This window comes from Vibrio sp. PNB23_22_6 (genome assembly GCF_052877535.1).
Genome location: NZ_JBNFXP010000004.1, coordinates 57,672 through 236,794, shown reverse-complemented (window position 1 = coordinate 236,794; position 179,123 = coordinate 57,672). Strand labels below are relative to the sequence as shown.

At 44.0% G+C, this 179,123-nt stretch carries 164 protein-coding genes, 2 tRNA genes, 7 pseudogenes and 1 riboswitch (1 of these 174 only partly in view); of the genes and pseudogenes, 78 read left to right on the top strand and 95 right to left on the bottom strand.

The window, feature by feature from the left end:
* Positions 1–2,954 (top strand): annotated as a pseudogene (locus ACVA54_RS05615) (hypothetical protein); the annotation flags it as partial.
* 119 nt (positions 2,955–3,073) lie between these two features.
* Here ACVA54_RS05615 and ACVA54_RS05610 read toward each other — a convergent pair.
* Entirely contained in the window at positions 3,074–4,267 is a 1,194-nt protein-coding gene (locus ACVA54_RS05610) for a class I SAM-dependent methyltransferase (RefSeq protein ID WP_099077930.1), read from the bottom strand.
* Between the two features lie 166 nt (positions 4,268–4,433).
* Positions 4,434–5,837 (bottom strand): methyl-accepting chemotaxis protein, encoded by a 1,404-nt coding sequence (locus tag ACVA54_RS05605; protein ID WP_446644304.1) that lies wholly within the window; start codon positions 5,835–5,837, stop codon positions 4,434–4,436.
* Positions 5,838–5,927: 90 nt separating this feature from the next.
* On the opposite strand from ACVA54_RS05605, the gene yccX reads away from it, so the two are divergent.
* Complete coding sequence (yccX, locus tag ACVA54_RS05600) at positions 5,928–6,200, top strand: acylphosphatase (RefSeq protein ID WP_099077932.1); 273 nt, start codon at positions 5,928–5,930, stop codon at positions 6,198–6,200.
* 2 nt (positions 6,201–6,202) lie between these two features.
* Here yccX and ACVA54_RS05595 read toward each other — a convergent pair whose 3' ends face one another.
* From ACVA54_RS05595 to ACVA54_RS05570, 6 genes are all read right to left on the bottom strand, one after another.
* On the bottom strand, positions 6,203–6,532 hold the full coding sequence (locus tag ACVA54_RS05595; protein WP_099077933.1) for a TusE/DsrC/DsvC family sulfur relay protein: 330 nt from the start codon (positions 6,530–6,532) through the stop codon (positions 6,203–6,205).
* 300 nt (positions 6,533–6,832) lie between these two features.
* Positions 6,833–7,495: a Bax inhibitor-1/YccA family protein gene (locus ACVA54_RS05590; protein ID WP_099077934.1), complete on the bottom strand. Its 663-nt coding sequence runs from the start codon at positions 7,493–7,495 to the stop codon at positions 6,833–6,835.
* A 350-nt stretch (positions 7,496–7,845) separates the two neighbouring features.
* Positions 7,846–8,595 carry an amino acid ABC transporter ATP-binding protein gene (locus ACVA54_RS05585; protein WP_099077935.1) on the bottom strand — a complete coding sequence of 250 codons (750 nt, stop codon included), beginning with the start codon at positions 8,593–8,595 and terminating at the stop codon, positions 7,846–7,848.
* A gap of 23 nt (positions 8,596–8,618) precedes the next feature.
* A complete protein-coding gene (locus tag ACVA54_RS05580) occupies positions 8,619–9,716 on the bottom strand; it encodes an amino acid ABC transporter permease (RefSeq protein ID WP_099077936.1) in 1,098 nt (365 codons plus the stop codon).
* Between the two features lies 1 nt (position 9,717).
* Positions 9,718–10,923: an amino acid ABC transporter permease gene (locus tag ACVA54_RS05575; protein ID WP_099077937.1), complete on the bottom strand. Its 1,206-nt coding sequence runs from the start codon at positions 10,921–10,923 to the stop codon at positions 9,718–9,720.
* A 223-nt stretch (positions 10,924–11,146) separates the two neighbouring features.
* Entirely contained in the window at positions 11,147–12,175 is a 1,029-nt protein-coding gene (locus ACVA54_RS05570; protein WP_099077938.1) for an amino acid ABC transporter substrate-binding protein, read from the bottom strand.
* A gap of 459 nt (positions 12,176–12,634) precedes the next feature.
* Between ACVA54_RS05570 and ACVA54_RS05565 the strand changes: the two genes are divergently transcribed.
* Positions 12,635–13,555 (top strand): NAD(P)-dependent oxidoreductase, encoded by a 921-nt coding sequence (locus ACVA54_RS05565; RefSeq protein WP_446579355.1) that lies wholly within the window; start codon positions 12,635–12,637, stop codon positions 13,553–13,555.
* 97 nt (positions 13,556–13,652) lie between these two features.
* Here the strand turns inward: ACVA54_RS05565 and ACVA54_RS05560 are convergent, their stop codons facing one another.
* Both ACVA54_RS05560 and ACVA54_RS05555 read right to left on the bottom strand, forming a co-directional pair.
* The gene (locus ACVA54_RS05560; RefSeq protein ID WP_099077940.1) at positions 13,653–14,135 is read right to left on the bottom strand and encodes a YajQ family cyclic di-GMP-binding protein; all 483 of its coding nucleotides are present in this window, start codon (positions 14,133–14,135) and stop codon (positions 13,653–13,655) included.
* Between the two features lie 32 nt (positions 14,136–14,167).
* Positions 14,168–15,220 (bottom strand): 3-deoxy-7-phosphoheptulonate synthase, encoded by a 1,053-nt coding sequence (locus ACVA54_RS05555; protein ID WP_099077941.1) that lies wholly within the window; start codon positions 15,218–15,220, stop codon positions 14,168–14,170.
* Between the two features lie 384 nt (positions 15,221–15,604).
* Here ACVA54_RS05555 and ACVA54_RS05550 point away from each other — a divergent pair, with 384 nt between their 5' ends.
* Positions 15,605–16,087: a PaaI family thioesterase gene (locus tag ACVA54_RS05550; RefSeq protein WP_446579354.1), complete on the top strand. Its 483-nt coding sequence runs from the start codon at positions 15,605–15,607 to the stop codon at positions 16,085–16,087.
* Between the two features lie 28 nt (positions 16,088–16,115).
* Here ACVA54_RS05550 and ACVA54_RS05545 read toward each other — a convergent pair whose 3' ends face one another.
* On the bottom strand, positions 16,116–17,468 hold the full coding sequence (locus ACVA54_RS05545) for a hypothetical protein (protein ID WP_099077943.1): 1,353 nt from the start codon (positions 17,466–17,468) through the stop codon (positions 16,116–16,118).
* A 182-nt stretch (positions 17,469–17,650) separates the two neighbouring features.
* On the opposite strand from ACVA54_RS05545, the gene ACVA54_RS05540 reads away from it, so the two are divergent.
* Positions 17,651–18,484 carry a CvfB family protein gene (locus ACVA54_RS05540; protein WP_099077944.1) on the top strand — a complete coding sequence of 278 codons (834 nt, stop codon included), beginning with the start codon at positions 17,651–17,653 and terminating at the stop codon, positions 18,482–18,484.
* Positions 18,485–18,765: 281 nt separating this feature from the next.
* On the opposite strand, the gene rsmF is transcribed toward ACVA54_RS05540, so the two are convergent.
* The 4 genes from rsmF to ACVA54_RS05520 all read right to left on the bottom strand — a co-directional run bounded on the left by rsmF (position 18,766) and on the right by ACVA54_RS05520 (position 26,057).
* The gene (gene rsmF / locus ACVA54_RS05535; RefSeq protein ID WP_446644303.1) at positions 18,766–20,202 is read right to left on the bottom strand and encodes a 16S rRNA (cytosine(1407)-C(5))-methyltransferase RsmF; all 1,437 of its coding nucleotides are present in this window, start codon (positions 20,200–20,202) and stop codon (positions 18,766–18,768) included.
* A 139-nt stretch (positions 20,203–20,341) separates the two neighbouring features.
* Entirely contained in the window at positions 20,342–22,996 is a 2,655-nt protein-coding gene (locus ACVA54_RS05530) for an MlaD family protein (RefSeq protein WP_119464264.1), read from the bottom strand.
* Positions 22,989–24,236 (bottom strand): paraquat-inducible protein A, encoded by a 1,248-nt coding sequence (locus tag ACVA54_RS05525; protein ID WP_099077947.1) that lies wholly within the window; start codon positions 24,234–24,236, stop codon positions 22,989–22,991. Before ACVA54_RS05525 ends, ACVA54_RS05530 begins: the two co-directional genes overlap by 8 nt.
* Before the next feature lie 24 nt (positions 24,237–24,260).
* Positions 24,261–26,057, bottom strand: a complete 1,797-nt coding sequence (locus ACVA54_RS05520) for an ABC transporter ATP-binding protein (RefSeq protein WP_446649452.1) — start codon at positions 26,055–26,057, stop codon at positions 24,261–24,263.
* A 90-nt stretch (positions 26,058–26,147) separates the two neighbouring features.
* Here ACVA54_RS05520 and ACVA54_RS05515 point away from each other — a divergent pair, with 90 nt between their 5' ends.
* The 14 genes from ACVA54_RS05515 (at position 26,148) to rmf (ending at position 47,359) form a co-directional block, all read left to right on the top strand.
* Entirely contained in the window at positions 26,148–26,621 is a 474-nt protein-coding gene (locus ACVA54_RS05515) for a GAF domain-containing protein (RefSeq protein WP_099077949.1), read from the top strand.
* Positions 26,622–26,718: 97 nt separating this feature from the next.
* Positions 26,719–27,345: an RNA chaperone ProQ gene (gene proQ / locus ACVA54_RS05510; protein WP_099077950.1), complete on the top strand. Its 627-nt coding sequence runs from the start codon at positions 26,719–26,721 to the stop codon at positions 27,343–27,345.
* Between the two features lie 17 nt (positions 27,346–27,362).
* Positions 27,363–29,357, top strand: a complete 1,995-nt coding sequence (gene prc / locus ACVA54_RS05505) for a carboxy terminal-processing peptidase (protein WP_099077951.1) — start codon at positions 27,363–27,365, stop codon at positions 29,355–29,357.
* Positions 29,358–29,565: 208 nt separating this feature from the next.
* Positions 29,566–30,231: a hypothetical protein gene (locus ACVA54_RS05500; protein ID WP_099077952.1), complete on the top strand. Its 666-nt coding sequence runs from the start codon at positions 29,566–29,568 to the stop codon at positions 30,229–30,231.
* Between the two features lie 232 nt (positions 30,232–30,463).
* A complete protein-coding gene (pepN, locus tag ACVA54_RS05495) occupies positions 30,464–33,070 on the top strand; it encodes an aminopeptidase N (RefSeq protein ID WP_099077953.1) in 2,607 nt (868 codons plus the stop codon).
* Positions 33,071–33,144: 74 nt separating this feature from the next.
* A complete protein-coding gene (locus tag ACVA54_RS05490; protein WP_099077954.1) occupies positions 33,145–33,363 on the top strand; it encodes a DUF2835 domain-containing protein in 219 nt (72 codons plus the stop codon).
* 198 nt (positions 33,364–33,561) lie between these two features.
* Positions 33,562–38,403 (top strand): NAD-glutamate dehydrogenase, encoded by a 4,842-nt coding sequence (locus tag ACVA54_RS05485; protein ID WP_119464260.1) that lies wholly within the window; start codon positions 33,562–33,564, stop codon positions 38,401–38,403.
* Positions 38,404–38,700: 297 nt separating this feature from the next.
* Entirely contained in the window at positions 38,701–39,711 is a 1,011-nt protein-coding gene (gene pyrD / locus ACVA54_RS05480; protein WP_099077956.1) for a quinone-dependent dihydroorotate dehydrogenase, read from the top strand.
* 164 nt (positions 39,712–39,875) lie between these two features.
* Positions 39,876–40,418 carry a cell division protein ZapC gene (locus tag ACVA54_RS05475; RefSeq protein ID WP_446579347.1) on the top strand — a complete coding sequence of 181 codons (543 nt, stop codon included), beginning with the start codon at positions 39,876–39,878 and terminating at the stop codon, positions 40,416–40,418.
* Positions 40,419–40,931: 513 nt separating this feature from the next.
* Positions 40,932–43,055, top strand: coding sequence for a bifunctional 23S rRNA (guanine(2069)-N(7))-methyltransferase RlmK/23S rRNA (guanine(2445)-N(2))-methyltransferase RlmL (rlmKL, locus tag ACVA54_RS05470; RefSeq protein ID WP_119464258.1), 2,124 nt, complete (start codon positions 40,932–40,934; stop codon positions 43,053–43,055).
* A 19-nt stretch (positions 43,056–43,074) separates the two neighbouring features.
* Positions 43,075–43,326 carry a glutaredoxin family protein gene (locus tag ACVA54_RS05465; RefSeq protein ID WP_446649451.1) on the top strand — a complete coding sequence of 84 codons (252 nt, stop codon included), beginning with the start codon at positions 43,075–43,077 and terminating at the stop codon, positions 43,324–43,326.
* Positions 43,304–45,223, top strand: coding sequence for an ABC transporter ATP-binding protein (locus tag ACVA54_RS05460; RefSeq protein ID WP_099077959.1), 1,920 nt, complete (start codon positions 43,304–43,306; stop codon positions 45,221–45,223). The genes ACVA54_RS05465 and ACVA54_RS05460 overlap by 23 nt, the downstream gene beginning before the upstream one ends.
* 7 nt (positions 45,224–45,230) lie before the next feature.
* Positions 45,231–47,015, top strand: a complete 1,785-nt coding sequence (locus tag ACVA54_RS05455) for a DUF3466 family protein (RefSeq protein ID WP_446649450.1) — start codon at positions 45,231–45,233, stop codon at positions 47,013–47,015.
* A 170-nt stretch (positions 47,016–47,185) separates the two neighbouring features.
* Positions 47,186–47,359, top strand: coding sequence for a ribosome modulation factor (gene rmf / locus ACVA54_RS05450; protein ID WP_099077961.1), 174 nt, complete (start codon positions 47,186–47,188; stop codon positions 47,357–47,359).
* Between the two features lie 236 nt (positions 47,360–47,595).
* Here the strand turns inward: rmf and fabA are convergent, their stop codons facing one another.
* Together fabA and ACVA54_RS05440 are read right to left on the bottom strand one after the other, a co-directional pair.
* Positions 47,596–48,114, bottom strand: coding sequence for a bifunctional 3-hydroxydecanoyl-ACP dehydratase/trans-2-decenoyl-ACP isomerase (gene fabA / locus ACVA54_RS05445; RefSeq protein ID WP_010448008.1), 519 nt, complete (start codon positions 48,112–48,114; stop codon positions 47,596–47,598).
* A 70-nt stretch (positions 48,115–48,184) separates the two neighbouring features.
* Complete coding sequence (locus ACVA54_RS05440) at positions 48,185–49,825, bottom strand: S16 family serine protease (protein ID WP_446649449.1); 1,641 nt, start codon at positions 49,823–49,825, stop codon at positions 48,185–48,187.
* 211 nt (positions 49,826–50,036) lie between these two features.
* On the opposite strand from ACVA54_RS05440, the gene matP reads away from it, so the two are divergent.
* From matP to ACVA54_RS05420, 4 genes are all read left to right on the top strand, one after another.
* Positions 50,037–50,486, top strand: coding sequence for a macrodomain Ter protein MatP (matP, locus tag ACVA54_RS05435; RefSeq protein WP_099077963.1), 450 nt, complete (start codon positions 50,037–50,039; stop codon positions 50,484–50,486).
* A gap of 11 nt (positions 50,487–50,497) precedes the next feature.
* Positions 50,498–50,809, top strand: a complete 312-nt coding sequence (locus tag ACVA54_RS05430; RefSeq protein ID WP_099077964.1) for a DUF3634 family protein — start codon at positions 50,498–50,500, stop codon at positions 50,807–50,809.
* A gap of 122 nt (positions 50,810–50,931) precedes the next feature.
* On the top strand, positions 50,932–51,255 hold the full coding sequence (locus ACVA54_RS05425) for a hypothetical protein (RefSeq protein ID WP_119464254.1): 324 nt from the start codon (positions 50,932–50,934) through the stop codon (positions 51,253–51,255).
* 131 nt (positions 51,256–51,386) lie between these two features.
* Complete coding sequence (locus tag ACVA54_RS05420) at positions 51,387–51,602, top strand: hypothetical protein (RefSeq protein WP_446640648.1); 216 nt, start codon at positions 51,387–51,389, stop codon at positions 51,600–51,602.
* Positions 51,603–52,419: 817 nt separating this feature from the next.
* On the opposite strand, the gene ACVA54_RS05415 is transcribed toward ACVA54_RS05420, so the two are convergent.
* The 3 genes from ACVA54_RS05415 to ACVA54_RS05405 all read right to left on the bottom strand — a co-directional run bounded on the left by ACVA54_RS05415 (position 52,420) and on the right by ACVA54_RS05405 (position 55,796).
* Positions 52,420–54,150, bottom strand: coding sequence for a response regulator (locus ACVA54_RS05415; protein ID WP_446608715.1), 1,731 nt, complete (start codon positions 54,148–54,150; stop codon positions 52,420–52,422).
* Positions 54,140–55,327 carry an FIST signal transduction protein gene (locus tag ACVA54_RS05410; RefSeq protein ID WP_446596478.1) on the bottom strand — a complete coding sequence of 396 codons (1,188 nt, stop codon included), beginning with the start codon at positions 55,325–55,327 and terminating at the stop codon, positions 54,140–54,142. The genes ACVA54_RS05415 and ACVA54_RS05410 overlap by 11 nt, the downstream gene beginning before the upstream one ends.
* Before the next feature lie 112 nt (positions 55,328–55,439).
* The gene (locus ACVA54_RS05405; RefSeq protein ID WP_446645656.1) at positions 55,440–55,796 is read right to left on the bottom strand and encodes a hypothetical protein; all 357 of its coding nucleotides are present in this window, start codon (positions 55,794–55,796) and stop codon (positions 55,440–55,442) included.
* 255 nt (positions 55,797–56,051) lie between these two features.
* Between ACVA54_RS05405 and ccoN the strand changes: the two genes are divergently transcribed.
* From ccoN to uspE, 10 genes are all read left to right on the top strand, one after another.
* Entirely contained in the window at positions 56,052–57,479 is a 1,428-nt protein-coding gene (gene ccoN / locus ACVA54_RS05400) for a cytochrome-c oxidase, cbb3-type subunit I (protein ID WP_172438038.1), read from the top strand.
* Between the two features lie 12 nt (positions 57,480–57,491).
* Positions 57,492–58,109 (top strand): cytochrome-c oxidase, cbb3-type subunit II, encoded by a 618-nt coding sequence (ccoO, locus tag ACVA54_RS05395; protein ID WP_446640054.1) that lies wholly within the window; start codon positions 57,492–57,494, stop codon positions 58,107–58,109.
* 12 nt (positions 58,110–58,121) lie between these two features.
* Positions 58,122–58,295: a cbb3-type cytochrome oxidase subunit 3 gene (locus ACVA54_RS05390; RefSeq protein WP_099077973.1), complete on the top strand. Its 174-nt coding sequence runs from the start codon at positions 58,122–58,124 to the stop codon at positions 58,293–58,295.
* Positions 58,295–59,269: a cytochrome-c oxidase, cbb3-type subunit III gene (gene ccoP / locus ACVA54_RS05385; protein WP_099077974.1), complete on the top strand. Its 975-nt coding sequence runs from the start codon at positions 58,295–58,297 to the stop codon at positions 59,267–59,269. The genes ACVA54_RS05390 and ccoP overlap by 1 nt, the downstream gene beginning before the upstream one ends.
* Positions 59,270–59,358: 89 nt before the next feature.
* Positions 59,359–59,835, top strand: coding sequence for a FixH family protein (locus ACVA54_RS05380; protein WP_099077975.1), 477 nt, complete (start codon positions 59,359–59,361; stop codon positions 59,833–59,835).
* Positions 59,836–59,839: 4 nt separating this feature from the next.
* Positions 59,840–62,203: a heavy metal translocating P-type ATPase gene (locus tag ACVA54_RS05375; protein WP_446631632.1), complete on the top strand. Its 2,364-nt coding sequence runs from the start codon at positions 59,840–59,842 to the stop codon at positions 62,201–62,203.
* Positions 62,204–62,213: 10 nt separating this feature from the next.
* On the top strand, positions 62,214–62,378 hold the full coding sequence (gene ccoS / locus ACVA54_RS05370; RefSeq protein WP_446649448.1) for a cbb3-type cytochrome oxidase assembly protein CcoS: 165 nt from the start codon (positions 62,214–62,216) through the stop codon (positions 62,376–62,378).
* Positions 62,379–62,387: 9 nt separating this feature from the next.
* Entirely contained in the window at positions 62,388–63,065 is a 678-nt protein-coding gene (locus ACVA54_RS05365) for a sulfite exporter TauE/SafE family protein (protein WP_446579339.1), read from the top strand.
* A 90-nt stretch (positions 63,066–63,155) separates the two neighbouring features.
* The gene (locus ACVA54_RS05360; RefSeq protein ID WP_099077979.1) at positions 63,156–63,902 is read left to right on the top strand and encodes an FNR family transcription factor; all 747 of its coding nucleotides are present in this window, start codon (positions 63,156–63,158) and stop codon (positions 63,900–63,902) included.
* Between the two features lie 180 nt (positions 63,903–64,082).
* Positions 64,083–65,030, top strand: a complete 948-nt coding sequence (gene uspE, locus ACVA54_RS05355) for a universal stress protein UspE (RefSeq protein ID WP_446649447.1) — start codon at positions 64,083–64,085, stop codon at positions 65,028–65,030.
* 54 nt (positions 65,031–65,084) lie between these two features.
* On the opposite strand, the gene ttcA is transcribed toward uspE, so the two are convergent.
* The 4 genes from ttcA to ACVA54_RS05335 form a co-directional block, all read right to left on the bottom strand.
* The gene (ttcA, locus tag ACVA54_RS05350) at positions 65,085–65,978 is read right to left on the bottom strand and encodes a tRNA 2-thiocytidine(32) synthetase TtcA (RefSeq protein WP_099077981.1); all 894 of its coding nucleotides are present in this window, start codon (positions 65,976–65,978) and stop codon (positions 65,085–65,087) included.
* A 200-nt stretch (positions 65,979–66,178) separates the two neighbouring features.
* Positions 66,179–66,841, bottom strand: coding sequence for a DUF2987 domain-containing protein (locus ACVA54_RS05345; protein WP_099077982.1), 663 nt, complete (start codon positions 66,839–66,841; stop codon positions 66,179–66,181).
* A 19-nt stretch (positions 66,842–66,860) separates the two neighbouring features.
* Positions 66,861–67,694, bottom strand: coding sequence for a glucosaminidase domain-containing protein (locus tag ACVA54_RS05340; RefSeq protein ID WP_099077983.1), 834 nt, complete (start codon positions 67,692–67,694; stop codon positions 66,861–66,863).
* Positions 67,687–68,478, bottom strand: a complete 792-nt coding sequence (locus ACVA54_RS05335; RefSeq protein WP_099077984.1) for a hypothetical protein — start codon at positions 68,476–68,478, stop codon at positions 67,687–67,689. Before ACVA54_RS05335 ends, ACVA54_RS05340 begins: the two co-directional genes overlap by 8 nt.
* 401 nt (positions 68,479–68,879) lie before the next feature.
* Between ACVA54_RS05335 and potA the strand changes: the two genes are divergently transcribed.
* From potA to ACVA54_RS05310, 5 genes are all read left to right on the top strand, one after another.
* Positions 68,880–69,995 carry a spermidine/putrescine ABC transporter ATP-binding protein PotA gene (potA, locus tag ACVA54_RS05330; RefSeq protein ID WP_253252645.1) on the top strand — a complete coding sequence of 372 codons (1,116 nt, stop codon included), beginning with the start codon at positions 68,880–68,882 and terminating at the stop codon, positions 69,993–69,995.
* Positions 69,976–70,836, top strand: coding sequence for a spermidine/putrescine ABC transporter permease PotB (gene potB, locus ACVA54_RS05325; RefSeq protein WP_099077986.1), 861 nt, complete (start codon positions 69,976–69,978; stop codon positions 70,834–70,836). The genes potA and potB overlap by 20 nt, the downstream gene beginning before the upstream one ends.
* On the top strand, positions 70,836–71,606 hold the full coding sequence (gene potC / locus ACVA54_RS05320; RefSeq protein ID WP_099077987.1) for a spermidine/putrescine ABC transporter permease PotC: 771 nt from the start codon (positions 70,836–70,838) through the stop codon (positions 71,604–71,606). Before potB ends, potC begins: the two co-directional genes overlap by 1 nt.
* Before the next feature lie 103 nt (positions 71,607–71,709).
* On the top strand, positions 71,710–72,741 hold the full coding sequence (locus tag ACVA54_RS05315; RefSeq protein ID WP_119464248.1) for an extracellular solute-binding protein: 1,032 nt from the start codon (positions 71,710–71,712) through the stop codon (positions 72,739–72,741).
* Positions 72,742–73,044: 303 nt separating this feature from the next.
* The gene (locus tag ACVA54_RS05310; RefSeq protein ID WP_099077989.1) at positions 73,045–74,082 is read left to right on the top strand and encodes an extracellular solute-binding protein; all 1,038 of its coding nucleotides are present in this window, start codon (positions 73,045–73,047) and stop codon (positions 74,080–74,082) included.
* A 118-nt stretch (positions 74,083–74,200) separates the two neighbouring features.
* Here ACVA54_RS05310 and cobB read toward each other — a convergent pair whose 3' ends face one another.
* A complete protein-coding gene (gene cobB, locus ACVA54_RS05305; RefSeq protein WP_446649446.1) occupies positions 74,201–74,932 on the bottom strand; it encodes a Sir2 family NAD+-dependent deacetylase in 732 nt (243 codons plus the stop codon).
* A gap of 120 nt (positions 74,933–75,052) precedes the next feature.
* Here cobB and ACVA54_RS05300 point away from each other — a divergent pair, with 120 nt between their 5' ends.
* A complete protein-coding gene (locus ACVA54_RS05300; RefSeq protein ID WP_172438039.1) occupies positions 75,053–75,226 on the top strand; it encodes a hypothetical protein in 174 nt (57 codons plus the stop codon).
* Positions 75,227–75,318: 92 nt separating this feature from the next.
* Here ACVA54_RS05300 and ACVA54_RS05295 read toward each other — a convergent pair whose 3' ends face one another.
* The 9 genes and pseudogenes from ACVA54_RS05295 to ACVA54_RS05255 all read right to left on the bottom strand — a co-directional run bounded on the left by ACVA54_RS05295 (position 75,319) and on the right by ACVA54_RS05255 (position 84,220).
* Complete coding sequence (locus ACVA54_RS05295) at positions 75,319–75,735, bottom strand: hypothetical protein (RefSeq protein WP_099077991.1); 417 nt, start codon at positions 75,733–75,735, stop codon at positions 75,319–75,321.
* Entirely contained in the window at positions 75,719–76,774 is a 1,056-nt protein-coding gene (locus tag ACVA54_RS05290) for a formate dehydrogenase subunit gamma (protein WP_099077992.1), read from the bottom strand. Before ACVA54_RS05290 ends, ACVA54_RS05295 begins: the two co-directional genes overlap by 17 nt.
* 14 nt (positions 76,775–76,788) lie before the next feature.
* The gene (fdh3B, locus tag ACVA54_RS05285; protein WP_099077993.1) at positions 76,789–77,397 is read right to left on the bottom strand and encodes a formate dehydrogenase FDH3 subunit beta; all 609 of its coding nucleotides are present in this window, start codon (positions 77,395–77,397) and stop codon (positions 76,789–76,791) included.
* An 11-nt stretch (positions 77,398–77,408) separates the two neighbouring features.
* The gene (locus ACVA54_RS05280) at positions 77,409–80,264 is read right to left on the bottom strand and encodes a formate dehydrogenase subunit alpha (RefSeq protein WP_099077994.1); all 2,856 of its coding nucleotides are present in this window, start codon (positions 80,262–80,264) and stop codon (positions 77,409–77,411) included.
* Between the two features lie 10 nt (positions 80,265–80,274).
* Entirely contained in the window at positions 80,275–80,475 is a 201-nt protein-coding gene (locus ACVA54_RS05275) for a twin-arginine translocation signal domain-containing protein (RefSeq protein WP_446579358.1), read from the bottom strand.
* Between the two features lie 73 nt (positions 80,476–80,548).
* Positions 80,549–81,181 carry a TorD/DmsD family molecular chaperone gene (locus ACVA54_RS05270; RefSeq protein WP_099077996.1) on the bottom strand — a complete coding sequence of 211 codons (633 nt, stop codon included), beginning with the start codon at positions 81,179–81,181 and terminating at the stop codon, positions 80,549–80,551.
* A gap of 9 nt (positions 81,182–81,190) precedes the next feature.
* The gene (locus ACVA54_RS05265; protein ID WP_099077997.1) at positions 81,191–82,852 is read right to left on the bottom strand and encodes a 4Fe-4S dicluster domain-containing protein; all 1,662 of its coding nucleotides are present in this window, start codon (positions 82,850–82,852) and stop codon (positions 81,191–81,193) included.
* Positions 82,853–83,161: 309 nt separating this feature from the next.
* Positions 83,162–83,778: pseudogene (locus tag ACVA54_RS05260) on the bottom strand (DUF3306 domain-containing protein).
* Entirely contained in the window at positions 83,768–84,220 is a 453-nt protein-coding gene (locus ACVA54_RS05255) for a DUF3305 domain-containing protein (protein WP_099077998.1), read from the bottom strand. Before ACVA54_RS05255 ends, ACVA54_RS05260 begins: the two are co-directional and overlap by 11 nt.
* A 327-nt stretch (positions 84,221–84,547) precedes the next feature.
* On the opposite strand from ACVA54_RS05255, the gene ACVA54_RS05250 reads away from it, so the two are divergent.
* Positions 84,548–85,372 (top strand): formate dehydrogenase accessory sulfurtransferase FdhD, encoded by an 825-nt coding sequence (locus tag ACVA54_RS05250; RefSeq protein WP_099078138.1) that lies wholly within the window; start codon positions 84,548–84,550, stop codon positions 85,370–85,372.
* 240 nt (positions 85,373–85,612) lie between these two features.
* Here the strand turns inward: ACVA54_RS05250 and ACVA54_RS05245 are convergent, their stop codons facing one another.
* From ACVA54_RS05245 to ACVA54_RS05225, 5 genes are all read right to left on the bottom strand, one after another.
* Positions 85,613–87,205: an ABC-F family ATPase gene (locus ACVA54_RS05245; RefSeq protein WP_119464245.1), complete on the bottom strand. Its 1,593-nt coding sequence runs from the start codon at positions 87,203–87,205 to the stop codon at positions 85,613–85,615.
* A 204-nt stretch (positions 87,206–87,409) separates the two neighbouring features.
* On the bottom strand, positions 87,410–87,901 hold the full coding sequence (locus ACVA54_RS05240; protein WP_099078000.1) for an FUSC family protein: 492 nt from the start codon (positions 87,899–87,901) through the stop codon (positions 87,410–87,412).
* Between the two features lie 18 nt (positions 87,902–87,919).
* Positions 87,920–91,030 (bottom strand): efflux RND transporter permease subunit, encoded by a 3,111-nt coding sequence (locus ACVA54_RS05235; protein WP_119464244.1) that lies wholly within the window; start codon positions 91,028–91,030, stop codon positions 87,920–87,922.
* Between the two features lie 10 nt (positions 91,031–91,040).
* Complete coding sequence (locus ACVA54_RS05230; RefSeq protein WP_099078002.1) at positions 91,041–92,144, bottom strand: efflux RND transporter periplasmic adaptor subunit; 1,104 nt, start codon at positions 92,142–92,144, stop codon at positions 91,041–91,043.
* Between the two features lie 263 nt (positions 92,145–92,407).
* Positions 92,408–92,668 (bottom strand): amino acid permease, encoded by a 261-nt coding sequence (locus ACVA54_RS05225; protein ID WP_446649445.1) that lies wholly within the window; start codon positions 92,666–92,668, stop codon positions 92,408–92,410.
* A gap of 245 nt (positions 92,669–92,913) precedes the next feature.
* Here ACVA54_RS05225 and ACVA54_RS05220 point away from each other — a divergent pair, with 245 nt between their 5' ends.
* The 3 genes and pseudogenes from ACVA54_RS05220 to ACVA54_RS05210 all read left to right on the top strand — a co-directional run.
* Positions 92,914–93,192, top strand: coding sequence for a hypothetical protein (locus ACVA54_RS05220; RefSeq protein WP_099078003.1), 279 nt, complete (start codon positions 92,914–92,916; stop codon positions 93,190–93,192).
* A gap of 167 nt (positions 93,193–93,359) precedes the next feature.
* The gene (locus ACVA54_RS05215; protein ID WP_446649444.1) at positions 93,360–94,754 is read left to right on the top strand and encodes a glutamate decarboxylase; all 1,395 of its coding nucleotides are present in this window, start codon (positions 93,360–93,362) and stop codon (positions 94,752–94,754) included.
* A gap of 282 nt (positions 94,755–95,036) precedes the next feature.
* Positions 95,037–95,192 (top strand): annotated as a pseudogene (locus tag ACVA54_RS05210) (mechanosensitive ion channel family protein); the annotation flags it as partial.
* A gap of 175 nt (positions 95,193–95,367) precedes the next feature.
* On the opposite strand, the gene ACVA54_RS05205 reads toward ACVA54_RS05210, so the two are convergent.
* Positions 95,368–97,404 (bottom strand): sensor histidine kinase, encoded by a 2,037-nt coding sequence (locus tag ACVA54_RS05205; RefSeq protein WP_446649443.1) that lies wholly within the window; start codon positions 97,402–97,404, stop codon positions 95,368–95,370.
* Positions 97,394–98,845, bottom strand: a complete 1,452-nt coding sequence (locus tag ACVA54_RS05200; RefSeq protein WP_099078006.1) for a sigma-54-dependent transcriptional regulator — start codon at positions 98,843–98,845, stop codon at positions 97,394–97,396. Before ACVA54_RS05200 ends, ACVA54_RS05205 begins: the two co-directional genes overlap by 11 nt.
* Positions 98,846–99,192: 347 nt before the next feature.
* On the opposite strand from ACVA54_RS05200, the gene ACVA54_RS05195 reads away from it, so the two are divergent.
* From ACVA54_RS05195 to ACVA54_RS05170, 6 genes are all read left to right on the top strand, one after another.
* Positions 99,193–100,011: a substrate-binding domain-containing protein gene (locus tag ACVA54_RS05195; RefSeq protein WP_119464240.1), complete on the top strand. Its 819-nt coding sequence runs from the start codon at positions 99,193–99,195 to the stop codon at positions 100,009–100,011.
* A 6-nt stretch (positions 100,012–100,017) separates the two neighbouring features.
* Positions 100,018–100,716, top strand: coding sequence for an ABC transporter permease (locus ACVA54_RS05190; protein WP_099078008.1), 699 nt, complete (start codon positions 100,018–100,020; stop codon positions 100,714–100,716).
* 42 nt (positions 100,717–100,758) lie between these two features.
* Positions 100,759–101,478: an energy-coupling factor ABC transporter ATP-binding protein gene (locus ACVA54_RS05185; protein ID WP_099078009.1), complete on the top strand. Its 720-nt coding sequence runs from the start codon at positions 100,759–100,761 to the stop codon at positions 101,476–101,478.
* A complete protein-coding gene (gene mobA, locus ACVA54_RS05180) occupies positions 101,456–102,043 on the top strand; it encodes a molybdenum cofactor guanylyltransferase MobA (protein ID WP_172438041.1) in 588 nt (195 codons plus the stop codon). Before ACVA54_RS05185 ends, mobA begins: the two co-directional genes overlap by 23 nt.
* Positions 102,040–103,818, top strand: a complete 1,779-nt coding sequence (locus tag ACVA54_RS05175; RefSeq protein WP_099078011.1) for a bifunctional molybdopterin-guanine dinucleotide biosynthesis adaptor protein MobB/molybdopterin molybdotransferase MoeA — start codon at positions 102,040–102,042, stop codon at positions 103,816–103,818. The genes mobA and ACVA54_RS05175 overlap by 4 nt, the downstream gene beginning before the upstream one ends.
* Positions 103,819–103,890: 72 nt before the next feature.
* Positions 103,891–104,157 (top strand): DUF2960 domain-containing protein, encoded by a 267-nt coding sequence (locus ACVA54_RS05170; RefSeq protein ID WP_099078012.1) that lies wholly within the window; start codon positions 103,891–103,893, stop codon positions 104,155–104,157.
* Positions 104,158–104,324: 167 nt separating this feature from the next.
* Here the strand turns inward: ACVA54_RS05170 and nagK are convergent, their stop codons facing one another.
* Both nagK and ACVA54_RS05160 read right to left on the bottom strand, forming a co-directional pair.
* Entirely contained in the window at positions 104,325–105,233 is a 909-nt protein-coding gene (gene nagK / locus ACVA54_RS05165) for an N-acetylglucosamine kinase (RefSeq protein ID WP_099078013.1), read from the bottom strand.
* Positions 105,234–105,395: 162 nt separating this feature from the next.
* Positions 105,396–106,151, bottom strand: a complete 756-nt coding sequence (locus ACVA54_RS05160; protein WP_099078014.1) for a tRNA-uridine aminocarboxypropyltransferase — start codon at positions 106,149–106,151, stop codon at positions 105,396–105,398.
* 112 nt (positions 106,152–106,263) lie between these two features.
* Here ACVA54_RS05160 and ACVA54_RS05155 point away from each other — a divergent pair, with 112 nt between their 5' ends.
* Positions 106,264–107,064 (top strand): sterol desaturase family protein, encoded by an 801-nt coding sequence (locus tag ACVA54_RS05155; RefSeq protein ID WP_119464236.1) that lies wholly within the window; start codon positions 106,264–106,266, stop codon positions 107,062–107,064.
* A gap of 330 nt (positions 107,065–107,394) precedes the next feature.
* Here the strand turns inward: ACVA54_RS05155 and ACVA54_RS05150 are convergent, their stop codons facing one another.
* The 3 genes from ACVA54_RS05150 to ACVA54_RS05140 form a co-directional block, all read right to left on the bottom strand.
* Positions 107,395–107,775 carry a hypothetical protein gene (locus tag ACVA54_RS05150; protein WP_099078017.1) on the bottom strand — a complete coding sequence of 127 codons (381 nt, stop codon included), beginning with the start codon at positions 107,773–107,775 and terminating at the stop codon, positions 107,395–107,397.
* Positions 107,776–108,217: 442 nt separating this feature from the next.
* Positions 108,218–108,487: a hypothetical protein gene (locus ACVA54_RS05145; RefSeq protein WP_119464234.1), complete on the bottom strand. Its 270-nt coding sequence runs from the start codon at positions 108,485–108,487 to the stop codon at positions 108,218–108,220.
* The gene (locus tag ACVA54_RS05140; protein WP_099078019.1) at positions 108,484–108,900 is read right to left on the bottom strand and encodes an NUDIX hydrolase; all 417 of its coding nucleotides are present in this window, start codon (positions 108,898–108,900) and stop codon (positions 108,484–108,486) included. Before ACVA54_RS05140 ends, ACVA54_RS05145 begins: the two co-directional genes overlap by 4 nt.
* 397 nt (positions 108,901–109,297) lie before the next feature.
* On the opposite strand from ACVA54_RS05140, the gene ACVA54_RS05135 reads away from it, so the two are divergent.
* On the top strand, positions 109,298–109,783 hold the full coding sequence (locus ACVA54_RS05135) for a C40 family peptidase (protein WP_099078139.1): 486 nt from the start codon (positions 109,298–109,300) through the stop codon (positions 109,781–109,783).
* Positions 109,784–109,849: 66 nt separating this feature from the next.
* Here the strand turns inward: ACVA54_RS05135 and ACVA54_RS05130 are convergent, their stop codons facing one another.
* Together ACVA54_RS05130 and ACVA54_RS05125 are read right to left on the bottom strand one after the other, a co-directional pair.
* On the bottom strand, positions 109,850–110,194 hold the full coding sequence (locus tag ACVA54_RS05130; protein WP_099078021.1) for a DUF3802 family protein: 345 nt from the start codon (positions 110,192–110,194) through the stop codon (positions 109,850–109,852).
* Positions 110,195–110,334: 140 nt separating this feature from the next.
* Positions 110,335–111,455 (bottom strand): annotated as a pseudogene (locus tag ACVA54_RS05125) (diguanylate cyclase).
* Positions 111,456–111,680: 225 nt separating this feature from the next.
* On the opposite strand from ACVA54_RS05125, the gene ACVA54_RS05120 reads away from it, so the two are divergent.
* Positions 111,681–112,547, top strand: coding sequence for a fructosamine kinase family protein (locus ACVA54_RS05120; RefSeq protein ID WP_099078023.1), 867 nt, complete (start codon positions 111,681–111,683; stop codon positions 112,545–112,547).
* A 248-nt stretch (positions 112,548–112,795) separates the two neighbouring features.
* Positions 112,796–112,990, top strand: coding sequence for a CPXCG motif-containing cysteine-rich protein (locus ACVA54_RS05115; RefSeq protein WP_099078024.1), 195 nt, complete (start codon positions 112,796–112,798; stop codon positions 112,988–112,990).
* A 221-nt stretch (positions 112,991–113,211) separates the two neighbouring features.
* On the opposite strand, the gene ACVA54_RS05110 is transcribed toward ACVA54_RS05115, so the two are convergent.
* Positions 113,212–113,823, bottom strand: coding sequence for a riboflavin synthase subunit alpha (locus tag ACVA54_RS05110; RefSeq protein WP_099078025.1), 612 nt, complete (start codon positions 113,821–113,823; stop codon positions 113,212–113,214).
* A 274-nt stretch (positions 113,824–114,097) separates the two neighbouring features.
* On the opposite strand from ACVA54_RS05110, the gene ACVA54_RS05105 reads away from it, so the two are divergent.
* Together ACVA54_RS05105 and ACVA54_RS05100 are read left to right on the top strand one after the other, a co-directional pair.
* Positions 114,098–115,468 carry an MATE family efflux transporter gene (locus tag ACVA54_RS05105; protein WP_099078026.1) on the top strand — a complete coding sequence of 457 codons (1,371 nt, stop codon included), beginning with the start codon at positions 114,098–114,100 and terminating at the stop codon, positions 115,466–115,468.
* A gap of 100 nt (positions 115,469–115,568) precedes the next feature.
* Positions 115,569–116,570: a DUF3080 domain-containing protein gene (locus tag ACVA54_RS05100; protein ID WP_253252647.1), complete on the top strand. Its 1,002-nt coding sequence runs from the start codon at positions 115,569–115,571 to the stop codon at positions 116,568–116,570.
* Between the two features lie 8 nt (positions 116,571–116,578).
* Here ACVA54_RS05100 and ACVA54_RS05095 read toward each other — a convergent pair whose 3' ends face one another.
* From ACVA54_RS05095 to ACVA54_RS05070, 6 genes are all read right to left on the bottom strand, one after another.
* On the bottom strand, positions 116,579–117,421 hold the full coding sequence (locus tag ACVA54_RS05095) for a DNA ligase (RefSeq protein WP_446649442.1): 843 nt from the start codon (positions 117,419–117,421) through the stop codon (positions 116,579–116,581).
* Between the two features lie 144 nt (positions 117,422–117,565).
* On the bottom strand, positions 117,566–117,955 hold the full coding sequence (locus ACVA54_RS05090; RefSeq protein ID WP_099078027.1) for an ATP-binding protein: 390 nt from the start codon (positions 117,953–117,955) through the stop codon (positions 117,566–117,568).
* A 100-nt stretch (positions 117,956–118,055) separates the two neighbouring features.
* Complete coding sequence (locus ACVA54_RS05085) at positions 118,056–122,432, bottom strand: SslE/AcfD family lipoprotein zinc metalloprotease (RefSeq protein ID WP_446649441.1); 4,377 nt, start codon at positions 122,430–122,432, stop codon at positions 118,056–118,058.
* Positions 122,433–122,674: 242 nt separating this feature from the next.
* Positions 122,675–123,004, bottom strand: coding sequence for a hypothetical protein (locus ACVA54_RS05080; protein WP_099078029.1), 330 nt, complete (start codon positions 123,002–123,004; stop codon positions 122,675–122,677).
* A gap of 139 nt (positions 123,005–123,143) precedes the next feature.
* Positions 123,144–123,578: an Mpo1 family 2-hydroxy fatty acid dioxygenase gene (locus tag ACVA54_RS05075; protein ID WP_099078030.1), complete on the bottom strand. Its 435-nt coding sequence runs from the start codon at positions 123,576–123,578 to the stop codon at positions 123,144–123,146.
* A 192-nt stretch (positions 123,579–123,770) separates the two neighbouring features.
* On the bottom strand, positions 123,771–124,253 hold the full coding sequence (locus tag ACVA54_RS05070; RefSeq protein WP_099078031.1) for a MarR family winged helix-turn-helix transcriptional regulator: 483 nt from the start codon (positions 124,251–124,253) through the stop codon (positions 123,771–123,773).
* A gap of 119 nt (positions 124,254–124,372) precedes the next feature.
* Here ACVA54_RS05070 and ACVA54_RS05065 point away from each other — a divergent pair, with 119 nt between their 5' ends.
* Positions 124,373–125,248: a DMT family transporter gene (locus ACVA54_RS05065; protein WP_446643608.1), complete on the top strand. Its 876-nt coding sequence runs from the start codon at positions 124,373–124,375 to the stop codon at positions 125,246–125,248.
* A gap of 58 nt (positions 125,249–125,306) precedes the next feature.
* On the opposite strand, the gene ACVA54_RS05060 is transcribed toward ACVA54_RS05065, so the two are convergent.
* Positions 125,307–125,867, bottom strand: coding sequence for an HdeD family acid-resistance protein (locus tag ACVA54_RS05060; protein WP_099078033.1), 561 nt, complete (start codon positions 125,865–125,867; stop codon positions 125,307–125,309).
* 264 nt (positions 125,868–126,131) lie between these two features.
* Here ACVA54_RS05060 and ACVA54_RS05055 point away from each other — a divergent pair, with 264 nt between their 5' ends.
* Complete coding sequence (locus tag ACVA54_RS05055) at positions 126,132–127,412, top strand: mechanosensitive ion channel family protein (RefSeq protein ID WP_446649440.1); 1,281 nt, start codon at positions 126,132–126,134, stop codon at positions 127,410–127,412.
* Positions 127,413–127,744: 332 nt separating this feature from the next.
* Positions 127,745–128,674 (top strand): universal stress protein, encoded by a 930-nt coding sequence (locus tag ACVA54_RS05050; RefSeq protein WP_446644280.1) that lies wholly within the window; start codon positions 127,745–127,747, stop codon positions 128,672–128,674.
* 100 nt (positions 128,675–128,774) lie between these two features.
* Here the strand turns inward: ACVA54_RS05050 and ACVA54_RS05045 are convergent.
* From ACVA54_RS05045 to hppD, 8 genes are all read right to left on the bottom strand, one after another.
* Positions 128,775–128,851, bottom strand: a tRNA-Val gene (locus ACVA54_RS05045).
* 29 nt (positions 128,852–128,880) lie between these two features.
* Positions 128,881–128,957 (bottom strand) — tRNA-Val (locus ACVA54_RS05040).
* Positions 128,958–129,137: 180 nt separating this feature from the next.
* A complete protein-coding gene (locus tag ACVA54_RS05035) occupies positions 129,138–129,476 on the bottom strand; it encodes a hypothetical protein (RefSeq protein ID WP_099078036.1) in 339 nt (112 codons plus the stop codon).
* A gap of 135 nt (positions 129,477–129,611) precedes the next feature.
* Entirely contained in the window at positions 129,612–130,271 is a 660-nt protein-coding gene (locus ACVA54_RS05030; RefSeq protein WP_119464227.1) for a DUF2726 domain-containing protein, read from the bottom strand.
* A 254-nt stretch (positions 130,272–130,525) separates the two neighbouring features.
* Positions 130,526–131,194, bottom strand: a complete 669-nt coding sequence (gene maiA, locus ACVA54_RS05025; protein ID WP_099078038.1) for a maleylacetoacetate isomerase — start codon at positions 131,192–131,194, stop codon at positions 130,526–130,528.
* Between the two features lie 19 nt (positions 131,195–131,213).
* On the bottom strand, positions 131,214–132,251 hold the full coding sequence (locus ACVA54_RS05020; RefSeq protein ID WP_119464226.1) for a fumarylacetoacetate hydrolase family protein: 1,038 nt from the start codon (positions 132,249–132,251) through the stop codon (positions 131,214–131,216).
* Positions 132,252–132,260: 9 nt separating this feature from the next.
* Entirely contained in the window at positions 132,261–133,391 is a 1,131-nt protein-coding gene (locus ACVA54_RS05015; protein WP_119464225.1) for a homogentisate 1,2-dioxygenase, read from the bottom strand.
* Positions 133,384–134,457, bottom strand: coding sequence for a 4-hydroxyphenylpyruvate dioxygenase (hppD, locus tag ACVA54_RS05010; protein WP_119464224.1), 1,074 nt, complete (start codon positions 134,455–134,457; stop codon positions 133,384–133,386). Before hppD ends, ACVA54_RS05015 begins: the two co-directional genes overlap by 8 nt.
* 405 nt (positions 134,458–134,862) lie before the next feature.
* On the opposite strand from hppD, the gene ACVA54_RS05005 reads away from it, so the two are divergent.
* The gene (locus tag ACVA54_RS05005) at positions 134,863–135,129 is read left to right on the top strand and encodes a hypothetical protein (protein WP_446631666.1); all 267 of its coding nucleotides are present in this window, start codon (positions 134,863–134,865) and stop codon (positions 135,127–135,129) included.
* A 263-nt stretch (positions 135,130–135,392) separates the two neighbouring features.
* Here ACVA54_RS05005 and ACVA54_RS05000 read toward each other — a convergent pair whose 3' ends face one another.
* Positions 135,393–136,844 (bottom strand): NAD-dependent succinate-semialdehyde dehydrogenase, encoded by a 1,452-nt coding sequence (locus ACVA54_RS05000; RefSeq protein ID WP_119464270.1) that lies wholly within the window; start codon positions 136,842–136,844, stop codon positions 135,393–135,395.
* Positions 136,845–136,997: 153 nt separating this feature from the next.
* Here ACVA54_RS05000 and ACVA54_RS04995 point away from each other — a divergent pair, with 153 nt between their 5' ends.
* The gene (locus ACVA54_RS04995) at positions 136,998–137,930 is read left to right on the top strand and encodes a LysR family transcriptional regulator (RefSeq protein ID WP_446649439.1); all 933 of its coding nucleotides are present in this window, start codon (positions 136,998–137,000) and stop codon (positions 137,928–137,930) included.
* 40 nt (positions 137,931–137,970) lie between these two features.
* Here ACVA54_RS04995 and ACVA54_RS04990 read toward each other — a convergent pair.
* Positions 137,971–138,204: pseudogene (locus ACVA54_RS04990) on the bottom strand (L-2-hydroxyglutarate oxidase); the annotation flags it as partial.
* On the opposite strand from ACVA54_RS04990, the gene ACVA54_RS04985 reads away from it, so the two are divergent.
* Positions 138,102–138,437: a hypothetical protein gene (locus tag ACVA54_RS04985; protein ID WP_446642192.1), complete on the top strand. Its 336-nt coding sequence runs from the start codon at positions 138,102–138,104 to the stop codon at positions 138,435–138,437. The pseudogene ACVA54_RS04990 and the gene ACVA54_RS04985 overlap by 103 nt on opposite strands.
* A gap of 143 nt (positions 138,438–138,580) precedes the next feature.
* Here ACVA54_RS04985 and ACVA54_RS04980 read toward each other — a convergent pair whose 3' ends face one another.
* Positions 138,581–139,399 carry a hypothetical protein gene (locus tag ACVA54_RS04980; RefSeq protein WP_446617222.1) on the bottom strand — a complete coding sequence of 273 codons (819 nt, stop codon included), beginning with the start codon at positions 139,397–139,399 and terminating at the stop codon, positions 138,581–138,583.
* A 399-nt stretch (positions 139,400–139,798) separates the two neighbouring features.
* On the opposite strand from ACVA54_RS04980, the gene ACVA54_RS04975 reads away from it, so the two are divergent.
* The 4 genes from ACVA54_RS04975 to ACVA54_RS04960 all read left to right on the top strand — a co-directional run bounded on the left by ACVA54_RS04975 (position 139,799) and on the right by ACVA54_RS04960 (position 144,470).
* On the top strand, positions 139,799–140,497 hold the full coding sequence (locus ACVA54_RS04975) for a winged helix-turn-helix domain-containing protein (RefSeq protein ID WP_446579286.1): 699 nt from the start codon (positions 139,799–139,801) through the stop codon (positions 140,495–140,497).
* A complete protein-coding gene (locus ACVA54_RS04970) occupies positions 140,476–140,958 on the top strand; it encodes a hypothetical protein (RefSeq protein WP_446608745.1) in 483 nt (160 codons plus the stop codon). Before ACVA54_RS04975 ends, ACVA54_RS04970 begins: the two co-directional genes overlap by 22 nt.
* Before the next feature lie 169 nt (positions 140,959–141,127).
* Complete coding sequence (locus ACVA54_RS04965) at positions 141,128–142,747, top strand: MFS transporter (RefSeq protein WP_119464220.1); 1,620 nt, start codon at positions 141,128–141,130, stop codon at positions 142,745–142,747.
* An 82-nt stretch (positions 142,748–142,829) separates the two neighbouring features.
* The gene (locus tag ACVA54_RS04960) at positions 142,830–144,470 is read left to right on the top strand and encodes an MFS transporter (RefSeq protein WP_446596492.1); all 1,641 of its coding nucleotides are present in this window, start codon (positions 142,830–142,832) and stop codon (positions 144,468–144,470) included.
* A 620-nt stretch (positions 144,471–145,090) separates the two neighbouring features.
* Here the strand turns inward: ACVA54_RS04960 and ACVA54_RS04955 are convergent.
* Both ACVA54_RS04955 and ACVA54_RS04950 read right to left on the bottom strand, forming a co-directional pair.
* Positions 145,091–146,827 (bottom strand): amidohydrolase, encoded by a 1,737-nt coding sequence (locus tag ACVA54_RS04955; protein ID WP_446649438.1) that lies wholly within the window; start codon positions 146,825–146,827, stop codon positions 145,091–145,093.
* Between the two features lie 163 nt (positions 146,828–146,990).
* Positions 146,991–147,161, bottom strand: coding sequence for a hypothetical protein (locus ACVA54_RS04950; protein WP_446649437.1), 171 nt, complete (start codon positions 147,159–147,161; stop codon positions 146,991–146,993).
* A gap of 337 nt (positions 147,162–147,498) precedes the next feature.
* On the opposite strand from ACVA54_RS04950, the gene ACVA54_RS04945 reads away from it, so the two are divergent.
* Complete coding sequence (locus ACVA54_RS04945) at positions 147,499–148,605, top strand: M20/M25/M40 family metallo-hydrolase (protein ID WP_446649436.1); 1,107 nt, start codon at positions 147,499–147,501, stop codon at positions 148,603–148,605.
* A gap of 331 nt (positions 148,606–148,936) precedes the next feature.
* Here ACVA54_RS04945 and ACVA54_RS04940 read toward each other — a convergent pair whose 3' ends face one another.
* The 14 genes from ACVA54_RS04940 to ACVA54_RS04875 are packed head-to-tail and all read right to left on the bottom strand — an operon-like array spanning position 148,937 to position 160,123.
* Positions 148,937–150,268, bottom strand: coding sequence for an ammonium transporter (locus ACVA54_RS04940; protein WP_446649435.1), 1,332 nt, complete (start codon positions 150,266–150,268; stop codon positions 148,937–148,939).
* 53 nt (positions 150,269–150,321) lie between these two features.
* On the bottom strand, positions 150,322–151,095 hold the full coding sequence (locus ACVA54_RS04935; protein ID WP_099078054.1) for an energy-coupling factor ABC transporter ATP-binding protein: 774 nt from the start codon (positions 151,093–151,095) through the stop codon (positions 150,322–150,324).
* A gap of 3 nt (positions 151,096–151,098) precedes the next feature.
* A complete protein-coding gene (locus ACVA54_RS04930; RefSeq protein ID WP_099078055.1) occupies positions 151,099–151,905 on the bottom strand; it encodes an energy-coupling factor transporter transmembrane component T family protein in 807 nt (268 codons plus the stop codon).
* A gap of 10 nt (positions 151,906–151,915) precedes the next feature.
* Positions 151,916–152,893, bottom strand: a complete 978-nt coding sequence (locus ACVA54_RS04925) for an energy-coupling factor ABC transporter permease (protein WP_446596494.1) — start codon at positions 152,891–152,893, stop codon at positions 151,916–151,918.
* A gap of 27 nt (positions 152,894–152,920) precedes the next feature.
* Positions 152,921–153,868 (bottom strand): urea transporter, encoded by a 948-nt coding sequence (gene yut / locus ACVA54_RS04920; protein WP_099078057.1) that lies wholly within the window; start codon positions 153,866–153,868, stop codon positions 152,921–152,923.
* Positions 153,869–153,882: 14 nt separating this feature from the next.
* Positions 153,883–154,806, bottom strand: a complete 924-nt coding sequence (locus ACVA54_RS04915) for an urease accessory protein UreD (protein WP_220473354.1) — start codon at positions 154,804–154,806, stop codon at positions 153,883–153,885.
* A complete protein-coding gene (gene ureG / locus ACVA54_RS04910; RefSeq protein WP_119464215.1) occupies positions 154,799–155,458 on the bottom strand; it encodes an urease accessory protein UreG in 660 nt (219 codons plus the stop codon). The genes ACVA54_RS04915 and ureG overlap by 8 nt, the downstream gene beginning before the upstream one ends.
* Positions 155,459–155,493: 35 nt before the next feature.
* Positions 155,494–156,189 carry an urease accessory protein UreF gene (locus ACVA54_RS04905; RefSeq protein WP_099078060.1) on the bottom strand — a complete coding sequence of 232 codons (696 nt, stop codon included), beginning with the start codon at positions 156,187–156,189 and terminating at the stop codon, positions 155,494–155,496.
* A 36-nt stretch (positions 156,190–156,225) separates the two neighbouring features.
* Entirely contained in the window at positions 156,226–156,789 is a 564-nt protein-coding gene (locus ACVA54_RS04900) for an urease accessory protein UreE (RefSeq protein ID WP_099078061.1), read from the bottom strand.
* Between the two features lie 28 nt (positions 156,790–156,817).
* A complete protein-coding gene (locus ACVA54_RS04895; protein ID WP_099078062.1) occupies positions 156,818–157,198 on the bottom strand; it encodes a CrcB family protein in 381 nt (126 codons plus the stop codon).
* A 3-nt stretch (positions 157,199–157,201) separates the two neighbouring features.
* The gene (gene crcB, locus ACVA54_RS04890; RefSeq protein ID WP_099078063.1) at positions 157,202–157,591 is read right to left on the bottom strand and encodes a fluoride efflux transporter CrcB; all 390 of its coding nucleotides are present in this window, start codon (positions 157,589–157,591) and stop codon (positions 157,202–157,204) included.
* Between the two features lie 21 nt (positions 157,592–157,612).
* Positions 157,613–159,331: an urease subunit alpha gene (locus tag ACVA54_RS04885; protein ID WP_099078064.1), complete on the bottom strand. Its 1,719-nt coding sequence runs from the start codon at positions 159,329–159,331 to the stop codon at positions 157,613–157,615.
* Positions 159,332–159,383: 52 nt separating this feature from the next.
* Positions 159,384–159,806, bottom strand: coding sequence for an urease subunit beta (locus ACVA54_RS04880; protein WP_099078065.1), 423 nt, complete (start codon positions 159,804–159,806; stop codon positions 159,384–159,386).
* A gap of 8 nt (positions 159,807–159,814) precedes the next feature.
* On the bottom strand, positions 159,815–160,123 hold the full coding sequence (locus ACVA54_RS04875; protein ID WP_099078066.1) for an urease subunit gamma: 309 nt from the start codon (positions 160,121–160,123) through the stop codon (positions 159,815–159,817).
* 247 nt (positions 160,124–160,370) lie between these two features.
* Here ACVA54_RS04875 and ACVA54_RS04870 point away from each other — a divergent pair.
* The 3 genes and pseudogenes from ACVA54_RS04870 to ACVA54_RS04860 all read left to right on the top strand — a co-directional run.
* Positions 160,371–160,658 (top strand): annotated as a pseudogene (locus tag ACVA54_RS04870) (IS3 family transposase); the annotation flags it as partial.
* Positions 160,659–160,874: 216 nt separating this feature from the next.
* The gene (locus ACVA54_RS04865) at positions 160,875–161,312 is read left to right on the top strand and encodes a hypothetical protein (protein ID WP_446579282.1); all 438 of its coding nucleotides are present in this window, start codon (positions 160,875–160,877) and stop codon (positions 161,310–161,312) included.
* A complete protein-coding gene (locus tag ACVA54_RS04860; protein WP_119464213.1) occupies positions 161,313–161,987 on the top strand; it encodes a Crp/Fnr family transcriptional regulator in 675 nt (224 codons plus the stop codon).
* A gap of 67 nt (positions 161,988–162,054) precedes the next feature.
* Here the strand turns inward: ACVA54_RS04860 and tsgA are convergent, their stop codons facing one another.
* The 3 genes and pseudogenes from tsgA to ACVA54_RS04845 all read right to left on the bottom strand — a co-directional run.
* Positions 162,055–163,227: an MFS transporter TsgA gene (gene tsgA, locus ACVA54_RS04855; protein ID WP_446649434.1), complete on the bottom strand. Its 1,173-nt coding sequence runs from the start codon at positions 163,225–163,227 to the stop codon at positions 162,055–162,057.
* Positions 163,228–163,317: 90 nt separating this feature from the next.
* Complete coding sequence (deoD, locus tag ACVA54_RS04850; protein WP_409119920.1) at positions 163,318–164,028, bottom strand: purine-nucleoside phosphorylase; 711 nt, start codon at positions 164,026–164,028, stop codon at positions 163,318–163,320.
* A 180-nt stretch (positions 164,029–164,208) separates the two neighbouring features.
* Positions 164,209–164,403: pseudogene (locus ACVA54_RS04845) on the bottom strand (ABC transporter permease); the annotation flags it as partial.
* Here ACVA54_RS04845 and ACVA54_RS04840 point away from each other — a divergent pair.
* Positions 164,395–164,604 (top strand): hypothetical protein, encoded by a 210-nt coding sequence (locus tag ACVA54_RS04840; RefSeq protein ID WP_253252648.1) that lies wholly within the window; start codon positions 164,395–164,397, stop codon positions 164,602–164,604. The pseudogene ACVA54_RS04845 and the gene ACVA54_RS04840 sit on opposite strands and share 9 nt — an antisense overlap.
* Before the next feature lie 223 nt (positions 164,605–164,827).
* Here the strand turns inward: ACVA54_RS04840 and ACVA54_RS04835 are convergent, their stop codons facing one another.
* The 3 genes from ACVA54_RS04835 to ACVA54_RS04825 form a co-directional block, all read right to left on the bottom strand.
* Positions 164,828–165,784, bottom strand: coding sequence for a hypothetical protein (locus tag ACVA54_RS04835; RefSeq protein WP_446649433.1), 957 nt, complete (start codon positions 165,782–165,784; stop codon positions 164,828–164,830).
* A gap of 97 nt (positions 165,785–165,881) precedes the next feature.
* Entirely contained in the window at positions 165,882–166,997 is a 1,116-nt protein-coding gene (gene rlmF / locus ACVA54_RS04830) for a 23S rRNA (adenine(1618)-N(6))-methyltransferase RlmF (protein ID WP_099078072.1), read from the bottom strand.
* Complete coding sequence (locus tag ACVA54_RS04825) at positions 166,987–167,499, bottom strand: M48 metallopeptidase family protein (protein ID WP_099078073.1); 513 nt, start codon at positions 167,497–167,499, stop codon at positions 166,987–166,989. Before ACVA54_RS04825 ends, rlmF begins: the two co-directional genes overlap by 11 nt.
* Positions 167,500–167,637: 138 nt before the next feature.
* Between ACVA54_RS04825 and ACVA54_RS04820 the strand changes: the two genes are divergently transcribed.
* Positions 167,638–167,868 carry a glutaredoxin family protein gene (locus ACVA54_RS04820; RefSeq protein WP_446579279.1) on the top strand — a complete coding sequence of 77 codons (231 nt, stop codon included), beginning with the start codon at positions 167,638–167,640 and terminating at the stop codon, positions 167,866–167,868.
* A gap of 42 nt (positions 167,869–167,910) precedes the next feature.
* On the opposite strand, the gene ACVA54_RS04815 is transcribed toward ACVA54_RS04820, so the two are convergent.
* Positions 167,911–168,780, bottom strand: a complete 870-nt coding sequence (locus ACVA54_RS04815) for a LysR family transcriptional regulator (protein WP_446619193.1) — start codon at positions 168,778–168,780, stop codon at positions 167,911–167,913.
* Positions 168,781–168,892: 112 nt separating this feature from the next.
* Here ACVA54_RS04815 and ACVA54_RS04810 point away from each other — a divergent pair, with 112 nt between their 5' ends.
* From ACVA54_RS04810 to ACVA54_RS04795, 4 genes are all read left to right on the top strand, one after another.
* Entirely contained in the window at positions 168,893–170,116 is a 1,224-nt protein-coding gene (locus tag ACVA54_RS04810) for an MFS transporter (protein WP_446649432.1), read from the top strand.
* Between the two features lie 58 nt (positions 170,117–170,174).
* Positions 170,175–170,756 carry a DUF1415 domain-containing protein gene (locus ACVA54_RS04805; protein ID WP_099078077.1) on the top strand — a complete coding sequence of 194 codons (582 nt, stop codon included), beginning with the start codon at positions 170,175–170,177 and terminating at the stop codon, positions 170,754–170,756.
* Between the two features lie 112 nt (positions 170,757–170,868).
* Complete coding sequence (locus ACVA54_RS04800; protein WP_119464209.1) at positions 170,869–171,444, top strand: nucleoside triphosphate pyrophosphohydrolase family protein; 576 nt, start codon at positions 170,869–170,871, stop codon at positions 171,442–171,444.
* Positions 171,445–171,622: 178 nt separating this feature from the next.
* On the top strand, positions 171,623–172,006 hold the full coding sequence (locus tag ACVA54_RS04795; RefSeq protein ID WP_099078079.1) for a hypothetical protein: 384 nt from the start codon (positions 171,623–171,625) through the stop codon (positions 172,004–172,006).
* 255 nt (positions 172,007–172,261) lie between these two features.
* Here the strand turns inward: ACVA54_RS04795 and ACVA54_RS04790 are convergent, their stop codons facing one another.
* On the bottom strand, positions 172,262–172,996 hold the full coding sequence (locus tag ACVA54_RS04790; protein WP_099078080.1) for a chromosome partitioning protein ParA: 735 nt from the start codon (positions 172,994–172,996) through the stop codon (positions 172,262–172,264).
* 31 nt (positions 172,997–173,027) lie between these two features.
* Positions 173,028–173,186: a hypothetical protein gene (locus ACVA54_RS04785; protein ID WP_099078081.1), complete on the bottom strand. Its 159-nt coding sequence runs from the start codon at positions 173,184–173,186 to the stop codon at positions 173,028–173,030.
* A 529-nt stretch (positions 173,187–173,715) separates the two neighbouring features.
* Positions 173,716–173,817: riboswitch (glycine riboswitch) on the top strand.
* A 116-nt stretch (positions 173,818–173,933) separates the two neighbouring features.
* Here ACVA54_RS04785 and ACVA54_RS04780 point away from each other — a divergent pair.
* Positions 173,934–175,310 carry an alanine/glycine:cation symporter family protein gene (locus ACVA54_RS04780; protein ID WP_446649431.1) on the top strand — a complete coding sequence of 459 codons (1,377 nt, stop codon included), beginning with the start codon at positions 173,934–173,936 and terminating at the stop codon, positions 175,308–175,310.
* A 101-nt stretch (positions 175,311–175,411) separates the two neighbouring features.
* Here ACVA54_RS04780 and ACVA54_RS04775 read toward each other — a convergent pair whose 3' ends face one another.
* The gene (locus tag ACVA54_RS04775; RefSeq protein WP_119464208.1) at positions 175,412–176,047 is read right to left on the bottom strand and encodes a LysE family translocator; all 636 of its coding nucleotides are present in this window, start codon (positions 176,045–176,047) and stop codon (positions 175,412–175,414) included.
* 274 nt (positions 176,048–176,321) lie between these two features.
* Here ACVA54_RS04775 and ACVA54_RS04770 point away from each other — a divergent pair, with 274 nt between their 5' ends.
* Positions 176,322–177,797 (top strand): carboxypeptidase M32, encoded by a 1,476-nt coding sequence (locus ACVA54_RS04770; RefSeq protein WP_446649430.1) that lies wholly within the window; start codon positions 176,322–176,324, stop codon positions 177,795–177,797.
* Positions 177,798–177,858: 61 nt separating this feature from the next.
* Here the strand turns inward: ACVA54_RS04770 and ACVA54_RS04765 are convergent, their stop codons facing one another.
* On the bottom strand, positions 177,859–178,158 hold the full coding sequence (locus tag ACVA54_RS04765; RefSeq protein ID WP_446608754.1) for a DUF3861 domain-containing protein: 300 nt from the start codon (positions 178,156–178,158) through the stop codon (positions 177,859–177,861).
* A gap of 172 nt (positions 178,159–178,330) precedes the next feature.
* Here ACVA54_RS04765 and ACVA54_RS04760 point away from each other — a divergent pair, with 172 nt between their 5' ends.
* On the top strand, positions 178,331–178,768 hold the full coding sequence (locus ACVA54_RS04760) for a MarR family winged helix-turn-helix transcriptional regulator (protein WP_446579273.1): 438 nt from the start codon (positions 178,331–178,333) through the stop codon (positions 178,766–178,768).
* A 57-nt stretch (positions 178,769–178,825) separates the two neighbouring features.
* On the opposite strand, the gene thpR is transcribed toward ACVA54_RS04760, so the two are convergent.
* On the bottom strand, positions 178,826–179,123 hold the 3' portion of the coding sequence (gene thpR, locus ACVA54_RS04755; protein WP_446619196.1) for an RNA 2',3'-cyclic phosphodiesterase. The gene runs 227 nt beyond the window's last position; the window shows 298 of its 525 coding nt (coding positions 228–525); the start codon falls outside the window, past its right edge; the stop codon is at positions 178,826–178,828.

Sequence of the window (179,123 nt, the reverse complement as noted above, 5' to 3'; positions counted from 1 at the left end):
TTACCTTGACGCCAAACGACGGCCAAGTGGATGGGGCGCCTGCGAGTGCCGATCCAAACGTAACCCCAGCGAACGACGCACCAGAAGTGACCATCACCAAGGTGGAAAACTTTGTCGAAGACAGCGGTGCGGCCGATGGCAACCTAGTGGCGACGTTTGAGACGTTTGATGAAGACGGCGACCCAGTGAACGTGACGCTGAGCGACACGGAGAACTACCGTATTGAGGGCGACACGGTTGTGTTGACCGAGGCCGGTGCTGCGCTAGTGAACTCAGGGCAAGAGCTGCCACCGTTTACCTTGACGCCAAACGACGGCCAAGTGGATGGGGCGCCTGCGAGTGCCGATCCAAACGTAACCCCAGCGAACGACCAACCAACGGTCCTCATAACTGATAGCACGACAGAAAACCCTCAGAATGATGACAAAGTAACGGGTGAAGAAACGGCGAACATCACCGTTGATTTTGGGGGAAATGTTACTTCAGGTACCGCGACTGTACGTATAACCGATACAGAAGCGCAGAATGGCGAATTCCCCGCAGGAGATAACGACATTATATTGGAGGTGACGTTATCTGAAGGAAAGGCGACAGTACCTGGTTATACGGTTATCGCTAATGATGATGGCACATACACCATTACAGGCGTGGATGTAAGTGCTTTAAAGGATGGCATTTTAACCGCTGATTCAACGTTCAAATATCTAAATGGTCATGTGGTCAACGTTAATGATATTGTCACTAAAGATAGTGAGTATGGTACCGATGGCAACAAAGATGGAGAGATTGACGGCCCAACGCTAACTATTACAGACAGTACCGTTGATGACGGCGATGACAATATCACCGGCTCGGAGAGAGCAACAATCACTTTCAACCATGGTGAAGGAGTTAATACGGGCTTATCGGGTGTGAGCGATCTAAAAGTTGTGAATGGAAGTTCTATTATTACTTTGACTCTAGCACTTGGCTCTGACGGCACTTGGACCGCATCTGACGGTGAAGGCAACGTTTATTCAGTGACCGGTGACGGCCCATACCAGATTGAAGGGCTGGATGTTAGTTCATTGGATGATGGTCAGCTGACTGCATCGGCTACCTTTACTGATCAAGATAACAATACAGCCAGCGCGAATGATGATGTTCAGAAAGCGTCAAACAATCCGCCAACTGCTGATGACTTCTCTGTGAGTGTTGATTACTTATCTGACGATCCATCCATTGACTTCGCACCTCACGCTAAGGATGTGGAGGACGACCAAGACGACACTAAAGTTACCGATATCGAAATCACATCTTTGCCTGAACATGGTTATCTCTACTACTTAGACGGAGACACAGAAGTCAAACTCTCTGTTGGAGATGTTATTCCGGAAACAACGGACGTGAAATACAGCCTGACGACAGAACGGTTTGGTTTTGATTCATCGGATGTGTCAAGCATCGCAGATGGTACGATTAGCGATTCAATAACGATGAACGGGTTGACTTTTTACGCGGGGACGCTAGATAAATCGGCAAATGAACCAATATATAATCGTTTTATCAAAGTTGATCATGCAAATGACCAAGTCGGTTTGGCTGTTGTAGAGCAAGGTGAATCGGGTAACGGAGATGAGATTAGTACTTCAGAGTTTATCGCGATAAAACTCAATGAAGGGGTTGAAGCCGATCAGGCTGATTTAAGCTTCGCTAGCTTGAACAATAAGTTTAATAGTGGGGAGGCTTGGATTACGGTTGGCTTCTATAAAGACGGTGTCTTGATTTCAACTCAGCAAATCACAATAGATGATATTACCAAGACCGGGAATCATTCTGGTACCGCTACGGTTTCTCTTGATGGCTTCTTTGATGAGCTAAGAGTATTCCCAGAAACCAATAGTAATAGTGATAAAGCAAGTTTTACCATGGTTGGAGCCGATGTCACGAGCTTCAATGATATTGATGACTCATTCACTTATAAAGCGATAGATTCTGATGGAACCTACAGTGAAGAAGCAAAAGTAGACATCAGTATGGAAAATGTGATTGATGCGAAGCAGTTCCTCGGCAGTGGTGGTGTTGACACGTTTACGTTGTCAAGCGGACATGGTCAATTGCAATATGCTGGTGCTGGCTATGATAATAATCCTGCTTCCGTGTGGCAGGAGAACGTTTCGATGTCAGACGACCTTTTCATTTCTTCTGGCCATAGTAATGACCGTATTGAACTCGGCGCTGGAGAGGGGAACTATCGTGTTGATACAGGAACCTCAATTCCAAACCTCAATGGACTAGTTGATAGAGAAACCTTCGAGAGCTTTGAGTTCATGACTGCTTCAGAGGATAATATTCGGGATTCTGATGGCGCGCTTAAAAGCTCTATTGAAAGCCCAGTACAACCTTTAACCGACACAGTGAACTTAGGTTCTGGTCACGATAGGGTTGTTAGTCAAGGAGGAAATTTGGCCGCCTTCGGTGGTGCGGGCAACGATATTCTCCGTGGCTCTGATGATGGCTCTGATGGTCTTCGAGGAGGGGCCGATGACGATGTTCTTTACGGCCGTGGTGGCGATGATTACCTACGAGGCGACTCGGGCAACGACATCTTGATTGGTGGGTTAGGTAATGACTTACTGAGTGGTGATGATGGCGCTGATACCTTTAAGTGGGGCGTTTCTGACCTTGATGGTTCAACAGACACCGTTGCCGATTTTGATAGTTCTGAAGGTGACATTCTCGATTTTTCTGAATTGTTTGAAGATTTAGAAAGTGTTGAACTTGATGCTATTTTGGATTCGCTAAAAGGAAATAGTTCGACAACAGACGAGCGTGGAGGGTTTGATGTTTCGGTATCTGATGATAGCGAGCTGACGATAACAAAAGGTAGTGATAGCTTGACTATCGACTTTTCTGGTGCGTCAGACGTTACGTCAAGTCTAATCGATAGCCTAAACACGTTAAAACACGATTAAAGGTATGTGTTGTGTTGAGGGCTGAGACTGGCCCTCAAATAAAGCCTATCCTGCATAGAAACAAAAACGCCACTAGATTGATGTCTAGTGGCGTTTTAATTTAACGAGTAAAGGGAGACTTATAGTACCTTACAAGCAAAACCTTTCAGGTAGAAGCCCTCTGGATAAGCGCTATCGGTAGGGTGATCCGCAGCTTGCTCAAAGCGCTCGACGAACTTCACTTGACGGCCAGAATCGACCGCTGCGTCGGCAATGATCTTTTGAAATAAATCTGAGCTCATTAGGCCTGAACAAGAGTAGGTCAGTAGAGTGCCACCTGGTTTTAGGATTTGCATTGCCAACATGTTGATGTCTTTATAGCCGTTCGCACCTGAAGTCAGGTTATTCTTACTCGACACAAACTTCGGCGGATCCATAATCACAACATCAAACTGAGTGCCTTGATCACGGTATTCACGTAGTAATTTAAATACGTCCGCATTCAGGAATACAGCGCGCTTTTTCGAAATGTCGAACTCGTTGAGTTCTGCGTTAAATTTAGCCGTGTCAAGTGCAGGTTGAGATACGTCTGCGTTAATAACGCGCTTAGCGCCGCCCTTTAATGCGTAGAGGCCAAATCCACCCGTGTACGAGAAACAGTTTAAGACTTCTTTATCTTTGACGTATTTCATCGCTTGTTGGCGGCTGTCACGTTGGTCGAGGTAGAAACCGGTTTTGTGTCCACCAACGATATCGACGCTGATTTTCACGCCGTTCTCTTCAATCACGACAGATTTTGGTGGCTCTTCACCGTGGAGTACGCCAGTTTTCTCTTGTAAGCCTTCTTTCTTACGTACCGCGACATCAGAACGTTCGTATACATTACAACTAGGGAAACACTCTACTAGTGCATCGACAATCGCTTGCTTGTTGTATTCTGCTCCCGCACTTAAAAGCTGACATACAAAGAAGTCTTGGTAGCGGTCAATGGTGATGCCTGGTAAGCCATCAGACTCGGCGGCGATTAGGCGGTATCCGGTGAGACCATCACGTTCAATCACATCTTCACGAAGAAGCTGAGCATCTTTGAAGCGCTTAACGAAGAATGCCTTGTTGATGTCTTCCTTTTCAAAACTCCAGATACGTGCGCGGATCTGAGATGCTGGAGAATATGCAGCTTTAGCTAGCCACTTTCCATCGTGAGTGAATACATCAACGGTTTCGCCAAGAGAAGGTTCACCCTCAACTTTATTGATGCCTCGAGAGAAAATCCAAGGGTGCTTACGCTTAACCGATTTCTCACGACCTTTTACTAGATAGATAGCAGCTGTCATTTCTTTAGCTCTTATTAAATTTTGAAGGGGCGTATTGTCCGGGATGTTGTCTTCAAAAGCAATATCCGTTGGTAAACCAATCATTTGCTGAAGTGTTAATTATTGCATTGTAAGAGAGATATTAAAAAGAGCCACCGAAGTGACCCTTGCTATTTGTTCAACGTTATTAGGCTTTTAAACCCGTTAACAACGATTCCATCGTATCGCTTTGTGCACGAAGTTTCTCTACATTCTGTGTCGTTGTGCTGATCATGGTGCACACGTTATTTGCTTGTACACGGATTTCTTCAACGCTTGATGCAATGTTATCTGCGACCACTCCTTGCTCTTCAGCTGCCGTTGCAATTTGGATACTGCTGTCGGAGATGTTTTGGTTTTTATCCGCAAGAGAACCAATCTCGAGATCGACTTCCGCCATTAACGTTTGGCCTTTGTTTGCATTTTGAACCGTCACGTCCATCAACTTAGTCAGTGATTGGCTGTTACGCTGTAATGCTTCAATCATGGTTTGGATTTCAACCGTTGCTTGCTGAGTGCGACCCGCAAGAGCGCGAACTTCATCAGCAACCACCGCAAAGCCACGACCTTGCTCACCCGCGCGGGCAGCTTCGATCGCAGCATTGAGCGCAAGTAGGTTGGTTTGCTCTGAGATGCCATTGATCGTCGTGACTACCTCATCAATTTGTGCAGCATTGGCGTCTAGCTCTTCCACTGCCTGAGAAGCGGATTGGATCTCGGTTGAGAGATTAGAGATAGAGTGAAGGGTGTTCTCGACCTTAATTTGACCAGATTGAGCAACACTTCGTGCGTCATCTGTTTGTGCACTCGATTCATGGGCTAACGTCGCGACTTCACGAATCGTAGAAGCCATTTGTTCTGTCGCACTTGCTAGCGAGTTTAAGTGCTCTTGCTGCGTGTTGGATATTTCTGAACTGTTGTGAATGGATTGATTAAGGTCTGAGCTAATTTGTTGCATTAGCGCGACAGATTCTTGAATCGACTGAACCATCTTTTGTTCGCGTTCGGCGACTTTGTCGATAGTAATTGCGATTTCGCTGAACTCATCACGAACAGGGAAAAAATTCATACGAGCGGTTAAATCACCATCAGCAAGTGTGTTTAATGCTTTGTTCATCGTAAACATCGCGCCACCGATGAACGTCATGATGTAATAAACGGTTAACGCAATAAAGAAAAGGGTAACAAGGACGATGCTAACTTGAGTGCTTGTTAGCGCTGTCCATAACGTTTGGTCGTGATTGATCTCGAGACTAAATGCGCCGTTCATTACAGATACGGAGCCAGTGCCTGTACCAAAAGAAATGGTATCAGAATTTGCAATTAGGTTTGCAACTTGTGTTTGCGAAAGGTTGCCGGCTTCAATGAGCCCTTTCATTAACACCAACTCTTCTTGATTCATATCAGAAATGAGAGTGCCTGTGGCACTGTTCATAACGAATGTTAGAATGATTAATGCGAGAACGGGGAGGAAGAAGAGTAAGTAGAACTTCTCTTGTATCTTTAAATGGATGAGATATTTATCAATCCAACGGAAAGCAATTTCTTTCATAATTATTATAACCACATAAAAACCCACTATCCTTAGTGGGAGAAATAGAATGAAATAATATATCACCCAATATAATGGAGCGGTATAAAGATGAACCTAAAGTGTGAGAAGTTTACAGTAAAAGGTCATGTTCAAGGAGTAGGTTTTAGATACCACACTTCACACCAAGGATTGAAGCTTGGTCTAACGGGTTATGCTAAGAACTTGAACAATGGTGATGTAGAAGTGATGGCTTGCGGCACGGAGTCACAAATTGCTGAGTTTTCGATTTGGCTTGAAGAAGGCCCACGGACGGCAAGCGTCGAAAGCGTCACTAAGGAGAACGCCTCCTTTAAACCTTTCCGTGGGTTCAAAATCTTATGACATTACAAGCACTTAGCTGGTTTTGGTAGACCTGCCAGTTTTGTGGCCTGTTTAGCTGGCCCCTTCTTGAACAGCTTGAATAAGTACTTACTGTTGCCTTTTTCTGGGCCGTGTGCTTTTTCCATCGCTTTTACAAGCATTCTTACCGCAGGAGAGGTATTGAACTCTTCATAAAATACACGTACGAAATGAATCACTTCTAAGTGGGCTTCTGTTAGCTCAATTTCTTCTTCTTTTGCCAAAAGCTCAATCATGCCTTCTTCCCACTGTGTGTAGTCGAGTAGATAGCCTTGAGCATCGGTTTCAATTTCTTTACCGTTGTAAACGAACATCGCCTTTGTATCCGCTTATTAATGACTGATAGTTATAGGGTAGCTTAGAGAAAAGGTGATTCTCAACAAAAGAATCTCAATCTCATGCTGAGCGCAGTAAAATCGTACAAGCTAAGTGGAGTGCTTTGATTAGGGATATTCAACAATTTGCCATTTTATTCAGGTTGTTAGAAAAATATCGGGGTGAACACTTTAAATAATGCATAGGTATTCTACATATCGATTAGCGTAGGTTTGGTTAAACGAAAAAGCCCGAAGGAAGTACCTTCGGGCTTTTGTGTTTAAGTTCAATCCAACGAATTAGTCGTCGTTCATGATGCCTAAAATGCTTAGTAGGCTGATGAAGATGTTGTAGATTGATACATATAGCGTGATTGTCGCTGAAATGTAGTTTGATTCACCACCACGGATGATACCTTGAGTTGTCATAAGAATCGCCATGGTCGAGAACACAATAAACAAGCTGCTCAGTGCTAGGTGTAGGATCGTTGATTGGATGAAGAAGCTCGCAACCATACCGACGACTAGAACTACAAACAATGACAGCATTAGGCCACCCATCATTGATAGGTCACGTTTCGTTGTTAGCGCGTATGCGGACGCAGCCATGAATGACAGAGCAGTACCGCCAAGCGCGGTTAGAACGATGTCTCCCATGCCAGCACCGATGTACATGTTTAGGATTGGACCGACGGTGTAGCCAAGGAAACCTGTAAATAGGAACGTAAATACCAGGCCAAGGCTATTATTGCGGTTTTTCTCAGTCAAGAACAGCAAGCCATAGAAACCAACCAGCATTAGGATGATACCTGGATGCGGTAGATTAAACGCCATCGATACGCCAGCCACAACGGCGGACCAAAGTAGAGTCATAGAAAGTAGTGCATATGTGTTACGCAATACTTTATTGGTTTGTAGAGCACTTTCTTGAGTAGTAGTGCGAGTAAACATAGGACTGTTCATAATCTTCCTCTATAAGGGATTTCTGGTCTTTGATATATAGATATATATGGGCATGAAAGTTCAAAAAATCAAGCTTAACTTGCCTATATCTGGTACAAAATGATAATAGAAATAATGTGTTATGTATGTGGCAACTTGTAACACAATATTACTGCGTTGCATAGCGAAGCGTCGCTTGGTACCTAACGCGATGTAAGCCAGTTCACGACGTTCATTGTGAGATGACTCAATTTACAACGTCTTGAACCAACTGCAGATTCGTAACAATAAACTTGAGAGCATGGTTGAATAATGAAAAGCACTGATTTAATGTCAGCGCTTTTCATTTTATCTAAATTCTCAAGCTACTGTTAGTGATGAAGAATCTGAGCCAAAAAGTTTTGAGTTCGGTCTGACTGAGGATTTTCAAAGAAATCAATTGGGTTGTTCTCTTCAATGATTTCTCCGGCATCCATGAAAATAACACGGTCAGCGACTTCTTTAGCAAAGCCCATTTCGTGTGTTACACAAAGCATCGTCATGCCTTCTTCTGCCAATTCTACCATTACGTCTAGCACCTCTCGAACCATTTCTGGATCAAGTGCGGACGTCGGTTCATCAAACAACATCACTTTCGGGTTCATACACAGAGAGCGCGCTATCGCTACACGCTGCTGTTGACCACCAGATAATTGTCCTGGGTACTTGTCAGCTTGATCTGGGATCTTAACGCGCTCAAGGTATTGCATTGCGACCGCTTCCGCTTCTTCTTTGGGCATTTTCTTTACCCAGATAGGCGCAAGCGTGCAGTTCTCTAAGACCGTTAGGTGAGGGAATAGATTGAAGTGTTGGAAACACATACCAACTTCGCGGCGAACCGCTTCGATGTTTTTCAAATCTTCGGTGAGCTCTGTACCTGAGACATAAATGCTGCCCGCTTGATGTTCTTCTAGGCGGTTGATACAGCGAATCATGGTTGATTTTCCTGATCCCGATGGTCCGCAGATGACAATTTTTTCGCCTTGCTTGACTTCAAGGTTGATGTTCTTCAGTACGTGAAACTCACCATACCATTTATTCATGTCCTTTAACTGGATCATGTAATCTTGATGTTGCGTCATAATACGTCCTTGATCTTAATGAGTTATCGTTTGTGACCGGTATGAAGTTTGTTTTCAAGCCATATTGAGTAACGCGACATGCCAAAACAAAATACCCAAAACACTAACGCGACAAATACATAACTTTCCGTTGCGAATCCAAGCCACTCCGGGTCGGTATTCGCAGCTTGTCCAATACCAAGTACGTCGAACATACCAATGATAAGTACAAGACTGGTATCTTTAAACAGACCGATAAAGGTGTTCACAATTGATGGAATGGTGATCTTAAGCGCTTGGGGCAGAATGATCAGTCCCATCTTCTTCCAGTACGTTAAACCGAGTGCATCGGCGGCTTCATATTGGCCTTTAGGAATCGCTTGCAGACCGCCACGAACCACTTCGGCCATGTAAGCGGCACTAAACATCACAACGCCGATCAGAGCGCGAATGAGTTTATCGGTTTCTGAGCCTTCGGCTAAGAACAGCGGCAGCATGACCGATGCCATGAACAATACAGTGATTAGTGGGACGCCACGCCAAACTTCAATGTATACGGTACAAATACTGCGAATAATTGGCATTTCTGAACGTCGGCCCAATGCTAATGCAACGCCGATTGGCAGTGATACAACGATACCCACGAGCGCAATGATCAGAGTAACGAGCAAGCCACCCCATTTGTGTGTATCTACCACCTCAAGCCCAAACACGCCACCATATAACAGTGCCGCAACTAGAAATGGATAGACGTTGACGAAAAATAGCCAGATCCAAACTCGTTTAGGTGTTTTTTCATAGGCCAGCAACGCCGTGAAGATCGCTAACGTAATGTAAAACAGGCGAGGGCGCCATAGCTCCGCTTCTGGATAGAAGCCGTACATAAACTGCTCCCATCGCACACTGATGAACACCCAACATGCGCCATCACGACTACAATCGTCGCGCGTTGAACCAATCCAATCTGCATTGATAAACGCCCAATCAATAATGGACCAAAGTGCAGCAATTACGAAGTACGCAAGAATAAGCGTAATGACAGAATTTAGTGGGCTAGTAAATAAGTTTTTGCGTAGCCAACCAACCACACCGACAGTATTTGAAGGTGGTGGGAGATCAGGCTGAAACTGATGTGTGCTCATATTATCTCTCCACCAATGCTACTTTACGGTTGTACACGTTCATTAACGCAGACGTAATCAAACTTAACGTTAAATATACCCCCATAGTCATGGCGATGATCTCAATCGCTTGGCCCGTTTGGTTAAGTGTTGTTCCTGCAAAAACGGACACGAGATCTGGGTAACCAATTGCCATCGCCAATGAAGAGTTCTTAGTCAAATTTAAGTACTGGCTAGTGAGTGGAGGAATGATAATGCGCATAGCCTGAGGAATGACAACAAGTTTAAGCGTTTTGGCACGAGGTAGACCGAGAGACATCGCCGCTTCGGTTTGACCATGACTTACTGCATTTATCCCTGAACGGACAATCTCTGCGATGAATGAGGCGGTGTAAACGCTCAGAGCCAGAAGCAGTGCTGCTAATTCCGGAATGATGCTAATACCGCCACGAAAGTTGAAGCCTTTTAGTTCAGGGTAATCGAGAGAGATAGGCATGCCAGCTAAGAAATATACCAAAAGTGGAAGACCAACGACTAAGCCTAGCACAATCCGGACCATTGGTGTTTGTTGTCCAGTCAAGCGTTGTTTGTTTTTAGCCCAGCGTCCAATCAGTAGGCTTGCAAGCACGCCCAAAATAAATGCGGCAATAACAAAACCACTGCCATGTCCCATTACAGGAGATGGTAAGAAGAGACCACGAACATTTAAGAATATGACTTCACCTAGGCTGATACTTTGTCTAGGCGAGGGTAGAGCTTGTAGAACTGCGAAATACCAGAAGAAGATTTGCAAAAGAAGAGGGATATTACGAAAGGTCTCGATATAAACCGCTGCAAGTCGACTGATGAGCCAGTTGGAAGAAAGTCGTGCGATACCCATAACAAAACCAATAATGGTTGCGAGGATAATCCCCAAAACAGAGACTAACGCGGTGTTAAGAAGGCCGATGAAAAAAGTTCTCCCGTAAGAGAATGTTTCATCATATTCGATAAGAGTGAGCCCAATCCCAAAGCCCGCCTCTTGGTTTAAAAAATCAAACCCAGTTGCAATACCACGAGCGTTAAGATTGGTAAGTGCGTTATTAATGATGGTGTAAAAGAAAAAAACCAGAGCAGCAATCGCAATGATTTGAAAAAGCGCAGAACGGAAGACTGGATTATAAATCAGGCTTTTCTTTTCGTTTGGCTTGGACATCGTAGTTAGTAATGCATTATTCGTCGGTTTCATACAGCGATAACCTCAAACCTATATCTATAGATATCTATGAAACCAGCAGCCATTCGTAAGTTATTCGCTGAAAACAGGATGACAGTTTTAGTTGCTGAGGTGGCAAACTATAATAATCAGGTGCTGTTTTAAGAGATTGTGCCCTCGTGCTGGCTGATGGCTAACTGATCGAGACGGATATGATCAAGAAAAGGGCGGCACTAACCGCCCTATATCGCTTCTCTTATCGGATAGGTGGTGCGTACATGAAACCGCCCGCATTCCAAAGCGCATTGACGCCACGAGAAATTTGTAGAGGAGAGTTTGTACCCACCGTACGCTCGAAGCTTTCACCATAGTTACCGACTTGCTTAATAACTTGGTAACCCCAATCGTCACGAATGCCAAGACCTTTGCCTTTCGGGCCATCTACACCAAGAATGCGTTTGATGTTTGGATCGGTTGATTTCAACATTTTGTCGGCATTCTTTGAGGTAACGCCGTATTCTTCGGCATTAATCATTGCAAATAGTGTCCATTTTGCAATATTGAACCATTGGTCATCACCTTGACGAACAACCGGACCTAGAGGCTCTTTAGACACGATTTCAGGAAGCACGGTTGCTGAAGATGGGTCTTGTAGGTTTAAACGAAGGGCATAAAGACCAGATTGGTCTGTAGTGAGTACGTCACAGCGACCAGCATCGAAACCTTTGGATGTTTGTGCTGCAGTATCAAATACGACCGGTTTGTAAGACATGCCTTGATTACGGAAGTAGTCTGCTAGGTTAAGCTCTGTCGTTGTTCCCGACTGTACACAGACTGAAGCGCCATCAAGTTCTTTGGCACTTGAAATACCAAGATCCTTTTTAACCATAAAACCTTGGCCATCGTAGTAGTTCACACCAACAAAATTAAGACCAAGAGCAGTATCACGATGAAGTGTCCAAGTGGTATTACGAGGAAGCACATCGATTTCGCCTGATTGTAATGCTGTGAAACGTTCTTTCGCGGTAAGAGGAACATATTTCACTTTGCTTTTATCCCCAAGCACAGCGGCAGCTATTGCTTGGCAATATTCTACGTCGATACCTTCCCACTCACCTTTTGAGTTAGGGTTGGAGAACCCAGGTAGACCAGTACTGACACCACATGTAAGAAAACCTTGCTTTGTGACTTTGTCCAAAGTAGTGCCTGCTGCTTGAGCTGACATTGACATCATGGCAGTGGAAGCCACTACTACGGAAGCAAGAACTGTTAATTTATTTGCCATTTGTATCCTTCCTGTATGATCCATGTTTAATCAGGAGCGACCTGATACAACGTGTCCAATTTATTAGTGTTATCGTCCTAGATGGTTGTTTTACGAATAAACGACAATCGATAAATCAACCAGTTATAAGCGTAGAAAAGGATCTGATAATTCTCAAATATATAATTTAAAAAGGGTTTTGAAGAGAATCACAAAATGCCTACAAATTAGAATGACGAAATGTAAAACAGTTGTAAATAGTGCAACAAGTGGTTAATTCAGTGCGTCAGAACAATCGATAGTCTGGTTGAGTAAACTGTAGAATAATTGTTTGTTCTTAAAAGTGTCAGCAGTTGTGCGAAACTGAGTTAGCATGAAATTCGAACAAAAATTATTTTTGATATCGAAACTTGGTGAAGTGGTTGCCCAGTTTTTGGTAGCATGAGTCTAGACAGTTAATTGAAATCATCATGGATTGAAATGCGATACTTTCCCCTGTTCTTAGATTTAGTATGCAAGCCAGTGCTTATTGTCGGTGGTGGTGAGGTTGCGAGCCGTAAGGTTGAAGCGTTGCTTAAAGCAGGAGCTGACGTCACGATTGTATCTCCAACACTTGTTGACTTCCTCGCCCAATTGGTCGATTCGCATCAAGTGAGTTGGATTCAACGCTTTTATTCTAGTGACATTGTCACAAAAACATTTGTCCAAGTATGGGCGACGACTGATAACCCAGAGATTAATCACCAAGTTTATAAAGATGCAAAGGAACTAGGAATCCTAGTTAATGTTGTAGACGACAAACCATATTGTGACTTTATTACACCTTCGATGATAAATCGCGGGCGCATTCAAATTGCTATCTCAAGTGGTGGCGCATCCCCTGTACTGATTCGTAATATTCGGGAAAAGCTTGAATCAATCCTCCCACAGAATATGGGATTAATTGCAGAATTTGCTAACTCCAAACGAAACTCTATCAAAGAAGCGTTACCGAGTGTCGATCTGCGTCGTAAGTTCTGGGAGAACTATTTTTCTAATCCAGAGGTAGAAAATGCGCGTGATAATCGAGAGTTGGAAGCCATCTATCAGCACACAATGGCAAAACCGTTGGATGAGAAAGGCAGTTGTACTTGGATTCAGGTAGGTGCTGACGTCGAAATGCTGCCGATTAAAGCGGTGCGATATATGCAACAAGCTGAATTTGTTCTGTATTCGACGAAGTGTGCTGCTGATGTGATGGAGCTGGTTAGGCGAGATGCAGAACGAGAAGCGTTCACATGTGCAGCAGAGTTATCCGATAGACTGGCGAAGGCAAAAGAACAAAACTTGCGTATATGTGTATTTATACGTCAGGGCACGAGTGAGTTCTCGTTACTTCAAGGGCAAGACTTAGTTATCTGATTGAACCGCCTACACTGATGCAAACAAAAACGCCAACAAGTTACTTGTCGGCGTTTTCAATTTGACGTCAAACAACTAATGACGTGGAGAATAGTGCTTAATCACGGAAATTGTTGAACTGGAATGGTTGACCCAGTTCCGCTTCACGGATAGCCGCCATCGTTGCTTGTAGATCATCACGCTTCTTACCAGTAACGCGAACTTTATCGCCTTGAATAGAAGCTTGAACTTTTAACTTCGCGTCTTTGATGAGCTTAACCACTTTTTTCGCTGTTGGTGTATCAATACCTTGACGGAAAACGATGTTTTGTTGCCAGTTCTTGCCTGTAATATCAGGCTTTTGTGCGTCCATTGCATTCGCATCAATATTACGTTTTGCTAAATGACCACGCAAGATGTCACGCATTTGCTTTAGTTGGAAGTCACCTTCCGCTAACATTTTTACGTTTTCTTCTACTAGCTCAAAGCTCGCATTCACATTGCGGAAATCAAAACGAGTAGACAGTTCACGGTTAGCGTTATCAACCGCATTACGAAGTTCAACGGTATCGATTTCTGAAACAATATCAAACGATGGCATGGAGATTCCTTGATTATCTTGTTATAGGGAAATTATTTACTGGATTTTACCGCATCTGACAGCATATCCAGTATAGTCACGGTATCATCCCAACCTAAACATGGATCAGTAATCGATTGACCATAAGTTAGGTTGTTAATATCCGTCATTGGCTGGTTGCCTTCAATGATGAAACTCTCTGCCATGATACCAGCTATGCGAGTGCTGCCTGATTTAATCTGATCACAGATATCTGCGGCAACATCGATTTGTTTTCTGTGCTGCTTCTGACAGTTCGCATGGCTGAAGTCTACAATCAAACGCTCTGGCAGACCAAACTCAGCGAGTGCATCACACGCTTGCTTTATCGATGCCTCATCGAAATTAGGGCCTTTCTCACCACCACGTAAAATGATGTGACCATAAGGGTTACCACTGGTGCGGTATACGGTCATACGGCCATTCTTATCTGGAGAATAGAAATAATGTGACGCTTGGGCTGCACGAATCGCATCAATAGCAATTTTCACATTACCGTTCGTTCCGTTCTTGAAACCAACTGGGCAAGATAGCGCTGATGCCATTTCACGGTGGATTTGAGATTCTGTCGTGCGCGCGCCAATCGCGCCCCAAGAGATCAAATCAGCAATGTATTGGCCTGTGACCATATCAAGAAACTCAGTAGCGGTTGCAAGACCAAGCTTGTTGATATCCAGTAGTAGTTTACGAGCTTTGTGCAGACCTGCCTCAAGCGCGTAAGAACCGTCTAGGTTAGGGTCGGTAATGAGACCTTTCCAACCAACTACTGTACGAGGCTTTTCAAAGTAAGTACGCATCACAATAAACAGTTCGTCTTTGTAATTATCTTGAATTTGACTTAGGCGCGTAGCGTAATCTAGCGCTGCATCTGTGTCATGTACTGAGCATGGGCCCACAATAGCAAGAATACGATCATCCTCACCGGATAAAATGCGTTCAATTTGGCGGCGAGATTGAGCTATACGTTCTGCGACATCGTCAGTGATAGGGTGCACGCTTCCAAGTTCAGCGGGGGTAGGCATCGGACCCAAAGGTTGGGTTCTCAATTCATCTGTTTTAATAGGCATGTTATAGCTTTATTCTCTATTGCGAAGCGGTAAAGATAACGGAATTACACTTAGGAATAAACCGTTTAACGGGATTCTTCTCTAGTTAATATCGAATTGTATACAAAGGCGTTGATATTCATTGAATACACTTATATATAAATTGTAAGAATCGCTTACGATATCAATACATGGTTGTTTGGATGTATAACAATTTTTTCGAAATACTAACAGTGTGAATAGGTTGATTGTTCCAAACTAAAGGGAATAGTGCGAGTTAATCATCAGTGACACTGTCGCTAAAGAAGTTTTTTTTTAATCAATGACAACTAATCATCAACATTACTTTGACATTTTTTATCTTCATTGATTAACTGGTCAGACTAGCTTGGTAAGGAGACCAAAATGTTATCAGCAGTCCGCCGTGCGAATCTTTATCTCAATCTTTTCGGTTTTTCTAAAGTCCCACTTATCTGGCTTTGTCGACCAAAGATACTCGCCATTGATGACAAGCATGTAGAAGTGAGGATCCCGCTTAGAAGAAGAACTAAGAACCATCTCAATAGTATGTATTTCGGCGCGTTAGCGGTGGGAGCTGATGTGGCTGGCGGCTTTCTCGCCATGAGTAAAGCGCAAGAGCAGGGAGAAAAAATTTCGCTGGCATTTAAAGGAGTGAATGCCGATTTCTTAAAACGCCCTGAAGGTGATGTGCATTTTGTGTGTCACGATGGTCCAGTAATTGATGAGATGTTGCGTACCGCGCTAGAAACGGGTGAGCGGGTAAATCAGGATGTTAAGATCACCGCGTTATGCCCAAGTATTCATGGTGATGAACCAATGGCTGAATTCTCTCTGACATTATCGATTAAAAAAGCAGCCCAACGTTAGGCTGCTTAATTGATGTTGAATGGGCCAATTAACTCAATTCGATTTTCTCGATAGAGACGATTTTTGAACGATTCAAAACGACTTTCCATCGATAGAATACGGGGGCATCGGTGTGGTTGTCTTCTTTGACAATCACATTGAGCAAATGCCTTTTCTCGACGGATTCTTTACTGACTTGCCCATCATGTAAGCGGTAAACTCGGTTTGTGCTTTTATCCATTAAACGGATGATAGGGCGTAAACTGAAGTTCAATATTTCTCGTGTTTGCTCATAACCACTTAAAAACATCGATGTCGTCATTTCAGTCTTAGCGTGATAATGAAGAATCTGTTCTTCGCGTTGTACAACTCGCTTCTTGCGGATATTTTGAATACGATCTGGCAGGCTCGATAACGAACGATAATCGAGCCATTCTAATTTACGGCCAACGACTTTTTTGGTTGTTGGATCCATGTATTTCTTACGCCATTTGGGCTTGCCTTTACGAATCCAACGCCACATGGCATCGCGCAGATCGTCTTTGAATATTTCACGTAGTGCGTAAATAAACGACATGGCAATAATGAACGACGCGGAAATCTCACCAAGATAATCGCGAGCAAGAATCACGGTTGAAGTCACCACGACCATCACTAAGCCTGTCGCTATTCCTTTGATCGCACGCTTGATGTTATTACCCATTGATGTCGTCTTTTCGCTAAGTACGATTGGGTGTTCAATCAAACGTCGTAACAATCGCATTTTATTAGACAATCGAGTGACGTCTTCAACTACGCTTGCTGAATTGTAGTTATTCAGCTTTCGGTGCGCTTGTTCTTTCTCACAGAGTATGATGAGGCGTTCTTTAATCGTACTATAGTCACCTTCACGAGGGAGGTGTGCGACAAGGGATAAGAACTTTTGTTCGGTATACCATGACAAATAGTTATCGATATTGACATAGTAACGTTTTAGGTTTTCTTCGTAAGGAATTGAACGTCGAAGTCGTTTCAAGATATCGATGGTCAGCTCAATCACGTCATCCACTTCCTCACCTGTTACGCTGTCACTCTCATGTTTGTTCAACGCCGCTACTGCTTTATCTAAAGCGATGACGTATTGATAAGCAAAAAGGCTTAAACTGACTCGGTATTGCTGATTGGATAAGCGGCCTCGTTTTGCTAATCGGCTGTGAACAAGTGGGAGCAGCGCTTCTGTACTGTAGTAAGCACGTTTTTGCGTGATGGAGGTGTAATAGAATTCAGACTCACTGATGATATCGGCATTTAAACCAAGTTCGCCAGGGACAAAAATGTAGATATCTAGGTCGAGAGTTTTACTCTTTGCCAAAGCATGGCTAATTTTTAGGGTGATCGAATCCTGTTTGTCGACGGTGACCAAGGAAAGCTCCTGATTTTGCTAACGCGTTCTATACCGATATGCGTCCTTGGGACGTGGCAACTTAAGGTCAGCTAGGATAAATTGTTGAACCATGACAGCATAACAGAGAGGTGTGTATTTCTCTCTGATTTTCTTGTTAGTTTGGGTATAATTCCAATTAAATTTAAAAAGAGACAAACTCAATGATTAAAATTGGTCAAATTAACAGCTTAGAAGTCACTAAAAAGGCTGATTTTGGTGTATTTCTGGATGGTGATGAGTACGGCTCGGTATTGCTGCCTAATAAGCATGTACCTGAAGGTACCGAAATTGGCGTTCACCTCGACGTTTTTCTTTACTTCGATTCGGAAAGCCAGCTAGCTGCGACCATTGAAAAGCCAATCGCTCAAGTAGGCGAATGGGGCTTAATGACCGTTGAAGGCATCAACCAAACGGGTGCGTTTGTTAACTGGGGAATCAAAGAGAAAGATCTTCTGGTCCCATTTAGTGAGCAACGTGCTCGCTTTGCTCCAGGTCAAAACATCTTAGTTTACGTGTATACGGACAAAGCGTCTGGTCGCATCGTCGGTACAACAAAGTTCAACAAGTTGCTAGATAAAACACCTGCGAATTACGAAATTAACGAGCAAGTTGATTTGATTATCGCAGAGCGTAGCCAGTTAGGTTATAAGGCGATTGTGAACGGTAAACACTGGGGTATGATCTTCCCATCAGATGTATTCGGCAAGTTGTTTATTGGCAAGCAACTAAAAGGCTACATTAAGCAAATTCGTGAAGATGGTAAAATCGACTTAGCGCTACAAAAAGTCGGTGTAGCAAAGATGGATGACCTGTCGAGCAAGATCCTTGAGTTATTAGAGAAGAAGGGGGGATTCCTTCCTTTGAATGATAAATCAGCGCCAGAAGCGATTTTTGACGCCTTCCGTACCAGTAAAGGTACTTTTAAGAAGACTATCGGTGGTTTGTACAAACAGGGCAAGATCGTGATTGAGAAAGACGGAATTCGTCTTGCTTAAGCTCGTTTTATAGAGAGCCTTTCAACCAAAAAAATGGCCCAAATTCGTCCTTATTTTGGGCCTAGGGGAAACGGCTCTTTAGAGCCCGCGCTAAACTCGTTGACCAACGTGGTAAGTTGGTGAACATAGAGAGAAATGCCTATCAAAGCTTACCTTTGATACATTCAGTTTAGTACAGGGCACTCGGATCGCTAGTGAGCCCATTCCTAATCATGCTATAGAGCCCAAAAGCCACCGTAAATACGATGGCTTTTCATTTGCTTATAAAGTCTTAAGCACAATCAAAATAGATTTTTATCTCTAACCAATTCTCTTGGTAAACCATTTTTAATGCGATTGCTGACCCATTTCCCAAGGCCAATGATTGCACCTTCGTATTTTACAAACACTTCGCCTTTGCTTGTTTTTGTATCAACAGACATATTCTGTGGACGAACATCACGGCCCATATACCATTCACGCGCTTCTTCGATGGTCAACTCAATCGCGTTGGGTTCTGACCCCGTCGTTAAAGCAGTGGCTACCTGATGCTGCCAACGGTAACCATTTTTGTGAGCTTCTGCGATTTTAATGCCCATACGAGAGAAGCGCAGTTCCCCGATCATTGGCTCTAGAGCATCTGGGAATAGCCACACATCGTTGTCACGAAGCCAAACGGCGCTGTCTTTAGGTAGTGTGATATCTAGCGCAGTGAGAAGCTGTTTTGAAATCTCTGCAAACTCTTTGTTGGAAGCTTTTGTGAATGGGAATTTACCCATACGCTTTTTCACCTTAGGAGCTTCAGCGCTAGCAAGTTTGCGAATACGAGCGACAAAGAAACCTTCACAGTCATAAACCTGAGGAAAAATGTGTAAAAAGCCTTCTTCGGTCAGGGATGCGCTAGCGTTTTCAAACAAACCTTCAAGGCTTTCGAATTCGACGGCGTCCCCGAACGTCTCTTTGAGGTGATAACAGACTTGTTGGTTTTCTTCGGTACTTAATGTACAAGTTGAATAAACCATCACGCCGCCAGGTTTTAGGGCGTGAAATGCACTTTCAATCAAATCTTTCTGGGTGCCTGCAATGTCAAGCACTGACTCTTGTGTCCAGTTTTTCATGGCATCTTCGTCTTTGCGAACGGTGCCTTCACCTGAGCATGGCGCGTCTAACAATACCGCGTCAAACCTTTCAGGTAACCAACCACCAAATACGCGTCCATCAAAGTTACTTAGAGCGGCATTGCGGACGCCACAACGTTCAATATTGGCGTGCAGCACTTTAACGCGGCTCGCTGCATATTCATTAGCAACTAAGATACCCTGATTGTTCATTAAAGCGGCAATTTGAGTGGTTTTTGAGCCTGGTGCTGCCGCTGTATCTAGCACTGCATCATAAGATTCATCGTTCATGAATAGGGCCGATACGGGCATCATTGAGCTTGCTTCTTGAATGTAAAACAAACCAGACATGTGTTCTGCGGTATTGCCTAACGGTACAACAGACTCATCCGCTTCAATCCAGAAACCTGTCTCACACCAAGGTACGGGTGATAGTTTCCAACCTTTTGCTTCTGCACGTTGCAGGAATGCTTCAACCCCAATTTTCAGTGTATTAACACGAATGCTCTTACGCAGAGGTTTTTGGCATGCAGCGACAAAGTCTTCCATATTGAGGTGGGCTGGAAGGATAGTTTGGATTTTTTCCAGAAACGCGTCTGGGATGTAAACGTTAGAATGCAAAGTAAAATCTCGATTGCAGAATTTGCCGCAAATGATATACGAAAGCGACACAGAAACGAATAGTTCGCATGGTGTGGGAAATAAAAAAAGAGCAACGTTTGTTTGCTGCTCTTTACTCAATCACGTGATGGTAAACCCATTATGGTTTTGGAATGGCAGTCCGCCAGTGGGCCCAATCGTCTTCAGCCTTAGGGTAGAGATAGAAAGAGTGATCTGGTTTAGCTGCAGGTAAAATTTGCGATTGCTCTGGTGTAGAGAAGGCAATCCCGCCTCTCATTAAGCTATCAATCGTGCCTGCTTTAATGTTTGCGCCTGTAATACCGATAGAAACGTCGACACCGGAAACATTCCAGAACACACTGTTTTGACGAACGAGATAAGCATACTTAGGTTGAATTTCAATCTGTGTAATAATCCGGTCTGCGAAGTCACCCAAGCGTACACTCGTTACTTGACCGACTTCCATTTGACGGTAAAGAACAGGAGTGCCGACTTGAATTGAACCTCTTTGTTCACTCTGTAAGGTAAACGAGGTGCCTTGCTCGTGATGGCGCATCGGTTCAAGTTTGAATTTAAATTTCGCAGTACCTTGACCAGGCTCGACACTGATGGATTTAGAGATTATCGCATCAAGATTCTTCACGCCGTCTAGACCAATCTTGGGCTCTGTAAGCCAAAAATGCGTCCCTGATACGGCAATATTTTCTACATATTCAGGTAATATTCGAGCAGTGACCTCTACGATTTTTCGACGGAAATTGGGTACAACAAGCGTCACTTCGCCTACCTTCACACCTTGATATTTAATAGGTGTACCTTTAGTGACTTCTTGGGTGCCGTCCGTTTCTAATGCGATCTCGCGGCCAAATTTTCTCGCATGGCTTTGATCTTGATAGAGCTTCCAACGTGACCCGATTTTATTCTCGATCCCTGGTATAGAGTCAAAAGCAATGCCTCCTTTAATTAAAGACTTTAACGGGTGCGCCTTGACACTTACGCCAGCAAGTGAGGCATCAATCTCTACGCCTGAACGATTCCAAAATACGGTTTGTGTCGTCAATAGGTGAGCGTAACGATTTTCAATGGTGGCTTTCACCATGACGCCACCATCCACCAAGTTAAAATTAGAAATGCTACCAACAGGCAGGTTACGATAGAGTAGAGGGCTGCCTTTTGAAATTGGCGGCAGTTCAGTGGCGAACAAGGTTAAGGTTTTCGAGCCACTTTGGTTGTATTGGGCTAACTCTGCCAGTGATGCGCTCTGGAAGAGCTGATACTCTTTTTGAATACCTTTGTCGCCTTGGCTAACAAAACTGATCGAACCGCTTAAAAGCTGTTTTGCTGGTGGAACGGTAACACTCAAGCCGGATTCGGTTAGCTCAGCAGACGCACTACCAGTGACATAGAAACGGTTGTCTGACTTGATGAGATGCTTGTATTCGTGGTCGATAAGTACATCCATAAAGACCTCATGCTGCGCTTTTTTAGCTTGGACTTTATCAAGCAGGCCAACCTTGATGATAGAGCCAACAACAATGCCTTTGTAAAGTACATTCGCACCACTGCTTAGGCCGAAAGAGTTATCAGAAACCAAGCGAATCGCGACGGTTCTTTCTTGCTGCTGGTTATAAACGTTTTTACGAATGGCGGTGAAACGACGAGAACGGTCTCCCTCACCAGGCACGATAGTTAAGAAGTTACCGCGAACTAAATTGCTAATGTTTTCCACACCGTATAGAGAAACTTTTGCTTCTTCCAAAATGAAACGTGTGCCTGAAGTGAGCATGTCGCTAAACGCTGGTTGAATCGCTGCAGAGGCTAAAATGACTTCACGTCCCTCAGACAAGCCTAAATCCGTGATTTGACCAACTTCAATGCCGCGATACATGATCGGGGCTCCTTCAGCACTGATTTTGTTGTCATCAGGTAAGGTGATTTTGATAGGAATACCACGACCAGCGGTTTTTAGATCTTTGTACAGTCGGAATTGAGTATTTTCATTAACGGGTTCGCCATCATCCGGGGAGTCCACCGCAATAGCGCCACTGAGCAGCGCACTCATACTCTCTAGTCGAACATCAACGCCTTCAAAACCAATGCTTGCGCCCACACCGCTCACATTCCAGAAACGGCTACGGCTGTTTATAAGGTGGCTGTATTGGTCTTGGATATTTGCCTGAATGGTGATCGACTTTGCATCATCATTGAGTTGATAACTGTACACCTCACCAATTGGGATTTTTTTATACACAATCTGTGAACCGATTGAGATTCCGCCTAGGTCAAGACTTTTCAGTTTAATATTTAAACCTTGAGTAACATGCAGATCGGTTGGTGCGGATTCAAGGGCGTGAAACTTAGTTTCAAATTCTTTACTGTCGCCAGGTTGAATCGAAATATAGTTACCAGAAACTAGCGCATCTAACCCAGTTACACCGGTCAAGCTCGCCGTTGGTTTCACTAACCAAAATCGTGTTTTTTCGTTAAGCAGTTTTGTCGCCTCTGGGTAGATATCGGCATCCACATAAATGCTGCCTAGATCTTTCGACAAATTGATGTCTCTTACCATGCCGACTTCTAAACCTTGATAACGGATAGTCGTACGCCCCGCGACTAAGCCCGCGGCATCTGAAAAGTATATTTGTACACGTTGACCGGCATCATGAAGTGATTTGACGACTAACCATCCGGCGAGCACTATGGTTAGAATTGGTAAAAGCCAAAGGGGAGAGATGCCTTTGCTCCTCCTTACATCGGGTACGTAGGACGTTTGAGAATTATTCTGATCACTCATTAATTGACTCTTTTTGTGATTGTTTTGGGACTTGGTCCCAGATAAGCCTAGGGTCAATGCTATCAGCGGCAAGCATTGTGAATACGACAACTAAACCAAAAGCGACGGCGCCATATCCAGGTGTAAAATCGAGAATTTGACCACGATCGACTAAGGTCATCATGATGGAGATAACAAACAAATCCATGACCGACCATTTGCCAATCCACTTGATAGCAAAGTAGACCATCATTCGTTGTCTTTTGAACACGGAACGTTTGAACTTGATGCATAACAATATGTAAGCAAGTCCGAGTATCTTCACGACTGGTACGACAATACTGGCAACAAAGATGATAAACGCGATACCGTACATCCCATTTTTTATGAGTGCTGCAACTCCGGAGAAAATCGTGTCTTCTAAGCGCTGACCATTGGTAATTAAAATGGAAATGGGTATCAAGTTGGCAGGGAAAATAGCGATGCCTGCCGTAATCAAATACGCCCATGTTTTTTGAATAGAATGTGGTTTACGATGGTGCAGCGTATGATGGCAACGTTGGCACTGATCACCTTCGGGTTGTGACAAATGACATTCATGACAGTGGACATCTTTATGTTTAAAAACATAAGAGGTTTCCGCTTTCCATGCTTCCCAGTAGCGCCGAGCACTGAATCGAGAGATGAGTAATACTGTTGATATTTGGAGTAAAACCAACCCGATAAGGCCTGGGCCTACATAAATATCCGAGTAGTCTTGTAATTTAAAGCATGAGATAGCGATGCTGACAAGAAACACGTCAATCATCGCCCAGTGTTTGAAGTGCTGAGTGAGCCAAAGTGAAACCTGTAGTCCTCTGAACCAACGCTGGTATAGAGATAAATGTGCGACAACAACGGAAGTGCAGACGATCAAAGGGGCTAAAGAACTACAAAATAAAATCAGTAAGGAGAGAAGAACAAAGCCCTCTTGCATTAGCGCAATAATACCGGACGGTAATGTTGCAGGGATCATGACACCAAATAGTCGGATGCTGATGAAATCGAAAAAGTGAGAGGGTACGAAAAGAAGAAGGCAAGTAATCGCGATTGCGAGGTTACCAGATAAACTTGGATTGCCGCCACGATATAACTCGTGCCCACAGCGAGGGCAGTGTGCAAGCTTACCATCGGGTAATGGAATTATATCGACAGGCAGCTCGCAACCTTGGCAGAGACGGATTTTTTTTGGTTGCATCGCATGCTTATGCAGAGAGGTCATGCCGACCTCTCAACAAATAGCGCTTTATGCGTGGGACTGAATGCCCCCATATAAGGTTTGATATAAGCCTTCTTGCTCGACGAGCTCACCATGAGTACCTGTTTGTGTCACTCTTCCATCTTCAAGCACATAAATCAAATCTGCTTGCTTAACGGCGGATAAACGGTGCGCGACAATCAGAGTCGTTCTACCGTGTAAGAATTCGGTTAATGCTTTATGGAGTGCCGCTTCAGTAGCGGTGTCCAGCGCTGATGTTGCTTCATCTAAGATAACAAACTGTGGATTACTCAATATCATACGAGCAATCGCGAGTCGTTGACGCTGTCCGCCTGACAAGCGAATACCGTTACGTCCAATTTGTGTATCTAAGCCGTGGTTTAACTGAGCGATCACATCTTGTAACTGAGCAACTTCAAGTGCGTGCCACAACGACAGTTCATCAAAATGACCACCTAGAGTCAGATTATGCCTTAAGGTGTCATTAAATAGTATAGGTTGTTGTAATACCACAGCAATTTTATCTCGAATTACTTCGAAACTAATGTCTTCGGTTAGCTCATCATTATAACGAATCGTTCCCGTATTCTGTCGATAAACGCCAATCAGCAATTGGATTAGCGTTGATTTACCCCCACCACTTGCGCCGACCAGCGCCACTTTATTTCCCGCGGGGATGTGCATTGAAAGAAGGTTTAATACCTTATTCTCATTGTTGTAAGAAAAGCTGACGTTTTCAATTTTCACATCAACTTCTCGATGACCACTGAAAGGATCTACCTTTGAAACGGGTCTATCTTCTTCCTCCAGTTGTAATAAGTCATTAATGCGTGTTAAAGCTGCCTTAGCGCTGTACCAGGAAAATTGAATACCAAGTAACTCTTGAACAGGAGAGAGCATGAACCACAAATAGCCAAATACAGCAAAAATTTGCCCAATGGTGAGATCGCTAAACACAACCATTAACATGGCGACGGCGCGGAATAATTCAAAGCCAATTAGAAACAGCAGGAATGAAACGCGACCAGCTGCTTCGGATTGCCAGGCATATTTATCCGCATCAACTCGTACTTGGTCTGCACTGGTTTTTAACTGTTGGAGAAACTCACGCTCTTTATTGGCCGCACGTAATTGGTAAATCCCATCGAGAGTCTCGACCAATCGGTTTTGAAATAATTCGAACGAGTGGTTTTCTTTACGCTTGAGATGTTTGACCATGCTACCTAATTTTCGAGAAAAATAGATAACGATAGGGTTGACCAACAAAATGAACAGACCTAGGCGCCAATCAAGCCAAAGCAAGACAATCGCAGTCCCAAGCACAGTAAGCAAACCAATAACGAATTTTGCGAGCGTCGAACCGATAAACTGATCAATCGTTTCAATATCCGTAATGAGATGAGCGTTAATACCTCCGCTACCTTTCGTTTCATACTGGCGAATGCTGATGCGACCGAGTTTATCGATCATTTTGCTGCGCATTTCGTAAGTGATCGTTTTGGAAACGAGAGTAAATTGACGGCTCTGAAGGATGTTAAGCGCTTGCCCGCCAGCTCGCATGAGGACAACTAAAAAGAGTGTAAAAAAGATATAGCCCGTAGGCGTGTGCCACGTATCGGGTAATATGGCGTTCATCGCAGCAACACCAGATGCGGGTGTTTCCAATAAGACTTCATCGACCATCAAAGGCATAAGAAGCGGGATTGGAACACTAACCAAGGTCGCAAGAACGGCTATCAAGTTCGCAACAATCAGCTTGGACTTGTGCTTTTTCACTTGTGTTATCAACCAAGAACGGCTAATAGTGTCGTTTCGAGAATTCATTATAATTGAGAATAAGTCCTATTAAAGATGGGCTGCATTTTAGCGCCATACTAAGAGAATGGAAGCTTAAATAAAAAGTAGGAAGTTAATATGAATATAGAACAATACCAAAGACTTACCAAGCAGGCAGTTGCACTGATCGAGTCAGAAACAGACTACATTGCGAATCTCGCAAACTTAAGTGCTCTGCTTTTTATGGAGTTAGAAGACCTCAATTGGGCTGGATTTTACCTCTTGAAAGGAGATGAGTTAGTTCTTGGCCCCTTCCAAGGTAAGCCAGCTTGCGTACGCATCGCAATGGGACGAGGTGTCTGTGGTACTGCTGCACAAGCAAATAGTGTACAAAGAGTGTACGATGTTCATGCGTTTGAGGGGCATATTGCTTGTGATGCGGCGAGTAACTCAGAAATTGTGATTCCGTTTTCGATTAATGGTGAAGTCGCCGGAGTGCTAGATATTGACAGTCCAAGCGTTGGTCGATTCAATGAAATAGACGAAGAAGGTCTCACATATTTCATGGTTGAAGTAGAAAAGCTGCTTAATTCACACGCGAACAACGCATAAATTCGTCCGCGAGTGTGGTTTTTCCTTGGCATCTCACTATAATACGAGAATATTTTTCTTAATGCTTCGCGGAAATCCGCTCAAACCAGGAACCCTCATGACTGAAAAGTTAAAAAACAGCAAAGAAGTTATCGCATATATTGCTGAATGTTTCCCTAAGTGCTTTACTTTAGAAGGTGAAGCAAAGCCTTTGAAAATTGGTATTTTTCAAGATCTAGCGGAACGTCTAAATGACGACGAAAAAGTTAGCAAAACTCAACTTCGTGCAGCGTTAAGACAGTACACTTCATCATGGCGTTACCTGCACGGTGTAAAACCAGGTGCGGTACGTGTTGATTTAGATGGCAACCCATGTGGTGAGCTAGAAGAAGAACACGTAGAACACGCGAAAGCAACGCTTGCAGAGAGCAAAGCGAAGGTTCAAGCTCGTCGTAAAGACCAAGCACAGAAAGCTCGCGAAGAAGGCAAGGCAAAAGCAAAACCTGCGGCTAAAAAGCCACAACAGCCTCGTCGTCCAAGCAAGCCAAAGACACAGAAACAAGAAAAGCCTGTAGAAACACGTGCACTAAACGCTGATGAAGTTACCGTTGGCAATGAAGTTAACGTGAACATGGGCAAAGGAAACATGGCTGCGACCATTGTTGAGATCAATAAGGATGATGTACGTGTTCAACTTGCTAACGGCCTACAAATGGTTGTAAAAGCGGAGCACTTGCGCGCATAAAGGAGATACTCCTACGCATGAATTGCCGTTCAAAAATGACACTGATTGCTGCTAGCTTTTTGCTAGCAGCTTCAGCTCAGGCTCTCGAGGCCAAATTAAACAGAGATGATCTGCCAGTTCTTTCTCCTGAAGTTCAACATGAAACTGCCAGCAAACGTGTGACATCTCGCTTTACTCGCTCTCATTATAAGCATTTCAATCTTAATGATGATTTCTCCAAAGCGATTTTCGAACGCTATGTGGAAATGCTTGATTATAACAAGAATATCTTCACTCAAGATGACATCAACGCTTTTAACGATTGGTCAATCAGCCTTGATGACCAGCTAAAAGCGGGCAACAACAAGATTGCGTTTGATGTGTATAACCTTTCGATGCAGAAGCGTTTTGATCGTTTCGCCTACGCTCTGACTCTATTAGATAACGAGATTAAGTTTAATACCGAAGACTTTATCGAATTGGATCGTTCTGAAGCCGCATGGCCGAAGGATGAAGCAGAGTTAAATGAGTTATGGCGCCAGCGTGTTAAATACGATGCACTCAACCTTAAACTGACTGGCAAAGAGTGGCCAGAAATTAAAGAGGTTTTAGAGAAGCGTTATAACAATGCGATGAAACGTATTACTCAAACCCGAAACGAAGATGCGTTCCAACTATACATGAATGCGTTTGCGCGTGAGGTGGATCCGCATACGAGTTATCTTTCTCCGCGTAATGCTGAGCAATTCCAGTCAGAGATGAACTTGTCCCTTGAAGGTATTGGTGCAGTTTTACAAATGACGGATGATTATACTGTCATTCGCTCTTTGGTTGCTGGTGGACCTGCGTCTAAGAGTAAGCAGCTTGGAGAAGGTGACCGAATTATCGGTGTTGGCCAAGATGGTGAAGACGTCGTCGATGTCATTGGCTGGCGTTTAGATGATGTAGTTCAACTTATAAAAGGTCCGAAAGGAACGAAAGTGAACTTACAGATTCTACCTGAGGGCAAAGAAGCGAAGAGTTACGTTGTCACCATTATGCGTGACAAAGTGCGTTTGGAAGATCGCGCAGTTAAATCTGAAATCATCGAGAAAGATGGGAAAAAAATTGGTGTTCTAGAAGTACCAAGTTTCTATGTTGGATTGTCGAAAGATACTGATAAGCTGATATCAGAGCTCAAAACGAAAAATGTGGACGGTATCATTGTTGATTTACGTAACAACGGTGGTGGTGCGTTAACAGAAGCGACCGCATTGACGGGACTTTTCATCAAAGAAGGTCCAGTAGTGCAAGTTCGTGATAGTTACGGTCGTATCAAAGTGAATGCTGATACTGATGGTAAAGTCAGTTACGATGGCCCTCTAACGGTATTGATTAATCGTTACAGTGCTTCGGCTTCTGAAATCTTTGCCGCAGCAATGCAGGATTACAACCGCGCAGTCATTCTTGGCGAAAATTCTTTCGGTAAGGGTACCGTACAGCAGCACCGTTCATTGAATCATATCTATGATTTGTTTGATAAAGAACTGGGTTATGTTCAATACACGATTCAAAAGTTCTACCGTATTGATGGTGGCAGTACTCAGAACCGTGGTGTCGCGCCAGATATCGCCTATCCAACGGCGATTGAAGCGAGCGAAACCGGAGAAAGTGTTGAAGACAACGCACTCCCTTGGGATAGCATTGATAAAGCTCAATATCAAATGTTCCCTAGCAATGACACATTGATTACTTCTTTAACTGAACGTCACGCTAAGCGTGTGGCTGATGAGATGGAATTTCGCTTCATCAATGAAGACATTGAAAAGTATCGTAAAGAAAAAGACGATAATTATCTGTCGCTCAATGAAAAAGTTCGTGAAGAAGAATCAGATAAAGCAGACACGCTTCGTTTGAATCGTATCAACAAACGTCAGACGGCTCTTGGGAAAGAAACGTTCAAGTCATTGGATGATGTACCCAAAGACTATGAAGCACCGGACGTTTATTTAGATGAATCCATCGCTATTACAGTTGACATGATCAAAAGCTAAAAACAGTCATAACGGCTAATAATAGTGAGATAGAAGAGTGAGTTATCGTGACTCACTCTTTTTTTATGCTTTTTTCTCGATAAGTATCGTGTGTAAAAGAGTGCTTCATACGCTTAATTTGCCCCAATAAATTACGTGATATAGATCAAATTTATCGCATAATTGAGTTCTAAAGCCTAAGCTGAAAGAAAAGCATAAGGGGGCCGATATGAAATGGACCACTATTTTACTTAGCTTTTGTTGCTTCGCTGCCTTTGGAGCCCAAGACACGAAAGAAGACAAATTGAGCCAATTTGATACACCTTTTCTCATTGGAGATTGGTATTTAATGAATCCCAATCCAAAGGATTCCGAAGAGAATTTTCGTGCGATCAAGCTGACTTTGGGGTCGGACTATACCTTCACTATCGATATTCAAAAAACGGATTACTCCATCGATCACTGGGAAGGGCTTTATAATGCCAATGAAGACACCATAATACTTGGCTTAAATACAGACGCACCTCAAATCTATGCTTACCGAAACAATCACAACACGCTCGATCTAAATGGTGTGACCTTTACCAAAGGTTTGCCCAACGCGCTTGCTGGTATTTGGTCGAGTTCGCATTTGGCTGGAGATGTGATGTTAGCAAATAACATCAACCAAATGGATCTGATACTGCAACCAGATTTTGTCTTCATGTTTCGTGTCTCCAACGAAGCGGGTGAAGAGTCAGTGAAGCAGGGGGTCTATTACACTGAAGGTGACCATTTGGTTCTCTTGTATGAAAATGGTGAGCAAGGCACAACCTATAAACTCAAGAAAAATGAGCTGACGATAGAAGATTCTAGCGGTGAGATGTACGCGGTGCTTAACCGAGTAAGCCCCTAAATGATCTAACGTCACTATTTCACGGTAGTTAATTAATAGTGAAATATTCTATTGTTGCTTAAATGTTAAACAGAAAGCGGAGCTAAGCCACTAAAAGCTCCGTTTTTTTATAGAAAGACTTGTATTCTGATACCACAAACTCTACAAATAGCTTATATCGTGATACCAGTAAGAGGTGTTTGATCCTCTGGTCTTGGTATTTTTGTGATTCTATATACAAGGATTTATGGACATGTCTCAAGCCCCTCAAGCGAAATATCGCAAAGATTATACCGCGCCAACTTATACGATTACTGATATCGATTTGACGTTTGATCTCCATGACAACGACACCATCGTATCCGCAGTATCCAAAGTAGTACAAAAAGGTGAGTCAACCACGTTAGTGCTAGACGGCGAAGGGTTAGAGTTACGCTCTGTCCAAGTGAATGGTGAAGACTGGTCACACCATGAAGTAAAAGAAACGTCATTAGTTCTTACCGATCTGCCTGCAGAGTTTGAGTTAGCGATCATCACTAAGATTGACCCAGAAGCTAATACAGCACTTGAAGGTTTGTACAAATCTGGTGGTGCATTCTGCACGCAATGTGAAGCGGAAGGTTTCCGTCGCATTACATATTCCCTAGATCGTCCAGACGTTCTCGCGAAATACACAACAAAAGTGATTGCAGACAAAGGCGTTTACCCATACTTATTAAGTAATGGTAACCGTATTGCAGAAGGTGACGCAGAAAACGGTCGTCATTGGGTGCAGTGGCAAGACCCACATCCAAAACCAGCGTACCTATTTGCTCTAGTTGCCGGTGACTTTGACGTTCTGCGTGATAAATACACTACAACCTCAGGTCGTAAAGTTGATTTAGAAATCTTTGTCGACAAGGGCAACCTTGACCGTGCAGGTCACGCAATGACCTCGCTTATCAACTCAATGAAGTGGGACGAAGACAGATTTGGTTTAGAGTACGATCTGGATATCTACATGATCGTGGCGGTTGATTTCTTCAACATGGGCGCGATGGAAAACAAAGGACTAAACATCTTCAACTCGAAATTCGTTCTTGCTAATGAAAAAACAGCAACAGACCGTGAGTACCTTGGTATTGAAGCGGTGATCGGTCATGAATATTTCCATAACTGGACTGGCAACCGCGTGACTTGTCGCGATTGGTTCCAACTGAGCTTGAAAGAAGGTCTAACGGTATTTCGTGATCAAGAGTTCTCATCGGATCTTGGTTCACGTGCAGTCAATCGTATAGACAACGTTCGTATTATCCGTGGCCCACAATTTGCGGAAGATTCAAGCCCAATGTCACACCCAATTCGTCCAGATAAAGTTATTGAAATGAATAACTTCTACACGCTAACTGTGTACGAAAAGGGCAGCGAAGTGATCCGCATGTACCACACACTTCTTGGTGAAGAAGGTTTCCAAAAAGGCATGAAGCTATACTTCGAACGTCATGATGGTACAGCCGCAACGTGTGAAGACTTCGTTTCAGCAATGGAAGATGCTACGGGCGTTGACCTTAAGCAGTTCCGTTTGTGGTACAGCCAATCTGGTACGCCAACACTCCGTGTAAATAGTGAATACAACGCCGACGCAAAAACTTACACGTTAACGGTTGAGCAGTTTACTGAAGCGACTCACGACCAATCAGAAAAACAAGCGTTACACATTCCGTTTGATATCGAACTCTACGCACAAAACGGCAACGTGATCCCATTGGTGATCAATGGTGACTCGGTTCATAATGTGTTGGATGTGAAGCAAGATAAACAAACCTTCGTATTCGAAAATGTAGCTGAACAACCAGTACCATCGTTACTTCGTGAGTTCTCTGCACCAGTGAAACTGGAGTATGACTACAGCGATGAAGAGCTGTTCTTCTTGATGAAGCATGCAACGAACGATTTTGCTCGTTGGGATGCAAGCCAAATGCTACTCGCTAAGTACATTCGTCAAAACGTAACCAACGTTCAAACGGGTGGTGAGGTGCAACTTTCTGAAGAGCTAATCGACGCGTTTCGTGGTGTGCTTCTGGATGAGAAGCTAGAACCTGCGTTTATCGCACAAGTTCTGTCTCTGCCTTCGATCAACGAAATCACTGGCTGGTACAAGCAGATTGATATTGATGCAGTAGATACCGTACTGAATAGAATTACAGTGTCACTTTCTAACGCGCTAGAAGATGAATTTAGTGCGACATATCACGCATTGAACCAAGCTGATTACAGTATCGAGCATGCAGCAATCGGCAAACGCGCACTGCGTAACCAATGTCTACAATTCTTGGCTCATACTGAAAAAGGTAACGAGCTAGCAAAAGCGCAATACGTGTCAGCAAATAATATGACTGACACAATTGCAGCAATGAACGCAGCAAACAATGCTCAACTGGAATGTCGTGAAGCGTTAATGGCGGACTACAGTGACAAGTGGAAACATGATGGCTTGGTGATGGACAAATGGTTTGCTCTTCAGGGTAGCAACCCGGTAGAAAATGCACTTGAGAAAGTGAAAGAGACCATGAACCACGAAGCGTTTAGCTTAAAGAACCCGAACCGTACACGTAGTTTGATTGGTTCGTTCCTAAATGCAAACCCAGTTCGATTCCATGACAAATCAGGTTCTGGCTATCAGTTTGCAGGTGAGATCCTTCGTCAACTGAACGACACTAACCCACAAGTGGCTTCTCGTTTGATTGATCCACTGCTTAAGTTCCGCAAATACGATGAAGGTCGCCAAGCGCTGATTCGTGCCGAGCTAGAGAAACTGAAAGCGATGGACAATCTAGCCAACGATCTATTCGAGAAAGTGACTAAAGCACTAGACGAATAATCGACAAAAGAATAGGGTGGTCGTTATGATCACCCGCATTCCTTAACTATTTGTTTCGATCAAAATCCGCGTCCATGAACCAGTATTACTTCTCTCTCAACATCTCTTATCAAACATTTCTGTCACACTATTCTGGTGCTGCCAGTTCGGTACAAGTCATTACCGATAATGGCTTAAGGCTGCAACTCGCCACATCAAAATTCCGACCATTTCTTAGTCAATTAGGCATTAAAGGTCGTTTTAGACTAACAACTGACCAAAATAATAAGTTTCTAAAGTTAGAAACTCTGTGATGGCTGATATTACTAGAGAGTTAAATAGGAATCTTAGTCACATAATCGGACATTTCACCTCTTACCACTGTGTTTTTTGTTAACCATTTGTAATTATGCTTTTACAATAACTGCATGCATTACCTATGATTGGTTTCTGGGCAGATGCCAGTTACTGATTCCCCCTACAAAACAACAATTCTAATGTGGAGTGTGAATATGACCGCGCGTGAAAATGTAGTGCCGGTTCTGCTTGAAAAGGTATACCAACTGATTCAAGACAAACTCGAGCTTTCTCACCAACCGCTTGTAACTAAACTTGCTCAACACTTATTTAGTAACATTGCTGATGATGATTTGATTCAGCGAAATGAATCCGACCTTTATGGTGCTGTTGTTAGCCTCTGGCACCATATTAATGAAAAGAAACCTGAAGAGATTTCTGTCAGAGTATTCAATCCAATGGTCAGCCGTCAAGGTTGGCAATCGACTCACACTATCGTTGAAATTGTTGTACCAGATAGTCCATTTCTTGTTGACTCGATTAAGATGGCGTTGACGAGACTTGATCTTGCTTGTCACTTGATGCTGAATAACCCAACTCAGTTAGAGCGTGATAAGAAAGGCCAAGTAATTGAAGTAAACGGCGAGGATGGTGTTCTTCAATCACTATTCCATATCGAAGTGGACCGTTTGACCAGTAAAGACAAGATGCAAGCATTGAAAGCAGAGCTGCTTGCAATCTTGTCTGATACTCGTCTTGTCGTCGATGACTGGAAACAGATGGTTGAAAAACTCAAGATCGTCACTAACGAACTGGATCAAAATAAAGATCGAGTGTCAATGAATACGGATCGTTTAGATGAAACGATCGAGTATCTACGCTGGTTAGGCGATCATAACTTCACCTTCATGGCTTACAAAGAATATGATCTTGTTAGTGTTAACGGGGATAGTGAACTTAAGCCAACACACGAAAGCGGTTTAGGTCTCTTCGCCGATGAAAAACGCGTCCGCAGTATAAAATTGTCGGAGCTCTCTGATTCTGCTCGTCTAGAAGCAAAAAAACCTTACGCACTCATTATTACTAAGGGTAATCAAGCGTCCCGTATCCACCGTCCAGCATATACGGACTACATTGGCGTTAAGAAATTTGATGAAAATGGAAAAGTCATCGGTGAACATCGCTTCACTGGGCTCTATACGTCAGCCGTGTACAACCAAGCAGTACACAGTATTCCATTGATCCGAGAGAAAGTGGGGCGGATCCTTGAAGCAAGTGGCTACCGCCATGGTTCGTATTCTTATAAAGCGCTTCACAATATCCTCGAAAACTACCCACGGGATGAATTGCTTCAAGCTCGTGAAGAAGAGCTATTAGAAGTGGGAATGGGCGTCGTTCAAATGCAAGATCGTGACTTGTTACGTCTTTTTGTGCGCAAAGACCCATTTGGTCGTTTCTTCAGCTGTATGGTTTATGTCACTAAAGATCGTTACAACACAGAACTTCGTCGCCAGACTCAACGCATTCTTAAACAATACTTTACCTGCGAGCAAGAGGTTGAATTTACAACTTTTTTCTCGGAAAGTCCGTTAGCAAGAACCCATTACATTGTTCGTGTAGACAATAATAATATTGATGTAGACGTGAAAAAGATTGAACAGAACTTAATGGAAGTTTCCACTTCTTGGGATGATCGCCTAAAAGAATCCATCATCGCTAACTTCGGTGAAAGTAAAGGCCTACCTCTTTCTAAAGAATACATGAGCGCATTCCCACGTTCTTACAAAGAAGATATGATGCCAGGTTCAGCGGTTGCCGATATTGAACGTCTAGAAGCGCTTAGCGACGATAACAAACTTGGCATGTTATTCTATCGCCCCCAAGAAGAGTCCGTCGATTCCAAAGCGGTTCGCTTGAAACTTTATCATCGCGATGAACCAATTCACCTTTCTGATGTCATGCCGATGTTGGAAAATCTTGGCCTACGCGTGATCGGTGAGTCACCGTACGAAATTGAAAAAACGAATGGACAAACGTGCTGGATTCTTGATTTTTCGATGCTTCATAAGAGTGAAAAAACCGTGGATCTTCGCGAAGCACGTGACCGTTTCCAGCAAGCTTTTGCCGCAATTTGGAATGGTAGCCTAGAAAGTGATGGCTTCAACCGTTTGGTGCTAGGTGCCTCTCTATCTGGCCGTGAAATATCCATTCTTCGTGCTTACGCTCGCTACATGCGCCAAGTCGGCTTCCCATTCAGTCAACAATACATTGAAGACACATTAAGTCATTATCCAGATTTGGCAACTGGCCTTGTAAATCTATTTACTAAACGATTTGACCCGAAGCACAAGGGAAGTGAAAAAGGTCAAAATGATCTGATTAAGAAAATTACGGAACAGTTAGATCGTGTAGAAAGCTTGGATGATGATCGTATTATTCGTCGCTACATGGAAATGATCACGGCAACACTTCGAACCAACTACTATCAGTTAGACGAAGCTAAACAGCCTAAACCTTGGCTATCATTGAAGATGAAGCCGAGTGAGATTCCAGAGATTCCTCAGCCAGTTCCTGCATTTGAGATTTTCGTTTATGCACCGGATATTGAAGGTGTTCACCTACGTGGTGGTAAAGTAGCACGTGGTGGTTTACGTTGGTCAGACCGCCAAGAAGATTTCCGTACCGAGATTCTTGGGCTAGTAAAAGCGCAACAAGTTAAGAACACCGTTATTGTTCCTGTGGGTGCGAAAGGTGGCTTCGTTTGCAAACGTCAACACACGTTAAGCAACCGTGATGAGATCTTTGCTGAAGGCCAACGTTGTTACAAACGCTTCATTCGTGCACTACTGGATGTATCGGACAATATCATCGAAGGTAAAGTGGTTCCCCCTAAGAGCGTTGTGCGTCATGACGAAGACGATCCATACTTAGTTGTCGCAGCAGACAAAGGTACAGCAACGTTCTCAGATTTAGCAAACTCGGTTTCTGACGAGTACAACTTCTGGTTAGGTGATGCGTTTGCATCAGGCGGCTCTAATGGTTACGACCACAAAGCAATGGGGATCACTGCTAAAGGTGGTTGGGAGTCGGTGAAACGCCACTTCCGCGAAATGGGCATCAACTGTCAGACGACTGACTTCACTGCGATTGGTGTTGGTGATATGGCTGGTGACGTATTTGGTAATGGTATGCTGTTATCTAAGCATATCCGGCTACAAGCGGCCTTCAACCACATGCACATCTTCCTTGATCCTAATCCTGATTCAGCCACCAGCTGGGAAGAGCGTAATCGCTTGTTTAATCTGCCTCGATCAAGTTGGGAAGATTACAACTCCGCGTTGATCTCGCAAGGTGGTGGTATTTTTTCTCGTCGCGCGAAGTCGATCTCATTGACACCGGAAGTTCAGAAGATGTTAGGTACAAAGAAAGCGTCTTTGGCACCAAACGATCTGATTAAGATGATTCTGCAAATGGAAGTGGATCTACTTTGGAATGGCGGGATCGGAACCTATGTGAAAGCATCCACAGAAACCCATACGGAAGTTGGTGACCGTGCGAACGATGTGTTACGAATTGACGGCCGTGACCTAAAAGCCAAAGTCGTGGGCGAAGGCGGAAACTTAGGTATGACACAACTTGGTCGTATCGAATATGCGACTAAAGGCGGCCGTGTAAATACCGACTTTGTTGATAATGTTGGTGGGGTTGACTGCTCAGATAACGAAGTAAACATCAAGATCTTCTTGAACAGCCTCGTTTCTAATGGTGACCTGACTATCAAGCAGCGAAACCAGATCTTAGAATCGATGGAAGACGAAGTTGGTGTCATCGTATTGGATGATGCCTATCGCCAAGCGGAGTCAATCTCTGTAACTGAACAGCAAGGCGTGAGTATCGTAAAAGAGCAAATACGTTTCATTCATACCATGGAAAAAGCAGGCTACTTGGATCGAGGGTTAGAGTACATTCCAGACGATGAAACTTTGCTTGAGCGTGAAAAGCAAGGACTTGGTTTGACCAGGCCTGAGCTATCCGTCTTGGTTGCGTACGGTAAGATGGTTCTTAAAGAGCAACTTGCGGTAGCTGAAATTGCTGACGATGAATTCCATGCTAAACAGCTTGTCGAATACTTCCCAAGCGAGTTACGCCGTAACTATAAACAGCAAATGACTAACCATCCACTACGTGCTGAAATCATAGCTACCGCACTTGCGAACCAAATGGTCAATGAGATGGGCTGTAACTTCGTCACTCGTTTGCAAGAAGAAACGGGGGCAAGTGTTGTCGACATTGCAAACGCATACAGTGCAAGCCGTGAAATCTTCGAATTGGCGGATGTACTCCAGCAGACACGTGCATTAGATAATGTTGCGACGGCTGCGGCGCAGTATGAAATCATGTTTTATGTTCGTCGTGCGTTGCGTCGGATCTCCCGTTGGCTATTACGCAATCGTAGTGCGAAGAGTACAGTGACGGAGTTAGTTGCCATGTACAAAGGTGATGTACATGCCATCACTAAAACATTAGACGATATGCTGGTCGCATCAGAAGTTGAGGAGCATAACGAACTTGCACAGAAATGGATGGCGTGTGGAGTAGAAGAGAAGCTTGCAAATCATGTTGCTCGTCTATCTAGCCTTCAGTCTGCACTTGATATATCAGCTGTCGCTAACGAGACTGGCAAAACGGTTGAGCAGGCGTCGAAACTTTACTTTAACTTAGGTGATCGTTTGTCATTACACTGGTTCTTGAAACAAATCAATAGCCAAGCGGTGGATAACAACTGGCAAGCATTAGCAAGAGCCGCATTTAGAGAAGATCTCGATTGGCAGCAACGCCAGTTAACTGCGCAAGTCTTAAATTGTGGATGTTCGACGCCAGATCTTGATGTGATGCAAGCTCTCGATGATTGGATCATGAGTAATGAATCCTCATTACATCGCTGGGAGAGTATTCTTAATGAATTTAAGGTGGGTTCCGTACACGAGTTTGCTAAATTCTCTGTTGCGCTACGTGAGCTTGTTCTCCTTAACTTAAATTGCTCAGCAAGCGAGTAGGAGAGTAAATTAAAATTACAAGAGCCTCGTCAACACGAGGCTTTTTTGTTTTCCAAATAAACAAAATAAGCGACAGTGTCACGTTTGTTGTGTTTAAAATTGGATGAAACCGTTTGCTTTTTTAATATAAGTTGCCAATTTTGATGGGGAGATTGATAGTTAATCTATTGATTTTATGTGAAATTGTTAAAGTAAAGATACTATTTTTCTTAATTCATTCATTTTCATTGAATTACTTGCAAAAAGAGTAAATAATATTGTCCCGTTTACACGGGGCTTTTTTCTTTCGGAGGCACAATGCTTTACCGTCTAGCCAGAACTGGCTTTTTCCAACTTGATGCCGAAAAGGCACATGATCTTGCAATTCAAAATTTCCAGCGTTTTAACGGAACACCTCTCGATCTTTTCTATCGACAACAGCTACCAAACCGTCCAGTAGAATGTATGGGACTGACATTTCGTAACCCAGTCGGTCTAGCTGCTGGTTTAGATAAAAATGGCGAATGCATCGAGGCATTTGATGCGATGGGCTTTGGCTTTGTCGAAGTGGGCACCGTAACGCCTCGCCCACAGCCAGGTAATGATAAGCCTCGCTTGTTCCGTCTAGTTGAAGCGGAAGGTATCATCAACCGAATGGGTTTCAACAATATGGGTGTGGATCATCTTGTTGAGAATGTAAAGAAGGCAAAGTTCAACTGTGTACTTGGTATCAATATCGGCAAGAATAAAGATACACCGATTGAGAAAGGAGCAGAGGACTACCTGATTTGTATGGAGAAAGTGTATGAGTATGCTGGCTACATTGCAGTGAATATCTCATCACCAAATACGCCAGGATTACGCTCTCTTCAATATGGTGAAGCGTTAGACGAATTGCTATCAGAATTAAAAGCAAAACAATCTGAGCTTGCAGAAAAATATGGTAAGTATGTACCGCTAGCACTGAAAATTGCGCCAGATCTGACTGATGACGAAATTAGTCAGATTTGTGAATCTTTGTTGAAGAATGAGATTGATGGTGTCATCGCGACGAACACCACGTTGGATCGTACGATCGTTGAAGGTATGAAGCATGCGAATGAAGCGGGTGGCTTAAGTGGCCGTCCAGTACAATCACGTTCTACCGAAGTGGTTCGCAAACTTCATGAAGAGTTAGGTGATAAACTTCCGATCATCGGCGTAGGTGGCATTGACTCATATGTCGCAGCGAAAGAAAAAATGATGGCAGGTGCTCAACTAGTTCAAGTTTACACCGGCTTTATATATCATGGCCCTGGTCTGGTACGTGATATCGTTAAGAATCTATAAAACTCGCAGTTAACTTGTTGAGAAGTAGATAGTTATAACATAAAAAAGGGGAATGCGTTTCCTCTTTTTTTTTATCCGTTCATTTGTAAAATTTGAAATCATGAGTAGGTAATTAAGCGTCTTACCTCTTACCACTGATTAACGAGTCACGAGAGAACGGAATAATGCTTAAACCTAGCGACAAATGGAATTGGTATTTTGACGAGCAAAAAGCGTGTCTAATGCTGGACTTAGGGGAGGAGATGATTTTCCAAACCAATCTGTGCCGTAAACTGCTGGTCAACTGCGCCTTCTCGAACAATGAGTTTACTGTCGATGACGCAAGCGCGTTTCAAACCTACAGCGAAAAGATTCGTTGTCTCGACATCAGTGAATACCGTCAAGCTGAGCTCACTCTCTACTGCGTTGCAGCAAAGCGTTTTCATAAGCCTGTCCAACCTAAGAGCTGGTTTTTTGATGCACAATCCTGTGGTCATGAGCCGGAAGAAGGGGATATGGTCTTCCTTACTAATCAATATTCTGAAGGTGTGTTCATCGTTCTTGATCCCGGCGAGACATCCAGTCTTTGCATTTATGTTGGGCAAGAAGATTTCCTTCTTAGCAACAATAAGACACTACACTTTGGACAACCAATTAAAGTGATGCATGATCGAATGGCCAGTGCCAACCACCTGTTTGTATTAGCCCCTATGGCGATGGTGGGATAATTTCCCTTTTGATTTACTTCATTTCGTTCCGTTCCTTTGTTTGCATTAATCGACCAGTCCGGTCGATTTTTTTTTACTTTTCCCATGCCGTCCTCTGCTTTTTTGAAGCGTCATCACACAGATTACTGGTTAATTAATGCTCATGTAATCATGAACTAAGTCACTATTACGTAAAATATTTCCTACAAAATCTGTGAACATAACCCAGAGCTGAACTGAATTTTGCGTCATTTATTCCTCTATATCGCAATTATGTAAGTAACTTTCAGCATGAATTCATCATTGGTATAGACCAAAAGCCATGTAAATAAGTATTCACTTCGCATTTGAGTACGATAAATATTAATTGGGGAAAAACGGTAGAACCGGAGGATAAATGATGGTTTGGTGGAAGTTACTGATCAGAGATTTGGTGGTAATTTGTACTAGCAGAGTCAAAATACCTTTAAAAACGAGGCATTGATCGTAAAGTCAGGTATAATTAAAGCTATTTTTTATCAGCGAAAGAACACTATGAATCAATATCTCGCGGTAACTTCAAACGGCATGGAAAACTTGCTTGTTGAAGAACTGACAAATCTAGGCATTGAAAACGCAAAACCAGTACAGGCAGGCGTTAAATTTAAAGCAACGAATGAGCAAATTTATCGCTGCTGTTTGTGGAGCCGCTTGGCGTCTCGATTTGTACGTGTTTTATCGGAATTTACCTGTAATGACGATATGGATCTTTATCTGTCTACGTCTTCAATTAACTGGGTAAACCAATTTCACAGTTCTAAGCGCTTTGTGGTGGACTTTAACGGTACAAACAAAGAAATCCGCAACAGTCAATATGGTGCAATGAAGGTAAAAGATGGCATCGTCGATTGCTTTGAAAAGAAGGGCTTACCTCGTCCGAACATCAGTAAAGAGTCTCCAGATCTCCGTGTTCACGTACGCCTTCACAAAGACAAAGCAATTCTAGGTGTTGATATGGTGGGTAGCGGCCTGCACCAACGTGGCTACCGCCCAGAGTCTGGCCGTGCGCCACTGCGTGAAACTTTAGCGGCAGCTATCATCCTACGCTGTGGTTGGGATGGTCATCAACCTTTACTCGACCCTATGTGTGGTTCAGGTACGCTCCTTATCGAAGCGGCGATGATGGCAGCAAATATGGCGCCTGGCGTTAAGCGTAAGCAATGGGGTTTTGAATCCCTTGAAGATTTTGAACCAGAGACGTGGGCAGAGATTAAGTCTGAAGCAAATGTTCAAGCGCGACGCGGCGTCAAAAAAGTTGACGCTAAGTTTTTTGGCTTCGATAACGACCCTAGAGTTCTGAAAGTGGCGCAAGACAATGCCCGCAGAGCTGGTGTTGAAGAGCTAATCGAATTTGCGCAAGGTGATGCGGCGACAATTACTCGTCCGGCAGGCTTTGAAGCTGGCGTTATCGTATCAAACCCACCTTACGGTGAGCGCCTTGGTACTGAACCTGGTTTGATCGCCTTATACACGGCTTTCGGTGGTCAGTTAAAAGCAGAGTTCGGTGGGTGCAAGGCATCTATTTTCTCTAGCTCAGATGAATTGCTTAGCTGCTTACGTATGCGTGCAGACAAACAGTTTAAACTGAATAACGGTGCGTTACCGTGTCACCAAAAAAACTACAGCATTGCAGAACGTAACGCTGATGAAGTGAAGGGCGTAGATACGAGTACTCAAATTGCACCAGACTTTTCAAACCGTCTTAAGAAAAATATCGGTAAGATTGGTAAATGGGCACGTAAAGAGAAGTTAGACTGCTACCGAATCTATGATGCAGACTTGCCTGAGTACAATGTCGCTATTGACGTATACGCGGATCAAATCGTGATTCAAGAATATGCGGCACCTAAAAATATTCCGGAAGAGAAAGCGAAACGCCGTCTCACCGATATTATCCGCGCCACGATTCAGGTGACGGGCGTAGAAGCGAACAAAGTAGTACTTAAAGTTCGTGAAAAGCAAAAAGGTCGCAGCCAATATCAAAAACTTGGTCAAGTGTCACAAACGCTGGAAGTGAATGAATATGGCGTGAAGTTGATCGTAAACCTTCACGATTATCTTGATACAGGACTTTTCCTTGATCATAAAATCACGCGTCGTCGTCTTGGTGAAATGGCGCAAGGAAAAGATTTCTTGAACTTGTTTGCTTACACTGGCAGTGCGACAGTGCATGCTGCAGTGGGTGGGGCCCGTTCTACGACGACCGTCGATATGTCAAACACCTACCTTAACTGGGCAAAAGACAACATGAAGCTCAATGGCTGCGTTGGTCGCCAGCATCATTATGAACAAGCTGACTGTCTCCAATGGCTAGAGAATGCGGCCGGTGAATACGATCTTATCTTTATCGATCCGCCAACGTTCTCTAACTCAAAACGTATGGATACATCGTTCGACGTTCAACGTGACCATATTAAGTTAATGACGAACTTAAAGCGTCTATTGCGTTCTGGCGGCACGATTGTTTTCTCAAACAACAAACGTCACTTTAAGATGGACGAAGCAGGGTTGGCAGAGCTAGGTTTGAAAGCTCAAAATATCTCGTCTCAAACACTGCCGCTAGACTTCTCACGCAATAAGCACATTCATAACTGTTGGATCGTGACTCACGCTGAATAAAGGATGAACAAGTAAAAGGATGTTAAACGTGCTTACATTATACAGCACTGAAGGATGCCATCTCTGTGAGATGGCGTTTGACCTCGTAGGCCAGGTTGGTCTCGCCGAACAAACACACGTCGTCGACATTGCGTTTGACGACGCACTCTTCTCCCGTTACGGCGTCACAATTCCTGTTTTAAAATATCAAGATTCTGAGTTGAACTGGCCGTTTGACTTGGAACAGCTCACACATTGGTTGGAAAATAATGGCATTACTTACCATTCATAACGCGCAACTGGCATTTGGTGATCATCCACTGCTTGATAAAGCAGAGTTTGCACTACAAGAAAACGAACGAGTTTGTTTAGTAGGGCGAAATGGTGCTGGTAAGTCGACTTTAATGAAAGTGCTCGCCGGCGATATACTGTTGGATGACGGCAAGATTCAAATTACGCAAGACGTCGTTGTTTCTCGTCTGGAGCAAGATCCTCCTCGTAATCAAGAAGGCACGGTTTACGACTACGTTTCTGGTGGTTTAGCCGAAGTCGGAGAACAACTAAAGATCTACCACGATCTTCTCGATCTTGTTGCTCATGACCCAAGTGAGAAGAACATTAATCGTTTAGCGAAGATTCAAGAACAACTTGATCATCTCAATGCGTGGCGCTTTGATGACCGAGTAAAGAACGTACTCGCCGCACTAAAACTCAGTGCTGAGACTAAACTAACGGATTTATCCGGAGGTTGGCAGCGTAAAGCGGCATTAGCGCGTGCGCTGGTATGCGATCCTGACGTACTTCTACTTGACGAGCCTACCAACCACCTAGACGTCACGACTATCGAGTGGCTAGAGAACTTTCTGAAGGATTTCAAAGGTTCTATCATTTTTATTTCCCACGACCGTGCTTTCATTAAGTCAATGGCAACTCGCATTGTTGACCTAGACCGTGGGCAGTTAGCTTCTTTCCCTGGTGATTACGACCAGTACTTGAATGACAAAGAAGAGATGCTTCGTGTTGAAGAGATGCAAAATGCAGAATTCGATAAGAAGCTGGCTCAAGAAGAAGTCTGGATTCGTCAAGGCATCAAAGCTCGTCGTACTCGTAACGAAGGGCGTGTTCGCGCACTTAAAAAGCTCCGTGAAGAGCGTCGTGATCGTCGCGATGTACAAGGCAAGGTTAACTTGAACATAGATGACGCATCACGCTCTGGCAAAATTGTATTTGAAGCAGAAAACGTCTCTTTTGCTTTTGAAGGTAAGAAGATCGTTGATAACTTCAGTTTCAACATCATGCGTGGTGACCGTATTGCGCTTATTGGCCCGAACGGCTGCGGTAAGAGTACCGTACTAAAGCTCCTGCTAGGCCAACTCGAAGCCCAGTCAGGTCGCTTACACTGTGGCACTAAACTCGAAGTGGCGTACTTCGACCAATACCGTGAAATTCTCGATCCAGAAAAAACCGTGATTGATAACCTTGCCGATGGTAAGCAAGAAGTGATGGTCGGCGGTCGTCAGCGTCACGCATTGAGTTATTTACAAGATTTCTTATTCGCACCAAAACGTGCTCGTACTCCAGTCAAAGCGCTGTCCGGCGGTGAAAAAAACCGTTTGTTACTTGCTCGTATCTTATTGAAACCAAATAATTTGCTTATTCTCGATGAACCAACCAACGATTTAGATATCGAAACGTTGGAACTTTTAGAAGAAATGCTTGCCAATTATCAGGGCACGTTGCTTCTTGTGAGTCACGACCGTGAGTTTGTTGATAATACAGTAACCACGAGTTGGATTTTTGAAGGTAACGGCGTAATCGAAGAGTTCGTTGGTGGCTACCACGATGCGAAGCAGCAGCGTGAACAAGTTCTAGCATCACGCTCGGTGATGGAAAAAGCAGCGAAGATAGAGAAAGTGGTTGAGGAAACTCCCAAAACAACGCAGCCTAAGAACAATTCGAAGAAGTTATCGTATAAGCTGCAAAGAGAATTAGAAGCTCTTCCAGCTAAACTAGAACAATTAGAATCGGACATTGAGACTCTACAAGAACAGGTGAATGACCCAGAGTTCTTCACCAAACCTGTAGAACAGACTCAACCGGTATTGGAACAACTTGCTGCCGTAGAGCAGGAGTTGGAAATCGCGTTCGAGAGATGGGAAGAACTCGAAGCAATGCAACAGGATAGTTAAGAATTCCATGAATTGTAGTAACAAATTCAAATTAACCGCTGTCGCTATGATGGTGGGTACATCGATGAACGCTAATGCAGCATTGTATCAAGTTGTTGAGGTTCAGCCTGATGCAATAGATACAACGGATAAAGCCGTGTTTGGCGTTGCCATTCAAGCCGGTAACGTGTTTGAAGATACCGATCAAACAATGCCTTATAAACTAGGCTGTTTCGATAACGGTGCAGGTTGTAACGAAGATACGTTCGCTTTGGCTGGTGAAACGCGCCCAACAAAACTGTCTGATGGACGCACTCTTCCTTCACTATTAGCTGGTAAATCCATTGACGGCGTGAATTTTAGAGAGGAAGCTCCGTTTGCCTCCGATCCACGTTTCCGCTCATTAGAAGATTATGACGAACTTGAATCGTATTGTTTTTTCAATTTGGGTTATGAGACCTGTGAAAGTTGGGCTTCGAGTGTTTGGGCGCCATTAAATCAAGTTCGTTACACGCTCAATACAGATTCCGTCGCGCTGGCATTTGTTGAAGATCAGACATTTGATAACCAGTATAATAATGTCATTAACGCTTTAGACGAGAATGTGGTTCCCATCGGTAATCAGAGCGTACTAAATACTGAGGCGAATACTCTCTCTGAGAAGTTGAAAACCGGTAATCAAGCGATTGCCCCAGGTGAACAGCCTAAGTTTGAAAAGTTAAATCCTGAAGATACCAGAACCGCTTATGCTCAAGTACGGGCTTGGAGCAGTGATAGTAAAACTGGCTTGATCTCAGGCAGCGTTTCTTACGCACAAAGTAACGATTACGGGAATAATTACGCGTCAAAAGCTGCGATTTGGGATCAAAATGGTAACGTATCTCAGATTAATTGGCCTTCAGGTAAAATTATTGAAGATGATCGTCTAGCACAAGGTAGCCTTCGTGATTTTGTCGTTTCAGAGGCGGGGGATTCAATCTATGCGGTCGGTTTCAATACGTGGGATTCGGATCGTAACTACCTTGATGCTACTGTGTATAAAGGCAAGTTTAGCACTCCCGGTGTTATCGAAACTTTAACATGGGAACCGCCTAAACAAGTTTTGGGCGCAAGATCTGACGATGGTTCTGATTACATATTTACCAACACAGTCATTGAAGCGATCAACAAAAACAAACTTGCTGTAGGCGAATCAAAACTGAATACGCCAGAAAATGGTGCTCAAGCGAACCGTTTATTCGTTATTAAAGATATTGAGTCACCATCAGCGACATATCTTTCTGGTGATATTTTCTTCCCTGGAGCAGGTGGTGAAATCGGTGGGCTAAATAACTACAACGAGATCGTGGGTCAAATAGACGCGGAAAATACCCGTGAAGATGGCGGTAAGGCACGACGTAAGCGTGGCTTCATCAACCCATATGATTTCACAGGCACAGATCCAGATCGTCGAGCTATTTTTGATAACCAAGCATGGCTTCTCGACAACCTGACCAACGATGGTGATGCTACTGGCAACAACAACCAGTTCCGAATTGTCGATGCAACGGATATCAATGACGCAGGCGTTATTTCTGCGACTGCAACGATGTGTGAAGGAGGCTATGACACCACGGCTCACAATTCACTTTGCAAAGGCGGAGAGGCGAATGCAGAGAAAGTGGTGGCAGTTAAGCTAATACCATTAGCAAATAAAACAGCAGAAGACATCGTTAAGCGACCTGTTGAACAAACTGCGGCTGAGCGTCAAGGTGCTGGCCTTGGTCTTTGGGCTTTGACACTAATGGGACTGTTTGGGTTCCGTAGAAAATAGTCAGTAATTTTCAAATCAAGCAGAGGTTCACAGAAATGGACCTCTGCTTTTTTTATACCTTGAGAAAAGCAAAAATCTGATCGATCCTTGTAGTTGGAGTCATAAAAACTCCATTAAAGTTTCACAAAACAGATGTACGTTAGTAAATGGACCTGTATGAGGAATTAACTATGAAGAGACAAAAGCGTGATCGCCTAGAACGAGCTCAATCTCAAGGATACAAGGCTGGTTTGAATGGTAGGTCTCAAGAGGCCTGTCCTTATCAGCAAGTTGACGCTCGGTCGTATTGGTTAGGTGGTTGGCGTGATGCCAGAGATGAAATACAGTCTGGTCTCTACAAATAACTCTCCACATACAATAGAAGGATTCGAAAGGGCTCGTTAAGAGCCTTTTCTGCGTTCATACCCAAGCCACTTCAAGACGAAGGTATGCAGTGACTAGATCTAAAATCATAGTCTTCTCTGCAAGTTAAGCATGGTAATTAGACCAAGTATTTACACGTTCATAACGTATATACAAATGCAAAATAGCAAAAAGGCTCCAATGGAGCCTTTTATAAATATTGACCAGCGTAGGGCAATTAGAAGCTAGATGTATCTTGGAACAAACCCACTTTCAGATCTTTCGCGACGTAAATTTCTTTACCGTCAACACATACGCGACCGTCTGCCAAACCCATAACCAACTTACGATTTACGACGCGCTTCATGTGGATCTCATAAGTGACTTTCTTCGCCGTTGGCAGGATTTGACCCGTAAATTTCACTTCACCAACACCTAGAGCACGGCCTTTACCTTTGCCGCCAACCCAACCAAGGAAGAAACCAACAAGTTGCCACATTGCATCCAGGCCAAGGCAACCAGGCATTACAGGGTCACCAGGGAAGTGGCAGTCAAAGAACCAAAGATCCGGAGTAATATCCAATTCCGCAAGGATCAAGCCTTTACCAAAATCACCTTCCGTTTCTGACATTTTGGTAATACGATCCATCATCAGCATATTTGGCGCAGGCAACTGCGGGTAACCCGGACCAAAAAGCTCGCCTTGGCTAGAGGCTAGAAGATCATCACGGTTATAAGAATCACGTTTGTTTTGCATTATCAATTACTCCAATTTTTGATAGATGCATGTTAGTGAACACGTGTACGCTAAACAACTCCGATCAGTACTAGACAAACCAGTTTTTGATGCGCTCCACAATTCCTTCCGGATGTTCATGTCTTTCAAAGTTTTCAATACGTTCCGCAATCTTACTGATGATGCTGTCGTCTTCACCTCGGAATGGTTTGCTCATCAACAATGGGATAGCTTCATCAACCGTGGATACTGACCAAATATGGAACTCACCATTTTTGATGCTATCGATCACTTCTTTGTGCAGTGCAAGGTGCTTTAGGTTTGTTTTTGGCATAATGACGCCTTGCTCACCCGTAAAGCCTTGATGCTTACAAACTTGGTAAAAACCTTCAATCTTCTCATTCAATCCACCAACGGCTTGAACACGGCCAAATTGGTCAACGGCACCGGTTACGGCTATTTGCTGATTAACCGGGGTTTCCGATAATGCACTAACTAAACAACAAAGTTCGGCAAGAGAGGCACTGTCGCCATCGACTTCGCTGTACGACTGCTCAAAAACAATAGAGGCAGCATAGGGTAGCGGCGCATCAAGATCGAGTGCCGAGCTAACAAACGCTTGCATGATCATCATGCCCTTAGCGTGTAGATTGCCACCCAGCTCAGCTTTGCGCTCAACGTCAGACACGTCACCATCACCAAAGTGAATAACACAAGAAATTCGAGCAGGCTCACCATAAGAGACAGGGTGTCCAGCCATATCAATCACAGTTAAGCCATTGATTTGACCAATTTGTTCGCCTGTCGTTTCGATGATCACCTGACCATCACGGATATCATCCACAGCGCGCTGCGGTAGATAAGATTCGCGATAATATTTGTCATCTATCGCTTTATCGATAGCATCAAAATCAATGGCGTCATTTTGTGTATATTGACTTGCCAGCCCAAGAAGTTGGTTATGCCACAACACGCCAAGAGGCAGGTAATGTTGGTCTTCAGTAAAACGCATACCCGCCAACATCAACCTTTTGAACGCAGTATCATCCAACGGTGGTAGTTGATATTGATTACAAATCCAATGAACGAAACCAATATACTGTTCAAGGTTGTTCTCAGACAGGTGGATATCTTCTTCTACCTCGGTATACATGGTTAAACCGGCAGAAAAATCGTCGTCAACATATTCGATTTCCGCTAGTTGATTGCGGTCGCCGGTAATGATGAGTTTAATATCGTACTGTTTTGCTTCAACTTGTGAGCTAGGAAGGCGACTAGGGGTAATATTTAGTGGATGGAATGGCGCCCCCTGAATTGCAGACTTTATACTTGGCCAATGTGCGGCATTTGCTAAAATCAAATTGGCAGGCACAATCAAATAGCCGCCATCCGCTTGTGAAAGTAGACCAGACTCAATCGATACTTGCCCATCTTTGTTCACGCAAAAGCGGTCGAATAGTGCCTTAGCATCTAAAGACTCGGTGATAATAACTGGCCCAACAGATCCACTTTTGACGGTATCTCGAATAAAGCCTCTATACACAGAGTTGTCAGTACAGTTCACTAATAAAATGCGAGTTAAGCCTTTAATGTTGATAAAACGCGTTATCGTCGCAACCAATCGAGGTTGAAGATCACAGAATGTTTTCGTTGCGATTGATGACGTGGAGCTTAAGAGTGCTTCATACTGTTCAAAAGAGGGGGTGACGTCTTGCCAGTTAAGTTGGTTCATTAAAGTTCATCGTAATTCAATATTGACGCCATTATAGCGAAATGACGAATAACTCCCTAGTCCGAATTTACGTAATGAAAATGGGGCGAATATGACATAGGTTGAAATATCGACAAATCAGTGATCCATATCGATACTTTAATGACTTTTAATTGCTGAATCTGACCAGTTGGGTTACGCTGTCACCAGAAGAGATTTAAGGGTCGAAAGGATGAAATATCAGCAACTTGAAAATTTGGAATGTGGTTGGAAATGGAAATATCTGATCAAAAAGTGGAAAGATGGTGAAGCGATCACGCGACATATAGATACCAGTGAAGCAGATGCGGCAGTTAATGAACTACGTAAGTTAGAACATGAACCAACGCTCGTACTTACTTGGATCGACAACCACATGTCAGAAGCACTTGAGAATAAGCTTAAGCAAGCGATTCGTGCAAAACGAAAGCGTCATTTCAATGCTGAACAAGTTCACACTAAAAAGAAATCCATCGACTTAGATTACCGAGTGTGGGAGAAGCTGTCCAACAGAGCGAACGAGCTTGGTTGTACTTTGTCGGATGCTATCGAATATTTGTTATCTGAAGCATCAAGAAGTGAAAAAGCCAGCCAGAAGGTAACATCGATTAAGGAAGATTTGAGTAAGTTATTATCTAGCTAGGGAGTAACAAAATGCTATATGTAATATTGATTGCTGCAGTTGTTATCTTTTGGCTTATCGCGGTTGATAGGCCCGTTCTCAAAGTGTCTTTTGAAAACGGACGCATGTCTAAAGTGAAAGGCCATCTACCTCCATCTTTTAAACACAATTTGCAAGATATCGCCGAACACGATCCATTTAACGGTGAAATGAAGGTCTATAGTCAACGTACAGGAATGCGATTGGCATTTTCAAAGGACGTGCCTAAAAAGGTTCAGCAAAGAATACGCAATGTCTTTCCTCATCAAGGTTTTAAGACAAACAAAGATAAAAAACGCGCTTAGGTTACATATCCATTACGTAGCACTGTTAAACGGGACGCATAATTGCGTCCCGTTTCTATTTTATATCCGTTAAATCGGTAACCTTGAAATCAAGGTTGATAGTAATAGAGAAAACAAAACCAATGCGCTACGTTGTCACAATTTTAGTGTTTATCTTGTTGAGTGCGGTAAGCTACGCCGATGACGCTGAAACCAATCCATTGGCTAGAAAGATCAAAACAAAACTACAAAAGAGCGTCGATAAAAGGTTTGACGAATACCATGGTTATTGTGATGTCATGATTGAAATGGAACACAAAGGCAAGAAAGCCTGTATAACAAAAGTTAGAGGAAGTGGAGACAGCTCTGTGTGCAAATACGTAAAGTCCAAAATAAAAATAGGAAAGTGTTACCGCTATACCATTCCAGAAAAATACATTCGCTTGCACATTTCGTCGAAAGGATAAAGTGAAGCGACCCTAAGTGACTTTACAACTTAGGATTCAGAGAGCTGTCACTGCAAACGCGTGAATCTTGGCATTAACATCACATTTATTTTACTAAACAAGCAATTTCGTCTTACATTAAGACAGCGGTATTGGAGGATCTAGACCAAATACCAGTGGCACAGCGCAGTGACTACGGGGCAGCATTAGCGCAGGCTAGGGCATATGCAATTTATGATGGGCTAGCAAGAAGCGATATCATTTATAAAAGACACAAGCCATTCTGGTTTGCCAACGTGCAGATATCGGCTGAGGCGCTAAAAGCGATTCGAGCCACCACACCAGGAAAAATGACACTGGCATTTTGATTTTATTACAGTGTCACGTTGTTGACGTAAAGCATTCGGTATGGTTCTTGAGGCTTATGCGTATGGAAGCGAAATGAATTACAAGAAAAGAAATAGTGAATAAAAGATTATTAGCTATCTATGTAGCCTCCGCGATGGTGACTGCAACTGTCTTAAGACTTCCATTACAACATGATTCTTGGGTTGCGAATATACTGGTCAGCTTTTTAGTGTTTACTACTGCGATTTTTGCTTGGCTGTATCACAAGGAAAAATGTATAAAAACTGATGTACGAAACCGTGATGACGATGACAACGTTTAAAACCTGCAACAAGGTTTCATGCCCAGATGAATAACGATTTACACAGCGGACAGGGAGTCGATACCTGGGCATATCGATTGACCTCGACGGACTTCAAACATCATTTTTTCTTAGCATCAAATGAAGCCTAAAGAAAAGCCGAACCTTAGCTGTTGCGATCGGGGATTTGGTCATTTTTCATAGATTGCACAAAACAATCGTCAGAGATAGTACAAGTCACTTGGGTTATAGACATTCACAAAATAAAAATTATAGCTTGGATATCGTGCACTTACAAAAGTCACAATCAAAGTGTTAGCCTTTGTTAACAACCAACTCCTCAGTGCGCATTATATGTGTTATGTTAAATATGATGTACACGTATGCGTATTTATTACCTGGTTAGGCTCCTATCCCTCTCAGATTTAAAAATTAAGGGGTTTCTATGTATACCATTAAACATAATCGCTATTTACCATAAAATACTTAATATAGATCTTAATAATCTATCGATTGTTAAGATCTATATTAATGCGCTACGCGGTTTCAAATAATGACTGAATTGCTTTGTAGATATCTTGTCTACGAACTGGTTTAGAAACGAAACCATCCATTCCTGCTTGCAAACATGTGTTCTTGTCGCTTTCTGATGCATGAGCTGTAAGCGCTACAATGGGAATTTCAATTCCTTTATTTCGGATTAATCTTGTTGCTGTTATACCATCCATCACCGGCATCGAAATATCCATTAAAATCATATCGATACTTTGACTGTTCTCATCTAAGAGCTCTATGGCCTTCGCTCCATGATTCGCAATGTAAACATGATGGCCTAGCTTATTAAGTATTAATTTGATGACGAGTTGGTTTGATTCGGTATCTTCAACAATGAGAATATTCTTTGTTTTTGATGGTCTATTTGTTTCGAATTTGACTGGGAACTTTTGGTTATTACGCGTTAATACCGGGATTCGAATTTTAAAATGTGACCCAACATTTTCCGTACTCTCTACACTGATCGTGCCACGCATCATTTCAACCAAATGTTTTGTAATGGCGAGCCCAAGCCCAGAACCACCAAATCGACGTGTGATTGAGTTGTCAGCTTGGTGAAATGCAAAAAAGACATGTTCTAACTTTGACTGTGAAATACCTATCCCTGTATCAGTAACTGAGATCAACAGTTCACCACCGGCTTGCGCTACTGATACACCGACATGTCCACGGTCCGTAAACTTAATTGCATTTCCAATTAAGTTAAATAAAACCTGAGACACTCGTGTTGAATCAATCCAATACTGAGTGTTGTTATCTAGATTACAACTTATCTTAAAATTCAGACCCTTACTTTTAGCCACTTGTTCTTGTTGTGAAATGACGAACGTGACAGTGTCACTAAGATTTGTCCATTGCTCGCTGAGTTGGAAACTGCCCGTTTCGATTTTGGATAAATCAAGAAGGTCACTTATGATTGCTAGTAACAGTTCTGCAGAGCACTCCATCTGATCTAACACTTTGGATTGGTCATTACGTAGCGTTGATTGCTTTAAGACATCTAACATGCCTAATACTGAATTTAGTGGCGTGCGTATTTCATGGCTCATCATGGCTAAGAATTCAGATTTAGAATGGTTAGCTTTCTCAGCTTCTTCTCGTGCTTTCGCTAACTCCGATGTTCTAATATCAACAATACGTTGTAACTTTTCTTTGGTTTCGATGTCGATAACCGCTCTTTCAATCAATGGGCTAAATCGTTGCAGGGTTTCTTTGTGTTCGAGGCTGAAATGCCCTTTTTGTCCCCCAATAAGCAGGATAATATTTTGAGTAACTTCTGAACAAATGCCCGTCAATATCACCGAATTTACATGATTTTGAATAAAGCGATTGAAATGACTCAACTCCATTAATTTCAATGGTTCAAACACCAAAATGCAGTCTCCATTGATCACCCTATTAAACGTGTTACCCTGTAACCAACTTACGTCTTCAAAAACACTATTCGTCGAGATAAGCGTGACAAAATCTTGTCTACTTTCTTCACGCGTTATGACAACAAAATCATCGAAGTTAATATATTTTTTAAGGATCGTAATTAGGCCTGTGAATATCTCGTTTCGGTTTCGAGCTTCACTCATCGCAGAGATGGCTGATAGGATCGCTCGGTTTTCATCTGCGAGCTGTTTTTCTCGTTGCCTTGTGTGCTTGAGTTCGGCTAATGCCTCTTGCAACGCTTCTTGTTGAAATATTTCTGAGTGTTTATTTTTCATAAGGTTTGTGGAAAATAGCTGATGAAATCATCAAGTTTCCATGTCCATGTTCACCACCTATGAATCGCCCCTGCTCACCAAAGGTGAATGGACATATAAATGGTAGATTGTCGAGTTCTTGGTTAATTTGATCACAAACAGCATTTATGTCTTGTTTTAAGTGCAACATAGATCCAGCACAAAAGATATTAATCACGCCTATTTTTTGCGAATCTTCCAACTTTTGATTAAATGCGCTGCTAACCACCCTCGCCGCTCTGGCAATCAGTTGCTCACGGCTTCCTTGCATCAGGGTGAGCGCCTCTCCCTCATTGACAGCGGAAAATAGTTCAATTCCACCATCATCGGTTTCTCTTACTGGATGGGAGAGTTTGTAGTATGGTCGACCATATAAATTCCCCGCGACACGTCCTAATGGATACGCACTGGTGTTAGTAAAGAGGAAGCTATCTCTTGCTAAATGCTGTTCGTGATATTTGGTCCATTTACGATAGACCCCAAGCGCGGGTTGGTGATCAATTTCTAGTATGCAGCGACCTTGTGTTTTAGTCGCGATACCGCCCAACTCTGTCGGTGAATGACCAGCGCTAAAAGCAATCGCAGCCGGTTGAGATGAGTAAAATAACGTTAAGCTGACCCCGCTTTGTTCATAGGTTTGAGTGGTCATAATTGACCAGTTTCCCTCAATATGATTATCGGCAGCAGAGCCCCCTATGATGGGGACTAAAGTGCCAAATCGGTTATCTATGTACTCGATGATCTCTTCTTCTTTGCCAGGAGTCGAGTGCAACAGAATCAGATTAGGGACTTCGCCGGGACATTCCGCATGGTGTAACGCCATGTTCAATGCCTTATTTACACTTGCTTTTATACTCGTGTTATAAGTCGCGATTCCAGTACCGTAGGCGTACTGTCCCGAGTCAAAAATCGCTAAAGCCGCGATCACTGGCCCCTTATGATACCCACTATTGGTCATGATTGCCTGGCACGAACTGGCGCCGTGAAAAGAGATATCGGGAAAGTACTTTAGAATTGCCTCATGAATAGCTGTAAAGTCATACTCCTCAGTATAGTAGCAGATGAGATGACATAAATTGGCCGCATTAAGCTCTGAGTGAATTTTTGCTATCGCTAAATGTTCGTCTGTTATATAGGTAAATGTGGTTTGGCAGTGCATACGCGTTTATTATTTTTTCTACTTTACTGTTATACCACTGTTATAATTTACTGCTACCTAAGAACGTATTAATTGTGCATAAAATCCACAATTAATACGGGGCAGATCTGATTTATAATTGTACTTCGATGATATTTTTGCTTGATTTGAAATGAATCACTCTTTCTTTCGAAATATCACTCCAGGCAACATTGTGATGGTTATCATCAATAACAATAAACTCACCGGATTGATTTAGATCAACTTTCACACTGTCACTTTCTGAGCTTTCGATCGAAAATCCGTCAGTAGCTTTGTTTATTATGATTTTTTCAAGTCCAATTGTTACATCACATCGCTGTTTTTGTGAACAATCCACAATGCTGCTTGCTTCATAAGTAAAGGTGCGCCAGAAAAAGGCACCAACTAAAAGACTGAGCATGATTAAGATTTGTGCAAGTCGCGCCTTTGTTAACTTTTGTGCAGGCATAATTCCTAATATCCTTGTTACAAACTTCAAACTTTTTAAATAAAACTTGAATTCCAGAGGCTTAGTAAGGTTACTACTCTGTCATTGAATTGTTAATTCAAGTATAGTGCCTGGCTGAAAATGCCACTTTTTATTAAAGTCAGCAATAGAAAAAAGTTATCATAACACTTTAATTCTTGAGTTTACTTGGGTGGTGTTACGACGAAAGTCGTGTTGGAAGTGAAGTGTAGTTAATTAGAAATTGGAAGCATGCAAATGAGCCAAGTAAAGCAGCTTGAACAAAACTACAACTATACAGTCGTTCGCCAATTTACCCTCGTGACCATTTTATGGGGCATAGTTGGTATGGCTGTTGGTGTTTTGATTGCCGCTCAATTAGTTTGGCCACAGCTAAACTTTGATACGCCGTGGTTGACGTACAGTCGTTTACGTCCGCTGCATACTAATGCGGTAATTTTTGCGTTTGGTACAAGTGCTCTGTTCGCAACATCTTATTATGTTGTTCAGCGTACCTGTCAAACGCGTCTTTTTGGTGGCCCACTCGTTGCCTTCACCTTTTGGGGTTGGCAAGCAATCATCCTTGCTGCAGCAATCACCTTACCTTTAGGTATTACCTCTGGTAAGGAATATGCTGAGTTGGAATGGCCAATTGATATCGCTATTGCGATTGTATGGGTATCTTACGCGGTGGTGTTCTTTGGAACACTCGTTAAGCGTAATACTTCTCACATTTATGTGGCTAACTGGTTCTTCGGTGCCTTTATCATTACAGTAGCAATACTTCATATCGTGAACAGTATGGCAATTCCTGTCTCTCTCGGTAAATCATACTCGATTTATGCCGGTGCAGTGGATGCTATGGTTCAATGGTGGTATGGGCACAATGCGGTAGGTTTCCTACTGACCGCTGGTTTCCTAGGTATGATGTATTACTTTGTTCCTAAACAAGCTGAACGCCCTGTTTATTCTTACCGTTTATCTATCGTTCACTTCTGGGCACTGGTTTCTCTGTACATTTGGGCTGGTCCTCACCACCTACACTATACCGCGTTACCTGACTGGACTCAGTCTCTAGGCATGGTGATGTCTTTGGTTCTATTCGCTCCGTCCTGGGGTGGTATGATCAACGGTATTATGACGCTGTCTGGCGCATGGCATAAGCTTCGCTACGACCCTATTCTACGTTTCCTAATTGTTTCGTTGTCTTTCTACGGTATGTCTACGTTTGAAGGGCCAATGATGTCAATCAAGACGGTAAATGCCCTTTCTCACTATACGGATTGGACCATTGGTCACGTTCACTCTGGTGCGTTAGGTTGGGTTGCTATGGTTTCTATTGGTTCTGTGTATCACCTAGTTCCTCGTCTATTTGGCCAAGAGCGCATGTACTCTGTTAGTTTGATCAATGTGCATTTCTGGTTAGCAACGATCGGTACGGTTCTCTACATTGTTGCGATGTGGATTTCCGGTGTGATGCAAGGCCTAATGTGGCGAGCTGTGAACTCTGACGGGACATTGACTTACAGCTTTGTCGAGTCAGTAGAAGCGTCTTACCCATTCTATTTCGTACGTTTCCTAGGCGGTTTCATCTTCTTGTTAGGTATGTTCCTGATGGCATACAACACGTACAAGACGGTAACTGCGACTAAAGAAAGCTTAAAAGCTATCCCTCAACCGGCATAAGGAGATTAAAGAATGAGTAATAATTCGAATAATCGCCACGAAATCTTTGAACGCAATGTCGGCTTGCTGGCTATTTTCATCGTTTTTGCCATCAGTTGGGGTGCGCTTGTTGAAATCACACCTCTGATTTTTCAAAAGCAAACGACTGAGCCCGTTGAAAACCTACGTGCTTATACCGCTCTGGAAATGGAAGGTCGTGATGTTTACATCCGTGAAGGGTGTAGCGTTTGTCACAGTCAGATGATCCGTCCATTCCGTTCCGAAACTGAACGTTATGGCCACTATTCTGTCGCTGGTGAAAGCGTATGGGAGCACCCATTCCTATGGGGTTCTAAGCGTACTGGTCCTGATTTGGCTCGCGTTGGTGGACGTTACTCTGACGAGTGGCATCGCGTTCACTTAATTGACCCACGCGAACTCGTGCCAGAGTCAAACATGCCTGGTTTTCCATGGCTAGAAGAGAATGGACTAGACGGTAAGCTGACGCAGAAGAAACTAGAAGTGTTCCGCAACCAGTTCGGTGTTCCATACACAGATGAACAAATTGCGAATGCGGCTAAAGATGTCGAAGGTAAAACAGAGATGGATGCAATCATCGCTTACCTTCAGTCTCTTGGTCATGCAATGTAGTAAGGAGGTCATATGGATTTCGGTACAATTCATAGTATTTATACCGTTGTGCTCTTCGCTAGTTTTATGGGCATCGTATGGTGGGCATTCAGTAAGAAACGCAAAGCGCGCTTCGAAGAAGATGCTAACTTGGTGTTTGCTGACGAAGAACAAACGACCTCAAATAACCAAGGAGTGAAGAAGTAATGACTACATTCTGGAGTCTCTGGATTATCGTGATTACTGTCGGTACGCTAGTAGGCTGTGCGATCCTCTTGACTTGGTGCGCTAAAGATAAAATGGGCGTCGAGGAAGGGGAAGACATGGGCCACGAGTACGATGGTATTCGCGAGCTTAATAATCCACTGCCTAAGTGGTGGACTTACCTATTTGTGAGCACTTTCGTGTTTGCAGCTATCTATCTGACCCTATTCCCAGGACTAGGCAACTTTAAAGGTGTCCTAAACTGGCAAAGTTCAGATCAAACTGTTCGTACGTTGGAAGAGTCAAAAGAAGCCATCGCGCGCGCGCAAGAAAACAAACAACTAAACCAGTATGCGAAAGAGCTGGATGATGCTGATGCATATTTTGGCGAAGCATTCCGCAAACTTGCACATAATACTGACGGTCTGCGCCCTATTCCTGAAATTGCGCAAGATCCAGAAGCAATCAAAGTTGGTCAGCGTTTGTTCTTACAGAACTGTTCTCAGTGTCACGGTTCTGATGCTCGTGGTCAAAAAGGTTTCCCTAATTTAACCGATGATGCATGGCTATATGGTGGTGAACCTGCAGCGATTGTTACTACGGTAATGGAAGGTCGAATCGGTCAAATGCCGGGTTGGAAAGATGCACTTGGCGAACAAGGTGTTCAAGAAGTCGTAAGCTACACGCTTAGTCTTTCTGGCCGTAAAGTTAACGCACGTGAAGCTGCTGCCGGCAAAGCCCGCTTCGTCGTATGTGCGGCGTGTCACGGTACTGACGGTAAGGGTAACCCTGCTGTTGGTGCGCCGGATCTGACTGACCAATATTGGTTATTCGGCGACTCTCGCGCAGACGTTACTGAAACGGTAATGAACGGTCGTTCCGGTGTAATGCCAGCTTGGAAGGACATTCTAGGTGAAGACAAGGTTCAGCTGGTTTCGGCTTACGTCTGGAGCCTAAGCAACTCTGATAATAAGTAACATTTCAATAACGGCCCCTTTTATAGGGGCTGTCTTTCCTTTAAATTTAAAGCCTTACAATTTTTCATTTAGCTGTTGAGAACATTTTTATGGTAAAGCCTTGGTATAAACAATTCTGGCCGTGGTTCCTGATCATCCTTCCTCTTACTGTCATTGTATGGACAATCGTCACCGTTGTCGTTTTCGCTAGCAACTCGGTATCGTTGGTCGCTGAGGATTACTATAAAAAAGGTAAAGGCATCAATATCGACATCAGTAAAATGAACGTTGCTCGTGATCTTGGTCTCAACGCGACGGTTTCTTCTGGTGATGACACCATTGTTATTAGCTTGGTTAAAGGCAAGTTGCCTCACTTCCCCGCATTGATGGCGACATTTACACACCGCACTCTGCCAGATCGTGATTTCACCAAGCTATTGACGGCAGATGCAAAAGGCAATTATCGTCTAGCTGCGGATGAGTCGATCCAAGGCCCTTGGTTCGTCGAGCTTCAACCCCACAACAAGGAATGGATGATTCAAGGTCGAGTCGAGTTCCCAGCATCACCAACGCCATTAATGAAGTAAGTCTATGTGTAAATCCTGTTATCACTGTGGTGACGATGTACCAGCCAACACGGATTTCAAAGTAGAGATATTAGATGAAATTCGCGATATGTGCTGCCCAGGTTGTGAAACTGTGGCACAAACCATTATCGACAGTGGCCTTGTCTCCTACTACCAATACCGAACGGCTCCAGCTGAAAAGGCTGATTTAGTGCCTGAGCAACTTCAAGCTTTGGTTCACTATGACAACGAAGAGGTCCAATCAGAGTTCGTGCGTAACCATGAAAATATCTCTGAGGTCACCCTTTCTTTAGACGGTGTTTCCTGTGCCGCTTGTGCTTGGTTAATTGAGAAACAAGTCTCAAATGCAAAAGGCTTAGTATCTATTCGTGTCAACACGACCACTAACCGTGCACTTCTTGCATGGGACAAAACACAAGTTCGCTTAAGTGAGTTGCTTTCAGTTATTCATAAGTTGGGTTATAAAGCGGCTCCGTTTGAAGCAGATAAACAAGAAGCTTCTTATCATCGCACGATGAAACAATACCTTTATCGCTTGGGTATCGCAGGCCTGGCGACGATGCAGGTAATGATGTTGGCTGTCGCTCTGTATCTCGAGGTCTTTGGTGACCTAGAGCCTGAATTCAAAAACTATTTCCGTTGGGTAAGTTTGATCTTTGCCACTCCTGTGCTCCTTTATTCCGCACTGCCATTCTATCTTAATGCTTGGCGAAGCATTCGAGGTCGAACGTTGGGCATGGACGTACCGGTCTCTATAGCATTGATCTTCGCCTACGTGGCAAGTTTAGTTGCGACCGCAACAGAACAAGGAGAGGTATTCTTTGAGTCCATTTCGATGTTTACCTTCTTTTTGTTGGTTGGCCGCTTTCTGGAGATGCGCGCTCGAAGAAAAGCCGCTGCGGCAAGTGGAAATCTGTTGAAACTCATTCCAGCAATTGCAACCACTCTCGAAGGCGAGCAAATTCCAGTTAAGACTCTAAAGGTCGGCGACCGCATTCGTGTCCTTCCTGGTGAGCATATTCCTGCAGACGGAAAAGTCATTTCTGGGCGGATCCACATTGATGAATCTATGCTTACAGGTGAATCTGTTCATGTCGTAAAAAAAGCTGGCGATGCTGTCTATGCCGGCACACTAAATGGCGAAGAATCTTTTGAGCTTGAAGTCACCAACTCAAAAGCGGATTCGATGATTTCTAATATCGTACGCCTGCAAGACGAAGCACAACACTCCAAGCCTAAGATCGCCGAGATTGCGGATATAGTAGCGCGTTACTTTGTTGGTGTGATTCTGTTTATCTCTGCAGGAACGTGGTTCTACTGGCATCAAACCAAGCCAGATGATGCATTCTGGATCATGCTTTCTGTTTTGGTTGCAACTTGTCCATGTGCGCTATCGTTGGCAACACCAACGGCTCTAACCTGTGCCACTTCTCGCATGGGGAATTTTGGTATCCTACTGCGTAAAGGACATGTATTCGAAACGCTTTGTAAGATCAATCACCTTGTGGTGGATAAAACTGGCACTTTGACCAAAGGGGACATCGAAATCAGCGAGACTAAAACGTTTGGCGTGCTCACCGATAGAGATAGTCTTGCGATTGCAGCAGCGCTTGAAGCCCACGCTAACCACCCTATTGCTCGCGCCTTTTCTAGCTTTGGAAAACAGGATGTGGCTGTAACTGACGTTCAAAATATCATCGGCTCAGGCATTCAAGGCGCTTGGGGAAATAAAACCGTAAAGATTGGTAGTGCCGCATTTGTGCTCGGTGAAGCCAGAGATGAAAGTAATGCCGTTTACTTATCGGTAAATGATAGCCATGTGTCTACATTCTATTATCGTGACCCAATCCGTAAAGAAAGCCGAGCGTTTATCCAACGTTTCGCAGATGCGGGTATTAAAACCACATTGCTGACTGGTGATTCACGGCAAAATGCACAACCGGTTGCGAACGAAGTCGGTATTGATCATGTAATCGCCTCTGCAAAACCGGAAGACAAACTCGCATACCTTAAGAGTCTAGATCAAAACGACATCACGATGATGGTCGGGGACGGTATTAACGATGCGCCTACATTGGCGGGTGCCCACCTTTCAGTTGCAATGGGTAGTGGAACCGATGTAGCGAAAGCTTCTGCTGATATGACGCTTCTTGGCGACAATTTGGAAAAGTTATTGGAAGCCAGATTGCTTGCGATACGTACAAGAAAGATAATTCGAGAAAACTTAGCTTGGTCTTTGGGTTACAACCTGTTAATTTTGCCGCTGGCAGTCGCAGGTCTCGTCGCACCGTATGTTGCTGTAGTTGGCATGTCTGCGAGCTCTATAGTTGTAGTTTCGAACTCTTTGAGACTGCTTAAAGAAAAGTAAGAGAGCTAACATGGAAAGTCTTTACATATTAATCCCTATCGCCATTGTATTGGTTTGTGTAGCTGCCGCCGTATTTCTTTGGGCCGTTCGTAGCGATCAGTTCGAAGACCTTGAGCGGCAAGGTCACAACATCCTATTGGGTGAAGTAGAAAAAACACATAACAAAAAATCCTAGCCTTATTATATGAGTCCAGACTTTATTGGAGCTTTTATGATCGGTCTCGTTGGGGCTGGTCATTGTATCGGGATGTGCGGTGGTATCGCATCGCTTCTCTCCATGAGCACACCAAACCACACGCCATCCTCATTAATTCCGCTCTTTTATAATGTGGGGCGCCTCTTGAGTTATGCCGTTATTGGTACGCTCGTGGGTGGCATGGTTTCCGGTCTTTCTGAGCTTAGTGGGTTGACTCAGCCTTTAGCTTGGCTTCGTTTTATCGCTGCGATGTTTATGATTTTGGTCGCTCTGTATATTGCTAAATGGTGGCAAGGCCTACTGTTAATAGAAAAAGTTGGTCAATATATTTGGAAGTATATCTCTCCCGTAGGTAAGAAATTATTGCCATTAAAGCGCCCTATTCATGCACTATCATTTGGCTTTATTTGGGGTTGGTTACCTTGTGGTTTAGTGTATTCTGCGTTGACTTGGTCAGCGGTGTCCGGTGGCGCAATGAATGGCGGTTTAATTATGTTAGCCTTTGGCCTAGGCACACTCCCATCAATGCTAACCGTTGGTTATGGCGCAACTCAATTCAAAAAGCTTCAAAAGTCTGTAATATTTAGAAATATTTCAGCCTTAATCTTAATCACTTATGGTCTATATACCGCAATCGGTGCGATGGTAATGCTTGGTTTCAGCTAATCTTGAAGTCATTCTCATCAATATTTTTGCTACCCTTTATGCTTAAGCAGTGATAAAATATTGATGTATATCAAATAGTGAAAGGTTGTTATGATTTCTGAAAAGCCTGCAACAAAGCGCATCCAATCAGGCGGTTGCGCGATTCATTGCCAAGATTGTAGCATTAGCCAGTTGTGTATTCCGTTCACACTGAATGAGTCTGAACTTGATCAGTTGGATCAAATCATCGAGCGAAAAAAGCCTATCCAAAAAGGGCAAGAACTTTTCAAAGCGGGTGATGAGCTTAAATCGCTGTACGCGATTCGCTCCGGAACGATTAAGAGCTACACGATTACTGAGCAAGGCGATGAACAGATCACAGCATTTCACTTAGCGGGAGATCTAGTCGGTTTTGATGCAATTACCGGTGATTGTCACCCTAGTTTTGCTCAAGCACTAGAAACTTCTATGGTGTGTGAGATCCCATACGAGATCCTTGATGACTTATCAGGAAAGATGCCTAAGCTTCGTCAACAAATCATGCGTCTGATGAGCAATGAGATTAAAGGAGATCAAGAAATGATTCTGCTCCTTTCCAAAAAGAATGCGGAAGAACGCTTGGCGGCTTTCTTGTACAACCTATCAACGCGTTTCTCGCAACGTGGCTTTAGTCCTAGAGAGTTTCGTTTGACCATGACACGTGGTGACATTGGTAACTATCTTGGTCTAACCGTTGAAACCATTAGCCGACTACTTGGGCGCTTCCAGAAATCTGAAATTCTGAGCGTGAAGGGTAAGTACATCACCATATTAGATCATGATGCATTGATGGAACTTGCTGGTGTAAGTAAAAATTAAATTTTCCTATCAATTGATGTAGCTCGTAAATGAGCTACATCATATTTCTTCCAAAATCCCTTAAAAATTCCTCTATATATCACTTAAACTGAGCTACATTAAAAATGTACCTTGTGTACTCCAATATACTGATTTATCTTATTTTCAGTAATTGGTTCTACAACATAAGTGGGCTTAGTTATGAGTATATACAGTAAGATTCTTGTTGTTGCTGACATCAATCATGATGAGCAGCCAGCTCTTGCAAGAGCAGTTCAATTAGCTCAAAAAAGTGTATCCCGAAGCCGAATCACTTTCTTTCTTTCAATCTACGATTTTTCGTATGATATGACTTCAATGCTATCGGTTGATGAAAGAGATGCTATGCGTCGGGGGGTTATCCATCAACGCGAACTGTGGATGCGTAAGATTGCCCAGCCGTATTTAGAAGATGGATTCGACTTTGATGTTTGTGTTGTTTGGCATAATCGCCCTTATGAAGCAATCATTGCTGAAGTGTTCGCTGGTGATCACGATATAGTGATCAAAGGAACTCGTAAACACGACGTTCTAGAATCTGTCATTTTCACGCCAACAGATTGGCATTTGTTACGTAAGTGCCCTAGCCCGGTACTTCTCATCAAAAATGCGGATTGGCCTGAGCATGCAAGAATTCTTGCTTCTGTTCACGTTGGTTCTGAAAACCCAACTCATATTGACCTGAATGACTCGATGGTAGAGCGTCTTAAAGAAATCAGCAATCGACTCGACGCTGAACCATTCCTCGTTAATGCTTACCCAGTCACTCCAGCTAACATTACCATTGAATTGCCAGAATTCGACCCAACAACTTATACCGATGCCGTTCGTGGGCATCATTTAACGGCAATGAAAGCACTTCGTCAAAAACATGGTTTGAACGAAGAGCAAACCATCGTTGAACAAGGTTTACCAGAAGATATCATTCCAGCAACGGCAGAAAAGCTAAATGCAGCGATGGTGATCCTTGGTACTACAGGGCGTACAGGCTTATCAGCTGTGTTTATCGGTAATACCGCGGAACATGTAATTGATAAAATCAATTGCGATGTATTGGCCTTGAAACCGAACGGTTACATTAGTCCCCTTGATCCTAACACTACCTCGTAATGTTATTTTTTACCGCTAGAAATCAAAATCCCCCAATTATTGGGGGATTTTGATTTAGATGTTAGTGACATCGATAAACATGGACTCATCAATGTTTGTCGAAGATACCACCGCTTCACTAAATTCATATTCTTCGCGATTGCCTTCACGATCCAACGGAAGATTCACAAAATCAAACAATTCGCGGTCCGCCAGTTGACTTGGGCTTACATTCTGAATTGATTTGAAGATCGCTTCGACTCGGCCAGGCGTCTTCTTATCCCATTCAATCAGCATCGCTTTGATTGATTGACGCTGAAGGTTCTCTTGTGAGCCACACAGATTACAAGGAATAATTGGGAATTCTTTGTGTTCTGCGTACTTAATTAAGTCTTTTTCGCGACAGTAAGTCAGAGGGCGAATAACAACGTTACGGCCATCATCAGAGCGTAGCTTTGGTGGCATCGCTTTTAAGCGAGAACCGTGGAACATGTTTAAGAACATCGTCTCAACAATGTCGTCCATATGGTGACCAAGTGCTAGCTTAGTTGCACCAATCTTCTCAGCAAAAGAGTAAAGCGTACCACGACGTAGACGTGAGCATAGGCCACAAGTCGTTTTACCTTCTGGCACCTTCTCTTTCACAACGGAGTATGTATCTTTATCGACGATGTAATAAGGAATGTTCAGTGTTTCAAAGTAGTCCGGCAGAATGTGCTCTGGGAAGCCTGGTTGCTTCTGATCAAGGTTAACCGCAACTACTTCAAATTTAATAGGCGCAGCCTTTTGTAGATTCAGCAGGATATCAAGCATCGCAAATGAATCTTTACCACCGCTTATACATGCCATCACAACATCACCTTCTTCAATCATGTTGTAATCTGCAATGGCATTTCCAACATGTCTTCTTAGACGTTTCTGAAGCTTGTTGAATTCAAGGGTTTCTTTTCTTGTATCTGTTTGGTTCATCACGGGCTCTCACATCGCCGAAAAATCGACTGTAGGACTTCCTAACATGGGTTTCTTTGGGGCGTGGATTATACGGGCTTTTTACGTAGGATTAAATCTTTGTGTGATGGAGTCCATCAATAAATCGCACGAAAAGAGGTCGAAGAGCGTTATAAATAACAAAGAGCTGCTATTGCAGCTCTTTAAAAATCAAATCGCGATTACTTTGTTGCGTTTGGTAGATAAGGTAATACGCGAGTCGTTGGCTGTGGTAAAGTCATATACCCGCCCTCTCCAATTTCGCTCAATGCCACTTGTACTTTGCCATTAACAATCTCCTTTATTGAGCCGTTAGAGAAAGTAATTGTGTCATTGAGTTTGTTTGCGAACTCCATCGTGACACCTTGTACTTCTGGAGTGAACCAATTAGCAAACATACCACCTAGATCTTCTAACAGGGTCTGCATTTGTGGAATAAGTGGCGTAAGTTGTTCGTAAGATACGTTACCCTGTAGTACTTCTTTCGTCATTACTACTAATGAATAATCACAGCGCGTGTCTTTTGATGTGTGCACAAACACCAACGGATTTGCTGATTTAAGGTTTTTGTCGACAGGGAGCGGCAGCTCTTTAGTCGCTGGAATCACGAACTCTTCGTAATGCTCTTCTTTTTCCATCCATGCTTTTTCTATCTCACACAACTGCTTAGTTTTAGAATCCACAAAGAAAATGCCGACTTTTACATCATCATTACCTTCTTTGTTATTGTTCTTTAGTTGCGTGTAGAGCTTAGAGTACGTAAACATGTACTCTTGAGCGTGAGTCGCAGGCGATACTAACACCAACATCGCACTGCCTAGTAAACTTAGGCTTAACTTCTTCATTGAACCGTTATTTCTTTTATTATATCCAGTAAGCGTTATTGTGACGAATCATCGCACGCAAGTCATTAACGTATCCGATACCGCGTTCTGAATATGCGAGCAAACCATGTGTCAGCTCTGATGCTGTCGCCACAGATAACAAATCCTTTTGTTTCCCTGCTAAGTTAGCGCGTATATCACGCAAGTCAGCATAAGCACGGTTACGATTAACATTCATAAAGTAGCCGTGTACAGACTCCTGTACAGTATCAAACATCTTTACTTCATGTGTGTTACCGGCGCCACGTTTTGCAGGAACAATTCCACAGCCCTTCTTATAACACCATTGACCAAACAAGTTGTTCGCTTGAGTAGCAAAACGAGAGGTCCCCCACGCAGATTCATTCGCAGCTTGAGTTAATACTAAAGCTTCTGGCAACACATTTACACGCTTGAACATTTCATCCAACCAAGTTTGCGTGACTGTGTTGTCGTCTAGTGGGAAAGAATAAAGTGCAGCCAAACGCTCTGCATAAGACGTTTGCTCGGAAGTCACATCTCCAACCTGTAATGACGTTAAAAATGCTCGCTCTTTCTCGATACGTTGATTTTCTAACGCAATTTTAGGACGAAGGAAATCAAAGAACGCTGCCTTTTTGTCTTTCGTATCTTTAATCGAATTGAAGTCCGGGATCTCACCTATGTGTGGAAGGTGCGAAAAATCCGGATATGAAACAGGACCTTGCACGACTTGCGGGTCGATTGCATTGCGATATTCGCGGTCGTAGTGCAAATAAGGGCCTACAGAAGCAAAAGTGGCGGCTATTAAGATAGCCGTCACTCGTAAACTCATTGATTTTAAGGATTTAGGCATTAAACACCTGAGAGTTACCATCGTGATCGTTTTGCTGTGTTGCTACGATCTTCAATTTGATACCAAACATTTCGCGGTACAGAATTCCCTTTAAATGGAAGAAGAACGGTAATACGAAAATGAGGCCTATACCATAGAACATTGCCGCAATAATAAACATCAACATGACGCTTAAGTAAAGCCCTGCAACCACAAAAATCTTTTTGTTTATAGCTCGAAGCGACAGTAGCAGCGATTGCATTGGAGGGACTCGCTTTTCACAAATTAGCAAAATCGAATGGCTAAATGCTAAAGATAAATAGAGGGATAGCAATGGAAAAATTGCACCCACCGCACCTTGCAGCACTAAACTAAATAACGTAGCCAAAATGACCGGAATGGTAAACTGAAGCCCCTTTCCTACATGACGAACTTTGGTCTTCAAGCCTGCAACATGGCTCATCGCCATTAGGCTAACACCGGCGTAAATCGGCGCACTGATCACTTCGTAACTAAAGTTTGCGACATAAATGGCGGTAACAATGTCACTAGTAAAAGACTCTGGATTTTGCAACGCATCTAAAATAACGCTTGGGTCACCCAACTGCAGTTGGAGCGCAATATAGAAAATACCCAGTTGGACAAAAAGTAGCAGGATAATTGCAGGCGAAAATGATAAAAATTGCTGAATAGTCGTGCGCCAAGCTTCGCTAAAAACGGCACCCGCTTTTAGTTCGTATTGACCAGAAAGAGCTCGCTCTACACTCCCTCCAAGATTGAAGTCTTTCTCAAAATCGTTGTTCATATATCGTCCAAGGCTAACATGTAAAAATTTTTCTGGAAAACCAGTGTATTAATATTACGCTCATTATAAAGAAATCTGTCGATGTCTAAAATCATAATCCACTTACTAAACTTGCAATATCTGCGATTTGGTCAATAATTAATCACTTGCAAGCTTATGAAATTGAAAACAATTGCTGATTTAAAAATTGGCTTAACAGACTGTAACAATGTCGTTTATATACCTGTAAAAACAGTATGGTAAGGATTGTTTACTTTTGCCTGCAAAATTTTTTCTGTTTCAAGATAAGAAAATGCTTTGATTTCACAATTTTGGTGATTATCATGCGCGCCTCAAAAGTGAATGACTAATGTCACATCAATTGGTCCAAACCCAATTTGAACGTGGGAGAAATACAGACGTTGAACGCTAAACAGCAAGCAGGAAAGCCAGTAGTTCGTCTATCTGGTATTAGCAAAAGTTTCGATGGTAAGGAAATCATCGGTAATTTAAATCTGGATGTTAATCATGGTGAGTTTCTGACGATTCTTGGCCCTTCTGGTTGTGGTAAAACAACAGTTTTACGCATGATCGCGGGTTTTGAAACGGCAGACAACGGTCAAATCGTTTTAGATGATCACGATGTAACCCAGGTTCCTGCAGAGCAAAGGCACGTCAACACAGTATTTCAGAGTTATGCGCTCTTTCCTCATATGACTGTGTTCGAAAACGTTGCATTTGGTCTTCGTATGCAGAAAACACCTGCTGCTGAGATCGAACCACGCGTGATGGAAGCGCTACGAATGGTACGCCTAGAAAAAATGGCGCAGCGTAAGCCTCATCAACTTTCAGGTGGACAACAACAACGCATCGCGATTGCTCGTGCCGTTGTTAACAAACCTAAGGTACTGCTGCTAGATGAATCTCTATCTGCTCTTGATTACAAACTACGTAAACAAATGCAGATCGAGCTAAAACAACTTCAACGTCAGCTAGGAATTACCTTTATCTTTGTAACTCACGATCAGGAAGAAGCCCTATCAATGTCTGACCGCATTATCGTTATGCGTGATGGTGTCATTGAACAAGATGGCTCTCCACGTGAAATATACGAAGAGCCTAAAAACCTCTTTGTGGCTCGCTTTATCGGTGAGATCAACGTATTCAACACGACCATGCTTGAGCGTATCGATGAGAAACGCATTCGAGCAGAAATCGAAGGTGTTGAAGCGGTGGTATACTTCGACGGAGAAGCACAAGCCGGTGACAAACTACAAGTACTACTTCGCCCAGAAGACTTGCGCATCGAAGAGATTAAAGAGTCAGAAGAAAAAGGCATCGTAGGTCACGTGACTGAACGTACCTATAAAGGTATGACATTGGATTCCGTAATTGAGCTGGATTCAGGTATGCGCGTGATGGTAAGCGAATTCTTTAACGAGGATGATCCTGATGTGGACCACTCTCTCGGCCAGAAAGTCGCGATTACTTGGGTTGAGAGCTGGGAGGTAGTACTAAATGATCAGCAAGAAGCTTAATCTTCAGAACGCGATCATTACCCTAATTGTTGGTTGGCTAACACTTTTTGTGTTGATCCCGAATCTAATGATAATCGGTACAAGCTTCCTGACACGTGATGAAGCGAATCTAATTGAATTAACGTTTACCTTCGACAACTACCTTCGTCTACTGGATCCCCTGTATGCGAAAGTGCTAATGCACTCTTTCTACATGGCGATCATTGCGACGTTGTTATGTCTAGTGATTGGTTACCCATTTGCTTATATCGTAGCGAAGATGCCTGAAAGATGGCGTCCGTTCATGTTGTTTTTGGTGATTGTACCGTTTTGGACCAACTCTCTGATCCGTACTTACGGACTTAAGATTGTTCTTGGTACCCAAGGCATTTTGAACAAATCACTGATGGCAATGGAAATCATCGATAAGCCACTGCGCTTAATGTACACCGAAACAGCGGTTATGATCGGTCTCGTTTATATCTTGCTTCCGTTTATGATTCTGCCGCTTTACTCGGCAATCGAAAAGTTAGACAACACGTATATTGAAGCTGCAAAAGATCTTGGTGCGAACAAAATCCAAACGATTACTAAAGTCATTTTACCGTTGACAATGCCTGGTATTATCGGCGGCTGTCTATTGGTACTGCTTCCAGCACTAGGTATGTTCTACATCTCTGACCTTTTAGGCGGTGCGAAGAACCTACTGATCGGTAACGTAATTAAAAGCCAAGTATTGAACGCTCGTGACTGGCCATTTGGTGCAGCAACCAGTATTGCCCTAACCGTCGCAATGGCTATTATGCTGTACGCCTACTATCGCGCAGGTAAACTATTGAATAAGAAGGTGGAGCTAGACTAATGGGACGCACAGTTAGATTTAGCTTTATGACGCTGGTATACGCATTTTTGTATCTGCCAATTATCGTCTTAATTGTTAACTCATTTAATGCCAATAAGTTTGGTATGAAATGGGGTGGTTTCACGACCAAATGGTATGAAACGTTAGTAAATAACGACAGTTTAATGCAAGCTGCATGGCATTCACTAAATGTTGCGGTATTTTCCGCAACGGCTGCTACACTTATTGGTAGTTTGACCGCCGTTGCCCTATTCCGTTACTCATTTAAAGGTAAAGGTGCAGTCAACGGCATGTTGTTTGTTGTAATGATGTCACCTGATATCGTGATGGCCATTTCATTGTTGGCTCTGTTCCTAGTATTAGGCGCACAACTTGGCTTCTTTACTTTATTAATTGCTCACATCACTTTCTGCTTACCATTTGTTGTGGTAACAGTATATAGCCGACTAAACGGATTTGATGTGAAAATGTTAGAAGCGGCAAAAGACCTTGGTGCAAGTGAATGGGTTATCTTAAAACAGATTATCCTTCCTCTTGCTAAACCAGCGGTAGCCGCAGGTTGGTTGCTAAGCTTCACCCTGTCTCTAGACGATGTGATTATCAGCTCGTTTGTAACAGGACCAACCTATGAAATCCTACCATTGAAGATCTATTCAATGGTGAAGGTAGGCATTTCACCTGAGGTGAATGCATTAGCGACGGTTATGTTGATTGTATCTTTGATTTTGGTAGTGATTTCTCAGTTGCTAGCAAGAGAAAAAGTAAAGTAAAATCTACCACCGTCAAATCATCAAACAGAATGCTTACATCCCATTCTGTTTTTCTATCTATCGTCCAGTTAATTGGACAACGTTTGGTTTGGAGCTAACGTCAATGAAAAAATGGGCTACTCTATTAGCTGGTAGTGCATGTGCGCTTTCTCTGTTCTCTGGTTCAGCGGCAGCGGACGACAAAGAATTGGTATTTATGAACTGGGGTCCTTACATTAACAGTAATATCCTAGAGCAATTTACCAAAGAAACTGGCATCAAGGTTATCTACTCGACTTACGAGTCGAATGAAACGTTGTATGCAAAGCTAAAAACTCATAACCAAGGTTATGATCTAGTCGTACCTTCAACTTACTTCGTCGCAAAGATGCGTGATGAAGGTATGCTACAAAAAATCGACAAGTCTAAGCTGAAAAACCTCGGCAACCTAGATACAAATTACCTAGATAAGCCTTTCGATCCAAAGAATGACTACTCTATTCCACACGTTGTTGCGATTACAGGTCTAGCAGTGAATGCTGACATGTACGATCCAAATGACTTCCAAAGCTGGGCTGACTTATGGAAACCTGAGCTTGAAGGTCAAGTAATGCTGATGGACGATACTCGTGAAGTATTCCACATTGCACTGCGCAAACTGGGTTACTCTGGTAACACCACAGATCCAAAACAGATTGACGAAGCATACGCAGAGCTGCAAAAGCTAATGCCAAACGTACTAGTATTTAACTCTGACAACCCAGGCGCACCTTACATGTCTGGTGAAGTTGGTGTTGGTATGCTTTGGAATGGTAGTGCGGCAGCAGCTCAAAACGAAGGCATGAACCTGAAGCTTGTATTCCCTAAAGAAGGTGGTATCGGTTGGGTTGATAACTTTGCTATCTCTTCTGGTGCTAAAAACGTAGATGCTGCTCACAAAATGATCGACTTCTTACTGCGTCCAGAAATTGCTGAGCAAATCTCTCGTGATACTGGTTATCTAACAGCGGTTGCAGAATCTAACGCGAAGTTCAAAGACGTTGCTCCACTGTTCCCTTCTCAAGAAGATCTTGACCGAGTTGAATGGCAAGATTCTGTCGGTGACATGACAGTGAAATACGAAGACTACTTCCTGAAGCTGAAAGCGGGTCAATAATCTGCTTAAAAAGGCATCTACTAAAAAAAATAGGCAGCAATACGCTGCCTATTTTTGTCATTGACTGATATACTTTTATACCCTATTAACTTGAGAGTTCAGAGTGTCATCACTATTTCGAATTCGAGGTTATTTAGGTAAACGTAGCCAGGTTTATTTGACGCGGCTTCAAACATTGTCACCTATTTATCCAATAATGATTGAGGTTGGTGATCCGAATAAACAGGATTGTGCTTATCGCAATGGGTCTATCAATACCATCCGGTGTTGGTATGTGCTATTGCTGAACAAAACGGAAAACAAATGAAAAGTAAATTCTACGCAAGCGCACTGTGTGCAGCGACTCTAATCGCTACCCCTGCAATGGCGGCTGATCAAGAACTTTATTTCTACAACTGGTCGGAATATATTCCAAATGAAGTTCTTGAAGACTTTACAAAAGAAACTGGGATCAAGGTCATCTACTCTACGTACGAGTCAAATGAAAGCATGTACGCAAAGTTGAAAACTCAAGGTTCTGGTTACGACTTGGTAGTACCGTCTACCTATTTCGTATCAAAAATGCGTAAAGAAGGCATGCTGCAACAGATCAACAAAGAGAAATTGTCTCATTTTGCTGATCTAGACACTAACTTCCTGAACAAGCCGTTCGACCCGAATAACAACTACTCTATCCCATACATTTGGGGTGCGACGGGTATTGGTATCAATGCAGACATGCTAGATAAGTCTTCTGTGACTAAATGGGATGATTTCTGGGACAGCAAGTGGGAAGGCCAACTGATGCTGATGGATGATTCTCGCGAAGTATTCCACATTGCATTGAGTAAGCTTGGTTACTCACCTAACACAACGAATCCAGATGAAATAAAAGCCGCTTACGAAGAGCTGAAGAAGCTAATGCCAAACGTATTGGTATTTAACTCAGACTTCCCAGCGAACCCATACCTAGCAGGCGAAGTTTCACTTGGTATGCTTTGGAATGGCTCTGCATACATGGCTCGTCAAGAAGGCGCGAACATCGACATCATCTGGCCAGAAAAAGGCTCTATCTTCTGGATGGACAGCCTAGCAATTCCAGCTGGCGCTAAGAACGTTGATGCTGCGCATAAGATGATTGACTTCCTATTACGTCCAGAAAACGCAGCTAAGATTGCACTAGAGATTGGTTACCCTACTCCAGTGAAAACCGCACACGAGCTACTACCGAAAGAATTTGCTAACGATCCAAGTATCTTCCCACCACAAGAAGTGATGGACAGCGGCACATGGCAAGATGAAGTTGGTGAAGCAAGCGTGCTTTACGATGAGTACTTCCAAAAACTAAAAGTAGACAACTAATCAGTCTGTCGAATTAGTTTAGAAAAGCGGCTTCGGTCGCTTTTCTTGTATCTGGAGTATGGACAAGTACCCGGTCCAAAACACAATGCATAGGAATATTTGTGTCCTACACGTTTGTTTAAGCGCTAGCTTCGTTTTCTAGCGCAAGAATTTCGGCAACCAATTTTGGCACTTCAACGCTTGCTTTGCCGTAACGTTTCTCTTCAAACTCACTCTCGACTGCACTTGGTTCTAAATTGATTTCAATGGTATGCGCACCATTCATCTTCGCGTCATGAACAAAACCTGCAGCAGGATACACAACGCCAGAGGTACCGATAGAAATGAACAAATCTGCCTCTTCTAGGGCGGCATAGATTTCTCCCATTCGCAAAGGCATTTCACCAAACCACACTATGTGTGGACGCATTTGTGAAGGAATTTGGCAACAATGGCACAGCTCACCGGTTTGAATGTCTTTCGAATGTTCAATGACTTGATTTGATTCACTACAACGAGCCTTTAGTAACTCACCATGCATATGAATAATGTTGCTGCTGCCGCCTCTTTCATGAAGGTTGTCGATATTTTGGGTAATGACAGTCACTTTGCCCGAAATTTCTGCTTCAAGGCGTCCTAGCGCGATATGTGCGGCATTAGGTTGTATATCTTCACCCTGCAGTTTTTTTCGGCGTTGATTATAAAAACTTTGGACCAGATCCGGATCACGCGCAAAACCCTCAGGTGTCGCTACATCTTCAATGCGATGATTTTCCCATAGGCCATCTTGAGCGCGAAACGTTTGAATACCGGATTCTGCCGAAATACCAGCCCCAGTTAGTACTACAATATTTCTATAAGGGAAATTCATAACTCATCCTTGTCGTTCTTTTTCACAAGCTTAACACTGGAAGATTAACAACAGTAGTAATATGGATTAGACCATAGTCGTAATGACGTTAACTAATGTTTCGTTTTGAGAGGAAAAACAATGACGCGAGCCGTTTTAGCTCTTTTTTTACTTACCACCCTAGCGGGCTGTCAACTCACACACGTTGAAGGTGAAATTGACGACGTGAAAGTCAAAGTGAGTACGAACGATAGCAAGCACTCTGGTAATGGTAACTTCTGTCCTCCTGGTCAAGCTAAGAAAGGCAACTGTTAATACTTGCTTTGAAAGATAATAAGCATAAAAAACCCTCGATAAATATCGAGGGTTTTACGATTATAGCCTCACGCTTATGAAACCATCATTCTTTACAGATTTGGGCCAGTTGAAGGACGATGAGGCAAATTATTACGTAGCTGTTGCATACCTTGATACATACGTAGGAACCACACGAGAATCGCTAGTGCAGCAAACAGCATGCCTATCCATGGAATAAAGTATGCGATGGTATCCAGTAGTGAACTGTGTACCCAATAGTCGCTCACACCAATTAATACACCATTCGACGTTGCAACCGTTACGATCAAAACCACGAAGAACGTCAGGTAAAGGAAAAAAGTACGAATCAAGCCATAATAATGAGAGTTCACCACATCGCTGTCATCACCTTTATCCAAACGGTAACCTGCATAAATGATTGCGATAACGCCTGAGATCAAAAACGTAAACGGGGTCAAACAGCTCAGGATGTATGCAACCCAAATCCCGTTATGATGTTTGTTCATTCGCTTTCGCTCCTTTTACTTCCGTTTGTGCCACGTTTGAGTCACCAATGGCGCCTTGAGACTTCACATCTTCATACCAAAGATCGTGGTGCTCTTTCGCCCAGGTTTCGTCGACTTCACCAGTGACCATTCCCTCTAGCGCACCTTCCATACCGAACAGACCAATGTAGATGTGGAAGATAAAGCCACAGATCAAGATAAGCGCCGATATTGCGTGAATAAGGTTAGACAGTTCCATATCACGACGAGTCTGGCCAAAAATCGGGAAATCCAAAACTAAGCCACTGACCGCGGCGATGGCACCAAAGAAGATTAGCAACCAGTAGACTGCTTTCTCACCACCGTTAGAGAACCCTGCTGATGGGTGCGTTCCTTTGTGCTTACCAACCATACCACCCATTTTCATAAACCAACGAATGTCAGTCATATTAGGGATGGATTTGCGCCACCATTTCAGCAGTACAAAGATGAGCAAGATAAAGAACAACGGCCCGATGTAGTTGTGGTATTGCTTCGCGAGCATCACTACAAAGCCCCAGAACTCGGTCGATACATATGGTTTTAAGAAGTGTTTACCGTAAACCAACATTAAGCCGCTGAATGCCAATGTTAAAAATGTAAACGCCATACTCCAGTGAAGTGCCCGGTCTAATCGAGACCAGCGTTTTATCTTTTTACCCGTTCTAGGCTTACTTAGCATCAGAGGACCTACGAATAAGTAAGCCATGATCACCATTGCGATACTACCGAAAATAGCCACAGCACCAGCTGGAGACATCCATTTTTCTTTCAGTAAATACCATGCCTCGCCAGGCGTATTGATTAACACTTCATGCTCCGGAGACATGGATCCTGTTGTACCTGCCTCTCCATCTCTGACTTGACGCCAGAAATCAGCACCTGCAAGTTGGATAACTTCTGCCTTCACAATTTGTTGAGCTTGGCTCTCTTCTGCATGAACTGGTAACGTCACAGCCAGCAACAATGCTGTTAACACAAACAGCATTGCCAGAGGCGCACGTTTAATGGAATGTAACATGAGTCTCTCCTAGATCAGCTTTTGGTCGCATCATAAGAAAGGTCGTTTCCGTCAGTCCAACCTGCGTTTTTCGCTCCGCGTTCAACCACTCGTTCACGAAAGATGTCTGAAATTTTTTCAGCGTCTCCGGCCAGCAAAGCCTTTGTTGAACACATTGACGCACATAAAGGTAGTTTGCCTTCTGCGATTCGATTTGAGCCGTAAAGCATTTTTTCTTTCTCAGAGTTAGGCGGTAAATCTGGGCCACCTGCACAGAATGTACATTTGTCCATTTTCCCTCTTTCCCCAAATGCGTTTTGTTTTGGAAACTGTGGTGCGCCGAACGGGCAAGCGAATAAACAATAGCCACAGCCGATACACAAATCTTTGTTATGTAAGACGATACCATCTTTAGTTTGAACAAAACAATCGGCCGGGCAAACGGCCATACAAGGTGCATCGCTGCAGTGCATGCATGCTACCGAGATAGAGTTCTCACCTGGCTCGCCTTCATTTAAGGTAACAACACGACGACGCTGAATACCCCATGGCACAGCTTCAGTATTTGCGTTTTTACATGCCGTCACACAACCATTACAGTCGATACAGCGCTTGGTATCACAAAGGAATTTCATTCTTGCCATTTTAGTGCTCCTTACGCTTTGCGAATGTTACATAGAGTTACTTTCGTTTCCTGCATCAAGGTAACAGGGTCGTAACCGTAAGTGGTTGCCGTATTAGCCGCCTCACCGATAACGTAAGGGGCTGAACCTTCAGGATATTTATCAAGAAGACTCTCACCTTCGAATTTCCCACCAAAATGGAATGGTAAGAATGCTAAACCTGGTTTTACACGCGATGTAACCATTGCTTTCACCTTAATACGCCCGTTTTCTGCACCTTCAACCCAAACGTCGTCTCCATCTTTAAATCCAAGATCGTTTGCGTCTTTCAAGTTCACTTCTACAAACATTTCTTGTTGAAGCTCGGCCAACCAAGGGTTAGAACGCGTTTCTTCACCACCACCTTCGTACTCTACTAAACGGCCAGAGGTTAGAATAATCGGGTATTCTTTCGCTTTATCCTGCTCTTGGATTGATTTATACAATGTAGGTAAACGGAAGATAGAAGCCTTATCGTCCCATGTTGGGTAATCTACAAGTAAATCTCTTCTTGGTGTATAAAGAGGTTCACGATGCAATGGCACACGATCCGGGAATGTCCACACAATTGCGCGAGCCTTAGCGTTACCAAACGGAATACAACCGTGTTTAATCGCCACGCGTTGGATCCCACCAGATAAGTCAGTCTTCCAGTTTTTATCTTCTGCCGCAACTTTCTCTTCTGCCGTTAGGTCATCCCACCATCCAAGCTGTTTGAGCATTTTGTCAGTAAATTCTGGATAGCCGTCTTTAAGTTCACAGCCTTTCGAGTAGCTATCTACCGCCAGTAGGCTTTGACCTTCAAATTCAACACCGAAACGTGCACGGAAGTTACCACCACCTTCAGCAACGGTCTTAGACGTGTCATAAAGTATGTGAGTTCCTGGGTGTTTCATCTCAGGTGTACCCCAGCATGGCCACGGTAACCCGTATGTTTCGCCATTTACTGGACCACCAACCGCTTCAAGTGTATTGAAATTGAATGTATGCCAGTTCTTCTGATGGAGTTTTAAGCGCTCAGGGCTTTGACCTGTATATCCAATCGTCCACATGCCTTTGTTGAATTCGCGAGTAATGTCTTCGATTACAGGCTGGTTGTTCTCAACTCGGATGTTTTTGAACAGAACATCTTCATACCCAAGTTTTTTCGTCAATAGGTACATGATTTCGTGGTCAGGTTTCGAATCAAATAGTGGTTGAATAACCTGATCACGCCATTGAATTGAACGGTTTGACGCTGTCACACTACCGTGTGTTTCAAACTGAGTCGTAGCAGGAAGCAAGTAAACGCCATCAGTACGATCGTTCATTACCGCAGCAACGGTTGGATATGGATCAACAATCACCATCATATCCAGCTTCTGCATTGCTTTTTTCATCTCTGGACCACGGGTCTGAGAGTTTACTGCGTGTCCCCAGTAGAACATGCCACGAATATTGGCACGTTGACGTATTTTATCTGTTTGTTCTAGAACACCGTCAATCCAGCGAGAGACAGGAATACCTGCGCTGTTCATTGGCTTTTGACCAGCGTAAGTATTGTTATCAAAGCGGTTTTTCACCCACTCGTAATCAAGATCCCAGACTTTCGACCAGTGACGCCATGCGCCTTCCGATAAACCATAGTAACCGGGTAACGTGTCAGATAGTACACCCAGATCTGTCGCGCCCTGCACGTTATCATGGCCACGGAAAATGTTCGCACCACCACCCGATTTACCTAAGTTACCTAATGCGAGTTCAAGTATGCAGTATGCACGAGTATTATTGTTACCTGTCGTGTGCTGGGTTCCTCCCATACACCAAACAATAGAGCCAGGGCGATTTTCTGCTAGAATTTTGGCGGTCTTGTAGACTGTCGCTTCATCCGCTCCCGTCACGTTTTCTACAACTTCAGGGCTCCATTTTTCTACTTCAGCACGAATTTCGTCTAAGCCAAACACTCGCTGGTAAATGAACTCTTTATCTTCCCAATTGTTTTTGAATACATGCCACAACACACCCCAGATAAAGGCAACATCAGTGCCAGGACGAATTGAAACATAGTGATCGGACTTGGCAGCTGTTTTTGTGCGACGTGGGTCAACAACAACAATCTTACAACCATTGGTCTCTTTGGCTATAAGAATGTGCTGCATCGCAACAGGGTGCGCTTCCGCTGGGTTCGAACCAATAAACAATATGGACTTGCAGTTGTGCATATCATTGAACGAGTTGGTCATCGCACCGTAACCCCAAGTGTTTGCAACACCGGCAACGGTTGTTGAGTGACAAATTCGCGCTTGGTGGTCAACGTTGTTGGTACCCCATAACGACGCCATTTTACGGAACATGTACGCTTGTTCGTTGTTGTGTTTTGCACTGCCTAACCAGAAAATAGAGTCAGGACCTGATTCTTCACGAATCTTCAGTGTCTGCTGGCTGATTTCTTCTAATGCTTGTTCCCAAGAAAGCTTCTTCCACTTACCGTTTTCAAGTTTCATTGGGTACTTAAGACGACGTTCGCCATGGCCATGCTCACGCAATGCAGCGCCTTTTGCACAGTGGCCACCGGCATTGAACGGATGATCGAATGCGGGCTCTTGGTCAGTCCACACACCATTTTGAACTTCAGCGTAAACACCACAACCCACAGAGCAGTGTGAACATATAGTACGTTTCTGCTCAACCTTTGCTTCTGGATCGACACTTTTTGCTTGTGCTTTTTTCATCATGCCCGGTGCAAATAGGCTTGTACCCACAACAGCGCCACCAGCAGCGAGCGAGGAGTTTTTCATAAACGAACGGCGTGAAATGCCAAGCTGATTCGTTTGCTTGCTCACACTGTCGGAGCGTTTGACTAATTTCATTCGTTATCTCCTAAAGTGTGTTGTAGTAATCACGAATATGTTGCGTTTCGCGATACCCTGTCTTCTTCACGTCTTTTTCAGAGGTCTCAACCGTTTCTGAAGCGCTTGCCACTCTTGTTGTTCCAGCGACAACCGCACTAGCTACGGCTGCAGTTGTTAAGCCTTTCAGGAGATCCCTGCGGCTTGTGTTTATTTCTTTATTATCTTTCATCATTGCTTCCTTACCTTACGGTAGAACTGTGGAGACTTATGCCTCTCTATCGATATGTCCAAGTACTACTCGATTACTCGTAATCAGTGACGTTTTTCACATCAATCTTTAATTTGTGCTTACTGCTTTTGGTATTTACGCTAAAGCGCACTTGCTCTAGGGTTAAGAATGCTTCACACAGTTGGGCAACAGGCTTGTAGAAGTTCGCGCTCTGTGCCTTTTCAAGTTGACGAGTAAATAAGGCAAACCAAGGGGCGATGTGTTTGTTGAACACCGCTTGTTGTAGCGCTTCATCTTCCCCTGTAAGCATCGACATCACTTCGCAAAGTGCAGCAATGTGATCTTCTGGCTCTTTCACCTGCTCATCGCGCTCGATACCAATCAATGCTAAATCCCGACGGATTTCTGCTAATGGTTTTTCCATTAACGATCCAGTTAAATGCCATGAGCTGAAAGGCATCACTTCGCCGCGGCCAATACCAATAAAAAGATTTTGGTATTCGTCTTCTAGATCTTCATGACTTGATTCTTTCGCCGCTTGCTGCAGTGCGACCCACGCTTTTTGCATCGCACTTTCAGATGGTTCAATTTCTAACGCCGTCAAAAATTCAATCATTTCTGGTGTTGGTGCACTGCGACAAAGGGCTGAAAGAACTAAGTAGATCTCTGCTCTCAGTGTTTGTTCTTGTTCTAGTTGCGTATTCACTGCAAGCTCCTAGTATTTCAATTGTTTCATTGGCTCTGCCGCCATCGATTCAAACATATCGATCACACGACAGTCTTCACACATGGCAATACGGTTAATCGCGGCTTCGTCCGAGAAATGAGAGTGACCACGTAACTTATTCTGTAACATATCAATCATAGTCTGTGGTGCGAAAGGTTTATGGCAACGCACACATTCCGCTGCTTTTTCCTCATGAATTACAACTGCTTTCTGGCGTTCTTCTTTCACCCAATTCATGCGAGGTATTAGCGTCAGAACATTTTCAGGACACGCTTTTGCACATAAGCCACATTGAATGCAGTCTTGTTCGACGAATTTAAGCGATGGCGATTGACCGTCGGTATGTAGAGCACGTGTTGGACAAACCGCCACACAACTCATGCACAACGTACAATCTTTGCTCTGGCAAGAAACATTACCGTATGGAGCGTTCGCTGGCAGTTCGACTATGTTCTCTACAGGAATTCGAGAAGAAGACATGGCATCAAGCGCAGTAAATAGGCGTTGACGCTTATTGCCTTGCAGATCGCCTAGAGCAAGATCGAATGAATCTGTGCAAAGTGTCGGCGGACCTTCACGTAGCGATTCCAAGTAAAGGATATCGATGGTCTCTTTGGCGATACCAAGTTGATCCAACAGATGTTGCGCGATCCCCACTTCGTTGTTCAGAATACGAATAATCGTTTGTGGCATAAAGCGAGAAGCCGCGAACAACACTTGTGTCGCGCCATTCACCAACGCAGCGAACCAAGTATCAATACCGATAGAAGGTAGCTCTTCCACCACAATTGGTATCACATTATCTGGCAGCATTTTCAGTGCCATTACATTGTAGCTTTCATGACGAGAACTACAGATAATCACGATAGGATCAAGTCCACCAGCAAGCTCATAATTAGCGAGCATACGCTCGATAAATTTTTGTGTTTCTTCTGGATTTGGCAGCGCATAATGGATTGCTTCGGTCGGACAAGCTGTTGCACACGTACCCACACCCTGACATAGGTATGGGTTAATCTCGATACGGTGACCGGTCTTATCGCTACCTTCACTTGATAGTGCGCCAGCAGGACAAGCATCCACACAGCGCTCACAACCTTTTACGCCACGAGAACTGTGCGCACACAGGTCAGTGTCCAGACGGAAGAATTTTGGCTTATCAAACGTACCCATTAACATTGGGATTTCTTCTAGCGCTTCTGCCAGTTTTGGATAGCCGCGTCCTACTGGGTAATAGCCCGGAACTGGAACCTCTTCTGACATACAGCTGCTTAAACAAAGATCGAGAACAACATCGAAACAATCACTATTAATAGCGACTTTTGCTAGGTTGCTTGTTAGACCGTTTTTTTCGATAAGCACTTCAAACGTACCTAGAAAACCAGAAATCTGAACCGAGTTTGCAAAGTAAAGTTCTGGATTAGAACCTTTCTCTCCATCGGTAGAAAGCAGTGTCAGGCTGTTCATTTGAGATAGCTGTGCGGCGGCACTCTCGATGATGGCTGTCGGTCCAACAATCAGTGTATTACCGCCACTCTCGTAGCTCACCGTTGGTGGAATAAGATTGGTCAACTCTACGGTATTCTCAAACGCATATAGACGCGCTTTACCGTTATTGGAAGTTGCTTGTTCTAATAGTTGTTTCAACATTGCTCAGTTCCATTTATACGTATGGATAGTTTCTTCCATCTTTCATTGTAGTTAGCGCAGGTGATTCTGCTGATTAACTCGGCAGTAACTACCCCTTTAGGTAGCACTTCATGGGTTATCAATGCCTAATAGGCAACTTTTCTAACTTCAAAAAGAATAGTAATGAGCAACAGGATGCAAATGTCGCGCCAATTAAATATCTTTTTATTTTCAAATACTAAGCTATTCACCTTGAACATTGTAGGAATAAAAAAACCGACTGGGACATTTTGTCGCAGCCGGTTCATTGAGCGTTTGGTCAAAATGTACCTATTCTTTATGAGGTATATTTTGTCCCACCTCTTCAGGTTTCATTTTGTCTCTGGTGTATCACTTTCACCAAACACTGTTTTTATATCCAGGTCTTTTTGTTCCTCAGGGATTTCGCCACCTTCGGTTGGTTCTGCATCAGTCGCTTCAATGTCACTTTTTTCATTAAATTCGGATAGTTGTGAATCTTCTTCTGCTGGTTCTTCTTCAGTTTTCTCTTTCACCCAATCACGAAGTGTTTCTGCAACGCCTTCAGAAAGCGACTTTAGGTTACTGTAGTCATCGTCGTAATCATCCAAACCATCACGAACGTTAAACTCTTCTGATAAGAACATCTTACGCAATGCTGCTTTCTTAACACTCTCTGAAGCCTCAGACACCAATAGCTGCGCTACGGACACCTCTTCAGGATCGTTTGATTCGCTTGAGGCCTCTTGAGCTGAAGCACCTAGTGTCTCCGCTGCCACTGCTTTCGTTTCAGTATTTGGTTCTTCTTGTGTTTGTGCTGTTTCTGGTTCAATAAGTTTATTAGACTCCACAACCTCAGCGTCTTTAAGTTCGGTTATGGATTCTTCTAATTTACGTTTCGACCAACGGCTAAAAAAATTAGTTGCCATTTGCTCTGCCCGCTCCTTTTCGTTTCTTACGTCTTACTTCTAACAATTCACCGTGACGACCAATAAAGGCTTCCATCCAAGCTTGAACGGCTAACGGCATATCATTGGATAATACTAAGTTATCGCCATCCATATATTGCGCAGCGACAGTTTGAGACGCTGTAATTAATTGAATGGTTGGTGTATCACTAGAATCAAGATTGTCCATAACCAAGAAAAGCTTCGGCTGCTGTGAGCTCAGGTTAAAGCGATAATCGGTGCGTTCATCTTTATGCAGCTGTAATAAGCACACATGTTGAGTGTCTTCGGTTGGATAAATTTCAAACCTCGTCAATTGCCACTGCGTCGTAACCCAAATACCCGTGCTTATCTCATGCTGTACGAGATCGACACCTATCGACCACAAATCTTCATTTTTTACGAACTGCTTCTTATCCGACATAATTCACCCAATTTGTTCTATGTTGACTTTAAGACAGAAAAGGACATGTTGTACTTTGCTTTCAACCATTTTAGCGGTAAAAAGCAATATACGCGCCAAACTGAGCTCAATCTTCACTAAGCTCATAAATTCAAAACTAGTAGAAATTCAAATATTACCTGTGTCATTGCTGCGATATCGCGGAATTAATTCATAATCGTACCAATGCCTCGCAATTTCCCGCATTACAGCTATTTTGGAATGAGAATTGCTCTGTAAGTAGCGTTAAGACGAATAGACCCATTAATGAGAACGTTCATCGGCTCTCTCATTCATTAGGACATGACTGTGGTAAAACCAAACATTATTAAAACCAGTGAAAATCCCCTACAGACCATCGAAGTAGAAGTGTTTGACGAATACGGCGAGAAGCTGACTAAGCAAATCGCGTGTGAGCGCCCTCTTACCGTGATGTTGAACTGGAAGGAAGTTGTTACGCTAATGACGCTTGGCTCTCGCCCTGAGGCTCTTGTGTTGGGTTATTTAAAGAACCAAAGCTTCTTGTCTGATTCTAAAGCGATTGAATCCGTCATCATTGATTGGGAAACACACTCGGCTGCGGTTATTACTAAAGAAAATACCGAACACCTAGAGGGCGCGCTTAAGAAGAAGACTGTGACCTCTGGTTGTGGTCAAGGCACTATGTACGGCAACGTGATGAAGCAGCTCGAAGATTACCAAGTGCCTCAAGTGCCATTGAAGCAATCTGAAATCTACGCAGCGCTTGAAGCGTTAACGCATTACAACGACACCTACAAAAAAGCTGGTGCAGTGCATGGCTGTGCGGTGTGTAAAGGTAATGAAGTGCTGTCTTTTGTGGAAGATGTTGGTCGTCACAACGCGGTTGATACGTTGGCTGGAGAAATGTGGCTTAACCAAGAGACGGGTGAAGATAAAATTTTCTACACAACTGGCCGCCTTACATCAGAGATGGTGATTAAAGTCGCACAGATGGGCATTCCTGTTCTGTTGTCACGTTCTGGTGTGACACAAATGGGTCTGGATCTGGCGAAGAGATTTGGTATTACCACCATTGCTCGTGCAAAAGGTCTTCGCTTCCAAGTGTTCACTGGCGCAGAGAAGGTTGCTTTTGACGTAAAAGGTGAACAATAACCTTTTTCGTCTTCTAATTAATTTTACCGAGTACATTGAGGCTTATTCAAATGGATGTGAACGATGAACAGCGAGCGACTATTGAATTACCTACTGACTCCCAGTAGCATCATTCTGTCAGTGGTGATTACGCTCGCCCTTGTTGGTATAGGCACTTACCTCAAGGGACAATTCAAAGAATAAACGACATAAAAAAAGACCTCGCTAAGGAGGTCTTTTTCTTTAAGCTAACAAGCAATATTAGTGGTCGATACCACGAGATTTTAGGAACTCAGAGTAAGTGCCTTTAAAGTCTGTGATTTTACCATCGCGGATTTCGATGATACGTGTTGCTAGTGAGTCTACGAATACACGGTCGTGCGATACGAAGAACAATGTACCTTTGTACTGCTCTAGTGCCGTGTTCAATGATTCGATCGATTCCATGTCCATGTGGTTGGTTGGTTCGTCCATTAACAGCATGTTTGGTTTGTGCATCATTAGCTTACCAAGCAGCATACGACCTTGCTCACCACCAGACAGTACTTTTACTGACTTCTTAATGTCATCTTGGCCAAACAACATGCGACCTAGGAAGCCGCGAACAACTTGCTCGTCGTCACCTTCCTGACGCCATTGCCCCATCCAATCGGTTAAGTTCATGTCTTCCGCGAATTCATGAGCGTGGTCTTGTGCGTAGTAACCGATGTTCGCGTTCTCAGACCATTTGAACTCACCAGTACGTGGTTCTAGTACACCAGCAAGTGTGTTCAATAGGGTTGTTTTACCCACGCCGTTCTCACCGATGATAGCAACGCGCTCGCCGACTTCGAAAATTGCATTGAAGTTAGCAAACAGATCGTCTTCAAAACCTTGGCTTAGGTTTTCAACAATCAGAGCGTTACGAAATAGCTCTTTTGATTGTTCAAAACGAATGAATGGGTTTTGACGGCTAGACGCTTTCACTTCATCAAGTTTGATTTTATCGATTTGCTTAGCACGAGATGTCGCTTGTTTTGCTTTTGATGCGTTTGCAGAGAAACGTGCCACGAACGTTTGAAGTTCAGCAATCTGCGCTTTCTTCTTCGCGTTATCAGACAGTAGACGTTCGCGAGCTTGAGAAGCCGCTGTCATGTACTCATCGTAGTTACCTGGGTATACACGTAGCTCACCGTAATCCAAGTCAGCCATGTGGGTACATACTGAGTTTAGGAAGTGACGGTCATGCGAAATGATGATCATAGTGCAGTTACGCGCGTTTAGCGTGTCTTCCAACCAACGGATCGTATCCATATCCAAGTTGTTGGTTGGTTCGTCTAGTAGCATTACGTCTGGGTCAGCAAATAGAACCTGCGCTAGAAGCACACGAAGCTTCCAACCTGGTGCGACTTCGCTCATTAAGCCGAAGTGTTGCTCCATTGGAATGCCCACAGCAAGAAGAAGCTCACCCGCTTTTGCTTCTGCCATGTAGCCATCCATTTCTGCAAACTGAACTTCAAGATCAGCCACTTTCATGCCATCTTCTTCACTCATTTCTGGCAAAGAGTAAATGCGGTCACGTTCTTGCTTCACCTCCCACAGTTCTTTATGGCCCATGATTACTGTATCAATAACCGTGAACTCTTCGTATGCAAACTGATCCTGGTTTAGTTTTGCAACACGCTCGTTTGGATCGTAGCTTACGTTTCCACTGGTTTGCTCAAGCTCACCACTTAAGATCTTCATGAAGGTTGATTTACCACAACCGTTAGCACCGATTAAGCCGTAGCGATTCCCGTCCCCGAACTTAACTGAGATATTTTCAAATAGAGGCTTCGCACCGAATTGCTGCGTAATGTTATTTGTAATTAGCATATGACTACTATGTGGGAAATGTGATTTGGAGCGCATTATATGCGTTATTGAACCGTAAAGACAGTTAAGAAACGACAAAAGACTACTCAGGGTACGATGACCTAAGCGTGCCTATAAGTAACGACCAAGACCCCTTACTCTAATGCTAATAATAACTACACTATACCCAGGCATCTCGAGGTTACTTGGGTATATATACAACCATTATTTAGTAGAAGCGGGAAAGAATGACATAAGTTTACTAACCAATAACGCACTCGCTATACCAATGCCACTTTCCAGAAATCGCATACTCGCATTCTGAAACGGATTTACATCAGACATAGTCGAAACAATAATGATGACGGAGAATGTCACACACGCTAATTTAATATGTTGTGTAACGTGGAATAAGCTGCAGACAAACACGGTAAGTCCAATAAGCAAAGCAAAACTTATGATATGAAATGGGATAAACCCTAGATAAATCGTTGCAATCACGCCGCCAATAAATGAACCAATTAATCGATTCTTCGCTGTGCTTAGATTTTGCTTCCAACTATCCGCCTCTATTACAATCACACCTGAAATGACAGACCACATTCCCCCTAACAAAGCCGTGCTAGGGTAAATCCAGAGATTGATGTAATAGCCTAATGTAAAGGCAATCAACCCCATCAACATATAGCGAATAGAAAGACGTAAATGCACATTCATCGATAGGGTTCCTACTTTCTAGGTGTCTTCCGGTTTTGATATTAGACCGATACTATCAGCATCAATTTGTTCTTCTTTCAAAATATTTTGTTTATGTTCACTTGCGATATAAGTGTACATGACGGGAAGAACGAACAGAGTAAACAATGTACCGACTGCAAGGCCAGCAACGATAACTAACCCAATATTGTAACGTGAGGCTGCCCCTGCTCCTGTGGCAAAAAGAAGTGGTATTAACCCGGCAATCATTGCCGAGGTCGTCATCAAGATAGGACGCAATCGAATCGTGGCAGCCTCCAAGATTGCATCATGTTTTGAGGCCCCCTTGAACATTTGCTCTTCTCTTGCGACCTCACACATGAGAATGCCGTGTTTAGTAATTAAACCCACTAAGGTAATTAAACCAACCTGCGAGTAAATATTGAGAGAGGTCTCTCCTGATATATGTGTCCAACCTAACGCAATTAATGCCCCACTAATGGCGAGTGGTACGGTGATCATTATCACTAGAGGATCACGCACACTTTCAAATTGACTCGCTAATACAAGAAATATGATCGCGAGTGCTAAAGCAAAAGTTAAATAGAGCGAGCTTCCCTCTTCAACAAATTGTCTAGATTCACCCATAAAATTGTAATTGTATCCCGTAGGAAGATCGGTTGTGGCCAACTGTTCAAAAAATGCAATCGCATCTCCCATCGCGACGTTGGGTGCAGGGACGGCTTCAATTGAAATCGAATTCATTTGGTTAAAGTGAGGCAGAGATTTTGCCTGCCCTTCAACGGTATAACTGACTAAACTAGAAAGTGGGACTGCTCTTCCATTTTGTGCAGTTACATAAAACTCCTCGATGAGACTTGGGTTGTCACGAAACGAACGCTCGACCTGAGGGATCACTTCATAAGAACGGCCATCGATATTGACACGATTAATGTAACCGCCTCCCATCATCGTTCCGAGTGTTGCCCCAATTTCTTGCATCGTCACACCATAAGCGCCTGCAGCCTCACGATCGACATTTAAACGAACCAAACCCGAGTCGTACTTAAGGTTCACATCAGTGTAAACAAATAATGGGCTCTTTTTTGCTTTATCTAACAGCTTGTTACCAATAGCATATAACGTCTCAAAACTCGCTGGACTGGTAATAACGAATTGAATCGGTAAGCCTCCGGAAGCACCTGGTAATGAAGGCATTTGGTACGTTGTTGCTTTCATACCTGGTATTTTTTTTATTTCTTTGTTTATGTTGGCTGATATCTCTTTTTGGCTAAGGTTTCTTTCACTCCAAGGAATTAACGGGGCAATCGCCAAACCTTGACTGCTGGTAGGCACGCCGATTAGTGCCAGTGATGCTTCAACTTGAGGTTGTTTTGTTACAGCATCATTCACTAGCTGCATGTTTGCTTGAATATAATCGTTATTCGATGTCGATGGTGTTGAACCGATAATGACGGCAACGCCCTGATCTTCATCTGGCGCTAACTGGGATGGGATGAAACTAAATATGATTGGCAGGGACACAAGCACCAGCAAAGCAAATAAAACCACTGCGGCTTTACGCTCTAATACCGTTAACAGCACTCTTTGGTACGTGACGGTGATTTTTCCAAGCACCCTTTCAACCATGGATTCGAACTTACTTGGCTGTGCGTGGGCTTTGAGCATTTTAGAGCACATCATTGGAGAGAGTGTTAACGCTATAAACCCAGATATAACGACCGCACCAGCCAGCGTAAGCGCGAACTCTTTAAATAATGAGCCGGTTACGCCACCCATTAGTGCAATCGGAGCATAAACCGCCGCCAGCGTGATAGTCATTGAAATAACAGGAACCGCAATTTCTCTTGTCGCTACTAAAGCCGCTTGAAAAGGGTTCGCCCCCATTTTGATGTGCCGTTCGACGTTTTCAACCACCACAATGGCATCGTCAACCACAAGTCCTATCGCCAGTACCATGGCAAGGAGTGTCATCAAGTTCAAGGTAAACCCAAATGCTTGCATGACAGCAATAACACCAATCAGTGATAACGGTATGGTGACAATAGGAATAATCACAGCACGAAAAGAGCCTAGAAACAAAAGAATAACGACGACAACAATCAACGCCGCTTCTACTATGGTCTTTATCACTTCATTGATTGAGTCTGTAATTGCTAAGGTTGAGTCATAAATCAATGTCGACTGAATAGTATTGGGTAAGTTCTTTTCAATGGATTTAAATTGTGTGCGGACACCTTGAGCGACATCTAGTGGGTTTGCTGTTGGCGTTGCGTTGATACCAATGATAACGGCCTCTTTACCGTTCGCCAACGCCCTGGTTCCATCACTGCTTTTACCAAGAGTAACGTCCGCAACGTCTTGCAGTTGAACCACTTGCCCATCACTGCTTTCAATAACGAGGCTCTTCAAACCATCAACGGTATCAACTTGGGTATCGATCGTGCCATTTAAGATGGTCAAATAACTATTGAACTGACCCACCGCTGACTGATAATTATTTTGCTGAAGCACATTAACCAAATCACTGGTGGTAAGGTTAAATTGCCCCAATTTCTCTGGATCGGGCCAAATTCTAAGAGCAAATGGCGTTCCCCCCATCATCTGAATGTTTGACACCCCATTGACAGTCGATATCTGTGGGTTAACCACCCTTTCGAGGTAGTCTACTATTTGGCTCGAATTCAATTCACTACTATAAAACGATATGTACATGATCGACGTTGTTGAGCCGGTTGAAGAGGTTACCGATGGATTATAGGCCTCTCTAGGAAGTTGATTAGAAACAGAATTAATTTGAGATAGTACGCTAGATAATGCTTCTTCCGGGCTTGTGTTCAACATCATGTTCAATGTTATAGTAGAAGAACCAAGTTGACTCGTTGATGTCATAAAATCTAAATTATCAACTTGCGATAACGCCTGCTCTAAAGGTTGTGTTATAAACCCCTCAATAAGCTCAGCGTCTGCACCTGGATACGGAGTTGTCACCGTAATCACTGTGTTTGTCATTTCTGGGTACTGGCGAACTTGTAGATCTTTCAATGCATTGAGCCCTAAAAGAAGCAGTAAGACACTCAGTGAGGCAGCCATCACGGGACGATGAATGAAAATGTCAGTAAAATTCATGATCGCACTCCTAAAGCTTAGGCATTTTATCTGGCGTGTTTATCGGGTTTGCTACAATATTCACTTTTGTGTTGTTGCCCAAATTCAAAATCCCTGTTGTGACCACTTGTTGATCAAATTTTAAATCGCCCTTTATTAGCGCGAAATTTCCATCTCTCTGCAGCACTTCAACCGTGATTTGTTTGACGCGATGGTCACTTCCATCTTTCTCTACAACAAAAACGGAATTGCCGTAAAGCGCAAACACAATGGATGTTTGGGGAACAACAAATTGTTTTTCTAGATCACTTAACGAAATATTCACATCTGCGAACATACCGCCAATTAGGGTTCTGTCGTCGTTCGGTATCTCTGCCTGAATCATAACTAAGCCAGTTTTGTCATTAATTACTGGTTCTATCGCGTTGATTTTTCCCTCATAGGTTTTCCCTGGATAAGACTCAACACTCAGCAAGATTCGCTGCCCTATCTTTAAGTGACCAATTTTCGATTGAGGCACGCTAAACCTGACTCGCATAACAGATAAATCTTCGAGTCTTACAATATCAGTACCAACAGATACGTATTGCCCAAGGTTGATGTTCCGAATACCTAGCTTTCCATCAAAAGGCGCGCGAATTTTACGTAACTCAATGTTAGCTTTTAAACTTTCGATGTTCGCTAATAAGGCTTGATATTTCGCCTCTGCGGCTTGTAGGCTTTGTTCTGAGACAGATTTTTCACGATAGAGCTTTTTGAGCCTTAAATAGTCATTTCTAACAGAGGGCAATTGCACCTGTTGTTCTTTTAACTGTGCTTGTTGTACCTGATCATTTAAGGAAACCAATACTGTCTTTGCACTTACGCGTTCGCCGTTTTCAAAATTAATTTTAGTCACGATTCCAGAGACTTCATTCGAAACATCAACACCTTGATATGGCTCAATAAATCCAATGGCTTTAATATTTTGAGCCCATACCGTAGGTTTTAATTGCTCAACCGTTACGGGAAATATAGGTTCGGGTAAGTTTGCTATCTTCGTTTTAATCTTGTTGTTCACAAACAAATTAAAACCAATCACACTCCCGAAGGCAAGAACAGCGATAATAATGACACCAAAAATCCATTTTTTCACTATAACCTCCTAATGATTAAAGTGATTTTAAAAAAGAATATATGTTAAATTCAAATTTAGAATTTGACATATATTAAAATACAGTTCAGTTTTCACTATTATTAATTCTCTCATTCTTCTATAAACCAACAATGGGATCCACAGGGTTACGGAAAAACTTATAACGAGAATCGGTAAATAAGCGGTAGATGCATTGCCTCCACCTAACTGCGCAGGTGGAATAAACGATATACCAAGTGCTACGCGCGACACATGAAATCATATTAGCCCCCCCATTTCTCTCCGTGTGACTTACCTGCCCAAGTGTAGACGCCGCCTTTACCCCCCTCTAGCCTTGCCATTTCTGCGGCACACAATGCAACAGTAAGAAAGCAAAATAACCCAGCAACAACAAAATAAAAGACTAATGAAACACCTGAAGATGCAAAGGTTGGATATTCATAAATCGTCATCACCATCGTTGCGCTTAAGGCAAAGAACCCAAACAAACTAAGATGCTTGCGACTATTTACCGATTCATTCACTGTCAAATTCCTTATGAAATCTAAACGCTTATTTAACTGGCTAAAGTGTAGTTCATTTTTCTGTATACAAATAATTCTGTCGCATTTTAAATGACCTAGTATCTCTATGTTTATCCAGAACCATCACGAACTTTTGTTATCTTTATTAACTCACCAAGAATCTTCGTCATGAATTTGCAAACCCACATATGCCGACTACAATTTTTCTGAGTTTAAACTCAAAACCATTAATATTGAGGTGAAATATGAAAGTTTTAGCTTCGGCCATTAGTGCATCGTTCATTCTTATGGGTACACCCGTGCTTGCTGACAATCACACCAACGCTGCAGACATGGATTGCAGCGTTTTACTAGTGCAAGACTATTCTGTGATTCCCGTTGCCGTAGGTTACATTGTGTCGGCTCACAGTATCACCGAGATTGATCAACTCGACCCTGTAGAAATCGACGATATTGTTGAAGGTTGTCAAAAGCAGCCTCAAGCGAAGGTCAGTGAAATTGCAAAAAAAGAAGTTAATGATTAATGCCTTAGTGCTATTTCTATTTTAAAAAATTTATGCCATACAAAAAGAAATGAATTTTGGTGCTACTTTTATCGGTACCAACGTTCATTTCTTTCATTTTCTATCTAGCACCTATTTTTTTACTTTTTATCCGCGAACCATTGCTTCGTTCATGAAAAGGAATTCCTATGGCTCTTCATAAAAAATCCACTCTTAAGGGATCACTGAAAGATGATGTTTATTCATCGAAAGACTTGTCGATTTCAGTGCCAAAATATCGAATTCCAGATGATGAGCAATCGGCAACCCATGCTTATCAAATCGTCCATGATGAACTCATGATGGACGGTAATTCACGACAAAACTTGGCCACATTTTGTCAGACCTGGATTGACGAGGAAATCCATAAATTAATGGACGAGTCCATCGACAAAAACATGATTGATAAAGATGAGTACCCGCAGACTGCTGAAATTGAATCCCGTTGCGTACACATGCTCGCAGATTTATGGAACTCGCCAAGCGCCGACAATCCTATGGGATGCTCGACAACGGGATCCAGCGAGGCGGCCATGCTTGGCGGGATGGCATTAAAATGGGCTTGGCGTGAGAAAATGAAAAAACTGGGTAAACCGACTGACAAGCCAAATATGGTTTGTGGCCCTGTTCAGGTTTGCTGGCACAAATTTGCTCGTTATTGGGATATTGAACTCCGTGAAATTCCAATGGAAGGCGAACGACTCATTATGACCCCTGAAGAGGTCATTAAACGCTGTGACGAAAATACGATTGGTGTTGTCCCTACACTTGGCGTCACGTTTACTTGTGAGTATGAGCCAGTAAAGGACGTATGTGACGCTCTCGACAAACTTCAGCATGAAACCGGCCTAGATATTCCAGTCCATGTCGATGGCGCAAGCGGCGCATTTCTGGCTCCATTTTGTGACCCAGACTTGGCTTGGGATTTTCGCTTACCACGCGTGAAATCGATTAATGCTTCTGGGCATAAGTTTGGTTTGTCCCCACTTGGCGTCGGTTGGGTTGTATGGCGAGATGCAGAGTCACTTCATAACGATCTGATTTTTAACGTAAACTACCTCGGCGGCAATATGCCCACTTTTGCGTTAAACTTCTCTCGCCCTGGTGGCCAAATTGTCGATCAATATTACAATTTCCTACGCCTTGGTAGAGAGGGTTACACTAAGATCCATCAAGCCTGTTATGACACTGCACAGTATATTGCAGGAGAAATCAATAAGATGGGTATGTTTGAGATTATATACAATGGTAAGGGGGGAATACCTGCATTGAGTTGGTCGCTCAAAAAAGGGGTCAATCCAGGCTTTAACCTCTATGATCTATCCGATCGAATTCGCTCAAGAGGATGGCAAATTGCGGCATACGCAATGCCTGCTGATAGAGAAGATCTTGTCATCATGCGTATTTTGGTTCGTCATGGCTTCAGCCGAGACCTTGCGAATCTAATGCTAGCTGATTTACAGCATTGTATTGATTTCTTTGAGAAGCACCCAGTGGTCAACGGTAGTGATGCCGATTCTTCGACAAACTTCAATCACGGTTAAATTTTAATTCGTAACGCCAATTCAACAGGGCAGTTTTTTACTTCCCTGCTTCACCTTAATTGAAACATCACGGTAAGTCTCTATTTCCCATATAGCGGCTTTTGAACGCTATTGAAATCGTTTTGGCCTGCATTACAATGCTCAGTCGATGATGAACATTATTTCTTCACTAGTGGGTTGTAGGCGGTTCTATCGCCATTAGCTTTATATTCGAGTTTGCTTATCGTAATAGCCTTAGCACAAGCCAAGAAGTGAGTGCCTTGAGTCTTTCAACGATTCGACGTTATGTATGGAGCGCGATCGTTGCGCATGCTTGCGCTGACCGATGACATCATTAAGATGCCGAACACCATTTTTTTAAGTGAAGTGGTGGTCAGTGGTAACTATGGTGCACTGGATATGCAGGTGGTGATTCCTTTCTACGTTGACATGAATGAGTTCAAGAAACACCGCATCACCCCGCCAAAAATTGCGGTGCATACAGGTTAAGTTAAACAAACCACCATAGTAAGTTGATACACAAAGGGTCAGCGATAACACTGACCCTTTTTCTTTGAGTGACCGACGCGATTTGTTAGGTGACGATTTCTAAACGTCTATTGCCACAGCCATGTTAGGCAATATTCGTTACTTCAAGCAGTAACTCAGCCTTCTTAGGGAGATAAATACTGAATGTACTACCCTTACCCCATTCCGATTCAGCCTTTAGCTCACCACCGGTTTGACTAAGAATACTTTGTGAAACCGAAAGCCCTAATCCTGTTCCATCGCGCTTAGTGGTATAAAACGGCGAGAAGATACGCCTTAGGTTCTCAGGTTTAATGCCACAGCCTTCGTCAGTGATATGAATCGCCGCGCCTTTTATCTCACCATCTTCAATCCAATCTTCGCTGACAACCGTCAGCGTTCCTTTGCCATCCATTGCGTGGATGGCATTCATTTGAAGATTGACCAAAATTTGCAGTAGGTGATGTCGGTTCACTTCAACAGAAGTATGCGCATGTAGATCAGTTACAAACTCAATATCGCGTTTTTTTGTGCCCGTTTTTACAAGAGTGATACTCTCATCAATAATTGGATTGATGTGCTGCCAGGTAATTTCATCTTGCACGCCGCCTTGGCGACTGTATTGCAGTAGACTTCGAGTAATGTTTCGGATACGGTCAATCTGAGTATGTATCGCATCCAGTTCTTCTTGAACCCGTTTAGCCTCGACGCCCAGTTCAAACTGGATCAACTCAACGTTACCCAATATAACGGCACTTGGGTTGTTAATCTCATGAGCGATACCGGCCGTTAACTCCCCTAATGCAGCGAGCTTTTCATGTACGACTAGCTTATTCCTAGTTTGGTTAAGTAACTGAATGTGCAGCTCTAACTCCGCAGTTTTCTCCTCTAAACTCGCGGTACGTTGCTGTACTTTCCTTTCCAACTCATTTGCAGCAAACTGAAGCTCATTTTTCTGTTGCCTTAACAAGTCCAGCATATTATCAAACTGCTTTGCCAATTGAGCCAACTCATGTTCGTCATTAAGGTCTAGTGGACCAATACGCGTTTCTTTTCCAAGTTGAATCATCTTTACTACACGATGAATGTGCTCAATCGGATTAAACAGTTCCCTAGACCCCCGATAAACCATTACCCCAGACACCACCAACAACAACATAGTAATAAAGCTGATCTCAACAATATTAGTCATGTACGCTTTAACGAAAGGCCACATCAGATAGCCGGTATACAACATGCCTATGACATTGTCGTATTGGTCTCTGATCGGCTGGTAAGCCGTGATGTACCAAGCGTCATAGACATACGCTCGATCTACCCACTGCTTTCCTTCACTTAAAACGGTGTTGTAAACCTCCGAACTGACCCGCGTACCGATTGCACGACCCAAACGTTGATCGCTATCCAAAGGGACATTGGTACTGACGCGAAGATCGTCAAGAAAAACCGTCAGCGTGCCGACAGGGCGTAGCCAGTCGTTGTCACTCAGATAGATAAGATCGCGAATTTGATCAACCAAAACGGTGCTGTTATTTAGTAAGATGCCGCCATCTAAAAAGCCGATTAAATCACCCACTTGGTTATATACTGGGATCACCGTACGGCTAACCAAACCCCGAACTTCAACTTCACCGTTTCTTAAAATTGGAACTTCAGCCCACTTCGCTAAATCTGGGTCGAGGCGCTCGAGTTCTGATTTATCGAGTACATCAAAGAACGACTCACGTTTGGTGAGATCCATAAAGCGCATTTTATTCTCAATAGAGTTCACACGCTGGAATGACAAAAAGTCTAAATCATAGCGTTGCTTCTGCTTCGTTACCCAAGTTTGTAATTGCGCCGTTGGCATTCCCTGATTCACCCGTGTTCGAAAACCATATGAATCCGCAAACGAATTTACGTAATTCGCTTGTTTCTGCTGTAAAAGAGTGATGCTGTTGTTAGCAACGCCAAGACGCTCCGACACATCAAGCAACGCATTTTGCCAAGTGTAATGAATAGACCAATAAACGGTAATACCAATCAACGCGATCAAAGTAAGAAAAATCGGCGCTGACGTCAGCATCAACAACCGATAGCGCACCATCGTTTTAAAACGGTGCGACCACTTTGAAAAGCCGGTGTAGTAAGAGTTATTCGGCATAATCCTCATCCTCGCCATCCCACTCTTTGTATTTACGTTCCAGCGTTTTACGTGCTACGCCCAAATCACGAGCCGCCGCCGATTTATTGCCTTCGTGTAAACTCACCAGTTGCTGTATATGGGCTTTTTCTACCTGTTTGAGCGTCCAACTATTTGGATAACCTTCTCCTGTAAACGTTATCTTTTCTTTGAACGTTGGTAACTCCGCACTGTTGGAAACGGTAACCGAAACATTGGGAAGTACGTGACCACCGTTCAGTTCACGCCAATGGTGCGCCGGAGGTTTGCCTAACAAAATGCAGCGTTCGATCAAGTTTTTAAGCTCACGGATATTACCTGGCCATTCATATTCAGTCATAGCCTCCATGTCTTCATGGGCCCATTTAGGCGCTTGCATACCCAGTTCACCAGTCAGCATATTGCTGAAATAAGGGACAAGCTCTAGCAGATCCATTTTACGCTCTCGTAGCGGACTGACTTCTATCTTTAGTACGTTTAAGCGGTAATACAAGTCACTACGGAAGTTACCTTTATTAACCTCTTCTTGAAGATTACGATTGGTAGCCGCAACGATGCGAACATCAATACTGACCTCTCTTTCAGAGCCAACCGGACGGATGCTTCGCTGCTCTAATACGCGCAGCAAAGAAGCTTGCATCGACAGTGGCATTTCTCCAATTTCATCTAAAAATAGCGTGCCTCCGTTAGCAACACGGAAAAGACCTTCCCGAGACTTCTTCGCCCCTGTAAATGCACCAGACGTATGGCCAAACAGTTCACTCTCTAACAACTCTGGAGCGATCGCTCCGCAATTTAGTGGTACAAAAGGTCCTGAGCGTTCACTGGCTTGGTGAATGCCTCTGGCAACCAACTCTTTGCCAGTCCCGGACTCGCCTTCAATAAGTACCGAAGCACGAGAAGGCGCAAACTGTGTGATCAATTGTTTAAGCTGACGAGTCTTTTCTGAGCCACCGATGATTTCGGAAGTATAATGACGTTGATAATCACGCTTCATCGCATATTGCATGCGTTCGTTCAAACGACGATCCATACAGCGAGCAACCGCTTTCAACATTTGTTCAAGATTAAACGGTTTTAGAATAAAATCCGAAGCACCAAGTTGAAGGGCGCGAATGGCGGTTTCCAGATCGGCATAACCTGTCATAAAGATGATGTCTGCACGTTTGTCATCATCTTCAAACGCTTCTTCCCATTCAATTCCTGAACGTCCCGGTAAGTTGATGTCCAATAGAATCAAATCATAGTGACGTGAGTTACGTAATGATTCGGCTTCTTCAATACTGCCAACGGTATCGACATGGGAAAAAAGTTTGCCCAGTGCCTTTTTAAGAATAGCTTGCATGCCCAATTCATCATCAACAACCAGTACTGAAAAAGCATTGTATTGTTGGTTTGTACTAATATGGGAGTGAGTAGACATATTTACCCCAGTTGGAATCTTATGGGACAGAGTGTACCAATTTTAAAACGATACGCTCTATAATGAGTGAGACATTTTGTACCAACATAAGATTTAGTGCAAACAAGTCCATCAATTCGAGCGTAATTCGCACATATTTAGATTATAAAATGTTGGCATTTTGTTTGCTTAGCTTGTTTGCTATAAAGATTTAAAGCCATATGAGAATGCGAATTTCTTTTTTGCCATCGCGGAGTCTCGTCTTCTAACGTGGCTTGTGATTTGAGCGCGCTTTGACACTCTAGCGCTAGCTGAATGTTCCTCATACCCATAGAAAACAGAGAATCATTGGAAAGGAAACAACAAAAATGAATAAAATTGCGCTAACTTTGGCCGCAACGTCAATCACACTTGTAAGCTACTCGGCTATTTCAGCTCAAGAAGGCGAACATATTCGCCTGGCAACGACAACCAGTACTTACCACTCTGGTCTTTTAGATTACTTACTTCCACAATTTGAAAAGGACACAGGTTACAAAGTCGATATCATCGCAGCAGGTACTGGTAAAGCGCTGAAAATGGGTGAAAACGGCGACGTTGACTTAGTAATCACACACGCACCAAAAGCAGAAAGCGTGTTTGTTGAGAACGGCTATGGAGTACTTCCGCGCAAACTCATGTACAACGATTTTGTTATCGTAGGCCCTAAATCGGATCCTGCTCAAGTTAACGACGACAAAACGGTCTTCGAGGTTTTCAAAGAGATTGCTGATAAAGATGCGATCTTCATTTCTCGTGGCGATGATTCAGGTACCCATAAAAAAGAACTGGGTATCTGGGCACAAACGAAAATGGAACCTAGCTTTGGAGGCTACCGCAGCGTAGGTCAAGGTATGGGGCCAACGCTAAACATGGCCGCAGAGATGCAAGGTTACACCATGTCAGACCGTGGTACATGGTTGGCTTATCAAAATAAGTTGGATCTTGTAATCTTATTCCAAGGGGACAAAGCACTGTTCAACCCATACCAAGTTATTTTGGTGAATCCTGAGCGTTACCCAACCATCAATTATCAAGGTGCGAAAGCATTCAGTGATTGGCTGGTTAACCCTCGTGGTCAGGAACTAATTAATAGCTTCCGCCTAAATGGCAAACCGTTATTTGTCGCAAATGCTGAGAGCCAATAACGCAGTATGAATCTTGCTGATACGACGCTAGAAGCCCTGCGCTTATTAGTGAATTTTGATGCAGACCTATGGGAGATCGTTGCGGTCTCCTTTAGTGTTTCTATTACGGCAATATCTTTAGTGGTGTTGCCATCAATCTTGGTGTCTTTCGTTCTCGCCTACACCGACTTTCGTGGTAAATGGTTTTTGCTGTCGCTCGTAAACACCTTGCAAGCCGTACCGACCGTTGTGATTGGTTTATTGCTTTACATGTTGCTATCGCGCGCAGGCCCTTGGGGAGGTTGGCAAATGCTGTTCACCCAGAAGGCCATGATATTGGGTCAAATGATCATCTGTTTCCCCGTGCTAGTGTCGATGATGCACGGTGCGTTGCAATCGAGTGATCGCCGCGTTGTTGAAACCGCCATTACGTTAGGCGTATCTATGCCACGTATCGCTACAACTATGATCTGGGAGACTCGCTTTCCTATTATGGCAGCGGTCATTGCTGGGTTTTCACGCATCGTAACGGAGGTTGGCTGCTCAATGATGATTGGAGGCAACATTATGGGTGTGACACGAAATATACCCACTGCAATTGCATTGGAAAGCAGCAAAGGTGCGTTTGCACAAGGCGTCGCGCTCGGAATTGTATTACTATCGTTAGCGTTAGCGCTGAACTTCCTCTTATCAAGCATGAGAGGTAAAGGCTATCTAAGAACATGAAGCAAGCAATCGACTCGCCTTCAACCCAATATAGGGTGTATTATGACTATTAAAGTAACCGCCGAGCAATTGTCCATGCGATTTAAGGAACGTGTGCTTTTTCACATCCCTGAACTTGCGATTGGACCAAACGATGCGATTTACCTAAAGGGTGATAATGGCGTTGGTAAAACGACTCTACTTAAAATCTTAGCAGGCCTCTTGAAAGCGTCGACGGGTAACGTTGTCGCCCCAAAAGATACTTGGTTAAAAAAATGGACGCGTCGTAGTGGCCGTGTCGATGTTATTTACCTCCATCAGTCTCCTTACCTATTCGATGGCACTGTCTATGACAATGTTGTTTATGGCGTGAAATATCAACAAAACACCGCGAATGATAAACGAGCACAAGTCATCAATGCATTACGCATGGTTGGCTTGGAAACTTTAGCTGATGAACATATTTCTGTTTTATCTGGCGGGGAAAAGCAACGCGTTGCCATGGCGAGAGCTTGGATACTAAAACCATCGATCCTATTAATGGACGAACCGAGTGCTTCTCTCGATCAAGAATCCATTGAACGCCTTGTGGTCATGGCAAAAGATCTGCTTGATCGTGGTTCAAGCCTCGTGATCACAAGTCACCAAGCAAACGCATTGACGGATTTATGTAAAAAACAGTGGTGGATTAAAGAGAAGACTTTGGTAGAGTCTCCACTGTTGTATGTCATACCAAAAGAAAGATCCCAAGAGAACGCATATGCTTCAGCCAACACAAACTAGTTGGGTCATTTTGGCTGGTGGTCAAGCCAGCCGTATGGGTGGAAAAGATAAAGGTCTGATTGAATTGAGTCAGAAGCCACTCATTGAACACGTTATCGAACGTTTATCCCCGCAAACGTCACGCATTCTAATCAATGCAAACCGAAATCACGACGCTTACCGTAAATTTGGCGTCGTATTCAGCGATCAGTTCAAAGACTATCCTGGTCCGATGGGAGGAATCCACGCAGGCCTAGTTCACGCAGAAACCGAATGGGTTGGCTTTGTGCCATGTGATAGCCCATACATAAACGATGATTTGGTTAAGCGTTTCTGCCAAGCGGCGAAGGAAGACAGTGACATTTTGGTTGCACACGATGGCAACTACCAACAGCCCGTTTTTACACTGTATAACAAGCGTGTGCTGCCAAAACTGACTGAGTTTTTAGAACGTGGCGATCGTAAGATCATCCTACTCTACAAAGAGTGCAACACCAGTTACGTTGACTTTAGCGACTCGCCAAACTGTTTCGTCAACCTAAATACTCCTGAAGAACTGGCGCAATTTGGACAACTAGAATCATGAAACACACGCTAAACATCCCTATTCTCGGTTTTGCTGCCTACTCTGGTACAGGCAAAACCACTTTGCTTGAAGCATTACTTCCAAAGTTGACCGATGCAGGTCTTCGCATCGGTATGCTGAAACACGCGCACCACAACTTTGATGTTGACCAACCAGGCAAAGACAGCCACCGCTTACGCAAAGCCGGCGCATCACAAATGCTGATCTCGTCTCGTAACCGTTATGCTTTAATGACAGAAACGCCTGAATCGGAATCAGAATTCGATTACTTACTGACGCGCTTTGATCAAGATAAACTCGATGTGGTTTTAGTTGAGGGCTGCAAAAACATTGCTTTTCCTAAAATCGAATTGCATCGTGAAGAAGTGGGCAAACCTTGGCTTTACCCGCATGATGAAAACATCATCGCGGTTGCATCAGACAGTGCCACGTTAGATTCTGAACTGCCACAAATGAACATCAACGATCTCGATGCCATCGCTCAGTTCGTTCTTCAATATGTTCAAACGGCGAATGCGCCAAAGATCAAAGAGAAAGAAGCCGCTTGTTGCGACACACTCTCACCAGCTTTTCTTTCTGTGGTTCAAGGACAAGAAAAGATCCTGTCTTTGGTTAATACCGTTACAGACACAGAAGCATGCAAGATTGAAGATGCGTACGGTCGTGTGCTAGCAGACCACGTTGTGTCTCCTGTGAACGTTCCGCAATACACCAACTCAGCGATGGACGGTTACGCGATCCGTGGCGATGACGTTGAGCGCGACAACTACCAAGTGGTTGCTGAAGTACTCGCAGGTCACGCTTACGACCAAGCTCTTGAAGTTGGTCAAGCGGTGAAGATAATGACAGGTGCCCCAATGCCTATCAATGGCGACACTGTAATAATGCGTGAACAAGCTTCGCAAGACGGTGATGTGGTCACGTTTAATGGTGCGAGTATTAAGGCGGGCCAAAACGTTCGCCAAGCGGGTGAAGACTTAGAATTTGGTAGCAACGTGTTTACCGCAGGGACTCGACTCGCCTCTCCCGAGATGGGCATGATTGCGTCTCTTGGTTTTGGTAACGCGCATGTATTCCGCAAGTTGAAAGTCGCGGTATTCTCTACCGGTGACGAAGTTCAAGCGCCCGGAACCGAGCAAAAGCCGAACTCTATCTACGATTCAAACCGTTTTACCATTATGGGCATGCTGGAAAAACTAGGCTGTGAAATTTTGGATTTCGGTATTCTAGAAGACAACGAACAGCGAATGATTGACGCGCTAGAAAACGCCTCTTCACAAGCAGACGTGGTAATGACCTCTGGTGGTGTATCGGTTGGCGATGCCGATTACATCAAGCTTGCATTGGACAAGCTTGGTCAGATTGATTTCTGGCGCATCAATATGCGTCCGGGTCGCCCACTGGCGTTTGGCCAGATCAATAACAAGCCTTTCTTTGGTCTTCCAGGTAACCCTGTGGCTGTGATGGTGTCATTCATTAACTTTGTTGAGCCAGCGCTGCGTAAGATGCAAGGCGAACAAGGCTGGAAACCACTTAAAGTCAGCGCCATTGCCACAGAAAATCTACGCTCTCGCCAAGGTCGTACCGAATTTAGCCGCGGTATCTACGAGCTAGATGAAACAGGTCGCCTAACGGTTCGCACAACGGGAAAGCAAGGCTCAGGCATTCTGCGCTCTATGAGTGAAGCAAACTGTCTTATCGAGATCTCCCCTGCTGTCGACACAGTAAAAGCGGGAGAAAGCGTGACAATTATTCCACTTCAAGGCAGAATCTAAGCCAAAATCAGCATTCAAAGGTCAGCGAGTCTGACCTTTGTCTATCACAGAAAACCTTTCAGAGAGACAGCTATGGCTCGCACCATTCTTTATACATACAAAGATCAAGACAAAGAACTGACGTTCTCTTACCAGCAGCACCACAATATTCATGAAGCGGTAGCAGAAGCGGAAGGCATCGATATATCTGAATACCTAAAGATGGAACAGCAAATCGAAGCGATTTCTGACACAAAAGCGGTACGTAACTACCGTGACAACCACTTTAGAAAGCTTGGCTTCACTAAAATTACTCTGGCTCAAAAAGAAAACTTGGGCGTTGGTAAAAAGAACAAATAAGCCAAGCTACACAGACCAAAACAAAAACTCGCTATTCGTCGCGAGTTTTTTTATACATGTTCTTTTTGTTCGTTCTCTATAAATAAAAAGCCCCGTTTCACCTTAACAGGGAATGAGGCTTTCAATGCTGGTCTTATGTGTTTTCGCGTAACGAAAACTCAGACGATCTATTTAATGTTTAGGAACGCAGCGCCACGTACGCCGCCAGAATCACCGTGTTTCGCTTTGATGATCTTCGGACATTTCGCTACAGAAAGCAGGTACTTAGGAATGCGTTTTGGCATCTCTTCATAAATCAGTTCGAAGTTAGATAGGCCCCCACCTAATACCACTACATGGGGGTCATTCGCGGTAAATAGGTTCGCAAAGCAAATCGCAAGAAACTCCATAAAGCGTTCAACATGCTCAACAGCTTTTGCTTCGCCTTCTGCATGAGCTTTGATGATATCGATCGCCTTCTTCTCTTCACCATAGTAATGCGCATAAAGCAGCTCGAAACCACGACCAGATAAGTAGCTGTCTAGACAGCCTTTCTTGCCACAACCACACCCAAGCAAAGGAGCGTTGTCACCAAGATGGAACCAAGCGTCAAGAGGAAGGCGAGTATGGCCCACCTCACCTGCCACGTGGTTACGACCAGAGAACACTTTACCTTCAAAGATAAAGCCGCCACCAAAACCTGTACCGAGTATCAGTCCAAGTACTGATGGTTCGTTTTGAAGATCTTCGTCCCATGCTTCAGACAGTGCGAAACAGTTCGCGTCGTTCTCAATTTTTACTGAGCGACCGATTTTCGCTTCAAGATCGGCGCGAAGTGGTTTGCCTTTCGCTGCAGGTACGTTTACCGTAAGCACCGTTGCATCATCGGCAGCTTCCATACCCGGAAGACCTAGGCCAATTCTACCTTCGCAACTAAACTCAGCATCGTATTTGTTTACTAGGCCAGCAATGGTTTCTACTAACAAATCGTAGTTATCTGTTGGTGTTGGTACGCGCTCGGTTGCGACACGTTCAAGTTTTTCGTTAAACGCACCAAACTCAATTTTAGTGCCACCGACATCAAAGCCGTAATACATGCGATTCTCTCCTAAAATGCTCAACCGACTCCCAAAAAATAGTTAATGGAGTCAAACTTTAAACATTATCCATATCTGTACGCCTGCAAACCGTGACCCAATCCAGATTTATCCTCTCGTTCAAGCCAGTTGCACAACAAGCCACCAACAAAAGTTCATTCCTTAGAGTGAGCTCTCGATTTTCGCCCATTCCTTGAAACGTTTCAGCTGTGGTCTTGTGTGATCGGTTTTAATGCGTGTTTTCGTCAGCATGTAGGTTTCACGGAAGGCTTCAAACCACAATTGCAAACACTCTGAAGCTTGCTCTTCTCCCGCTTGTTTGAATACTAACGTCGCCACTTCTGCCGTAGATAGATGCTGCTCATTGTCTGAGCGACGCATAATGTATTCAGACAGTGATTCCGGCTCAATAGAAAGCACAGGCAAAGATTTAAGAAACTCTGAGCGGCGGAAGATCTTACGCGCTTCTCGCCAACTGCCATCGATGAAGATCAACAACCATTTTTTGTCCGAGCCATCGGATACCTTAAGACGCTCTGGATTCAAACCGTCCAATAAACGCTCGGGTTCATCCACATAGTCTGCTGGGAAAACAACGACAGGTTGATAAGCGTCGTTCTTTAGTAGCGCCAGCATTTCTTGAGAAGGTTCCGTACGATTCCATTGATACACGTAGGTCTCTTGAATCGTATCAGCAATAAGACGGCCCGTATTACTTGGCTTGAACACTTCATTTTCCGATACAATCAGCATACACGCGATATTAGATTCGATGTTCGGTTGAATATCGCACAAACAAAATGACTCAGAAACCTGACAATATGGGCAGCGAACCACTTTACAACCACGAGCGTTGAACGGCTTTGTTGAGATAGATTGACGGTACTGGTATAAACGATGGAAAGCGTGAATTCTCATGAATGAAAAATGCCAGTTAAAAAGTAGAGCGCGATTCTACTTCTATCCCCTAGCAACCTCAAGGCAATGAACTTAGCCAATATCAGTCGGACAATGATACAGGGAGTAACCAATGACAGAACTCGTGATTAATGCCCCATCTTGGTTTAGGCTTAGCATCTTTATTGCGGTGTTACTACTTTGTACGATTTGGGAAAACAAACTGCCTAGAAGAGTGCTCACTGTGCCGCGCTGGTTTCGCTGGATCAACAACCTTTCTTTAGCTGCGTTAAATAGCGCGACCATTATTTTACTCATGCCAATGGTGGCGTTTCAAGCTGCCATTATTGCCAACGATAAACAATGGGGTTTATTACACCAGCTTGCTTTACCCGATTGGCTAGCCACCTTTATTGCAATTATGTTGCTCGATCTGATCATTTACCTTCAACATCTCTCGTTTCATCGCTTCAAGCCATTGTGGAAACTCCATCGCATGCATCACGCAGATTTAGATGTGGATGTTACAACAAGTACGCGCTTCCACCCGATTGAAATTATCCTTTCAATGATCGTAAAAATCGCCGCTGTGTTTGCTATGGGTGTCTCACCCTTTGCCATCGTGGTGTTTGAGATCGTACTTAATGCAAGTGCGATGTTCAATCACAGCAATGCTAAACTGCCTCTTTCTATTGACGCAATACTCCGTAAGTTTGTTGTGACACCAGATATGCATCGCGTACACCACTCCATAATCGTCAAAGAAACTCACTCGAATTTTGGATTTTTCCTGTCCGTTTGGGATCGCTGGTTTAATACTTACCGCGCACAGCCAGAGCTAGGGCATAAAAATATGGTGATAGGCGTGCCTGAAATTCGTGATTATCAAGAACAACGTTTGGATAAGTTAATCACTCAACCGTTTCGTTATTGACTTGAACTCAGATTTACAAGAAAAAGGTCGTCATCAAAGTCATGATCGGCCACTTTTGAATATTTTATCGGGTATGTGATTTTAAACGCTTATTGACTGACGCTTCTTGTTCGACTGTGTTATGCCAACAAATAAACCAACAATACCGAAGATAATCGCCGCTATTGTGGTCATGCGAATGTCTTGTTGATGACTTATTGACTTATACAGAAACGCAATGCAAAAAAAGACAGCGCTAAAGCTGAAACCAGTAAGCGCTGCAAAAAAATTCCGAAACTCATGAGCTCCTTAACGTTGTTCATAACGAATCCTTGTTGAGAAATATCAGTGTTAGCGGAATATATGGCGAGAGTGGCGGGCCTTTTGAGAATTCCACAGCCAAATAGACACACCAATTGAAAATCCAAGCAGTAGTGTTTGCCACTGTAAAAGACGACTGCTTTCTAATACATCAAGGACGTAGTATGCATACGAGTTGAAAGCAACTTTGCTAAGCAGAATAAAGATCATTAATACGATTCCTGAACGGCGATGTGTAATCAACAGGTACACTGCCAGTAAACTAAATAGCCCTAAAGCACTCCAATATGCGTTCAACCAGCCCGGAGCAAAGTTATAAGGTAAAAAACCATCGATAATGTTGTCATAGATGTGGATAACACCACTGAAAGTGAGGTAAAGGCATAGGAGAAACACCACGAACTTATCCATTTCCCTTCCTTATCTTAATGAATGCGCAAAGCATATATAAATGGGCAAAATATTAATAATTTGATGTGTATTTTTGAGAGCAAGAAAGCTTTTATTCGACACGTGAAGTGTTCGAAATTTACGCTTTGATCCGTTTCGCATTATCCTTTTCTATAAGTATAGTGTTTGCTATAGCTATTCGTCTCATTCAAACCGTCTGATTCTTAAATGAATTGGAACGTGGTTACTGAATGGCTCCCATGTTGCCTAACCTCTAGAATTAAGAATTGATAAATACAAAGTTCATTGAAGGAGGAAAAGTAAAATCGACCGAACTTCGGACCCCTCTTAACCATAAACCATCTTCTAGATTTCTGATATAGATACCCCGCGGATAACTTTCATCTTCTGAAATTGGTGAGGAATCGACAGCCAGGTACTCCCCTAGACAGAGCGCAAGATCTTATAATCGCAGATATAGCGTGAATTCAATTGGACATACCGATAATCCACATTGCTTCATTTTTTGGATGAGTTCGTCAAGTATCGCACCAAAATAAAGGCCAAATTCAAACGGTGTTTTGATCGTTACCTTGATGATTTCAGCTTGCCTAGAAACATGAACGGCACCATCTTCCAGTAACTGCTGCGCAAACAGGTTCATTTTGACGTCATTTTTTGACAGACGTTTGAGCGATGATGCAGTTGTGTCTCCGCCAACTTCGAGCCTCATTTTAGATCTCCTTGGCTAATCATTTGTCTCACTTTCACCAATGCCCTTTGAAAGACGGGATGAGCTTTTGATGAAATATCTTTGTTTATATCGTGCCAAAAGAATGCAAAGTCGTGCCCTCCATCATCAAGGGTGTGAAACAGCCATTGTTCAGGTAATTCGCCACAAATACACAATACAAAATGCCAAGTTTGGTTTTGAAAGTCGCTTTGCCACTGACATAAATAACGCGATTCCAGCACTTGTCGGATCCCCGACTCTTCCTCAAGCTCTCTCCTAGCAGCCCTCAGTAAATCCTGATCAAACTTCTCAACCGTTCCTTTTACTAGTTGCACGCCAGCCAGTGGATGTTCAAACAATAGTATTTCGCGATTTTCATTCCGAAAAACAATAGGACAGACTTTATTCATCACCGAACGATTCCTTCCACTGGCGTAATATGAACTTAACTTTTCGAGATTGAATTACAACCATTAAAACATGTGAGCCACTCTTATTTGCATTAAGTTGTTAACAATATATTTACGTATTTGGACGCGAGAAGTCAGAGATCCGATAGCGAAGTGTGATTGAATTCCAAATAACGAAAATTCATACTCGATTTGCATCATTGTTTGGAAATTTAAGACAGGAAAAGCAATAACTATTGCGGCGATAGTTAAAAATCTTAAACTGAGACCCTGAGGCAATGAATACCAGCGGCATAGCCATTTTAACAGTCCAACAAAAGAGACTATCATGAGGTTCGCTGTACACATTTATTGCTCAAATATTTCCGTTAAGAAGCCGAAAGGAAGGCAGGTGAATGTTATGCGTCGCAGTTTTTTTCCTTTAATTATTAGCCTGCTACTGGCCGCTTGCTCTTCCGGACCCGAGACTAATTCAGAAGCGCAACAGACAACATCGATATCTAAACAGCATTTACGATCTGAAACCCCTGATTTATACCAATTCTACAACGAATGGTACGGCACACCTTATCGCTTAGGCGGCACAAAAAAATCGGGCATTGATTGCTCAGCATTCGTACAGAAAGCGTTTATTGAGGCATACCAAATGTCATTGCCAAGAACAACGCAGCAGCAGTCAAAACAAGGCGTCAAGCTGAGTTGGTCTGATGCTAAGCAAGGTGATTTAGTATTTTTTAAGACAAACAGAACGACTTACCATGTAGGCATCTATCTGGGGAACAAGCAATTCATGCACGCTTCTACGTCAAAAGGCGTAATAATTTCGAGAATCGATAGCCCTTACTGGGCCTCGAAATTTTGGCAAGTAAGAAGAGTTACAATGTAACCCTTATCGAAAAGAAATAGGGATAAGATCGGATTACTCTTCCCTTTTATGATCAGAAGTCGCTAATTAGTCGTAAGTCGCAACGGCGGTATCGAATAAGTTCTTCACTAAAGCGATATACTCATCTAAAAAAGCGATTTGTTCGTTAGTCGCTTTTTTGCCCCAAACACCAGCCAACACCTCACCAAGATCTTCAACCACTGCATCCGCTTCTTTTAGCAATTTAAAGCGCACACTTGAGTGTAATTCGGGGTTTTGCTCAAAAATCGCCATGATGTTAGAGGCAACCATGTCTGTCGCAACATCTTCGATGCTTTCTGTACCAGTATCACCAAGCTCTGAAGTAAAAATGTCTAAATTGAGTGAAAGGTGCTCAATAAGAGCAAGATATCCATCAGTCTCTACAACCACTGCTTTTCTCCATTTTTGCAAGCCTTCGAAGATGAAAGCGAAATCGTTTCAATAGTAAAACATGCAGAGAAAATTTCATTAACTTATGTCATTTTAAGAGACGCCGGACATTTAACTGAGTAATTTTTATCCAATAGGTCTTATTCAACCCTATGATGCCAAGTCTCATTACGCCCGTTCTCTTTCGCCCTATATAGCGCAGCGTCAGCACATTTCAACCACTGGGTGTGGTTTTCAAAACGAGATTTACATTCGCAAACACCAATATTTATCGTGCAATTGATCAAAAATTTCTCAACTTTTACTGTTTCTTCTTCAATGGCTTCTCTTAACCGCCTCGGCAAAGCGAAGCGCCTGTTCTTCATTAGTGTTAGGTAGAAGAACGGTAAATTCCTCTCCGCCAAATCGACCACATACATCAGTGCTTCTTGCTTCATCATAGGGTGCCAATGTGTCGATAATATGTGGCTGGCGTAATGAAAATAATTTATCGAGCTGAACACCTAGCGATGTTAAGAATGAAGACACCAATAGGTTAGATACATTATGCAATTTCATTATATGCTGTAAATTCAAGTAATTATGCGAGGCGTTTACCTATTTGGTTGATGTCTTTTCCACGTAAATACACCAAAGCTTCACCGTGTATTCCCCCACCAACAAATCGTTGAGCGACCGCAACAGAACGGTCTCTGCCTATCACATCAGCCAGCGTCATGTGGAGTTCACCGTAAGTTAAGGGGCCAACATGAGGAACAGGTAAATGAATAAACTCGTGTAAATGCTCCGCCATAATTGATGTTCCTTTACCGAGAGTAATATTGGCCACTTCACGAAACTTTGCCAATGATGAAATGCCGTCAGAGGCATTTAGGCTTGGCTGTTCTGGCGCTTCGAGGGCGCAATGTAAGTCTAGGCGCTATTACAATGAAACAATTTGCGCCCTCGTTAGAGGCTTGGCGATAAAATCGAACGCTCCCAATTCAATACTGCGCTGTTTGGCTTCTTGCTGGACATCCCCAGAAACAATCACGACATTGGTTTTATACTGACTGACTGGGAGAGACTTCAATACCTCAAAGCCTCCCATGACTGGCATCGTCAAATCGAGGAACAAAACGTCAATATTTTGCTCTGTTAGAATTTGCAATGCTTCGTTTCCATCTTGCGCTGCCAATAAGTGCAGAGATGCATCTTTCATGAACGAGCGTGATATCAACTTTCTTGCTACCGCAAAGTCATCACAAATCAGTATTTTCATGCCGTTAATGGAACCAAAATCAAAAAAAATAATGATACTCCCTGAATTCCGACAGTTTCATCGGTTGACCCTATAAATCAGTAACTTATAGGAGATGCAATTCACATTTATATACATTTACTGCTATTAAGTCTCTTTTTATTGCTGAAGTTTGCTCAGGTCCGCGTCAATGTGTTGGCATTTATCCTAAACTATTGTTGGTCAAATAGATTAACGAGGTTTTGTATGTGGCAAGCAATATCGCAGCAGCTTTCTGATACTTTATTGTTCGAATATCAAATTAAAGAGAAAGTCCGTCTTTCGGGGGGAGATATTAGTGAGAGCTACATGATCAATGATGGTGCACAACGCTATTTCGTTAAAATCAATGATCGTGACTTTTTAGCCAAGTTTGAGGTTGAGGCTGAAAGCCTTCATCTTCTGCGAAAAACTTCTACCCTATTTGTTCCAGAAGTGGTCTTAGTCGGCAAAACCAAAAGTCACTCTTTTCTGATTCTTAATTACCTCCCAACCAAGCCTCTCGAAGATCCGAAAAACAGCTACAAATTCGGTCAACAACTTGCGCAACTTCATTTATGGGGAGAGCAGAAAGAGTTTGGTTTTGATACCGATAATTATATTGGTTCAACCATTCAACCGAATCAATGGCACAAAAAATGGTGTGTATTTTTTGCAGAGCAACGTATCGGTTGGCAACTTCAACTTCTCAAAGAAAAAGGCATTACCTTAGTTGATATTGATGACTTTATTAACGTTGTAAAACTGCATCTCGCCAATCATGCTCCCGAGCCCTCTTTGTTGCATGGCGATTTGTGGAATGGCAATGTCGCTTTAACGCCTTTTGATCCAATCTGCTTTGACCCTGCTTGCTACTGGGGAGATCGTGAATGCGATATCGCTATGACAGAGTTATTTGGTGGATTTCTTCCTGAATTTTACCAAGGGTATGAATCCGTTACCCCACTCCCTCTCGGCTATGAAGAACGTAAAGACATCTATAATCTTTACCATATACTCAATCACTGCAACCTCTTTGGTGGGCATTACTTGGAACAAGCTCAGTCATCCATTAGTAATATTATGTCTTATTGATTTTTGACGTAAAATTATGACCAAATGTAAATTTTAGACGAACATCATCTCCAACCACACTCCCTAGACTCAACGTGAGTCTAGGGTCAAGTTTTGTACTTATTTCGACTCAATTAGCAACAACTCCACCTAAAATTCTAAATAACTTGGCTTACGTTGTCTCTTCTACTGTGGAGGAAAGCGAGTGATCAAGGGCGACAATATATAACCAACAGAGAATAAAGCCCTGCTATACGAGGAGTTTTTGTATGCAAAATTATACTGAAAGACATGTCAAATGCCCCCATTGTGGGCACTCAATTGGCATCACGTTAGATGCAAGTAACGGGGATCAAGAGTTTTATGATGACTGCCCAGCTTGCTGCCACGCCATTCATCTCAATATGAAGGTCGATGAGCTACATGAAAAGGTGGAGTTGTTCATCGATGATAACTATGAGTAGCAAATGACAAACTTACCATAAATGACAATAGGAGCCGTCGAGGCTCCTTTGTCGATCTCAATTTCCGGTTCGCATGCGTCGTTAACAATTGCCACTAGATCTTCAAATTGTTGCCTCGCCTTCAACGCAAGTCATTATCGCTGAATCAAGCATCTCGAGGGTACCGGGGGTATAGATGTCTAACTACCCAAGAACCCGAATCCCAATGATGTAGATTTGTGCTATAACTGCTTGGCTGCCAAGACACGCTCTACTGTATCAACGATCGCTTGCGTTTGAGGATCGAATTCAATATTTACTTTCTCACCTATTTGACGAGCCCCAAATAGCGTTCTTTGCAACGTTTCTGGTATCAAGTGTACCGAAAAGCGATTCGCTTCTACTTCGCCGATAGTCAGTGAGCAACCGTCAATCCCTATGTAGCCTTTAGCGAGCACGTATTTCATCGATGTTAAAGGTAATTCAAACCAAATAGTACGGTTATTAGGGGTGTCGATAATATCCACCATTTCAGCCATTAAACTTATATGACCAGACATACTATGACCACCGATTTCATCACCAAACTTGGCGGCACGCTCAACGTTTACCCGGCCCCCTTCTTCCAATTCGCCAAGGTTAGTGAGAGATAAGGTCGCTTGCATCAAGTCAAAACTAACTTGCGAGCCTTCAATTTTGGTCACGGTTAAGCAGCAACCGTTGTGGGCTACGGACGCACCTATCTCTAGTCCCTCTGCTAATGCGCCCTGCAATTCTATAATATGAGTTTGAAAACGTTCTTTTTTATCGATTTTAACGACTTTCGCTGTACCTTGAACTATTCCTGTAAACATTGCTCTTACCTATTCATCTGATGTGACTGATAACCTAAATATATCCCCCCTAACTTAAGTGATTAATGACGACAAATTAATCATTAATCCTTGTACTGAAGGTATGGTATCTAAGCATACAATTGTTTATCATCGCCGCGGAGTTTCTCCGGGGCATTTTTTCACCTTATCGTGGCTAAAATCAACCATCCGATTTAATCATTACTTCTTTTGCCCCCGAACGCTCCACTATAACCATTCCCTATCCATTTTTTGTTCCACTCCGGAGTATTTCGTGCATCGCTACAAAGAAGAGGCGTCAAGCCTAATTAAGCTAGCAACCCCTGTGTTGATCGCTTCTGTCGCACAAACAGGCATGGGTTTTGTTGATACCGTCATGGCTGGCGGTGTGAGCGCAACTGATATGGCTGCCGTTTCTGTTGCGTCCAGCATTTGGTTACCATCCATTTTATTTGGTATTGGACTACTAATGGCGCTCGTACCGATTGTTGCCCAATTGAACGGCTCCGGTCGCCGAGATCAAATCCCATTTGAAATTCAGCAAGGTGTGGTACTTGCGCTTTTGATCTGCGTGCCTATTTTGGGTGTGTTATTTCAGACTCAATTTATTCTGCAGATCATGGACGTTGAAGCGGTGATGGCAGAGAAAACTATCGGTTATATCCATGCTGTTATGTTTGCTGTTCCAGCGTTCTTACTCTTCCAGACGTTGCGAAGCCTCACGGATGGCATGTCTTTAACCAAACCGGCCATGGTGATTGGCTTCATTGGTCTACTGCTTAACATCCCGCTAAACTGGATTTTCGTGTACGGTAAGTTTGGCGCACCAGCTCTCGGCGGCGTCGGTTGTGGTATCGCGACCGCTATCGTCTACTGGGTGATGTTGGGTTTATTGCTGCTATATGTGTGCACATCTACACGTCTAAAAAGCATTAACCTTTTCGGTGAGTTCCATAAACCACAGCTAAAAGCTCAAATTCGTCTCTTTAAACTTGGCTTTCCGGTTGCGGCTGCACTCTTCTTTGAGGTAACACTGTTCGCCGTGGTTGCACTATTGGTTTCACCGCTCGGTTCAATTGTTGTGGCTGCACACCAAGTTGCCATTAACTTCTCATCACTTGTGTTCATGCTACCGATGAGTATTGGTGCGGCAGTCAGTATTCGTGTTGGTCACCGCCTAGGTGAAAATAATGTGGACGGGGCTCGTGTTGCCTCTCGCGTTGGTATTATGGTCGGCATCTGCTTGTCGTTTATGACAGCATTTATCACGGTCGCTTTCAGTGAGTCAATTGCGAAGCTATACACGAACAATGCAGAAGTAATTACCCTTGCAATGCAGTTGTTTATCCTAGCTGCTATTTATCAATGTACAGATGCTGTACAAGTCGTTGCAGCAGGCGCACTTCGCGGTTACAAAGACATGCGGGCGATTTTCAATCGTACGTTTATTGCGTATTGGATCCTTGGTTTACCTATGGGTTATATCCTCGGTCGTACTAATTGGATTGTTGAGCCGATGGGTGCACAGGGTTTTTGGCTAGGATTTATTATTGGCCTAACTTCTGCCGCAATCTTGCTTGGTGTCCGTTTACGTTGGATGCATCATCAAGAACCACAAGTACAACTGAACTTCTCGCAGCAATAGAGACAAGACAATATTTATCCAAAGCCAGCATCTGCTGGCTTTTTTGATCGCAAGACGAGGTTGTTGGGTATACTTATAAAGTGATTTAAAAGGAAATGCTGTGAGAATATTACCTCTATTTTCGATCATCTTGCTTAGTGGCTGCAGTGAATGGTTAACCCCAGAAAAGGCCGTATTTCAAAAATATCACCAACGCTTGGCTACTGTTTTAGAGGTTTCAGCTTCTACGATTGAAGAATCCGCTGCTGTGACGATTCCCGATAAACGAGTGTTATTTCATGATCTACCACGAGTTTCTCTCGGTCTGCTTGAAAGCTATCAGCTGCGCCAGTGTGGCCTGTTCAACCTAATCGCTCAGAAAAACTCTCCGCTCGGAAAAGTACAAGATAGTTTTTACGACTTTGATTATCAAACCTCGCTGCTACGTACCCTTCATGGTTGTTTAACCCATCACGCATTAAGCAAAGAAGATCAATCTAAGCTCAATGATGTTTACACTCAAAAATGGGAGCACTTTCCAACCCACCTCGACAATCTTTTACTAACGAGTGATGCTATGCGCAAACAGTTAACCGCTTCACAATGGCTTTCTATCAATGCAAAAGCTCAAGTAGTATCTGTACGCAGCGCCTTTCTAACGCTCGAGGAAATGTACCTAACCCCCCCCATGGTTGTATCACGCTTGCCGGACGTGGCTTTGGTTAATTATCAAGAAGAGATAGAAAAGACTCGTTTGATAGGGCGACTCTACTATACCTTGACCAATGTATCCCTTTGGCTAAAGCAAACCACCGAGATGCTCAAAACAAATCAAGACAAGATCGTTTGTGGTAAGAATCGTGACACCACAACACTTCGCTATTTAAGGAACGTATTTCAAAGCGTTTACGTGAAGCAAGTTCAACCTTACATGGCTTATCTGGACAGTACCTACCAACAACTCGATAGTGGTATTCGATTAGTCGAAGTAAGGATGAAAGCGCACGGCCATGACTATGGGATGACTTCGATGCATCAAGAATTTCGTAACCAGACGCTTGAGCATGTGCAGTTTTGGCAGCAATTGTTCAAACGCTGCGGAGTCAGGATTGGAGACCGGTAGTATTGAGTCTATTGGTTAATTCGACCTCGCAAAAAACGAGCAAACTTCGGTTTTCCTGTATGGGTAAAACCGTTGTGCCGGAACGTTATCGTTGAACCAATTTCAGGGGGTTGTTTACGCACTTCATCAGAAAAGCCGCTGCCAATGTAGAACTCTGTTCCATCGGAAAGCTTGACTAACATTGCGCCCATCATGCCTAGTAGTCGCCCCGTTCCTGGCTTATACCCAATAACTTGAGCTTCTGCGTCCTGATAACGCTTAAGCTTAAGTAGGTCACTGCCCCTTCCCGCCTGATAACGGCTCGAGACCTTGCGTAACATCACGCCTTCACCGTCTGACTGAGATATCCGATCTAGTTGATAGTACAGCTGCTGCTCATCACGAATGGCTCTGTGTTCAATGTACTTTATATGTGAAGCCCCAATAGTAAAAACAAGATCCTGAATATTGTAGTAACGCTTTCGATAGTCCCCTGCAGAATAAGGCATGTCGAATAGCATAAAGTCAATTTCCCGCCATGCCGCGTCTATTGGCTTTTTATCGAGAACCGTTTGCTGTACTACATGAAAGTTGCCGCGCCCTGCCCACAACTCGCCATCAAGCGGGTAATCTGGTAGCACTTCAGTGAACCAATCTGGCGTATAGATACGATTACCATTACGAGTGACCAATTGCTTCCCCGTCCAATAGGCCCTTATACCATCAAGCTTTTCACTATACCAATACTGAGAAACATCGATTCCTTCATGATAACTCTCAGCTAAAGATACGGGAGGAAGTAGCTGTGACTCAGCCTGAGGTTGGACAGAAGTCAGTACTGCTAACGCTATGAATGTCATTCTTATTGGCATAATATTGCTCTGTTCAAAAAAACAACACCATTGAAACGCAATTTCCCCCTCATAACTACCGTTCATTGCAACGATACGACCTATCGCAACCATAGAGCGCAATTATTAGAAATCATTATCATATTTATTCGATAGATGTAGCATTTATGCCTGCCACCGACGGCGCATATTTTCAATAGTCTCTTCTGGTACATTATGAACGCTAGCAAACTCACCACGACAGACTCTTATTTCAACTACGACGCCTTTCTGCTCGCAAAACTCAATATATGGCCTCATTTCCCAGTGCCGGACAAACGTGTTGCTTACAATCACAGTCTTGTGTTTGTTTAGCCACTTCTTCGTTTGTTGAAAACACCATTCATGCGCCTCTCTAAGCTTAGTCCCATCAAAAAGGTACTCTCCTTGCTCATTTTCAAAGTACATGTCCGCCTCAAAATGTTTCGCATTAAGACGCAGTGACAACTGTCTGGCTAATGTGGTTTTTCCGGACCCCGGAAGGCCCCTTATCAGAATGAGTTGTGCGTGAGTCATGATTGGACCATGGAATTGTGATTGCTGAACCTTAACGTAATTTTGCGGTTAAAGCTGCCAGAAAAAGAAAAATCCCTCAACCGAGGTTAAGGGATTTAGGTTAATTGATCGAGCCGTAGTTTAATGAATCAACCTTTAAGGGGCTATTCTCTGGCTTGCTCAACTTAAGACTATCCAATACGCCTATTGCCTTATCGCTGATGCCACCGCTGTAGACCTTCGTTCCATCTGGCGTAGTGGCAGAAGTTTCGCCTACGTTCCAAGTCGTAAAGAAATCTCGTAGATCGTAGTCAGATACATAAGAACTACACACCATCATCAGATCACCATTAGATAAGCCCGTTTCCTGTGAGCTACAGTAGTTGATACCATCATTGTCACCTTGAGCGTCACCACGAGCTTTACGATGCATCAGCTTGAACATATTCCAGCCTTCATCAGTGCCGTAAATGCTTGGTTTCACTTTTGCGTTTGTGTACCAATCATCAATCTTAAAGTGCGCTTTCGCCCAAAGTTTAAGCTGACCGAACATCACCAAACGCATGCCAGCATCACCGTTAGCCCATGCGTGCTCTGGATTACTTGCTAGCCATAATGGCGCTTTCTGAATATCAAAAATAATACGGTCCATACGTGGGTTTTCGTTACGGCCTTCAAGCTCCTGCATATACAACGCCAACAGGTTGTTTGTTACTTCGGTACTGCCCGGGGCACTAAATGGTGCAGAAGCAAGGTTATGACCCACTTCGTGCCATAACAGCCAATCATGTTTCGCCTGAGTTGGAATCGTTGTTGATTGAGCATTAAATAAACTACTCATTACTGGGTAGCCCGAGTGCGCGGCACCAATTGAGATCTGAACATCATTCACAAAACGGTGACGGAAGCCTTTCAACGCATCGTAGGTGAAACGACGATGTGCCCCTCCCTCAACCACTTCATCAAGGCCATAGAAGTCACTTGCTGCATCTGCAAAGCGGTTCATCTCTTCAGAGAACGCCACTAAGTCCGCATCTTGGACGTTGTTGACATGAGTCGTGTAAATAAATGAACCTGTATCGATTTCAGCGATTTTCACGCTTGATTGAGATGGCTCAGTAACCCATAGACCCTCTTTGTATAATGGCGCTTTGATAACACCGTTTAAGCGGTATTGCACAACCCCATTTGATTCGAGCGGCTGAATGTAAACTAACCCGCCATATGGCGTGTCGATAGGCGTTGTTCCCCCGGTATGATTAAAGGTTTTAGTCATACGAGGTGGGCGATTTAGGTTAGTTTCATGCTGCGCACGACCCGTAAGATCATCGGCAAACATGACAGTGATCATAGCTGGCGTGTCACCCGATACTGAACCAATCTCATGTTGTGGTAACCACATACCAGTAGACTGATTATTACCCGCAGAGAATGAAACACCGACGCCATCTGTATCAATGCTTACTGTTTCACTCGTTGTCACGTTGCTATTAGGGCGAGTTGGGTAGCTTGTTGTATCGACTTTAACGCGATAATCCCAGAACGAACGACCAAGCATGATGCGTGTTAGCGGTTTCTCTTGGTAGTTAAGTGGATAGCTTGGATTAACAAATCCTTCTAATTCACCCTCTCCAATAATCATGTTGTTAGCAACTAATGTCGTTCTAAGATCAGCGGGGCACTCTGCATTACCACCGAAAGTATTATTGGTGTAGCAATTCATGAACTGAACAAGACGTTTAAATCCTAGTTCATCTTGTGGAGCATCTGGTTCAAATCGGTAATTGTTGTTGTTCCATAACCAAGTTGATAAGTTATCGTAAGTTTGATTTAACTCGGTAATTGGCAAACGTATACCTTGCTTACCACCCGTTCGGTAGTAAAGCTCATGATCTGCCAGCGCTTGCACGTTTGTGCCTAGGTTCGCCGCTTTTACCATACTGCTTACTTCAAACTGTACACGCTCAAAATCAGGTCGGCCGTATGCGCGCTCAACGATACCTGTGCCAGACCGTACTTCAATACAGTTAAATTCGTACTCGTATTCATTCGAACAGACAGGCGTTCCTACGAAGGCTTCTTGAAGCTCGCGAATTGCGGCTTCACGCTCTTCAATGTTGTTTACACGAATGAGTGCGTATTGATTTGATACCTTACCATCGCTATCGATGACTTCATATTGCGGAACATGGAACGGCGTAGAAGCCATATCCGTATCCGATGCCCATGTTACCGAACCATCATCATTGACAGTGAAAGGCGGATTACCTCCAGGCAAATTATCGTATCGTTGTAAAACGACGATCTCTTTTTCTTGTTTTTGGTTTAATCTTGGCGATTTGTTACACCATTTAATGCCAGGGTCACAATTACTCTGAGAAAGGTTGGCCACATTTGGACCACCGATGGAAACACCTGCCGCATCTGCCAGTCTTGCGATTGGCTCAGGGTTATTTACATCAATACCATCCATAAACAGGACATTACCGCCTTTATTAATATAATTAATTAGGTCCGTAATATCTTCTTGGGTTAGGTTCGGATCACTTAAATCAGCAGCATTATTGGTACGTTGTACACCATAAGCTTGCAGAATCAGAATTGGCGTCGTTGATGGTTCAAGAGATGAGTAATCACCAGTGCCAACTTTAATCTCACTACCTAAACCATAAGACTTATTGATAAAAAACTCATAACGCATGCCCGGAGCGTTATTTGCCATCGCAAATACACCTTGTTCGATGTTCGTTGCGACGTTGTGACCACCACCCGGACTAAACCAATTGAATAGGTTAGTAAAGTAGCGTTGCATGTCCCCCTTATCAGAACGAGCATCTTGTTCAGTGACAACTGAGGTACATTCTTGACTTACGTTATTGATTCGCACTTCATTCCATCCGTTTGCCCAGTAATTACTCGGGCATGACAGAATCGATGGGTACATTGAGTTACCCATAAAGACGACTTTACCTAAGCCAATCTCACCGGCAGCGACAAAAGGAAGTCCGTATGTAGCAGTGTCAGAGTTAACCGTTGGGATGGCTTGCATGACATTGTCTTCATACGCAGCGATGTAAGGCTTACCTTCGCGAGTCCATACTTGGCGCTTACCAAAAGGGATGAGTTTATTTACATCATTACGATCCATCATGACAGGGAATGCGCGGTTAGAAATGTTCAACGTGCGATTGCCGCGAACCCAACCTGTCGCACCATAACCACCTTGGTTGTCATGGAAAACATGGAATGTTTTTACGTTATTGAAGATCGCTTTCAGAGAGTCAGTCACGTATGTGCCACTGTCCATTGAGTAGACTGCGCGAGACTTTCGAGAATATGTGCCTACACCAAGATTAAGTTTTGCATCAATGATGGCTGTCAGACCAGATTCAAACTGACTTTCAAACTCATCTGGCACCGTCATACCGCCAGAACCGTCAATAATGCCACCATTAGGCAAACGTAGATTAATCAGTTCATTAATAACGTTGGGGTACTCAGCAAAAACGGTGGTTACGTTGTCGCTAATAACCAAAGCATCATCATCAGTTTGACCATAGCGCTCAAGTAACGACTGGATATTATTTTTTTCAACTGCATTTTCAGTAACATCAGTGATCTTGTAGCTCACTTTGTTACCTTTCACTGAGCCAAACTCAAATGTATCGATACCAAATGTTAGGTCATCACCCCATAGGTATTCAAATGAGCCGTCTGAAGCGGTAACGCCCCTTGAATTGGCCGAGAAGAAACTAACACCAGCTAACGACTTGCCATTCGCATCTGTCAATCGACTTTCTGTTAATACTTGGTTTTCCACACTTGGTTTATACGCATACGTTTCTTCCGCGCTCGCAGAGACAAAACTTGCATCTAGATCAGGGCTTACCCCCTCAGTCTCTGAGGGTTTAATCTCTGGATCGACGTGTGAGCTAGGTGCTTTATCTACTTGGTCCGTCGCTTCGCTTTCTTTCTGCTCATTCCTAAGTTCAATAAAGTCGTTTACGGCTTGTTCGTTATCTAGTGTTAAATAGATATCTTGAATATCCAGAGAGTCAAACTCTGTCACACAGATCGTATTTGACTCATTACATGAGTTAATAGCTTGCAAAACTCTGGTAACGTTGCCACCATGTTGTTCTACCAAGTTGAATGATTTCTCAACCAAATCTGATGAGCTTGCAGTACGTGTCGAACTCGGGAATGGCGCAGTAAAGTCACCAAGCAGCACCGAACCAAGTGTGCAGCTAAAGTTTTGGCCTTGCCCAATTTCAAAAGTGCCATCGACCAATTGTTGACCATCACAAACCGCTTCACCTTTAATAATCTGCCCATCCACAGTCAATTTTCCAAGGTAAGTGACTGGGGGAATAATATCCGTTGGTGGTACAGTTTCTGTAGGAGGGATAATATCCGGTAGCGAATTTATTGGGTCATCATTATTACAACCCGCCAAAGTGGAAGAGACAATAGCAAGAGCGATTATATTTTTTTTCATTAAAGGCGATTATTTGTTGTTTTTATTAGCCTCTATTCTAAAAACAAACGCGACATCGATTGATAAAAAATTTCTATTATTACCATCACTGCATATATGTTACAGGTAAGGACAGAAAAGCTTTATACACTTTCACTGATACCGATAAATTAACAAGCTTGTATTCATAACGTCATGCTAAACATTAACCTTGTACTGGTGAGCACTCATCAATGAAACTTCGCCTTTAGGCTAGATCCCCTCTACAAAGAATGGCTATTGCTCTTTCGACTGTCTAACTTAGCTCTCAGCCTTTTATCGCGACGTCTCAATGCTCGGAAGAACTTCGACTCCTCGTGATACCATCCAATCACACTAATAGGAAACCCCACTAGCATCATAATCAAAAGATCTGCAGGTAGCTGCTCAATAATATCTTTTACTGTATGTAATTCTCCAAAGACAAACAGACCGATAACCTTACCTACGAGCAGAGCGCAACAAATCATCAAGAAGGACTTCATTACATAATGCCATTTGCCTTTCTTGCGCTCTTCTCGCCAATATAAATATTTGTGCTCGCGGTTATACATTCCTCCCTCCGTTAGCAATCTAAATTTATAAGTTCATGGCATGAACTCTATTAATCTTAGTGGCAACTGAGAAGCCTTGCTTGTCTAACCAATGAGAGATATCAATGAAACTCTTCTTTTAGTACTGAATGGCTCTTCTTTACTGTTTAAAGAACACCCAAACTGGCCCAATCAACAGAAATTGTACATCTTCAAAAAATGATGGCTTCTTGCCCTCAATTTTGTGACCAACAAACTGAAATATCCACAAAACGCCAAATAACAGCATAGAGATCGGCAACACCGGCCAGTTTAGAATTTCCATTGACCAAATGAAGCCGATACAAGCCAAAGTGTAAGCAAGCATCAATATGAAAACGCTAATAGATAACCGGAAATAGAAGACTAATGCCGGAATTGCTGCGACCCAGACCCAGTTTAAGCTAAATCCGAACAATGAGAGTTGAGGGATAGACCAAATCAAACCAACAACAGAGAGAAATATCCCCGGTACAGCAACTTTGTGAATTTTTTGATTTATCGGGTTTTGATGACTTTCACCATAGGCTTTCAACCAATATGAGAGAGCTTGCATAATTCGCACCTAAACATTTCGATAACATTTATATAGCTCGTACAGGTCTAAGGTGCGAATTTTTACTCACTTACTGTGACTGAGGACAAACTATCTTATTGATATACCGAAGAAATGCGTTCCATTTTTTTTGATAAGTAAAGAAATAGCGGCCCCCTTTAGCCATGGATGGGTGACTTAAACAGGCAGCAATTATTCAAACTGGGGCAACAAAAGCTTTAACGCCAAGTTAATCTGTCTTTTCTCGTCATCTGATAGTTTGCCCATCAAATGATGCTGTACTTTAAGGTGTTCTTCGATAAGCATATCGATAAGCGCAAATCCGATAGGCGTCAATTTCACTGTCACACTGCGCCGATCTTCTTTGCTGTGCTCCCTGGCGATCAAGCCTTTCGTTTCAAGTTTGTCTAAGCGATTGGTCATCGCACCCGAAGTCAGCATCATTGAAACGATCAACTCCGAGGGTGTCAGCCGATATGGCTCACCACTGCGTCGCAATGTTGCCAGTACATCAAACTCCCCCATCTTGAGACCATGGCCTTTGTGTAGCTCAGCCACTTGAGTTTCCATATGCTTGGCAATTCTCATCAACCGCCCCATGATCGCCATGGGCTCAGTGTCTAACTCAGGTTTCTCTTTTGCCCATTGCATGACAACTCTATCAATTGCGTCCATTACCCTCATTCTCCAATGACAACCTGACTATTCAATTTACCTTAACATAAAGATTCTTTACAAGGACCAATCAGAGGCGTACCTTTATAAATAATTATCTCTACGTAAAGATATTTATTATGAACGTTTTACTCGCTATGATTCCGGCATTTTTTTGGGGCACCACCTACGCTGTAACACAATTTACTTTGCCAGACTGGCCGCCCGTATTGCTGGGCGCCCTACGTGCCTTGCCTGCGGGCCTATTACTATTAGCGGTAAAACCATCGCTACCAAAAAAACAAGATTGGGCCATCTTGCTTGTCTTAGGTGTGATCAACATCGCCCTCTTCTTTAGTCTTATTTTCGTCATGGCGTTGACACTTCCTTCAGCAATCTCTGGCGTTGGTATGGTCTCGGTGCCTGTATTTGCCATGATATTTGGTTGGGTAATTTACAAACGACAGCCTAGTCCAATCCAAGTCCGCAGCGGCGCGGCATTAATCGCCTTAGCGTGGTTCTTGTTTGATCCTAGCTCCATCACTCTTAACCCTGTTGGTCTATTCGCGATGCTCTCAGCCATCATGTGCATTGTTATTGGTAGCAGCGTAACTAAATCTTTAGGAACAAGAATACATTGGTGGACCGTTCTGACCTGGCAATTAATTTTCGGCGGCATCATCCTTTCGATGATGGCAGGCCTTTTGGCGAGCTTCAATCCAGAACCGTACCTTCATGCTGTTCAAAACACATCCATAACGAATATGCTCGGCTTAATGTGGGTTATCATACTCAATACTGCATTAGGCTACGGAATGTACGTTTGGTTACTTCAGCGCATGTCCGTTGTCGACTTCACCTTTGGTGGTATTGCCAACCCTATCGCGGGTATCGTATCAGGTTTATTACTCCTTGGGGAAAGCTTCACCTCACTGCAATATGGCCTAATGGCTGGAATGATCGTGATGTCGTTGACACCTCAATTAGCCATATCAATAAAACAGCGCTGCGCGTAATAACCTGATAAAAACGCTCATTGATTAATGAGCGTTTTTTATCGGCATCAATACGATGCTATGACAATTTTTTCATTTGCCATCCTATTAAAATAAAGCTAATGCCTTCAATCAACAGAGATACGCCAACAAAAACGCCTAACAACGTCGTTGAAAATGCAGGATCATCTAACAGCATAAAGAAGTAGCTACCAATAAGCACCGAAATTACCCCACTGAATACAATCACATTGCTACTTGGTAATCCTCGGTTAGTTAAACCAAAGAACACGCGAGTAAGACCATTCAATATCATCACAATCACCATCAACATGGTAATTGTGACTAAGCCTGCGAGTGGTTTAAACAAAATGAATAAACCACCCACAATGTAAAGCAACGCACTCAATACATACCAGAGCTTCTCTTTCCATACATTAATGGAAAAAGTGTGATACGCCTGAACTAGACCACTAAGAAAAAGAACCGCCCCAACAATGGTTGAAATCGTCATGCCCGCCACTACAGGCAAGCTCATCGCTCCGACCCCCATTAGCGAAATAATTACGCCGACGATGACAAAATATTTCCAGCCTTTAGATAAAAACGTAGGTTGCTGTGTTTGATTCGAATTTTCCATAGGATGCCTCTTCAATTAAACGCGAGTCGCTTGTTTAGTCTAGCCCAAGAAAACACCTATGGTTCACAGACTTAACAGAGTTCTCGCATAATTGAATGGTAATCCTGTACCACAGGTTCTCCTATACGCTATTTTTGAATAATATGATTCAAGAACATAAGATTAAACCAGTGCAATACCGATAAATTCAGCTTAGGATTAACAGCTTTTCTATGGTTTTCAGCCTATATCCCAATCTTTAGGCTCCACTTTGAGGATCACAATTTGCTCGATCATCACATTCGTACTTATATCGCAAAAAAACTGAGTATCGTCGGTATCAACAGCGATCCTTATGGCATTGAACTCACCACGGTTTTCATTCTGGGTAGCCTCACCGCCGCAGCGATAAGCTACTTATTAGTACATCACTTAATTGTTCGTTCAGTTAACAACGTCCTTCAAAGAACAAATAAGCCCCTTGCCAAAAGCCTTGAGAAATACGATGTATTGGAAAAACTATCATTGTTGACCCCCATTATGGTCTTGGACCTATTTATACCCCTCGCGGTTGGACACTATGATTGGCTTGCTGATCTGCTCGATCGCATCTTAAGTATCTCTATAATAGTCATCTTTATTTGGATGATTTTTGCTCTTCTCGATGCCCTCAATGACATTGCGACCTTTAAAGGCATCACCAGACGAATGCCCATCAAGAGCTTTGTTCAACTCATAAAACTGTTTACTTTCTTTGTTGGCAGTGTGGTTTCTTTGTCAATACTGGCCAACGAATCGCCTGTTATCTTCTTATCTGGTTTAGGTGTCGCAACCGGCTTTGTGATGCTGGTTTTCAAAGATACTATTCTTGGGTTTGTCGCAGGCATTCAACTGTCCGCTAACCGAATGATCAGCTTAAATGACTGGATCCAAATGGATGCTTACAAAGCGAACGGCACAGTAGAAGAAATCTCCCTGACAACAGTAAAAGTAAGAAACTTCGACAATACGGTCAGCATGCTTCCCGCCTATGCTCTGGTACAAAATGCGTTTATCAACTGGCAAGGTATGTCTGATTCTGGCGGTCGTCGAATCGAACGTTCAGTGAACATTGACGTGACGTCTATCCGATTTGTATCAGATGAAGAGATTGAAAAGCTGAAAAGTATCAGAATCTTACGTCAGTATATTTATGAAAAAACTCGAGAGATTAATGAATATAATGACGAGTTAGGTGATGAGCCTGAGTTTGGTAACATTCGGCAATTGACCAATTTGGGTATGTTTCGCGCCTATATTAATGCTTATCTACGGGCCAATAAGGATATCCATCAGTACATGCTGCTTATGGTCCGCCAACTGGAACCAACTCCGGAAGGCATTCCACTTCAAATATACGCATTCAGCAACAACACCGACTGGGCATACTACGAAGGCGTACAAGCAGATTTATTTGACCATATATACGCCATCATGCCCCTGTTTGGTCTGCGTCCATACCAAAGACTCACCAGCAACGACACCGTTCAAATGACAGCGTCTAACGTGGCTCAAACGACACAGTAAATACAAAAAAAAGAGATAGATATATGAGTCTATCTCTTCTTTCTAATTTGCGACTTGTTATGGTGTCACGTCTTCAACAGTAAGGTTGAGAGTGATATACCAGTACAAGCACTTGCGGCGGCTACCGCACCTGCAGATAACGTAATGGCAAGAAGTGTTTTCTTTAGCATTTTCATTCCACCTAATAAGGTAACACTTGCCGATTGTAGTCCCTTTTTGTGAAGTTGCCATTCTGCGTATTTAAGGCTAAAGGTAAAACATGACAATATTCCCCACCTTTTATATGGAAATATCTTTCAATTAGAACAACACTATAAAAAAAGGAGGACGCAATGAAAGAGTTTAAAAATGTTCTGTTCGTCAACCATGGATTGGAAGGTAAAAGCCATGGCCTGGTCCAAGCTATCCAACTAGCCGAGAACAACCAAGCAAGCCTAAAGGGATTAGTTGTCTGCCCATCTTTGCCTACTAGCATGATTAATTATGAAGCGAATTATGAGCAATCCTTAATCAACTCGTTAGCTGACAACATGAAAGAGTTGCAAACCAAAGCCGGAGCGTCACCTCACCCTTTCCCAATTGAAATTGAGAGTGGCAGCTACCCTGCGGTTCGGATTATCCGTTCAGTATGTCGCCATAAATACGATCTACTCATCAAAGATGCTGAGCCCCTTGATGATGATAGCAAAGGCTTCAAAGCGTTAGATATGAAGTTGCTACGTAAATGTCCATGTCCGGTTTGGCTAAATAAAGAGACCGGCAAAGCGCCATGTAACATGCATGTTGCTGTTGCTATTGACCCGACGATTACTGCACCCGAGGAGCAAGGGCTAGCCATACGTTTACTTCAGCTTGCCCGCACTGTCGCCGATAGCTGTGATGGCACACTACATATCGTCTCTTGCTGGGATTTTCAGCTTGAGAACTATCTAAGACACCACATCTGGATTCAAGTGGAAGATAAAGTACTTGATGAGCAAGTGGAGGCAGAAAAAACGACACACCGAGCGGCACTGGATGCATTAATAGATAAATCAGGCATCAAAGGAGACACTGTCATACATCATATCCACGGCACCCCTGATGATGAAATCCCTCATTGGGTCGATGAGCAGAATATTGATGTATTAGTCATGGGGACCGTTGCACGCTCAGGAATCCAAGGGTTATTAGTCGGCAATACTGCAGAAAATATCTTCCAAACCATCAACTGCTCTTTAGTTGTACTTAAGCCTAGTGGCTTTGTTTCGCCTATTCAGTAGCGAAAGCTAAGAGAAGTAGCAGCATTACATTCGTAATAGACACAAAAAAGCCCGCACAAGTGCGGGCTTTTTTGCTATATGACGTATTCATATAAAAATTTGGTGGGTCCGACCAGATTCGAACTGGTGACCCCTACCATGTCAAGGTAGTACTCTAACCAACTGAGCTACGGACCCAAATTTTATTCCTAACCATTCAAGTTGAATGGTGCGTCCGAGTGGACTCGAACCACCGACCCCCGCCATGTCAAGGCGATACTCTAACCAGCTGAGCTACGGACGCATTTCTCTGGAACGAGAGGGATATTATCCATATACCATCAGCGGTGCAAGCAGAAATTTATGAACTTTGAATCGTTTGGCGAAATTCTAAACTCAAGCCCTGTTTTTAGACGAATTTATCAGCAATTGCAGCCACTTAACGCTCTAAAAGTGTGATCTATGCAGCTTTTAGTCATTCCTGTTAATTATCGTATGGCACTTGGCTCAACATCCACATCTGCAAAGTTTGCGAAACATTAGGGCAAAAACCAAAAAGGATCTGATATTTCGGCGTAAAAGGCTCACCAATGTAGGTCGTACGAATCAACTCACCGGTTTTAAGATCAACCTGAGTGCTGACTCGTCCTTTAAAGTTTTGAAAAATCAAAAACTGCTCACTTTGATAGACCATCTGCTCATAGTAATACAAAAAATGATCTTGTGGTGTGTCGGTCAACTGGCACTTTAATGGCTTCAAATTTGGTATCGCGTTGGCATTTAGCGCAACCAGCAGTACTAAAAAACCCCATCCATATCGCATTGTTATACCCTATTCTTCTTTCTTTAACAAAGTATAGGAGCTAACTAAGCAACGTGGATGATATACAGAAACGAAAAAGGCTTTAACCCACCGGAGCTAAAGCCTTAACTCTAGTTACCTCACCGCGAAGCCTACTTATTCATCCGATTCAAACACGACATTGTAATTTTCGGTATAGGTACAGTTTGACTGTCGGCTACAAGTAAAGAAGCGGCGGCCTTTAAACTCACCTTGGTTTGCTGTTTTGATGACCATCGGACTGCCACACTTCTTACAAAAGCGAATTTCTTTGTCAGGCTCGATTAAGTCAATATGTGCAGCCAATAGACGACGCAGTCGCCCTACCTGATAGCTGTGCTTCACCGACGCGCCAATGAGTGGCAAATTTGCGGTTTTACACACATGCATTAACAGTTTTTGACGTTCAATTTTGCCTTTGTGTAACTGTTGCCCATTGTCCAGTTCAATAATGACACGTGGCTGTAGAGTGCGAGGGTCGCAAATCACATAATCAAAGTAGCTTCGGGAGATTCGATTGCTAGCGATAAATAGCTGCTTTTTGTTTTTTATGTCTTTCGGCGCAATCAAACTTGCCATATTAACTTTAGAGAACACCACCGCGTGATCACCCACAGCAGCTCTCAATGCATTGAAAAATGCGCCTTCTTGCCCATTTAAGAGTGGCCCTTTAGAGCGATATGGATAGTCACGAGTGTCATCATGTTTGATCACGTACTTTTGAATGATAAAAAAGAAAACAACCAAAAGAACAACAATGATAAAGATGTTGGTCATAGATAATAAGCGCCTAAAACAACGAGTTGCTCAGAGCCTAAAGGGAAAACGCAGCCAGAGCAACAAAACCATAAATTTGCGCGAGAATGGTAACAGAGTACCAAGCACTTTTGGCACCAGTGGATATGCGAAAGCGGTAAGTTTGCCGAAATTTATTTTATCTGGAACCAAAGTTATCGATACATCGCCTTGCTAGTACCAATCGGCCTAATCAAAATTCGAACACGGTTAGGCCTTGCATAACTCAAATCAGGTTAGCGGTTGGCATCGGATTGATGTTCTGGCATGGCATCAATGAACGCTGGCAGTTGATTGCACGCCTCTACAATAGAATTGATGAGCGGATAAGGCGACATATCCAAGCCAAAACGAAGCGCATTATAGACTTGCGGCACCAAACAGATATCCACAATACAAGGCCAATCCGTGACACTGTAGATACTGTCTCCGTATAATTGTCGATGCTTGTCTAGCTTCTCTTCTAATGCCAAGAAGCCTTGTTTCATCCAATGATGAATCCATTCTATTTTCATTTCTTGATCACAAGATAGTCTTCCTTCCAAGTACTGCAATACCCGCAAGTTGTTTAATGGATGAATCTCCATCGCAATATCCTGCGCCATCGCGAGCGCCTGATAACGTAATGGTATCTGCAGGGGAATCACGGAAGTATCGGAATAGCGCTCATCAAGGTACTGAATAATGGCGAGCGACTGATTGATGCGAACCTCACCATCCACCAGCATTGGGACTAATTCCGATGGATTGAGAGCGTGATACTCTACGCTGTGTTGCTCGCCTCCATTACGTACGAGATGTACTGACTTTGATTGATACTTAAGGTTTTTTAAGTTCAAACAAAGGCGAACCCGATAAGCAGCCGAAGATCGCCAATAGCCGTAAAGCGTCATGTTATCGCTCATTCTTCTCTCGCCCAATTCATCAATGTTTAAGATACTGACTGACTTGCTGATTAATTGAGCCAAAAATGTTGTTACCTTCCGCATCGAACATTTCAAGCTTAATTGAATCGCCAAAAGACATAAAACCAGTAGACGGTTTGCCATCGCGAATGGTTTCAATCATCCGTACTTCCGCGATACATGAGTACCCTACGCCACCTTCTTCAATGGATGTGCCGTATTCAGTGCCTTGCTTGTTTGACACTGTGCCAGAACCGATGATTGCACCAGCCGACAACGGGCGAGTTTTTGTCGCATGGACTATCAAATCAGCAAAGTCGAATGTCATATCAATACCTGCGTTCGGGCGACCAAAAGGCTTACCGTTATAGGTTGAAACCAAGGGCAAGTGCACCTTATTCTCATACCATGCGTCACCCAACTCGTCCGGTGTGACTGCGACTGGCGAGAATGCCGAAGAAGGTTTAGATTGGAAGAAGCCGAAACCTTTAGCCAGTTCAGCCGGAATAATTCCACGTAGCGAAACATCGTTAACCAACATGATTAGACGAACCGACTCCTGTGCCTCTGCAATGCTCGCTCCCATTGGCACATCACCAGTAATGACTGCCACTTCACCTTCAAAATCAATCCCCCACTCGTCACTGGCAAACTCTATGTTGTCACATGGGCCTATGAATGCATCTGAACCACCTTGGTACATCAAAGGATCCGTCCAAAAGCTTTCGGGCATTTCTGCACCGCGGGCTTTACGAACCAGCTCGACGTGGTTAACGTAAGCGCTGCCATCCGCCCATTGATAAGCGCGAGGCAAAGGTGATTCGTAATAATGAGATTCAAACTCTTCACTGGCTACGACTGAGCCACCATTTAGCGCAGCGTAGAGCTCCTCTAATTGAGGCGACACTTTATCCCAATTATCCAGTGCGACTTGCATGGTGGGCGCTAAGTGCATTTCATGGAAAATATCTGTCGCAGAGACACACTGTGTTAAATCTTTGCTCACGACCATTAACTGGCCATCACGAGTGCCATTTTTCTTGGTTGCTAATTTCATCCTTGTCCCTTACTTCTCTTGCCAGCTGTAGACGTATTCTTTGTTTTCTACCTTGTCGAGTTCCTTAGAGAACTCAAGCGAGTGGCGGGTATCAATCATCACAGCCACTTCGTCAGTAAACTTCTTCTTGTACTCCCGACCCGCTTTAAACGCTTTCGGATGCGGTCCGTGCGTAAAGCCGGCCGGATGAAACGTCACCATCCCCGCTTCGATATTGTCACGGCTAAAGAAATCCCCTGCGTGGTAGAACAACACTTCGTCGTAATCATCATTGTTGTGGTAAAACGGCACTTTTAATGCCCCCGGGTCACTTTCAATAGGACGTGGGACAAAAGTACACACAACAAAACCTGCTCCTACAAATGTAGTATGTGCAGACGGAGGTAAGTGATAGCGATGCGACATGAGCGGTCGAATGTCACGCCAATTTATTTTCACTACCGATAAGTCACCGTGCCAACCAATTGCATCTAACGGATTAAAGGGATAAGTGATCACACTAACTCGATCGTGTCGTTTTACTTGAACTTGTGTTTGACTCTCTGAATACTGGGCGCGAAATGGGTCATTGATCGATGGCACTTCTAGTACTGCCGGGTCAAACACGGCGTGATTACCTACCATGCCTTTTTCTGGCAGTGAATAGGCCGCATCCGTATTTTCGATCATCAAGATAAACATCGGTTCACTTGGCTCTAACCGCCAATTGGTTGAGCGCGGAATCATCACATAGTCCCCTTCACTCACCTGTAAATGCCCATAATCACAATAGAGGTCCGCAGTGCCTTGGTGGATAAAAAGCAGCTCATCCCCGTCCGCATTACGTACCAGAAATTCCATTTTATCGTCCATTCGCCACACTCTAATTTTGCAGTTGGCGTTATGCAGAAGATGAGGTACTGCCCATGGTGTGATCTGGTTTGCCGTTTCCACCAGGTTGAAATCGAAAGCTCGCGGGCGCAAATCCCCTTCCCACTCAGACCAACCAGTCGGTGCATGTTGATGATGAAAGTGCGATGCAGGGCCAAAGAAACCACTTCGTCCTGCTTCTCGCTCAAAAATTGCCTCTTGCGGGAAATCAGCATGTGCTTGTTTGGAGCACACTCCCTCCCGGTGAGGAAATGTGATCCATTTATGCATCGCTTAGCACTCCTCGACGAATTTGGTCTTCTTCAATCGACTCGAACAATGCTTTGAAATTCCCTTCTCCAAAGCCTTCGTTGCCTTTTCGCTGAATGATTTCAAAAAACACAGGGCCAATAACAGTTTTGGTGAAGATTTGCAGCAAGATGCCATCTTTGGTAGGAGCCCCATCAATGAGAACTCGCAGATCGCGCAGTTTACTCACGTCTTCTTCGTGGCCTTTTACTCGTTCGTCGACTTTCTCATAGTACGTGTCTGGCGTCGGCATAAACTCCATGCCGCGCTCACGTAGTGTTTGCACCGTCTGATAGATGTTGTCTGTGGTTAGCGCGATATGTTGAATGCCTTCACCGTTGTATTCACGAATGAACTCTTCAATCTGTGATTTGTCATCCGAAGATTCGTTAATAGGTATACGAATTTTGCCACACGGTGCCGTCATTGCACGGCTGACAAGGCCAGTCAGTTTGCCTTCAATGTCGAAGTAACGGATTTCACGGAAGTTACCAATGCGCTCGTAAAAACCAGACCACAGATCCATATGGCCTTGTTTCACGTTATGAGTCACATGGTCAATTTCATACAAACCCACGTCTGCTTTTGCCAAACGCTCGTCAGCATCATCATAGAAGCGGAAATCAACATCATAGATGCTTTGTTTACCGTAGCGATCGACAAAGTACAGTAGGCTTTCACCAATACCGTAAATCGCTGGAATGCTCAACTCCATCGGGCCAATTTCGGTTTTGTATTCCTTCCCCCCATTTTCCAATGCTTGCTTTAACGCAACCGATGCGTCTTTTACACGAAACGCCATGCCACAAACAGAAGGCCCATGAACTTTAGCGAATGCTTCTGCTTGGCTGTGCGGTTGTGCATTCACAATAAAACTGATGCTACCTTGGCGATATAACCACGCCTCTTTAGAACGGTGTTTAGCGATCTCGGCAAAACCTAGCGACATGAACAATGCTTTTAGTTGCTCAATACCTTCGCTGCACGCAGCGGTGTATTCAACAAACTCGAATCCATCCGTACCTAGCGGATTATACGTGTCAACCATGACTATCTCCTCGTGTCGTTCATTTTATGAGTCTCTGAACTTTCGTCCTCAATTCATATTTCTAACTTGGCGCAGCGAGAGAAAAATTGGAATACATAAACGAAAATCGACATTGGCGCGATTTGAGGCGACAAATGTAAAATATATGTTACACGGCAAATTGCAACGTTTTCTACCTAAAACATATCAACAACAGCTTCCTTATATCAGTGTATTAGCACGCATTACCGATATTTACACGAACCATTAAATTGTAAAGTGGTTGTTACTTAAGGGGGGTATGATCGCTTTTGTGCTTTGATAACACATTCAATGTCAGGGTAAGGACAATTTCCCTTAACTTATATGGAATGCATACCTATAAATAATGGTGTTCCTTTTCCGTTTTGCACACTGGTTATAGATATGGCCCGCCGAACTCAAGAAAATACCCAGATCACCATTAACACTATTCTCGATGTCGCGACTGAGCAATTGATTACGCTTGGCTACGAAAGGATGTCATACACCACGTTGAGTGAACAAACGGGGATCTATCACCATTGTGCCTATTTGCATGAACTTCACGTACAAATAGAATCCGTCGCTTGCACAAAGTTAGGGCAACCGTGCCAGCACACTATTGAGTGGCTAATTAGAAAGATGCAGCTTAGCTTACAAACATACCAATAAGCCCAACGCCATCATAAAGCGCTGTGCATGCGTTAATTTACGAACCAATCGGCGTAAATTTGAATGGGACGTGAATCGGTGACCAGTCGCCGAACTCTTTATTGAGCTCGGCTTGTCCAAATAAAGAATCAACCTAATCGGAAATTATCTAACGACAAAAACAAAAAAAAGCAGCACATAAAGTGCTGCTGAAACAATCACGACGGAAGACAATGATTAGGAATAAAAAACTTAAGGGCGTTTCTATTTCTGAACCTAGGAGGTTAGGCATCTATTCCATGACATAAATATTTGATTTCTAGATAATCATCGATGCCATACTTAGATCCTTCACGGCCACATCCAGACTCTTTGACACCTCCGAAAGGAGCGACTTCGGTCGAAATGATGCCTTCGTTAATACCCACGATGCCATATTCCAACGCTTCACTCACTCGCCAAACTCGACTATGGTCACGCGTATAAAAATAAGCGGCTAGCCCATAAGGCGTATTGTTGGCCCTTTCGATCACGTCAGATTCTTGAGTAAATCGGAATACCGTCGTTACGGGACCAAACAACTCTTGATGTGCGACTTCCATTTCCTCGGTTACGTCAGTCAAAATAGTTGGCTGATAGAACTGCGCGCCAAACTCAGATACCTGGCCACCAAGCGTCAGAGTTGCACCTTGCTCTATTGCTCTTGCCACCAGCCCTGACACCTTCTTCACCGCTCTATCATTAATCAACGGTCCAATATCCGTCTCTGAATCTAGACCATTACCGACGACCAAATTCGACACCGCCGTTGAATAGCGATTCATAAACTCATCGTAAATGGCATCATGAATATACAAGCGGTTGGTACAGACACAAGTTTGCCCAGCATTACGATATTTAGAAATCAGTGCGCCTTGCACGGCCTTGTCGATATCCGCATCTTCAAACACGATAAATGGCGCATTCCCACCCAACTCCATCGACACTTTCTTTACCGTTTCAGCGGTCTGACTGAGAATAAATTTCCCTACTGGTGTCGACCCTGTAAACGAGACTTTTCTCACCAAAGGATGACGACAAAGTACCTCTCCAACCTCCGCTGGATTAGCCGTGGTCACCACGTTAATTACGCCTTTGGGTATTCCAGCTTGCTCAGCGAGTGCAGCCAAGGCAAGCGCACACAGTGGTGTGTCTTCTCCCGGTTTCACGACAACCGTACAACCCGCCGCTAGCGCCGGGCCAACTTTACGAGTGATCATCGCAATAGGAAAGTTCCAAGGCGTTATCGCCGCGACCACCCCAACAGGTTGCTTAATGGTCATATAACGATTGTTTGGGTTGGCTGCTGGGATGTTATCGCCATAGGTTCGTTTTGCCTCTTCCCCAAACCATTCGATGAATGACGCGCCATACATGACTTCACCGTAAGACTCTTTGTAAGGCTTACCTTGCTCGCTCGTTAATAGCACGGCTAAAGACTCTGCATTTGATACGATGAGTTCAAACCATTTTCTAAGTAAGTTTGCGCGTTCCTTGCCGCTGGTTTTCTTCCAAGATAAAAAAGCGTGATGAGCAGACTGTACTGCTGATTCTGCATCTTCCGCTCCCATGTCCGGAACTTGTGTGATCACAGTGCCTGTTGCTGGGTTTACGACATTAACTTGCTGCCCACTTTTTGCGTCTACCCACTCACCATCTATATAGCCTTGGGAAAATACCAAACTTAACTCTGCCATCATTCAATCACCCTCTGTTAGAAATATTAGCAACTTCAAAGATTTGTGATTAGAAATTACGCATAATCACCCTTTTATACAACAAAATAATAACAAACATTCAGCCGAGATAAGTATTGTTCTCTAAACATGAAGTTTTAAGGGGCTAAAACAATGACAAAAAACCCTTCTCCAGTGGGGCAAATCGGCGACTACGAAATCAAACAACTTAAGATATTCAAAGTCGTTGCTGATTGCGGTGGATTCTCTGCCGCCGAAACAGAATTAAACATCAGTCGCTCAACCATCAGCATTCACATTTCAAACTTAGAATCACGGCTTAACCTAACGTTATGCCGGCGCGGTCGCGCAGGTTTTGCCTTAACTGAGGAAGGGATTGTGGTGTATGAAGCGACCGTAAAGCTGTTAGGGGAACTCGAAGATTTCAGAAATACAATTAACCATTTAGACATTCAACTTTCTGGTAATTTGACTGTTTTATTTAGTGATACTATCAGCCTTGACCCTCGTGCTGGCATGCCGTTGGTGATTCGAAAGTTCGCTAAGCTAGCCCAGGAAGTATATCTGACTGCCGAAGTCGCGAGGATGACAGAAATTGAAAGAATGGTTATGCAAGAAGAGGCAGATATTGGGTTTATTCCCTATCACAGGGAGTTAGAAGGGTTAGAATACGATCATATCTATACTGATATATTCTATCTCTATTGCAGCAAAGACAATCCGTTAGCCACTTTGTCTGATGAAAAACTGACGGATGAAGTCATTAACGAGTTTCCGGTGGTATACGCTGGAATGAAAACACAAGAGAAGATCAATGGTCATTTAGCGAACATGAACTTAAAAGCGACGGCCTACAACTATGAATCACGACTGGCGTTGCTACTATCCTCTCGCTATATCGGCTATTTACCAGAGCGTTATGCAAAGCCATACGTAGAAACTGGAGAGTTGATCGCCATCACACCCGAGCATCGTTTCTATCGCTTGGAAGTCATGGCGATAACAAAGAAGACCATCGCTGTGAATAAAATTCGCTCCCTATTTATTAAAACGATGCGAAATTTTTATCAACAACAAAATCAGTAATGTTCATCGTCCCTCCTTTGCTAGAAGGAGGGGATGCTAGCTAAGCGACATCTGCAATCTTCATAGAAGTTGGTAGCTGTTGCTTTTCAGCAATTTTGTCACAAATGTAGCCACCAATTGGAATCGCAGAGGTTGCGGCTGGGGACGGCGCATTACAAACGTGAAGACTGCGTGCACTTTCGGCAAACAAAAAGTCGTGCACTAACGTACCATCTTTTAGTACTGCTTGAGCTCGGATCCCCGCCGGGTAAGGCTCTAAGTCTTCTAACTGAATTATGGATAAAAGGTGAGATTGGCCAGTACTTCCAGGAAGGCTTGCATTCTCTAAAAGGTATCGACTCGATTGTGGACATTCGTAATGACGGGTTAATTGGTGCCGTTCAATTTTCCGATGCTTCTCATGGAAAACCAATAGGTTTCGATATCCAAAAACAGTGCTATGACAAAGGCGTAATGGTTCGTAGTATGGGCAACACCATTGCCCTATCCCCCCCCGCTTGTTATTAAAAAAGAGCACATTGATGTCATTGTCGACACACTTGATCAAGTCGCGAAAGACATTCCCGCATAATCGTATGTCCTGCTATGGTAAGTAAAGAGGTGGTCAAATTGACCGCCTCTTTCCCTAATTCATGCCATTCGCACGGAACTTAGAAGTAATAACTATAAGTAAACTTCAGCTCCGTTCCCTGCCTGTTGTGCCCAAAGCTTTGCTCGGCATCATCAAAATACTCGGTATAGGTGACTTTACCCCAGTGTTTACGGTTGTCTGTAAACGGGGTCTGAAACGCAAGGTCCAATTGCAACTGATTGATTGTGCCAACCTCCCCACCAAAGTCTAATGAACTAAATTGCGGGTTGATTTGCACGTGCGTACCATTTTTATGCAGATAAATGGAGTTTAAGAAATTGAACTGCACGCCCCAAGTGTAATCATCCACTAAGCCCAGTCGGCTGTAAGTACTGTTATTTTGCCCGACCGCCCCCGCCAAAATTGGAAAAGATAACCAGTTTTTAAATGGGGTGTCGACACGAATCAAACCGCCTACCGCAAACAGTCGATCCGATATCGCGTCCGTAAAACTGGTTTCAATATAATCAAGTGATATACCAGCCATTGGGGCATGCTGCCACTCTGTATGGGTAACTTCAAAGTACCTTGCGCGTACTTGTGACAAATTAAAATCGTCGCTACCAACTTTGCCATTCTCCTGGCCCTGAACGGTTAACTGCCCCAAAAACAGATTGCCATTACTTTTCCCGCCAGACATCTGGCCTTGAATTTGAACAAAATCGTTATCTTCTTCAGTAAAACTTTGTTTACCGTAAGTGATGTTCAACACAGAAGAGACTTTGGTATGGTCACCTGGATCCGGCGCATCTTCAGGGCTAATGTGTTCATCTGCAAATACATTGGAAGTAAAGAGTATAAGTGCACTACTTAATGTTATATTTTTATAATTAATCATGGTCAAAAACCTATTGTGCGTTATTGGTTCTTGGCTTCAACGAGCCAAATTCCAAACCACTCTAGGGAAAACCGCCTGACTTCGATAACAAAATAAAAGAACAATAAATGAAAAAAAATATTCACACCGCATGTAGTAACTAACTGGTTAATTAACCTTATTTTTTTGAAAGACTTCTCGCCACAAGAGCCATGCCACCAACTAATCGATAGTACGGAAATATTGACCATAAAAATTTCACTATATTTATAGTCACTTATTATTGAATAGCCAAATGACCCAATCCTCATTTTTGGCTTTTTGCATTTTGATGCAAAGAATTTATTGCCGTGGATCAAATGCTCCAATCATGGTTCTCGGTTAGCATATTTTGCGTAACAATGATGAAGAGAACATAAAATGACGAATCTATCCTTGGAGCCACCGGTATATAAAATCGGTGATATATCCTTTTCACCCACTTCCGGAGTGATTGAAAAACAAGGAGACTTATCTCGACTACGCGCTAGAGAAGCCAACTTGCTTCATGAGTTGATTAAGACGTTTCCTGACGTTCTGTCTCGCGCATCCATTGAAGAGACACTATGGAAAGATTCTTACGCAACCAACGCAACCATAAACCAAACCGTCAAAGCGCTTAGGTTTTCGCTGCAAGACGTTGAGCGTAATCTTATTAGAACCATCCCCAAGCAAGGTTATGTGCTTTCTGTCGCTCCTCAACTCGATGAGTGCAAAGAGGCGACAGTGCGTGTTGAAGCACAAACGCAAATCTCGGCAGATAACGCGGAAAACGTAACAAATACCGACGCTACTTTAAGTATTCATCACTTACCATCGCTGCGTTTTTTTACGGTAACAATCGCCGTCGGAATTGCATCGTTTGCCCTCTCCGCCTCTGGTCTCTTCGTTACTGAACCTTCTCGAGTCAGCCACCAGCAAGGAAAACACTGGGTTTTGTTTGATGCTACGCCTGACGAGCTAGAGACGCTGCAGCTCGACTCCGTTGGGCCCGTCAAATATGTAGTCAAACAAGACGCCTTTTATCGCGTGTGTTCTCAAATAGAAGGAGTATTGAAGTGCCAAAAAGTCGACTTTTGAAATTATTAATACTCGCCTTGGTGATCGTCCTTTCGTGTTTGCTTGGCACTAAAACCTATTACGTTTTGAATGACCCATTTCGGGTATATGAAGGTGGATGGCAAGGTGACGGTGCGATCTATATCAATGACAAAAAGATCGACAGTAGTGCTTTCCTACTGATCAAAGGCGGGAAAATTCGCCTTTCCATTCACAACCAATACAAAGAATTCAGCTACACCTACGACGGAACCTTAGTGATGCGTCAACGTGAACATATCAGCGCTCATTTCGATATTGAGAATCGGCATGTGGAAGGACTTGAGGCGTTCATCGAAAATACCAAGTTAGACGTCCCTATAGGGGGTACGTTACTTCGATTGAATACATGGCGACTGGATGAAGGGCGAATTTTCCTTGATGTCCAGCAAAGTAATGGAATAGACGTATCTTATATTTTAACAAGAAAGTCAGATGGTTAGAGTGATTTTAGCTTTTTTTACCTATTAATTTACAAATACAATTTTTTTTCTTCTAAAGATACTTTTTTTGGTTGGAGCGAAAGCAACCACACGCGGTTAAATAACGGTGATGATTAATTCATAACTATAACGACGTGAGCTTTTGCTCTTCAACCAAAAGGTATCTACTATGACGGTATCCGCTTCTACCCTTCCTAAACAGGAAGAAAAATCAGGGCTAGCCAAATGGTTCCCTCTGATTGTTCTTCTTGCTGCCCAGTTTTCAACAATGGCAGATAATTCAGGCTTAGCGATTTCTACAGATGCGCTCATCGCGCTTCACGGGGCGACTATGCCACAAATTCAAATGGCCAATGCTATGTACCCGCTTATCGCTGGTGCTGGCATGATAGCAGGTGGTCTGATCGGTCTTATTATTGGCTGGAAACGCCAAATGGTCATCGGCGCTGGCATGCTAGCTGCCGCTTCCTTTGGGGCAGCTTTCGCACCGAATATGGAAATCTTGAACTACGGCGCACGCGTTGGCGCTGGTTTAGGTGCTTGTTTGCTAATCCCTGCTGTGCTGGCAAATGTTGCTGGTATCTATAAAGGTAAAGACCAAGCGATCGCATTCTCCGCCATTGCCGCATTAGTCGGTCTTGCCAGTGCTATCACTCCACTGCTCTTCGGGTTCATCCTTGATGTTGCCAGTTTCCGTGTGGCGTTTATGGGCTTGGGCGTTTACTGCTTACTGGTTATGTTTGGCAGCATGAAACTACCTACGCTTGACGCTAGCCCATTTAAAGGCAAACTGGATACGGTCGGCATTGCACTCGCGGGTATTGGCTTGCTTTGTTTTGTAACCGGTCTTCTGAAGATTTCTGAGTGGGGTCTGGTTGCGCCGCTTACTGACTTCAGCATCTTTGGCTTATCTCCAGCAATTCCAACCGTTCTGCTTGGCGCTGGTATTCTAAAAGCACTGATGGTGTGGGAGCGTCGCTTTGAAGCACAAGGTGGTACGCCACTTCTTCCATCTTCTTATGTTAAGAACCCGCAAGTCGTGGTTGGTTTAGTGCTATGCGCAACCATCTTCCTGCTATTCGGTGCGACAGGCTTCATTAACGTGTCATACATGCAGCTTGTCGCTGGCATGAGCGCGTTCTCTTCCGGCATGGCTCTGTGTGCGTTCGCTTTGGGTATGATGATCGGTTCCTTAGGTGCACCTGCAAAACTTTCCAACTGGACTTGTCAACGCGTATGCCAGTTAGGCTTTATCATTGCGGCAGCCGGTACTGCGCTCATGTTCCTTGGCTTCACTACGGAAGGCATCACCTTCTGGCAATACATCTCTCTGACTATTTTTGGTACTGGTGCAGGTCTATTGGCATCTCAAGCATCCATCGTAGTTACTTCAGCGCTTGATGAGCGTGAAGCGCAGCAGTCTGGCGGCATCCAAGCGACATCACGTAATGTGGGACAAGCATTCGGCGTTGCAATTTTAGGCTCTGTTATGCTGTTCTCTCTCACTGGCGCAATTAAGTCTAACGTGGCGGAACATGAGGCTCTGTCTGCTGAAACAAAACAAATCATTATTGAGCAACCTTCATTGCCATTTGTGTCAAATGCGATGGCTGTTGACCTGATGGAAAACTTGATTGCCGATAAAGAGGAGCAACGCATTGTGATTGAAGTAATGGCAGAATCACGCTTGCAGTCTGTTCACTACGCTCTATTTGCACTTATCGGTCTGATGCTTGGTGGTTTGGCACTATGTTCTAAACTCCCCCAGAGATCGTTAATGAAGAGCTAGTTTACGTTCTTATTCGCCCCGGGTACGCCGGGGCTTTCTTAGTTTTAACCCCTACCTTTCCTCAGTCACTAAGTGAGGCGCTATGGAAAATACAAAAGAGAATAAGAGCTGGCTGCTCATCGCTCTGTGCCTAGCACAATTCACACTCTCAGCCGATGTCGCAAACCTTTCGATTTCCACTTCGGCATTAGTGCAACTCTTTCAAACTGATATCTCAAATATTCAATTTTTGGGTACGGTCCAACCGCTTGTAGGCGCAGCTTTCATGTTATCTGCCAGTGCGCTGGGGCTGATCATTGGTTGGAGACGACTGCTTATTTTAGGCACCTCTGTCGGCCTCATCTCAACCATTGGTTTTATCACCATCGACAATATGTCGACCATTTCCTTATTTGTACGACCACTTGCCGGTATTGCCTCTGCGTTAATATTGCCTGCGGTTCTCGCCCTTGTCGTTGCGCACTTTCCCGGTAAAAACCGAGCGGTCGGTTTCGGTTTAATGGCGGCTGCAACTGGACTGGCTGCCGCGTTGATCCCTTTGGTGAGTGGTTGGCTACACGATAATACCCACTGGTACTGGCCTTTCGTGCTCATTGCCATTTGTTATTTTTTAAGTTTACTGACGGCGATATTTTGTATCCGCCCGATTCACACCAACCAACCCGCTAAGTTTGATATTTTAGGTGCGAGTCTTGGAGCAATCAGCACGGTAATGATCTCGTTTAGCTTAATAAAAATGCCTTACTGGGGAGCGATATTGGTCTTAAATGGCGCGAATACGCCATCATGGCTTAGCTTTATTTTTCCTATCAGCCCAGCACTGTTTCTACTAGGACTTGGCTGCTTCTTATTCGGCATTTTCATATTTCAGCAAATTCGCTTTGAACGAGCCTATGGATACGCACTGCTGCCTATTAGTTGGTTTATAAACAGTGCATCACGTACCGGTTTTATCGTGCTCTCTTTAATGTATATCGCACTGGGCGGCAGTAGTTTTGTTGTTGTCACTTACTTGCAGGTCGCAATTTCTCTCTCTTCGGCGCATTCTGGTGGCATCATTCTACTGTTCTCCGCGTGTATGATTTTCTTGTCCGTCGCCACTCCACTGTTTTTCAAGCATCAATCACCTAAAAAACTGTGTCAGATCGCGTTTATGGGGATGTTTACCGCTGGCGCGACATTGCTTTTATCAAGCCAAAGTGACCAAATCTTAGGGTCTTTTTATATCGGTATGGCACTTCTTGGCGCATCAATGGGAATCTTGGCGTCACAATGCCCAGTAATTATCACAAATGCATTAGGTGAACGTGATGCTGAGCAATCCGGCGGATTACAAGCAACGGTGAGAAACATTGGCCTAGTGCTTGGGATAAGTCTGTTTGGGGGAATAAATCAGTGGACGATGGATAACACTATTCGCTCCAATCAAGAAATTTCCACATACTACCCAACTTCGTTTGTGTCCGACTTAAAGCAAGTCTCCCATGTTCCGTATATTGACAATGCGAGGGTCGATATTTTAATTGACCGTTACCAACTCGATAACCATCAAGCGAGTTACCTATTGAAAGCGAATGCCAATGCAAGAGTGCTCGGCTTTAACCTTGCGATGATGACTCTCGCGCTACTAGCGCTGATCGGCGGATACATGAGCACCAGAATACATAAGTCAAGCATTACCCCTCTTCCCCTGCCACTTAAACAAGCCCTACCTTTAAAGTAACTAGCATCATAGGCCAGCCTCCCATGGTTGGCCTAAAGTCTCTCTTTCATACTGACTCCCAAATAACTTCAAGTGCTTTACTCAGTGCATTCTGTTAGTTCTATCTCTAACAGCCGCTGACGCAAACAATCAGGGAAGAACAACGCAGTAAAGTGCCATTGCGTGAGCTTCCTTGGTTTGCCTGAGGTGCCCTCAATATGTTCAGACAGCGCGCTCTCAGTGCCCAATGCAGACGATGCCGTCACAGGTTCAACGTTGAGTCTCGACGCGCACTACGTCATATATCTAACAACCTATACGCGTATCGGGTAAGTATGTCTATTGGTGCTTTGCTGCGGTTTAAAAATCATAGCGCGCTGTATTTCACTATTGGTCGGGAAAGTACTCTACCTTTAGCGCCGTAAGTGATCACCATTAACACCTTCTCTAAGCATGTTTTCGTGCACAATAATCCGACCACTTACCAATACCAATTGGGCTCACCTTAGCTTCCTCGCTAGAGCATGTCGCTTCCATCTCCGGGCCTTTCACCTTAGTTTCTGACTAAGCCTTTTAACAGACATAAAAAAAGAGCACTGTGCGTGCTCTTTGAGTTAAGTGAAAGTGCGTTTATGTTGGTGTTAAGCCATTTCTGTTTCTTTCACTGACGTTGCTATACGTGGGTGTACTGTCACTTCACCGCCCAATACCGTTGCATGAACGTGAATGTCTTTGATCTGCTCTTTAGGCGTATTCAAAGGATCTGCATCTAGTACTGCGAAATCAGCCAGTTTTCCTGGTACAATCGAACCTTTGTTGTCTTCATGCCCCATTAGGTATGCAGCACCTAGTGTTACCGCATGCAGTGCTTGCTCTGCGGTCAAGCACTCTTCTTCACCATACACATTGCCAGAGAATATGCATTTACGATTCATCGCGCCCCACACCATAAATAATGGGTTAACCTGTGTCACACCGTCATCACAGTGGATAGAAAACGGAATGCCTTTTTTCGCAGACGTTTGGAATGGGTTCAAACGCTTAACAAGCTCAGGCCCCACGGTTTGAGTGGCGTGCACATCCCCCCACACCGGTACATGTGTACCAAATAGGTTGTGACAAACCCCTAGCGCTTTCATGCGGTCCATTTGCTCGTCAGTCACCATTTGATTGTGCTCTAGGCAGTGACGTGCATTTGGCATTGGCGTGTCTTTTTGCATACGCTCGATAAGGTCTAACAGTTTTTCTGTTGTACCATTGCCGTTACAGTGGAAAGAAATGTTGTAACCCGCCTTATGGAAAGGAAGAGAAGCTTCATAGATCTCTTCAATGTCACGAGTCAGTGATGTGCTTGGCTTGCCATTATAGAATGTCTGACCGTCTAGCAAGTTCGCGGTAAACCCTTGAATTGAGCCGTCGGTATTTACGTACTTAACGCTGCCAATGCTTAAGCGATCATTGTTCTCTGCTTTCATTGCATTCACTTCATCTACGCTGAATACGCCAACAAGTGGGTATGCAGTAACACGAAGTTTAAATGCTGGATTTGCACTGAGTGCTTGGTACAGTGGATAAGGGTTAGATGGAATACCCATGCCACAATCAGCAACGGTCGTTACGCCGAGTGAATGGGCAATGTTCGCGTAATCAATCAATGTTTTGCCGATAACAGCAGGATCAGTGCCATAGTTAAATGCGCCAACATTCAGTGCGCGATACAGATCTTTCATCTCTGCAATGTCACCCGTTAGTCGACCGTTTTCACGGAGAATAAACTCTGGATCATCATCTAAGCTGTACCCTACTTTTTCGATTGCTTGCGAATTCATTGTTGCTAAATGGCAACTCGCATGCATGAAAAAGACTGGAGAGTCATCAACTACTGAATCAAGGAAATCACGGTTGACTATGGAGCCATCTGTCATCAACAAGGGGTCAAGACCCCAAAGGTTAAGCCAGTCACCTGTTTTCCCTGCATTATCATGCTCTTGTTTTAATTCTTTGATGCGAGCTTTTAACGTCTCTTCCGTTGAGCAGCCTTTTAGTAATTTGCCACCAACACCTAAGCGATCATACTGGCCGCCATACTCGAACATGCCAGTAAACAGCGCCGCCATCAGTGGGTGCATGTGTGCTTCAATGAAGCCCGGAACAATCGTTTTCCCTTCAAATTGAGCGTCATGACGGTAAGAGATATTTTCCGTATTTAGGAATGTTTCAGCCTGATCTTTAGTGCCCGTAAAAAGTATTTTCCCACTTTGCACGACCACAGCATGCGCTTTTGGTTGGTCTTCGTTAACCGTAATAAAATGGCCCGTATATAAGACGGCTTCGTTGCTGTACTCAAGACCAGGGTTAAGAACTGTTTTTGTTGTCATAATGAAACTCCGAACATGTAGGATACGTGTTTGTTTTTTTGTGTACCCTTTCAAACTGCCTCAAACCATCGATGCTTTCGAGAATTTAAAAGTGAAATAAAATTATCAAACAAAATTCGCAACTAAAAAAACATCAATCCATTGAATTTATTAATTTTTTTAGCTAACGATAGTTTTGTTGCTGGTCAAAAAATAGATGCACTTCAAAGCTTCCTATCGGAATTTCAGCTACTTCAGATTGCTCCTTTCTAATATCAACTACGCTATAGATGATGGCACTCGCCAATACAAGTATCAGCAGGACATAAATCAGTATTCTTGTGTAAAAACCCATAGCGCACCCCTCATTGGTTGATTGAGTACTAGTTATAGGCTGCTTAGTCCTTTCATATATTGATAAGTGCCGCTCTTAAACAATTTCTCATTTATTGTTATTTATTTTGGTTCTTCGTTTGCTCCCTCAATTCATACTCGCTTTTCCTGTCGCTTACGCTTTCGTGACCACACCATCACTTCGTGATTTTTGATGGTCAGAAGAATGTCAGGCAGGTCTCTTCTTTGATTCAACGCAGTTTTCGCTAGAAGAAGGTGTGTAATAAGAGAAGTTCTGTTCCCTTTCGTGATCCCAGCTTCATGGCGACGATCTCGACCAAGAAAGAATGAGACACCTAATGACACAAATTAATCAAGAACGTTTAGTTGAACACTTCTGTCAATTGGTTCGTATCGACAGCGAAACAATGAACGAAAAACAAATCGCAGAAACACTGGCAGAGCAACTGGGCGAACTCGGCTTTGCGGTTCACAAACTTCCAGTACCAGAACACATTTCAAACGGTTTCAACGTATACGCACGTTTGGAAGGTAACAAGGAAGGCTCTATTCTAATGAGCTGCCATATGGATACCGTAACACCGGGTATTGGCATCGAGCCAATCATCGAAGACGGCATCATCCGCTCGAAAGGCAACACGATTCTTGGTGGTGACGACAAATCTGGTATCGCGGCCATTATGGAAGCAGTTCGTTGCATCCAAGCTGAAAACCTAGAGCACAAAACACTGGAATTGGCGTTCACGGTACATGAAGAAGGTGGCCTGTTTGGTTCTGAATACTTCGATATGTCGCATGTAACGTCAACGGAAGCAATCGTACTCGATACAGGCGGCCCTATCGGTACTATCGTGACGGCGGCACCGGGCCAACAAAAAATCGTTGCGACAATCAAAGGTCGCCCGGCACACGCAGGTCTTGCACCAGAAGAAGGCATCAGCGCTATTATGGTTGCGGCAGATGCTATCAACCAAATGAATCTGCTGCGTATCGATGAAGAAACCACCGCGAACATCGGTATGGTCAACGGCGGCCAAGCAACCAACATCGTAATGCCTGAACTCACCATCGTTGCGGAGGCTCGCTCACTAAACGGTGAGAAGCTAGACGCGCAAGTGAAGCACATGATCTCAACCTTCGAATTTGTGGCTGAAAAACACGGTGCGGAAGTCGAAATCGAATCAAGCCGCGCCTACGATGCATTTGTAATCGAAGAAGACAATGCTCACGTAACCGCAATCAAAGCGGCGTTCGCTGACATGGGCATCGATGCATTCACCAAAGGCACTGGCGGCGGTAGCGATGCAAATAACTTCAACAAGAAAGGCCTAACAACGGTTAACCTTTCTACTGGTATGGCAAAAGTACACACCACTGAAGAGTTCATCGCGGTTGACGATATGGTGAAAATTACTGAATTCGTTAAGCACTTCCTAGTGAAATAATGTTTCAGAAGTAACCACGCTCTCCCCGTTATATCGCCCTGTCGATGATGGAGGGGAGCGTTATCCGCTCTCTATCCTTCCTTCTGTTTTCTACCATGCCAACTTGGCAATAGTTGCTGGCAGACAAAATCAAAACTGATGAAGCGTACCGTACAGCAAAGACACTGGGGTTCGACCTTTTCCAAGGCTTCCAACTGTACAAACCCGAACTGCTAACTCTGCCGTGTGTCGCATAAAGTAATCAGAAAAAAACGGAAATCCTTTCTGGATTTCCGCGTGTTTGTAAGTGTACTACTCTATCTCGTAGTGCCTGAAAACCGTCCCAGTCCTATCACTGTTTGGGTGGTTCACCATTTTCCTTTGGGGTTTCTTCGTCTGAGGTTTCTTCGCCTGAGGTTTCTTCCCCATCGTTAAACCCACCAGCGACGATGTCATCCTCACCAACATCATCATAGTGATAGGCATGCTCACCCAAACCGGCAAAATCAAGCCCCTTCTCTTGCATCTCATCAGGGGCTTTCAAATCACCATTGCGGTCAACCAACTTCAGGATAAACATTGTGATAAACCATGAATACACAGACACCACAACGACACCCACGATCTGGATAAACACTTGGTAAACGCTAGCCTCGACTTTATCAATTGCTTCACTTGCCAAAACACCCACCAAAATGGAACCGACGATACCGCCAATGCCGTGGGCGCGGAACACTTCCAACGCATCATCCACGCCTAGCCTCTCCTGAATGTGCTTGGCAAAGTAACACGCAGTTGCCCCAATCAAGCCGATTAATATGGCTGAGCTTGGTTCAACATACCCTGCCGCTGGTGTAATGGTAGCGAGACCTGCCACAGCCCCAACCAAGGTACCAGAGAAGGAAGGTCGGCCACGCTCACGCCACTCCCAGAACATCCAGACCAACATGGCCGTTGAACCAGAAAGGGTGGTGTTGGTAAAGGCGTAAGCGGCAAGCTCGTTTGCCGCATAGGCACCGCCGGAGTTAAAGCCAAACCAACCAAACCACAGCAAGCCGGCACCGACAGCCACCAAAGGCAGGTTTGCCGGCAACTCATGTTCGCCTTTGCGAACGCTAACACGCTTGCCAACATACAACGCCGTAGCTAGCGCTGACACGCCCGCCGTGGCGTGAACCACAATACCCCCGGCGAAATCCACCACACCAAGTTTGGAGAGGAAACCGCCACCCCACACCCAGTGCGCAACCGGAATATAAATCAGCAGTGTCCACAGGATGATAAATTTCAGATAAGGCCCAAACCGGAATCGCCCTGCAAATGCTCCAGTGATGAGTGCCGGTGTAATGATGGCAAACATCATTTGGTAGGCGAAAAACAAAATGAAGGGAACGTTTGGTGCATACGCATCATTTGGCAGTGCTCCAATGTGCCTCATCCCCATAAACTGGGTTAACGAACCAATCACACCGGCTACATCATGACCGAAAGCGAGGCTAAAACCACCAAACACCCAAATGATGGAAACGACACCCATGCAAATGAAGTTTTGCAGCATGATGGTGAGCGAGTCACGCTCCCGGACCAAGCCGCCATAGAACAAAGCAAGGCCAGGCGTCATCAATAAAACCAACGCGGTACATAGCAAAAGAAACGCTGTATCACCACTGTTTAAAATATCCATATCGTATCCTTTCTATTGCATCTAAATCTATGTTAATAAAAACAAAACCAACATTATGAGTTACTGCGATACAATGTGGGTTTACCCGGGCACTGGACGGGTTTCATCGACAAAGGCAGCGTCAACCCAAATTCCCTCAGTGCTTTTTCATCAGAGAACAATTCGGCTGGCCTTGTACTACAAACCAGTTTCCCTTCCTTTAGCACAACAACTCGGTCACAAACCTCAAGCACCATGTCGAGATCATGCGTGGCAATGAGTTGGCTGTGTGTAAAGGATTTGATAATCCGGATGACATTTTCCCGTGCGATCGGATCTAAGCTGCTAGTTGGTTCATCCAGTACCAAAACATGGGGCTCCATTGCGATAACCCCTGCAATCGCAACACGTTTTTTTTGCCCCAGCGATAGTCTATATGGTGGTTTATCGATCATGTTTAGCCCATCCACTACGACCAGCGCAGCCCGAACTCGTGCATCAATGTCTTCATCAGGCACCCCAAGGTTTTTCAACCCAAATGCAATATCGTCGTAAACCGTAGGCATAAATAATTGGTCGTCCGGATTTTGGAATACCACACCTAGCGTCCGCCGAACCGTGTTGAGGCTGGACTCGCACACTTTTAGGTTTCCAATGAAAATCGCACCGTGAGTAACCGGAATAAAACCCGATAAAGCACCAATTAACGTTGATTTACCGGCACCATTTGCCCCCAGCAATCCAATTTTCTCACCGTGATGAATCTGGAAGCTGATGCCTTCAAGGGCAAAACTACCGTCGTCGTACTCATAGCTAATGTCGTCAAATGTAATCAGATGATGGCTCATTTTCTATCCCATAAAGACGCTGCCCAACTGGGTGACAACGTTGTATTTCCAACAAATAAATGAAAAGAAAAGCCAAAATACCGTCCAGAGAGAGTCTTTCATCTGCCATGAAAGACTCGTGTGTTCGTGTAACTGTCCGGTAAATCCTCTGGCCAACATGCCTTGATGAATACGAATGCACCTGTTCATCGACTTGACAAAAAGGATTTTCAACAATTGGCTATAAAACCCAAACGGGACGGCATTTTCTTTCTTCACCTTGCGTAGGCTGTATGCCTGTAACATGGCGATAAATTCCTCTGCCACCACAAAGAAGAATTGGTAGAGCAAATAAATTTGCGTGGTAAGAACACGGGGCACTTTCATGCGCTGCAGTGCCGTCACTATCGGTTTGATCCCCGTCGAGCTGAACAGCAAGAGAGAAATAGACACGCACAGCAACACCCTCAAGACAATCGAGATTAGCGACAGCCACCCCGAGGACACCACACTCCCCCACGGCGTCAACCACTGCCCTTGGTCCAACAAAGGATTCAATACCCCGAGCATGAGGCTGAAAGGCAACATCACCAGCAGTTTTCCGGACAGGAATTTGAACGGAATATCCGCCAGCGCCATAATGACAACAGGGAACAGCAGCAAAGGAAGCAGCGATGTCACTGAGTAGCTTCCCTGACTGACTATCGCTATTAGTACAACAAGCGCGCTGATGATCTTCGCCCGCGGGTCCAGTTGGGTAATGAAATTATCCTTTCGGCTGTAATCATCGATACTTCGATAATTACGAAGTGATAACTGCAACAGTTTCATTGGCTTTCCGTCAGTTATCGCGTTTTGAAATGAATTTAATCAAATAAAACAACGACATGATAAATACCAGCGTGCATACGCTCCCAAATATCCCTGCCATCGACGTTTCCATGACCGGAAATTTTCCGTTCAAATCATAATCAGAGAAAAAACTTAGCGATTGCTGAACGTCATTCACAGGCTCGGGGGCAAAGGTGATGAGCGAATTGTGGGCCATTTTTTCCACTGTCCACTCCATGCCGTCAGGGTTTCCTGATGCAAAGAGGCTCAACATGCCCCCCACTATCAAAGAGCACAGCAGCATCACAGAGGTAAACCTGCTCTGGCGCTCCGCACTCAACATCGGGCGAAACTGCTTGATATCATCGTTGGTCAACGCAAAGTGAAGGATTGTCGCAGTGATAACTCCCTCAAACAGACCAATGACCAGATGGATAGGCACGATCAGAGCCAAAAACTCCACCAACGGCAGATGAGTGATGCCACTGACATGCGTCATCACGGCAATGCCTGTCGCGCCAAGCACCATCATCAGCACACCCGCGGTGATTGACGCGATAAACAGGAACAATTTTCCCGCTTTCAGTGAGGTCAGCGGCCACCAAATAAGAGGGTAAATCAGGAAGCAAGGGATCAGACCGACGTTGACGATATTGGCCCCAAGAGCAAGCAGCCCACCATCGGCAAAAAAGAGCGCCTGAATAATCAGCACCGAAGAGATCACGACAAACCCGGCAAACGGTCCAAGCAACGCAGACAGCAATATTGACCCTGCCATGTGCCCACTGGCCCCAGTGCCAGGAATAGCAAAATTCACCATCTGAACGGCGAAAACAAACGCACCAAGCACCGCCATCATGACAACGAGTTTTGAATTAACCTGCACCTCTTGCTGCACTTTATAACAGCTCATTACAATCGCACCCGCAGCCACACCAATTAGGGGCAAAGCAACAGACGCAGAGATGAGCGCGTCATTCATATGCATAATGTCTATCCTTAAACCCCTGAGGGGTTAATCCTTGCTTTCTGTTCCAACTTCCATCACGTTTTTCGCTGCCATAAAGACATACAGCGTAAAGACATACGGGAAGGTGAAAGAAGGCAGGCCATCTGGCTGCATCAAAATGTCGAACGAGGCTTGCAGCACAACGGTAATAATGGTGGCAAACAAGGCAAACATCGTCGTTCGCGTGGAGACAGGCATAAATATCACGCCGATTGCCATAGCAGTCAGTACGGGGCTGAATCCGTAAAGCCCTGCGCTTACCGCATTTGGGTTAGCCCCCAAGATGATGGCAAACACGATAGCAACGATGGAACCACCAACAGCAGCAACCCCAGCAGGAATTGACGCAATGAAGATGCCCGCCAGAATGATTGCACCACTAACCGCAGAACCAAGGAGATATACCTCACCGATGTTTTTAAAAAAGATGGTGACCAACTCAGACAAGGATGGGAAAAACATCTCTCCGGACACATAATCCGTCGGAATCACTGGCTTTGGATACATTGAGACATCAACATGGCCGAAATTATATGCGGCGACCATAAACAGCCAGCCACACAGAACAAAAGGCCCAGTCGACCCGGGTATACCAAGCTTTTTCGTCAAGGTGTTTTTAAACGCCTCAGTCACCACTACACTGAACGCTGCGCCAACCAAAATAAGAACCCAAAGGGCGACTGAGTTGGCAATAAACGTCGGAAGTGCAATACCAAACAACACCCCGTTAAAGCCATACAGACCTGACTCAATCATCTCCTTATCAAGCTTTAGCCAAACGGCAACCGCTGTCGCCATCACCACTCCGAGCAACGCGCCAATCGCCGTCGACCATTGTCCTGAAACAAAAGAGGCGTAAGCAATTGCAAAAGCAAAGAGAACCCCCGTCAGCGCATTGTTCATAAAGAACACCTGGCTGGTTCCTCTCAAGCAATAAGTGACAAAATTATTCATTTCTCTACCCCTGTTTAGTTCCAGACAAACTTTCTCGGCAGATCGCGTTTCTTAATTGCTTTTCTGCATACCCGCCAGAATTGGGTCACCTGATCACGCACCAGATAACTCTCCGTCCCGACGACTCGCAGCATGATGCCCGCAGAGTTTGGCAGGTTAGAGATAGAGGCATACACAGACTTGTCTTCAGCGAAAAAGGCCTTGTATTCGCGGCGAATTTCATCAGCCTGCTCTTTCGATGTCAGACAAATGACGTTAGCAAACACATTGAAGCCAATGATTTCACCGACCTTCTCAGGAAAATCGCTTTCCGGCTCAAGCAGGATTTTCTCAGTGAACAGGTTTTTACCGTCTGGGGTCTTAACACGTGTCAGCAGTGACAGCAGATCAAACTCCATACGCTCTTCCTGGTGATGCAGGCGCCCAAGCATGACCATTTCCGAGTAAAGCAAGCTTGCCCCAGGGGAAATAACAATGTCGGTTTGGGAAATGTAGCGCGAGTCTTTGTAAAGAATGGTGAAATCTGGCATGAACTCCAAATACCCTTCGGGCCCGACCGTAATGCTCTGGTATTGCGCTGCATAGTTGGCATCCATCTGGTGGATACGATTCGCCCCTTGAGACGTCACGTGGGCACAAGCGCCTTCTTCCACATTGATATCGATGTGGTACCTGTCGCCCTGTAAAACACCACCGCCAACCGAAATCATCGAGCAGATCGGCAGTTCTGGCATTTCGTTGTCCCAGTATAGGGCTTTTTGGACCAATAGAGGCACCACACGGTAAAGGTGGCTTAGAACAGAACGATCACCGCTTTTGGTGAAGGTGAGCTTAAGCTCACCCACCTTACCGGGCGCTGCGGAGCGCATTTGTTTCGGTTCATCACGATAATTGTCTAGTTCATAAGCATTTGAAACTAGCTTTAATTTATCATGCATAGTCGCCATCCAACTCCAGTAGGCTTGCATCATACTCGATGTCAAACAACGCCATGTTCATGATCAGTTGGATAAGATTGTCGATACCTTCACCAGTTTTGCAGTTAGTGAAAATAAACGGCTTGTCGCCACGCATCAGCTTGGAGTCACGCTCCATGACCGACAGATCGGCGCCGACATAGGGGGCAAGATCTTGCTTGTTGATCACCAGAATGTCTGACTGACAAACACCTGCCCCGTTTTTACGCGGAATTTTATCCCCTGCCGCCACATCGATAACGTAGATGTAGAAGTCAGCCAGCGCCGGGCTAAACGTAAGAGTCAAATTATCTCCGCCTGACTCAATGAAAATCACATCGCTGTATGGATACTTTTGTTCCATTTCTTCTACAGCGGCAATGTTCATTGATGGGTCTTCGCGCACCGCGGTGTGTGGGCAAGCCCCCGTTTCCACACCCAGAATTTTTTCTTCTACCAACACGCCTTTCAGCGTGCGTTGAACCTGTTTAGCATCCTCAGTGGTAACAACGTCATTAGTGATGATGAGAGGTTTCAGTCCCAGAGCGATAAGGCGTGGTGTGATGGCTTCAATGATGGCTGTTTTTCCTGAACCAACTGGGCCACCGATACCAATACGCGTAATTTTTTTCATTGTTAATTCCTTTTGAATGTGACATACGGACAAATTTAGTTCATAAACATACGTACATGTGCCTGCGTGTGATGCCCCATCAGACAATCCAACGTTGGCGCAAACGAGTTCATGTCATCAAGTGTTTTTAGCGAGATAGCATCGTATTCGTCGTCGAGACTTTCATTAATTTCAAACAGTATTTTTTGGGTGTCGTAGTGGTCGATTTTCATCAGGCGGATTGCTGCGCTCAATACCATCGAGGCCACACCATATTGATGGACGGCAAACGTCTGTCGCTCATCAATACCCATCTCAGAAAAAATGATAGCGTGCGAGGTACCAAAACAACCCGGGGTATTCTCTTCTCGAATAGCATTCAACCAGCGGGAGAGTAGCGGTGATGGCGCAGTTTTCTCCACCAGCTCAGCGAACTTGCGACCAATTCTGCTAACCATCAGTTGTTGCTCTTCACCAACACGACGAGACCAAAGCTCCTGATCAATCTCCAGAATCTTGTCGAAGTCGTTCTTTAATGCAGCCCTGTGCGCATGAAGTAAGGCAACGCCGTCAAGACGGCCACTTTGCTTGAGAACTGTTTGGGTGAATGACTTCAACGTCTTGGCGTCTGACACCACGCCCAGTTGCAACGCTGACTCCAAGCCATTGGAGAACGCAAAATTACCGATAGGTAACGCAGAGTCGGTGAGCTGAACCATTCTGACGAGCTGTGTTAAGGACAATTGCTGCATATAAATAACTCCGTTTACAGTGCGGCGAATCAGCGTCTAGTCGTGATGGTGTCCATGACTATGATCGTGCGTTGAAGCCTCTGCGCCAGCAAAAAGCAATCGCATTTCACTTGGGTCAAGCAGCGGTGCGATTTCATCCCCAGATGCAAAGTCGAAACTGATCCCTTCAAATGCATGGGTACGGATTACTGAACTCATGATTTTTCTATCGACATAGAAAGGCACGTAAACCACATTGTCTTTGAAGATGGCTGGCCAATGCTGATTACCTAACGCATGACCTAGTTGGAAAACCAATTTTGTCCAATCGTCTTTGTCGTCAAACTGGTCCAAACGGATAACCATGACGTCTTTCAGGCTGATATCCGTCACGACAACAATGCGGTTATCTTCGTCAATGTATAAAATGTCGTTGTTTTTCAGTTGTTGGTCGCGGGGAAGTGAAATCGCGATTTCGAGCCCTTTTTTGGATTTTTTACGGATACGGTTTTTAGGTGCTTCCCACTGCTCCAGGTGCAGTTGGTCTAGTTCGTATCCATTGAGCGTATTAGCCCATTGCGCGTCCTTCGCGTTACCAATAATTTGTTCAACCATTATCATTTTTTATCTCCTAGTTCTGCTTGCGCATTTATCTTTCAGTCGCCGAAGCGATTCGCATCCCTATGTAGACTGCGAAAAATCCCACCACCAAACTGGCAATCAAATACCCTACTGATATCAGTACCCCCTCAGGCTTACTGATCTCGCTGACTGCGCCATAGGCAAAACTTGAGAAGGTAGACATTCCTCCAAGCCCGCCTGTACCAAACAACAGAATCTGTTCATCCGAAATACGTTTCCCCCTGTGGTGACCCGTTGCAAAACCGAGCAAAAAAGACGCAACGATGTTGGCGATAAAAATGTCGAGGGGGAAACCATCAGCCAGCTTGGGCGTGACTAACATGATGAACTCCCTCGTGACGGCACCTACAAACCCACCGATGAACACCAAAATAAACAATCCGTTCATGTGTCACCCCGCATGCAACGCAAGCCAAACACCGACAAGTGCAGCGACCAAACCCGCACACGTGCTGCTAATTAAGTAGAAAATGGCCAAGGTTTTGTTGCCATTTTCGACCAATTTAAGCGCATCTAGCTGCATTGAACTGAACGTGGTGTAACCACCGAGAAAGCCTGTAAGTATCAAAGCATTTAGTGGCTCACCGAATCGGTTCTGCCAGTCAACACTGAACAGAACCGATAGGTAAGCAATAACAAAAGCGCCCGATATGTTGAGAAAGAAAGTCGAGAGCGGAAATGTGGTTTTGTATCTGTCTGTGATCCACTTCCCCACTTGCCAGCGAAGGACTGAGCCTGCGCCACCTCCGATCCCCACCCAAATAACATCTAAGGCTGTCATTACTTAGTTTCTATCCTCATATCAGCTAAAGAAGTACAACTGATTCAACGCAATCGATTCGACGGGCTCTACCGTTGCGTGTTCCCCGTTGACCGTCACTGCAAACGTTTCCGGGTTCACTTCGATCTGCGGTGTTTCACTGTTACGAACCATATGTTTCTTCGTCACGGCACGTGTCGAGTAGACAGGTTCAACAATGGACTTTAGCTGGTAGCGATCTTGCACACCATTTTCATGCGCGATGGTGGAGGTAAAGGTGATGCGGGTTTTGTGCTTCGCTGAACCCATGGTGCCGAACATCGGACGGTAATTAACCGGTTGCGGCGTTGGCAGAGAGGCGTTTGGATCGCCCATCAACGACCATGAAATCAGGCCGCCTTTGATCACCATCTTAGGTTTGGCGCCAAAGAACGCAGGATCCCAAAGCACTAGGTCCGCAAATTTACCCACTTCCACACTGCCCACAAGGTGATTGATACCCTGAGCAATCGCGGGGTTAGTGGTCACTTTCGCGACATAGCGAAGTACACGGAAGTTATCGTTGCCTTCTTCATCTTCAGACAATTTTCCGCGCAGCTTTTTCATGACATCAGCCGCCTGAATGGTACGCAACCAGTTCTCACCCACCCGGCCCATGGCTTGAGAGTCACTCGAGAGGATAGAAATCGCACCCATGTCGTGAAGTACGTTTTCTGCTGCAATGGTTTCTGAGCGGATGCGACTTTCTGCAAACGCAACGTCAGTCGGTATTTTCGGACTAAGGTTGTGACATATCATTGTCATATCGAACAGTTCTGCCTGTGAGTTGATACCGTATGGAATAGTTGGGTTTGTCGAACTTGGTATCACGTTGTTAAGGCTTGCAACGCGGATGATGTCCGGTGCGTGGCCACCACCTGCACCCTCTGTGTGATAGGTGTGGATGGTGCGGCCTTCGAATGCCGCGATGGTGTTTTCCACAAAGCCGGCTTCGTTCAGGGTATCGGTGTGGATACACACCTGAACGTCCAGTTCGTCGGCCGCAGTCAGTGATGCACGGATGGCACCCGGTGTGCTGCCCCAGTCCTCGTGAATTTTCAGGCCAGCGGCACCAGCTTCGATCTGCTCGTAGATAGGCGCAAGCGCAGAACTGTTACCCTTCGCCAGAAGACCCGCATTGACAGGCCAGTCGTCAAAGGCGCGCATCATCATCTCAATGTTCCACACTCCTGGCGTGATAGTGGTACCGTTGGTGCCGTCTGTTGGGCCAACACCACCACCGAATAAGGTCGTAACGCCGTTGCTTAGAGCCGCTTCTGCTTGTTGTGGTGAGATAAAATGGACGTGGGCATCAATACCACCCGCAGTCAGCAGCAGGTGCTCACCGGAGATAGCCTCAGTACCAGGACCACAGGCCAGTCCTGCCGTTACGCCATCCATGATGGATGGGTTACCCGCTTTACCGATGCCGCAAATGTGGCCGTTTTTAATGCCGACGTCGGCTTTGACCACCCCTTGAATGGCATCGACGATGGTCACGCTAGTGATCACCAGATCTGGTGCACCGGCTGCACTAGTCAATTCACAGTCAAAACCCATACCGTCACGCAGGGTCTTACCGCCTCCGTAGACAGCTTCTTCGCCGTATACACGCAGGTCTTGTTCTACTTCAATCAGCAGGCAAGTGTCGCCTAGTCGGATTTTATCGCCCTTGGTAGGGCCAAATAGATCGGCATTCTCGCGTCGTGAAATCTTTGCCATTTCTCGCTCCTTGACGTTCAGTCTCGTCATTCTTTTCAGTGTCTATCGAGGGTTATTTATTCCCGTAATCAAAACGGGAGATGTTCTCCATCGCTTCAGTAAGGCGGGGGCGGTAGCCATGATCATGCTCATTGCCGACCCAACCATCAACGAGGTTGTTAAAGCCAACCACCCGTTGTTTACCCTGAAATGGAACGAGTTCTATTTCGCGCTCATCGCCTGGCTCAAAGCGGAGTGCGGTTGTTGCTGGGATATTCAAACGCTTGCCGAATGCCGCTTCCCGATCAAACGAAAGACACTTGTTAACTTCGAAGAAATGGAAGTGCGAACCGACTTGGATGGGGCGATCTCCTGTGTTTCTGATTTTTAGCTTTGTGACTGGGTAGCCTTGATTAATCTCAATGTCGTCTTTCGCAAGAACGAGACCACCGACTGGTACGCCTTTGACGTCCGAGGTGTTGTTTTTCTTAGGCATGCTTATCCTCACTTTCTCTGAATAGGATCGTGAACCGTGATCAAACGGCTCCCATCGGTGAAAACACCCTCAACCTGAACGTAAGCAATCATGTCTACGACACCGTCCATCACATCAGCACTGGTGAGCACGTTTCTAGACTCTTCCATTACCTTTTCCAACGTCTTGCCTTCACGAGCACCGTCCAATGCACTGGCACTGATCAAGGCTACCGCTTCAGGATGATTTAACTTTAGACCTTTGGCTTTTCGTTTGGCTGCGACATCAGCCATCATGTAAATCAATAGCTTGTCTAGCTCTCTAGGCGTTAGCTGCATTTAACACTCCTTATTACCGTCTGAATTTGTTCCCAAGCGACCAAGCAGAAAAATAAACTCCTGCAAAAAACATTAGTGGCCGGTCAGCACACATACCCTCTTAAAAATAACAGTAGTAAAAGATTGAATTTAAGCAAATCACCAAAGCAATTTTATGTACATTTATTGAGCAAAAACAGAGAGAAATAGGCCTAACGAGTTGACTGTGATCTTATTCTCCTCTTTTGATGAGTAGCCATGAAAATTGATACAACACCAGTGTGATCTTCTCAATATTTCTCGATCTACCTCTTATTATCAGCCCATCGGGCCCCCTGATGAAGAGATCGAACTGCGCCGTATGATCGACGAAATTTACCTTAAGTATCGGCTCATGGCAGCAGACGTATTCGGACTGTTCTGGTCAAAAAGGGCCATCACGTTAATCGTAAATATATTGTCAGGTTCCTTCGCGATATGGGCATTGGGGCGATTTACCCCAAACCAGGCTTGGGCTATTGGTATCACGTACATCCCAGTGGCTAAAGGATTCCTGATGCCTCTATTTAAGGTTGCGCACCAACCATCATCTCGTCGCAACATTGTATCGCCACCATACTGATCACGCTGGGTAAACTTTTCTGGTACGCCTGTGCCAGAAGTAATCACCACTTCAAGGTGGCAACTGCACACTTGACAGTTTGAGCAAACTGCTTTTCGAACCGTACAAACGCAGTTACACTACACCAAAAAACTTATCCGAGCTGCATCTATGACCGACGCCGATATCGAGCTTCAACATATTTGGTTGGAAGTTCAAGCACAACGCTGGCAAAGCCTTTCGCGCTTTTTTCTTAGCTACTATTGCTACACAAACAATATCGTCAGTAAAACCAATAAAGTGTGTTGGGAAATAGCGCGTGCAACCCTGCCTGCTTCGACGTCGATTAAAACGCGTAACAACACCATCATCGAGCCACTGGTTCCAGAAGAAACGATCGTTGGCTTACTCAAAGCCATCAGTAAAGACGGTGACATGACATTTGATGCAATGACAGAGACGCTTAACGCCTTTTTGCACTATGTTGTGATCAGCAAGAAAGAAAGAACGCAGCTAAGACAAAGCATGCCAACCAACTGGTATCAACAGCAGAATAAGCCCGTGATGATGCGTTTTGAACAAGCTGGAATCGTTATTCAAGGTAAATAAATGCAGCTACGAACCCTAGGTAAAGGACGTTTTGAAACCGAATGGAGTCAGGATAAACAGCTCATCGAACAGGCGATTCGCGATTGTATATGCGCACGCCGAATTTATGATGAAAACGAAAAGCTCCTCACCCAAGGAGAACACGTTGACAATCTGTACCTTGTGGACTCAGGCAGAATTTCTATGGGCGTCACCGCGCGGAACGGCAAAACGTTTTTGCTCGGCACCCTTGAATGTGAGCAACAGCTATTTGGTGAAATGGAGTTCTTCACTGGTTATCGATGCCAAATGGACATTATTCCCGTTGAGCCTGTAGAAGTGGCGATCATCGATGCGCAGAAGCTGCAACGCTGCTTGCTCGAGCAACCTCGCCTGTCGCTCTACTTCGCCAGTGCCATCGCGATTGATTACCAAGACACAGTAGAAATCCTGTCTCGCCGCCTGTTGTATCCCATTGCCTACAACGTTGCCTATGACATTTATCATCAGTACCTCAACGACCTTCCCGTTGATGGTTTCCATAAAAATTATCTTGAAGCCGAGCGGTTTGCTACCTCTGATCGCGTGTATCGACGTGCAATCAAGGAGCTAGAGAACAAAGGGTTTATCGCCAAGGAAAAGAAAGGTGCACGCATTCTCGATCTAGAGGGATTACGTGCCTTTGTCGAAGAGTAACTCTGCTCCCCAAAAAAAAGAAAAGGTCTGCTAAATGCAGACCTTTGAACGATTGGTGAACCTTTCATTACGCTGTTTGCGCTTGGTTTTGAGACGCTGTTTTAAACTTCATTGACGCTATCAGCATTGCCACAATTACACCATAAATCAATGGGATGGCATACATCACGGTTTGTAGACCAACCACGCTTTCTAATACCGAGCTAATTGCCGGGCTAAACATCGCGCCCGCACTACCACTGATCAGAATATAAGACACGTTTTTACTCGTCGCATCACGTACAAACGATACGCCGTAAGCAATGAAAGCGTTATACAGAGCCGCACATACAAAGCCGTAGCCGTAAGTTAAGTATGATAGCCATTCCAGTTTTTCAGTGGTCACGATAACGCTGGTGATCACCATTGCTACTGAAATGATGGTTAGCAAGAAAGTTTGAATCTTCATACGTGACACAATGACAGTCGAAACTAACGCACCAACCAGAGCCGCTGACCAGTATTGAGTGATGATGTTACCCGCTTGCTCGAATGCAATATCAAATTTCTCTTTAACGAACATTGGCGCCCATGTCAAAAAGGTGTACAACGCAAGCATGCCAAGGAACAGTCCCACACCACCACTGATGATGCCAAAGTTCCACTCTGATTTTACTTCTTGCTCTGAGCCACTTTCACCACCACATTGGTTGAAGTTAGTCAGTAATGCCACAAACATGGTTGCCAGAGCCACCATACCGACACTTAGGTAACTGATGCTCCAATTCATTGCGTTCGTCAATGCGTATGTCGTGACCAACGGGAATACAACACCAGCAATATTGAATGTGGCGTCTTGTACCACCAGCATGGTACTTTGGATTTTGTCTTTCCACACGGATACCACGATCGTACCTGCGATACAAAGACCAACACCACCACAGAAGCCAATGACCGTCATGCATAGCATCACGATAAACAGTGATGGGGCGGCATATAGGCTAAGTGCAGCCGCGGCGATAGCACCGTAACACAGCACCGTCATGCGTTGGATGCCGACTTTTTCAATCAGGAAGAAGGAGATAATAGTACCTGCCAGTGCACCACCATTTAATAGTGAGAAAATCGACGCGACTTCATTCACGTTCGTGTCAAACGTATTGGCGAGCGGTTCAACCAACATGCCGAATTGAGTTGCGAAACCTGCCATAATAAAGTTGGCAAGAAAGCTAATTACGGTGAGTGTTATTTTATTTTTCATAATTCACTCCAAAGGCTCTTAAGGTAGATGTTCTTAGAATTAGTGAGAGCCGAGCGAGTCTGCTCTCATCATTAATTAGTCGTTGTAGGGTTAAGCTTTAATTGCTGTTTCTAGCGCGATTTCAATCATATTGTTAAATGAAAGTTGGCGCTCTTCTGCCGTGGTTTCTTCGCCCGTAATACAGTGGTCTGATACGGTGAGAATGGCCAAAGACTCAATACCAAATTGATGTGCAAGGCCATACAAACCCGCCACTTCCATATCTACACCCAATACACCAAAGCGTTCTAGTGCCGGGATCAAATCTTCGTCTGGATCGTAGTAAAGATCGCCAGTAAACACGTTGCCTACTTTGACATCAATGCCCTTTTCTTTCGCGGACATATAAGCATTATGTAGCAACTCAAACGTGGCCGACGTCGCCATGTGGTAACCACTACTGCGCTTGGCATTCGTTGGGGAGTCCGTGCCTGCGGCTTGAGCCAAAATCACGTCGCGCATGTGCACATCTTTTTGTGTTGCACCAACACTACCAATACGGATGATACGCTTCACGCCAAAGTCATTAATCAACTCGTGACCGTAAAGCACCATAGACGGAATACCCATGCCGTGCCCCATGACTGAAATACGCTGGCCTTTGTAGTAACCGGTGTAACCCAACATGTTACGGATGTCGGTAACAAGCTTAGTGTCTTCAAGGTAAGTCTCTGCGATATACTTGGCTCGTAGCGGATCGCCCGGCATGATTACGGTTGAAGCAAAATCTTCTGCAGAACCTGCGATATGAGCAGTCATAATAGTTTCCTCTTTTGTTCTGATGGCGCAATCATAATGAGAATGAAAAGGAAAGTTTCAGGACAAAAGTCCGGATTGAAAGTGCAAGCTCTCAGAACTGATTAATCTAATCTATTAAGCAAAAAATGCGCCTACAGCGAGGCGAATTCTTACATTCCTTTTGCGTAGAATCTCTAACGTCACTCACAAGCATACCGACATAAAGTTCAGCAAGGTCGCCACGGCTAAAATGGTTGGGCTAATTTGCTCACGAATACCTGACCACATTTGTCTAGGTACGGCTTTTTGTTCTGCACCGGTTAAGAACAGTGCCACCACGACTTCATCAAAGGAGATGCCAAACGCGAGCAATCCTCCGGAGAGTATGGATTGTCTAATACCAGCTTACGCTTTTACCTGCGCATTGCGGAAATGCGAGGTTTTGTGGAAGATTTTGGCGACGGCTTTTTCTACCGCTCAGGTCTTCGGTTTTTGCTAAAGGAAGGGTCGGAACTGGATTGCTTGTTCCGCAAACGATTCAAACAGAATCAGCCACGCACAATATCAACTCTGGCGTTTGCGTTGGTCGTATCCGAATAACCGAAGCGCAGCGTTTGCAGTTAGAAGATGGAATCTAAAATAAGCTGATTAAGCTCAACACCATTAATACATCAAACGATGAAGGTGAACTGGCTAATATTCTCATGCGCAGTACACCAGGAACACAGATTTTTTCTCTGATGGACCGCCCAATATTGACAGAAATTTGCTAAAGCAGGTATCTGCACTGACTCAGAACAGAGACTTACACACGCTTTCTTTGTTAAAAACTCATCGCAAAGCCTAGCGACGTGCCTTCAATGTTATCTCCGAACTGATAGCGTAATATCAGCCTAGTGCGGGTTACAGTAATGTCATAGTGACTGGAATCGAGCTCCAGACCGATACCAACGGAGTTTAGATAGTCGAAGCCAAGTGCGCCTCGCATATCACCAATATAACCCGTACGTGCCGCCTCAATGACATAACGCACTGGCTTCTTTAATACCGTAAAGCCAGTTGGTGCACGCCAACGCATCCATAGACTTAGGCTCTGCGCAACTGTACTCCCCTGCACTGACTCAGGCGCATTAGAAAAGCTTTTGAGTGTGATATTGGTGTAACGTAACTCGGTATCAATCTCGTATTCATCTTTATAACGCTCATAGTCGAGCATTAGCGCCCCGCCCAAGCCATATACGTCAAGATTGCCACTTTTGAGAAATTCAAAATCATCACCTGTCTCTCGTTGGATGTAGGAACTTGCGACTGAACTGTCACTGGCGACACGACCATAAGAGAAGTTAACAATCGGTCTAAAGACGAGGTCATCAATGATAGGAAAATCCCAACCGACACCTCCGGTTACAGATAATGTGTTCCACTTCGTTGGCACTGGCCTTGTGATTTGACCGTCACTAGCAAGAAATATGGGATCATACCGGCTATAACCGAGAGTGCCCTCCAAATATAATGGAAATCCTTTACCGACGGTGAATCCGCCCCCCAAGGTAGACATAAGTACATCTGGATTACCTGTAGGCTCATTATTTAAAGAAAGTGAACCTGTTGTAACGTCCGGGGATAACTGAAAGCTCATCAACCCGAGAACGGCATCGGCTCGCTTCTTAAGATTTGCGCCAAGCAAAGTGTCCGACTTAGCGGGCTCGCTAAAGATAAGCCCTGCCAAAAGCGCAATAAGGGGTGGAAGCGTGCTGCTAGTAAGTGTGACTTTATCCATTTATTGATTATAGGATAAAGCCTTGACGGCGCGCTCCCGACTTTTCAAATGGTTTTATCTGATGCCCTTAGATATTGCATCCCTCTAGAGAAGAAAACTACGTCAACTCAATCCACGTTTTGCGCTGTTGTTTATCCATATATGACCACGCAATAAAACGGCTGATTTTCTGACCCTGGCTCATTTCTACAACACGAATGGCTTTCGCACCTAACTTTTCAAGCTGTTTACACATCGGACGAACGTTGTCTTTCTTAGAGATCAGGCTGGTAAACCAAAGGACTTGTGTGCTAAACGCTTGGCTCTCGTTAGCCATCTTACGAATGAATGCGGCTTCCCCACCTTCACACCACAACTCGGCATTTTGGCCACCGAAGTTAAGCGATGGTTTACTCTGCTTTGCTGGGTTGGTCTGCGATGGCGTCATGCCTTTTTTTCGCTGGTTCGCTTTCAGGTTATCCTGTTTGCGCTGGCTACCCATCGCAGCCTCTTCAGCGGAGCGGTGAAACGGCGGATTACACGTTGTGACATCGTAACGTTCATTCGGCTGAATAATACCGCGATAGATGTTCGCTTCACTCGGCTGCAGCACTAATTCGATTTTATCCTTTAGCGCAGCGTTTCGATTGGCAATCGCTTGTGCCGACTGGATGGATGTTGGATCGACGTCACTGCCGGTGTATTGCCATCCGTATTGCGTCACACCGACAATCGGGTAAATACAGTTTGCACCAACACCTACATCAAGTGCTCGAACACGATGGTGTGGATATTTGCCTTTTACCTCGCCATCAAGCAACTCAGCCAAACGGTGAATATAGTCTGCACGGCCAGGAATTGGCGGGCACAGATAGTGCTCAGGAATATCCCAAAACTCGATGTCGTAATACGCTGCAAGCAAGGCTTTGTTAAGCATTTTTACCGCTTTTGGATCCGCAAAGTTAATAGAGTCTTCCCCTTTCGGGTTTTTTATTACAAATGCCTTTAATTGTGGCTCACTCGCTATCAACTTTTTAAAATCGTAACGACCTTTGTGGACATTACGCTCATGCAAACCGCTTTTGGCGATCTTAAAGAAGTCCACATCGCTTTTTTTTACTGGCGATGCCGCTTTACCTGACGCCTTATTTTTCACACGCTTTGACGCGACTTTCTTAGCATCTTTGCTTGGCATTGACTTTGCTGGCTTAGCGTTTTGGGTCTTATTCTTCATTCGAGTTCGCTTTTAAATCGAGGTAAATCATAAACAGACGAGCATCTAATTCAAGTTGGTGATACTCAGGTTCCATGTAGCAACACAGTTGATAAAACGCTTTGTCGTGATTTTTTTCACGAGTGTGTGCCAGTTCATGTACCACCAGCATCCGTAACAGCGCTTCGGGCGCATCTTTAAACACGTTCGCAATGCGAATCTCATTCTTGGATTTAAGCTTTCCGCCATGGTTCCGACTGATCACGCTGTGCAAGCCTAACGCATTATTAACCACATGAATTTTCTTATCGTAGACCACTTTACTGATTGGTGCGGCTTTCTTCATATAGCGGTTTTTGATTGCCATGGCGTATTCATAGAGCGCTTTTTCACTTTTGATTTGGTGGTTATCTGGATAGCGCTTTTCGAACCAATGCACAAGCTTACCGCTCTCAATCAGTGTGCCGACCTGCTCAACAATGTGCTGAGGATAACCTTGGATGTATCGAAGTGACGGATGCATAGATATAACGTCTGCTATGACAAAAGAAAGGCGCTAAATATACCTGAGATAACCGACACTTTCATCTAAGGTTTCATCTTTCCTTTGTTGTAAAAGGTCGTTAAACTTCGCCTCCCAACGATAATGGAGAGAAATTCAATGAAACGTGTTGTTCTTTACGTAAAAGACAAGTGCCCTCACTGCAAAGATGCTCAACGTTATCTTGATTCAAAAAACATTGTTTACCGCCTTTGCAATGCAAAAATGCAGCGCGGCCGTAAAGAGCTAGACGCACTTGGGGCGCGCTCTCTGCCGGTATTAAAAATTGGTGATCGCCTGATGATCGGCTGGAACCCGAAGAACTTCGAAAAGATGTACAACGGTAACTAAATTGAACAAAAAGAGCTTCTCTAACAAGAAGCTCTTTTTGTATCAAACATACTGTTTCACAAAGTCGATGAAGGTTCTGTCTGCGATCGACAGGTAGCCTTGCTTTCTCCACGCCAACGCGAGATCAAGCGCCACCGGGGGATGAAATGGGATCCCAACCACCTCTTGCTCATGTTCGGTAACGAGTTCGAGCAACGCCGTAATCGCAAACTCTTTCTTAACAATACTGAGGATAAGAGGGAGTAAGTTGGTCTCGAACGAAGACTTCATAGTAAAGCCATGCTCTTGACTCACTTGATCTAAAAGCTCCCGATGAAAGTAACCGTGCTGAAATATTACTAAATCGTGCTCAAAAAATTCATCAAACGTGATGGCATGGCGCTCAGCTAAATCATGTTCTTCTGAAACAACCGCCACCATTTGGCTCGTAAACAAATGGTCGGTTTCTAGGCCTTCCGGCACGTCATCACAACGGATCACGCCAATATCCAATTGCCCGTTAAGTAGCATTTTTCTGATCGAGTGTGTCCCCGCTTCGACAAGCGTCAGCTTTAAATCAGGGTATTGGCACTTAAACGCCATAACAATACGCGGAAAAAAGTAACTGCCCATCATTGAGGGCGTCCCGAGTCGCACTTCTCCCTTAGCTAACCCTTTCAATTCGTCAATAGCCAGTTGAGCGTCTTGCAACTGCTGAATAACGCGCTTAGCGTGAACCAGTAAGGTTTCGCCCTCTTTGGTTAAACTCATTCTCTTGTCATCACGCCGAAACAGCGTCACGCCTAATGATTGTTCGAATTTCTTGATTGAAATGCTTAAAGCTGGCTGAGCAATATGCAAAAACCTCGCTGCGTGAGTAATGTTTCGGTGCTGCGCTACTGCAAGAAAATGTTTGAGCTGTTTCGATTCCATTAGATCAAAAATATATACCTGCCATATTTTAAATATATTTTTTCAATCCAAATTTAACTGATAAATTGATCACATATTTCATTTATTTGCTTGTTGGCATTTGGCAGAATCCATGGTCACTTTCGGCACTCCTGAATACAAACGCATGACACTTTCTCTCGCGCTTGGCTCATTCTTGGTTTTTTCAAATCTTTACTTGCTCCAGCCGATGCTGCCCTCTTTTGCAATTAAATTTGCCATTACTGAAACTCAAGTAAACTGGTTATTTGCCTCAACCACGCTTGTGCTCTCCCTTAGTTTATTACCGCTGGCCATCTTATCTGAATCGATAGGTCGTAAGCCCATAATGATATTGGGGTTGTTCTCGATACCCGTCATTTCTGCACTCATGCTTCTTGGCGATTCCTTTTTATTTCTCGTTATTTGCCGGGCGTTAATGGGCGTTGCCATCGCTGCATTTGCTGCCGTCGCAGTGGCCTATATGGCGGAAGAGTTAGATAAGCATGCTTTTTCGATGGCAATTGGTACGTATATCGCTGCAAACTCATTGGGTGGTATCGCGGGTCGTATCAGTGGCGGCTTGTTGGCAGACAACTTTAGCGTCAATGTCGCGATCGAAGTGATGATGGTGGTGACACTCGTTGGTGTTATCAGTGTTCATTATCTTTTACCAAAGCAGCGTAACTTTACCCCCTCATCAAGTAGCTGGAGACACCACAACCGAGCCATTATTGGCCATTTCAAAAACCAGCGCGTATGGTTTGCGATGCTGATTGGCAGTTTGAACTTCGCTCTGTTTGTTAACCTCTACTCGGTAATGGGATTTCGCTTAGTTAGCGCTCCTCATCATGTTCCCGTTGGTTTAGCGTCACTGATTTTCGTTTGCTATTTGGGCGGTACTTTCTCATCTCGATGTGCTGGCCATTGGAGTAAACGTTACTCGTCGGTTCTCGGTATGTTCATCGGTTCAGTCATCAGTATGGCGGGAATGTGGATGGCGGCGATTGACTGCATGGCCGCAATGCTTATTGGATTGTTACTGATCAGTTTTGGCGCTTTCTTTACTCACACTTTAGCGTATGGCTGGGTTGGTCAAACAGCCACGCAAGCTAAAGCGACTGGCACGGCTTTATACCTTGTTCACTACTATATTGGCGGTAGTTTGGGCGGATTCTTATTGCTTTATTGCTGGCAGCATGGTGGTTGGTCGAGTGTATTAGTTGGCGGTAGTGCTCTGTACCTCGCCATGTTCACAGCCATCGCATACTTAAAGCATATCAGTGCAAGTTTCGATATCAACAACGGTGCGGATATGACGCGCTTGAAAAGAAATTAAACAACGCTTTTCAGGGTCTGCTATGCTTGCGGCACATTCATAAAAGCAAGAAATTTGTATGCCAACGCGCTCAACACAAGATACTCAAAATACTGATATCAACACGATCACGCTGCAAGTCGATCAATGGCTCAATGACGTTGTGATCGGACTAAACTTATGTCCTTTTGCTGCCAAACCGCAACGCAATAAACAAATTAAAATTTTCATCAGTGAAGCCACTCAAGATAACGCGCTACTCGAAGATATTCTGCTGCAGTTCATTGAGCTCAGTAACACAGATCCAGAAAAACTCGAAACCACTTTGGTCGTGGTTCCAAACATGCTGCAAGACTTCTGGGACTACAACCTGTTCATAGATTGGGTTGAAGGCTTAATCAAGCAGCAAAATTGGGAAGGCATTTTCCAAGTCGCAACGTTCCACCCAGATTATTGTTTTGGTGGTACAGAACCGGAGGATGACGAAAATCTGACCAATCGTTCTCCATACCCTGTATTCCATCTTATTCGTGAAGAAAGCATGGAAAAGGTACTTAAGCACTACCCTGATCCAGAATCGATTCCAGACACCAACATTGCCCGCGTATCCGCGCTGTCAGAAGAAGAGCGCAAGAAACTCTTCCCTTACCTGTTCTGCTAATAAGAACACCCACCCCAAGCGGCAGATTTCTCGCCACTTAAAATCGGATCGCTTGGGGATTAAAGTTCGGTTTGATATGATTGCGGCTTCAATCGATTCAATGGACATTAGAATGCAACTGTCAAAGCTAACCCAAGAGATTTTTGATCACCTATACCGTGACATCACTGAATTCCGTAGCACATTCGACCTACCTGTCGCAGATGTCGCAAGCCTAGATGCACAAGCCGATACGCTACACACGTCTTTGGCGATCGAAGAGCTAACTGAACTAGCAGAAGCAGACAACAAAACAGAGCAAGCTGACGCAATCATCGACAGCGTGTACGTTCTAATGGGTCGCCTAGTGCACCTTGGTGACAGCCAAGTTGAAGACAACCTAGCAATCAGCTACCTAATCGATCTACTGCTAAACGTAGCCGTTAACCGCGGTATCGACTTTATTCCTTGCTGGGATGAAGTACACTCTAGCAACATGAGCAAAGTGTGTCGTAACGAGCAAGAGTACGCAGAAACGGAAGCATTCTACGCAGAGCAAGGCATCAAACTAATGGCGGTTCAAAAAGGCGAATACATCATCGCGAAATGCGCAGAAGACTTCGTCTCTGAAGGTAAAACTGTGCGCAAAGGCAAAGTGCTTAAATCGGTTTACTACCGCCCAGCAGACCTTAAGCCACTAACACAATAACTAGAAGCGCATTTCACGTTATAGATAAACATAAGCCGCTCATCCTCCATGAGCGGTTTTTTATTCATAAATATTGCTCTTTTACGCTTTAAATGCGCTTCCTAGCATTCCCATCCTGCCTTCAATAAATTAGACTCAAATACCCAAGGATTTGTGAATAATTGATAAAGGAATGGCTATGAGCTCAAGTATGATCCTTTCAGAGTCCCTCATTGAAAGCGGACGTGATATTCCTCTAAAAGAATTGTTGTACGCAAAGCGCGTGCTGGACAATTACATGGCTGTGGCAAAAAACAGTAGCCCACTTGAGCTCCTAACGGAGATGAAAACGGCGGCGAGACACGTAGAATACTTCACGACTCACGATAATCCATGTGAAGCACGTAACGTGATCAGCAACATGATCGAAAAGATTGACGCAGCAGACTCGTTTGAAACATTTAAAACGTTAGCAGAGGTACCTTCGCTGGCCCTGTTTGAACTGATTGAAGATCGCGCTCAATTAATTAAACATGAACGCGAGTTGCTGTTAGCGTCTGGTTATGATGCTTCACGCATCTAATTCCTTCGTAAAACGCATTAAAAAAGGAGCTTATCAAGCTCCTTTTTTCTATTTCATTCACACCGAATAAAATATCAATTATACCAATCACAGTAAGTAAATGTTCAGAAATAGCGCAGGGAAAACGCATGAGAACAAGGCTAAAATTTTAGATAAGTAGTTCTTCTACAACCAACTTACTTTAAAACACGAAAGTAAACGAAGTTATCGATCGTTATAACAACTAGCATGACCCGTTTTTTACTACGATTGGTATTATAGCCCCATACCTTCGGTGATCTCTTTAATTTGTTTCAAGTCCATCTTGTAGACCTCGATCAGCTGATCAATCTGGCTTAAACGTGAGTTCGCTTCATCGTGTTTATCACAAGCATCTGATTTTACATCCCACGATTTGCCTTCTAAGAACACATCACACTCTTTTTTCAACGTGTCGATCTTAGGCAGTAATGCTTCACGTTCTTTCTCCAACGATGCCAATTCTTGGGTAATCTGCATTTCTTTGCGGAAGACTTCACGGGAGCGTTCAAACATGGTCGCTTGCATATCCGCTTGACGGTTCAGTTTGTCGTTCTGGACCTTGGTCGTGTTCAATGTTGCTTTCTGCTCTTTTATTTGCGACTCAAGCGACAAATTCACTTTTTCCACTACGGTCAACTGCTCTTGAAGTGCTTTTAATTCCGCTTTATGCGCTTCTTCTTTCTCTGTCAACAGCTTCGCGACCTTTGCGTCGATCTCTTTATCTATGCCTGCTTCGCGTGTTTTCACTTGAGAGACCAAGTTGGTTTTGTCTTGTGCTAGAGCTTGGTACTTTTCTTCCAACACTTGGTAAGTGGATTCCCACTTGCTTGCCGTCATTGCAGAGCCAGCCAAACCACCGAATGCCAAACCTAACACGGCCGCAATCGCGATATAAATGAGAGTACGCTTATCGCGCGCCTCAATGACAACTACTTCGTCTTGGTCTTCAATATTATTTTGAGAAGTCACCGTATCTTACTCCAAGGACTCTGCTGGTTTGCTAGCGAGTGAGTTCCGCAATCATGATTGACGCGGTATAAATTAAGAATGCGCCGATCAACGTAATCACGGTCACCTTTTGGACTTTTTCATTGGTACGATAACGAAATAGCACAAACGCTACTCCAATCAATACCGCTATGGCTAACAATCTGGTCATACCGTCTCCTTGTCCAATAATAAGAACTTATCCGATCCCATCGACAGCTGCGCAAGGAATCATTGTAACCTATTTCTACGTTGCTTACGGTTAACTTTGCGTAGATTTTGAAGCGATTGCTCCCGTTTTGATCAATTATCTGTTTTAAAGTAAACAGCTTATCGCCAACCCACGCCATTCTCATCAACGAATAAGATCAGTCTCTTTCCTTCTATACAAACTAAGGATAGCTAGCACAAGAAAGCATTTGGTTAGTTAATCAGCAGCCCGATGAAACTAAGACAACAATGCCTCCATAATATGCTGAAAATAAATCTTCATTTGTTGTTGAAATGGTAACAAAACATGATAGAGTTCACACGTTAATGGTGACCAGCATCATTAACTTACCTTTACTCATTTGATTGAGTAAATGTTCCGATGAAGGCTACAGGAGAGTGGTTATTAACTAAACTTTAACATTTAGTTGGAATAACTCGCCGAAGAATTAACTATTTCAGGTGCTACCTTGGTAGCGGGGACTGTAGTTGGAGGAACCTCTGGAGAGAACCGTTAAATCGGTCGCCGAAGGAGCAAGTCCTGCACATGTGTGCGGGGTGAAACTCTCAGGCAAAAGGACAGAGGAGTGGAAAGTAACAACCTAACTATTTGGCGTTCCCGCCTTATTTTGAATAGCGTGGCTATTAGAGATCTTTGATCTCGTCCTTTCCCTCTTCTCCTTATTAGTTGTTTTATTAAGGGGAAATCATGAACGACCTACAATCTTTACTTCAAACCATTGATAACTTTGTCTGGGGTCCACCACTGCTGCTTTTGCTTGTGGGTACCGGTGTTTACTTCACTTTTAGCCTAGGCTTGATCCAGTTTAAACACCTGCCAACTGCGTTAGCGATGGTATTTCGTAAAGATAAGTCATCTGATAAACAGGGTGACGTTTCTAGCTTTGCAGCGCTATGTACTGCGCTGTCTGCAACCATTGGTACAGGTAACATCGTTGGTGTTGCAACAGCAATCAAACTTGGAGGCCCTGGCGCCCTATTCTGGATGTGGCTTGCTGCCCTATTCGGCATGGCAACCAAATACGCAGAGTGTCTTCTTGCGGTTAAATACCGCCGTGTTGACGACAAAGGCCAAATGATTGGTGGTCCTATGTACTACTTACAATATGGTGTTGGCTCGAAAGCCCTGGCCATTATGTTTGCAGTATTTGCATTGGGTGTTGCCTGTTTTGGTATCGGTACGTTCCCACAAGTAAACGCAATTCTTGATGCGAGCGAAATCTCTCTCGGTGTAAACCGTGAAGTGGCTGCTTTTATCCTGACGCTATTGGTCGCATTCGTTACTCTGGGTGGTATCAAGTCGATTGCAAGTGTTGCGGGTAAAGTCGTACCAGCAATGGCGTTGCTCTATGTGTTGGCGTGCTTAAGCGTTATCATCATGAATGCTGACCAATTGCTTAACGCAATTGAATTAGTGCTGGTATCCGCATTTACCTCCACAGCAGCAACGGGTGGTTTCTTGGGAGCAAGCATCATGCTCGCTATCCAATCGGGAATCGCTCGTGGTGTATTCTCCAACGAATCAGGTTTGGGTAGCGCACCAATGGCAGCAGCGGCAGCGAAAACAGATTCTTGTGTAGAACAAGGGTTGATTTCAATGACGGGCACCTTCTTTGATACCATCATCATTTGTACTATGACTGGTCTAGCTTTGATCCTCACTGGCGCTTGGCAAAGTGACTTCTCTGGTGCAGCGATGACCACTCACGCATTTGCTGTAGGCTTGAACGGAGAGACATTCGGTCCAATACTGGTGTCTATTGGCCTTATGTTCTTCGCGTTTACCACCATTCTTGGTTGGAACTACTACGGTGAGCGTTGTGTAGTATTCCTATTCGGTACCAAAGCAGTGCTGCCATACAAACTGATTTTTGTTGGTCTGGTCGCATCTGGTGCATTTCTACACCTCGATATGATTTGGCTTCTCGCAGACATCGTAAACGGGTTAATGGCGATCCCTAACCTAATCGGTTTGATTGCTCTACGCCATGTGGTGTTAAAAGAGACAAAACTGTTCTTCAAACCAGCGTCTAAAGCTAATGACGTTGATGGTGTGAAAGCATAATACCGATTGCTATTTAACCTTCGCTAGAAACCGAAAGCCCGCTGACAATCAGCGGGCTTTTTCATTTCGTCATACTTTCTAGGCGTTGCAGATCTGGTTTATTACAATGGCTCTTCGATAAGTAGCTTAACACCAAGTACCACCAGCACAGCCCCTGTAGCCCCCTCCATCCACTTCATAAAGTGTGCATTTTTTAAAAGGTTTTTGGCTGAATTCAATGCGCCAGCTAACCCACATTGCCATACCATCGCAATCACAAAGTGAATTAACGCCATCGCCATCGATTGAACCAAAGGGGTCCCTTCTGGATTCACAAATTGCGGCAAAAATGCGAGATAGAAAACCGCAGTTTTCGGGTTAAGCACGTTCGACAAAAAACCTTCTCGAAAAGAACGTTTAGCGCTGTAGACCTGGTAAGTTTGTTCCGCCACAGCGATGCCTTTGCTCGCATTCATCCATGACTTTAAGCTACTGATACCTAACCAAATAAGGTACGCAGCTCCCACCATCTTTACCATTTGGAATAGCTCCGCAGATTGAGCTAATAGCGCAGAAATACCAATCGCAGAGAAGAAGGCATGTACAAACAAGCCAAAGCAAATTCCTAAACTGGTGGTACACCCATCCTTTAGCCCTGCTCTACTGGTGTTACGAATCACCAAAGCAGTATCTAGCCCCGGTGTGAGCGTTAATATCGTGATGGCAATGAGAAATGCCTCGAAATTTAAAATATCCATATCATTCTTTGTGTCGTCAGCTTTCCTCGATCATTAACGCCAATCGTTTCAATGCGCAAGTTTCTTTTTCAATAACCGTGCCATTCAAATGACCATAACTGGCCGATACCTAAGCAGCATCAAGAGGTATACCCAAGTGATCTAGAAATGCTCGGGTATACAACCACCTAGATTTGTGCACAATAGTTCTACGTCACTTAGCGAAAGATTCGAGCCCAACATCTAATTTACGATTTGGGGTGTTTAAGGAAAGAACATAGTAAAGAGTAGTCACATGAACGCATTTCAAAAACTTGTCGAACATTCAAACAAAGTCTCTAATTTCAGACACCTATCTTCCATCGTCGGGTGGGATCAAGCGGCAGTAATGCCATCAGGCGGCGCTGAAGCTCGCTCTAATGCCATGGCAGAATTAGAGGTCCATATCCATTCACTCATGACTCAGCCCCATCTTGGCGACCTGTTTGCTCAAGCAGAAGCGCAAACGCTATCCGCGAGCGAACAAGCCGTCTTACGCGAGATGAAACGTGAATGGCAACAAGCCAATCTACTTCCCGAATCTCTCGTACATGCTCAATCTCTCGCTGGCTCCAAGTGTGAACATGCCTGGCGCAGCCAACGCGGCAACAATGACTGGGATGGCTTCGAAAAAAACTGGGCAGAAGTGGTCAAACTGTCTCAAGAAGAAGCACAAATCCGTGGGGAAGCAGCAGGTAGTACACCTTATGACGCCATGCTGGATATCTATGAACCTGGCACCACTTCGGCTTCATTGGATACGCTGTTCGCAGATGTAAAGACTTGGCTTCCTTCGCTAATTGATGAGGCGATTGAAAAGCAAAAGCACAACAATATTCTATTGCCAAGTGGTCACTACCCTACTGATAAACAAAAAGCATTGGGCTTGGAAGTGATGAAGTTGCTTCAGTTCAACTTTGAGCATGGTCGTTTAGATGAAAGTGTACATCCATTCTGTGGTGGAGTTTCTACTGATGTTCGTATCACGACTCGCTACGACGAAAATGAATTTGTACAATCACTCATGGGCATTGTGCATGAAACAGGCCACGCACGCTATGAGCAGGGCTTGCCCCAATCACTTGCTGGAACACCGGCGGGAGAGGCTCGCTCCATGGGTATTCATGAGGCACAATCGCTATTTTTCGAAATGCAACTTGGTCGTAGTGAAGCCTTTGTTGACCATTTAGCACGTTTAGCCGCCAATCATTTCCAAGGCGCAGAATTTGAACAAGAAAACCTGTCTAAGATCTACACTCATGTCAATAAAGGGTTTATCCGTGTCGATGCTGATGAATTAACCTACCCGGCACACGTTATCTTGCGCTACGAAATTGAACGCGACTTAATGAACGGGGCGATCAAACACACTGACGTTCCAGAACTGTGGAATGAGAAGATGAAAGCGTATTTAGGGCTTTCCACTGAGGGGAACTATAAAAATGGCTGCCTCCAGGATATACATTGGACAGATGGTAGTTTTGGTTACTTCCCAAGCTACACATTAGGTGCCATGTATGCGTCTCAGTTTATGGCTGCCATGAAGCAAACCGTTGATGTTGACGCGGCTATCCGCTCAGGCGATCTTTCACCCGTCTTTACGTGGTTAGCAGACAACATCTGGAGCAAAGGGAGTTTGTTAACAACTGACGAATTGGTAAGTAAAGCAACAGGTGAAGTGCTCAATGCTAAGCACTTTAAAGCACATTTAGAGAATCGCTACCTAGGCTAATAGCCCCTGTCCGTTCACAAATGCAAAAGGCTGGTTTGATACCAGCCTTTTTAGTATTCACTTAAGCTTGATTGCTTTTTACTGTGCTTTTCATCTTCTGCATGAAGTTTTTGAAATGTGGCATAAAATCTACAAAGAGTGGATGCTTGCGGTTGTGCATCATCACCGGACCAAGTAAGCGTAGCGCGACACCAACACGAGTAGCAATGCTTGGTTCCAACCCACTGCCTCGATTGATGTTCTCAACAATTTTGAACAAATCTTCACGATCTTGAATTTCGAAGTTCATACTTTTTGCTTCGCAACGGTCTTCAGTATCAATCTCTTCAATCGTAATTCGGTATTTGTTCTCTTTTCTCATGTCATTTCTCCAAGTTGTATTTATTCACCTATAGAAAGCCTTCAATCATCATCTGATGATTAAGCGCACAGTCCCTTAGATTCTCCACTCTTGAAGTTGCTCTCAATTGAGTTGATAATGTCAACTATAGAGATCTAGTTGACAAAGTCAACCATTTTATTTGGAGCGTCACATGTCGAATCCCAGATCATTGGACAATTTGTTTCATCTTGTACACGTTTTGAAACGTCAGTTGCATGAGCAAGTTGAGCAACTCGACCTGCCCATCGCACCAATGCACGTTCGCGTGATCAAAATCATCAGCAAAAAATCACCATGTACCGCGATGGATGTAGTGAGCGTTCTTGATAGAGATAAAGCTCAAGTTACGCGCCTCATTAAGACACTACTTGAAGAGGGGTTTATTGAAAAAAGACCAAATCCAGAAGATAAGCGCAGTCAATGTTTATTAACCACTGAAAAAGGTAATGCAGTCCTAACACAAATCAAAACCATTGATGATGAGATCTTGCGTAAAATGGCGAACGATGTATCGAATGAAGAGCTTAATACCTTTCAATTAATTGCCGAAAAATTAGCGACTAACCTCGCCCAAAAAGACGAAAACTAAAGGCTAAAAATTTCCTCAGGTAGCCCTTGCGCTAGCTGAGGGCAATGACAAATACCGCTAACATAAGAGCTCATCAATTACGTGATAGACCAATTTCCCTCCAACGAACTTACTTTCCATCAGTGCTATAGAATTAATTGGAAGGTGAAGTGATATAATAGGTAGATGGTCCAATCGTACATGCCTATCTACATGGCGTGCTATCGTGATATGCGGAAGATACTTATGTGACTCCGTTATAAATCCATTTTTCGTCAATTTATGTCTTAGCTCATTTTGCAACCGTCCGAGTTCAGGGTTCTCTGAGATACCTAGCCAAGCCAGCTGCCCACTGCTCTGGCGGAATGAGCCATAG

Excerpts from the sequence above, each read along its gene's own strand:
- ccoP (WP_099077974.1), top strand. The coding sequence starts at position 58,295 with ATGACTACATTCTGGAGTCTCTGGATTATCGTGATTACTGTCGGTACG.
- ACVA54_RS05110 (WP_099078025.1), bottom strand. The coding sequence starts at position 113,823 with ATGTTTACAGGAATAGTTCAAGGTACAGCGAAAGTCGTTAAAATCGAT.
- ACVA54_RS05315 (WP_119464248.1), top strand. The coding sequence starts at position 71,710 with ATGAAAAAATGGGCTACTCTATTAGCTGGTAGTGCATGTGCGCTTTCT.
- ACVA54_RS05500 (WP_099077952.1), top strand. The coding sequence starts at position 29,566 with ATGAAATGGACCACTATTTTACTTAGCTTTTGTTGCTTCGCTGCCTTT.
- yut (WP_099078057.1), bottom strand. The coding sequence starts at position 153,868 with ATGAATAATTTTGTCACTTATTGCTTGAGAGGAACCAGCCAGGTGTTC.
- ACVA54_RS04875 (WP_099078066.1), bottom strand. The coding sequence starts at position 160,123 with ATGCAGCTAACGCCTAGAGAGCTAGACAAGCTATTGATTTACATGATG.
- ACVA54_RS05540 (WP_099077944.1), top strand. The coding sequence starts at position 17,651 with ATGATTAAAATTGGTCAAATTAACAGCTTAGAAGTCACTAAAAAGGCT.
- rlmKL (WP_119464258.1), top strand. The coding sequence starts at position 40,932 with ATGAATCAATATCTCGCGGTAACTTCAAACGGCATGGAAAACTTGCTT.
- ACVA54_RS05565 (WP_446579355.1), top strand. The coding sequence starts at position 12,635 with ATGCGATACTTTCCCCTGTTCTTAGATTTAGTATGCAAGCCAGTGCTT.
- ACVA54_RS05580 (WP_099077936.1), bottom strand. The coding sequence starts at position 9,716 with ATGAGCACACATCAGTTTCAGCCTGATCTCCCACCACCTTCAAATACT.
- ACVA54_RS05265 (WP_099077997.1), bottom strand. The coding sequence starts at position 82,852 with ATGTTGAAACAACTATTAGAACAAGCAACTTCCAATAACGGTAAAGCG.
- nagK (WP_099078013.1), bottom strand. The coding sequence starts at position 105,233 with ATGTATTACGGCTTTGATGTCGGTGGCACTAAAATTGAGTTTGGTGCG.
- tsgA (WP_446649434.1), bottom strand. The coding sequence starts at position 163,227 with ATGAAAAATAAAATAACACTCACCGTAATTAGCTTTCTTGCCAACTTT.
- ACVA54_RS04995 (WP_446649439.1), top strand. The coding sequence starts at position 136,998 with ATGACAAAAAACCCTTCTCCAGTGGGGCAAATCGGCGACTACGAAATC.
- ACVA54_RS05595 (WP_099077933.1), bottom strand. The coding sequence starts at position 6,532 with ATGTTCGTTTACAACGGTAAAGAAATTGAAACCGATGCTCAAGGCTAT.
- ACVA54_RS05085 (WP_446649441.1), bottom strand. The coding sequence starts at position 122,432 with ATGAAAAAAAATATAATCGCTCTTGCTATTGTCTCTTCCACTTTGGCG.
- ACVA54_RS04780 (WP_446649431.1), top strand. The coding sequence starts at position 173,934 with ATGAACGACCTACAATCTTTACTTCAAACCATTGATAACTTTGTCTGG.
- ACVA54_RS04815 (WP_446619193.1), bottom strand. The coding sequence starts at position 168,780 with ATGGAATCGAAACAGCTCAAACATTTTCTTGCAGTAGCGCAGCACCGA.
- ACVA54_RS05170 (WP_099078012.1), top strand. The coding sequence starts at position 103,891 with ATGGCTCGCACCATTCTTTATACATACAAAGATCAAGACAAAGAACTG.
- ureG (WP_119464215.1), bottom strand. The coding sequence starts at position 155,458 with ATGAAAAAAATTACGCGTATTGGTATCGGTGGCCCAGTTGGTTCAGGA.
- ACVA54_RS05075 (WP_099078030.1), bottom strand. The coding sequence starts at position 123,578 with ATGCAAGCTCTCTCATATTGGTTGAAAGCCTATGGTGAAAGTCATCAA.
- ACVA54_RS05275 (WP_446579358.1), bottom strand. The coding sequence starts at position 80,475 with ATGAAAGATAATAAAGAAATAAACACAAGCCGCAGGGATCTCCTGAAA.
- ACVA54_RS05490 (WP_099077954.1), top strand. The coding sequence starts at position 33,145 with ATGAACCAGTATTACTTCTCTCTCAACATCTCTTATCAAACATTTCTG.
- ACVA54_RS04925 (WP_446596494.1), bottom strand. The coding sequence starts at position 152,893 with ATGCATATGAATGACGCGCTCATCTCTGCGTCTGTTGCTTTGCCCCTA.
- fdh3B (WP_099077993.1), bottom strand. The coding sequence starts at position 77,397 with ATGGCAAGAATGAAATTCCTTTGTGATACCAAGCGCTGTATCGACTGT.
- ACVA54_RS05410 (WP_446596478.1), bottom strand. The coding sequence starts at position 55,327 with ATGCACTGCCAAACCACATTTACCTATATAACAGACGAACATTTAGCG.
- ACVA54_RS04940 (WP_446649435.1), bottom strand. The coding sequence starts at position 150,268 with ATGGATATTTTAAACAGTGGTGATACAGCGTTTCTTTTGCTATGTACC.
- ACVA54_RS05430 (WP_099077964.1), top strand. The coding sequence starts at position 50,498 with ATGCTATATGTAATATTGATTGCTGCAGTTGTTATCTTTTGGCTTATC.
- ACVA54_RS04905 (WP_099078060.1), bottom strand. The coding sequence starts at position 156,189 with ATGCAGCAATTGTCCTTAACACAGCTCGTCAGAATGGTTCAGCTCACC.
- ACVA54_RS05380 (WP_099077975.1), top strand. The coding sequence starts at position 59,359 with ATGGTAAAGCCTTGGTATAAACAATTCTGGCCGTGGTTCCTGATCATC.
- ACVA54_RS05280 (WP_099077994.1), bottom strand. The coding sequence starts at position 80,264 with ATGAAATTAGTCAAACGCTCCGACAGTGTGAGCAAGCAAACGAATCAG.
- ACVA54_RS05175 (WP_099078011.1), top strand. The coding sequence starts at position 102,040 with ATGAAACACACGCTAAACATCCCTATTCTCGGTTTTGCTGCCTACTCT.
- ACVA54_RS05465 (WP_446649451.1), top strand. The coding sequence starts at position 43,075 with ATGTTAAACGTGCTTACATTATACAGCACTGAAGGATGCCATCTCTGT.
- mobA (WP_172438041.1), top strand. The coding sequence starts at position 101,456 with ATGCTTCAGCCAACACAAACTAGTTGGGTCATTTTGGCTGGTGGTCAA.
- ACVA54_RS05080 (WP_099078029.1), bottom strand. The coding sequence starts at position 123,004 with ATGTATAACCGCGAGCACAAATATTTATATTGGCGAGAAGAGCGCAAG.
- ACVA54_RS04770 (WP_446649430.1), top strand. The coding sequence starts at position 176,322 with ATGAACGCATTTCAAAAACTTGTCGAACATTCAAACAAAGTCTCTAAT.
- ACVA54_RS05015 (WP_119464225.1), bottom strand. The coding sequence starts at position 133,391 with ATGCATAAATGGATCACATTTCCTCACCGGGAGGGAGTGTGCTCCAAA.
- ACVA54_RS05590 (WP_099077934.1), bottom strand. The coding sequence starts at position 7,495 with ATGAACAGTCCTATGTTTACTCGCACTACTACTCAAGAAAGTGCTCTA.
- ACVA54_RS05030 (WP_119464227.1), bottom strand. The coding sequence starts at position 130,271 with ATGACCAACATCTTTATCATTGTTGTTCTTTTGGTTGTTTTCTTTTTT.
- ACVA54_RS05295 (WP_099077991.1), bottom strand. The coding sequence starts at position 75,735 with ATGAACAAACATCATAACGGGATTTGGGTTGCATACATCCTGAGCTGT.
- ACVA54_RS04835 (WP_446649433.1), bottom strand. The coding sequence starts at position 165,784 with ATGGATAAAGTCACACTTACTAGCAGCACGCTTCCACCCCTTATTGCG.
- ACVA54_RS05200 (WP_099078006.1), bottom strand. The coding sequence starts at position 98,845 with ATGTCTACTCACTCCCATATTAGTACAAACCAACAATACAATGCTTTT.
- ACVA54_RS05290 (WP_099077992.1), bottom strand. The coding sequence starts at position 76,774 with ATGTTACATTCCATTAAACGTGCGCCTCTGGCAATGCTGTTTGTGTTA.
- prc (WP_099077951.1), top strand. The coding sequence starts at position 27,363 with ATGAATTGCCGTTCAAAAATGACACTGATTGCTGCTAGCTTTTTGCTA.
- ACVA54_RS05550 (WP_446579354.1), top strand. The coding sequence starts at position 15,605 with ATGTTATCAGCAGTCCGCCGTGCGAATCTTTATCTCAATCTTTTCGGT.
- yccX (WP_099077932.1), top strand. The coding sequence starts at position 5,928 with ATGAACCTAAAGTGTGAGAAGTTTACAGTAAAAGGTCATGTTCAAGGA.
- fabA (WP_010448008.1), bottom strand. The coding sequence starts at position 48,114 with ATGCAAAACAAACGTGATTCTTATAACCGTGATGATCTTCTAGCCTCT.
- ACVA54_RS05090 (WP_099078027.1), bottom strand. The coding sequence starts at position 117,955 with ATGACTCACGCACAACTCATTCTGATAAGGGGCCTTCCGGGGTCCGGA.
- ACVA54_RS05440 (WP_446649449.1), bottom strand. The coding sequence starts at position 49,825 with ATGAACCAACTTAACTGGCAAGACGTCACCCCCTCTTTTGAACAGTAT.
- ccoO (WP_446640054.1), top strand. The coding sequence starts at position 57,492 with ATGAGTAATAATTCGAATAATCGCCACGAAATCTTTGAACGCAATGTC.
- proQ (WP_099077950.1), top strand. The coding sequence starts at position 26,719 with ATGACTGAAAAGTTAAAAAACAGCAAAGAAGTTATCGCATATATTGCT.
- ACVA54_RS05405 (WP_446645656.1), bottom strand. The coding sequence starts at position 55,796 with ATGCCTGCACAAAAGTTAACAAAGGCGCGACTTGCACAAATCTTAATC.
- ACVA54_RS05000 (WP_119464270.1), bottom strand. The coding sequence starts at position 136,844 with ATGGCAGAGTTAAGTTTGGTATTTTCCCAAGGCTATATAGATGGTGAG.
- ACVA54_RS04765 (WP_446608754.1), bottom strand. The coding sequence starts at position 178,158 with ATGAGAAAAGAGAACAAATACCGAATTACGATTGAAGAGATTGATACT.
- ACVA54_RS04975 (WP_446579286.1), top strand. The coding sequence starts at position 139,799 with ATGACGAATCTATCCTTGGAGCCACCGGTATATAAAATCGGTGATATA.
- ACVA54_RS04965 (WP_119464220.1), top strand. The coding sequence starts at position 141,128 with ATGACGGTATCCGCTTCTACCCTTCCTAAACAGGAAGAAAAATCAGGG.
- ACVA54_RS05560 (WP_099077940.1), bottom strand. The coding sequence starts at position 14,135 with ATGCCATCGTTTGATATTGTTTCAGAAATCGATACCGTTGAACTTCGT.
- ACVA54_RS04795 (WP_099078079.1), top strand. The coding sequence starts at position 171,623 with ATGAGCTCAAGTATGATCCTTTCAGAGTCCCTCATTGAAAGCGGACGT.
- ACVA54_RS04895 (WP_099078062.1), bottom strand. The coding sequence starts at position 157,198 with ATGAACGGATTGTTTATTTTGGTGTTCATCGGTGGGTTTGTAGGTGCC.
- ACVA54_RS04865 (WP_446579282.1), top strand. The coding sequence starts at position 160,875 with ATGACCGACGCCGATATCGAGCTTCAACATATTTGGTTGGAAGTTCAA.
- potC (WP_099077987.1), top strand. The coding sequence starts at position 70,836 with ATGGGACGCACAGTTAGATTTAGCTTTATGACGCTGGTATACGCATTT.
- ACVA54_RS04825 (WP_099078073.1), bottom strand. The coding sequence starts at position 167,499 with ATGCATCCGTCACTTCGATACATCCAAGGTTATCCTCAGCACATTGTT.
- ACVA54_RS05515 (WP_099077949.1), top strand. The coding sequence starts at position 26,148 with ATGAATATAGAACAATACCAAAGACTTACCAAGCAGGCAGTTGCACTG.
- ACVA54_RS05520 (WP_446649452.1), bottom strand. The coding sequence starts at position 26,057 with ATGAATTCTCGAAACGACACTATTAGCCGTTCTTGGTTGATAACACAA.
- ACVA54_RS04775 (WP_119464208.1), bottom strand. The coding sequence starts at position 176,047 with ATGGATATTTTAAATTTCGAGGCATTTCTCATTGCCATCACGATATTA.
- ACVA54_RS04980 (WP_446617222.1), bottom strand. The coding sequence starts at position 139,399 with ATGATTAATTATAAAAATATAACATTAAGTAGTGCACTTATACTCTTT.
- ACVA54_RS05455 (WP_446649450.1), top strand. The coding sequence starts at position 45,231 with ATGAATTGTAGTAACAAATTCAAATTAACCGCTGTCGCTATGATGGTG.
- ACVA54_RS05235 (WP_119464244.1), bottom strand. The coding sequence starts at position 91,030 with ATGAATTTTACTGACATTTTCATTCATCGTCCCGTGATGGCTGCCTCA.
- ACVA54_RS04800 (WP_119464209.1), top strand. The coding sequence starts at position 170,869 with ATGCAACTGTCAAAGCTAACCCAAGAGATTTTTGATCACCTATACCGT.
- ACVA54_RS05570 (WP_099077938.1), bottom strand. The coding sequence starts at position 12,175 with ATGGCAAATAAATTAACAGTTCTTGCTTCCGTAGTAGTGGCTTCCACT.
- rlmF (WP_099078072.1), bottom strand. The coding sequence starts at position 166,997 with ATGAAGAATAAGACCCAAAACGCTAAGCCAGCAAAGTCAATGCCAAGC.
- ccoS (WP_446649448.1), top strand. The coding sequence starts at position 62,214 with ATGGAAAGTCTTTACATATTAATCCCTATCGCCATTGTATTGGTTTGT.
- pyrD (WP_099077956.1), top strand. The coding sequence starts at position 38,701 with ATGCTTTACCGTCTAGCCAGAACTGGCTTTTTCCAACTTGATGCCGAA.
- ACVA54_RS04950 (WP_446649437.1), bottom strand. The coding sequence starts at position 147,161 with ATGGGTTTTTACACAAGAATACTGATTTATGTCCTGCTGATACTTGTA.
- ACVA54_RS04930 (WP_099078055.1), bottom strand. The coding sequence starts at position 151,905 with ATGAAACTGTTGCAGTTATCACTTCGTAATTATCGAAGTATCGATGAT.
- ACVA54_RS05425 (WP_119464254.1), top strand. The coding sequence starts at position 50,932 with ATGCGCTACGTTGTCACAATTTTAGTGTTTATCTTGTTGAGTGCGGTA.
- potB (WP_099077986.1), top strand. The coding sequence starts at position 69,976 with ATGATCAGCAAGAAGCTTAATCTTCAGAACGCGATCATTACCCTAATT.
- ACVA54_RS04860 (WP_119464213.1), top strand. The coding sequence starts at position 161,313 with ATGCAGCTACGAACCCTAGGTAAAGGACGTTTTGAAACCGAATGGAGT.
- ttcA (WP_099077981.1), bottom strand. The coding sequence starts at position 65,978 with ATGAACCAAACAGATACAAGAAAAGAAACCCTTGAATTCAACAAGCTT.
- uspE (WP_446649447.1), top strand. The coding sequence starts at position 64,083 with ATGAGTATATACAGTAAGATTCTTGTTGTTGCTGACATCAATCATGAT.
- ACVA54_RS05575 (WP_099077937.1), bottom strand. The coding sequence starts at position 10,923 with ATGAAACCGACGAATAATGCATTACTAACTACGATGTCCAAGCCAAAC.
- ACVA54_RS04760 (WP_446579273.1), top strand. The coding sequence starts at position 178,331 with ATGTCGAATCCCAGATCATTGGACAATTTGTTTCATCTTGTACACGTT.
- ACVA54_RS05035 (WP_099078036.1), bottom strand. The coding sequence starts at position 129,476 with ATGCGATATGGATGGGGTTTTTTAGTACTGCTGGTTGCGCTAAATGCC.
- ACVA54_RS05070 (WP_099078031.1), bottom strand. The coding sequence starts at position 124,253 with ATGGACGCAATTGATAGAGTTGTCATGCAATGGGCAAAAGAGAAACCT.
- ACVA54_RS04785 (WP_099078081.1), bottom strand. The coding sequence starts at position 173,186 with ATGACCAGATTGTTAGCCATAGCGGTATTGATTGGAGTAGCGTTTGTG.
- ACVA54_RS05065 (WP_446643608.1), top strand. The coding sequence starts at position 124,373 with ATGAACGTTTTACTCGCTATGATTCCGGCATTTTTTTGGGGCACCACC.
- ACVA54_RS05585 (WP_099077935.1), bottom strand. The coding sequence starts at position 8,595 with ATGACGCAACATCAAGATTACATGATCCAGTTAAAGGACATGAATAAA.
- ACVA54_RS05485 (WP_119464260.1), top strand. The coding sequence starts at position 33,562 with ATGACCGCGCGTGAAAATGTAGTGCCGGTTCTGCTTGAAAAGGTATAC.
- ACVA54_RS04820 (WP_446579279.1), top strand. The coding sequence starts at position 167,638 with ATGAAACGTGTTGTTCTTTACGTAAAAGACAAGTGCCCTCACTGCAAA.
- ACVA54_RS05150 (WP_099078017.1), bottom strand. The coding sequence starts at position 107,775 with ATGGATAAGTTCGTGGTGTTTCTCCTATGCCTTTACCTCACTTTCAGT.
- ACVA54_RS04900 (WP_099078061.1), bottom strand. The coding sequence starts at position 156,789 with ATGATAATGGTTGAACAAATTATTGGTAACGCGAAGGACGCGCAATGG.
- ACVA54_RS05005 (WP_446631666.1), top strand. The coding sequence starts at position 134,863 with ATGGCCCGCCGAACTCAAGAAAATACCCAGATCACCATTAACACTATT.
- ACVA54_RS05390 (WP_099077973.1), top strand. The coding sequence starts at position 58,122 with ATGGATTTCGGTACAATTCATAGTATTTATACCGTTGTGCTCTTCGCT.
- ACVA54_RS05190 (WP_099078008.1), top strand. The coding sequence starts at position 100,018 with ATGAATCTTGCTGATACGACGCTAGAAGCCCTGCGCTTATTAGTGAAT.
- ACVA54_RS05530 (WP_119464264.1), bottom strand. The coding sequence starts at position 22,996 with ATGAGTGATCAGAATAATTCTCAAACGTCCTACGTACCCGATGTAAGG.
- ACVA54_RS05345 (WP_099077982.1), bottom strand. The coding sequence starts at position 66,841 with ATGAAGAAGTTAAGCCTAAGTTTACTAGGCAGTGCGATGTTGGTGTTA.
- ACVA54_RS04915 (WP_220473354.1), bottom strand. The coding sequence starts at position 154,806 with ATGCATGATAAATTAAAGCTAGTTTCAAATGCTTATGAACTAGACAAT.
- hppD (WP_119464224.1), bottom strand. The coding sequence starts at position 134,457 with ATGGTTGACACGTATAATCCGCTAGGTACGGATGGATTCGAGTTTGTT.
- ACVA54_RS05220 (WP_099078003.1), top strand. The coding sequence starts at position 92,914 with ATGAAAGTTTTAGCTTCGGCCATTAGTGCATCGTTCATTCTTATGGGT.
- rmf (WP_099077961.1), top strand. The coding sequence starts at position 47,186 with ATGAAGAGACAAAAGCGTGATCGCCTAGAACGAGCTCAATCTCAAGGA.
- ACVA54_RS05525 (WP_099077947.1), bottom strand. The coding sequence starts at position 24,236 with ATGACCTCTCTGCATAAGCATGCGATGCAACCAAAAAAAATCCGTCTC.
- ACVA54_RS05095 (WP_446649442.1), bottom strand. The coding sequence starts at position 117,421 with ATGCCAATAAGAATGACATTCATAGCGTTAGCAGTACTGACTTCTGTC.
- maiA (WP_099078038.1), bottom strand. The coding sequence starts at position 131,194 with ATGAGCGATAACATGACGCTTTACGGCTATTGGCGATCTTCGGCTGCT.
- ACVA54_RS05160 (WP_099078014.1), bottom strand. The coding sequence starts at position 106,151 with ATGAGAATTCACGCTTTCCATCGTTTATACCAGTACCGTCAATCTATC.
- ACVA54_RS05185 (WP_099078009.1), top strand. The coding sequence starts at position 100,759 with ATGACTATTAAAGTAACCGCCGAGCAATTGTCCATGCGATTTAAGGAA.
- pepN (WP_099077953.1), top strand. The coding sequence starts at position 30,464 with ATGTCTCAAGCCCCTCAAGCGAAATATCGCAAAGATTATACCGCGCCA.
- ACVA54_RS05340 (WP_099077983.1), bottom strand. The coding sequence starts at position 67,694 with ATGCCTAAATCCTTAAAATCAATGAGTTTACGAGTGACGGCTATCTTA.
- ACVA54_RS05115 (WP_099078024.1), top strand. The coding sequence starts at position 112,796 with ATGCAAAATTATACTGAAAGACATGTCAAATGCCCCCATTGTGGGCAC.
- ACVA54_RS04810 (WP_446649432.1), top strand. The coding sequence starts at position 168,893 with ATGGTCACTTTCGGCACTCCTGAATACAAACGCATGACACTTTCTCTC.
- ACVA54_RS04955 (WP_446649438.1), bottom strand. The coding sequence starts at position 146,827 with ATGACAACAAAAACAGTTCTTAACCCTGGTCTTGAGTACAGCAACGAA.
- ACVA54_RS05215 (WP_446649444.1), top strand. The coding sequence starts at position 93,360 with ATGGCTCTTCATAAAAAATCCACTCTTAAGGGATCACTGAAAGATGAT.
- ACVA54_RS05155 (WP_119464236.1), top strand. The coding sequence starts at position 106,264 with ATGACAGAACTCGTGATTAATGCCCCATCTTGGTTTAGGCTTAGCATC.
- ACVA54_RS05300 (WP_172438039.1), top strand. The coding sequence starts at position 75,053 with ATGACGCGAGCCGTTTTAGCTCTTTTTTTACTTACCACCCTAGCGGGC.
- ACVA54_RS05360 (WP_099077979.1), top strand. The coding sequence starts at position 63,156 with ATGATTTCTGAAAAGCCTGCAACAAAGCGCATCCAATCAGGCGGTTGC.
- ACVA54_RS05365 (WP_446579339.1), top strand. The coding sequence starts at position 62,388 with ATGAGTCCAGACTTTATTGGAGCTTTTATGATCGGTCTCGTTGGGGCT.
- ACVA54_RS05335 (WP_099077984.1), bottom strand. The coding sequence starts at position 68,478 with ATGAACAACGATTTTGAGAAAGACTTCAATCTTGGAGGGAGTGTAGAG.
- ACVA54_RS04945 (WP_446649436.1), top strand. The coding sequence starts at position 147,499 with ATGACACAAATTAATCAAGAACGTTTAGTTGAACACTTCTGTCAATTG.
- matP (WP_099077963.1), top strand. The coding sequence starts at position 50,037 with ATGAAATATCAGCAACTTGAAAATTTGGAATGTGGTTGGAAATGGAAA.
- ACVA54_RS05120 (WP_099078023.1), top strand. The coding sequence starts at position 111,681 with ATGTGGCAAGCAATATCGCAGCAGCTTTCTGATACTTTATTGTTCGAA.
- ACVA54_RS05605 (WP_446644304.1), bottom strand. The coding sequence starts at position 5,837 with ATGAAAGAAATTGCTTTCCGTTGGATTGATAAATATCTCATCCATTTA.
- ACVA54_RS05205 (WP_446649443.1), bottom strand. The coding sequence starts at position 97,404 with ATGCCGAATAACTCTTACTACACCGGCTTTTCAAAGTGGTCGCACCGT.
- ACVA54_RS04960 (WP_446596492.1), top strand. The coding sequence starts at position 142,830 with ATGGAAAATACAAAAGAGAATAAGAGCTGGCTGCTCATCGCTCTGTGC.
- ACVA54_RS05135 (WP_099078139.1), top strand. The coding sequence starts at position 109,298 with ATGCGTCGCAGTTTTTTTCCTTTAATTATTAGCCTGCTACTGGCCGCT.
- ACVA54_RS05050 (WP_446644280.1), top strand. The coding sequence starts at position 127,745 with ATGAAAGAGTTTAAAAATGTTCTGTTCGTCAACCATGGATTGGAAGGT.
- crcB (WP_099078063.1), bottom strand. The coding sequence starts at position 157,591 with ATGACAGCCTTAGATGTTATTTGGGTGGGGATCGGAGGTGGCGCAGGC.
- ACVA54_RS05020 (WP_119464226.1), bottom strand. The coding sequence starts at position 132,251 with ATGAAATTAGCAACCAAGAAAAATGGCACTCGTGATGGCCAGTTAATG.
- ACVA54_RS05375 (WP_446631632.1), top strand. The coding sequence starts at position 59,840 with ATGTGTAAATCCTGTTATCACTGTGGTGACGATGTACCAGCCAACACG.
- ACVA54_RS05060 (WP_099078033.1), bottom strand. The coding sequence starts at position 125,867 with ATGGAAAATTCGAATCAAACACAGCAACCTACGTTTTTATCTAAAGGC.
- ccoN (WP_172438038.1), top strand. The coding sequence starts at position 56,052 with ATGAGCCAAGTAAAGCAGCTTGAACAAAACTACAACTATACAGTCGTT.
- ACVA54_RS05310 (WP_099077989.1), top strand. The coding sequence starts at position 73,045 with ATGAAAAGTAAATTCTACGCAAGCGCACTGTGTGCAGCGACTCTAATC.
- ACVA54_RS04935 (WP_099078054.1), bottom strand. The coding sequence starts at position 151,095 with ATGAGCCATCATCTGATTACATTTGACGACATTAGCTATGAGTACGAC.
- ACVA54_RS05145 (WP_119464234.1), bottom strand. The coding sequence starts at position 108,487 with ATGAGGCTCGAAGTTGGCGGAGACACAACTGCATCATCGCTCAAACGT.
- ACVA54_RS04805 (WP_099078077.1), top strand. The coding sequence starts at position 170,175 with ATGCCAACGCGCTCAACACAAGATACTCAAAATACTGATATCAACACG.
- ACVA54_RS05415 (WP_446608715.1), bottom strand. The coding sequence starts at position 54,150 with ATGAAAAATAAACACTCAGAAATATTTCAACAAGAAGCGTTGCAAGAG.
- ACVA54_RS05255 (WP_099077998.1), bottom strand. The coding sequence starts at position 84,220 with ATGTCGGATAAGAAGCAGTTCGTAAAAAATGAAGATTTGTGGTCGATA.
- ACVA54_RS04885 (WP_099078064.1), bottom strand. The coding sequence starts at position 159,331 with ATGGCAAAGATTTCACGACGCGAGAATGCCGATCTATTTGGCCCTACC.
- ACVA54_RS05460 (WP_099077959.1), top strand. The coding sequence starts at position 43,304 with ATGGCATTACTTACCATTCATAACGCGCAACTGGCATTTGGTGATCAT.
- ACVA54_RS05610 (WP_099077930.1), bottom strand. The coding sequence starts at position 4,267 with ATGACAGCTGCTATCTATCTAGTAAAAGGTCGTGAGAAATCGGTTAAG.
- ACVA54_RS05245 (WP_119464245.1), bottom strand. The coding sequence starts at position 87,205 with ATGCTAATTACAAATAACATTACGCAGCAATTCGGTGCGAAGCCTCTA.
- ACVA54_RS04880 (WP_099078065.1), bottom strand. The coding sequence starts at position 159,806 with ATGCCTAAGAAAAACAACACCTCGGACGTCAAAGGCGTACCAGTCGGT.
- ACVA54_RS05555 (WP_099077941.1), bottom strand. The coding sequence starts at position 15,220 with ATGCCTATTAAAACAGATGAATTGAGAACCCAACCTTTGGGTCCGATG.
- ACVA54_RS05195 (WP_119464240.1), top strand. The coding sequence starts at position 99,193 with ATGAATAAAATTGCGCTAACTTTGGCCGCAACGTCAATCACACTTGTA.
- ACVA54_RS05475 (WP_446579347.1), top strand. The coding sequence starts at position 39,876 with ATGCTTAAACCTAGCGACAAATGGAATTGGTATTTTGACGAGCAAAAA.
- cobB (WP_446649446.1), bottom strand. The coding sequence starts at position 74,932 with ATGAATTTCCCTTATAGAAATATTGTAGTACTAACTGGGGCTGGTATT.
- ACVA54_RS05240 (WP_099078000.1), bottom strand. The coding sequence starts at position 87,901 with ATGAATGTGCATTTACGTCTTTCTATTCGCTATATGTTGATGGGGTTG.